Annotated in this window: 156 protein-coding genes and 1 other RNA gene (1 of these 157 cut by a window edge); 104 read left to right on the forward strand and 53 right to left on the reverse strand. The window is 53.9% G+C overall.

From position 1 onward, the window contains the following. The 3 genes from KUE00_RS14710 to smpB form a co-directional block, all read right to left on the reverse strand. On the reverse strand, positions 1 to 758 hold the 5' portion of the coding sequence (locus tag KUE00_RS14710) for an integrase domain-containing protein (protein WP_246760640.1). The gene continues 499 nt to the left of window position 1, outside the view; the window shows 758 of its 1,257 coding nt (coding positions 1-758); it begins with the start codon at positions 756 to 758; its stop codon lies off the left edge, out of view. Positions 759 to 946: 188 nt separating this feature from the next. Next, positions 947 to 1,310, reverse strand: a transfer-messenger RNA (tmRNA) gene (gene ssrA, locus KUE00_RS14715). A 49-nt stretch (positions 1,311 to 1,359) separates the two neighbouring features. Next, complete coding sequence (gene smpB / locus KUE00_RS14720) at positions 1,360 to 1,842, reverse strand: SsrA-binding protein SmpB (RefSeq protein ID WP_246760641.1); 483 nt, start codon at positions 1,840 to 1,842, stop codon at positions 1,360 to 1,362. Positions 1,843 to 2,000: 158 nt separating this feature from the next. Here smpB and KUE00_RS14725 point away from each other — a divergent pair, with 158 nt between their 5' ends. Together KUE00_RS14725 and KUE00_RS14730 are read left to right on the forward strand one after the other, a co-directional pair. Then, positions 2,001 to 2,435, forward strand: a complete 435-nt coding sequence (locus KUE00_RS14725) for a type II toxin-antitoxin system RatA family toxin (RefSeq protein ID WP_246760642.1) — start codon at positions 2,001 to 2,003, stop codon at positions 2,433 to 2,435. Further along, the gene (locus tag KUE00_RS14730; RefSeq protein WP_246760643.1) at positions 2,428 to 2,715 is read left to right on the forward strand and encodes an RnfH family protein; all 288 of its coding nucleotides are present in this window, start codon (positions 2,428 to 2,430) and stop codon (positions 2,713 to 2,715) included. Before KUE00_RS14725 ends, KUE00_RS14730 begins: the two co-directional genes overlap by 8 nt. 103 nt (positions 2,716 to 2,818) lie before the next feature. Here the strand turns inward: KUE00_RS14730 and bamE are convergent, their stop codons facing one another. From bamE to nadK, 3 genes are all read right to left on the reverse strand, one after another. Next, the gene (gene bamE / locus KUE00_RS14735; protein WP_246760644.1) at positions 2,819 to 3,163 is read right to left on the reverse strand and encodes an outer membrane protein assembly factor BamE; all 345 of its coding nucleotides are present in this window, start codon (positions 3,161 to 3,163) and stop codon (positions 2,819 to 2,821) included. Positions 3,164 to 3,334: 171 nt separating this feature from the next. After that, positions 3,335 to 4,996, reverse strand: coding sequence for a DNA repair protein RecN (recN, locus tag KUE00_RS14740; protein ID WP_246760645.1), 1,662 nt, complete (start codon positions 4,994 to 4,996; stop codon positions 3,335 to 3,337). Positions 4,997 to 5,083: 87 nt separating this feature from the next. Beyond that, positions 5,084 to 5,962 carry an NAD(+) kinase gene (nadK, locus tag KUE00_RS14745; RefSeq protein WP_246760646.1) on the reverse strand — a complete coding sequence of 293 codons (879 nt, stop codon included), beginning with the start codon at positions 5,960 to 5,962 and terminating at the stop codon, positions 5,084 to 5,086. 124 nt (positions 5,963 to 6,086) lie between these two features. On the opposite strand from nadK, the gene grpE reads away from it, so the two are divergent. Continuing rightward, positions 6,087 to 6,665 (forward strand): nucleotide exchange factor GrpE, encoded by a 579-nt coding sequence (gene grpE, locus KUE00_RS14750; protein ID WP_246760647.1) that lies wholly within the window; start codon positions 6,087 to 6,089, stop codon positions 6,663 to 6,665. 116 nt (positions 6,666 to 6,781) lie between these two features. Here the strand turns inward: grpE and ung are convergent, their stop codons facing one another. Then, positions 6,782 to 7,462: a uracil-DNA glycosylase gene (gene ung / locus KUE00_RS14755; protein ID WP_246760648.1), complete on the reverse strand. Its 681-nt coding sequence runs from the start codon at positions 7,460 to 7,462 to the stop codon at positions 6,782 to 6,784. A gap of 260 nt (positions 7,463 to 7,722) precedes the next feature. Between ung and grcA the strand changes: the two genes are divergently transcribed. Then, a complete protein-coding gene (gene grcA / locus KUE00_RS14760; protein ID WP_246760649.1) occupies positions 7,723 to 8,106 on the forward strand; it encodes an autonomous glycyl radical cofactor GrcA in 384 nt (127 codons plus the stop codon). A 233-nt stretch (positions 8,107 to 8,339) separates the two neighbouring features. Here the strand turns inward: grcA and srmB are convergent, their stop codons facing one another. Further along, positions 8,340 to 9,671 (reverse strand): ATP-dependent RNA helicase SrmB, encoded by a 1,332-nt coding sequence (gene srmB / locus KUE00_RS14765; protein ID WP_246760650.1) that lies wholly within the window; start codon positions 9,669 to 9,671, stop codon positions 8,340 to 8,342. A 132-nt stretch (positions 9,672 to 9,803) separates the two neighbouring features. On the opposite strand from srmB, the gene trmN reads away from it, so the two are divergent. Beyond that, entirely contained in the window at positions 9,804 to 10,541 is a 738-nt protein-coding gene (gene trmN / locus KUE00_RS14770) for a tRNA(1)(Val) (adenine(37)-N(6))-methyltransferase TrmN (protein WP_246760651.1), read from the forward strand. On the opposite strand, the gene nadB is transcribed toward trmN, so the two are convergent. Beyond that, positions 10,542 to 12,134 (reverse strand): L-aspartate oxidase, encoded by a 1,593-nt coding sequence (nadB, locus tag KUE00_RS14775; RefSeq protein WP_246760652.1) that lies wholly within the window; start codon positions 12,132 to 12,134, stop codon positions 10,542 to 10,544. Between the two features lie 360 nt (positions 12,135 to 12,494). On the opposite strand from nadB, the gene rpoE reads away from it, so the two are divergent. The 11 genes from rpoE (at position 12,495) to acpS (ending at position 21,877) form a co-directional block, all read left to right on the forward strand. Next, a complete protein-coding gene (gene rpoE, locus KUE00_RS14780; RefSeq protein WP_246760653.1) occupies positions 12,495 to 13,070 on the forward strand; it encodes an RNA polymerase sigma factor RpoE in 576 nt (191 codons plus the stop codon). A 30-nt stretch (positions 13,071 to 13,100) separates the two neighbouring features. Beyond that, entirely contained in the window at positions 13,101 to 13,748 is a 648-nt protein-coding gene (gene rseA, locus KUE00_RS14785; protein WP_246760654.1) for an anti-sigma-E factor RseA, read from the forward strand. After that, positions 13,748 to 14,692: a sigma-E factor regulatory protein RseB gene (gene rseB, locus KUE00_RS14790; RefSeq protein WP_246760655.1), complete on the forward strand. Its 945-nt coding sequence runs from the start codon at positions 13,748 to 13,750 to the stop codon at positions 14,690 to 14,692. The genes rseA and rseB overlap by 1 nt, the downstream gene beginning before the upstream one ends. Next, positions 14,689 to 15,150, forward strand: coding sequence for a SoxR-reducing system protein RseC (gene rseC / locus KUE00_RS14795; protein ID WP_246760656.1), 462 nt, complete (start codon positions 14,689 to 14,691; stop codon positions 15,148 to 15,150). Before rseB ends, rseC begins: the two co-directional genes overlap by 4 nt. Before the next feature lie 321 nt (positions 15,151 to 15,471). After that, complete coding sequence (gene lepA / locus KUE00_RS14800) at positions 15,472 to 17,271, forward strand: translation elongation factor 4 (RefSeq protein ID WP_246760657.1); 1,800 nt, start codon at positions 15,472 to 15,474, stop codon at positions 17,269 to 17,271. Positions 17,272 to 17,296: 25 nt separating this feature from the next. Next, a complete protein-coding gene (lepB, locus tag KUE00_RS14805; RefSeq protein WP_246760658.1) occupies positions 17,297 to 18,259 on the forward strand; it encodes a signal peptidase I in 963 nt (320 codons plus the stop codon). A 120-nt stretch (positions 18,260 to 18,379) separates the two neighbouring features. Further along, positions 18,380 to 19,060 carry a ribonuclease III gene (gene rnc, locus KUE00_RS14810; RefSeq protein WP_246760659.1) on the forward strand — a complete coding sequence of 227 codons (681 nt, stop codon included), beginning with the start codon at positions 18,380 to 18,382 and terminating at the stop codon, positions 19,058 to 19,060. Continuing rightward, on the forward strand, positions 19,057 to 19,965 hold the full coding sequence (gene era, locus KUE00_RS14815) for a GTPase Era (RefSeq protein ID WP_246760660.1): 909 nt from the start codon (positions 19,057 to 19,059) through the stop codon (positions 19,963 to 19,965). Before rnc ends, era begins: the two co-directional genes overlap by 4 nt. Continuing rightward, a complete protein-coding gene (recO, locus tag KUE00_RS14820) occupies positions 19,966 to 20,691 on the forward strand; it encodes a DNA repair protein RecO (protein ID WP_246760661.1) in 726 nt (241 codons plus the stop codon). A gap of 74 nt (positions 20,692 to 20,765) precedes the next feature. After that, positions 20,766 to 21,497 (forward strand): pyridoxine 5'-phosphate synthase, encoded by a 732-nt coding sequence (gene pdxJ, locus KUE00_RS14825; RefSeq protein WP_246760662.1) that lies wholly within the window; start codon positions 20,766 to 20,768, stop codon positions 21,495 to 21,497. Then, positions 21,497 to 21,877: a holo-ACP synthase gene (acpS, locus tag KUE00_RS14830; protein ID WP_246760663.1), complete on the forward strand. Its 381-nt coding sequence runs from the start codon at positions 21,497 to 21,499 to the stop codon at positions 21,875 to 21,877. Before pdxJ ends, acpS begins: the two co-directional genes overlap by 1 nt. Positions 21,878 to 21,980: 103 nt before the next feature. On the opposite strand, the gene KUE00_RS14835 is transcribed toward acpS, so the two are convergent. Together KUE00_RS14835 and KUE00_RS14840 are read right to left on the reverse strand one after the other, a co-directional pair. Next, entirely contained in the window at positions 21,981 to 22,238 is a 258-nt protein-coding gene (locus tag KUE00_RS14835; protein WP_246760664.1) for a YfhL family 4Fe-4S dicluster ferredoxin, read from the reverse strand. 99 nt (positions 22,239 to 22,337) lie between these two features. Continuing rightward, positions 22,338 to 23,015 carry a S24 family peptidase gene (locus KUE00_RS14840; protein WP_246760665.1) on the reverse strand — a complete coding sequence of 226 codons (678 nt, stop codon included), beginning with the start codon at positions 23,013 to 23,015 and terminating at the stop codon, positions 22,338 to 22,340. Positions 23,016 to 23,188: 173 nt separating this feature from the next. On the opposite strand from KUE00_RS14840, the gene KUE00_RS14845 reads away from it, so the two are divergent. The 20 genes from KUE00_RS14845 to KUE00_RS14940 all read left to right on the forward strand — a co-directional run bounded on the left by KUE00_RS14845 (position 23,189) and on the right by KUE00_RS14940 (position 37,878). Then, positions 23,189 to 23,560 carry an antiterminator Q family protein gene (locus KUE00_RS14845; protein WP_246760666.1) on the forward strand — a complete coding sequence of 124 codons (372 nt, stop codon included), beginning with the start codon at positions 23,189 to 23,191 and terminating at the stop codon, positions 23,558 to 23,560. A 566-nt stretch (positions 23,561 to 24,126) separates the two neighbouring features. Continuing rightward, positions 24,127 to 24,477 carry a phage holin, lambda family gene (locus KUE00_RS14850; RefSeq protein WP_246760667.1) on the forward strand — a complete coding sequence of 117 codons (351 nt, stop codon included), beginning with the start codon at positions 24,127 to 24,129 and terminating at the stop codon, positions 24,475 to 24,477. Continuing rightward, positions 24,461 to 24,898: a lysozyme gene (locus tag KUE00_RS14855; RefSeq protein ID WP_246760668.1), complete on the forward strand. Its 438-nt coding sequence runs from the start codon at positions 24,461 to 24,463 to the stop codon at positions 24,896 to 24,898. Before KUE00_RS14850 ends, KUE00_RS14855 begins: the two co-directional genes overlap by 17 nt. 85 nt (positions 24,899 to 24,983) lie before the next feature. Continuing rightward, positions 24,984 to 26,804, forward strand: a complete 1,821-nt coding sequence (locus KUE00_RS14860; RefSeq protein ID WP_246760669.1) for an amylovoran biosynthesis protein AmsF — start codon at positions 24,984 to 24,986, stop codon at positions 26,802 to 26,804. Between the two features lie 28 nt (positions 26,805 to 26,832). Beyond that, positions 26,833 to 27,270, forward strand: a complete 438-nt coding sequence (locus KUE00_RS21980) for a lysis system i-spanin subunit Rz (protein WP_425523588.1) — start codon at positions 26,833 to 26,835, stop codon at positions 27,268 to 27,270. Positions 27,271 to 27,282: 12 nt separating this feature from the next. Then, positions 27,283 to 27,831: a phage neck terminator protein gene (locus KUE00_RS14870; protein WP_246760670.1), complete on the forward strand. Its 549-nt coding sequence runs from the start codon at positions 27,283 to 27,285 to the stop codon at positions 27,829 to 27,831. Positions 27,832 to 27,834: 3 nt separating this feature from the next. Next, the gene (locus KUE00_RS14875) at positions 27,835 to 28,986 is read left to right on the forward strand and encodes a DUF3383 family protein (protein WP_246760671.1); all 1,152 of its coding nucleotides are present in this window, start codon (positions 27,835 to 27,837) and stop codon (positions 28,984 to 28,986) included. 12 nt (positions 28,987 to 28,998) lie between these two features. After that, a complete protein-coding gene (locus KUE00_RS14880) occupies positions 28,999 to 29,439 on the forward strand; it encodes a phage structural protein (RefSeq protein WP_246760672.1) in 441 nt (146 codons plus the stop codon). A gap of 3 nt (positions 29,440 to 29,442) precedes the next feature. After that, the gene (locus KUE00_RS14885; protein ID WP_246760673.1) at positions 29,443 to 29,868 is read left to right on the forward strand and encodes a phage tail assembly chaperone; all 426 of its coding nucleotides are present in this window, start codon (positions 29,443 to 29,445) and stop codon (positions 29,866 to 29,868) included. 35 nt (positions 29,869 to 29,903) lie between these two features. Next, positions 29,904 to 30,056, forward strand: a complete 153-nt coding sequence (locus tag KUE00_RS14890) for a DUF6889 family protein (protein WP_246760794.1) — start codon at positions 29,904 to 29,906, stop codon at positions 30,054 to 30,056. After that, positions 30,046 to 31,707 (forward strand): phage tail tape measure protein, encoded by a 1,662-nt coding sequence (locus tag KUE00_RS14895; RefSeq protein WP_246760674.1) that lies wholly within the window; start codon positions 30,046 to 30,048, stop codon positions 31,705 to 31,707. Before KUE00_RS14890 ends, KUE00_RS14895 begins: the two co-directional genes overlap by 11 nt. After that, the gene (locus tag KUE00_RS14900) at positions 31,707 to 32,270 is read left to right on the forward strand and encodes a phage baseplate protein (RefSeq protein WP_246760795.1); all 564 of its coding nucleotides are present in this window, start codon (positions 31,707 to 31,709) and stop codon (positions 32,268 to 32,270) included. The genes KUE00_RS14895 and KUE00_RS14900 overlap by 1 nt, the downstream gene beginning before the upstream one ends. Next, positions 32,270 to 32,578 (forward strand): phage baseplate plug family protein, encoded by a 309-nt coding sequence (locus KUE00_RS14905; RefSeq protein WP_246760675.1) that lies wholly within the window; start codon positions 32,270 to 32,272, stop codon positions 32,576 to 32,578. Before KUE00_RS14900 ends, KUE00_RS14905 begins: the two co-directional genes overlap by 1 nt. After that, entirely contained in the window at positions 32,575 to 33,660 is a 1,086-nt protein-coding gene (locus KUE00_RS14910; RefSeq protein WP_246760676.1) for a hypothetical protein, read from the forward strand. Before KUE00_RS14905 ends, KUE00_RS14910 begins: the two co-directional genes overlap by 4 nt. Before the next feature lie 30 nt (positions 33,661 to 33,690). Then, positions 33,691 to 34,347, forward strand: a complete 657-nt coding sequence (locus KUE00_RS14915) for a Gp138 family membrane-puncturing spike protein (protein ID WP_246760677.1) — start codon at positions 33,691 to 33,693, stop codon at positions 34,345 to 34,347. Next, positions 34,344 to 34,697, forward strand: a complete 354-nt coding sequence (locus KUE00_RS14920) for a contractile injection system sheath initiator (RefSeq protein WP_246760678.1) — start codon at positions 34,344 to 34,346, stop codon at positions 34,695 to 34,697. The genes KUE00_RS14915 and KUE00_RS14920 overlap by 4 nt, the downstream gene beginning before the upstream one ends. Then, positions 34,697 to 35,899, forward strand: a complete 1,203-nt coding sequence (locus KUE00_RS14925; RefSeq protein WP_246760679.1) for a baseplate J/gp47 family protein — start codon at positions 34,697 to 34,699, stop codon at positions 35,897 to 35,899. Before KUE00_RS14920 ends, KUE00_RS14925 begins: the two co-directional genes overlap by 1 nt. Next, the gene (locus KUE00_RS14930) at positions 35,896 to 36,468 is read left to right on the forward strand and encodes a baseplate wedge 1 family protein (protein ID WP_246760680.1); all 573 of its coding nucleotides are present in this window, start codon (positions 35,896 to 35,898) and stop codon (positions 36,466 to 36,468) included. The genes KUE00_RS14925 and KUE00_RS14930 overlap by 4 nt, the downstream gene beginning before the upstream one ends. Before the next feature lie 2 nt (positions 36,469 to 36,470). Beyond that, positions 36,471 to 37,451 (forward strand): gp53-like domain-containing protein, encoded by a 981-nt coding sequence (locus KUE00_RS14935; RefSeq protein WP_246760681.1) that lies wholly within the window; start codon positions 36,471 to 36,473, stop codon positions 37,449 to 37,451. A 1-nt stretch (position 37,452) separates the two neighbouring features. Continuing rightward, on the forward strand, positions 37,453 to 37,878 hold the full coding sequence (locus KUE00_RS14940; RefSeq protein ID WP_246760682.1) for a tail fiber assembly protein: 426 nt from the start codon (positions 37,453 to 37,455) through the stop codon (positions 37,876 to 37,878). Between the two features lie 345 nt (positions 37,879 to 38,223). On the opposite strand, the gene KUE00_RS14945 is transcribed toward KUE00_RS14940, so the two are convergent. From KUE00_RS14945 to KUE00_RS14960, 4 genes are all read right to left on the reverse strand, one after another. Beyond that, positions 38,224 to 39,441 (reverse strand): DUF6056 family protein, encoded by a 1,218-nt coding sequence (locus KUE00_RS14945; protein WP_246760683.1) that lies wholly within the window; start codon positions 39,439 to 39,441, stop codon positions 38,224 to 38,226. Between the two features lie 241 nt (positions 39,442 to 39,682). Continuing rightward, positions 39,683 to 41,062, reverse strand: a complete 1,380-nt coding sequence (locus KUE00_RS14950) for a hypothetical protein (RefSeq protein WP_246760684.1) — start codon at positions 41,060 to 41,062, stop codon at positions 39,683 to 39,685. A 5-nt stretch (positions 41,063 to 41,067) separates the two neighbouring features. Continuing rightward, complete coding sequence (locus KUE00_RS14955; RefSeq protein ID WP_246760685.1) at positions 41,068 to 42,345, reverse strand: O-antigen ligase family protein; 1,278 nt, start codon at positions 42,343 to 42,345, stop codon at positions 41,068 to 41,070. Positions 42,346 to 42,665: 320 nt separating this feature from the next. After that, a complete protein-coding gene (locus KUE00_RS14960) occupies positions 42,666 to 43,505 on the reverse strand; it encodes a MurR/RpiR family transcriptional regulator (protein ID WP_246760686.1) in 840 nt (279 codons plus the stop codon). Positions 43,506 to 43,666: 161 nt separating this feature from the next. Between KUE00_RS14960 and murQ the strand changes: the two genes are divergently transcribed. The 3 genes from murQ (at position 43,667) to tadA (ending at position 45,893) form a co-directional block, all read left to right on the forward strand. Then, a complete protein-coding gene (murQ, locus tag KUE00_RS14965; RefSeq protein WP_246760687.1) occupies positions 43,667 to 44,575 on the forward strand; it encodes an N-acetylmuramic acid 6-phosphate etherase in 909 nt (302 codons plus the stop codon). A gap of 124 nt (positions 44,576 to 44,699) precedes the next feature. Beyond that, a complete protein-coding gene (gene yfhb / locus KUE00_RS14970; RefSeq protein WP_246760688.1) occupies positions 44,700 to 45,338 on the forward strand; it encodes a phosphatidylglycerophosphatase C in 639 nt (212 codons plus the stop codon). A 39-nt stretch (positions 45,339 to 45,377) separates the two neighbouring features. Beyond that, the gene (gene tadA, locus KUE00_RS14975) at positions 45,378 to 45,893 is read left to right on the forward strand and encodes a tRNA adenosine(34) deaminase TadA (protein WP_343215890.1); all 516 of its coding nucleotides are present in this window, start codon (positions 45,378 to 45,380) and stop codon (positions 45,891 to 45,893) included. A 139-nt stretch (positions 45,894 to 46,032) separates the two neighbouring features. Here the strand turns inward: tadA and mltF are convergent, their stop codons facing one another. Further along, the gene (gene mltF / locus KUE00_RS14980) at positions 46,033 to 47,490 is read right to left on the reverse strand and encodes a membrane-bound lytic murein transglycosylase MltF (RefSeq protein WP_246760689.1); all 1,458 of its coding nucleotides are present in this window, start codon (positions 47,488 to 47,490) and stop codon (positions 46,033 to 46,035) included. Between the two features lie 266 nt (positions 47,491 to 47,756). On the opposite strand from mltF, the gene purL reads away from it, so the two are divergent. Then, on the forward strand, positions 47,757 to 51,644 hold the full coding sequence (purL, locus tag KUE00_RS14985; RefSeq protein WP_246760690.1) for a phosphoribosylformylglycinamidine synthase: 3,888 nt from the start codon (positions 47,757 to 47,759) through the stop codon (positions 51,642 to 51,644). On the opposite strand, the gene KUE00_RS14990 is transcribed toward purL, so the two are convergent. Continuing rightward, positions 51,636 to 51,863, reverse strand: coding sequence for a hypothetical protein (locus KUE00_RS14990; protein WP_246760691.1), 228 nt, complete (start codon positions 51,861 to 51,863; stop codon positions 51,636 to 51,638). The two genes, purL and KUE00_RS14990, sit on opposite strands and share 9 nt — an antisense overlap. A 373-nt stretch (positions 51,864 to 52,236) precedes the next feature. Here KUE00_RS14990 and KUE00_RS14995 point away from each other — a divergent pair, with 373 nt between their 5' ends. The 4 genes from KUE00_RS14995 (at position 52,237) to glnB (ending at position 56,159) form a co-directional block, all read left to right on the forward strand. Then, complete coding sequence (locus KUE00_RS14995) at positions 52,237 to 53,664, forward strand: sensor histidine kinase (protein ID WP_246760692.1); 1,428 nt, start codon at positions 52,237 to 52,239, stop codon at positions 53,662 to 53,664. Then, a complete protein-coding gene (qseG, locus tag KUE00_RS15000; RefSeq protein WP_246760693.1) occupies positions 53,664 to 54,365 on the forward strand; it encodes a two-component system QseEF-associated lipoprotein QseG in 702 nt (233 codons plus the stop codon). Before KUE00_RS14995 ends, qseG begins: the two co-directional genes overlap by 1 nt. Beyond that, positions 54,362 to 55,693: a two-component system response regulator GlrR gene (gene glrR, locus KUE00_RS15005; RefSeq protein ID WP_246760694.1), complete on the forward strand. Its 1,332-nt coding sequence runs from the start codon at positions 54,362 to 54,364 to the stop codon at positions 55,691 to 55,693. Before qseG ends, glrR begins: the two co-directional genes overlap by 4 nt. Before the next feature lie 127 nt (positions 55,694 to 55,820). Beyond that, positions 55,821 to 56,159, forward strand: a complete 339-nt coding sequence (glnB, locus tag KUE00_RS15010; protein ID WP_246760695.1) for a nitrogen regulatory protein P-II — start codon at positions 55,821 to 55,823, stop codon at positions 56,157 to 56,159. A gap of 292 nt (positions 56,160 to 56,451) precedes the next feature. Here the strand turns inward: glnB and hmpA are convergent, their stop codons facing one another. After that, the gene (gene hmpA / locus KUE00_RS15015) at positions 56,452 to 57,636 is read right to left on the reverse strand and encodes an NO-inducible flavohemoprotein (RefSeq protein ID WP_246760696.1); all 1,185 of its coding nucleotides are present in this window, start codon (positions 57,634 to 57,636) and stop codon (positions 56,452 to 56,454) included. Between the two features lie 333 nt (positions 57,637 to 57,969). On the opposite strand from hmpA, the gene glyA reads away from it, so the two are divergent. Both glyA and KUE00_RS15025 read left to right on the forward strand, forming a co-directional pair. Then, the gene (glyA, locus tag KUE00_RS15020; protein ID WP_246760697.1) at positions 57,970 to 59,223 is read left to right on the forward strand and encodes a serine hydroxymethyltransferase; all 1,254 of its coding nucleotides are present in this window, start codon (positions 57,970 to 57,972) and stop codon (positions 59,221 to 59,223) included. 70 nt (positions 59,224 to 59,293) lie between these two features. After that, positions 59,294 to 60,436: a 3-phenylpropionate MFS transporter gene (locus tag KUE00_RS15025; protein ID WP_246760698.1), complete on the forward strand. Its 1,143-nt coding sequence runs from the start codon at positions 59,294 to 59,296 to the stop codon at positions 60,434 to 60,436. Here the strand turns inward: KUE00_RS15025 and csiE are convergent. After that, positions 60,431 to 61,696: a stationary phase inducible protein CsiE gene (gene csiE / locus KUE00_RS15030; protein ID WP_246760699.1), complete on the reverse strand. Its 1,266-nt coding sequence runs from the start codon at positions 61,694 to 61,696 to the stop codon at positions 60,431 to 60,433. The two genes, KUE00_RS15025 and csiE, sit on opposite strands and share 6 nt — an antisense overlap. 172 nt (positions 61,697 to 61,868) lie before the next feature. Between csiE and KUE00_RS15035 the strand changes: the two genes are divergently transcribed. Next, positions 61,869 to 62,477 (forward strand): DUF1007 family protein, encoded by a 609-nt coding sequence (locus tag KUE00_RS15035; protein WP_246760700.1) that lies wholly within the window; start codon positions 61,869 to 61,871, stop codon positions 62,475 to 62,477. Continuing rightward, positions 62,468 to 63,499, forward strand: coding sequence for a nickel/cobalt transporter (locus KUE00_RS15040; protein WP_246760701.1), 1,032 nt, complete (start codon positions 62,468 to 62,470; stop codon positions 63,497 to 63,499). The genes KUE00_RS15035 and KUE00_RS15040 overlap by 10 nt, the downstream gene beginning before the upstream one ends. A 49-nt stretch (positions 63,500 to 63,548) precedes the next feature. On the opposite strand, the gene suhB is transcribed toward KUE00_RS15040, so the two are convergent. After that, a complete protein-coding gene (gene suhB, locus KUE00_RS15045) occupies positions 63,549 to 64,352 on the reverse strand; it encodes an inositol-1-monophosphatase (RefSeq protein ID WP_246760702.1) in 804 nt (267 codons plus the stop codon). Positions 64,353 to 64,469: 117 nt separating this feature from the next. Between suhB and trmJ the strand changes: the two genes are divergently transcribed. The 5 genes from trmJ to sseB all read left to right on the forward strand — a co-directional run bounded on the left by trmJ (position 64,470) and on the right by sseB (position 69,398). Next, complete coding sequence (trmJ, locus tag KUE00_RS15050; protein ID WP_246760703.1) at positions 64,470 to 65,198, forward strand: tRNA (cytosine(32)/uridine(32)-2'-O)-methyltransferase TrmJ; 729 nt, start codon at positions 64,470 to 64,472, stop codon at positions 65,196 to 65,198. Between the two features lie 154 nt (positions 65,199 to 65,352). Beyond that, positions 65,353 to 65,850, forward strand: coding sequence for a Fe-S cluster assembly transcriptional regulator IscR (gene iscR, locus KUE00_RS15055; RefSeq protein ID WP_246760704.1), 498 nt, complete (start codon positions 65,353 to 65,355; stop codon positions 65,848 to 65,850). A 105-nt stretch (positions 65,851 to 65,955) separates the two neighbouring features. Continuing rightward, positions 65,956 to 67,143, forward strand: a complete 1,188-nt coding sequence (locus tag KUE00_RS15060; RefSeq protein WP_246760705.1) for an IscS subfamily cysteine desulfurase — start codon at positions 65,956 to 65,958, stop codon at positions 67,141 to 67,143. A gap of 159 nt (positions 67,144 to 67,302) precedes the next feature. Then, positions 67,303 to 68,586 (forward strand): aminopeptidase PepB, encoded by a 1,284-nt coding sequence (pepB, locus tag KUE00_RS15065; RefSeq protein ID WP_246760706.1) that lies wholly within the window; start codon positions 67,303 to 67,305, stop codon positions 68,584 to 68,586. 47 nt (positions 68,587 to 68,633) lie between these two features. Then, positions 68,634 to 69,398: an enhanced serine sensitivity protein SseB gene (sseB, locus tag KUE00_RS15070; protein ID WP_246760707.1), complete on the forward strand. Its 765-nt coding sequence runs from the start codon at positions 68,634 to 68,636 to the stop codon at positions 69,396 to 69,398. A gap of 112 nt (positions 69,399 to 69,510) precedes the next feature. On the opposite strand, the gene sseA is transcribed toward sseB, so the two are convergent. Then, entirely contained in the window at positions 69,511 to 70,365 is an 855-nt protein-coding gene (gene sseA / locus KUE00_RS15075) for a 3-mercaptopyruvate sulfurtransferase (protein WP_246760708.1), read from the reverse strand. 275 nt (positions 70,366 to 70,640) lie between these two features. Here sseA and ndk point away from each other — a divergent pair, with 275 nt between their 5' ends. From ndk to KUE00_RS15135, 12 genes are all read left to right on the forward strand, one after another. After that, the gene (gene ndk / locus KUE00_RS15080; RefSeq protein WP_246760709.1) at positions 70,641 to 71,072 is read left to right on the forward strand and encodes a nucleoside-diphosphate kinase; all 432 of its coding nucleotides are present in this window, start codon (positions 70,641 to 70,643) and stop codon (positions 71,070 to 71,072) included. A gap of 179 nt (positions 71,073 to 71,251) precedes the next feature. Further along, a complete protein-coding gene (gene rlmN, locus KUE00_RS15085; protein WP_246760710.1) occupies positions 71,252 to 72,412 on the forward strand; it encodes a dual-specificity RNA methyltransferase RlmN in 1,161 nt (386 codons plus the stop codon). A gap of 79 nt (positions 72,413 to 72,491) precedes the next feature. After that, positions 72,492 to 73,214: a type IV pilus biogenesis/stability protein PilW gene (gene pilW / locus KUE00_RS15090; RefSeq protein WP_246760711.1), complete on the forward strand. Its 723-nt coding sequence runs from the start codon at positions 72,492 to 72,494 to the stop codon at positions 73,212 to 73,214. Continuing rightward, positions 73,204 to 74,169 (forward strand): cytoskeleton protein RodZ, encoded by a 966-nt coding sequence (gene rodZ, locus KUE00_RS15095; RefSeq protein WP_246760712.1) that lies wholly within the window; start codon positions 73,204 to 73,206, stop codon positions 74,167 to 74,169. Before pilW ends, rodZ begins: the two co-directional genes overlap by 11 nt. Positions 74,170 to 74,206: 37 nt before the next feature. Beyond that, positions 74,207 to 75,328, forward strand: coding sequence for a flavodoxin-dependent (E)-4-hydroxy-3-methylbut-2-enyl-diphosphate synthase (gene ispG / locus KUE00_RS15100; RefSeq protein ID WP_246760713.1), 1,122 nt, complete (start codon positions 74,207 to 74,209; stop codon positions 75,326 to 75,328). Positions 75,329 to 75,394: 66 nt separating this feature from the next. Beyond that, positions 75,395 to 76,684, forward strand: a complete 1,290-nt coding sequence (hisS, locus tag KUE00_RS15105; RefSeq protein WP_246760714.1) for a histidine--tRNA ligase — start codon at positions 75,395 to 75,397, stop codon at positions 76,682 to 76,684. A gap of 13 nt (positions 76,685 to 76,697) precedes the next feature. Beyond that, positions 76,698 to 77,318, forward strand: a complete 621-nt coding sequence (locus tag KUE00_RS15110) for a YfgM family protein (RefSeq protein WP_246760715.1) — start codon at positions 76,698 to 76,700, stop codon at positions 77,316 to 77,318. A 42-nt stretch (positions 77,319 to 77,360) separates the two neighbouring features. Next, positions 77,361 to 78,542 (forward strand): outer membrane protein assembly factor BamB, encoded by a 1,182-nt coding sequence (gene bamB, locus KUE00_RS15115; protein ID WP_246760716.1) that lies wholly within the window; start codon positions 77,361 to 77,363, stop codon positions 78,540 to 78,542. A 163-nt stretch (positions 78,543 to 78,705) separates the two neighbouring features. Then, positions 78,706 to 80,196 (forward strand): ribosome biogenesis GTPase Der, encoded by a 1,491-nt coding sequence (gene der, locus KUE00_RS15120; RefSeq protein ID WP_246760717.1) that lies wholly within the window; start codon positions 78,706 to 78,708, stop codon positions 80,194 to 80,196. A gap of 430 nt (positions 80,197 to 80,626) precedes the next feature. After that, positions 80,627 to 81,532, forward strand: a complete 906-nt coding sequence (locus KUE00_RS15125) for a hypothetical protein (protein ID WP_246760718.1) — start codon at positions 80,627 to 80,629, stop codon at positions 81,530 to 81,532. Positions 81,533 to 81,780: 248 nt separating this feature from the next. Next, positions 81,781 to 82,008: a zinc ribbon domain-containing protein gene (locus tag KUE00_RS15130; RefSeq protein ID WP_246760719.1), complete on the forward strand. Its 228-nt coding sequence runs from the start codon at positions 81,781 to 81,783 to the stop codon at positions 82,006 to 82,008. A gap of 461 nt (positions 82,009 to 82,469) precedes the next feature. After that, positions 82,470 to 84,902 (forward strand): glucose/quinate/shikimate family membrane-bound PQQ-dependent dehydrogenase, encoded by a 2,433-nt coding sequence (locus KUE00_RS15135; protein WP_246760720.1) that lies wholly within the window; start codon positions 82,470 to 82,472, stop codon positions 84,900 to 84,902. 43 nt (positions 84,903 to 84,945) lie between these two features. Here the strand turns inward: KUE00_RS15135 and KUE00_RS15140 are convergent, their stop codons facing one another. The 3 genes from KUE00_RS15140 to xseA form a co-directional block, all read right to left on the reverse strand. Further along, positions 84,946 to 85,278 carry a protealysin inhibitor emfourin gene (locus KUE00_RS15140; RefSeq protein WP_246760721.1) on the reverse strand — a complete coding sequence of 111 codons (333 nt, stop codon included), beginning with the start codon at positions 85,276 to 85,278 and terminating at the stop codon, positions 84,946 to 84,948. Continuing rightward, the gene (locus KUE00_RS15145; RefSeq protein ID WP_246760722.1) at positions 85,275 to 86,288 is read right to left on the reverse strand and encodes a M4 family metallopeptidase; all 1,014 of its coding nucleotides are present in this window, start codon (positions 86,286 to 86,288) and stop codon (positions 85,275 to 85,277) included. The genes KUE00_RS15140 and KUE00_RS15145 overlap by 4 nt, the downstream gene beginning before the upstream one ends. Positions 86,289 to 86,457: 169 nt before the next feature. Continuing rightward, positions 86,458 to 87,834, reverse strand: coding sequence for an exodeoxyribonuclease VII large subunit (gene xseA, locus KUE00_RS15150; RefSeq protein WP_246760723.1), 1,377 nt, complete (start codon positions 87,832 to 87,834; stop codon positions 86,458 to 86,460). A 170-nt stretch (positions 87,835 to 88,004) separates the two neighbouring features. On the opposite strand from xseA, the gene guaB reads away from it, so the two are divergent. After that, complete coding sequence (gene guaB, locus KUE00_RS15155; protein WP_246760724.1) at positions 88,005 to 89,471, forward strand: IMP dehydrogenase; 1,467 nt, start codon at positions 88,005 to 88,007, stop codon at positions 89,469 to 89,471. A gap of 77 nt (positions 89,472 to 89,548) precedes the next feature. After that, positions 89,549 to 91,129, forward strand: a complete 1,581-nt coding sequence (gene guaA / locus KUE00_RS15160) for a glutamine-hydrolyzing GMP synthase (RefSeq protein WP_246760725.1) — start codon at positions 89,549 to 89,551, stop codon at positions 91,127 to 91,129. Between the two features lie 220 nt (positions 91,130 to 91,349). Here guaA and KUE00_RS15165 read toward each other — a convergent pair whose 3' ends face one another. After that, positions 91,350 to 92,438 carry an amidohydrolase family protein gene (locus KUE00_RS15165; RefSeq protein ID WP_246760726.1) on the reverse strand — a complete coding sequence of 363 codons (1,089 nt, stop codon included), beginning with the start codon at positions 92,436 to 92,438 and terminating at the stop codon, positions 91,350 to 91,352. Between the two features lie 134 nt (positions 92,439 to 92,572). Continuing rightward, the gene (locus KUE00_RS15170; RefSeq protein WP_246760727.1) at positions 92,573 to 93,202 is read right to left on the reverse strand and encodes a TetR/AcrR family transcriptional regulator; all 630 of its coding nucleotides are present in this window, start codon (positions 93,200 to 93,202) and stop codon (positions 92,573 to 92,575) included. A gap of 319 nt (positions 93,203 to 93,521) precedes the next feature. Here KUE00_RS15170 and KUE00_RS15175 point away from each other — a divergent pair, with 319 nt between their 5' ends. The 3 genes from KUE00_RS15175 (at position 93,522) to vapC (ending at position 95,394) form a co-directional block, all read left to right on the forward strand. Then, entirely contained in the window at positions 93,522 to 94,430 is a 909-nt protein-coding gene (locus KUE00_RS15175) for an Rpn family recombination-promoting nuclease/putative transposase (RefSeq protein ID WP_246760728.1), read from the forward strand. Positions 94,431 to 94,759: 329 nt separating this feature from the next. Then, positions 94,760 to 94,990: a type II toxin-antitoxin system VapB family antitoxin gene (vapB, locus tag KUE00_RS15180; RefSeq protein WP_246760729.1), complete on the forward strand. Its 231-nt coding sequence runs from the start codon at positions 94,760 to 94,762 to the stop codon at positions 94,988 to 94,990. Continuing rightward, the gene (gene vapC / locus KUE00_RS15185; protein ID WP_246760730.1) at positions 94,990 to 95,394 is read left to right on the forward strand and encodes a type II toxin-antitoxin system tRNA(fMet)-specific endonuclease VapC; all 405 of its coding nucleotides are present in this window, start codon (positions 94,990 to 94,992) and stop codon (positions 95,392 to 95,394) included. The genes vapB and vapC overlap by 1 nt, the downstream gene beginning before the upstream one ends. Positions 95,395 to 95,506: 112 nt before the next feature. Here the strand turns inward: vapC and mgtE are convergent, their stop codons facing one another. Further along, on the reverse strand, positions 95,507 to 96,946 hold the full coding sequence (mgtE, locus tag KUE00_RS15190; RefSeq protein WP_246760731.1) for a magnesium transporter: 1,440 nt from the start codon (positions 96,944 to 96,946) through the stop codon (positions 95,507 to 95,509). Positions 96,947 to 97,056: 110 nt separating this feature from the next. Beyond that, complete coding sequence (locus KUE00_RS15195; RefSeq protein ID WP_246760732.1) at positions 97,057 to 97,236, reverse strand: YfgG family protein; 180 nt, start codon at positions 97,234 to 97,236, stop codon at positions 97,057 to 97,059. A gap of 340 nt (positions 97,237 to 97,576) precedes the next feature. Between KUE00_RS15195 and KUE00_RS15200 the strand changes: the two genes are divergently transcribed. Next, a complete protein-coding gene (locus tag KUE00_RS15200; protein WP_246760733.1) occupies positions 97,577 to 99,829 on the forward strand; it encodes a sensor domain-containing phosphodiesterase in 2,253 nt (750 codons plus the stop codon). On the opposite strand, the gene tehB is transcribed toward KUE00_RS15200, so the two are convergent. From tehB to ppk1, 3 genes are read right to left on the reverse strand one after another with little or no spacing between them, the layout of a single operon-like run. Then, on the reverse strand, positions 99,819 to 100,415 hold the full coding sequence (gene tehB / locus KUE00_RS15205) for a tellurite resistance methyltransferase TehB (RefSeq protein ID WP_246760734.1): 597 nt from the start codon (positions 100,413 to 100,415) through the stop codon (positions 99,819 to 99,821). The genes KUE00_RS15200 and tehB overlap by 11 nt on opposite strands. Next, positions 100,412 to 101,941: an exopolyphosphatase gene (gene ppx / locus KUE00_RS15210; protein WP_246760735.1), complete on the reverse strand. Its 1,530-nt coding sequence runs from the start codon at positions 101,939 to 101,941 to the stop codon at positions 100,412 to 100,414. Before ppx ends, tehB begins: the two co-directional genes overlap by 4 nt. 6 nt (positions 101,942 to 101,947) lie before the next feature. Further along, complete coding sequence (gene ppk1 / locus KUE00_RS15215) at positions 101,948 to 104,008, reverse strand: polyphosphate kinase 1 (protein ID WP_246760736.1); 2,061 nt, start codon at positions 104,006 to 104,008, stop codon at positions 101,948 to 101,950. Positions 104,009 to 104,163: 155 nt separating this feature from the next. Between ppk1 and KUE00_RS15220 the strand changes: the two genes are divergently transcribed. The 3 genes from KUE00_RS15220 to pstB are packed head-to-tail and all read left to right on the forward strand — an operon-like array spanning position 104,164 to position 108,709. Next, a complete protein-coding gene (locus KUE00_RS15220; RefSeq protein ID WP_246760737.1) occupies positions 104,164 to 106,290 on the forward strand; it encodes an ABC transporter permease subunit in 2,127 nt (708 codons plus the stop codon). Then, positions 106,290 to 107,927, forward strand: a complete 1,638-nt coding sequence (gene pstA / locus KUE00_RS15225; protein WP_246760738.1) for a phosphate ABC transporter permease PstA — start codon at positions 106,290 to 106,292, stop codon at positions 107,925 to 107,927. The genes KUE00_RS15220 and pstA overlap by 1 nt, the downstream gene beginning before the upstream one ends. Before the next feature lie 14 nt (positions 107,928 to 107,941). Further along, a complete protein-coding gene (gene pstB / locus KUE00_RS15230) occupies positions 107,942 to 108,709 on the forward strand; it encodes a phosphate ABC transporter ATP-binding protein PstB (protein WP_246760739.1) in 768 nt (255 codons plus the stop codon). Between the two features lie 113 nt (positions 108,710 to 108,822). On the opposite strand, the gene purN is transcribed toward pstB, so the two are convergent. Together purN and purM are read right to left on the reverse strand one after the other, a co-directional pair. Further along, positions 108,823 to 109,461, reverse strand: coding sequence for a phosphoribosylglycinamide formyltransferase (gene purN / locus KUE00_RS15235; protein WP_246760740.1), 639 nt, complete (start codon positions 109,459 to 109,461; stop codon positions 108,823 to 108,825). Continuing rightward, positions 109,458 to 110,498: a phosphoribosylformylglycinamidine cyclo-ligase gene (gene purM, locus KUE00_RS15240; protein ID WP_246760741.1), complete on the reverse strand. Its 1,041-nt coding sequence runs from the start codon at positions 110,496 to 110,498 to the stop codon at positions 109,458 to 109,460. Before purM ends, purN begins: the two co-directional genes overlap by 4 nt. 235 nt (positions 110,499 to 110,733) lie before the next feature. On the opposite strand from purM, the gene upp reads away from it, so the two are divergent. From upp to hda, 3 genes are all read left to right on the forward strand, one after another. Then, positions 110,734 to 111,360, forward strand: coding sequence for a uracil phosphoribosyltransferase (upp, locus tag KUE00_RS15245; protein WP_246760742.1), 627 nt, complete (start codon positions 110,734 to 110,736; stop codon positions 111,358 to 111,360). 61 nt (positions 111,361 to 111,421) lie between these two features. Beyond that, on the forward strand, positions 111,422 to 112,705 hold the full coding sequence (uraA, locus tag KUE00_RS15250; RefSeq protein WP_246760743.1) for a uracil permease: 1,284 nt from the start codon (positions 111,422 to 111,424) through the stop codon (positions 112,703 to 112,705). An 87-nt stretch (positions 112,706 to 112,792) separates the two neighbouring features. Then, positions 112,793 to 113,494 carry a DnaA inactivator Hda gene (gene hda, locus KUE00_RS15255; protein WP_246760797.1) on the forward strand — a complete coding sequence of 234 codons (702 nt, stop codon included), beginning with the start codon at positions 112,793 to 112,795 and terminating at the stop codon, positions 113,492 to 113,494. Here the strand turns inward: hda and arsC are convergent. Both arsC and bepA read right to left on the reverse strand, forming a co-directional pair. Then, positions 113,491 to 113,844, reverse strand: a complete 354-nt coding sequence (arsC, locus tag KUE00_RS15260; protein ID WP_246760744.1) for an arsenate reductase (glutaredoxin) — start codon at positions 113,842 to 113,844, stop codon at positions 113,491 to 113,493. The genes hda and arsC overlap by 4 nt on opposite strands. 7 nt (positions 113,845 to 113,851) lie before the next feature. Further along, positions 113,852 to 115,309, reverse strand: a complete 1,458-nt coding sequence (gene bepA, locus KUE00_RS15265) for a beta-barrel assembly-enhancing protease (RefSeq protein ID WP_246760745.1) — start codon at positions 115,307 to 115,309, stop codon at positions 113,852 to 113,854. A 637-nt stretch (positions 115,310 to 115,946) separates the two neighbouring features. On the opposite strand from bepA, the gene KUE00_RS15270 reads away from it, so the two are divergent. Together KUE00_RS15270 and KUE00_RS15275 are read left to right on the forward strand one after the other, a co-directional pair. Next, the gene (locus tag KUE00_RS15270) at positions 115,947 to 116,552 is read left to right on the forward strand and encodes a DsrE family protein (RefSeq protein WP_246760746.1); all 606 of its coding nucleotides are present in this window, start codon (positions 115,947 to 115,949) and stop codon (positions 116,550 to 116,552) included. 212 nt (positions 116,553 to 116,764) lie between these two features. After that, entirely contained in the window at positions 116,765 to 118,363 is a 1,599-nt protein-coding gene (locus KUE00_RS15275; protein ID WP_246760747.1) for a sensor domain-containing diguanylate cyclase, read from the forward strand. Between the two features lie 138 nt (positions 118,364 to 118,501). Here KUE00_RS15275 and bcp read toward each other — a convergent pair whose 3' ends face one another. Next, complete coding sequence (gene bcp / locus KUE00_RS15280; protein WP_246760748.1) at positions 118,502 to 118,969, reverse strand: thioredoxin-dependent thiol peroxidase; 468 nt, start codon at positions 118,967 to 118,969, stop codon at positions 118,502 to 118,504. Continuing rightward, a complete protein-coding gene (locus tag KUE00_RS15285; protein WP_246760749.1) occupies positions 118,929 to 119,540 on the reverse strand; it encodes a glycine cleavage system transcriptional repressor in 612 nt (203 codons plus the stop codon). The genes bcp and KUE00_RS15285 overlap by 41 nt, the downstream gene beginning before the upstream one ends. Positions 119,541 to 119,698: 158 nt before the next feature. Here KUE00_RS15285 and dapA point away from each other — a divergent pair, with 158 nt between their 5' ends. The 5 genes from dapA (at position 119,699) to KUE00_RS15310 (ending at position 125,542) form a co-directional block, all read left to right on the forward strand. Beyond that, a complete protein-coding gene (dapA, locus tag KUE00_RS15290) occupies positions 119,699 to 120,577 on the forward strand; it encodes a 4-hydroxy-tetrahydrodipicolinate synthase (RefSeq protein WP_246760750.1) in 879 nt (292 codons plus the stop codon). Between the two features lie 15 nt (positions 120,578 to 120,592). Next, positions 120,593 to 121,627, forward strand: coding sequence for an outer membrane protein assembly factor BamC (gene bamC / locus KUE00_RS15295; RefSeq protein ID WP_246760751.1), 1,035 nt, complete (start codon positions 120,593 to 120,595; stop codon positions 121,625 to 121,627). 162 nt (positions 121,628 to 121,789) lie between these two features. Then, complete coding sequence (gene purC / locus KUE00_RS15300) at positions 121,790 to 122,503, forward strand: phosphoribosylaminoimidazolesuccinocarboxamide synthase (protein WP_246760752.1); 714 nt, start codon at positions 121,790 to 121,792, stop codon at positions 122,501 to 122,503. 164 nt (positions 122,504 to 122,667) lie between these two features. Next, a complete protein-coding gene (ypfJ, locus tag KUE00_RS15305; protein WP_246760753.1) occupies positions 122,668 to 123,522 on the forward strand; it encodes a KPN_02809 family neutral zinc metallopeptidase in 855 nt (284 codons plus the stop codon). After that, positions 123,515 to 125,542, forward strand: coding sequence for a tRNA(Met) cytidine acetyltransferase TmcA (locus KUE00_RS15310; protein ID WP_246760754.1), 2,028 nt, complete (start codon positions 123,515 to 123,517; stop codon positions 125,540 to 125,542). Before ypfJ ends, KUE00_RS15310 begins: the two co-directional genes overlap by 8 nt. A 157-nt stretch (positions 125,543 to 125,699) precedes the next feature. On the opposite strand, the gene KUE00_RS15315 is transcribed toward KUE00_RS15310, so the two are convergent. From KUE00_RS15315 to KUE00_RS15325, 3 genes are read right to left on the reverse strand one after another with little or no spacing between them, the layout of a single operon-like run. Beyond that, a complete protein-coding gene (locus tag KUE00_RS15315) occupies positions 125,700 to 125,888 on the reverse strand; it encodes a YpfN family protein (protein ID WP_246760755.1) in 189 nt (62 codons plus the stop codon). 9 nt (positions 125,889 to 125,897) lie between these two features. Then, positions 125,898 to 127,025, reverse strand: coding sequence for a succinyl-diaminopimelate desuccinylase (gene dapE / locus KUE00_RS15320; RefSeq protein WP_246760756.1), 1,128 nt, complete (start codon positions 127,023 to 127,025; stop codon positions 125,898 to 125,900). 2 nt (positions 127,026 to 127,027) lie between these two features. After that, on the reverse strand, positions 127,028 to 127,387 hold the full coding sequence (locus KUE00_RS15325) for an ArsC family reductase (protein WP_246760757.1): 360 nt from the start codon (positions 127,385 to 127,387) through the stop codon (positions 127,028 to 127,030). A 133-nt stretch (positions 127,388 to 127,520) separates the two neighbouring features. On the opposite strand from KUE00_RS15325, the gene KUE00_RS15330 reads away from it, so the two are divergent. Beyond that, positions 127,521 to 127,715 (forward strand): hypothetical protein, encoded by a 195-nt coding sequence (locus KUE00_RS15330; protein WP_246760758.1) that lies wholly within the window; start codon positions 127,521 to 127,523, stop codon positions 127,713 to 127,715. Between the two features lie 310 nt (positions 127,716 to 128,025). After that, the gene (ypfM, locus tag KUE00_RS15335; protein ID WP_152601344.1) at positions 128,026 to 128,088 is read left to right on the forward strand and encodes a protein YpfM; all 63 of its coding nucleotides are present in this window, start codon (positions 128,026 to 128,028) and stop codon (positions 128,086 to 128,088) included. A gap of 93 nt (positions 128,089 to 128,181) precedes the next feature. On the opposite strand, the gene acrD is transcribed toward ypfM, so the two are convergent. After that, entirely contained in the window at positions 128,182 to 131,298 is a 3,117-nt protein-coding gene (gene acrD, locus KUE00_RS15340; RefSeq protein WP_246760759.1) for a multidrug efflux RND transporter permease AcrD, read from the reverse strand. A gap of 184 nt (positions 131,299 to 131,482) precedes the next feature. Next, positions 131,483 to 132,994 (reverse strand): type IV pili methyl-accepting chemotaxis transducer N-terminal domain-containing protein, encoded by a 1,512-nt coding sequence (locus KUE00_RS15345; RefSeq protein WP_246760760.1) that lies wholly within the window; start codon positions 132,992 to 132,994, stop codon positions 131,483 to 131,485. A gap of 406 nt (positions 132,995 to 133,400) precedes the next feature. On the opposite strand from KUE00_RS15345, the gene KUE00_RS15350 reads away from it, so the two are divergent. The 4 genes from KUE00_RS15350 to KUE00_RS15365 all read left to right on the forward strand — a co-directional run bounded on the left by KUE00_RS15350 (position 133,401) and on the right by KUE00_RS15365 (position 137,758). Beyond that, on the forward strand, positions 133,401 to 133,673 hold the full coding sequence (locus tag KUE00_RS15350; protein ID WP_246760761.1) for a YdgH/BhsA/McbA-like domain containing protein: 273 nt from the start codon (positions 133,401 to 133,403) through the stop codon (positions 133,671 to 133,673). Between the two features lie 307 nt (positions 133,674 to 133,980). Next, positions 133,981 to 135,444 (forward strand): L-asparagine permease, encoded by a 1,464-nt coding sequence (gene ansP, locus KUE00_RS15355; RefSeq protein WP_246760762.1) that lies wholly within the window; start codon positions 133,981 to 133,983, stop codon positions 135,442 to 135,444. Between the two features lie 121 nt (positions 135,445 to 135,565). After that, a complete protein-coding gene (nudK, locus tag KUE00_RS15360; protein WP_246760763.1) occupies positions 135,566 to 136,147 on the forward strand; it encodes a GDP-mannose pyrophosphatase NudK in 582 nt (193 codons plus the stop codon). A 522-nt stretch (positions 136,148 to 136,669) separates the two neighbouring features. Then, on the forward strand, positions 136,670 to 137,758 hold the full coding sequence (locus KUE00_RS15365) for a DUF1176 domain-containing protein (protein WP_246760764.1): 1,089 nt from the start codon (positions 136,670 to 136,672) through the stop codon (positions 137,756 to 137,758). Positions 137,759 to 137,925: 167 nt separating this feature from the next. On the opposite strand, the gene tkt is transcribed toward KUE00_RS15365, so the two are convergent. From tkt to amiA, 4 genes are all read right to left on the reverse strand, one after another. Beyond that, complete coding sequence (gene tkt, locus KUE00_RS15370) at positions 137,926 to 139,926, reverse strand: transketolase (protein WP_246760765.1); 2,001 nt, start codon at positions 139,924 to 139,926, stop codon at positions 137,926 to 137,928. 99 nt (positions 139,927 to 140,025) lie between these two features. After that, entirely contained in the window at positions 140,026 to 140,976 is a 951-nt protein-coding gene (gene tal / locus KUE00_RS15375; protein ID WP_246760766.1) for a transaldolase, read from the reverse strand. A 507-nt stretch (positions 140,977 to 141,483) separates the two neighbouring features. Then, on the reverse strand, positions 141,484 to 142,392 hold the full coding sequence (gene hemF / locus KUE00_RS15380; RefSeq protein ID WP_246760767.1) for an oxygen-dependent coproporphyrinogen oxidase: 909 nt from the start codon (positions 142,390 to 142,392) through the stop codon (positions 141,484 to 141,486). 95 nt (positions 142,393 to 142,487) lie between these two features. Further along, complete coding sequence (gene amiA, locus KUE00_RS15385; RefSeq protein WP_246760768.1) at positions 142,488 to 143,354, reverse strand: N-acetylmuramoyl-L-alanine amidase AmiA; 867 nt, start codon at positions 143,352 to 143,354, stop codon at positions 142,488 to 142,490. A gap of 269 nt (positions 143,355 to 143,623) precedes the next feature. Between amiA and KUE00_RS15390 the strand changes: the two genes are divergently transcribed. The 10 genes from KUE00_RS15390 to KUE00_RS15435 all read left to right on the forward strand — a co-directional run bounded on the left by KUE00_RS15390 (position 143,624) and on the right by KUE00_RS15435 (position 152,446). Next, positions 143,624 to 144,049 (forward strand): GNAT family acetyltransferase, encoded by a 426-nt coding sequence (locus tag KUE00_RS15390; RefSeq protein WP_246760769.1) that lies wholly within the window; start codon positions 143,624 to 143,626, stop codon positions 144,047 to 144,049. Positions 144,050 to 144,079: 30 nt separating this feature from the next. Further along, positions 144,080 to 144,529, forward strand: coding sequence for a DUF2919 domain-containing protein (locus KUE00_RS15395; protein ID WP_246760798.1), 450 nt, complete (start codon positions 144,080 to 144,082; stop codon positions 144,527 to 144,529). A 95-nt stretch (positions 144,530 to 144,624) separates the two neighbouring features. After that, a complete protein-coding gene (locus KUE00_RS15400) occupies positions 144,625 to 145,236 on the forward strand; it encodes an RpoE-regulated lipoprotein (protein ID WP_246760770.1) in 612 nt (203 codons plus the stop codon). A gap of 258 nt (positions 145,237 to 145,494) precedes the next feature. Next, entirely contained in the window at positions 145,495 to 146,511 is a 1,017-nt protein-coding gene (gene cysP, locus KUE00_RS15405; RefSeq protein WP_414148306.1) for a thiosulfate ABC transporter substrate-binding protein CysP, read from the forward strand. After that, positions 146,511 to 147,344 carry a sulfate/thiosulfate ABC transporter permease CysT gene (cysT, locus tag KUE00_RS15410; protein WP_246760772.1) on the forward strand — a complete coding sequence of 278 codons (834 nt, stop codon included), beginning with the start codon at positions 146,511 to 146,513 and terminating at the stop codon, positions 147,342 to 147,344. Before cysP ends, cysT begins: the two co-directional genes overlap by 1 nt. Next, complete coding sequence (gene cysW / locus KUE00_RS15415) at positions 147,344 to 148,216, forward strand: sulfate/thiosulfate ABC transporter permease CysW (RefSeq protein ID WP_246760773.1); 873 nt, start codon at positions 147,344 to 147,346, stop codon at positions 148,214 to 148,216. Before cysT ends, cysW begins: the two co-directional genes overlap by 1 nt. Next, complete coding sequence (gene cysA / locus KUE00_RS15420; protein ID WP_246760774.1) at positions 148,206 to 149,300, forward strand: sulfate/thiosulfate ABC transporter ATP-binding protein CysA; 1,095 nt, start codon at positions 148,206 to 148,208, stop codon at positions 149,298 to 149,300. The genes cysW and cysA overlap by 11 nt, the downstream gene beginning before the upstream one ends. Positions 149,301 to 149,366: 66 nt before the next feature. Next, positions 149,367 to 150,263 carry a cysteine synthase CysM gene (cysM, locus tag KUE00_RS15425; protein ID WP_246760775.1) on the forward strand — a complete coding sequence of 299 codons (897 nt, stop codon included), beginning with the start codon at positions 149,367 to 149,369 and terminating at the stop codon, positions 150,261 to 150,263. Positions 150,264 to 150,416: 153 nt separating this feature from the next. Continuing rightward, a complete protein-coding gene (locus KUE00_RS15430; RefSeq protein WP_246760776.1) occupies positions 150,417 to 151,097 on the forward strand; it encodes a response regulator transcription factor in 681 nt (226 codons plus the stop codon). After that, positions 151,094 to 152,446, forward strand: a complete 1,353-nt coding sequence (locus KUE00_RS15435) for an ATP-binding protein (protein WP_246760777.1) — start codon at positions 151,094 to 151,096, stop codon at positions 152,444 to 152,446. Before KUE00_RS15430 ends, KUE00_RS15435 begins: the two co-directional genes overlap by 4 nt. 102 nt (positions 152,447 to 152,548) lie before the next feature. Here the strand turns inward: KUE00_RS15435 and crr are convergent, their stop codons facing one another. The 5 genes from crr to cysZ all read right to left on the reverse strand — a co-directional run bounded on the left by crr (position 152,549) and on the right by cysZ (position 157,518). Next, the gene (crr, locus tag KUE00_RS15440) at positions 152,549 to 153,052 is read right to left on the reverse strand and encodes a PTS glucose transporter subunit IIA (protein WP_246760778.1); all 504 of its coding nucleotides are present in this window, start codon (positions 153,050 to 153,052) and stop codon (positions 152,549 to 152,551) included. Between the two features lie 43 nt (positions 153,053 to 153,095). Further along, positions 153,096 to 154,823 carry a phosphoenolpyruvate-protein phosphotransferase PtsI gene (gene ptsI / locus KUE00_RS15445; protein ID WP_246760779.1) on the reverse strand — a complete coding sequence of 576 codons (1,728 nt, stop codon included), beginning with the start codon at positions 154,821 to 154,823 and terminating at the stop codon, positions 153,096 to 153,098. Between the two features lie 185 nt (positions 154,824 to 155,008). Then, entirely contained in the window at positions 155,009 to 155,266 is a 258-nt protein-coding gene (gene ptsH, locus KUE00_RS15450) for a phosphocarrier protein Hpr (protein ID WP_034916267.1), read from the reverse strand. A gap of 394 nt (positions 155,267 to 155,660) precedes the next feature. Next, positions 155,661 to 156,629 (reverse strand): cysteine synthase A, encoded by a 969-nt coding sequence (gene cysK, locus KUE00_RS15455; RefSeq protein ID WP_246760780.1) that lies wholly within the window; start codon positions 156,627 to 156,629, stop codon positions 155,661 to 155,663. A gap of 127 nt (positions 156,630 to 156,756) precedes the next feature. Beyond that, entirely contained in the window at positions 156,757 to 157,518 is a 762-nt protein-coding gene (gene cysZ / locus KUE00_RS15460) for a sulfate transporter CysZ (RefSeq protein ID WP_246760781.1), read from the reverse strand. Between the two features lie 220 nt (positions 157,519 to 157,738). Here cysZ and zipA point away from each other — a divergent pair, with 220 nt between their 5' ends. The 3 genes from zipA to KUE00_RS15475 all read left to right on the forward strand — a co-directional run bounded on the left by zipA (position 157,739) and on the right by KUE00_RS15475 (position 161,074). After that, on the forward strand, positions 157,739 to 158,767 hold the full coding sequence (gene zipA / locus KUE00_RS15465) for a cell division protein ZipA (protein WP_246760782.1): 1,029 nt from the start codon (positions 157,739 to 157,741) through the stop codon (positions 158,765 to 158,767). Positions 158,768 to 158,839: 72 nt separating this feature from the next. Further along, positions 158,840 to 160,858, forward strand: coding sequence for an NAD-dependent DNA ligase LigA (gene ligA / locus KUE00_RS15470; protein WP_246760783.1), 2,019 nt, complete (start codon positions 158,840 to 158,842; stop codon positions 160,856 to 160,858). Then, positions 160,859 to 161,074: a DUF3820 family protein gene (locus tag KUE00_RS15475; protein WP_246760784.1), complete on the forward strand. Its 216-nt coding sequence runs from the start codon at positions 160,859 to 160,861 to the stop codon at positions 161,072 to 161,074. 31 nt (positions 161,075 to 161,105) lie between these two features. Here the strand turns inward: KUE00_RS15475 and KUE00_RS15480 are convergent, their stop codons facing one another. Continuing rightward, a complete protein-coding gene (locus KUE00_RS15480) occupies positions 161,106 to 162,122 on the reverse strand; it encodes a bile acid:sodium symporter family protein (protein ID WP_246760785.1) in 1,017 nt (338 codons plus the stop codon). A 96-nt stretch (positions 162,123 to 162,218) separates the two neighbouring features. Here KUE00_RS15480 and KUE00_RS15485 point away from each other — a divergent pair, with 96 nt between their 5' ends. Then, positions 162,219 to 163,139 (forward strand): LysR family transcriptional regulator, encoded by a 921-nt coding sequence (locus KUE00_RS15485; RefSeq protein WP_246760786.1) that lies wholly within the window; start codon positions 162,219 to 162,221, stop codon positions 163,137 to 163,139. Here KUE00_RS15485 and KUE00_RS15490 read toward each other — a convergent pair. Further along, entirely contained in the window at positions 163,136 to 163,486 is a 351-nt protein-coding gene (locus KUE00_RS15490) for a FlxA-like family protein (protein ID WP_246760787.1), read from the reverse strand. The genes KUE00_RS15485 and KUE00_RS15490 overlap by 4 nt on opposite strands. Positions 163,487 to 163,785: the final 299 nt, after the last annotated feature.

Below are 163,785 nucleotides of genomic sequence, written 5' to 3' on the forward strand. Positions count from 1 at the left end.
GTAGGGCAGGTGATAGTAAGAAGCTGCCACATGAACAGGCATCGAGTTGAAAGGCTTATGCTGGCCGTTCGCATCGTCTGCATCAACTGAGGCAATTGATCAGGGTAGATACTGGGCATGTTCTTCTTCTGCGGCTTCTCAAATGCCTTGCCAATATTGACGCTAGGAACAGCATCAATCAGCCCCGTGTTTTGGGCATAGATCATGACCTCATTAATGCGCTGGCACAGGCGGCGGACGGTTTCCAGTGCTCCTCTGGCCTGAACCGGTTGCACGGCCTGAACCAGAGTGTGAGCTTTGATATCTGTAACGCTGACGTTACCAATCGCAGGAAAGACATCTCTTTCCAGAGAGCGCCATATATCCTCTGCATAGTCCTCAGTCACACTAGTTTTCTTCACATTCCACCAACGTTCTGCCACGAGTTGGAAAGTATTAATTTTGGCTTCAAGCGAACTGCGTAGTTGTTCTTGCTGATGTTCCTGTGGATCGGTTTGTTTCGCCAGGAGTAAGCGAGACTTTGCCCGATAGCTTCGAGCATCGGCAAGGGTAACTGACGGGTAAGGGCCAAGGCTCTTCTTTGCTCGCTTCTTAGTGACAGGGCGAATGTAGCGAAATTGCCAGATTTTACTCCCGCTGGATTTGATAAGTAGCTCAAGGCCATCGCCATCATAGAGAACGTAGTCCGATTCCTTGGGTTTAGCAGATTCGATTTCTTTAACGGATAGAGGTTTGTCTTGCCATTGCCGGGTTTTCATAGTTTTAGGCACCTCAAAAACAATAAGGCTTTATGAGGTGCCTAACAAGGTGCCTAAAAGGTTCGGATTTAATTATTTGGCATCAGACTTCGCGGGACATCTTGCAGGCACAAAAAAGCCCGCAAGGCTTTCACCGTGCGGGCTTTCAGGACTTTAGCAGACGATTCTGGTATCGCTGCTGAAGAATTTGGTGGAGCTGGCGGGAGTTGAACCCGCGTCCGAAATTACTACACCGTCGGCACTACATGCTTAGTCCAGTCTTTACATTCGCCTGTTAGCTGCGAACGGACACGCCACTAACAAACTAGCCTGATTGAATTTAATGCTTCAGCCCCAGGCAGGACATCCACACGATCTCTTTTGGGTTTGACCTCTCTTGATCCCCGTCCTAAGAGCGGAGGCTAGGGAGAGAGGGCTCTTAGCAGGTTATTAAGCTGCTAGGGCGTAGTTTTCGTCGTTTGCGACTATTTTTTTGCGGCTTTTAACGAGGCCAACCGCCCCTCGGCATGCTCCTTGGGCTTCGCAAATCCCGTCGAATCCAGAATCAGCCCCAAGTACTGTTAAGCAGTATAGCAGAAAAACTTATCGCTTTGCCAGTGGCTTAGCGATTTGCGTGCTTCATAATACGTGCTTTGTCTAATTTCCACTCACGATCTTTAATATCATCGCGCTTATCGTGCTCTCTTTTACCTTTCGCCACGCCGATTTTTAGCTTTGCCCAGGCATTTTTCCAGTACAGCGACAGCGCAACAACGGTATAACCTTCGCGGTTAACGCGTCCGTACAGTGAATCAAGTTCACGCTGTTTCAGCAGCAGCTTACGGTTGCGTGTTGGATCGCAAACAACATGCGACGAGGCAACCGTGAGCGCCTGGAAAGTTGAACCGAACAGGTAAGCTTCGCCATCGCGCAGCAGGATGTAGCTGTCGCTGATATTGGCCTTACCGGCGCGAAGAGATTTGACTTCCCATCCCTGGAGCGACAGACCCGCTTCGAACTCTTCTTCAATGAAGTATTCGTGGCGCGCCCGCTTGTTCATGGCGATGGTGGCAGAACCGGGTTTATGTGCTTTTTTCTTTGTCATAGTGCAACTTAGTGTACATGAAGCGGTGAATGATGGCATCCCCTGTAACAAAAAGCGCGGGGAAAAGCGCTATTTTAGCAGAACGCTGGCGGCTGAGAATTTTTGTTTGCAAGCCGTCGATGGTATTATTGTAAAGTTTAAGATTAACAGGAAACGTTATGTCCCAGATTAGTCGTTCTGCGCTGGTGCCCTACAGTGCTGAGCAAATGTTCCGATTGGTAAACGATGTGGATGCCTATCCGGAGTTTCTTCCAGGGTGCACCGGCAGTCGCGTGCTGGATTCCAGTGAACAGCAGATGACGGCATCGGTGGATGTTTCCAAAGCCGGCATCAGCAAAACGTTCGTCACGCGCAATACGCTAACCAACAATAAAAGCATTCACATGCAGCTGGTTGACGGGCCTTTCCGCAAGCTTACCGGTGGCTGGTTGTTTACCGCACTGAGCGAAGACGCCTGCAAGGTCGAACTCAACCTGGAGTTCGAATTTACCAACATGCTGGTAGAAATGGCGTTCGGGCGGATCTTTAAAGAGCTGGCCAGCAGCATGGTACAGGCTTTCACCAAACGCGCGAAAGAGGTCTACAGTGCCTGATATCGCGGTAGAAGTGGTCTATGCGCTTCCGGAAAAACAGTATCTCTATACGGTTACTGTGGAGGAGGGGGCCACTGTCGAGCAGGCGATCAAAGCTTCCGGGCTGCTGGAGCTGCGTAGCGATATCGATCTTGCCAGCAATAAAGTGGGCGTGTTTAGCCGTCCGGTTAAGCTGAGCGATGAGGTGCACAGCGGCGACCGGGTGGAGATTTATCGTCCGCTACTGGCCGATCCTAAAGAACTGCGCCGCCAGCGTGCAGAAAAAGCAGCAAAAAAATAAGGCGCCGTCAGCGCCTTATCTCTTCTTATGATGTTTTAAACCACCAGGTCTGGCTTTACCGCCAGGCATCCTGATTTGCTTTACATCACAGCCTTCTGAATGCTTAGCCTTTAGAGCTAAGCTGAGGCTTGTTGTCGATGTTGGTCAGCACGCCATTGCTGTCAAAGGTCAACGTCAGCGTCTGCTGCGTTACCGGCTCGTGGCCCGGTTCCTGACGGAAGACGTAATACCAGACGTTGCTGCCAAAAGGATCGCGCATCATCGGCGTACCCAGGGTGTATGCCACCTGCTGTTGGGTCATGCCGGTATGGATTTTAGAGACGTCATTTGCAACCAGGTAGTTGCCCTGGTTGATGTCTGGCCGGTAAACCACTCGCTCCAGAGTGGAACATCCAGCGGTCGTCATCAGCAGAACCACCGCCGCAGCAGTCAGCGTTTTACAGCGCATAAGTATCTTTATTCCTTTTCGGGCCAACACCTTGGGCATCAGGCTATTTATTTTCAGTATCGGTTTATCGCTTCGATAACAGCGTCAGACGTCGATGATAATAAACCTTTCCGCAGTTGGAAACCTCTACGGAGCATGGTTATGACCTCGGGATGCCAAAAAAGTGCGGTTTCAGGCCGCTAAAAGCTCTTTTGCGTTAGCCAGCGTGTTGCGGGTGACCTCGCTGCCGCCCAGCAGGCGTGCCAGCTCCTGCAGGCGGGCGCGCTTGTCCAGCGGCTGCATATGCGTTTCGGTCATGGCGCCATCCGTTTCTTTGCTGACGAAAAAATGCTGATGACCGCAGCCAGCAACCTGCGGAAGGTGGGTGACGCACATAACCTGGGTAGATTCGCCAAGCTGACGCAGCATTTTGCCCACAACCGCTGCGGTTGGGCCGCTGATACCGACGTCGACTTCGTCGAAAATCAGCGCTGGCGTATCCATTTTACGTGCGGTGATAACCTGAATTGCCAGCGCGATACGCGACAGCTCGCCGCCGGAAGCAACTTTAGACAGCGGCTGAAGTGGCTGACCCGGGTTGGTGGTCACGCGGAATTCGATGCGGTCGGCACCCTCTAAGGTCAGATGGTCAGGATTAAACTGTACCTCGATAGCCAGCTGGCCGTGCGGCATCGAGAGCGCGTGCATGCTTTCGCCAATCAGCTGGCTCAGCTCCTGTGCGTAGTGCATACGGCGCTGATGCAGCCTTTCCGCGCAGCCCATAGCGGTTTGATGGTGCTTCGCCACGGCCAGCGCCAGCTCTTCCTGATTGCTTTCCTGCTGGTCAAGCTGTGCCTGTTCATCCAGCAGCTGCTGATGAAAGCCCGCCAGCTCTTCCGCAGAGATCCGGTGCTTGCGTGCCAGCGAGATATAGCGCGACAGGCGCTGTTCCAGCTCGTAAAGACGGTTAGGATCCAGATCCAGACGCTCGCAGTAGTGGCGCAGCTCGTCGCTGGCTTCGCTAACCTGAATGGCGGCTTCATCCAGCATCACGCAAACGCCGTTCAGCTTTTCATCAAGCGCGACCAGCTCGCCCAGCAGCTGCTGCACGGTATAAAGCTGGTTCTGTAGGGTGGCATGCTCGCCGTCGGCCAGCATCATCAGCGCCTGCTGACTGGTTGACAGCAGCTGGCCGCTGTTGGCCAGACGCTTATATTCTTCATCAATAGCTTCATACTCGCCGGCCACCGGAGCGAACTCGTTCAGCTCTTTCAACTGATACTGCAACAGCTCGCGGCGCGCTTCACGCTCCTGCGACAGCTGCTGATGCTGGGCCAGAATGCGACAGCTCTGGTTCCACAGGCGGTAGCTCTGCGCCATCTCCTGCATCAGGCCGTTTTCGCCCGCATAGCCGTCAAGCAGGGTTTTCTGATGCTCCGGCTTCAGCAGCAGCTGATGCGCGTGCTGGCCGTGAATCTGAATCAGTAGCTGACCGAGATCGCGCAGTTGAGAAAGCGGGACAGAGGTGCCGTTAATAAAGCCGCGAGAACGACCGTCGCTGCTGATCACGCGGCGCAGCAAACACTCATTGCCCTCGTCCAGCTGGTTTTCCACCAGCCAGGCAAGCGCAGAAGGGGTATCTTTTAGCGAAAAGCGGGCACAGAGGTCGGCGCGGGTTGCGCCCTGACGCACCATATCGGCTTCAGCGCGACCGCCCAGGCAGAGGCCGAGCGCGTCGATGGCAATAGATTTACCCGCGCCGGTTTCGCCGGTAATCGCGGTCATGCCACGCTGAAAATCGATCTCAAGTTCACGAACAATCGCAAAATTACTGATGGTCAGTTGTGCCAGCATAGAAGCGTTCCTGTATGAAAACACAGATATGGTTTTTCATACAGTATATACTGGTTCTATAACCAGTAAAGTAGCTGGCAGCGGATTTTAAAACAATTTTTTCGACCAGCCAAGCTTCGAGCTTAACGTGTTGAAGTAATTATAATTTTGCGGATGTATCAAATTCAGATGATCCTCATTACGGCGGATCAGCACGTCTTCCCCTTCCTGAATAGGCAAGGCTATCTGGCTGTCGCAGCTCACTTCTAAATCGCCACGCATGTGCGAAAACTTCAGGCGAATAGTGCTGTTGCTGTTAATGACCAGCGGTCTTGCGGACAGCGTATGTGGGAACATCGGCACAATGGCGATAGCGTCCAGTGAAGGCGTCAGGATCGGGCCGCCTGCCGAAAGCGAATAGGCGGTAGAGCCGGTTGGCGTAGAGATAATCAGGCCGTCAGAACGCTGGGAAAAGGCGAACGTCTCGTCAATATACACTTCGAATTCGATCATGTGGGCGACTTTGCCAGGGTGCAAAACAACCTCATTGATAGCCGTACCGATACGTGGTTCGCGCCCCTGGCGGCAGACCTGCGCTTCCAGCAGAAAGCGGCTCTCCGTAATGTATTTCCCTTCCAGCACGTCGGCCAGCTGCTGTTGCGCATTATCGGGATCGAGATCGGTTAAGAAACCCAGATTGCCGCGGTTAATACCGATCACCTTAATGTCGTAGCGCGCCAGCACTCGCGCCGCGCCTAACATATTGCCGTCGCCGCCCACTACCACGGCCAGATCGGCCTTTTGTCCAATGTCCGACAGCGAGCCGGTTTCCACATCGGCAAGCTTCAGCTCACGGGCAATCTGCTGCTCGATGATCACCTGATAGCCCTTTGCCGTCAGCCAGCGATAAAGCATTTCGTGTGTGGTCAGCGCGGTAGGATGGCGCGGATGGCCCACGATACCGATGCAGTTAAAATGGTTGTTCATGATGCTGGCATTCCTCATGAGGTAAACTACCTCAGACAATGTGACGGGTTCCCTTGAAACCGCAATTCTGATCCCCATAATAAGCGAACCAGCGAGATGAATGTGCACAAACGCGGAGAAATTCATGAGTAGTAAAGAACAGAACACACCAAACGAGCAAGTCTCAGACGATATTGAGATGGAACAGGCCACCCAGGACGCAGAGACGGCAGAAGTGGTGGATCCGCGCGACGAACGCATTGCCGAACTGGAAGCCCAGCTGGCGCAGGCGCAGGGTGGCGTGCGTGAAGCGCAGCTGCGTGCTCAGGCGGAAATCGAAAATATTCGTCGCCGTACCGAACTGGACGTAGAAAAAGCGCATAAATTTGCGCTGGAAAAGTTCGCCAACGAGCTGCTGCCGGTGATCGATAGCCTGGAGCGCGCGCTGGAAGTTGCCGACAAAGAAAAGCCGGAACTGGCTGCGATGATCGAAGGTATCGATCTGACGCTGAAATCACTGCTTGGTGCGGTGCGTAAGTTTGGCGTAGAAGTCATCGGCGACGTTAACGTGCCGTTTAACCCGGAACTTCATCAGGCGATGTCGATGATGGAATCCGAAGACGTGGCGCCAAATCACGTGCTGATGGTTATGCAGCGTGGCTATACGCTGAACGGTCGCCTGCTGCGTCCGGCGATGGTCGCCGTTTCTAAAGCCAAAGGCTAAAACCGGTCATCACTGACGACGCGGTTAACGTCTCAAAGCCTGAATAATAAACTGCACCCCAAAAGTTGGCTGGCCAACTGAGTAAGGTGCAGTTTTTTAATGCCGAAAGCCGGGTCTTACTCAGGTAAAACCGGCGTCCAGTCGATCGGCTTTTCGCCGTGCTGCTCCAGCCATTCGTTGGTCTGAGAGAAATGCGCGCAGCCAAAGAAGCCACGGTGGGCAGAAAGGGGAGAAGGGTGGGGCGCCTGCAATACGTGATGGCGCTCGCGATCGATAATGCTGCCTTTTTTCTGCGCGTGCGAACCCCACAGCAAAAACACCACGTTCTCGCGATTTTCATTAATAGCGGCAATAACGCGATCGGTAAAAGTTTCCCAGCCAAAGCGAGCGTGCGAATGCGCCTGTCCCGCCTCTACCGTTAACACGGTATTCAACAGCAGCACGCCCTGGCGCGCCCAGCTTTCCAGAAAGCCGTGGTTCGGGCGCTGGAATCCCGGAATATCGGTCACCAGTTCTTTATACATATTAACCAGCGAAGGCGGTACGGCCACGCCAGGCAACACGGAAAACGCCAGCCCGTGAGCCTGATTCGGCCCGTGATAAGGATCCTGACCCAGAATCACCACTTTGACATCGCCCAGCTCCGTCAGGCGAAAAGCATTAAACACGTCTTTCTGTGGGGGATAGACGGTTTTGCCCGCCGCGCGTTCGTTCGCCACCATCGACAGCGTTTCAATGAAGTAAGGTTTTTCTTTTTCCTCGGCCAGCACGTCGTGCCAGGTCAATGCGTTGCCCATCTCCGCCTCCTTTAGAGTAATCAGCGGGTAGCTTAACGCGGATCGCCACCGTGACAAACTTAAAATAAATTTTAAATTTACAAAATAGTTTTGTAATCAATGCGTGATAAATCATCGGGTTGATGACCCAGGACAAATAAGAACAGGGTCATTTTTGATTTTGGTCAAAATGGTTGCGGTGAGGGACTGTTATATAAGTGACCGTAGATCAATTTCTATTTGCTGACGCTTCGTCAGTAAAAATAGCCTGGGAGGCAATAATGATTTCCGGAATTCAGATTACCAAAGCGAATAATCCTGCTCTGCTGAACTCTTTCTGGCTGCTTGATGATGAGCGCGCAGAAGCCCGCTGCGTCTGCGCTAAAGCCGATTATCAGGAAGACCAGATTGTTGCGGTCAGCGACCTTGGCCAGATCGAATACCGCGATGTTCCGCTGGACGTGCAGCCTCAGGTACGGGTAGAAGGCGGTCAGCATCTGAATGTAAACGTGCTGCGTCGTGAAACGCTGGAAGAGGCCGTTAAGCATCCGGAAAAGTATCCGCAGCTGACCATTCGCGTTTCTGGCTATGCGGTGCGCTTTAATTCTTTGACGCCAGAGCAGCAGCGCGACGTTATTGCCCGCACCTTTACCGAAAGTTTGTAATAAACGCGAAGGATTGTGCCAGCAGCGCCGGGATAACTTGCCTGGCGGTGTAAATAACATCAGGGAAGAAAAAGCGTTATTTATTGAAAAATAACGGTTGTTTATAAAACAAGAAAGGCTGTTGACGTTTAAACAGGTGTTTGAAGGAAAAGCTAAACTTAACGCACAAAAAGTTTCAGTTATGTAATAAAAAAACCGCCTGATAAAGGCGGTTTTTTTGTGGTGCGGTTTACTTATTCAGCGCTATCGGTTTTTGGTGCGGCGCTTGGCTTACGACGCTTGCCGATATTTTTGGCATCGCGATGGCGTTTCTTCACGCGCGGCTTGTCGTCGCTCTGTTTCTTTTCTTTCTCTTCTTTACGCTTCGCCAGCACTTTCTTGGACGGCTTGCCGTTCAGCTTCTCGCTTGGTGTACGCGTGGTCGGACGCAGTTCGTCAATGGTGCGCGCTTTCAGCGGCTCATTGATATAGCGGCTGATTTTGCCCAGCAGCAGGTGGTCATGTGCCTCAACCAAAGAGATAGCCACGCCTTTTTTACCTGCGCGACCGGTACGGCCGATACGGTGCAGATAAGTGTCGGCGGTGCGCGGCAGGTCAAAGTTGAAAACGTGGCTGACGTCATCAATATCAATACCGCGCGCGGCCACGTCGGTTGCCACCAGCACGTTTACACGGCCGTCAACAACGCGCTTGATCGCTTCGTTACGCTTGAACTGCTCCAGCTCGCCTTCCAGATAGCTGGTGTTGATACCGGCCTCGCGCAGCCAGCCGCACAGCTCATGCACGCGCTCGCGCTTACGAACAAAGATCACGGAACGGGTAACTTCCGGCTGCTGTAACAGGTGCAGCAGCAGCGCGGTTTTGTGCTTCACATCGTCAGCACGGTAATACCACTGCTGGATTTTTTTACGCTCGCGCCGCGCCGGATCCGCTTCGATTTCTACCGGATCGTTCAGCAGACGCTCGGAGAAGTCTTTAATCGCATCACCTTCCAGCGTGGCGGAAAACAGCAGCGTTTGCTTGCGCCAGCGGGTTTCTGCAGCAATGGTTTCGATATCCTGGGCAAAGCCCATATCGAGCATGCGGTCGGCTTCATCCAGAATCAGCGTTTCCACCGCGCGGCAGTCAAAGTTTTCTTCTTTGATGTACTGCAGCAGGCGGCCGGTGGTCGCTACCACCACGTCCTGGTTTTCGCTGAACACTTCCGCATGGTTCATATAGGCCACGCCGCCAGTGATCGTTGCGATATCCAGATGGGTATTTTTTGCCAGCTCGCGTGCCTGATCGGCAACCTGCATTGCCAGTTCACGCGTTGGCGTCAGGATCAGGATACGCGGCGGGCCAGATTTTTTGCGCGGGAAGTCCAGCAGATGCTGGAGCACGGGCAGTAGATAAGCCGCGGTTTTGCCTGTACCTGTTGGTGCCGAACCCAGAACGTCGCGACCCTCCAGTGCAGGCGGGATCGCAGCGGCCTGGATTGCCGTGGGGCGCGTGAAGCCCTTTTCCTGCAGGGCACCCAGCAGGCTTTCATCAAGTTCGAGTTCGGAAAAAGTGGTTACAGTCATGGTCTACCTCAGTTTGGGGCGCTGATTATAGACAGATTGCGCACGATCTTCATCTGTTTGTGTAGAATGAATGACTTTTCCTTACATCTCAATTGTCCTATGCTAGCGCCGTTTCCCTTTCAGGTCGGTCAAATGTCTCAACAAAAAGCGGTATTGCGCGCTAACGGCTTTACCTTCAAACAATTTTTTGTCGCTCACGATCGCTGCGCCATGAAAGTCGGCACCGACGGCGTACTGCTGGGCGCATGGGCACCCATTGCGGGCGCGACAAGCGTACTGGATATCGGTACCGGCAGCGGTCTGATTGCGCTGATGCTGGCACAGCGTACGGGCGAAAACGTCGCCATCGACGCCGTAGAGCTGGATGAGCAGGCGGCCAGCCAGGCGCAGGAGAATGCGCTGTCGTCGCCCTGGGCCAGCCGCATACGGATTTACCAGGATGACATTCGCCACTGGACCAAAGGGTGCGAACGTCGCTACTCGTTAATCGTCAGCAATCCGCCTTATTTTATTCCCGGCAGCGAGTGCGCCACGCCTGAACGCGCTTCTGCCCGCTACACCACGGACCTGACTCACGACGTTTTACTCTCCTGCGCTGAAGATCTCATTACGGAAGAGGGCTTTTTCTGCGTAGTGCTGCCGACAGCGGCGGGCGACAGGCTGGTGGAGCTGGCGCAACAGCACGGCTGGCATTTGCGCTACCGGACAGACATTGCCGATAACGATAACCGGCCGCCAAACCGCGTTCTGCTGGCGCTTTCGCCTGCGTCCGGCGAACCGTTTCTGGACCGGATGACGATACGCGGGCCGGATCAGCATTATTCAGAGGCGCACTGTAGCCTGACCCGCGATTTTTATCTTTTTCGCTAATCAGGGCGTCAGGATCGTCGGCCTGGCTTCCGGCAGCTGCTGCGGATAATCCAGCGTATAGTGCAGGCCACGGCTCTCTTTTCGTTCCATCGCGCAGCGCACCATCAGTTCCGCCACCAGCACCAGATTTCGTAACTCCAGCAGGTTATTGGAGATGCGGAAGTGAACGTAATACTCTTCAATCTCCTGCTGGAGCAGGTTAATACGGCGCAATGCCCGCTCCAGTCGCCTGGTGGTGCGCACTATCCCTACATAGTCCCACATAAATAGCCGCAGCTCGTGCCAGTTGTGCTGGATGATAACGCGCTCATCTGAATCATCGACGCGGCTTTCATCCCAGGCTGGCAAATCTTCAACGGTGGGCACCTGCTTAAGATATTCAGCAATATCTTCTGCCGCCGACCAGCCGTAAACCAGGCATTCAAGCAGCGAATTGGAAGCCAGCCGGTTTGCGCCATGCAGGCCGGTGTAGCTGACTTCGCCAATGGCGTACAGCCCGCTAAGATCGGTGCGCCCGTGATGATCGACCATTACGCCGCCGCAAGTGTAGTGAGCAGCAGGCACAATCGGAATGGGTTCTTTCGTCAAATCAAAACCCAGCGTGCTTAGCTTTTCTGCGATGGTTGGAAAGTGCGCCAGAATAAAATCAGCCGGTTTATGGCTGATGTCCAGATACATGCAGTCCGCGCCCAGCCGTTTCATTTCATGGTCGATGGCGCGGGCAACGATATCGCGCGGGGCCAGCTCGGCGCGCGGATCGAAGTCGGGCATAAAGCGCGTGCCGTCGGGGCGTTTTAAGAGGGCGCCTTCACCACGTAGCGCCTCCGTCAACAGAAAATTTCTGGCTTCCGGATGAAACAGGCAGGTTGGATGGAACTGGTTAAACTCCAGATTGGCTACGCGACAGCCTGCACGCCAGGCCATTGCAATGCCGTCGCCGGAGGCCACGTCCGGGTTAGTGGTGTACTGGTAAACCTTGGCGGCTCCGCCCGTCGCCAGCACCACGACGCGAGCGCGGCAGGTTTCTACTTTTTCGCGTTTTCGGTTCCAGATATAAGCGCCCACCACACGGCGTTCGCCGGGAAAACCTGGCTTATCGGAAGCAATCAAATCCACAGCGTTGCTGCGCTCAATAATGTGAATTGAAGGATGACTAAGCGCCTGGCTGACCAGCGTGGTTTCTACAGCGCGACCGGTGGCATCCGCGCTGTGCAGAATGCGCCGATGGCTGTGACCGCCTTCGCGCGTCAGGTGGTAGGTATCCTGCGAGTTTTCTTTATCGAACAGCACGCCATTATCAATCAACCACTGTACGCAGTGGCGGGCGTTGCTGGCGATAAAGGAAACCGCTTCACGGTCGCAAAGCCCATCACCGGCAATCAGCGTGTCTTCAACATGTGATTCGATACTGTCGGTTTCATCAAACACGGCCGCGATGCCGCCCTGGGCGTAAAAAGTAGATCCTTCGCTGACCGGCCCTTTACTTAAAACAATGACCTGATGCTTTTCTGCAAGGCGCAGCGCCAGTGAAAGACCGGCCGCGCCGCTGCCAATAACCAACACGTCACAACTATACTCAGAAGATAAGCTCATAGTGTTTAATTTACTAAACAGGTTGTTTGTTGAGCATAGCGCCGATCGCCGCGGGTAAAAAGGTTTTTTTCCAGGCAATCGGAAAATAAGCGGACGTAGCGCGGTTCAGACTGGCCCGAAAAAAGCGCGGGGTTGTGTATTTAATTTTGTAGCGGTTTATTATGATGAACGCGCAAGATTTTAACGTGAAAAAGCGCCCTTCATAGAGTACTCTGCGGCGATGCCATACATGACACCGCAAATATAACGGCGCAACGGAACTTTACTCATGACCATCACTCTAAGCGCATGCTTGCTCAATTATGAGTTACGGGTAGTTCGTACAGGCGTGGAAAAAGATTTGGGGAGACATTACCTCGGATGAGCGAGCAGTTAACGGATCAGGTTCTCGTAGAGCGAGTTCAGAAAGGAGATCAGCGGTCATTCAATTTACTGGTAGTGCGCTATCAGCATAAAGTGGCGAGCCTGGTGTCCCGCTATGTGCCCTCAGGAGACGTACCTGATGTAGTGCAGGAATCATTTATTAAAGCCTATCGCGCGCTGGAGTCATTTCGCGGGGATAGCGCTTTTTATACCTGGCTCTATCGAATCGCCGTCAATACGGCAAAAAATTATCTGGTTGCTCAGGGGCGTCGACCGCCGGCCAGCGATGTGGACGCTATTGATGCGGAAAACTTCGAAAGTGCTGGCGCGTTAAAAGAAATATCGAACCCTGAGAACTTAATGTTGTCGGAAGAATTGAAACAGATGGTTTTTCGCACCATCGAGACGCTGCCTGAAGATCTTCGCATGGCGATTACGCTGCGCGAGCTGGATGGGCTGAGCTATGAAGAGATAGCCGTCATCATGGCGTGTCCGGTGGGGACGGTTCGCTCGCGCATATTTCGCGCGCGCGAAGCCATTGATAATAAAATTCAACCGCTTATCCAACGTTGACGTGAGCGGATACAGGAAGGGTACTGAGGCATGCAGAAAGAACAACTTTCCGCTTTAATGGACGGCGAAACGTTAGACAGTGAAGTTTTGTCCGCATTGTCTGAAGACGCCGCGCTGCAAAAACAATGGGAAAGCTATCATCTTATCCGCGATACCCTGCGGGGCGATGTTGCGCCGGTTATGCATTTCGATATCGCTGCGCGTGTTGCTGCCGCTATCGAAAACGAACCCGTTAAAAACAGCAGCACGCCGCTCATTCCAGAAGCGCAGCCAACGCCAGAGCACTATGGCAAAATGCCGTTCTGGCACAAGGTCCGCCCGTGGGCGGCACAGATTACCCAGGTTGGCGTAGCCGCCTGCGTGTCGCTGGCGGTGATTGTCGGCGTGCAGCACTATAATCAGCCGCAGGAAGGGCAGTCCCAGTCGGAAGCACCGGTGTTTAACACGCTGCCGATGATGGGCCAGGCTTCTCCGGTTAGCCTGGGCGTGCCTTCTGAGTCAAGCAGCAATGCGCCGCAGCAGGTACAGGATCAGCGTCGTCGCGTTAACGCTATGCTGCAGGACTACGAACTGCAGCGCCGTCTGCATTCTGACAGCCTGCAGTTTGAGCAGACCCCTGGACAGCAGGCCGCCGTTCAGGTTCCGGGTAACCAGTCGTTAGGAATTCAGCAGCAGTAATGAAGCAGCTTTGGTGCGCCGTCAGCCTTATGGCTGGCAGCCTGATTTCCTTCTGTGCCCCGGCGCAAACCACGTCCGGGGCGCTGTTGCAACAGATGGAGCAGGCCAGCCAGTCTCTCAGTTACGAACTTGCTTATATTAACGTCTCGCGGCTTGGGATTGAGTCTTTACGCTATCGCCATGCCGTACTGGATAACAAGGTCTATGCTCAGATGCTGCAGATGGACGGGCCGCGCCGTGAAATTATTCAGCGCGGCAATGAAATCAGCTATTTTGAGCCGGGCCTGGAGCCTTTTACCCTGGCAGGTCAACATATCGTTGACTCTTTGCCCTCGCTGGTCTTTGCCAATTTCCAGAAGCTTTCAGAATACTATGACTTCGTGCCGGTAGGGCGCACCCGCATCGCTGACCAGCTGTGTGAGGTTATTCGTATCGTTGCCCGTGACGGCACGCGATACAGCTATGTCGTCTGGCTGGACAGCGATACAAGGCTGCCGCTGCGGGTAGATTTGCTGGATCGGGATGGCGAAACGCTGGAGCAGTATCGCGTCGTCAGCTTTGCCGTTGACGACGGCGTGCGGAAAATGATGCAGAGCCTGGAAAAAGCCAGCCTGCCGCCTTCGCTTTCCGTGCCGGTCAGCGATAAGACCACGTTTAGCTGGAAACCGAGCTGGCTACCTGCCGGGATGAAAGAAGTGACCCAGAGCCGCAGGCAGATCCCTTCGGTGAACAAACCCGTGGAGTCACGGCTTTACTCTGATGGGCTGTTCAGCTTCTCAATCAACGTCAGCGCGGCCGATAAAGACAGCGTCAGCCAGCTATTGCGCACAGGACGTCGTACGGTGCAGAGCGAAATACGCAATAATAAGGAAATTACGGTAGTCGGTGAGCTTCCGCCATCAACCGCCAGGCGTATCGTTGACAGCATAGGTGTCGCAAAATGATGAGAGAATGGGCCACGGTGGTTTCCTGGCAAAACGGCGTAGCCACGCTGCATTCAGAACTGAAAACCTCGTGCAGCAGCTGTTCTGCCCGCAAGGGGTGCGGCAGCCAGGTGCTCAACAAGCTTGGGCCGAAAGATGCTCACGTGATGAAAATCGCCAGCGCCGAGCCGCTTAAGCCTGGTCAGCGCATCGAGTTGGGGATTGCAGAGAAAAGCCTGCTCAGTTCGGCGCTGCTGGTTTACATGACGCCGCTGGTGGGATTGTTTCTGCTGGCCGGTTTGTTCCAGATGCTGTTCCACAGTGATTTGGCCGCCGCCGCTGGCGCGCTGCTGGGCGGCATCGGCGGGTTTATCGTGGCTAAAGGTATTTCCAGCTATCTGGGTAAATCCGCTTCATTCCATCCAGTAATTTTAAGCGTGGCGTTACCGCCAGACGCGCTGCGTGTTGAAACTGATTAATCCCCTGAAAACCCGCACAGCCGTCCGTCGCGCTGTCGGGTATCCGTGTTCCGATCCGCTGTTTATGCCCTATGGTTATACGGCGGATTATTTCTGACTGTTTCCAGAACGTGCTTTCCTGCAAATGGCGCTACAGTAAGAGTGGCAGCCAAAAAAGCGCGTCCCGAGCGAAATCATGCGCTATGCGTGTGAATTCTTTCGTGGCGGGGGCTAACAGTGTAAGATGCGTGCTCATTGATGGCGGGTACATTGCAGTCGGCCTGAACGACGCTGTCCACCGTAAGAACTAAACCGAACGTTTAAGCGAAAATATTCATATAAATGAAGCATATAAGAAACTTTTCTGTCATCGCTCACATCGACCACGGCAAATCGACGCTCTCTGACCGTTTGATTCAAATTTGCGGTGGCCTGACCGAACGTGAAATGGCCGCCCAGGTCCTGGACTCAATGGATCTGGAACGTGAACGCGGCATTACCATTAAGGCGCAGAGCGTCACGCTCGACTACCACGCGCCGGACGGTGAAACTTACCAGCTCAATTTTATCGACACGCCGGGACACGTGGACTTCTCCTATGAAGTGTCGCGCTCGCTGGCGGCTTGTGAAGGCGCACTGTTGGTGGTTGACGCCGGACAGGGTGTAGAAGCCCAGACCCTGGCGAACTGCTACACCGCGATGGAAATGGATCTGGAAGTAGTACCGGTACTGAATAAAATCGATTTGCCGGCTGCCGATCCCGATCGCGTATCGCAGGAAATTGAAGATATTGTCGGTATCGACGCGACCGATGCGGTGCGCTGCTCGGCTAAAACCGGCCTTGGCGTGCCGGACGTGCTTGAACGTCTGGTGCGTGACATTCCACCGCCGGAAGGCGATCCGGAAGGCCCGCTGCAGGCGCTGATTATCGACTCCTGGTTCGATAACTACCTGGGCGTGGTGTCGCTGGTACGTATCAAAAATGGCACGCTGCGCAAAGGCGAAAAAATCAAGGTGATGAGTACCGGACAGGTCTATAACGCAGACCGCCTGGGTATTTTCACGCCAAAACGCGTCGATCGCGACGTGCTGAACTGCGGCGAAGTAGGCTGGCTGGTCTGCGCCATCAAAGACATTCTGGGCGCGCCGGTTGGCGATACGCTGACGCTGTCACGCAATCCAGCGGAAAAAGCGCTGCCGGGCTTTAAGAAAGTGAAGCCGCAGGTTTACGCCGGTCTGTTTCCAATCAGCTCTGACGATTATGAAGCCTTCCGCGACGCGCTGGGCAAGCTAAGCCTGAACGACGCCTCGTTGTTCTACGAGCCAGAAAGCTCCACCGCGCTGGGCTTTGGTTTCCGCTGCGGCTTCCTGGGTCTGCTCCACATGGAGATCATTCAGGAACGTCTGGAGCGTGAATACGATCTGGAGCTGATCACCACAGCGCCTACCGTAGTCTATGAAGTGTTTACCACCTCAGGCGATACCATTTACGTGGATAGCCCGGGCAAGCTGCCGCCGCTGAACAACATCGAAGAGCTGCGTGAGCCGATTGCCGAATGTCACATGCTGCTGCCGCAGGAATTCCTGGGTAACGTCATTACGCTTTGTATCGAAAAGCGTGGCGTGCAGACCAACATGGTTTACCACGGTAACCAGGTTGCGCTGACCTATGAAATCCCAATGGCGGAAGTGGTGCTCGACTTCTTCGACCGTCTGAAATCCACCTCGCGCGGCTATGCGTCACTGGATTACAACTTCAAACGCTTCCAGGCTTCCAACATGGTACGCGTCGATGTGTTGATCAACTCCGAGCGCGTCGATGCGCTGGCACTGATTACCCACAACGATAATGCACCGTACCGTGGCCGCGAGCTGGTTGAGAAGATGAAAGATCTGATCCCGCGCCAGCAGTTTGATATTGCGATTCAGGCCGCCATCGGCAACCACATTATTGCCCGTTCCACCGTTAAACAGCTGCGTAAAAACGTCCTGGCGAAATGCTACGGCGGCGACGTCAGCCGTAAGAAAAAGCTGCTGCAGAAGCAGAAAGACGGTAAGAAGCGCATGAAGCAGGTCGGCAACGTCGAGCTGCCGCAGGAAGCTTTCCTGGCAATCCTGCACGTGGGTAAAGACAGTAAATAAAGCCTAACACTACGAGGGAACTGGAATGGCTAATATGTTCGCCCTGATCCTGGCGATAGCAACGCTCGTAACCGGTATTATCTGGTGCGTTGACCGATTCAAATGGGCACCGGCTCGTCGTGCGAGCCAGGCGCTGGCCGACGCGGCGGCAGAGAATGCCGGCCAGAAAAAAACGGTAAAGCAGCCGGGCTGGGTAGAAACGGCCGCTTCCGTTTTTCCGGTGCTGCTGCTGGTCTTTGTGGTGCGCTCTTTTATTTATGAGCCGTTCCAGATTCCGTCGGGTTCGATGATGCCAACGCTGCTGATCGGCGATTTTATTCTGGTGGAAAAATTTGCCTACGGCATTAAAGATCCCATCACCCAGACGACGCTGATCCCAACCGGTCATCCTGAGCGCGGCGATATCGCGGTATTTAAATATCCGAAAGATCCGAGCATGGACTATATTAAACGCGTTGTGGGCCTGCCTGGCGACCATGTCAGTTACGATCCGCAGAGCAAAACCGTGACGATCAATCCAGCCTGCGCGCCAGGAAAAACCTGTGATACGGCGCTGCCGATCACCTATTCCGACGTGCAGCCAAGCGACTTTATCCAGACCTTCAGCGGCTTTGACGGTAACGAAGTTGGCAACGGCTTCTGGCAGAAACCGCAGGGTGAAACCATTCAGGGCGGCCTGCGCCTGGCGACGCGTAACGAAACGTTGGGCAACGTCACTCACCGCATTCTGCTGGTGACGCAGGCGCAAAGCCAGGCAAGCTCTTACTATCAGCAGCCGGGCCAGCCGCAGGCGAGCTGGGTCGTGCCTGCCGGCATGTATTTCATGATGGGCGACAACCGCGATAACAGCGCCGACAGTCGTTACTGGGGCTTTGTACCAGAGAAGAATCTGGTCGGCAAAGCCACCGCCATCTGGATGAGCTTTGAAAAGCAGGAAGGGCAATGGCCAACTGGCGTTCGCCTTAGCCGCATCGGCGGTATTCATTAGCGCAACAGCTAAACGGGTGGCTCCCTGCGGGGAGCCACTGCACACGAAACAGTCTCGTGTTGGCGTGTCCAGCCCTGTTCCCTGTGCAGGAAAATTTTCGCATTAAGATATTGGTAACGCATGAACCCCATCGTAATTAACAGGCTCCAGCGGAAGTTGGGCTACACTTTTACCCATCAGGAACTGTTGCAGCAGGCGTTGACCCATCGCAGCGCCAGCAGTAAACACAATGAAAGACTGGAATTCCTGGGCGATTCTATTCTCAGCTACGTCATAGCTAACGCGCTTTACCACCGTTTTCCCCGCGTGGATGAAGGTGATATGAGCCGTATGCGCGCCACGCTGGTGCGCGGCAACACGCTGGCGGAGATGGCCCGTGAATTCGATCTGGGTGAATGCCTGCGCCTGGGACCAGGCGAACTGAAAAGCGGCGGCTATCGCCGCGAGTCGATTCTGGCCGATACCGTAGAAGCGCTGATCGGCGGCGTTTTCCTGGACAGCGATATCCAGACGGTAGAACAGCTGATCCTGAACTGGTACGCCAGCCGCCTCGATCAGATTAGCCCGGGCGACAAACAAAAAGATCCAAAAACGCGTCTGCAGGAGTATCTGCAGGGTCGCCATCTGCCGCTGCCCTCCTATCTGGTGGTGCAGGTGCGTGGCGAAGCGCATGACCAGGAATTTACTATCCACTGCCAGGTGAGCGGCATGACGGATCCGGTTGTGGGAACCGGCTCCAGTCGTCGCAAAGCTGAGCAGGCAGCGGCCGAACAGGCGCTGATTAAGCTGGGACTTGAATGAGCGAACAAACCACCCATTGCGGCTTTATTGCTATCGTAGGCCGCCCGAACGTCGGAAAATCGACGCTGCTGAACCAGTTACTGGGGCAGAAGATTTCTATCACCTCGCGTAAGCCGCAAACTACGCGTCACCGCATTACCGGTATTCATACTGAAGATGGCTATCAGGCCATCTACGTGGATACGCCGGGCCTGCATATGGAAGAAAAGCGCGCCATCAACCGCCTGATGAACCGCGCGGCCAGCAGCTCAATCGGCGACGTTGAGCTGGTTATTTTTGTTGTCGAAGGCACCAAATGGACCGATGACGACGAAATGGTGCTGAACAAGCTGAAAGACGGCAAAGTACCCGTACTGCTGGCAATCAATAAAGTTGATAACGTCACCGATAAAACTATCCTGCTGCCGCATATGCAGTTCCTTGGTCAGCAGATGAACTTTATGGATATCGTGCCGATCTCTGCGGAAACGGGCAAAAACGTCGACACCATCGCCAGCATCGTGCGTAAGCGTCTGCCGGAAGCGGAGCACCACTTCCCGGAAGAGTACATCACCGACCGTTCGCAGCGTTTTATGGCGTCAGAAATGATCCGCGAGAAGCTGATGCGTTTCCTGGGTGCCGAGCTGCCTTACTCCGTAACCGTGGAAATTGAGCAGTTTGTCACTAACGAACGCGGCGGCTATGACATTCACGGCCTGATCCTGGTTGAGCGCGAAGGCCAGAAAAAAATGGTTATCGGTAACAAGGGCGCGAAGATCAAAACCATCGGTATTGAGGCACGCAAGGACATGGAAGAGATGTTCGAAGCGAAAGTGCACCTTGAGCTGTGGGTGAAGGTCAAGTCCGGTTGGGCAGACGACGAGCGTGCGCTGCGCAGCCTGGGTTACGTAGACGATCTGAAATAAATGGAAGGCTGGCAGCGCGCATTTGTTCTGCATGGACGCCCCTATAGCGAAACCAGCCTTCTGCTCGACCTCTTTTCAGAAAACTATGGCCGTATTCGCGTGCTTGCCAAAGGCGCACGCGGTAAACGTTCCAGCCTGAAGGGCGCTTTGCAGCCCTTTACGCCGCTGCTGGTTCGCTGGGGCGGTCGCGGCGAAGTCAAAACGCTGCGCGGCGCAGAACCTATCTCGCTGGCTCTTCCTCTTTCCGGCATCTCTCTCTACTGTGGCCTGTACGTTAACGAACTGGTTTCGCGCGTGCTGGAGCAGGAGACCGCTTTTACCGAGCTTTTTTTCGATTATCTGCACTGTATTCAGGAGCTGGCCGCGGGCACAGGATCGCCGGAACCGGCGCTGCGCCGCTTTGAGCTGGCCATGTTAGGCCATCTTGGCTACGGCGTAGATTTTCTGCACTGCGCGGGAAGCGGAGAAGAGGTGACGGATGAAATGACCTACATCTATCGTGAAGAGAAGGGCTTCATCGCCAGCCTGGTAAAAGGCCATAAAAGCTTTACCGGACGAGAGCTGCGAGCGCTGGCGGAACGTAGCTTCCCGGATATGGATGCGCTCAGGGCGGCCAAGCGCTTCACGCGGATGGCGCTCAAACCCTATCTGGGCGGCAAGCCGCTGAAGAGTCAGGAGCTTTTTCGTCAGTTTGTGCCGAAAAAACGCGCGGACGCGCCGCAGTAACGTCGCCTGGCTGTACCGAAAGACGGCGCGAACGATGTACACTGTAGAAATCGTACATCATTTCGAGGTTTGTTATGGCTGAACTCCTGTTAGGCGTCAATATCGATCATGTTGCCACCGTGCGTAACGCTCGCGGCACCAACTATCCCGATCCGGTTCAGGCGGCATTTGTTGCCGAACAGGCTGGTGCCGACGGCATCACCGTCCATCTGCGCGAAGATCGCCGCCATATTACCGACCGCGACGTTAAAATCCTGCGTCAGACTATTCAAACCCGCATGAATCTTGAAATGGCCGTCACCGACGAAATGGTCGATATCGCCTGCGAGATTAAGCCGCATTTTTGCTGTCTGGTACCGGAAAAACGTGAAGAAGTCACCACGGAGGGCGGCCTGGACGTGGTTGGTCAGCTGGAAAAAATCACGCTTGCCGTTGCACGCCTGCAGGAAGCCCACATTCAGGTTTCGCTTTTTATCGATCCCGATCATCAGCAGATTGATGCCGCAATGGCTTCCGGCGCGCCTTACATCGAAATTCACACCGGTGCCTATGCCGAAGCGGCAGAAGGCGCCGTGCGTGATGCAGAATTCCGTCGTATCAAAGATGCGGCAGCCTATGCGGCTGATAAAGGCCTGAAGGTCAATGCCGGTCACGGTCTGACTTATCACAACGTGCAGCCCATCGCCGCGCTGCCGCAGATGCATGAGCTAAACATTGGCCACGCGATTATCGGAAGAGCCGTCATGAGCGGTCTGGCCGATGCGGTCAGCGAGATGAAAACCCTGATGCGGGAAGCGCGTCGCTAATGGCTATTCTCGGGCTTGGCACGGATATTGTCGAAATCGACCGCATTGAGGGCGTCATCTCCCGTTCGGGCGACAGGCTGGCAAAGCGCGTGCTGAGTGAAAACGAGTGGCGGCAGTATCAGGCGCATCAGCAGCCGGTACGTTTTCTCGCCAAGCGTTTTGCCGTGAAGGAAGCTGCCGCAAAAGCCTTTGGTACCGGGATCCGCGGTGGCCTGGCCTTTAATCAGTTTGAAGTTTATAACGACGAGCTGGGCAAGCCGGGGCTGCGCTTTTTTCAGCAGGCGGACGAGGTGGCAAAAAAGCTGGGCGTGGCACACGTTCACGTTACGCTGGCGGACGAACGCCACTACGCCTGCGCCACCGTGATTATTGAAAGCTAAAAACGTCTTGCTCTGCTAACCGGCAAGCGTCGATAGCGGTTGCAAAAGCATTGTCGTCAGGCATTCGGGCCGCGCCATTCATGGTGCGGCCTACGTATTTCCTTCAGGACGCGGCGTGATGCAGCAACACAAACTTATCCCACAGGCTGTCGCTGCTTTCCACGCAGTCCGGATCGGTAATAATCGTGTTATCAATCGGGCAAACCTGCTGGCAGGTTGGCGTATCATAATGGCCGACGCATTCGGTACAGCGATTGACATCAATCTGATAAATAGCCTCGCCCATTGAGATCGCCTGGTTTGGGCACTCGGGTTCGCACATATCGCAATTGATACAGCGCTTGGTGATTAATAAAGCCATGACGCTAATACCCATAGTCGGAGAAGGGGCGTAATTTAACACACCGGGCCGCGGTTTCCCACGCCCGTTCATCCGCAGGTTAAAACTGTTTAAACGTCTTCAGGGATGCCAGAGCGAAGATTTGGCAATACCCGCGACATACTGCATCTGCGTGACTTCCTCCACCGGCAGCCGAATTGGCGCATGATCCTCATTAACCGGTAGCAGGTGATAGTAGCCGTCCCGCTTAAACAGAAAGGTTTTTACCATCACTTCACCATTGCTGGTCACCACCAGTACCTCATCACCCGGATGGAAGTTCTGATTGGGTTCGACAATCACAAACTCGCCTTCCTTAATCCTTGGCATCATCGAATCACCGACGCACTTTAGCGCATAAACATCGCGATCGCAGGATGGCCAGCGCAAAAAACCATCACCGTTGCCGACAGGATATTGCATATCGCTCCAGTAGCCGCCGTGGCCAAGTTGGGTATTACCTAAAACGGGCACCTTATGCAGCACCAGCGAGTGCAGGTTCCCGGCTACTTCTGCTATGTTGCTGTGTTTGGCCAACTGGAGATCCTGCTCGATCAGATCCGTAGGCGAAACCTGAAAGTAATCTGCAAGATGCTTAAGCGTGGTGTACTTAGGATCTTTAACTTCTCCCGTCAGCAACCGATGTAGCGTCGACTGCTGTAGATTAACCTTCTTGGAGAGTTCAGTGACGCTGCCGATCCCCTCTTTTTCCATTAAATACTTGATGTTGTTATTGAATACCTCGATGTCGAAAACCATCTCTTCTTCCTTTTTGTTTAGCAATGGCATTGCATTTATGCGTTTTTGCATTAAAATAAGCTGTATCAAAGCGGATTTGGTTTGATGCTATGCATTTTAGTATAGCCCGCTGCTGAAGTCATCCTGCTGTACGGGCAGGTTCCGAAAATGAGAGAAGAAAAGGAGGTCGGTTAATGCGTGATATTCAAAAAGTACTGGAGCGTTGGGGGGGTTGGGCGGCGGCAGAAGGAAGCCAGCTGGACTGGTCGCGAATTGCGGCGGGTTTTAAGGCTTTGTTGCCGGACGACAAAAGATCGCGGCCTTCGTGCAGCGACAGCGATGGGTTAATCGTTGATGCAGCAATAGCCAAACTGCATAAGGTAGGACGGCAGGAAGAAGTCGAACTGCTGCAGTTGCACTATATCTATAATATTTCAAAATCGGCGATTGCCCGGCAGAAGAAATGCTCGGAAGGGAAAATAAGGAATCAGCTTATGATTGCGGAAACCTTTATCGATGCCTGTATCATTATGAGTGAGGCGGAGCTGGAAATGGACGCCTGGTAAAATTCCGTTATTTACAAAACGGTAATAAAGCATACCTATTATAATAGCTGAGTAAAATCGGCCCGGTTCCCTTTCGCTTTTAAAACCGGATTTAATAAACAGCAAAAAAATTTCAATAACGCTTTTCGTAACGAATTATCGCAGGTAAATTAGCAACATGGATTTTTAGATTTCGTCAGACCTGCTATTTTATAACAATGCGCTCAGGCCGATACCGTTCTGGTAAAGGGGAGCGCATTTTTTATGTCTGGAGATTACGATTATTTTTTAAATGGGGTTTTCGTAACGAAATTCATGCCGTAAAGTAATAGCATGAACTTTTGCTTACTGACGAAGGCAAGCTGTCAGATATGACGATTAGTGTTATTTGATGAAGTTATTTTTTTCGTGAAAATTTTAAATAAAGGTTTTCGTAACGAATTCTGTGCCGTAGTGTAGCAGCATGGAAATACGAAAAGAGCTGCTGTTCCATCTCGCCGTAATAAATGGATTAATAAAAAACCATAATAAAAGTCATCAAATATATTCTTCGTCGCTCTGACTAAACAGGAGACCATATTTAAAGCATGTTTCCACAGGAGCCAGGCTTTTGGGCTACTTTGTGCCTTTGGCTTTACAGCCATAAAACGGAGTGGGGATATGCCGGTATTGCCGCAATGTTTTCACTTTTACGCAGCGCTTATGCCAGAGCATCCTGGAGCAAGCGTGTACTTGACGCGGTGTCATGTAGCGCGCTGGCTTTTTTCGCCGCGCCAACGCTTCAGGTTGTTGGCGCACTGCTTAACTGGACGCTGCCTGATGCCGCCGCACAGGTTTTTGCTGTTTATATTGGCTATGTCGGCAATGATTATATCAGCGATAAAATAAAGGGGTGGATAAATCGCAAAACGGGAGGACTAAATGAAAATCAGCCGTAACGGCATCCGGTTTATTAAACAGGAAGAGGGGGAGCGGCTTATCGCCTACCGTGACAGCCGCGGCATATTAACTATCGGTGTAGGCCATACGGGACTGATTAATAACCAGCCCATTATCGATGGAATGAGTATTACCGTTGAGAAATCGCTCGAATTACTGCTGGCTGATATTGCGCAAACTGAAAAAGTCATAAACGAACAGGTAAAGCTCAGCCTGACGCAGAATCAGTATGACGCTTTATGTAGCCTGGTTTTTAATATCGGTACTCGTGCTTTTTCTCAATCAACCGTGCTGAAAAAAATAAACGAAGGAGACTATCAGGCAGGTGCCGCAGCAATGCTGCTGTGGAAAAGAGCGGGTAATCATTCAGATCTTCTTCTCGCGCGCAGGCAGCGCGAAGCCAGGCTTTTTTTATCATAACCATCGCGCTAACTAACGGCGGACTGTAGTTTACAGCTCGCTATGACAACTATTTTCTATAATTTATTTAATAAAGGAAATCAAGATGATTGAAGTTAATTCATTTGCAGAACTCCGTACCACGCAGCCTTCCGCTTCTGGTGAAATTGCCATGCTGAAACGTTATTACGATAAGGACTCCACTTTTCAGGGCGGCGGTCGCTTTGTTGGCTTTCTTGATAATAAAGTAGCGGCATCGGCAGATGACGGCGGCTCTATGGCGGTGGCAACCGGCGGCGGTTATTACTGGAAGCGTATTATCGATAACGTCGAGGATATTAATATCTATCATTTCGGCGGCAAGCGGCTGCGTGGAGACAGCAGCTTTGATGCGGATAACGGTACGGTTAACCACGACGCCTGCGTAAATATGTATAAGTGGGGCCAGGCTTTCTCCTCGCCGGTAAGCGATACCACAAAAAATCCCGTGCATGGCGTAGGCATTCGTTTTCCTGCCGGCAAGTTCCTGGTTAACCCGGTCGATCTTACCGGCGAAGGTGAAATCAACTATTTCAGCCTGTACGGCGACGACGGCGAATACGGCATTTCGCCACGCACGATTATTATCTCTGATAAATCGGCCGCGACGGTATTCAAGGTTGCGGCACGCCGTACGGCCATTCGCGGGATCTTCTGGGATGGCCAGGCCGAGGCGGACACCACCACCAATACGGACGTTATCACTGCGGCTATGGTCAGCAACACCCAGCCGTTTTTTGAAAATACCGTTATCGAAGGGGAATACGTCAATATTACCTGCTGCCGTATCGAAAAGATTGGCGGCTCCGCGTTCAAGCTTCTGGACACGCTGGATACGCGCCTGGATCAGATTTACAGCAGTACTACCTATGCCCGCGTCTTTGACATTCAGTGGTCTGACTCCCTGGTGGGCAAATGGGATCACTCTACGGCGGTAGAGCTATCAAACTGTAATTTCCAGAAAGGCTATGCCGACGCCACGCTCTATATGCCGCGCGTTACCCAGGGCCTGATCCACAACGTCTGGATTGAGCATACCCGCTATCCGGGCGATCTGAGCAACGGCCAGTGGATTATTGACGCGCTAAGCATTGAATCTTCAGATAATCCCCTGAAGCTCAACTACACCAGAGCGACGATCCGCGGGTTGAGTCTACAGTCGGGCGGGAAAGTGGATTTAACTAAGGCAGGTACTTCCTGGCTCTCCGGCTATGAATATGGCTGGCGTCGTGATGAAAACTTCGGCACGGAAATGACCGGCTCGCTGAAGGCGGGATGGTATTCCGGCTATCGGGTCAGCAACAGCACCGATGCTGATAAATGGTTCCGCGTCGGCAAATTCTTCTTCCCACACGCCAACCAGCACTGGCATCTGGAAATGCACGGTAAAACGCTGCGGGATACCGTTACCTTGCCTACGGACGCGCCTTTATTGACCAACGTTTGCGGTAAGGCTTATTTAAATCTTTATCGCGGCGCCAGCTCGGTTGGCGGCAACCTGCATTATGAAGGCGATGCGGGCGTGACGGACTGCATTGTGCGCACCAGTGACAGTAAAGGCCTGTATGGTGAAGTCTGGATTAAGCTCAAAGCGCAGTGTGGAGACGTAGTCGTCAATCTGAAAACGACCGGGCCATCGCGGTTCGAAGCCGGGGAATGCTCGCTGTTCAGCGCTGACTTCTCAGAAGTCACCGATCTGGACACCGATAACCGCGTCAAGCTGTCCACGGTAATGAACTTTCACAACGGCTCAGCCGGTTATGGTTTTGACAGCAGCGTCGTCACGCTGGCAACGGCGGTTGCCGATGCGCCAGCCTCGACCGCGACGCCAGCAGGCTATATCACGGTTAAAATTAACGGCGTTAACAGGAAGCTTGCTTATTTCTGATAAGCGAATAAGTTCAGTAATGAAATAAATGAACGCTAAAACAATAGCTCTTGTCGTTCTTTTTGTTGCTGCGATGGCCGCTGCGCAAACGGCGCATTATTACTACGTTCATTATAAAGAGACGCGTAATCAACTCGGCCAACAGCAGCAGCAGCTCGAGAACTTACGGCAGCGGGTTAATGAAAACGCCGCCCTGGATAAAAAATATGTTTTGCAAACGCAGCAGGCTAAAGAAAATATCCGCCAGCTTGAGCGCGATGTGGCTTCTGGCCAGCGCAGGCTGCAGTTCGCCGCCGGTTGTCACAGCAGCGCCGCGCCCGGCACCACCGGCATGGCTGATGCAGCCAGCCCCGGACCTGATGACGCCGTTAAACGGCATTATTTCACTCTCAGGGAAAGAATAAATACCGCGCGAATACAGATTGCGGGCCTGCAGGAATATATCCGTCAGCAGTGCCTGAAATAAACAGGAGGTGGTTTGAATAATAACAGCAGTGAAACTGCGGGATGGCTGACGCCCGTCAGCGACGATCCCGCTTATGACAATGCTCTGGAAGAATATATTAAAGGACTGGTTCAGGGCATTTGCGGTCTTGATGAGAATTATATTATTTCCGTAGATAGTGCGAATTTCTCTTCTGTTATTACAGCAAGCGAAAACAGCTGCGCTTTTACGCTTAATAAAATTTCCACCGAAGGCGATGCTGCGCTGGTTAATCAACAGGAGGAAAAGGCAGAGCTTTATCAAAACGAAATTATTGAATGCCTGCTGCATTTTTATGGTTCTGCCGCACAAGGCTACGCCGCCCGTTTTCGGGACGGCAGCCAGCTGTCGCAAAATCATGCGCAATTACAGCAGTTATCGCTCGGTATCAGGGAGTGCAGCCCATTGACGACCGCATCCGAGCTTATTAATGACACCCGGAAACGGCGTTACGAAATGACCGTCACTCTGGTTCGCAAAATTGTCCGTGAATACGGAATTCATTCGCTGGTGGCAACGCCGGTCACTATTTTTGGAGAATAAAACATGCCTCAAGGACTCCCTTTATCCGGAATCGTCAACGTCGACATTATTATGTCACCCGCTGCGACAGCAGGCCGTAATTTTGGCGCCATGTTGATTATGGGAACGTCGACCGTTATTCCGCTGACTGAACGCCTGCGCCTGTATACCAGCGCCGCCGATATCGGCACGGATTTTGGCCTGGATTCCGCTGAATATCAGGCCGCTTCCCTCTATTTTTCCCAGTCGCCGCAGCCGCAGCAGCTCTACATTGGCCGCTGGGCGAAAACGCTGGCTTCTGGCGAAGAAGGCAAAACGGAAACGCTGGCCGAGGCCGTGAACGCCGCGCTTGAATACGCCAGCTGGTACGGGCTTGCCGTAGCAACCGCAGCAGATGATGTGGTCAGCGATGAGGATATCCTGGCCGTTGCAGCGGCTATTGAAGCCGCTGGCCAGAGCCGCGTTTTCGCCGTCACTACCGCCAGCGAAGCCACGCTCAGCGCCACCTCAACCACCGATCTGGCGGCACGGCTTAAGGCAGCGGGCTATGCGCGCACTTTCGTGCAGTATTCCACCCACAGTCGCTTTGCCGCCGTTTCGGCATTTGCGCGCGCCTTTACCGTCAACTTTAGCGGCAGCAACACCACGCTGACGCTGAAATTCAAAACGGAGCCGGGCGTCACTTACGAAACGCTAAGCGCCAGCCAGGCCGCCGTGCTTGAAAGCAAACGGGCCAATGCCTATGTGCTGTTTGCCAATGACAGCGCCATTTTGCAACAGGGCGTGATGGCTAACGGCGACTTCTTCGATGAGCGCCACGGGCTGGACTGGCTGCAAAACTACGTGCAGACCAATCTCTACAACCTGCTTTATACCTCAACCAGCAAGATCCCGCAGACCGAAGCGGGCATCACCAGGCTGTTAAGCAACGTGGAAGCCTCTATGGACCAGGCCGTGACTAACGGGTTGATTGCGCCAGGCGTCTGGAACGGCGGCGCGATTGGGCAACTGGCCGCTGGCGACACGCTGACTAAAGGTTATTACGCGTATGCGCAGCCGCTGGCGCTACAGGCGCAGGCCGATCGCGAAGCGCGTAAAGCGCCGCTGATTCAGGTTGCCTGCAAACTGGCCGGTGCCGTGCACTACGCCGATGTTCAAATCAATGTTGTTCGATAAGGAAAAATAATTATGTCTGCATACTCATTTATGGATGTTACCGCATCTTTTACCGGCCCTGGCGTAGCGTTCGATCTGGGCAGCGGCTCTGGAACCTCAGAGGAAGGTATCGTCGTGACCATGAAGGAAAGTAAGAACAGCATGACGCTGGGTATTGATGGCGAAGGGATGAACTCTTTACTGCCGGGCAAGTCCGGTCAAATCACCATTAATTTACTGCAAACTTCCCCGGTAAACAAAAAGCTCTCCCTGGTCTATAACGCGCAGAGCCAGCTTTCTTCAACCTGGGGGAAAAATATTATCGTTATTCGCAATAGTTCTTCCGGCGAAATTATTACCGCGCGCGGCGTCGCCTTTCAGAAGCTGCCCGATCGTAAATTTGCCAAAGAGGGCGGCACCACCGCCTGGGTTTTCGACTGCATCAAAGTCGATATGGTTATCGGGGAGTATTAATCGATGGAATTTACGCTTAACGAAATCCCTTTCCGCATTGCAAAACTGGACGTGTTTCAGCAGCTCAAGGTTTCACGAAAACTTCTGCCGCTGCTGGCTGGCCTGCTGGCGGACATCAATACGGTGAAATCTGCGGCGGCAGCGGGCGACTATTTCCAGGTGCTGGAAAAAGCCCTGCCGGCCATTGCCCAGTCGCTGGCGAATATGAGCGAGGAAGATACCAATGCGATTCTGCATCCTTGCCTTGCCGTGGTCTCCCGGCAGCAGGGAAAAGGCTGGGTGCCGATCTTCTCTCAGGGCGTGTTGATGTTCGACGATCTGGATTTGCCCACCATGCTCAGGCTGGTATTGCGGGTAGTGGAGGATTCGCTGGGTGATTTTTTGCCCGAACTCCCCGTCAACAAGACTGCCGACCCGACAGCGGCCTGATGCTGGAAACGCTTCCTGACGGGGAAGATTTTCTGATGCGCCCGGTAGAGGCCGGGCTTATCAGCTACACCGCGCTCAAGGATGGCTCAGTGGATCTGGCGGATATTGGCCGCCTGAACGACTGGCTGGATCTGAAAGCGGATAATCAACACCGCATTGAGCAATGGAAACAGGCCAATGAACGCTGAAAATACAAAAAATTTTCTGATGGTGCTGGAAAATCAGCTGGCGGCGGAGGCCACCGGCTGGCAGAAAGTCAGGCAGCTGATCCAGCAGCCTGACTTTCAAAGCAACGACCAGACGGCAAAAGCGCTCGATTTGCAGAAAATCAAACAGACGGTCGAACAGGCAGGCAAAGCGCTGGTGGAATACATCAACCGGTTTGCCAGTCGCCTGGAGCAGCTCGGCACCAGGGCGAAAAATGCCGGAATGGATGCCGGTGATTTGAAAGCGCTTGAGTATGGTGCCGGACAAACCGGCTTAAGTAATGAGGCTATCGCTAAAGCCTCAGCGATGCTGACCACGCCAGGCGCGGAGGCGCGCCTGAATAAATTAGGCGTAAACACGCGCGACGCCAGTGGGCAGCTGAAAGCGAGCAGCGAGATTTTCAGTGACGCCAGCAACACGCTTGGCGCACTGCCGCAGTCTCAGGCACTGGAAACGGCTAAGCAGCTGGGACTGGCACCCGATGTGCTGGTTGCCATGCAAAACGGGCTTGGGAAGTTTATCGGCGACTATAACCAGCTTTCCGCTTCCGTCGGCGTCAACATGGCGACTGCCGTTTCCGGTTCCGACCATTTTATGACGGCTCAGCGTAAATTTGACGAGGTGGTGGAGCTGCTGCAAACCAAAAGCAGCGGGCGGCTGACGAATGGGCTGGGCGATATTTTCGATAACCTGAGCAAACAGCTGCTGGATAATGCTCCGGACGTACAGCGCGTGCTGGATGGCGCGGTCACCTTACTGCTGTGGCTGGCCGAAACAGGCGAGCATGTAGCCATTCGCCTTATTCAGGCCGTAGCCGAACTAAGCAGCTGGTGGGGCTCTCTGGATGACACCACGCAGGGGCTGATTGGGGCGCTGGGCGCAGTAGCCGCCGCATGGCTGGTACTGAACAGCGCTTTTTTAATGTCGCCGATTGGCATTGTGATAGCGCTGGCCGCCGGGCTGTTTGCCCTCTATGACAGCTACAAAACCTGGCAGGAGGGCGGAAAGACATTTATCGATTGGGGTGCCTGGGCACCGGGCATTAATGCGGCCAAAGATGCGCTGAGCTGGCTGCTGGATAAGTTCACTAAGCTGAAGGACGGCACGCTTGACTGGAAAAGCGGTCTGCAAACGCTGGCCGCTTTTATGTCCGGAAACTGGTCACCGGCCATGACCGGCGCGGTAGATCGGGTTAAGGAATATTTTAACGGCTTTTTTACGGATATCGCGAATAAAGTGGCGAACAGTCCCGTCTGGAGCCTGCTCCGCAAACTGCGGATTATATCGGACAAAGATACTCAGGACATGCTCAACGCGTCACATCCTTTTACGATCTCACAGGCAGCGGCAAATCCACTGAGCGAGCAGCACGTTCGCATTCTGAACAACGTTATGGGCCTTTCCACCCTCGACAATATGATGGGCATGATGCCGTCAGGCAGAACCGGTCGGGCGCCCTGGCAAAATGAAACAGGGTCAGCAACGACGGATAATTCTGTGGGCGTGCAGCAGGAAACCAATATCTATGTGCAGGGCGTTAGTGACCCGCACCTGGCGGCCAGAAAAGTGGCTGACGGTCAGTTCGACGTTAATTCGCTTCTGGTACAGAAATTAAGAAGGGTGCCCGTATGATGGACTTTTCCCCCACGCTTTTTATGCAGAAAAAACGCAAGATCGGCCTGCTTATTCCTGATGTGGTCATCAAAGAAACCCACACGGATAAACTGACCCTGACCTCGCATCCGGTGGAGTCCGGCGCGAATATTACCGATCACGCCTGTATGGAGCCGGCGACGTTAATTATGGAGGTTGGCTTTTCCGGCGGCGGTTCACTGGTCGATTTTATGGATACCACCGCTTTTGGCCTTCAGGCTTATTTAAGCCCGGCGGAAAGCTATCAAAAATTGCGGGATCTACAAAGCAACAGGCAGCCGTTGAGCGTGGTAACGGGTAAGCGATTATATAACAACATGTTAATTAACCAGCTAACCGTCACCACGGATACAAAAAGTGAAAATGTGCTTTTTGCTTCGCTGGTGTTAACCGAAGTTTTAATAACCAAAACCCGCACAACGGACAGTGCAGAAAAAGAAAATATGACCCAGGGCGCAGCGACGTCTGCCGTGCAACATAACGGCAAGAAAGTGACTAAGCCAGGTCCGACGAACGTTTCGCTGATAAGAGGGGGCAGCTAATGAAAATTACTGAAATACCCCTGACGCCCGATAATCAACAGTTTGATATCTCGATTAATAACATCAACTATCAGATGCGGATCCTCTGGCGGGAAAATAGCTGGTTTCTCGATCTCAATGACGGCAACGGAGCGGCCATCATTACCGGCATCCCCTTAATCACGGGTGCAGATTTATTAGCGCAATATGCCTATTTGCAGCTGGGTTTCGGCCTGTGGGTATTATCCGACACCACGTTAAATGACGCGCCAGGCGAGTACGATCTCGGTTATTCCGCCCATCTTTGCCTCGTTACGGAGGCACTATGAGCATTAACTGGATGCGCTATTTTGAAATCCTGCTGGAAGATAACAAAGAGTCCGTCAGGCTTAGCGATTTAAAAGTTGAGTTTAAAATTGACACGGATGTGGCAAGCAGCGGCAGCAGCGCGTTAATTACCGTTTATAACCTGAGCCAGGCAACCAGTAACGCCATCATGCGTGGGGAATATAAAAAGCTGCGCGTGAGCGCTGGCTACAGCGGGGTGACGCCCGAAGCCAACAGCAGTGACCAGGAAACCATCCCGGTGGTGCCTGCCTGGATGGTGGGTAAAGTGCAGGAGAATCCGCCCGTTCAGGCCGAAGAACAACACTACGGCGAGGTTTTTAGCGGCGAAATTCGCTATGCCTGGCTCGATAAAAGCGGAACGGGCACCGCTAACGGCGTCGATCGCGTATTAAAAATTCAGGCCATTGACGGCCACAAAGCGGTGATGGAGGCCTCGCTAAACACTACCGTAGCCGCTGGCTACGAGCCCGCCACGCTGCATACGTTAATGATGCGTAGTTTTAACCCTTATGGCGTGACCGCTGGCGCGACGGGAAAAATGCCGACAACCCGCTTTCCGCGTGGTCGGGTGTTTTATCAAACCACCGCTCAGGCGATGGATAACGTTGCCGCTCAGTGTCGGGCAAGCTGGCAGTTTGTTGACGGCAAGCTGCAAATGGTGCCGGAAGAGAATTACGTTAACCGCATTACCGTGCTCAACAGCCAGACCGGGATGGTGGCCTCACCCACGTTAACTGCGGAAGGCATCACGCTTAAATGCCTGATTAATCCCACTATCAGCCTGCATAGCCTGGTGCAGGTTAATCAGGCCATGCTTAGCCAGACGTATTATTCGATGGAGGCGGTAAATAAAGCGGCCGCAAAGGGAGACGAGAAACAGCATCAGGCTAATAAAGCCGGGGATGAGCAAGGCAAGTTGCCTGCGGATATTTCTGCGGACGGCGTCTATATCGTCAAAGGCATCAGCTATCTGGGCGATACCAGAGGGACAAACTGGTATATGACCTTAACCTGCGTGGTGCGCGATAAGCAGACGCCGCTGGAAAGCACCACGCATTCGTAACATTCTGCCCCAGCGGGCTCTGGAGTTTTTATGCCAGTTTCTATCCAGTCAGTTATCGGCGGGGAAGCGCAGGCGTATCGGGCTTTAGCGGACTCTGTGTCCTCAACGCTACGCGTCGCTTTACCCGGCATTATTCAGTCTTTCGATCCCGACACCGTCACCTGCGTTGTGCAACCAGCCATTAAGGGCAGCAGGCGCGACGCCAGCGACCAGCCGGTTTCACTCAGCTTACCGCTGCTGGTTGACGTTCCCGTGGTTTTCCCACGCGGCGGCGGCTGCACTATCACTTTTCCTGTGCAAAAAGGCGATGAGTGCCTGGTGATATTCAGCGATCGCTGTATCGATTTCTGGTGGCAAAACGGTGGCGTGCAGGAACCGGTCGATCCGCGCCAGCACGACCTTTCCGACGCGTTTGCGCTGGTCGGGCCGCAGTCACAGAAAGAAAAAATCAGCAACATCAGTACGGAAGCTTTACAAATCCGCACGGACGAGGGCCAGGCCTTTATCGAGCTAAGGCAAAGCGGCGAGGTCAACATCACCAGCACGTTGTTAACGGTGAACGGCAACCTTCAGGTCAACGGGGAGATCGCTTCAACCGGCGATCAGGTCGCAAAAGGCGTTAGCCAGCTTGGTCACGTCCACGGCGGCATCCAGAGCGGAAGCAGCTATACAAAGGGGCCACAATGAGATACCGACGAGAAGACCAAAACGGCGATTACGCGTTTGGCAAAGGGGACAATACTTTTCTGATCAATTCACCGGAATGCGTGGCGCAGGCGATTAAAACCCGTTTACAGCTTTGGTACGGACAGTGGTTTCTGGATACCACCGAAGGTACGCCCTGGCTGCAATCGCTAACTGGTAAGCAAAACAGTGCCGCGATGGAACTGGTGCTGCGCCAGCGCATTCTGGCAACCGAAGGCGTTAAGTCAATTCTCGCCTTTAGCTCTACTTTTATTTCATCATCCCGCCAGGCTGTTTTCACCGTGACGGTGGAAACGCTTTACGGTACGGCGACAATTACAAGCGAGGCATAATGGCTCTCAATGCAGACAGGCTGGGGTTATCGGCAACGATAACGGCCCAGGGGATCGGCGCGCCCGATTACCAGACAATACTCAGCACGCTGACCGGCTATTTTCGGCAAATTTATGGTACGGATGCGTATCTGGAGCCGGACAGCAAAGACGGTCAGATGGTAGCGATTGTAGCGCTGGCCATTCACGACGCTAACAACATGGCGATTGCCTGCTACAACTCGTTTTCTCCTTCAACGGCAACGGGCGATGCGCTAACGCGTAATGTAAAAATCAACGGCATCATGCGCAAACCGGCAACCAACTCGACGGTCGATCTGTTGCTGACCGGCACAACCGGCACCACCATCGTTAATGGCTCGGTCAGAGACAGCAACAACGTTATCTGGAATCTTCCAGCAACCGTGACGATTGAGACCACAGGCTCGGTAACCGTGACCGCCACCTGTGCAGACAGTGGGGCAATAGCAGCGGGGGCAGGGTCGGTGAATCAAATTAACACGCCTACCCGAGGCTGGAATGCGGTCACCAACCCCGGCGCTGCCGCGACGGGAAGCGCAGCCGAAACGGATGCTGAACTGCGAGCCAGGCAGGCGAAAAGCGTCTCCCTGACGGCCTTAACGACCTCAGATGCGCTGGACGGTGCGATTTCCAATATTGCTGGCGTGACGGAGCACAAGCTCTACCAGAACGATAGCGACAGCGCGGACGCAAACGGCCTGCCTGCGCATACCATTTCGGCCGTGGTAAAAGGTGGCGATGCGGCAGCAATCGCCGATGTGGTCCGTAAAAAGAAATCTTTGGGCGTTGGTACCTACGGTAATACCACCATCACTATTTCCGACAGCTATGGTATACCGCAGCCAATTAGTTTTTCCCGCCCGGTCGCGGTGCCAATTTATCTGACGCTGGAGCTGAAGGTGCTGACGGGTTATACCAGCCCTGTCGCAGAGAAGATAAAAAAGACGCTGGCCGCCTATATTAATAGCCTGGGTATTGGTAATAGCGTGTTAATTAGCCGACTGTATTCCCCGGCTAACCTGACCACGGGCATCGACAGTACGGACAGCCAGTTTTATGACATTCTTGGTCTGCAGGCGGGCAGCAGCGAATCGGCATTATCGTCAGCTAATATCACCATTGGCTACAACCAATACGCCAGCTGTGAGGTAAATAATATTACTATCACGGTGACGTCATGAGTAAATATACCGATCTTATTACTAACTATCATCGCGGGAAGCCATTATTCGTTGACCATATTGATCTTGTAACAAGGTCTCAGCAAGAAACTATTTCTGTTTTCAATGAGATTGTTACGGCATTAGATATAGACAGCGCGACTGGCGACCAGCTGGATATTTTAGGCGAATGGATAGGGCGGGACAGGCGTATTAATGCGCCTGTCGAAGACTATTTTTTCACCTTCGATAAGGCTTCGCTGGGTTTTAATCTGGGAAGCTGGAAAGACAGGTACGAACCCGATTCTGGCATTATTAACGTTGATGATGAGGATTATCGCACCATGCTGCGCGCTAAAATCGGCGCAAACCGATGGGACGGAACGGCGGATAGCCTGCCTGGCATACTGCAAAGTATCTATCCTCAGCAGGATATAAAAATAACCTTTACCGATAATCAGGATATGACGGTAACGGTTTATGTTACGGCAAAAAATATTTCTACCATTACCTCAGAGATTATTAAGCAAGGTTATCTGGCCATCAAGCCTGCCGGTGTCGCGGTAAACTATAAAATTAACGGAGAATAGATATGGCAAAAAATGATTTTAAGCCCTTTGCAACGGGTGAAGGTGCCAACGTGCTGTCGCAGGCAGAATTTGAAGCACTGGATGCAGTAGAAAATGGTTTTCAGACGGGTATTGCAAGAAGCGAACAGTTAAATAAGGTATGGCGTCAGGCTTCGACCATAGCCTCTGTTGTCGCAAGCTTTATGGCTGACAAATCCGGAAGTGATGTCGTCGATAACGGTGACATTGCTACCCTACAGGCAACTTTATTGAAGGCACTATTGAGTAATTCGAAAGCGCAGCTGGATAGCCACTATTTGCAGACCGAAAAGAATCTTGCGGATCTCAACAGTGCGGAAAAAGCACGAGGCAATCTTGGCCTTGGCAGCCTGGCTTTAAAAAATAGCCTTAGTGCAGCAGATGTTGGGGCATTTCCTGCAGCGGGGGGATCCGTGGGAAGTCAGGGGATTAAATCACCTGGCGTTTTCGTGAATAACCATACTATGCCTGGAAACAGTCAAGGTATGTATATGCTATGGAACGAAACCAACGGCGGCGGTGAAGGGGCATTAGTTTGTAACAAAGGTACTGGCGACGGCGGGTTTGTACTTCGTACTGTTAACTCAACCAATACCGTTGAAACAGGCAGAATAACAATCAATGGCAGCGGCGACTTGAATACCTCTCGTTACCTGACTGAAATGGGACAACGCGCCTATAGTCCTAATAACCCGCCTTCACAATTGAATGGGGGAGGCTGGTTCAAGGATGTTGCGACAGGATTTATTATTCAGTGGGGAACGACTTCGAACGGGTCAGCTAATATTGAAAATCACAATTACAACATTGCTTTTCCACATGCTGCTTTAGTTACTATTGGTACGCTTGGTGTAAACCAGGATCCTGGACGGGTTGTTTATTTGCAAGCCACAAATAATACTGTATTTTCTTCCAAAACCACAAGTAATGGAATTGGGTTTTCCTGGATAGCTTTAGGATACTAATATGAATAATTATTTTTATAGTAAAAAAAGTAATGGATTTTATCCGGCTTCTATGAAGGGAATATATGAATTGTCACCTGATGGCTGGCCCAGCGATGCGGTTGAAGTTAGTGAAGAGGATTATAATAATCTTTATTCAGGGCAGGCTAAAGGTAAAAAAATTACTGCAGATGATAAAGGCTATCCGGTTCTGATTGATCCACCTGGGCCAACTCAGGAAGAGCTTATCGCTGCCGCAGAAGAAAAACGTGATATGTTAATAGCTGAAGCAGCGATAAAGATAGCGCCACTTCAGGATGCTATTGATCTGGATGAGGCTACTCAGGATGAACAAATTAAGCTTACAGCCTGGAAAAAGTATCGAGTTTCATTAAACCGTATTGATATCAGCAGTCCGCAGGAAATTGTTTGGCCGGGGCAACCTTAATTTTGGATAAACATCAATGATTTTAAATAATGAGATAATAGTAGAGATGAAATTTGCTTTGATTTTAAATTAAATGCATTTGTCAATATATTAAGTAAAATTTAATCCAGGATTTTATCTTACAAGTCACAAGGTTTGATTATGTTATTTATAAGGGTGAACAGTACAGCACTTTATTCAAGAGGATGTAATTTTTATCTGATGAGGGGAAAGTAGGCGTTCTTATTTATATCTAAGTCAATATTGCTCTGCTCATTTTCATAAAGGTGGTGATGCAGTTTTTTTATTGCCATCACCACTCTACCTGATAAAATAATGAAACCTTCAGTTTTTATCCGCTGTAAATTATTTTGAGCGGTAATGTCTTATTGTATGTATTATACTGGCTGTCGCTAAGGAACAAATAATCATTGCGGAAACAAAAAATATTCTTTGCCCTGATGAATATAGAGTAGGCGATAATCCAAGCATTACGGTGCTTGCATAGGAGGATACATAAACTACCATCATAACTAGCGCTATCTTAAACTTTCTCCGCAAGAACCAAAACAATAATATTGTAGCACCCGAAAAAAATAACACGGTTATAATTCGGGCGATTGAAAAAAAGCTTGATATACTATCCGAATTGAATTTAAATATTGTATCGAAATTCATTTCATTAAACATATGTCGCTGAAATAAGATTAAAGATATAGTCAGTAAAAGCAGAAAGGATGAGGTGATTTTCACCCGTGAGTCAGGAGAAAGCACTATGAGTGAGCAGTAAATGATAGCTATGGCAATCGGCTGTATTGAAAAGAACTGGTCAAAAGAAAGATTTAAACCAGATGCAATTTTTCCATAGAACGTCATATTAACAAAATCTGGATTCCATCTACCTATTTCCAGATGAAACCTGGAAGCATTTCCCGGGCAAAAAATAATATACAAAAAGACCAGCGTGGTAGCGATCAATGCGCATATGGAAACGCCACGCCTTTCATTTTTAAATAAAACTATTATGGCTACCAGTAAAATAATGTTTGTCACGACAATTTGTTCATTGAAAGAAGAGAGGGTAAATAAAAAAAAGACGAGTGAGTATATCATCTTTTTGTTATAAATCCCCTTACACCCTTTAATTAAAGCATATCCGGCAACAGCAAGCGCGAATGGCCATAAATAATTCAATGAACCAGTTATCCATAAAATCCCTTCCTTAAAGAAACCTTTTTTTAGAGATGATATTATTAATGTCAAAAATATTATACTAGTCAGAAAAAGTTCTTTTTTATTCTCAGAGATGATATAAGAAATAGCACTGACTGCTATTGCGAAAAAAAAGGCGTTACACAACTCCCAAAGGAATCTGTGTTTTATTATACTTATTAAAGCAAGTTCTATTGGGGTACGGGAAGACCAGCCTTGATATCTGCTTATCAAAAAATCCACTATATTTATATCGTAAGACTCTTTTAAAAACCATAAGTCATCTGAGTAATAAGAAATACCCTTTGCGTGGAGATATAAAAATGCGCATGAAAATATGGTAACTAGCATATAACCGGTTGTTTTTACCATTGCTTTTCCCTTTAGTTTCCTTTTATAAATTAATGTCATTATATGTTATCACAAATAGCGACTTCGTTTAATTATTTATTGTGTTTACTTTGCTGATTGACTCACAAATCTATTGCGGCTCAATTTTTTTGGAATAAATAATTATTATCATATCCTGAAATGTTAATACTTCATCTGGATTGCCAGATTGTTTTTTAATAATTTTAGATTGCTTATTTTCTGCAGGGTTGGAAGTGGGTTTTTACGTCAGGGGAATAGCTATAAACTGACGATTGGGAGCAGATTTTATAAATTTCTCTGATAGCCGGGAGCGTAAGGTTTGAGAACGCGATGATTTAACATCCAGGATAAGATCGTCATTGAAAAGTACAGGCATAATATGTATTCTTCCACCAGATAGCCAGTTAACATTATTTGAAAGATGCCAGAAGTCATCGTAACCAAAATTTAAATGGTTTTTCTCTAAAAAAGACATGTGCTGATTAGTCAGCTTCTTCTGATCTTGAAAAGGCTTATCGGTAATATGATATGAATAACATGAAGATGCCACGTAAAAAAACAATAAAAACAGGTAAAATGGATTTTTAGTTAAAGCATAACATAATGTTGATATAATAACAGAAAAGCAAATAACATTTACAAAAAACCTTGCGCTAACTATAGAAGGTAAATCATAACTAATAATAAAAGATGAAATTATCGCAGCAATAGTCAGAAAGCTGAAGAGCGCGATAAAAACAGTTTTATTATTATGCTTTAAACATTTATATAAAGCCCAGACCACCATCATCGTCCAGATAATCAGTGAAGATGTACAGGCCAGAAAATTGTCTACAAAAAACAAGTTAAGGCTTTTTCCCAGTACCTGAACCGTCCATTGAACATTGATAAGCCATTGATCAACCGGAACCAGTTTAAAACGTTGAATGGGCAATCCAGGCATTCTTGGCAGGACATGCGTCATCGACAAAATAAACGCGACAAACACGATGCCGGTAGTTTTCACCGATATTACTTTTTTCCATGAAAAATAAATATTCACCAATAACAAAGGTAAAAAGTAGGTAGCTGAGAACCACGGATCGGAAACGGCAACCAGTAGGGAAATAATACTATAAGCAACAGCCAGCGGAACAGAGTTCTTTTTGAGATTATAAAGGCTCAAAGCCAGACAGACTGCGCCAAAAAAGTTTGTAGAGTAATGTGAAAAGGGATGAGCAACAAAACCAAATGTATAAACAAAAGCGGGAAGGCATACTAAAGCTAATATCGCCAGGAGTGCATGCCAGGTGCGGGTAATGGAATATAAAATTGCTGCAAGAACGATCGCCGTCATCGCAACAAAAACCGACGTTGATAGCGTTAGTGGAAAAATGCCATCATCGCCCGTTAATAAAAAGAAAAGAAAATTGATGGGGTAAACGGTAAAATACCAGTTGTCGGGCGTGGGTGCCCAGTCTTTAAATACGGATATACCTTCAGCAAGTAAGGCTCGCCAGACCAGAGAACTGTTGGCGGCATCCGGTTCAATCGGAAAGTGTCTGCTGGTTAACCCGTAAGCAACCCAAAATGTAAGGATTGAAATGATTATAAAAAAATAAAAACGATTTATCTTAGACACTGTTATCAATCCCTGATTTTTTCAATACTGTTAACGCTAGCCAGTAAAATTAACGTGCTCAGTAACGCTATATATTCTATTGAGGTCAAAACGACATCCGTCATACCATAGAGTAGCGCAGATAATGCCACAATGGAGACGGGATTATCAAAAATACCCTTTGTACCATTATCAAAAATTAACTTTATAAAGAAGAAGAGAAGGATCAATACGCCAAACACGCCAAAAAGAGAAGCGTACTGTATAAATTCATTATGTAAATGAACATCAATATATTCAAGCGCGAATGAATTTGGATGATTAACGCCAAGCCAGCTACGCAGGATTGTATTTCTGGTGGTTTGCGTTTCGCCAAAGGGATGCTGCTTTATAGCGACAATGCCTGATTGCCAGAGTGAAAAACGTGAGCCTAAAGAGGTATGGTCGTCGCCTTTTGTGAACAGGCTTATTTCCTGCTGCGTCGTTTCAAATCGAGATAAGATGATGTTTTTGCTTAGTAAAGCAACAACAAAAAAAGCTAAAAGGATGGCAACCAGCGGCAAGGGTTTAATCACTTTTCCACGCCATAAGGCGCTAAGCATAATCGCTATAGAAAGCAGCGTATGGATAAGCATTGCCGAACGCGTTTCGGTAAGAAGTATAATGTAGATGGAAAGCAGACAGGTTAAGATGATTGCCGAAAACCTGACGGGTAAGGATTTTATCTGGTTCAGCATCGTCATCATAGCAAGTGCCATCGCACTATAAGCATAGGCGGTCATCGTGGCACGGTTTATACCAAGAACAATTCTGTCAACACCACTTATATGCTGCCAGATACCATAGACGCTGGAAAGGATAAAGGCAGCAGATAATGAAATCCAGGTTAGCTTAAATAATAATTCTTTATTAACCAGTTTGTTCTTCACGCCCCATAGTGTAAATAAGGCAATAAGAGAGGCCAGGAACCATCTTTTGGCAGGCGTAAACAGAAGGCCATTATCAACATTGGGAACGATATTAAATGATACAACAAGCGACCACGTCGAATACATTGCTGCCAGAAGCAGGCCGGGAAGTATTATTTTTGCAGAAAAGAGAGTGGAACGGATACTTTTAAAATTGAGTAAAATCCCTGCACCACAAAGATAGCTGCAATTATAGAATGCAATTCGGCCTGCTTTTTCATGGATAAAGCCAAGGGGAAGGATAAGCAAAAGTAGAATTAAAGAAAGACTGAATATCACTCTGGTGATTTTTTCGGTCCTTGCGCAGCCATCATGAAGAGGAAGTGAGTCGTACATTCGGGATATTTTCCTTGTTACAAGGGAATGTTTTACTAATTTAGTGAACTCTACCTGAATAAACTTCCGATAACACCTGGTTCATATAGCATTTTCATATCTTCAGGATAATTATCTCAGGCCCTGCATTTTTGGTGAAAAACCAGCCATCTTATTTTAAAAAATGGTTTTCGTTTATAGCTGATTTATATAGGAAAATCAAAAAAACATAGCCAGCATCTGTGCATAGATTTTGTTTACATTCGTTAAAAGAGTCTGGCAAAGCGCGTAAACCATATTACCTGTCAGATGCTTACCCGTTTTTTTCTGCCAGTGGCTTATCACACCAGCTTCTTCACCAGCGCCTCGCTGTGGCGAATATGACTGGAAGCCCGTTCGGGATCGTGCTGGACCAGCGCCATAAACAGCAGATCGGTCAGCGCCAGCTGTGCCGAAGTAGAGGAAATTGATGCGCTGCTTGTGCTTTGCTCCTCAGCCACCGTATAGAGACAGTGGGTTGCGCATTGCTGCAACGTATTTGGCGTAAAACCGGTAAATGCCAGCACGCTGGCACCCGTGCGCCGTGCTTCCTGCGCGGCCAGGTTAATTTCTCGCCGCTCGCCGGTATAGGAAATTGCCAGCAGCACATCATCCACCCCGAGCGCCTGCACGCTGGCTAATAGCGCATGCATATCCTGTTCCGCTACCGCATGAATGCCAATCTTCATTAGCTTCCACGAAAAATCTTTTGCTACCAGGCCAGAAGCGCCAATACCCACCAGAACGATTCGCTTTGCATTTTTTAACAGGTTTAGCGTCTGTAACAGCTTCTCTTCACTATTGATATCCAGCGTGGCGCGGATCGCCGACTGCTTCTCCGCCAGCAGTTTTTCGCCAACCACTTTTAAAGGATCGTCGCTTAAAATAAGGTTGTGGACGGTAATAGCATCCTTTTCCGCCAGCGATTCGCTCAGCGCCAGTTTTAAAGCCGGGAAACCTTTATAACCGAGCTTTTGCGCAAATTTAACCACGCTGGACTGGCTAATACCGGCTTCTTCCGCCAGCTTTTGCGAGCTAAGATGACGCGCCCGATCCGGCTGTGACAGCAGGAAATCAGCCAGTCGCCTTTCGTTCAGGGCCAGCGTGGGATAAAGCTGGCGAATACGTAGCAGTGAACTCATCCTGGTACTCCTTTCAGACTGGTCTGCACACGGTTCAGCAGGCAAACTACCCTGACCAGAGCGGTTCGCTGATGGCCAGCGGGCAGTCAGCGGGCAGATGAGAATATAATATTCAGCAATTTAGCCCGACAAAGAATTAAAAATTCACCTGAGAGGATAGCATGAATTTAGACTCACTGATTTCAGAAACACGCAATGTTGAGACAATGGAGCTTGACGGCCTGTCCACGCTGGAGATGGTCACAAAATTTAATGAGCAGGATGCGACTGTGGCTGACGCCGTGCGGCAAACGCTGCCGGAAGTGGCGAAAGCAGTCGAGGCCGCGGCTTACTCGCTTCAGCAGGGGGGGCGACTAATTTATATGGGCGCAGGCACCAGTGGACGCCTGGGCGTGCTGGATGCTTCCGAATGTCCGCCAACGTTTGGCGTGCCGCACGGTATGGTAGTGGGCCTGATTGCTGGCGGGCCGGGAGCGTTACTGAAAGCGGTCGAAGGTGCGGAAGATAATGAACAGCTGGGCATAAGCGATTTACAGGCGATAGCGTTGAAGCCGCAGGATATGGTAGTGGGCCTGGCCGCTTCTGGCCGGACACCTTATGTTATCGGCGCGTTGCGCTTCGCCCGCCAGCTGGGCTGTAAAACGGCGGCTATTTCCTGCAATCCTGACTCCCCCATAGCGCGGGAAGCGGAGATCGCCATTTCTCCCGTTGTAGGGCCGGAAGCGTTAACGGGATCGACACGTTTAAAATCCGGTACGGCACAAAAGCTGGTGCTTAATATGATTTCAACCGGCGCGATGGTCAAAATCGGCAAGGTTTACCAGAATCTGATGGTCGATATGCAGGCTACCAACGTTAAGCTTGTCGATCGCGCCTGCCGTATGGTTTGTCAGGCAACGGGCTGCGAAAGGGCGGAAGCGGAGAGCGCGCTACAGCAAACGGCTTATGAAGTTAAGCCCGCCATCCTGATGGTGTTAAGCGGCGTTGATGCCGTACGGGCCAAAACGTTGCTTAGCAAACATCGGGGCTTTTTGCGGGCGGCGCTGCAGGAAAGCGGTCACTCTTCATAAAATTGTTATCCGATAAGGTTCGCGCCTGAAGTTTTGACACTGTTATCTCAGCGTTCACTATTATTACTGGTTAGCAAGCGGCGTGAAAGCGCATGGTTTATGGGATCCCCCTGAGGAGAAAGGTTTGATTACTGGCCAGGAACGACGCGTGGTGTTTTTCGATCTTGACGGCACGCTGCATCAGCAGGATATGTTCGGCACTTTTATGCGCTATCTGTTATGGCGTCAGCCGCTTAATCTGTTGCTGGTGATACCTTTGCTGCCGGTAGTGGGTGCAGGCATGCTGTTAAAAGGACGCGCGGCACGCTGGCCGATGAGCCTGCTGCTGTGGTCAATAACGTTTGGGCACAGCGAAGCAAGGCTGCTTGCCAGAGAGAAAGCTTTTGCGCAGTGGTTCCGTCAGCGGGTAACGGCCTTTCCTGTCGTGCAGCAGCGGCTTACGGACTATCTTAACAGTGCTGATGCGGACGTCTGGCTGATTACTGGTTCACCACAGCCGCTGGTAGAGCAGGTCTATTTCGACTCCTCTTTTTTGCCGAAGGTAAAGCTGATCGCGAGCCAGATGGCGCGCGCTTACGGCGGGCGAGTGCTGGCGATGCGCTGTCTGGGGCATGAAAAGGTTGCGCGGCTTGAAGAGCAAATCGGCACGCCTCTGCAGCTTTACAGCGGCTATAGCGACAGCAAGCAGGATAATCCGCTGCTGTTTTTCTGTCAGCACCGCTGGCGCGTGACGCCGCAAGGGGAACTGCAACAGCTTGAGTAAAGGGGTATACTGCCCGGCGTTTTTTGGCTGGAGGCTCAGGTGAGCAATACCCTTAATGATGAAAAGTGGATGCGCTATGCTTTGACGCTGGCGCGCCGTGCCTGGGAAGAGGGCGAAGTACCGGTCGGTGCCGTGCTGGTACAGAACGACAGCGTCATCGGCGAAGGCTGGAATCGGCCTATCGGCCATCACGATCCTACTGCCCATGCGGAAATTATGGCGCTGCGCCAGGGCGGCAAGGTGCTGGAAAATTATCGCCTGCTGGATACCACGCTATACGTTACGCTGGAACCTTGCGTGATGTGCGCAGGCGCGATGGTACACGGCAGAGTAGGGCGGCTGGTGTTTGGTGCCAGAGATGAAAAAACCGGGGCGGCGGGCTCATTGCTGGACGTGCTGGGGCATGCGGGCATGAACCATCAGGTTAAAGTCGAGGAGGGCGTGTTGGCCGCAGAGTGCGCGGCAATGCTGAGCGACTTTTTCCGTTACCGCCGAGCAGAGAAAAAAGCGTTGCGCGATAAGCTACGCGCCGAAGCGCAGAAGGACGCGGAGTAATGTTTTGTTGTTGGGCCTGACGTTGCCGATAAATTAACGTCAGGCCGGAACGCAGACAGGCGAGTATCTGTCCATAAAGGAGCATTTTGCGCGTCCATGCGCGAAAACGGCGATATCGATATCGGTCAGCCAAACTTTTTCAGTTTACCGCTACCTTCGGTTCAACGGCCGGATAGCCTTTACCAAGCTGTGCTTCCAGTGCCGCCTGCTGCGCCAGCTTCCTTTCCTGATCCTGCAAATAGCCCACCAGGCTGAGCTGGTAGATGCGGATATTCTCCACATAGTTATAGGCTTCCTGGCCGCGTGCATAGCCGTAGGTCGTCTGGCTGTAATAGCGTTTCTGGCTCAGCATCGGCAGCCGCTGCTTAACGTCGGCCCAGCTGTCCGGGTTGCCTTTCTGCTTTTCGGTCAGCCTGCGCGCGTCCAGCATGTGGGCGTAGCCCATATTATAGGCCGCCAGCGCGAACCAGATGCGTTCATCCTCGGGGATGGTCGGCGGCACCTTGGCCATCATCCGCACCAGATATTCACTGCCGCCGCGAATGCTCTGTTCCGGATCGGTTCTGTCGCTAACGTCAACGCTGTCGGCCGTATTGCGCGTCAGCATCATCATGCCGCGTACGCCAGTCGGCGACGTAGCCTGCGGATTCCAGTGCGATTCCTGCCAGGAAATGGCCGCCAGCAGGCGCCAGTCGATCTCCTGGGCATATTTTTCAAACAGCGGCCGAATGCCGGGCAGGGTGCTGTCGATAGCGCGCAGAAACGTGCTGGTATCAACATAGTCAAAAGTCCCGACGTGGCCCAGATACTTCTCATCCAGCCGCGCCATCGCGCCTTCTTCCGCCATCTGGTTAAAATAGTCCAGCATTGCGGCATACAGGCTGTCGTCATCGTCGTGCGGCATATACCAAGTGACCGGCTCTTCATCGGTAATATCAAAAGCCACCGCCAGCTGCGGATGAATACGCTGCAGCAGCGCGATCGACACCGAATCGCCTACCGTATAGTCAAGCTTGCCGTCGGCCACGGCTTCCAGCAGCGCGTTCGGGCTTTGATCGGTAGAGATTGCCCAGTCGAGATCGGGATACTGATTCTGTCTGATATCGCGCAAGGTAGAGGCGAAGGCAGAATCAGAAGCCACCGTCAGACGTCCCTTTAGCGCACCCAGATTTGGCGGGCGTGGCTTGCCCATCCGGTAAACCAGCTGCTGAGAAACAGAATAGTAGGTTGGCCCGGTACGAAAGTGCGTAAGGCGATCGTTGTTATAAATCAGGCCGGCGGCCAGCATGTCCGCTTTGTTATTTTCCAGGTCGTCAAACAGCTCGCTGAGGTTTTGACGCACCGTGATTTGCAGTTTTACTCCCAAATAACTGGCGAAGCGTTTTGCCAGCTCGTAATCCATACCGGCTGGCGCTTTATTCACTGTGTAGTAAGTCAGAGGCGAATTGAGCGTGCTGACGCGCAAAACACCCCGCGATTTTATCTGTTCTGTTCGATCCAGCCCGCTGCTGTGCCACGGGATTGACGGCCACAGCGCCAGCGCGAGCAGCAGCGTTACCAGCCCGACAAACAGATAATTAATTTTCAGGCGTTTCAAATGGTTATCTCTCGATGTCTCTCAGGATTCTGTCTGTAACGGCAGTATTTATGGTCTGAAATGGCCCTGAGCGTGGGGCATTTTGCGCAACTCCACCGACCTGCGCAACTGAATTCATCCGGAATTGTGCGCTTTTCAGGCAATTCCTCTGTGCGATAAATTCTGCGCAAACGGTTTCGTAACAGGTGGGGATTCTCTATAATAGCGCCCGTTTTCCCTGTTGCGCCCAAAGAAGCGTCGCCTGGCGCTCTGACGAGAGATCTTTAATGATGGAAATTCTGCGTGGTTCGCCCGCTCTGTCGGCATTTCGTATTAACAAACTGCTGACCCGCTTTCAGGACGCTCACCTGCCGGTGAGTGACATTTACGCCGAGTACGTCCATTTCGCCGATGTCAGCGCGCCCTTAAGCGAGGATGAAAAATCCCGTTTGCAGCGCCTGCTGAAATACGGTCCTTCTCTCGCCGAACACACTCCCGAAGGTCGCCTGCTGCTGGTGACGCCGCGTCCGGGAACCATTTCTCCCTGGTCTTCCAAGGCGACGGATATCGCCCATAACTGCGATCTGCCACAGGTATTGCGCCTGGAGCGCGGCCTGGCTTTCTATGTGAAAGCGCCGCAGTTTACCGAAGCGCAGTGGAGCGGGCTTGCCGCGCTGCTGCACGATCGTATGATGGAAGTGGTGCTGAGCGATCTGTCTCAGGCTGAGCAGCTGTTTGCCCATCACCAGCCGGCACCGCTCACCAGCGTCGACGTGCTGGGTGAAGGCCGCGCGGCGCTGGAGCAGGCTAACCGCAAGCTGGGCCTGGCGCTGGCAGAAGATGAAATCGACTACCTGCAGCAGGCTTTTGAAAAACTCGGGCGCAACCCGAATGACATCGAGCTTTATATGTTTGCGCAGGCAAACTCCGAGCACTGTCGTCACAAAATTTTTAACGCCGACTGGGTAATCGACGGCGTGCAGCAGCCTAAATCGCTGTTCAAAATGATCAAAAATACCTTTGAGAAAACGCCAGACCACGTTTTGTCCGCCTATAAAGACAACGCGGCGGTAATGGAAGGTTCTCAGGTAGGCCGCTTTTATGCCAATGCCGACAGCCAGTACGATTTCCATCAGGAAGAAGCACACATCCTGATGAAGGTGGAAACGCATAACCACCCAACGGCTATCTCGCCGTGGCCTGGCGCCGCTACCGGTTCTGGCGGTGAAATTCGTGATGAAGGCGCAACGGGGCGCGGCGCGAAACCGAAGGCGGGCCTGGCAGGCTTCTCTGTTTCTAACCTGCGCATTCCAGGTTTTGAACAGCCGTGGGAAGAGGATTTCGGCAAGCCGGATCGTATCGTCACCGCGCTGGATATCATGACCGAAGGCCCACTGGGCGGCGCGGCGTTTAATAACGAATTTGGTCGTCCGGCGCTGACCGGCTACTTCCGTACCTATGAAGAGCAGGTTAACAGCCACAACGGCGTCGAGCTGCGCGGCTACCACAAGCCGATTATGCTGGCTGGCGGTATCGGTAATATTCGTGCCGATCACGTGCAGAAAGGTGAAATCACCGTTGGCGCGAAACTGATCGTACTGGGCGGCCCGGCGATGAATATCGGCCTGGGCGGCGGCGCGGCTTCCTCAATGGCTTCCGGCCAGTCTGATGCGGATCTCGACTTTGCTTCCGTACAGCGCGATAACCCGGAAATGGAACGCCGCTGTCAGGAAGTGATCGACCGCTGCTGGCAGCTGGGCGAAGAAAACCCGATCCTGTTTATCCACGACGTCGGCGCGGGCGGTCTTTCTAACGCCATGCCGGAACTGGTCAGCGATGGCGAGCGCGGCGGCCGTTTTAATCTGCGCGACATCCTTAACGATGAGCCAGGCATGAGCCCGCTGGAAGTCTGGTGTAACGAGTCGCAGGAACGTTATGTGCTGGCCGTTTCGCCAGAAAAACTGGCGCAGTTTGATGCGCTTTGCCAGCGTGAACGCGCGCCTTATGCCGTTATCGGTGAGGCGACGGAAGAGCTGCATCTGACGCTGAACGACAGCCATTTCGATAACAAGCCAATCGATATGCCGCTGGACGTGCTGTTGGGCAAAACGCCGAAAATGACGCGCGACGTCAGCACGCTGAAGGCCAAAGGCGATCCGCTGGCGCGTGAAGCGATAACGGTTGCCGATGCCGTGCATCGCGTGCTGCATCTGCCGACCGTGGCGGAAAAAACCTTCCTGATAACCATAGGCGACCGTACTGTTACCGGTATGGTTGCACGCGATCAGATGGTTGGCCCATGGCAGATCCCGGTTGCTAACTGCGCCGTGACCACTGCCAGCCTGGACAGCTATTACGGCGAAGCGATGGCGCTGGGCGAACGTGCGCCGGTCGCCTTACTGGATTTCGCTGCTTCCGGTCGTCTGGCCGTGGGCGAGGCGCTCACTAATATCGCCGCGACGCAGATTGGTTCACTGAAGCGCATCAAGCTTTCCGCGAACTGGATGGCGGCAGCAGGCCATCCGGGCGAAGATGCCGGGCTGTATGAAGCGGTGAAGGCCGTAGGCGAAGAACTCTGTCCGGCGCTGGGAATTACGATTCCGGTCGGCAAAGATTCAATGTCGATGAAAACCCGCTGGCAGCACGGCACCGAGCAGCGCGAAATGACTTCGCCACTCTCTCTGGTGATCACCGCTTTTGCCCGCGTGGAAGATGTACGTCGTACCGTTACGCCACAGCTGCAACCAGACCGCGACAACGCGCTGCTGCTGATTGACCTGGGCCGTGGCGTTAACGCACTGGGCGCAACCGCGCTGTCGCAGGTTTACCGTCAGCTGGGCGACAAGCCTGCCGACGTGCGCGACGCTACACAGCTGGCCGGTTTCTTTAACGCCATGCAGGCGCTGGTGGCTGAAGAGAAGCTGCTCGCCTATCACGACCGTTCCGATGGCGGCCTGCTGGTCACGCTGGCAGAAATGGCCTTTACCGGCCACTGCGGCATTGAGGCGGATATCGCCGCGCTGGGTAGCGATTCTCTGGCGGCGCTGTTTAACGAAGAGCTGGGTGCGGTGATCCAGGTTGCTGCTGAAGATCGCCAACACGTTGAGCAGATCTTTGCCGATCACGGCCTTGCCGACTGCGTCCATTTCCTTGGCCACGCGCTGCCTGGCGATCGTTTTGTTATCACTTCCGGTGATTCGGCGGTCTATAGCGAAAGCCGCACGACCCTGCGTACCTGGTGGGCGGAAACCACCTGGCAGATGCAGCGTCTGCGTGATAACCCAGAGTGTGCCGATCAGGAACACGAAGCGAAGAAAAACGATCTCGATCCTGGCCTGAACGTGAAGCTGGCATTCCGGCCGGAAGAAGATGTCGCCGCTCCTTATATCGCTAAGGGCGCTCGTCCGAAAGTGGCCGTGCTGCGTGAGCAGGGCGTTAACTCCCATGTGGAGATGGCTGCCGCGTTCCATCGCGCTGGTTTTGACGCGGTTGACGTGCACATGAGCGACCTGCTGGCTGGACGCCGTGGCCTGGAAGAGTTCCAGACGCTGGTTGCCTGCGGCGGCTTCTCGTATGGTGATGTGCTAGGTGCCGGGGAAGGCTGGGCGAAATCTATTCTGTTCAACAGCCGCGTGCGCGACGAGTTCGAAACCTTCTTCCACCGTCCGCAAACGCTGGCGCTGGGCGTCTGTAACGGCTGCCAGATGATGTCTAACCTGCGCGAACTGATCCCGGGAAGCGAAGCCTGGCCGCGCTTTGTGCGTAACCAGTCCGAACGTTTCGAAGCTCGCTTCAGCCTGGTAGAAGTGGCGGCCAGCCCGTCGCTGCTGCTGGACGGCATGGCAGGCTCCCGCATGCCGATTGCCGTTTCCCACGGTGAAGGTTTTGTCGAGGTGCGTGACGAAGCGCATCTGGCGACGCTGGAGCACAAAGGACTGGTAGCGCTGCGCTTTGTCGACAACTTTGGCAAAGTGACAGAAAGCTACCCGGCTAACCCGAACGGTTCACCAAACGGCGTCACGGCCGTGACCAACGAAAGCGGTCGCGTCACCATCATGATGCCGCATCCGGAGCGCGTTTTCCGCACCGTCAGCAACTCCTGGCATCCGGCGGAGTGGGGCGAAGACAGCCCGTGGATGCGTATTTTCCGTAACGCGCGTAAGCAGTTAGGTTAATACGCCAGGCGTAATAAAAGGGCAGCTTCGGCTGCCTTTTTTAATCCCGTATCCCGTTTGTTGTAAATCAGCGACACGGCCAATATTATGTGTCGCTAAATAGCGACACATAACCCATTGATTAAGCTTATCTATTAAGGTTAATCCTAAAGATGTTTCTTTCTGGCGACACTTTCCTGGCGCTGTGAAAACCGGCTCGCCTGCGCATAAACCCATCATGTTTTTTTCTTCTTATTAATCAATGTAATAAAAAATAAATTTAAACATGGCACGGGTTTTGCTATAGTTTATCCAGTGGCTCATTCACCTGGTTATGACAGCCCTGCGCAAGCGGTCAAGCGCTTCATAACAACCTCGAATGACGCACAATACGGTGCCTGCCGTCCACCGGACCGATAACAGACCAGCAATGGCTTTATCACACCACGGGCGCAACGTTGAGTTAGGCACCACCTTTTTCGGCATGGCGGTTATTACCGACATCGCTCTAGCGGCAGGCTTTTAAGCCTGCCGTTTTTCATTCTGCCGCAGGGCTTTCTTCCGGCGTCGCACTCAGCTAGCATCGGGCTGAACTGTCTAAAGAGAGCTGCGCGTGAAAACATGGCGTTTTTTTCCCCAATCCTTACGTCAGCTGGTGCTGATGGCCTTTCTTCTGGTGCTGCTGCCGCTGCTGGTGCTGGCGTGGCAGGCATGGGAAAGCCTCTCCGCCCTAAGTAACCAGGCGGCGGATACCAACCGCTCGACCCTGACCGACGTGCGGCGCAGCGAGGCGATGGCGCGTACCGCCCTTGAGCTGGAGCGAAGCTATCGCCAGTACTGCGTGCTGGACGATCCGATGCTGGCCAATCTTTATCAAAGCCAGCGGACCAAATATGTACAGATGCTCGCGGAGCAGACGGCAGCGTTGCCGAACGAGAAGCTTTCTCAGACGCTACAGCAGCTGCTTTCCCGCCTGGATAAAATCAGCTGTGAAAACAGCAGCCCGGTAAAAGCGGCCTCCGATAATCTGGAAAGCTTTTCCGCCACTAACGGCCAGCTGGTGCAGTTTACTCGCGAAGCGGCCTTTTCTCGCGGGCTACAGCTACAAAGAGAGATAGCCGAGCGCGGCCAGTATTTTGGCTGGCAGGCGCTTATCCTTTTTCTGCTGAGCCTTGGCCTGGTATTGCTGTTTACCCGCATGATTATTGGGCCGGTAAAAGCCGTGGAGCGCATGATTAACCGCTTGGGGGAAGGGCGTTCCGCCAGCCATAATCTGGCCTTAAAGGGGCCGCGCGAGCTGCGTTCGCTGGGGCAGCGCATCCTGTGGCTGAGCGAGCGGCTGGTCTTTCTGGAATCGCAACGGCACGAGTTTTTACGACACATCTCGCACGAACTGAAAACGCCGCTGGCCAGCATGCGGGAAGGCACGGCGCTGCTGGCGGATGAAGTGGCCGGCCCGTTAACGGCTGACCAGCGCGATGTGGTTACTATTCTTGATGAAAGCAGCCGTCATTTGCAGCGGCTGATTGAGCAACTGCTGGACTATAACCGTAAGCTTTCGGAAGCGCAGATAGTGTTGAAACCCGTTGAGCTGGGGCCGCTGATTGACCGCATCGTCGACAGCCATAATCTGACGGCGCGCAAACGTATGATGCAGACGGACATCGCGCTGGCGGCCAAAACGTGCCGGGCAGAAGAGACGCTGCTGACCAGGGCGGTCGATAATCTCTACTCGAATGCGATACACTACGGCGACGAATCCGGTACTATCTGGATCCGCAGCTGGCCAGAGGGCCGCAAGGTCATTATCGAAGTCGCTAACAGCGGCTCGCCAATTCCCGAAAGCGAACGGGCGATGATCTTTGAACCGTTTTTTCAGGGCAGCCAGCAGCGCAAAGGCGCGGTAAAAGGCAGCGGTCTGGGACTCAGTATCGCCAAAGATTGCGTGAACCGTTTACAGGGCGATCTCAGGCTGGCGACCAGCAAACAGGCGGACGTTTGCTTTCGCATCGAACTCAATTCTATCGTCGAGCATAAATAATGAGATCTTCACTCTTTTTTGCTGCGGGATTTTTTGCGCAGCCGGGCAAACTGACCGCTATCACGCTGCTGGCCGGCTTGCTGGCGGCCTGCGCAAGCCATAAGCCAGACGCCAGAATAGCCGGGCTCCACGAGGCCAAAGAACCCGAAGCGAGCGTGATTGACTATCGACTGGTCGACTGCGCGCTCATCTGGAATGTTGAAGAAAGCAAAACCGATAACGCGCTTTACTGGCTACGGGCGATGGACTGTGCCGCCAGGCTATCGCCAGCCGATGCCCGCGCCGAAGCAAGACGCCAGATAGCTGACAGCTGGCAGGCCGCGTTTAAACAAGGGGTGCTGATGGCTAACGGTAACGTCACGCCGATTGAACGACGCCAGTATATGCTGCATCTTGACGAATTTGGCCGCGACTTTCCGGCCCCGGTCAGAACGTTACAGCAGCTGTGGCGCGATAACCAGATGGCGCAGCTCCAGCTTTCAGAAGAGCGCACGCGCTATCACCATCTCCAGCAAACCAGCGACGCCCAGCTGGACACGCTGCGCCAGCAGCAGGTGGCTTTAAGCGCAGAATTAAAGGTCACGCGCCGCAAGCTTGACTCGCTAACGGACATTGAGCGCCAGCTTTCATCTCGCCACTCTCCTGACAGCACAGACAATCACAACGATAAAAGCGGCGTGGAAAAGGAGACCCGACAATGAAAAAATCGGCCAATCTGCTGCTGGTGGACGACGATCCGGGCCTGCTGAAGCTGCTTGGAATGCGCCTGAGTAGCGAAGGCTTTAGCGTCTTTACCGCCGAAAGCGGCGCGGAAGCGCTACGCATGCTGCAAAACCAGCGCATCGATCTGGTGATCAGCGATTTAAGAATGGACGAGATGAACGGCCTGGCGCTGTTTGGCGAAGTGCAAAAAAGCCATCCCGGCATGCCGGTTATCATCCTGACCGCGCACGGCTCTATCCCGGAGGCCGTTTCCGCCACGCAGCAGGGCGTTTTCAGCTTCCTGACTAAACCTGTCGATCGTGATGCGCTGTATAGCGCTATCGACCAGGCGCTTGCCCAGCGCGCGCCGGCCAGCGACGATGCCTGGCGTGAAAGCATCGTTACCCGTAGCCCGCTGATGCTGCGGCTGCTGGAGCAGGCCAGAATGGTCGCGCAGTCGGACGTCAGCGTGCTGATCTCCGGCCAGAGCGGTACCGGTAAAGAGGTGTTGGCTCAGGCAATCCATGCGGCCAGTCCGCGAGCGAACAAGGCCTTTATCGCTATTAACTGTGGCGCACTGCCGGAACAGCTGCTCGAATCGGAGCTGTTCGGCCATGCTAAAGGTGCCTTTACCGGCGCGGTCAGCCAGCGGGAAGGGCTGTTTCAGGCGGCGGAAGGCGGCACGCTGTTTCTTGACGAAATTGGCGATATGCCGCAGGCGCTACAGGTTAAGCTCCTGCGCGTTTTGCAGGAGCGTAAAGTCCGGCCGCTCGGTAGCAACCGCGATCTGGATATTAACGTGCGCATCATTTCTGCCACCCATCGCGATCTGCCAAAAGCGATGGAGAAAAAAGAATTCCGCGAGGATCTTTTTTACCGTCTGAACGTGGTCGCGCTACGTATTCCGGCACTGCATGAACGCGCTGAAGATATTCCGCTGTTGGCAAACCATCTGTTAAAACAGGCGGCCGAGCGGCATAAACCCTTCGTGCGCAGTTTTTCTACCGACGCGATGAAGCGCCTGATTGCCGCCAGCTGGCCGGGTAACGTACGGCAGCTGGTCAACGTTATTGAACAATGCGTGGCGCTAAGCTCCGCGCCGGTTATTGGCGAGGCGCTGGTAGAACAGGCGCTGGAAGGCGAAAATACGGCGCTGCCTGGCTTTGTAGAGGCCAGAAACCAGTTTGAGCTGAACTATCTGCGTAAGCTGCTGCAAATGACCAGGGGTAACGTAACCAACGCGGCTCGCCTGGCGGGACGCAACCGCACGGAATTTTATAAATTACTGGCGCGTCACGAGCTGGATCCCTCTGATTTTAAAGAGTAGTTTTTTTGTGCCGCTTCAGGGTCGGGATGTGATAGGTTATCCACCCGGAAAAGAGTCGGGCTGTCCGCTGTCCGTCCACTAAAATACACTTATCCTCCGGCTGGTGAGGGAATAACAAGGGCCTGTCATGAAAAAGATTGATGCAATTATCAAACCGTTCAAGCTGGATGACGTGCGCGAAGCGCTTGCCGAAGTAGGGATCACCGGTATGACCGTGACCGAGGTAAAAGGTTTTGGTCGTCAGAAAGGCCATACCGAACTCTATCGCGGCGCGGAATACATGGTCGATTTTCTGCCAAAGGTGAAGATTGAGATCGTGGTGGCGGACGATATTGTCGATACCTGCGTGGAAACGATCATGAAAACCGCCCAGACCGGAAAAATCGGTGACGGCAAGATTTTTGTATTCGATGTGGCTCGCGTAGTACGTATTCGTACCGGCGAAGAAGACGAAGAAGCTATTTAAGCCGCTCGAGCGCTGATGAAAGGCCGATAAAGCCATCGGCCCTGGGCTACTTTTCTGAGCCAGTCTGCCTGGGCCACTTCTCAGAGCCAGCCTGTCTTGAGTTACTTCTCAGAGCCAGCCTGTCTTGAGTTACTTCTCAGAGTCAGTCTGCCTGGCGCTATTTCTCAGCGCCAGTCTGCATCAGGCTACTGTTCAGAAACCACCCCGCAATAGCCAGCTGTTCAGAAAGCTATCTGCTCAGACGCCGCTCCAGGGCGGCGTCCTGCTTAACAGGCTTAAGCCCACGCCTCGCTTAAATCACCTTATGCGGACCAAACACTTCGTAGTGGATCCGATCGGTATCTGTCCCCATTTTTACCAGCTGTGCAGCAACAAACTGCATAAACCCAATCGGGCCGCAAAGATAGTAATGCGTAGCTGGATCGCTGAACTGGTTTTTTATCGGCAGCAGGTTCATCAGGCCCGGCACGTTATAGCGATTGTGGTCTTCAGGCTGCGGGTCTTTATACCAGATATACTGAGAAAAAAGTGGAAGCTGACCGCCAGCGGCGGCAACCTCAGCGGCAAAAGCATGCGTTTTGCCATTATCAGCCGCGTGGAACCACTGCACGCGTGCCGGATGTCCGGCCGCCGCCAGTACCTCAAGCATCGCCAGCATCGGCGTCTGGCCAACGCCTGCGGAAATCAGCGTGACCGGCGTTTGCGGCTGCACGTTTAGGAAGAAATCACCGGCCGGAGCCGCGAGCTGTACTTCGTCGCCCACGCGCGCATGCTGATGTAACCAGCCGGAAACCGTTCCGCCTGCTTCATAACGCACGGCAATTCGGTAATCTTTGCCGTTAGGCGCGCGAGTCAATGAATACTGACGGATTTCCTGATTGGCAAAGCTTTCGTTGCGCACCCATACGCCCAGATATTGTCCGGCCTGATAGTCGGCTACCGGCTTGCCGTCCGTGGGAACCAGCAGGAAACTTTTAATCACTTCACTCTGCTGGGTAATCTCTGCAATACGGAAGGCGCGCGGTGTCCGCCAGCCGCCCGGCTGCTGCTCCGCGGCTTCATACAGCTCTTCCTCGCGCTTGATAAACACGCCAGCCAGCACGCCGTAAGCTTTTCCCCAGGCATCCAGCACTTCCTGGCCGGGGCTGAGCATTTCATCCAGCGTGGCCAGCAGATGCTCGCCGACAATCTGATACTGTTCCGGCTTCACTGCAAAGCTGGTGTGTTTCTGCGCGATTTTTTCTACCGCGGGCAGAATAGCGGGTAGATTTTCAATATTACCTGCATAGGCGCAGATGGCGTTGAACAGCGCTTCCCGCTGATTGCCATTGCGCTGGTTACTCATATTAAAAATGTCTTTCAGCTCGGGATGATGGGTGAACATCCGCTCATAGAAGTGAGCGGTGAGGGCGGGACCGGTTGCCAGCAAAGCGGGAATGGTTGCCTTAATGGTGCTGATAGTCTGGGCGTCTAACATAGCGTGCTCCTGGGGATCTCTATAAGTTGCATTTTAAATGCATCTTATAGCGAAACGGCCTGTTTTGTAAATATCCCTCTACTAAACAGGGTGATTTATTACCGCATAAAACAAGCGAAGATGAAAAATTTGCATTCGCATGATGAGGGATTATCCAGCTCGCCGCGTGGAGAAAACGATTAATTAACCCTTGCCAGCCGTAGAGCCAATCGTTTGCGTAAAAACCGCGCTTTCTGGCTATCCCTGAACGGGCAAAACGGTTTACACTGTTGGCCTTCGCCCAAAAGGGCCGTTCAATGCCGAATAGATTGTTAGCTGAGTCAGGAGAAGCGGATGTTAAAGCGTGATATGAATATTGCCGATTATGATGCCGAGTTGTGGCAGGCAATGGAGCAAGAGAAAGTGCGTCAGGAAGAGCATATTGAACTGATTGCTTCGGAAAACTACACCAGTCCGCGCGTCATGCAGGCGCAGGGATCTCAGCTGACCAACAAATATGCCGAAGGCTATCCGGGCAAGCGCTACTACGGCGGCTGTGAATATGTGGATATCATCGAGCAGCTGGCTATCGACCGTGCGAAAGAGCTGTTTGGCGCAGACTATGCCAACGTGCAGCCGCATTCCGGCTCACAGGCCAACTTTGCTGTTTATACCGCGCTGCTGCAGCCGGGCGACACTATTCTGGGCATGAACCTGGCGCACGGCGGCCATCTGACCCACGGTTCACCGGTTAACCTGTCCGGTAAGCTTTATAACGTGGTGCCTTACGGCATCGACGAAACCGGCAAAATTGACTACGACGATCTGGCTGCACAGGCGCAGAAGCACAAGCCGAAAATGATCATTGGCGGTTTCTCTGCCTATTCCGGCGTCTGCGACTGGGCAAAAATGCGCGAGATCGCAGACAGCATCGGCGCTTACCTGTTTGTTGATATGGCACACGTTGCTGGCCTGATCGCCGCAGGCGTTTATCCAAACCCGGTTCCTCATGCGCATATCGTTACCACCACCACGCATAAAACGCTGGCTGGCCCGCGCGGCGGCCTGATCCTGGCGAAAGGCGGCGACGAAGATCTGTATAAGAAACTGAACTCTGCCGTCTTCCCTGGCGGCCAGGGCGGCCCGCTGATGCACGTAATTGCCGGTAAAGCGGTAGCGCTGAAAGAAGCGATGGAGCCAGAGTTCAAGGTCTATCAGCAGCAGGTTGCCAAAAACGCTAAAGCAATGGTGGAAGTGCTGCTGGAGCGCGGTTACGACATCGTTTCTGGCGGTACCCACAACCATCTGTTCCTGATCGATCTGGTGGCAAAAAACCTGACCGGTAAAGAAGCCGATGCGGCGCTGGGCCGTGCCAACATCACCGTAAACAAAAACAGCGTGCCGAACGATCCGAAAAGCCCGTTTGTGACTTCCGGTATCCGTATCGGTTCCCCGGCCGTAACCCGTCGCGGCTTTAAAGAGGCCGAAGTACGCGAGCTGGCTGGCTGGATCAGCGATATTCTTGACAACGTCAACGATGAAGCCACTATCGAACGCGTGAAAAAGCAGGTGCTGGAACTGTGCGCCCGCTTCCCGGTATACGCATAAAATTTTAGCTTTAACGATAAAACGGGACTTGATGTCCCGTTTTTTTTGCCTGAATTTTGCCGGAGGGAAAATGGCAATTCGTTCTGCCTGGTGGCTTGCGCTGGGTTACTTCACCTATTTCTTTGCCTATGGCGTCTGGCTACCTTTCTGGGCCGTGTGGCTAAAAGGCGTCGGCCTGGATGCTGAAAAAATCGGTCTGCTGCTTGGGGCTGGCATGGTTGCCCGCTTTACCGGTAGCCTGCTTATCGCTTCCCGCGTCACCAATCCTTCTCGATTAATTACCGTGCTTCGTCTGCTGGCTGGCTTATCGCTGCTGTGCGCGCTGGGCTTCTGGATCGGGACTTTTTGGGTCTGGCTGCTGCTGGTGATGATTGGTTTTAACCTGTTTTTCTCGCCGCTGGTGCCGCTCAGCGACGCGCTGGCCGCCACCTGGCAACGGCAGATTGCGATGGCCTACGGGCCGGTCAGGCTATGGGGATCGCTGGCGTTTGTTATCAGCTCTGCGTTGACGGGCGTACTGGTTAACGCTTTCTCTTACCAGGCCATTTTATGGCTGCTCTGTGCGGGCGTGGCGGCCATGCTTGGCGGCATGCTGTTTCGTCCGGCGGTAATGCCGCAGGGCAGCGAAAAGCAGGTGGAACGCGCCAGCTGGCAGGACTGGCAACGGCTGCTGAAGGAAAATGCGGTCTGGCGCTTTTTGCTGTGCGTAATGCTGATGCAGGGTGCGCACGCGGCTTATTACGGCTTTAGCGCTATCTGGTGGCAGGATGCAGGCTATTCCGCCAGCGTGGTGGGCTACCTCTGGTCGCTGGGCGTGGTGGCGGAAATCATTGTTTTTGCCGCCAGCGGTAAACTGTTTCGCCGCTGGACGGCGCGTGATTTGCTGCTGCTTTCCGGCATTTGCGCGCTGATCCGCTGGAGCCTGCTGGCCTCGACAACCGCTTTACCGCTGCTGGTGATAGCGCAAATTCTGCACTGCGGCAGCTTCACCATTTGCCATCTTGCTGCCATGCGCTTTATCGCAGCCAGGGAAGGAGCGGAAGTGATTCGCCTGCAGTCCGTTTATTCAGCAGTCGCAATGGGCGGCGGCATTGCGGTCATGACGGTCGTCTGCGGCTTGCTGTTCCCGCATCTGCACGGCAATATTTTTTGGGTGATGGCGCTGCTGGTCGTTCCGGCGCTCTTTCTGCGTCCAAAAGCGGCCGGTTTATGATTCAAGCAGCAGCCGGATACGTTCCTGCTGATGAGACTGCAACGGCAGTTCCGCATGAATTAACGGCGGAGAATAGAGCGGCAGCGGCGTGGCGTAAGGCGTAATCACCAGCGCAATACCTTTCGGCGCGCTGCTGCGCTGATACTCGATGACATCCAGATATTTAATGCTCAACGGCAGCAGCGTCAGTTCTCTGAGCTGCTGTTCGACCTGCTTTTCCAGCTCGCGATCTTTTCCGGTCAGCAACAGCACCTGTTTTTCCTGTAGAACGTTCTCCTGCATCAGCCAGGCACCAAAGATAATGGCAATCAGCCCCATCTCTTCCTGCGAGAAAGCCAGCCCGTAATGCTGCTCGAAGTTGACGATCGCTTCTTTGGTGGTGCGCAGCAGCCGGGGATAGAGCTGGACCACCTCGTCCGACAGGCTGTTATCAATGCCGATGCCGAACAGGCAGCGTTCCAGCGCCTGAGCAAGGTGGGTATAAAGCTGTTCGCCAAGCTCGTCTGGATTGCTAAAAAAATGGCCCGAAAGCATTTGAAAGCGCTCGATCAGCAAGTGCACTTCTTCATGCAGCTGGCGCTGGTAGTCGAAACGAATGTCGGCCACCACGGGGGCATGAATCTGGCTAAACAGCAGCGCGAGCAAACAGGCAACGCTGCTGTCCGGCGCGTTTTTACAGCGTTTCTGCCAGTGGTTAACTATCTCCTGCGCTACCCTGAATTCTGCGCGCGCTGACAGCCAGGCCTGCTGCGATTCGTTAAAGGCCAGTTCCGCCCGGCAGCACAGTACGTACTGCATAAACAGCGGCAAAAACTGGCGGTCACGGTCAGTAAAATCCCGTGCCAGTCCCTGCGAGCAATGTTGGATCAGCGCGCTCAGGTTATGCTCATCGTAGAGCAATTTTTCCATTTGCAAACGTTGCAGCTGCTGTTTGATGGCGGGCGAAAATTGCTGGCGAACGAAATCGGGCGTCAGCCGCAGCGCACGTCTGAGCCAGTGCAGCAGGCACAGCTGCCGATCCAGTTCCGCACCTTCGATCGCAAAGCTTTCGCTGGCTGGCTGTACAACAGCGAGCCTGTGATAGCGCTGGATTTCTGCCGCCACCTCCGCTATATCTTGCCGGGCAACGGCAGGATCAACGCCGTTGAGCTGGCAGACGAGATCCAGCGTTACGCTGGTCGGAAGATAAAGCAGTAAAAGCAGGTGGCAGCGTCGCTGCGGGCTGGAGAAAGCAGCAGGCCCGGATAAGGATTCTGTCATGGTCTGCCGTCTCTGTTAAAAGTACTTCGCTAAGAATAGCGTGATTGCCTTTGACTAAACCGACAGTCCCAACATTTTTTTGTAGCTTTTAAGGCAGGTCACAGAATTGACTGTCCGAGCAGAAAAGGAGCAGGTATTGTTACGTTATAACGTTTTCATTACTCTGGTTTTCATGGCACTATTTGCCATGGCACCGCTGGCCTGGAGCCATCCCCATAGTTTTATCAGCATGCAGACGACGCTGGTGCATCAGGACAATCAGCTTACCGGCCTGAAAATGCGCTGGGTAATGGATGAAATCACTTCTGCCGATTTGCTCTACGACGCGCGCTCTGCCAAACCTGATTCCGTTATCTGGAAAAAGCTGGCCGCAGAAGTCATGGCAAACGTGCTTGGGCAGCACTATTTTACCGAGTTCTGGCATCAGGGAAAGCCGGTAAAATTTGGTAATTTACCGCCGGAATACCGGTTGCTGAAACAGGGAAATAAAGCCGTGCTGGAGTTTATTTTACCGCTGGGCGAGCCGCAGCCGCTGGCCGGACAACGCTACAGCTTTTCCGTTTTTGATCCGACTTACTTTGTTGATATGACTTTTGATTCTGAAAAAGCGTTACATATTCCTGCGGAGCTGGCCCGGCAGTGCCGCTTCAGCTTAAAAACGCCCGATCCCAATACCTCCTTGCAGGCCTATGCGCTGTCGCTGGATAAGGCTGACGCGCCGCCAGCCGATATGGATTTAGGCCGCCAGTTTGCCCAGACGGTAACCTTACTATGTCAGTAATCTCCTGTTTATCGCCTTCGCGCCGCCGCTGGCTTCAGGCCTGGCCGCTTTATCTTTTGCTTTTGCTGTTTACCGCAGCGGGCATCACGTTGTGGTTCTCCTGGCCGCAAATTTTATTACAAAGCGTGGTGTGGCAGCGGAATCTGCACGTTGAGATGACGGCGCTGCTGCAACAGGTTGCAAGCCAGCCGGGTCAGGTCGGCGTAACGCTGATGGGCTTTAGCCTGGTTTACGGCATTCTGCACGCGCTGGGGCCTGGCCACGGCAAAGTGGTTATCGCCACTTTTCTGGCAACGCATCCGACAAAGATGAAAACCAGCATCAGGCTGACGCTGGCCGCCGCCGTATTGCAGGGCGGCGCGGCGATTGCGCTGGTAACCATGGTGCTGACGGTGCTGCAACTCTCTTCGCGCCAGCTGCATATCAGCAGCTACTGGCTGGAAAAGGGCAGCTACCTGCTGGTGGCGGGGCTGGGTCTTTGGCTGTGCTGGCGCGCGGCCGCCAGGATGGTTCATCTGTTGAGAAAGCCCAAAATGGTTATCCGTAACGTGCTGCCCGCTACGCAGGTTGGTGTGCATCCGCATCAATATCAGCACAAACATCAGCACCACGAACAGTGCGGCTGCGGCCATCAGCACGTGCCGGACAGCGGAATGCTCGACAAAGCGGTCAGCGGCAAAACCAAAGCGCTGGTGGTGCTGTCGATGGGCCTGCGCCCCTGTTCCGGCGCGATTATGATGCTGCTGTTTGCTAAAGTGATTGGCGTTTACTGGTGGGGCGTGTTGTCGGCGCTGACGATGGCTGTCGGCACGGCGATCACGGTAACCGCTATGGCGCTGCTGGTACAGGTTTCCCGCGCGCTGGCGCTAAAGCTCAGTCAGAATAAAAAAGGGCAGGGCGGGCAAAAACTTCTGTGGGCCTGTCTGTCATTTACGGGTGGGCTACTGCTGGTGGCAATCGGCACTATTCTGTGGCTGAGCGCGCAACCGGCGATGTCCGGCGGTATTCGACCCATGTTTTAAGCATAAAAAAAGGCTGAACGAAGGTTCAGCCTTTTATCACCGGGACGACTTAGCGCTTCAGCGCTTCGCTCAGCTCGTCACGCATAGAGGCCAGCATCGCTTTCACCACGCGCGGATTACCCGCTACGATGTTGCCAGAATGCATATAGCCATGCGCGCCCACGAAGTCGGTAACCAGGCCGCCCGCTTCACGTACCAGCAGTTCGCCTGCGGCGAAATCCCACGGCTTCAGACCGATTTCGAAATAGCCATCCACGCGACCCGCGGCCACATAGGCCAGGTCCAGCGCGGCAGAACCGGAGCGGCGGAAGTCCGCACACTGGGTAAAGAGTTTGCCAACGATATTGATATAAGGCGTGGCGTGCTGCTTCAGCTTGAACGGGAAGCCGGTAGCCAGAATGGTGCCGTCCAGATCGCGAGCGGTAGAACCACGCAGGCGATAGCCGTTCAGCTGGGTGCCCTGGCCGCGAACGGCGCTAAACAGTTCGTTACGCATAGGATCGTAAACCACGGCCACTTCGGTGCGGCCTTTAATGCGCACGGCGATAGAAACGGAGAAGTGAGGCAGACGCTTGATGAAGTTGGTGGTGCCATCCAGTGGATCGATAACCCATTGCACATCCTGGTCTGTTCCGGCTAACTCACCACTCTCTTCGGTAATGATGGTGTGCTGCGGATAAGACTTGCGAATCACCTCAATAATCAGGCGCTCGGCGTCGCGGTCAACATTGGTAACGAAGTCGTTGCTGCCTTTCTGGCTGGCTTCAACGGCGTCCGGAGTTTCATAATTTTTGGCAATCAAATTACCGGCCTTGCGCGCAGCGCGCACGGCGATGTTGAGCATCGGATGCATCGGTCTCTCTCACTGGATGTTAAAGAACGGAAAACGGCGCGGATTATAACAGCGGGTTCATTAAAAGTCCTGAAAATATGTTAATATCCCAAAATTATCTCACAGACCTGAATCCCTATGCTGCAAAACATCCGAATCGTGCTGGTGGAAACTTCTCACACCGGCAATATGGGTTCCGTCGCTCGCGCGATGAAAACCATGGGCCTGACCAACCTTTATCTGGTTAATCCGCTGGTAAAACCTGACTCGCAGGCGATTGCCCTGGCCGCCGGTGCCAGCGACGTCATTGGCGAAGCGCACATTGTCGACACGCTTGATGAAGCGCTGGCCGGATGTAGCCTGGTCGTGGGCACCAGCGCTCGCTCGCGTTCGCTGCCGTGGCCGATGCTTGACCCGCGCGAATGCGGTATCAAAAGCGTGCAGGAAGGCCAGCAGGCACCGGTTGCGCTGGTGTTTGGCCGTGAACGCGTGGGCCTGACCAACGAAGAGCTGCAAAAGTGCCACTACCACGTCGCTATCGCCGCCAACCCGGAGTACAGCTCGCTAAACCTGGCGATGGCGGTACAAATCATCGCTTATGAAGTTCGTATGGCCTGGCTACAGTCGCAGGAAAGCAGCCAGCCGGAATATGAAGAGTCGCCTTATCCGCTGGTGGACGATCTGGAACGTTTCTATCAGCACATGGAGCAGATGATGGTCAGAAGCGGTTTTATCCGCGAAGGCAATCCTGGCCAGGTGATGAGCAAAATGCGCCGCCTTTATACGCGAGCGCGCCCGGAGCGTGACGAACTGAATATTCTGCGCGGCATGCTCTCTTCGCTGGAGAAGCCAAAGAGCGAAAAGTAACCGAAAAAGCACAGCGGTAACGCGGGTAATAGTTGAGTAAATTACCAGGTTAAATACTTGAGTGATTTACCAGGTTAAATAGTTGACCAAATCACTCGGGAATGGCAGACTTGCGACCATCGAATGTTTCTGAATAACCGAGGTCGATTACGCCATGAGACTGACATCCAAAGGCCGTTATGCCGTTACTGCTATGCTCGACGTTGCACTTCACTCACACCAGGGACCCGTCCCTTTAGCTGATATTTCAGAGCGTCAGGGCATCTCCCTGTCCTATCTGGAACAGCTGTTTTCTCGCCTGCGCAAAAATGGCCTGGTGGCCAGCGTTCGCGGGCCGGGTGGCGGCTATCTGCTGGGTAAAGAGGCTGGCGCAATCGCAGTAGGCGCGGTAATTACCGCCGTGGATGAGTCCGTAGACGCGACCAAATGTCAGGGTAAAGAAGGCTGTCAGGGCGGCGAGCGCTGTCTGACCCACGTACTGTGGCGCGATCTGAGCGAGCGCATCAGCGACTTCCTGAACAATATTACGCTGGCCGAGCTGGTCAATAACCAGGAAATCCTGGACGTGGCCGACCGTCAGAACAACACTGAAAAAGCTCGCGTGCCGGTGGGCCGTGTGCTTGAAACTATTAACGTCAATCTGCGTGCCTGATTAAAGCGGCGGTGCCCGCGCCGCCCGTTATACCGTTTCGGAGACGAGCATCGCCGATAGATCGGTCGCGTTGAATGACATACTACATGTACGGAGTTCAACGCAATGAAAGTCCCGATTTACCTCGATTACGCCGCGACTACGCCCGCCGATCCTCGCGTAGCGGAAAAAATGGTGCAGTTTCTGACTATGGACGGCACCTTTGGTAATCCGGCTTCCCGTTCCCACCGCTTTGGCTGGCAGGCTGAAGAAGCCGTTGACGTCGCCCGCAACCAGGTTGCCGAACTGATCGGTGCCGACCCCCGTGAAATCGTCTTTACCTCTGGTGCGACCGAAGCCGACAATCTTGCTATTAAAGGCGCTGCCGAACTCCATCAGGAGAAAGGCAAACACATTATTACCAGCCAGACCGAGCACAAAGCGGTGCTGGATACCTGCGTTCAGCTGGAGCGGGAAGGGTTTGAGGTAACTTATCTGCAACCCCAGGCCGACGGCATCATCACGCTACAGCAGCTGAAGGATGCGATGCGCGACGACACCATCCTGGTTTCTATCATGCATGTAAACAACGAAACCGGCGTGGTGCAGGATATTGCCGCCATCGGCGAACTGTGCCGCTCGCGGGATATCCTTTTTCATGTTGATGCCACCCAAAGCGTTGGCAAACTGCCGCTGGATCTCAGCGCGCTGAACGTCGATCTGGCCTCTTTCTCTGCCCATAAACTCTATGGCCCAAAAGGGATCGGCGGCCTTTTTGTCCGTCGCAAACCGCGTATTCGTATTGCTGCGCAAATTCACGGCGGCGGACATGAGCGCGGCATGCGTTCCGGTACTTTGCCCGTGCATCAGATTGTCGGCATGGGCGAAGCTTACCGTATCGCTAAAGAAGAGATGAGCAGCGAAACCGCTCGCCTGAATATGCTGCGCAGAACTTTGTGGGCTGGCCTGAGTGAAATCGAAGAGGTTTACCTTAACGGCAGCCTTGAGCAGAGCGCCCCCAATATTCTGAACGTCAGTTTTGCCCACGTCGACGGCGAGTCGCTGATCATGGCGTTAAAAGACCTGGCGCTTTCTTCCGGTTCCGCCTGTACTTCCGCCAGCCTGGAGCCTTCTTACGTTCTGCGCGCGCTGGGACTGAGTGAAGAACTGGCACACAGCTCGCTGCGTTTCTCGCTGGGGCGTTTTACGACTGGCGAAGAAATTGACTACGCCATTGAGCTGGTACGCAAATCAATTAGCCGCCTGCGCGATGTTTCTCCGCAGTGGCAGGCTTTCAAAGCGCGCTCCCGCTAACCCTTGCGGCCGCTGAGCGGTATTTTTCAGGATTCTGACGGGCTGATTCGGCCCGTTTTTCATTTATTCTGTTACTCTGGAAAATGAACAGGCAGCAACATTGACTGCCGCGTCCGGCTTTTCAGGCCGGAATGACTGTTTTTAACAAGGAGCGATGCGATGACAACCACGCCAATGATCATTACGCTGTCAACGGCAGCGGCAGATGCACGCTGGGGCGAAAAAGCGACCCTGACCAGCAACGACAGCGGAATGACAATTCACCTGGTGGGCGGCGATGCGCTGACCACTATCCAGCGTGCGGCACGCAAAATTGATGCACAGGGGATCCGCCACATTAGCCTGGAAGGCGACTGGGATCTGGAAAAGAGCTGGGCATTCTGGCAGGGCTATCGCGGGCCAAAAGGCGAACGCAAAGTAGAGTGGGCCGCGCTGAACGAGGCCGACCAGAAAGAGTTCGATCGCCGACTGAAAATTATCGACTGGGTACGCGACACCATCAATTTGCCGGCGGAAGAGCTTAGCCCTGAGCAGCTGGCGCAGCGCGCGGTCGATCTGCTTTGCGGCGTAGCGGGCGAGAAAGCCAGCTACCGTATCACCAAAGGCGAAGATCTGCGTCTGCAAGGCTACGCGGGGTTACACACCGTTGGCCGCGGCTCTACGCGCAGCCCGGCGTTGCTGGCGCTGGATTACAATCCGACCGGTGACGACAGCGCGCCGGTATTTGCCTGCCTGGTCGGCAAGGGTATCACCTTTGACACCGGCGGCTACAGCCTGAAGCCGAGCGGCTCAATGGATTCGATGAAGTCCGATATGGGCGGGGCGGCGACGCTGACCGGTGCGCTGGCGCTGGCCATTAGCCGGGGACTGGATAAGCGCGTCAAACTCTATCTTTGCTGCGCCGACAATATGGTGAGCGGCAACGCTTTCCGCCTGGGCGATATTATCCGTTATCGCAACGGCAAAAGCGTTGAGGTAATGAATACCGATGCGGAAGGGCGCCTGGTGCTGGCCGATGGCCTGATTGACGCCAGCGAACAGAACGCGGAGCTGATCGTTGACGCCGCCACGCTGACCGGCGCGGCCAAAACCGCGCTGGGGAATGATTATCACGCGCTGTTCAGCTTTGACGACGAGCTGGCGCAGTCGCTGCTGGTCAGTGCCGGTAGCGAAAACGAGCCTTTCTGGCGTCTGCCTCTGGCCGAATTCCATCGCGGCTATTTACCCTCCAGCTTTGCTGACCTGAACAATATCGCTGCACCTTCCCATACGGCGGGAGCCAGCACGGCGGCCGCTTTCCTGTCGCATTTTGTTAAAAATTATCAGCAGGGCTGGCTGCACATTGACTGTTCGGCAACCTATCGTAAGGGCGCTGTCGATCAGTGGTCGGCTGGCGCGACCGGGCTGGGCGTACGTACCGTGGCAAATCTGCTGCTGAAATAGTATCTGTAGCCGGGCCAGGCGGCCCGGCACCTTGACGGAATGCAATAATGAACGAAACCAATCAACGCCTGGAAGAGGTGTTGCAACTGGCGGCCACCGAGCCTGCGCATCGTCCGGAATTTTTCGCCTTGCTGCTGGATGCAAGCGTCTGGGTACCGGGCAAAAGCGCGGAGCAGTCCGCCACGGATGAAGTCGAGCTGCAGCACTGGGAGAAGGACGACGGAACCAGCATTATTCCGTTCTTTACCTCTGAGCAGGCTTTACAGCAGGCGGTAACCGAAGAGCTGCCGTTTCTGGTGATGCCGGTGCGCACGCTGTTTGCCATGACCCAGGGCGAAACGCTGTTTCTGAATGCAAAGTTGCCCGTCGGCAAAGAGTTTTCCCCGCGTGAAATCAGCAATCTGCTGGGTGAGAACGGTAATGCGCTCAGCCAGCAAACGGTGCTGGAAGGCGGCACGACGCTGCTGCTGTCGGAAATTGCCGAACCGCCCGCGCAAACTATCGCCTCATTAACGCAGCTGTTCGCTAAATATAAACAGGTACGGCGTGCCTGGGTTGCGCATATTAAAGAAGCGGCAGAGCAGAAGCCGAATTTACTGATTGGTATTGAAGCTGACAGCGATATCGACGCCATTATTCAGGCTGCCGGTAGCGTCGCGACCGATACGCTGCTGGAAGATGAGCCGGTAGATATTTGCGAAGTGGTCGAGAATGACAATATCGGCCATTTTTTCACCGCCCATATCACCCCTTTTTATGAGCGGCGGTGGGGGAGTTTTTTACGATCGCTGAAGCAGGATCGGATTATCTAAGTGACAAATGCGCCCGAATTATTTAGCTTTTTCGGGCGTTTTTTGTCTGCCAATTAAAAAAGAATTTATTCAGGTAACTTAATAAAGCGCCGCTGAATTGTTCATCTCTTTTTTAGCGTGCGGGTGCAGGCTCAATCGGTAAATCATCACGGCTTCCCCATTCGCCCCAGGAACCGTCATAGAGCGTCACGTCTTCTACGCCCAGCGTGTTCAGGGCCAGAATCAGCACCACCGCCGTTACGCCGGAACCGCAGCTGGCCACAATCGGCTCGTCCAGCTTCACGCCCTGACGCTGAAAAATGGCTCTCAGCGCCTCAGGTGATTTTAGCTCGCCGTTTTCCACCAGCTCGTTCCACGGCACGTTCAGGCTGCCGGGAATATGGCCGCGATGCAGGCCGGGGCGGGGTTCATCAACTTCAGCGTTAAAACGGTTGGCTGCCCGCGCGTCGATAATTTGCGCGCCGCCTTCGTGGCTAATAACCATGACTTCGGTAATACGCTTGACCGCCGCCGGATCGAAACGCGCCTCGAATTCCGCCTCTGGCAGGGCGACATCGCCGGATGCCAGGTCGAAACCGGCCTCGCGCCAGCCTTTCAGCCCGCCAGCCAGTACCGAAACGTTTTCCACGCCGAACTGGCGCAGCATCCACCAGGCGCGCGGCGCTGAGAAAAGGTTGCCTTCATCATAAACCACCAGGTGTTTATCGCTGCTAATGCCCAGCTCGCGCATGGCTACGGCAAAGGCTTCCGCACGCGGCATCATATGTGGATAGGGGCTGCTACTCTCGGAGAGCGCTTCAATATTAAAAAAGGGAGCGTCAGGCAGATGGCTGGCGCGATACTCCGCCTGAATATCACGCACCTTTTCCTGGCCTGGCGGCAGCATGCGCGCGTCCAGTACCTGGAGATCGTCATCGGCATAGTGCTCTGCCAGCCAGTCGGCGGTTACAAAAAAAGAGGAAGTCATAGCGGCCTCGCTGTAGGGATAAGTGTTTTGAGTGTCGGCTATCCTGACGGCCATCACAAGCCTTTGCCCGCACCGGTTTACGGTTAACGTCAGGTTTGCGCTATTTTTGTACGATTCGGCTGCTGCGTTACTAATCTGTATGCAGTTAAGCGATTTTTTTAATGATTTGTTGAATCTCCGATAGGCAACAACGGCTATCAACCCTATAATCGGCGCCATTTTCTCGGCCGGGGAGCCTTTTCACCGGCTAAACTAGACGTTAAACAGGGGTCAATATGACTATCGAACGTACTTTTTCTATCGTAAAACCGAACGCGGTGGCAAAAAACGTAATTGGTGCCATCTTCAACCGTTTTGAAAGCGCTGGCTTCAAAATCGTTGGCTGCAAAATGCTGCACCTGACCAAAGAGCAGGCTGAAGGCTTCTACGCAGAACACCAGGGCCGTCCTTTCTTCGACGGTCTGGTTGAATTCATGACTTCTGGCCCGGTAGTGGTTTCCGTTCTGGAAGGCGAAAACGCCGTACAGCGTCACCGTGACCTGATGGGTGCAACTAACCCGGACAACGCGCTGGCTGGTACGCTGCGTGCCGATTACGCGGACAGCTTCACCGAAAACGCTACCCACGGTTCTGACTCTGCCGAGTCTGCAGCCCGTGAAATCGCGTTCTTCTTCGGTGAAAACGAAGTGTGCCCACGCACTCGTTAAGATTATTGACGGCCGGGCTGTGCGGCGCGTTTACAATTTATTTTCATAACGCCCTTTAATCCGCAGAGCCACTGCCTGTACAATAATGCGCCCCTGGTGAGCCTGCTCAGCGGGGGCGTTTCATTTATACTCCTTAACCCCCAGCGCCATAACGTGTAACAACGAGGCCAGAGAAAATTATGTCAGAACAAATTGTGACCCCGTCGTCTGCTATCACTACGCCTAAGAAAGAAAAAATCAACCTGCTCGATCTGAATCGCCAGCAAATGCGCGAGTTTTTCGTTGGTCTTGGCGAAAAACCTTTTCGCGCCGATCAGGTGATGAAGTGGATTTATCACTACTGCTGTGATGATTTCGACGAAATGACCGACATCAACAAAGTTTTTCGCGGCAAGCTGAAAGAGCTGGCCGAGATCCGCGCGCCGGAAGTGGCGGAAGAGCAGCGCTCGGCGGATGGCACCATCAAGTGGGCCATTACCGTTGGCGGCCAGCAGGTCGAAACGGTCTATATTCCGGAAAAAGATCGCGCCACGCTGTGTGTTTCTTCCCAGGTAGGCTGCGCGCTGGAATGTAAGTTTTGCTCAACCGCGCAGCAGGGCTTTAACCGCAACCTGCGCGTTTCGGAAATTATCGGCCAGGTATGGCGTGCGGCGAAGATTATCGGCGCATCCAAAGTCACCGGCCAGCGTCCTATCACTAACGTAGTGATGATGGGCATGGGCGAACCGCTGCTGAACCTTAACAACGTAGTGCCGGCCATGGAAATCATGCTGGACGACTTTGGTTTTGGCCTGTCAAAACGCCGCGTAACGCTTTCTACCTCGGGCGTGGTGCCCGCGCTGGATAAGCTGGGCGACATGATCGACGTTGCGCTGGCCATCTCTCTGCATGCGCCAAACGACGCCATCCGCGATGAAATCGTCCCTATTAATAAAAAGTACAATATCGAGACTTTCCTGGCCTCGGTCAGCCGTTATATTTCCAAATCTAATGCTAACCAGGGCCGCGTGACCATTGAGTACGTCATGCTGGATCACGTCAACGACAGCACCGATAACGCTCACGAGCTGGCCGCGCTGCTGAAAGAGACCCCGTGCAAAATTAACCTGATCCCATGGAACCCCTTCCCTGGCGCGCCTTATGGCCGTAGCTCAAACAGCCGCATCGATCGCTTCTCTAAAGTGTTGATGGATTACGGATTTACCACTATTGTGCGTAAGACCCGTGGCGACGATATCGATGCCGCCTGCGGACAGCTGGCCGGCGAGGTCATTGACCGCACGCGTCGTACTATGCGGAAAAAACTGGCTGGTGAAGCCATTTCTGTGAAAGCGCTCTGAAACCAGGCAGCGAGTAGCTAAAGCGACTTGTTCGCTTAGTGAAAGGGCGTAACATCGCTTCCGCTACAAGGAGGCGATTATGGGTAAAGGATTACCGATCTGGCTGGTTGCATTACTGTTTTCAGGCTGTAACCTGTCGCCACAGCGCAGCGAGCTGGCGGAGACAAGGCTACAATTAGGGCTGGTTTATCTGGCGCGCGACGAACTGGCACCAGCCGGGCGCAATCTGCGTCAGGCGTTGGCCCTGGCGCCAAAGGATTACCGCTGCCAGCTGGCGATAGCTCGCTATTATCAGCGTACGGGCGACAGCGCGGCGGCAAGCGCCAGTTATCAAAAAGCGCTGGGGCTGGCAGAACAAAACCGTGACGTAATCAATAATTACGGTGCGTTTCTCTGTCGATTAGGGCAGTATGATGCGGCTCAGCAGCAGTTTAGCAAGGCGGTGGGTTTAGCAGGTCGCGCCGACGCGCTGGAAAATGCCGGATACTGTTATCTCCTGGCGGGAGAGCAGCAGAAAGCAAAAGCCGCGCTAATGGAAGCAACGCGAAACGATCCGCTGAAGGGGGCTGCACTGCTGGCAGAAGCCGAAAGGCGATTTGGAAAGAATGAGCGCGATACGTCGCGGCTCTTGTTAGATGTTTATCAACGCAACTTTGCCGCTTCGGCGCAAAGTTTGTGGTTAGAGATTCGCTTCGCCGCGCTGGCTAAGCGTCCCGAAGCCATCAGGCTTGCCGGGGAGCAGCTGGCGCGAAATTTTCCACAATCGATACAGTACCTGCATTTTTTAGCTAATGAATACTGAAGCCACTGATAAATCAGCAACAAATTCAACAGGCGAGCGCCTGCGCGAAGCGCGTGAGCAGATGGGCCTTTCTCAACAAAACGTTGCGGAGCGCCTTTGCCTGAAACTTTCCACCGTACGCGATATTGAAGAGGACAAGGCGCCTGCGGATCTGGCGTCAACCTTCCTGCGTGGCTATATCCGATCCTACGCCCGGCTGGTGCACGTGCCGGAAGAAGAACTGCTGCCGATGATGGCGAAACAGGCACCCGTGCGCGCCGCCAAAGTGGAGCCGATGCAGAGCTTTTCGCTGGGCAAACGCCGCAAAAAGCGCGACGGCTGGCTGATGATTTTCACCTGGCTGGTGCTGTTTGTGGTGGTGGGCCTGACCGGTGCCTGGTGGTGGCAAAACCACAAGGCCGCGCAGGACGATCTGGTTTCGATGGCCGATCAGAACGCGGATACCAGTAACGGGCAGTCGATTCCGCTGAACGACAGCGGCGCAGACACCACTCAGCCTGCTGAAGCCACAACTGCCGGGCAGGCACCGGCAGCAGAGGCGACAGCGCCAGCCGACAGCGCGCAGCCTCAGGCAGCGGCTGCGGCTACGCCAGCGCAGCAGGCTCCGGCCGCTGCCGCTGCGCCGGCTGCGGTTTCACCTTCCCAGGTACCGGCAGATAATGCCGGTAATAGCCAGATGCCAACGGCCGCCGCGGCCGTTAGCGCGGAGGCAAAGGCGCTGGTGATGAATTTTAGCAAGGACTGCTGGCTGGAAGTCTCCGATGCAACCGGCAAAAAACTGTTCAGCGGAATGCAGCGCAGTGGTGGTAAACTCAGCCTTACCGGCACCGCACCATATCGTCTGAAGATTGGCGCGCCGGGCGCAGTTCAGATCCAGTATCAGGGTCAGCCGGTCGATCTGAGTCGTTTTATCCGTACCAACCAGGTTGCCCGCCTTACAGTCGGTGCGCAATAACGCATCTTCTGGTCGCGAGTAATTCCGGAGAAAGAATATGCATAACGAAGCACCCATTATCCGTCGCAAATCAAAGCGCATTTACGTCGGCCAGGTGCCGGTGGGCGACGGCGCACCCATAGCCGTCCAGTCCATGACCAATACGCGCACCACCGATGTGGCTGCCACGGTCAATCAAATCAAAGCGCTTGAGCGCGTTGGCGTGGATATTGTTCGCGTCTCTGTTCCTACCATGGATGCCGCGGAAGCCTTCCGCCTGATCAAGCAGCAGGTCAACGTCCCGCTGGTTGCTGATATCCATTTTGACTACCGCATCGCCCTGAAAGTCGCTGAATATGGTGTTGACTGCCTGCGCATTAATCCCGGCAACATCGGCAATGAAGAGCGAATTCGTCAGGTCGTCGACTGCGCGCGCTACAACAATATTCCTATCCGCATCGGCGTTAACGCCGGGTCGCTGGAAAAAGATCTGCAGGAAAAGTACGGTGAGCCAACGCCGCAGGCGCTGCTCGAATCCGCCATGCGCCACGTCGATCATCTCGATCGCCTTAACTTCGACCAGTTCAAAGTCAGCGTTAAGGCCTCCGACGTTTTCCTGGCCGTAGAATCTTACCGCCTGCTGGCTAAGCAGATTGAGCAGCCGCTACACCTGGGCATCACCGAAGCAGGCGGCGCGCGAGCCGGTGCGGTAAAATCCGCCATCGGTTTGGGGCTGCTGCTGTCAGAAGGCATCGGCGACACGCTGCGTATTTCGCTGGCGGCCGATCCCATTGAAGAAGTGAAGGTCGGTTTCGATATCCTGAAATCGTTGCGCATCCGTTCCCGCGGCATCAACTTTATCGCCTGTCCAACCTGTTCGCGTCAGGAGTTTGACGTTATCGGAACGGTTAACGCGCTGGAGCAGCGGCTGGAAGATATCATTACGCCGATGGACGTCTCGATCATTGGCTGCGTGGTCAACGGGCCGGGCGAAGCGCTGGTCTCTACGCTGGGCGTAACCGGCAGCAACAAGAAAAGCGGCTTTTACGAAGACGGCGTGCGCCTGCGCGAGCGCCTGGATAACGACGATATGATCGACCAGCTGGAAGCGCGTATCCGCGCCAAGGCCGCGATGATGGACGAATCCCGCCGTATCGATGTACAGCAGCTGGAAAAATAAATGAGTGCGGGCCGGGTTTGTCTTAACGACAGGCCGCGCCCGCCGGAATAAAAGAAGAGAAGAAAAGTGGCGAAGAATATTCAGGCAATCCGCGGCATGAACGACTATCTGCCGACAGATACCGTCGTCTGGCAGCGCATTGAACAGATCCTTAAGCAGGTGCTGGCCAGCTATGGCTATAGCGAAATCCGCCTGCCGATTGTAGAGCAGACCCCGTTATTCAAGCGCGCTATCGGTGAAGTGACCGACGTGGTTGAAAAAGAGATGTACACCTTTGACGATCGCAACGGCGAAAGCCTGACGCTGCGTCCGGAAGGAACGGCGGGCTGCGTGCGTGCCGGTATCGAGCACGGTCTGCTGTACAATCAGGAACAGCGTCTGTGGTATATCGGGCCAATGTTCCGCTACGAGCGTCCGCAAAAAGGCCGCTATCGCCAGTTCCATCAGATTGGTGCGGAAGTCTTTGGCCTGCAGGGCCCGGATATTGATGCCGAACTGATTATGATGACCGCGCGCTGGTGGAAAGCGCTGGGTATCGCCGACCACGTTCGCCTTGAGCTGAACTCTATTGGTTCGCTGGAAGCGCGCGCTAACTACCGCGATGCGCTGGTGGCTTTCCTGGAAACTCATAAAGACGTTCTGGACGAAGACTGCAAGCGCCGCATGTACAGCAACCCGCTGCGCGTGCTGGACAGCAAAAATCCGGATGTTCAGAACCTGCTGAACGATGCGCCAGTGCTGGGCGACTACCTGGACGCGGATTCGCGCGAACACTTTGATGGCCTGTGCCAGCTGCTGGATGCCGCGGGCATTGCCTATACGGTCAACCAGCGCCTTGTTCGCGGTCTGGATTACTACAACCGTACCGTTTTTGAATGGGTTACCAGCAGCCTGGGCGCGCAGGGCACCGTTTGTGCCGGCGGACGTTACGATGGCCTGGTAGAACAGCTGGGCGGACGCGGCACGCCAGCCGTGGGCTTCGCGATGGGGCTGGAGCGTCTGGTGCTGCTGGTGCAGGCAGTTAACCCGGAATTTGAACCGACGCGCATTGTCGATGTCTATGTTATCGCTTCAGGGGCTGGCGTGCAGGCGAGCGCTATGCAGCTGGCGGAAAAACTGCGTGACGCCGATCCCTCGCTGAAGCTGATGACCAACTTTGGCGGCGGCAACTTTAAGAAACAGTTTGCCCGTGCCGACAAATGGGGCGCGCGCGTGGCGCTGGTGCTGGGTGAAGAAGAAGTCGCCAACGGTCAGGTCGTCATTAAAGATTTGCGTAACGGCGAGCAGCAAAAGCTGGCGCAGCAGGATGTAGCCGCCACGCTGGCAGCCATGCTGCAGCAGACAGCCGCGATTTAAGGAGAGAGTTTGCGTGGAAGTATATAGCAACGAAAATGAGCAGGTCGACGCGCTAAAAGGTTTCTTTGCGCAGAACGGCAAAGCGCTGGCAATCGGTGTGATCATCGGTATCGGCGCGCTGGCAGGGTGGCGCTACTGGAGCAGCCAGCAGGATAACGGCAGTCGTGAAACCTCGGCGGCCTACCAGCAGGTTTCTACCGCGCTGGACGGCAGCAAGCCGGCCACGCTGGATGCGGCAGCAAAATTTGTCAGCAGCAACAGCAACACCTATGGCGCGCTGGCCTCGCTGGATCTGGCGAAGCGTTATGTTGATAACAACCAGCTGGATAAAGCTGCGCTTCAGCTGGAAACCGGACTGAAAGCCACCAAAGACGCTGACCTGCAGGCCGTGCTCAACCTGCGTCTGGCGCGTATCCAGCTGCAGCAGAAGCAGGCGGATGCGGCGCTGAAAACTCTGGATGCGATCAAGGGCGACGGCTGGACGGCAATTATCGCCGACGTTCGTGGCGAAGCATTGCTGAGCAAAGGCGACAGCAAGGGTGCTCGTGAAGCCTGGAGTAAAGGCATCGGCTCTAACGCCTCATCGGCGCTGAAAGAGATGCTGCAAATGAAAATGAATAATCTGCCGGGTTAAGATCCGGGCAGAAATTGCCGCAACAGGCTCAAGAGGGATTTCATGGAATTGCGTAAGATACTGCTGCCGGGACTGATTTCAGTCACGCTTCTCAGCGGATGTTCATGGTTTAGCGGTGAAGAAGACGTGGTCAAAATGTCGCCGCTGCCAAAAGTGGAAAATCAGTTTACCCCGGAAACAGTCTGGAGCACCTCGGTAGGCGATGGCGTAGGTGATTACTACTCCAATCTGCATCCGGCCTGGTCTGAAAACACGGTCTATGCCGCCGATCGCTTTGGCATTGTAAAAGCCCTGAACGGGGCTGACGGCAAAGAGCAGTGGAAAGTTGACCTGTCGACCAAAACCGGCTTTTTCTCTAAAAACCTGCCCGCGCAGCTTTCCGGCGGTCTGACTTACGACGGCGGACGCGTCTACGTCGGCAGCGAACGTGCTGAGGTTTACGCGCTGAACAGTAACGACGGCTCCATTGCCTGGCAGACTAAAGCGGCAGGTGAAGTGCTTTCTCGTCCGGTGGTCAGCGACGGTCTGGTGCTGGTTCATACCAGCAACGGCATGCTACAGGGACTGGATCAGAGCAGCGGCGTCGTGAAGTGGACCGTGAATCTGGATGTGCCAGCGCTGTCGCTGCGCGGTGAATCGGCTCCGGCTACCGCTTTCGGCGCGGCCATTGTCGGCGGTGATAACGGCCGCGTGAGTGCCGTAATGATGAACCAGGGCCAGATTATCTGGCAGCAGCGTATCTCTCAGCCTGGCGGCGCGACGGAAATCGATCGCCTGTCAGACGTTGATACAACGCCGGTAGTGGTAGATGGCGTGGTCTATGCGCTGGCCTATAACGGCAGCCTGGCGGCGATGGATCTGCGTTCTGGTCAGATTATGTGGAAACGCGAGATCGGTTCCGTACATAACATGATTGTTGACGCTGGCCGCATCTATCTGGTCGACCAGGACGATCGCGTTGTCGCTCTCAGCACCGATGGCGGCGTGACCGTCTGGCGCCAGAGCGATCTGCTGCATCGCAACCTGACTACGCCAGTTCTGTATAACGGTTACCTGGTGGTTGGCGACAGCGAAGGCTATCTGCACTGGATCAACACGACCGACGGCCGTTTTGTCGCTCAGCAGAAAGTGGACAGCTCCGGCTTCCAGACTACACCAGTAGTCGCCAGCGATAAGCTGCTGATTCAGGCGAAAGGCGGCGAAGTTTACGCTTTTACCCGCTAATTTCAGCTTAGCGGCGTTATACAACGGCTCCTGAAGGTTCAGGGGCCGTTTCGTTTTTCTACAGGCGTGGTATCCTCTACGCCTTCAGCCTGCGTGTGCGTCAGCATAAGCTACTCTCAGTGAAGGGTCGTCAGGCGTTTAATTTTTGTAATGAGGCTTCAATATGGTACCTGTGGTCGCGCTGGTCGGGCGTCCCAATGTGGGAAAATCTACTCTGTTTAATCGTCTGACGCGCACGCGAGATGCGCTGGTGGCGGATTTTCCCGGGCTAACCCGTGACCGTAAGTATGGTCGCGCCGAGGTCGAAGGGCGTGAATTTATCTGCATTGATACCGGCGGTATCGATGGCAACGAAGAGGGTGTCGAAACCCGGATGGCCGAACAGTCGCTGTTAGCGATTGAAGAAGCCGATGTCGTACTGTTTATGGTGGACGCGCGTGCGGGCCTGATGCCTGCCGATCAGGCCATCGCTAAACATTTGCGCTCTCGCCAGAAACCTACTTTCCTTGTAGCCAATAAAACCGACGGCATGGATCCGGATTCCGCCGTAGTGGACTTCTATTCGCTGGGTCTGGGTGATATTCATCCTATCGCCGCCTCGCACGGTCGCGGCGTGACCGGCCTGCTGGAGATCGTCCTGCTGCCGTGGATGGACGAAGTTGCGCCGCAGGTGGAGCTGACCGAAGAAGAAGAAAACGAAGCCTACTGGGCTGAGCTGGCGGCAAAAGAGAACGGCGACGAGGCAGAGGAAGAGGAAGACGACTTCAACCCGCTGGATCTGCCGATTAAGCTGGCCATCGTCGGTCGTCCTAACGTCGGTAAATCAACGCTGACTAACCGTATTCTCGGTGAAGATCGCGTTGTGGTTTACGATATGCCAGGCACCACGCGCGACAGCATCTATATTCCGATGGAGCGTGACGGTCGCGAGTATATCCTGATCGACACCGCTGGCGTGCGCAAGCGCGGCAAAATCACCGAAACGGTAGAGAAGTTCTCGGTGATTAAAACGCTGCAGGCTATCGAAGATGCCAACGTGGTGATGCTGGTAATCGACGCGCACGAAGGCATTTCCGATCAGGATCTGTCGCTGCTGGGCTTTATCCTCAACAGCGGTCGTTCTCTGGTGATCGTGGTGAACAAATGGGATGGCCTGACGCAGGAGATCCGCGACGAAGTTAAAGAGACGCTGGATTTCCGTCTTGGCTTTATCGATTTTGCCCGCGTGCACTTTATCTCTGCTCTGCACGGCAGCGGCGTTGGTAACCTGTTCGAATCTGTTACCGAAGCCTACGACTGTTCCACGCGTCGCGTGAACACTTCTATGCTGACCCGCATTATGAATATGGCGGCAGACGACCATCAGCCGCCGCTGGTGCGTGGCCGTCGCGTGAAGCTGAAGTATGCGCACGCCGGTGGTTATAACCCGCCAATCGTCGTTATCCATGGTAATCAGGTAAAAGACCTGCCGGATTCCTATAAGCGCTATCTGATGAACTATTTCCGTCGCTCGCTGGAAGTGATGGGGACGCCTATCCGCATTCAGTTCAAGGAAGGGGACAACCCGTTTGCCGGTAAACGCAACCTGTTGACGCCTAATCAGCAGCGCAAGCGCAAGCGTCTTATGAGCCATCTGAAAAAGAATAAACGTTAATCCTTCAGGGAAATATCAGGGTGGCAAAACCTGAACGTGGGTTTTGCTGCTTTCCTCTGCCTGAATTCGTTATTTTGTCAGGCTCGCTTTAAAGCACGAGATGCTTGTTGAAGCAGGCTGGCAGCATGAGGCACGCTCTACAGCAGGTCGCTATAGCCGCAATGTATTATTATCGTTTATTAGTAACGATATATAGTTAAAATCCTCGCCTGATTGTCAGTTCCATTTTATAGAAATAGTAAGATGTTAAATATTGCGGTTTCTATAATCTGTAGCTCTCTGTAAAAATATTATAATAATATAACTTTTGATGGTAATTATTACCATGATTGCTTCAAGGTTTTTATTGCATGCTGATATTTAGTTGATATCATATGTTATTAATACAATGTTTCCCATAACTTGATTTAAGCTACTGAAAGGATTCTTTATGCTAGTTTTTGACAGGAAAATCTCCCGCAAGCGTTTAAGTGCTTTTAAAGCCAGAACGGATCAAAGAAATCAGGATGAACAAAAAAAGGTTGATATCTTAAAAGCCTGGGACAGGGTCTTAAATTCTGCTGACAGAGATTTAAAGATCGTTCATTGCATCTCTTCCCGCGGCAGCACGTCTCATATTGGAACAGCTGTTAGATCCTCTCCGTTTTTGTTTAGCCCGGCAGGGCAGTTGTTATCAACCTGGGATGTTATTTCTGCAAGTTGCATCGGTGGTAAGGCTATGCGTGGTGGTCAGCAGTTAGGGGCGGCCCCGTTAGATATACATTTAAATCTTATCGTACCGGTACAAAACATCATCGGCACACATTTTAGCGACGTTTGTTTTAATAATTTTGCTGGTCTTGAAGGTAATTTGCCTGGGGGGCGAGTTATCGATAAAAATTTGCTGGCGGAAAGTATATTAAAAGGCAGGGAGAGACCTAACGCTCATGGTTTTAAAATGCAAGAGCCATATAATATTTTACGGCATCCCGATGAATTCCGTACCAGAATGATTAAGGGTATTGGAAATTATAATGAAATTTTGCTGATAGGGAGGCCGGGGGTAAGGTTATATACGCATTTTCCCTGTACGGATGTGATAAAACTAAAAGATATTTCGTTCAGGCCAAATTATATGGTTAATTCAATGAGAACAAGATCGTGTAATGAGGAGTTTATCAGGAAATTTAATGAAGATCTTGAATTCATCAAAAAGCTGCTGCGTATTAATTGTACTAATAAGCTTATCTTTAGTCTGGGAAAACATCCGGCTGTGCAAGCACTGAATCTTTCTATCCACTTTGAAGCGGCTGGCTTCAGGAAGCAAAGCGATTTAATATATATACTGGTCAGCTAGTAAAAAATTTATGCCCTGCAAACGTTGGGCAGAGTGGCAGAGTGGCAGAGTGGCAGAGTGGCAGAGTGGCAGAGTGGCAGAGTGGCAGAGTGGCAGAGTGGCAGAGGGACAGAGGGACAGAATGGCAGAGTGGCATACTTGCTGATGAGCCTGATAGAGCCTGGCGCAAAATAAGGGATTGATCATTCCAGCCTGAATCCAGCACGCGTGCGGTTATGTTATATACTCAGATAAAACAGGAGAATAAGATGAGCGAACACTGTCCGGTTTGTCAGCATCATCTTATCGCCAGAGGCGAACGTTTCTACTGCGCCAGCTGCCAGCGTGACTTTGCGGCTAAAGCGATTTGCCCGGACTGCGGCCAGTCATTACAAATTTTGAAGGCCTGTGGTGCCGTTGACTATTTTTGCCCCAACGGCGACGGATTGATTTCCGGCAGGCGCGTTGTTTTTAAGCCGCTGAGTGAATCCTTATAAATTATCCTTAAGCTTATCCTCCTGTAATTGATCGGTCCTGGCACTTTCCCCGTCGGATTAACGCTGCTTTTATCTTCCGCCCTTTCTCAGTAATCACTTTTCAATTTCAGCCCCTCGCTCATTGTGTTCCGTCAGCCAGGCTGAACGGTTTTGCACCGAAATTGTTTCGCCACAGTTAATTTTTAGAGCGATAAACTTTCAAAGAAATCATAAGTGTGAAATTTGTTAATTTTATGTGTAGTCATTTACGAACCACATGGTACAATTTTGCCGTTAACTAAAGCGACTCTGGCGGTATACGCGCGCTTTGGTTAAGGCGACACGGGGTAAACCCGCAGTGAATTGTTAATAAAAAGAGTGACCATAGCAGAATGTTGCTTCGCTTCGGCTGACGCCGGCCAGGCCTGTGCACAGCAGGAAGATTGCGCTACGGCTCTTTTTTTCCCAGGAGTATTTTTACCATGTCTCAAACCAATACCCGGTCTGCAAAATGGCTGGGGCTGTGGAGCGTTGTGCTGGGCCTGATTTTACTGGCTACCGGCCTGTTCTTTGTTATCTTCGGCGGAAAACTGGTGGCGCTTGGTGGCAGCTGGTATTTCATCATCGCCGGGATTTTTACCATTATTTCTGCTATCCAGTTCTTCCGCCGCAAATCTTCCGCCGTAGCGGTTTTTGCGCTGGTCTTTATCGGCACGCTTATCTGGGCGTTGCTGGATGTTGGCCTGGATTTCTGGCCGCTGGTTTCGCGGCTAATGACCATTGCCGGGCTGATGCTGCTGGCCGTAATAACGCTGCCCGCGCTGCGCAAGCGTGAAGGTAAATCTTCTGCGGCCAAACCGGCCTGTATTGCGGCGGCGGTCCTGGTGGCAGGCATGGTGGTAACTTTTGTTCAGATGTTCCAGCCACACGCGCCGGTTGCTGACGGCAGCGAACTGCCGCTGACCCCGGTAAATAAAGCAACCGAACAGAAAAACTGGGATAACTACGGCAACACGCCGGGCGGTAGCCGTTTTGTCGCGCTGGATCAGATCACGCGTGATAACGTAAAAGATCTGAAAGTGGCCTGGACCTTTCATACGGGCGATATTCCTGAAAGCCCGACCGGCAACGGCGCGGAAGACCAGCAAACACCTTTGCAGATTGGCGATGTACTTTACCTCTGTACGCCGCATAACAACGTTATCGCCGTAAATGCCGACACCGGTAAAAAGATTTGGGAGCACGTGGTTAACGCACAGGCAGAAGTCTGGAACCGCTGCCGCGGGCTGGCTTATTTCGACGCCACTAAACCCCTGACTCAGCCTTCTGTGCCTGGCTCTACGCCAGTGCCGCAGCCCGCGCTGGCGGCTGGTGATACCTGTCAGCGTCGTCTGCTGATGAACACCATTGACGCACGCCTGATGGCCATCAATGCCGATAACGGCGAGCTGTGCCAGAACTTTGGCGACCATGGCGTGGTGAATCTGAAAGCAGGCCTGGGCGAAGCGCAGGATCCAAAATATCAGTTAACCTCCGCGCCGACGCTGGCCGGAACCACCGTGGTGGTTGGCGGTCGCGTGGCGGATAACGTTCAAACCGATATGCCTGGCGGCGTTATTCGCGGCTTTGATGTTATTACCGGCCAGATGCGCTGGGCTTTCGACACGGGCAACGACGATCCAAATGCAAAACTGCAGCCGGGCCAGAACTTTGCTCGCAGTACGCCTAACTCCTGGGCGCCAATGTCCTATGACCCAACCATGAACACCGTGTTTATGCCGATGGGCAGCTCTTCGGTGGATCTGTATGGTGCGACGCGCACCGCATTAAACCACAAGTATGGCGCGTCGATTCTGGCGGTCGATGCGACTACCGGTAAAGAGAAGTGGGTTTATCAGACCGTGCACAACGATCTGTGGGACTTTGACCTGCCGATGCAGCCAAGCCTGATCGACTTCCCGCTAAAAGACGGCACCAGCAAACCTGCCGTGGTTATTGGCACGAAAGCGGGGCAGATTTATGTGCTGGATCGCCTGACCGGCAGGCCGCTGACCGAAGTAAAAGAAGTCCCGGTTAAAAAAGGTAACATTCCAAACGAGCAATATACGCCGACGCAGCCTAAGTCTGTCGGCATGCCGCAGATTGGTGCCGAAACGCTGAAAGAGTCGGATATGTGGGGCGCAACGCCGTTTGACCAGCTGGTCTGCCGCGTGGCCTTTAAATCTATGCGCTATGACGGCCTGTACACCGTGCCGGGTACCGATAAAGCGTTAAGCTTCCCTGGCTCGCTGGGCGGCATGAACTGGGGCAGCCTTTCAACCGATCCGAATAATCACTATATCTTCGTTAACGATATGCGTCTTGGCCTGTGGGTGCAGATGATCCCGGCTAACACCGGCGCGATTGCGCGCGGCAGCAACGGCGGTGAAGCGATTAATACCGGTATGGGCGCGGTGCCGCTGAAAGGCACGCCTTACGCCGTAAATAAAAACCGCTTTATGTCACCGCTGGGTATCCCGTGCCAGAAGCCGCCATTCGGCACGCTTTCCGCTATCGATCTGAAAACCCAGAAGCTGGTGTGGCAGGTTCCCGTCGGCACCGTGCAGGATACGGGTCCGTTTGGCATCAAAATGCACGCGCAAATGCCGGTAGGTATGCCAACGCTGGGCGGCACGCTGGCGACGCAGGGCGGCCTGGTGTTTATTGCGGGAACGCAGGATTACTATCTGCGCGCGTTTGATTCGGCTACCGGCAAGGAAGTGTGGAAAGCGCGTCTGCCGGTTGGCAGCCAGGGTGGCCCAATCAGCTACAGGTCGCCGAAAACAGGCAAGCAGTACATCCTGATTTCAGCAGGCGGCGCACGCCAGTCTCCGGATCGCGGCGACTACGTCATTGCTTACGCGCTGGATAAATAAGCGTAAAAAGAAAGCCCCGCCAGCAACGGCGGGGCTTTTTTATTTATTGCCCATCCTGCCAGAGCTGCACCAGTTCAGGCGGCGCCTGATCCTCAGGGATCAGAATCACGATATTGCCCGACTGGTGCTGCGTGGCGTAGCTAATTTCAATACGGTAATAGCGCTGATCGCCTCTTCCGGCGCAGTTTTGCCCTCCCGGTGGTTCTCCCATAGGCAAGACGCGGCGCAACACGCCGCAGACATGTTCCCGCTGTGGAGGATCTAACTGCGCCAGCGCAATACGTCTTGCGCCGGACAGCTTAGGAATAAAAGCAAAACCGCCTTCGCGCGCCACGTCAATAACCGCGTCGTCGCTCAGTTCCGGAAGAGAATTCATAGTACGCCAACCTCTTTCCAGGCATTTTCAATCGCCTGTGCTACCGATTTATTAAAACGTTTTTGACCGTGGCTAACGGTAAGCTTCGCAAAGGTTTTAAAGTCGGCATCCTGCGGCAGCGCTTTATCGCACACCGTGTCGTACCATGCGTGACCCGCCAGCTCCCACGCATAGCCGCCCAGCGCTTTCGCCGCCAGGTAGAAAGCATGGTTAGGAATACCGGAATTTAAGTGCACGCCGCCGTTATCGTCACGCGTCTGCACATAGCCTTTCATATCCGCTGGCTGGGGATCTTTGCCCAACAGCGGATCGTCATAGGCCGTACCGGGTGCCGCCATAGAGCGCAGCCCTTTACCATTGATCCCTTTAGCCAGCAGCCCCTCACCAATCAGCCAGTCTGCCTTGTCGGCGGTCTGTTTATGGTGAAACTGTTTCACCAGCGAGCCAAATACGTCCGAGAGAGATTCATTCAGCGCACCGGCCTGTTCAAAATAGATCAGACCAGCTTCGCTTTCGGTGACGCCGTGCGACAGTTCATGCCCCACCACGTCCAGCGCGATGGTAAAGCGATTGAAAATTTCGCCATCACCGTCGCCAAACACCATCTGCTGACCGTTCCAGAATGCGTTCTGATAGCCCTTGCCATAGTGCACGGTACCTTTCAGCGTCAGACCTTTATTATCCAGCGAGTTACGCTGATAAGCCTGCCAGAAAAAGTCGTAAGTCACGCCGAGATAATCGTAAGCTTCGTTGGCCGCAACATCGTTATTGCTTGACTGACCTTCGCTGCGTACCAGCGTGCCGGGAAGATTCTGCGTCTGCTCTGAATCATAGATTTCTCGCTCGACCTTGCCTGGCGTCGCGGTTTTCGCGCCGTCCGGTTTGATCCAGCTTTCCGCCATCAGCGTCTGCACGTGCGCCAGTGTTTGACGCGCGCAGCTCTGCTGCTGGCCGGAACCGTTATCAATGATTTTACGCAGAATATAGGGAGGAATGACGCCATAATTCATACCATGCTCCTTGGTCAACAGTAAGTGTCCAAAAAGTATAGTGGCTACATTGCGTACGCGCATGACGGTCCATTGCACATTTTAACAACAAATGCGCAATGCGCTGACGAGGAATATAATTTACTGAAATCTATAATAACAGAGCAGGTTAACTGGCCCTGTAAGGCAGTCAGCCTGCGCTCTTTTTGGCTCGCGTTTTTTTAAGCGGCGTGATTGTCGTGACTTCGCTTTCGACCCAGCCGTCGTCCAGTCGCGTTTGTAAGCGGTCACCGGCCTTAAGCTGCGCGGTCTTTTTGACAACCTGGCCGTCGACGGCGGTGGTCACGCTAAAGCCGCGCGCCAGGGTTGCCAGCGGGCTGACGCCTTCCAGCTGGGCAGCCAGCGTGGCGAACTGCTGCTTGCTGCCGTTAAGCTGCGCCTGCATTGCCTGCTGAAGACGATAGCGCCACTGTTGCAGCTGCTGTTGCGCACGATGCAGACGCTGCTGCGGCTGCGTGGCTGCCAGGCGCTGTGCCGCGCGTTCCTGCTGACGAGTAGCCTGACGCAAGCTTGTTTGCATGGCGTCATCCAGCCTGCGCTGTAGCTTCATCAGCGTCGTCTGCTGACGGGCCAGGCGCAGCTGTGGATGCTGCTGCTGCAAACGATGATGCAGCCGCGTGAAGGTGCGGCTTTGCTGAGCAAGGTAGTAATCCATTGCCATTTCCAGCCGCGTTTGCTGCGACTGTAGCTGGCGCAGCAGCTCAATCTGGTTCCGGCTTACCAGTTCCGCAGCGGCGGAAGGGGTAGGGGCGCGTAAGTCCGCAACGAAATCGGCAATAGTGACGTCCGTTTCGTGGCCTACGGCGCTGACGATGGCGATGCGGCTGGCAAAAATAGCCCGCGCCACCCGCTCGTCGTTAAAGCTCCAGAGATCTTCCAGCGAACCGCCGCCGCGCCCGACAATCAGCACGTCACACTCCTGACGAATATTTGCTAATTCAATCGCCCGAACGATGCGGGCCGGTGCGTCGACGCCCTGAACCGGCGTCGGATAGATGACGACCGGCAGTGAAGGGTCGCGTCGATGAAGAACACGTAAAATATCGTGCAGCGCCGCGCCGGTAGAGGAGGTAATCACGCCTACCTGGCGCGCCGGATCCGGCAGCGGCTGTTTATGGCTTTGCTCAAACAGACCTTCGCTTGCCAGCTTTTGCTTTAGCTGTTCAAACTGTTGCTGAAGCAGACCGTCACCGGCAGGCTGCATGCTTTCGGCAATCAGCTGATAATCGCCGCGCGGTTCATAAAGCGTAATCGTGGCGCGAACCAGCACCTGCTGACCATTTTGCGGGCGAAACGTGACGCGTCGGTTGCTGTTGCGAAACATCGCGCAGCGTACCTGAGCACCATCATCTTTAAGCGTAAAGTACCAGTGGCCGGAAGAGGGCTGGGAAAAGTTAGAGATCTCGGCGCTCAGCCAGACCTGGCCCATCTCCATTTCCAGCAGCTTGCGCACCGTGGTATTCAGGCGGCTGACGGTAAAAATATTGGCGGTTGGCGGTAGCGACATGTGATAGAGATCAAATTTTAAATCAGAGGGTTAATTAACCGATACTACATGGCTGACCGGAGGGATCAAGAGTTTTTCGTAAATAATGCTGGAGGCAATCGATTACGCCCTGTATAATGCCGCGGCAATATTTTACAAGTTCTCATTCACCCTGAGGTTGAGATATTGCTATGCTAAGAATCGCTAAAGAAGCCCTGACATTTGACGACGTGCTGCTCGTTCCTGCTCATTCGACTGTTCTCCCTAACACAGCCGACCTCAGTACCCAGCTTACTAAAACCATTCGCCTGAATATTCCTATGCTCTCTGCGGCTATGGACACCGTTACCGAAGCGGGTCTTGCTATTGCGCTGGCGCAGGAAGGCGGCCTGGGCTTTATTCATAAAAATATGTCTATTGAGCGCCAGGCGGAAGAAGTTCGCAAGGTGAAAAAACACGAGAGCGGCGTCGTAACCGATCCGCAGACCGTGCTGCCAACAACCGCGCTGAGCGATGTGAAGATCCTGACCGAACGCAACGGCTTCGCTGGCTATCCGGTAGTCAACGGCAACAACGAGCTGGTTGGCATTATCACCGGTCGTGACGTCCGTTTCGTTACCGATATGAGCCTGCCGGTTTCTGCCGTGATGACGCCAAAAGAGCGTCTGGTGACCGTCCGTGAAGGCGAAGCTCGCGAAGTTGTGCTGCAAAAGATGCACGAAAAGCGTATCGAAAAAGCGCTGGTGGTGGATGACAGCTTCCATCTGCTGGGCATGATCACCGTTAAAGATTTCCAGAAAGCCGAACGTAAGCCTAACGCCTGTAAAGATCACGAAGGCCGTCTGCGCGTTGGCGCGGCTGTAGGCGCTGGTGCGGGCAACGAAGAGCGCGTTGATGCGCTGGTGGCGGCTGGTGTTGACGTGCTGCTGATCGACTCTTCGCACGGTCATTCTGAAGGCGTTCTGCAACGTATTCGCGAAACGCGCGCTAAATATCCGGATCTGCAAATCCTCGGCGGCAACGTGGCAACCGGCGCTGGCGCGCTGGCACTGGTAGAAGCCGGCGTCAGCGCTGTGAAAGTGGGTATCGGCCCTGGCTCCATCTGTACTACACGTATCGTTACCGGCGTGGGCGTACCGCAGATTACCGCTGTTTCCGACGCGGTTGCCGCCCTGGAAGGTACCGGCATCCCGGTTATCGCTGACGGCGGCATCCGCTTCTCTGGCGATATCGCCAAGGCTATCGCTGCTGGCGCAAGCGCGGTGATGGTCGGCTCTATGCTGGCCGGTACGGAAGAGTCTCCGGGCGAGATCGAACTCTATCAGGGCCGCTCTTTCAAATCCTATCGCGGGATGGGATCGTTGGGTGCCATGTCTAAAGGTTCCTCTGACCGTTACTTCCAGACCGACAACGCGGCAGACAAGCTGGTACCGGAAGGCATTGAAGGTCGCGTAGCCTATAAGGGCCGCCTGAAAGAGATCGTGCATCAGCAGATGGGCGGCCTGCGCTCCTGTATGGGCCTGACCGGCTGTGGCACCATCGAAGCGCTGCGTACTAAAGCAGAGTTCGTCCGCATCAGCGGCGCCGGTATTACCGAGAGCCACGTGCATGACGTGACCATTACTAAAGAGTCGCCAAACTACCGCATGGGTTCCTGATAACCCGGCCTGACGCCCGGCGCTGACCGGGCGTTTTACTTAATCCCTGTATTTGTTTATCGCTCTGGAATAGCCCAATGACCACGGAAAATATCCATAAACACCGCATCCTGATCCTTGATTTCGGCTCGCAGTATACGCAGCTGGTTGCACGTCGCGTGCGTGAACTGGGCGTTTACTGTGAACTGTGGGCGTGGGACGTCACTGAAGAGCAGATCCGCCAGTTTAATCCAAACGGGATTATTCTGTCAGGCGGCCCGGAAAGCACCACCGAACACAACAGCCCGCGCGCGCCGGAATATGTCTTCACGGCTGGCGTACCGGTCTTCGGCGTTTGCTACGGCATGCAAACCATGGCGCTGCAGCTGGGCGGCAAGGTAGAAGGTTCCAGCGAGCGTGAGTTTGGCTATGCGCAGGTTGAAGTTGGCGTGGAAAGTGCGCTGACCCGCGGTATCGAAGATTCTCTGAGCGCCGACGGTAAGCCGCTGCTGGACGTCTGGATGAGCCACGGCGACAAGGTTACCGCTATCCCGTCTGACTTTGTCACCGTTGCCAGCACCGACAGCTGCCCGTTTGCCATTATGGCTAACGAAGAGAAGCGCCTGTACGGCGTGCAGTTCCATCCGGAAGTGACCCATACCCGCCAGGGGCTGCGCCTGCTGGAGCGTTTTGTACTGGATATCTGCCAGTGTGAAGCGCTGTGGACGCCGGCAAAAATTATTGAAGATGCCGTTGAGCGCCTGCGCGAGCAGGTAGGTAACGATAAAGTCATCCTGGGTTTGTCCGGCGGCGTGGACTCTTCCGTTACCGCCATGCTGCTGCATCGCGCCATTGGCGATCGCCTGACCTGCGTATTTGTTGATAACGGTCTGCTGCGCCTGAACGAAGCCGAGCAGGTAATGGATATGTTTGGCGACCACTTCGGCCTGAATATCATCCATGTGGAAGGCGAAAAACGCTTCCTTGACGCGCTGGCGGGCACGGATGAGCCGGAAGCCAAGCGTAAAATTATCGGTCGTGTCTTTGTCGAAGTCTTTGACGAAGAAGCGCTGAAGCTGGAAGACGTTAAATGGCTGGCGCAGGGCACTATCTATCCTGACGTGATTGAATCCGCCGCTTCCGCCACCGGCAAAGCGCACGTGATTAAATCGCACCATAACGTAGGCGGCCTGCCGAAAGAGATGAAGATGGGGCTGGTCGAACCGCTGCGTGAATTGTTTAAGGATGAAGTACGCAAAATCGGTCTTGAGCTGGGCCTGCCGTACAACATGCTTTACCGTCACCCGTTCCCTGGCCCTGGTCTGGGCGTGCGCGTACTGGGCGAAGTGAAGAAAGAGTATTGCGATCTGCTGCGCCGTGCCGATGCGATCTTTATTGAAGAGCTGCATAAAGCCGACCTGTATAACAAGGTCAGCCAGGCGTTCACCGTCTTCCTGCCGGTTCGTTCCGTAGGCGTCATGGGCGATGGCCGTAAATACGACTGGGTTGTATCGCTGCGTGCGGTAGAAACCATCGACTTTATGACCGCGCACTGGGCGCATCTGCCTTATGACTTCCTGGGCCGCGTTTCTAACCGCATTATTAATGAAATCGACGGTATTTCCCGCGTGGTTTACGATATCTCCGGTAAGCCGCCAGCGACGATTGAGTGGGAATAAGTTCACGTCTGGCAACAGCCTGCACGTAAAAGCAATAAACACCTCTAAGCCCGCATAACCGCGGGCTTTTTTAAGCACTTGCATCCATAAGCGTCGTTTCGAAGAATATAAAATCAAACTACTCGGTTGCCGTCACCCCCTGGCAAAATGACAGCACGCCTTCATCTCATTAGCCGAAATCTTTAAATCGGTTGTAGAGGCATGCTTGCCGCACCCAAGGTTACAGATGCTGGATTTTCATCAGTGTTGCCGCGTTTTCCCAGGCGACTTTATTGCGTTCGCTGTCGGAGATGTTCGCGTTGCGGATCCAGTCCGTCGCGGTTTTCGTATCCTCAAACGGATAGTCTACTGAAAACATCACATTATGCTCACCCATAGAGTCCAGCGCACAGCGCAGCGCAGCGTCGTCGCAGACGCCAGAAGTGGTCAGCATGATGTTACGGCGCAGATACCATGAAGGCAGATGCTGAATCTCATATTTTGTATTGGCAATTTTATAACGACTGTCGAGACGCCATATTTGAATCGGGAGCGTTTCACCCATATGCCCCAGAATAATTTTGGCCCCCGGGAAGCGGTCAAAGGTGCCGCTAAATACCAGCCGAAGCGCATGTGAACATGTCTCTGCGGCCCAGCTCCATACTGGCCCCCACATTTCCGGATGATTAGCATACATGTGTGGGTAATCAGGTGGGTTGCCCGGATGAATATAAACAGGCACGGCCAGCTCTTCTACCCGTTGCCAGAAAACATCATAACGGCGATCGTCCAGGTAAAGCCCGTTTGTTTCCCCGTTAATCATCCCTCCCTGCATTTGGAGCTGCCTGACGCAGCGTTCAAGCTCATCTGCGGCGGCCTGCGGATCCTGCATGGCAAGGTGAGCGAAACCACCATAGCGCGTCGGGCGTTTTTGCATTTCTGCCGCCAGCCGGTCATTGGCATAGCGCGCCAGGCGAACGGCTTTATTCGTGTCCGGCTCAATCTGCACGCCAGGGCCGGAAAGAGAGAGTACGGCAAAATCAATGCCGTGCTCATCCATGATATCAAGCCTGCGTTGACCAAAATCAGAAAGGGGCGTCACGACTTTATCCACCAGCCCGCTTTTCAGGTTCTGCTGGGTTTCATGCAGATATCCCTCGAACTCGGGCAGCATAAAGTGCTCTTCAAGCGCAATGATGCGTTTGGGCTTGAGCTTTACCTGAGCGAGCTGGCTGGCTGCGGAGGCACTCAGGGTACCGCCTGCCAGTAAAGACGTCCCCGCGACCACTGATGCAGCGGCTCCGCGAAGAAAGTTACGGCGATCTGACATGAGAAAAATGCTCCTCAATAAATTAATTTAAGAAACGACTATCGTTTCTAAATTAATATTAGCTAGCCGACCGTTTTAAATCCCAGCGTAAAACGTCTCCGGCTGTAACTAACGGCAAGGTTGAGTAAATCGAGCTAGAGGAGCAGCGGCCTGAAGTCAGTTAAAACCCGGTCGATGATTAGACCCATTTCAGACTCGGTTGGCGCTGGGGTGATCCCCAGTGAGATATCCCGCAGTAGAGGAGTGACGATTAGCGCCTGCAGATAGGCAGCGCCGTTCTGCGGCCAGGAGGGGTTGATCCATCCCGCGGAACGCGCCTCTTCAAGCCAGCGGTTGAGCATGCTGCTGGCATTAACAATTCCGCCGCTCCGGTAAACGGCAAGCTTCTCACGCTTATCGGCCTTTTCATTTTGTAGATACTTGTAAATAGCTACTGATTCTCTTGAGAGCACACGCGATCCCAGCGCGATAAAAAAGAGGCGCAGTTTGTTAAGCACATCTTCCTTGCTGGAAGCCTTATGCAGCTCGGGTAAGGTGCGGGTTGACGTCCAGGCCACGATCATTTCATTTATCAGCATGTCTTTGCTGTCGAAGTATTTATAAATGGTTTTCTTGGCAAGCCTGCTTTGCCGGGCAATTTCGTCAATGGAAACAGCGGAGACGCCTTTAACCTCAATAATATCAATCGCCGCTGAGAAAACGGTCTTTCTAATTAACGCCATCGATTTTGCTGGTCTGCCGCGGGCAGCTGTTTCTTTCATCATCGTTACATTCCAGATTATCCTTTTTAAAATGTAACATGCGCAGGGGATGGCGTCTTCTGGATGGGAGAGAGCAAGGGCTTAACGCTGGTCTCCTGCTAAATTTACCCACAAGCAGCAAAAAGGATGGCGTCTCAGAATCAGTATTGAACGGCTACCGGAAAGCATGGGTCATCAGAAAAATTTGTGCAAAAAAGGAGCCGGTTTCAGGCAATCTTCGAGCTGTTTCGCAGTCTTAAAACAACGTTAAAAAAACCAGTCCTGAGCAATTTCAACCCGTGCTAAAGTCCGGCCATGTCAAACGGAATGACAGGATGAAAGGATGAAGCTGACTCCAACCCCGCATGATGCTTTCTTTAAGCAGTATCTGAGCCATGTAGAAACGGCCAAAGACTTTTTGCGGATTCATGTACCCGTCGCGCTACTTCGCGATTGCGATCTTAACACCTTGAGGCTGGCATCCGGCAGCTTCATTGAAGATAATTTGCGGTCCTGTCATTCAGATGTGCTTTATGCGCTGAAAACCAAAGACGGCGAGGGATATATCTATTGCCTCATTGAACATCAAAGCTCGCCGGACAGGCAAATGAGTTTTCGTCTGATGCGTTACGCCATAGCAGCCATGCAACAGCATCTGGATGCTGGCCATAAAAAGCTGCCGCTGGTTATCCCGATTCTGTTTTATCACGGAGCTGTCTCGCCTTACCCTTACACCATGGACTGGCTACAGGGATTCAGTAATCCCGATCTTGCCAGGCAGCTATATAGCTGCGAGTTTCCTTTGGTTGACATTACGGCGATTGCTGATGATAAAATCATCACTCACCGTCGTGTCGCTATGCTGGAGCTGCTGCAAAAGCATATTCGCCTGCGGGATTTAGCGACGCTGGAAGAGCAGCTGATCGCGCTGTTAAAAAACGGGGAAATTCATGATGAACAGCTGATATTGCTGGTCAATTACATAGTGCAAGCGGGACAGGCGACCGACGCGGAAGGGCTTTTGCGCCGACTGGCGCAGCGTTCATCAAAGCATAAGGAGATACTGATGACTATAGCAGAGCAGCTGGAACAAATTGGTTTGAAAAAAGGCCTTAAACAAGGCCGTACTGAGGGCGCAAAACAGGCGAAACTGGAAGTCGCCCGCAAAATGCTTGCTGGTGGGCTGGACCTTAATATGGTCAGAAAAATGACGGGGCTGCCGACCAAAGCGTTAAAACAGCTCGCCCATTAATGTGCGCGGCGGGAGCCCATGCTCCGTGGCTGTTACAGTCGCCGGCAAATAATGGCCGCATCATCCGTCTGCGTGCGGCCATCTTCGTTTTATCGACCAGTCATTATTTAATGGTATAGCAAAAAAAGTTGTGTTCAGCCCCGGGGGAGATTAAAAACCCGCCAGTATCGATCAGGTGATGGGGAGGCATGGATGAAGCTTAATTCACTGAATTCTAAGGATATTGGCAGGATTTCTTTATATGGATTGTGTATATCCCATTGACATATCCCGTCATTGTATTAAGCTGATTCCTGTATAAAATTTCAACAGAAAGGGACAGGAAAAAAATGGAAAAAACGACCGTATTTAAAAGTAATCGCAGCCAGGCGGTTCGCCTGCCGAAGGCCGTTGCTTTACCTGAAGACGTAAAACATGTGGATATTATTGCCGTAGGGCGCACACGTATTATTACGCCTGCGGGTGAGGGCTGGGATAGTTGGTTTGAGGGAGAAAACGTCACGTCTGATTTTATGCTTGCGCGCGACCAGCCAGAGCAACAGGACAGAGAAGCATTCTGATGCTCAAATATATGCTGGATACTAATATCTGCATTTATACGATTAAAAATAAGCCTCAGAAAGTACGTGAAGCTTTTAATCAACACCATGGACGGATGTGTATAAGTTCGGTGACACTTATGGAGCTGATTTATGGCGCAGAAAAATCCGCCAGCCCGGAAAAGAATTTAAGAGTCGTCGAGGGATTTGTTGCCAGGCTCGAGGTGTTGAGCTACAGCAATGATGCTGCCATTCATACCGGTCAGGTTCGCGCTGAGCTGGCAAGGTCAGGTAAGCCTGTTGGGCCTTATGATGCAATGATTGCGGCTCACGCCAGATCGCTGGGCTTGATTCTGGTCACTAATAATATGCGAGAATTTATTCGTGTTCAGGGATTACGTCTGGAAGACTGGGGCCAGGATTAATTATTACTAGCCCTGCCGCTTAATGAACATTATCCACTGTTTCAGTGTCGTATACGGCAAGCTAGTCATGTTTAAAGCGGGCAACCGGAAAACGCCCGGTTACCCGTCTTATTTAATGGTGCAGCAAAAAAATCGTCGCCAGACCCAGAAAAATAAAAAATCCGCCGGTATCGGTCAGGGCGGTGATAAGCACGCTGGAACCCACGGCGGGATCGCGCTTCAGTTTGGTCATAATCAGCGGGATCAGCACGCCCATTAGCGCAGCCAGCAGCAGGTTCAGGATCATCGCCAGCATCATAACGCCGCCAAGCTCTGCGTTGCCGTACATTGCCCAGGTGATGCCGCCCATAATGCCTCCCCAGAAGAGGCCGTTTATCAGCGCGACGCCAAGCTCACGCGCAATAAGAAAAGAGAAGTTGCCCGGCTCAACCTGATGCAGCGCCAGCGCGCGCACGATCATCGTAATGGTCTGGTTACCGGTGTTACCTCCTATGCCAGCCACGATGGGCATTAGCGTTGCCAGCGCCACCAGCTGGGAAATGGTATCTTCAAACAGGCCAATCACGCGCGAAGCGATAAACGCGGTGCAAAGATTGATTGCCAGCCATGTCCAGCGCGTACGCACCGCTTTTCTGACTGGTGCAAACACCTCTTCTTCCGGATTAACGCCGCCCATTTTACGAATATTGCTGTCGTTCGCCTGGTTAACTAAATCGATAACGTCTTCAATGGTGACGCGACCCATTAGCTTGCCTTTGGCATCAATAACCGCAGCGGAAATCAGGTCGTAACGCTCAAACGCGCCTGCTGCATCTTCAGCTTTATCATCCAGGCGAAAGGTCACGGGCCGATCGTTCATTACTTCAAAAACGCGCTTTCCCGGCTTGTTCAGCAAAATATCCATCAGCGTTAGCTCGCCCAGCAGCGTGTTGTTTTCGTCGGTAATAAAGAGCTTATCGGTGCCTTCCGGCATGACTTTTTTGCGGCGTAGGTAGCGCTGAACGGTGGCAAGCTTGATATCGGCAGGGACGGTAACCAGCTTGAAATCCATAATGCGGCCAACACGGTCGCGAGCAAAATCCATGACCTCCAGCACGCGCGAGCGCAGTTTTGGCTCCAGCGAAGTCAGAAGGCGGCCGGTAAGATCGCGTGACAGATACTTGGCCAGATAAACCTGTTCATCAATATCCAGAGGTTCAATCGCCTGTAACAAATCGCGATCGCTCATCTCTTCAATCAGGCTTTCCCAGACGTTTTCAGAAGCTTCAACCAACACTTCACCACGGCGGTCGGTATCAACCAGCTGCCAGAGCGCCTGACGTTCGTCTTCCGGCAATGCTTCCAGCAGATCGGCGATATCGGCCGCGTGCAGAACGGGAAGATAGTTTCTTAATTCCTGTACCTGTTCCTGGTGGGCTTTTTTTTCGGCTTCGGTTTGTTTTAACGGCCTCTGGAGTAGGGTATCGACCAGATCGCCATCGTTAAGCAGCAGGTTAAGAATACGATTACGGATTTCAGCGAGTTGCTGAGCATGCGACTGAGCTACAGACATAAAAATTCCCTTGCGTCTGGTAAAAGACTATCAAAGGAGTAAGTATCGCTTAAATTGAGCAAATTAAAGGAATAAGTTGCACTATTTCAGACCAATTTCGCTGTCTGTTATCAATTATTTAACTTGAGAGCAGGAACCGCCGTATCCTGTTTCTTCTGCTTGTGGTGCTCTATGGCGCCAGGCACAACGTAGACCAGTCGGCCTACCAGAATAATAAAGCTGACAAACAGTATGATACGGGTCATACGACCGGTCTTTTGACGTTTTCTGAATGACATAGCGCGGTTCACGCAAAGTTTCCTGAAGTTAGCCCGGAGGCAATAGCTTAATTTAGACACAGCATGCCCTGGAGGTCAATGCCAACGGGCCCGTACGCAAGAAACCATACAGGATTTTTGCGATCTGCTTTCTGTCTGCGAAAGAAAGCACTCTTTACAAATCATAAAAAAGACAGGTAATTGATATATATCAACTTTAATGCCGGGATTACGCATAGTATGGCGGATACTCCCGCACTGGAATTATCACTATCGACAGGAACACCCCTGTTACCGCGGATACGTTCGCATCAACACTCTCTGGTGCATCTTCTGGATTCGGGCAGTAGCGCCCTGTTAATCAGCGAATATCATGAGAATCACGGCACCGCTTAACCGCTTTCGTCATAGCCCCTGGGGACTGGCGCTTATTCTTCCTGCATTGTTAATGCCGCTGGCCGCCCAGCTCTCCGTACGGTTATGGATGCTGGAGGGCTACGTTTACCTGATCTATCTGCCGCTGGCCCTGATGATCGCTTTGCTGCTGGTTTACGACTGGAGTGCCTTTCCGGGCATTGTCGTGGCGCTGATCATCTATTATTTCAACCGTTACTCGCCAACCACGGCAGCCGTTATCAGCTGTACCTGGTGTATAGCGCTGCTAACGGGCTGGGCAGGTTACCGTTTACAGACTAAAAGGCGGTGGGGCGTTGATTACGGCAAGCTACGCCTGATGCCGGTACGCCTGTTCTGGCTGGCGTTTTTTATTCCTGTGCTGCTGGTGCTGCTGATGCAGGCCATTGCTGCGGCAGGCGTGGTGCCGCTAAAAGGGTCGATTTTCTATGCGAATCCGCTATCGCTGCATACGTTACTGAACCTCCAGTCGGTGCTTTTAACCTGCATAGCGATGATGCCGGTCTGCTATCTGCTGATTCGCAGCCTGCGAAGCCAGGGATTTTTACGCCTGATTATTTTGCGTACCCGCCAACAATTTTCACCGGAGGTGGGCAGGGCGGAATATATTATCTGGCTGTGCCTGCTGGTCTTTCTGCTGAGTATGCTGCTGGAGGTTAATATCTCGCAGCGCAATCTGCTGACTACCGACTATGGCCTGCCGCTGATACTGCCGCTGATGCTTTGGGCTGCGATGCGCTTTGGATACCTGTTCACCAGTTTTATCTGGGCGTTACTGCTGATGACGCTCTACCAGCTGCGCGATCGTTTTCTGCATCCTGCCACCGGGCCTTATCAGCTGGCCGTGATTTCCGCCAATCTGCTGGTGTTTAGCCTGTGTCTGCTGCTGATGGCGGCGATCACCACGCGGCAGCGGCGTATCCTGGCCCGCACTAAAGCGGCAGCTTTAAACGATCCCGTGATGAATTTGCCCAACCTGCGCGCCCTGAGCATCGCGCTGGCACAAAGTCCATGCTCCACCCTCTTTTTTCTGACCATTCCCGATCTGGATCGCCTGAGCCGCACTTACGGGCTGCGCCTGCGTATTCAGTACAAACGCAGCCTGGCCGGTTATTTACGGCCTGTCATGCAGCCGGGTGAGGATGTCTATCAGCTGCCCGGTTTTGATCTGGTGATGCGGCTGGAAGGCAACAGCCAGTCTGCACGCGTAGAAACCATCGCGGCCTTGCTGAAAGATTATCACTTACTTTGGGATGGATTACCGGTTCATCCCAACGTGGGTATCAGCTATTGCAGCGTGCGGCCGCCGGTCAGTTATCTGTATGAGCTGTTAGGCGAGTTAAGCGGCATGGCGGAACAATCTCTGACCAGTGGCTTAACTGAAAGCTTACAGCAGAACATGACGCTACCGATGCAATGTCGCATTGACAGAAAAATCGCGTTGCTGAATGAGATCCAGCTGGCGCTGAAATCTGACGGCTTTGCGCTACTGGCGGAGAAGATTTGCGGCGTACGAGGCGATGATTATTACCAGGTGCAGCTTTCGTTGCAGGACGATCGTGGCGAACGCGTCTCTTCCGCGCAGCTTTTTCCCGTCGTTACGGAGTTTGGCCTGACCTGGGAAATGGACTGCTGGCGGCTGCATAAAATTTTAGCTTTTATCAATGACCAGCGGAAAGTGCTGCCGGGTATCAGGATGGCATCTGGACTTTTTACCGCCAGCCTGTGTCGACCAGGCCTTGCGAAAGAGATTGAGGGGCTGCTGCAACATTACGGCGTGGAGCCATGGCAGCTAATTTTTTGCCTGGAAGAGTCGCCGATGCTGATGGAGCAGGGCGGAGGCTATCATGCAATCACCCAGCTACGCGCTCTTGGTTGCCGCATAGCTATTGATGATTTTGGTCGTAGCTACGCCAGCTATGCACTGCTGAAAGAGATTCAGGCAGATATGCTGAAAATTGACGGAAGCTTCGTCAGTAACATGCTCAATAACAGCCTGGATTTTCAAATTATTGAATCGACCTGCATTCTTGCACGGTTGAAAAAAATGCAGATTGTGGCGGCGGATGTGGCAGCGGAAGAGGCGGATAATTTACTGCGCAGGCTTGGCGTGGACTATTTGCAGGGTGAACTTTACGGTAAGCCCTGTCCGCTGCAAAGCCTGGCTGAAGAGAAAACGGCACCGAAAGATGCCGCCCTGATTACTCTTTAACCCGCTCTTTTTGCGCCAGCAGCGTGGCGAAGCGCAATGAAATACGGTTGCCGTGCTCGTCCGTGCGGTGGAGCTGCCCGGGATGTTCGTTATATTTCACGATGCGCCATTTGCGATAATATTCGCTCAGCTCTCCGGATTTGAACGCGAAAGGAAACAGCGTGCAGGGATAGTCTTCGGTATCCATAGCCGAGACGATCAGGTTGTAACCGCCTCTTACCGTGCTTGCCTGCATATCGGCAATCAGCCGTGGGATGGCTTCCGGCTGCAAAAACATCATCACCACGGTTGAAAGCACCAGATCGAAAGCGCCGTTAAAACGCAGATCGTTAAAATCTTTCTGTTCGGTACGAATGCCGGTCAGGCCTTCTTCTGCAATGATTTGGGCAAGGCGTGCCGGATTGCGATCCCACGCCGTGACGTCAAAGCCTTTCAGATGCAGATAAAGCGAATTGCGCCCGCTGCCACAGCCGAGGTCGAGCGCCCGTCCTTTGAGCGCCAGCTGGCTTACCGCTTCTGCCACCTCGGAGTGCGTGGCGGTCAGCTGATACTTTTCGGTGTAGTAGCTGTCGGGCCTGACGTTCATTCAGCCAGCTCTTCAATAACCAGCTGCCAGCCGGTGACCTCTTTCCAGTAGCTCTGCTCGCGTTCCAGATCGAGCTGAACCAGGTTGTTCTGGCTGAAGTAATCCTTAGGGAAGGTCAGCGTCCAGTGGCCATCGTCGGTCGCCAGCAGCAGCGACTCCGGTCTGGAGGTGGCCTGGCGCTGATTATTTAACAGCGTACCCAGACGCAGCAGAAACACCAGCGGCAGAAACTGCTTCTTCTTGTACAGCGTCAGGCGCGGCAGCTCGTCCACTTTTACCGCTTTGCGATGGAAGCGAACCAGCGTGGCCAGCAGCGTTTGCTGATCCTGGTTAAATCCCGGCATATTGGTGTTTTGCAGGATATAGGAAGAGTGACGATGCATCCCACTGTGGTTAATCGTCAGGCCCACCTCGTGCAGCATGGCCGCCCACTTTAACAGCGCGGAAAGCTGTGGATTGGCCTGCTTAACGTTCTGCTCGCGCCACTGCTCATAGAGCTGCTCCGTGGTGTCCAGCACGCGCTTAGCCTGATCGCTGTCGATAGCATAGTGGTTGGCCAGGCTTTGGGCGGTACGGCTACGAATATCCTGATGGCGGAAGCGGCCTTCCATTTCATACAGCACGCCTTCGCGCAGTGCACCGTCAGACAGCCGCAGTTCGCGGATCGCCAGCGCGTCAAACACGCCACAGAGGATCGCCAGGCCGGGTACAAAAACAACTTTGCGCTCGTCCGAAAGCCCCGGCAGGCTCAGGCTGTCGAAGGATTTATGCTTCATCACCTCGTCATAAAGCTTCTCCAGCCTCTCCGGCGTCACCAGCTTGTCTTTTTCGCCCATCGCCTGCAGCACTTCTACCGTAGCCTTAATAGTGCCGGATGCGCCAAGCGCATACTGCCAGCCAAGCAACCGATACTGCCAGGCCAGCGTTTCCAGCTTCTGCGTGGCGGCCAGGCGCGCGCGGCGGAAGTTTTCTTTACTGATGGCGCCGCCGGGAAAATAAAGGTTAGCGAAGCTGACGCAGCCCATGCGGCGGCTTTCCACCAGCTTGGGCTCAAAGTCTTCACCAATCACCAGCTCGGTAGAGCCGCCGCCGATATCAATGACCAGCTTGCGGCCTTTTTCCGGCTGCGTGTGCTCCACGCCCATAAAAATCAGCCGGGCCTCTTCATGGCCGGAAATGACTTCAATAGGGTAGGGAATGACATCGGCCGCGCGCTGTAAAAAGTCTTCCGCATTGACTGCCTGGCGCAGCGTATGCGTACCGACAATCGTCACGTTGGCCGGGCTGAATCCCTGTAAGCGTTCGGCAAACAGCGCCAGGCAGCTCAGGCCACGCTGGATAGCTTCTTCTGCCAGCACGTTATTGTTGTCCAGCCCGTCGGCCAGATGCACGCGCTGCTTCAACCTGCCGAGCACCTGCATGGCACCGTCTACCACGCGGGCAATCACCATGTGAAAACTGTTCGAACCCAGGTCGATTGCGGCGAATTCCTGAGGTTTAGGCGTATTTTTCTGGGATATTGGCATAGTGAATTAGTCAGGTTGTTCCAGTGATTTAATGTAATCGTAAATAGCCAGCTGCGCGCGGACCTTACGGCGGTTACCGCGCGGCACGTAGCGGTTGCTCAGCTCTTTATCTACGAAGCGCGCCTTAAGCGTATCACTGAAGAGGATGCTGATAATATCCAGCACCCGCTGTTTCAGAATAGGGTCAAGGATGCAGCAGGCGACTTCGATACGGTAATCGATGTTGCGCGTCATCCAGTCCGCGGAGGAGAGAAACACTTTTTTGTCTCCACCGTTATCAAAAATATAGACGCGATCGTGTTCAAGATAACGGTCAACGATGCTGATAACGCGAATATTGTCGCTGATACCGGGCAGATTAGGGATGAGCGAGCACATGCCGCGCACCAGCAGATTGACCTTCACGCCTACGCTGGAGGCGGTATAAAGGCGATCGACCAGGCCCTTATCAACCAGGTTATTAATTTTTAACGTTATGCCGGCCGGAACGCCTTTTTGCGCGTTGGCGATTTCGTTATCAATCAGCTGATAAAGCATCTGCCGCGAGTTCTGCGGCGATACCATCAGATGCTCAAAGGTGACCGGGCGATAAGGATTCTCGATAAAGTTAAAGACGCGCCGGACTTCATTGGTAATGCGGGCATCGGCCGTCAGCAGTGAATAGTCGGTGTAAATACGCGCCGTTTTCTCGTTAAAGTTGCCGGTACCGATATGCGCATAGCGCACGATCTCGCCGTTTTCACGGCGTGAAATCAAAAACAGCTTGGCGTGGATTTTCAGGCCTGGCGCCGAGAAAATAACGTGAACGCCCGCTTCGGTCAGGCGCTTCGCCCAGTGGATATTGGCTTCTTCATCAAAGCGTGCCTGTAGCTCTACGACCACGGTCACTTTTTTGCCGTTATAGGCAGCGTGGATCATCGCATCAATAATGCGCGAGTTTTTTGCCACGCGATAAATGTTGATTTTGATCGCCAGCACGGCCGGGTCAAACGAAGCCTGGCGCAGCAGCTCCAGCACGTGCTCAAAGGTATGGTAAGGATAGTAGAGCAGCACGTCGCGGTTGCGGATAGCGTCAAAGCCGTTGCGGAAGCGGTCAAACCAGATATGGCGCAGCTGCGGCAGCGGCTTGTTGACCAGGTTGGCTTTGCCGACGTTAGGAAAACCAATAAAGTCTTTAAAGTTGTGGTAACGGCCGCCCGGCACGATAGAGTCATAATTGCTGATATTCAGCTTCTCGCTGAACATCTTCACCATCGCATCGGGCATATCACGTTGATAAACAAAGCGGACTGGTTCAGCGGTCAGGCGCTGCTTCAGGCTGGAAGACATCAGCTCCAGCAGGCTGGACTCCATCTCCGTGACCAGATCGTATTCCGCGTCGCGGGTCATTTTCATCGAATAGGCGTTAAGCGCATCATAGTCGAAGAAGCCGCGGAAAATGTCGCCCAGACAATAACGTAAAATGTTATCAAGCAGGATCATTGGCTTGCGGCGGCGCGGCGTTTCCGGCGGCAGGTTAACGAAGCGCGGCACTTTATCCGAGGGGATTTCCAGCAGCGCGTAGTTAATCTCTTCGCCGCGAATAATCTCTACCGCCAGATAGGTGTAGTCGTCCTTCAAAAATTCAATCAGGTCGGTATCGGGGTAAACCAGGATCGGCGTGATGTGCTGCCGCAGGTCGTGTTTAAAGTAGTGACGCAGCCAGCTTTGCTGGTTGGGAGAGAGCTGTCGTTCGTTAATCAGGAAAATTTGGTTGCGTGCCATTTCAAGCAGCAGATCGTTATAAAGCCCGTCAAACTCTTGATCCGCTTTCAGCACGCGTGCCTGGATTTTTTTTAACAGATGGCGTGGCGTATCGGGTGACCCTTGCTCTTCGCCAATCAGGATACGGCGTTTTAAATCAGCAAAGCGAACTTTATAAAACTCTTCCAGGTTGTTGGAGTAGATACCCAAAAAGCGCATCCGCTCAATCAAAGGGTTAGTTTTGTCCGCCGCTTCCTGTAAAACGCGTTCATTAAAAGATAACCAGCTTAGTTCTTTCTCTATATACAGCTTTTCCTGACCCATTTTTACTCCGTTCCACAGATCCTGTAAAAAACCAGGCATTGTCTCCAGGCATTATGACGAGAGTATGACAGCGATGTCTATGGACAATGTTGATTGTCTTATGAATCACATACGGGCAACATAAGGCGCTTGCGTACTCTAAAACGAACCCTGGCATGAATCCAATTCCCATTCCTGCACACTACAACGATCGGCGGCGACAGTTTATTGACCGGCTGACACGACGCGTCGTTATGGCGTGCGGCCTGGCTATTTTGTTAGTGATGCTGCTGCTGTTTATCTGGCTGATCTGGGTCGTTGTCCCGCTCTTTTCTTCGCCATCCATCGGCAGCGGCACCCGCATCGTTTTAAATCAGAACCAGCCGGCCGTCGTGATGGGCATGGATGCAAAACAGCAATGGGGCTGGCGAATTGATAACCAGGGGCTGGCTGCCTTTATACCGCTGAACGGCAAGGCGTCAACGGAAGGATTACAGGTGGCGCAGGGGACGTTCAGCGTCGCTACCTCACCGGATAATAACAGCGTGCTGCTGAAAAGCGCGGCGGGCCTGACGCTGGTGCAGCCGGACTTTAGCCGAACCTTGCCACACTGGACATTGCCGCTGGGCGACACGCCGCTGGCTGACGATCCTGACGCCAGAGTAATCAGTCTGGCACAGCCGACGGAAAGCCGCTGGCTGGCAGCCGAAGCCAGCCCGACACGCGTCACGCTATTTCGTCTGCAACCCTCCCGGGCACCGGTCAGCTTTAGTCTGGAGGTGGCGAACGTTAATCAGCTGCTGATTTCGCCCGATGGCAAGCTGCTGTACGGCCTTGCAAAGAATATTCTTCGCGTCTGGCGTATCACCGACAGCGGGTTGACGCTGCGTGAATCCCATACTTTCTTACAGCAGCCGGAGCGCATCGCGCAGCTTAATGGCGGTAGTACGCTACTGGTGGCCAGCCACGACGGCATCGCGCAGTGGTTCGATATTGCCAGCTCGACCGGTCCGCATCTGAATTTTATTCGCCATTTCGATCGTGCCCGCAACGAGCTTCTGCTGCTAAGCGAAGCGCACCGTCGCGTGTTTGCCACGTTAAGCGCCAACGGCGATTTGCAGCTGTTCGCCAGCAAGCAGAAAGGCGTGGTGCTGCACCGCCAGCTTGAGCCTGGCGTGCTGAATGCGGCTTTTGCACCGGGCGGCGATGGCTTGCTGGTGGAGCGGCAGGGCGGCTGGCAACACTACCGGCTCACCAATCCATGGCCTGACATCAGCTGGCAAAGCCTCTGGCAGAAAGTCTGGTATGAACACTACCCGAAAGCGGATTACGTCTGGCAGTCCACCTCGGCCAACGACGACTACCAGGGGAAATTTAGCCTGGTGCCGATGGTGGTCGGTACGCTGAAGGCGGCCGGGCTGGCAATGCTGTTTGCTACGCCGCTGGCGCTGGCTGCCGCGATGTATACGGCGTGGTTTATGGCACCGGGGCTGCGGCGCTGGGTCAAACCGGCTATAGAGATGATGGGCGCGCTGCCCAGCGTGGTGATTGGGCTGATTGCCGGACTATGGCTGGCACCACAGCTGGCAGAGAGGCTGGTTGGGGTTGTGCTCTGGCCGCTGGCGCTGGCGGCCACGCTGCTGCTGTGCAGCTGGAGTTCGCAAAGGCTACCGGAAAAATGGCGCAAACGGCTGTGCGATGAAGGCCGCGAAATCTGGATATTGTTACCGGTACTGCTGCTGGTTACGCTGTGCTGTGTCTGGCTATTGCCCATGCTGGAAAACCGCGTTTTCGGCGTTAGCCTGCTGGAAAACCTGTGCGGTGGCTACCAGCAGCGTAACCTGCTGATAGCAAGCGTAGCGATGGGCTTTGCGCTGGTGCCGCTGATTTTTACCCTTGCGGAAGATGCCATTTTCAGCGTTCCGCCTTCGCTGGGGCAAGGATCGCTGGCCCTGGGCGCCACGCAGTGGCAGACCTTAATTCGCGTGGTGTTGCCGGGAGCCTCCGCCGGGATCTTTGCCGCGCTGATGATCGGATTTGGCCGGGCGATAGGAGAAACCATGATAGTGCTGATGGCCACAAGCAATACGCCGGTTACGGAAGGCGGCCTGCTACAGGGGATCCGTACGCTCTCCGCCAACGTGGCGATTGAAATGCCGGAAGCCGCAGCAGGCAGCGGGCACTATCGCGTGCTGTTCCTTAGCGCGCTGGTGCTGCTGGTGTTTACGCTGGTGGTCAACACGCTGGCCGAGCTGGTACGTCAACGGCTGCGTCAACGCTTTAGCCAACAGGAAATGCAGTAATGAACGCAGCCCGTAACCATCGCTGGCGATGGCTAACCGCAGGGGCCGTGGCGCTGAGCCTGCTGGCCTTTTTACTGTTAATTACGCTGCTCGCCTGGCAGGGGATGCGCTATTTCTGGCCGCAGCCGGTAACGCTGTTTAAGGTAAGCGGGGCGCAGCAGCTGGTGCTGGGCGAGGTCACCAGTTCGCAGCTCCTTTCCCGCCAGCGTTTGCAGGCCAGCGGTGCGGCACTGCCCGACAACCTACCGGCACAGGTAACGCGCTACCTGGTCAAAACCGGCAACCGGGATTTTAGCGACGCCGATTTTCACTATCTGTTGAGCAGCGAAATTGTTTCCTCAACGCGGCCAACCGGCATTATTGCGCTACAGCGCCGCGTGGGCGGTATCGCTTACGGTTGGTTCGATGGCCTGCGCGAAAACGGTCAGCCGCTGATAGCGACTAATATGATGCGGGAACTCCAGCAACGCATCAAAGCCACGCGCGAACGCCAGCGGCAGGCCGAGAAGATCCGGCGCGTGGCGATGGCGCAGCTCAATGACGAGATGGAACAGCTGGATCGCAGGCGACAGCGTTTACAACACGAGCAGCAGTACGCGGCTCAGGCGCAAAGCATCTATCAGGCAGACCGTGCGGAACTGCAGCGACAGTTTCGCCAGCAGGCGCAGGCGCTTGGCGAGCTAACGCGCGAAAATGAGAATACCTCGCTGGTTTTACGCGACGTGACCGGCCAGCAGCATCTGATTCCGCTTAGCCGCATTGTGGCGGCCTGGTATCCTAACGCCATGAGCTATGGTGAAAAATGGCGTCATTTCGGTCATCAGCTGTGGCATTTTGTCAGCGGCTTTTCCGGCGGTAGCCTGGGCGAAGACGGCGTATTTCCCGCCATTTTCGGCACGGTGCTAATGGTTCTGTTAATGTCTGTGGTGGTTATGCCGCTTGGCGTGGTGGCGGCTATCTGGCTGCATGAGTATGCGGGAAACAGCCTGCTGACGCGCCTGGTGCGCATCGCGGTCGTTAACCTTGCCGGCGTCCCCTCCATCGTTTATGGGGTCTTTGGCCTGGGGTTCTTTGTCTGGCTGGTGGGCGGTAGCCTGGATAAGATCTTCTTTGCGCAATCGCTGCCCGATCCCACTTTCGGCACGCCAGGCCTGCTTTGGGCCTCTTTGACGCTGGCATTGCTCACGCTGCCGGTGGTGATTGTCGCTACGGAAGAGGGCCTGTCCCGCATTCCACAATCGTTGCGTCAGGGCAGCATGGCGCTGGGCGCGACCCAGGCGGAAACGCTGTGGCACGTGGTGTTACCGCTTTCGATTCCGGCTATGCTGACCGGCCTGATCCTTGCCGTTGCCCGTGCGGCGGGCGAAACCGCGCCGCTGATGCTGGTTGGCGTAGTAAAAATGGTGCCGGAACTGCCTGTCGATACGATATTCCCTTATCTGCATCTCGATCGTAAATTTATGCATCTTGGCTTCCAGATTTACGATTTGGCCTTTCAGAACCCCAACTCCCAGGCAGACCGACCGTTGGTTTTTGCCACGGCGCTGCTGCTGGTGCTGATTATTCTGGCGTTAAACCTGCTGGCGATGGTGCTACGCCATCGGCTGCGGGAACGTTATCGCGCGCTGATAAATTAATGGAGAAAAGCGTAATGCCGAACAAGCTGGAAACCGCGCTTGAGGTAGATGACCTGTCATTATGGTATGGCGAAAAGCAGGCGCTGAATGCTATCCAGCTGCGCGTGCCGAAAAACCGTATTACCGCGCTGATTGGGCCATCCGGCTGTGGAAAATCGACGCTGCTGCGCTGTTTTAACCGGATGAACGATCCTATTGCAGGCTGCCGCATCGCGGGCGATATTCGCCTGCATCAGCAGTCAATCCTGAGCGGTAAGGAAGATCTGGCGGCGCTGCGCAGGCGCATCGGCATGGTGTTTCAGCGTCCTAACCCTTTTCCCAAGACTATCTATGAGAACGTAGTGTACGGCCTGCGTTTACAGGGCGTTCGCGACAGGCGAGTGCTGGATGAGGCGGTAGAAAGCGCACTGCGGGCGGCGGCGCTCTGGCCGGAGGTAAAAAACAATCTCTGGCAGAACGCCTTAACGCTCTCCAGCGGCCAGCAGCAGCGGCTGGTGATTGCCAGAGCGATAGCCATCGAACCGGAGATCTTACTGTTGGACGAGCCTACTTCGGCGCTCGACCCCATCGGTACGCTGGTGATTGAAGAGCTGATGAGCACCCTTAAGCAACACTTCACGCTGGTGCTGGTCACGCACAATATGCAGCAGGCCGCGCGCGTCTCAGATTTTACCGCGTTTATGCATCAGGGCAGCGTGGTGGAATTTGATGAAACAGACAGGATTTTTACCGCGCCGCGCCAGCGCCGTACCGAAGATTATATTACCGGGCGCTATGGTTAATGCTTTTGCATGCCTCAACACGACGGGAAAAATTTGCAGGCGAGAGAAGAAAGCAGGGCGCTTATAAAAAATAAAACCGCTAATCAAAGCGGTTTTATTATGAGAATCCGGGTTCAGTTCCCGGCGTAGCCTTCCGGCGGTAGCGGCTGATTATCCAGCCAGGCCGCGCCATCCTGCATTTTCACTCGGCCATCCACAAACCAGCTGACGACCAGCGGATAGATAGCGTGCTCCTGATGCTGCACGCGCGCCGTTACGTCCTCTTCCGTATCACCCGCAAAAACCGGAACTTTGGCCTGCAAAATCACCGGGCCGCCGTCCAGCTCTTCGGTAACGAAATGCACCGACGTACCGTGTTCTTCGTCGCCGTTTTCAATCGCCTGGCGATGCGTATGCAGCCCTGGATATTTGGGCAACAGGGAAGGGTGAATATTCAGCATGCGGCCCGCATAGCGGGCCACAAAAGCGGCGCTGAGAATGCGCATATAGCCAGCCAGAATCACCAGGTCAGGCGCATAGGCGTCAATTTCCAGCATCAGCTGGCGATCGAAAGATTCCCTGTCGGCAAACTGGTCGGCGGTCAGCACATGGGCAGGCACGCCTGCATCACGCGCGCGCGTCAGTCCATAAGCTTCGGCTTTATTGCTGAATACGGCAGCGACGCTGCCGTGGATTCGTCCTTGCTGGCAGGCGTCCAGAATAGCCTGGAGGTTGCTTCCCTGTCCGGATACCAGCACGACGAGCCGCTTCATGCGTTAATCACCACGCGCTCGTCGGAATCGGAAGCCTTGATTACGCCAATTTTCCAGGCTTTTTCGCCCGCGGCGGTCATCAGCTCTACGGCTTTATCCGCTTCGCTGGCGTCCAGCGCAATCACCATACCGACGCCGCAGTTAAAGGTACGGTACATTTCAAAGCGGCTGACGTTGCCCGCTTCCTGCATCCAGCCAAATACTTCCGGCCACTGCCAGCTTGATTCGGACAGAACGGCCTGGGTATTGTCCGGCAGCACGCGCGGAATGTTTTCCCAGAAGCCACCGCCGGTCAGGTGAGCGATAGCGTGTACGTCAACCTGCTCAATCAGGCTCAGGATATTTTTCACGTAGATGCGGGTTGGCGCCAGCAGATGATCGGCCAGAGATTTGCCCGCAAGCATAGTGGTTTCAGGATTCGTGTTGCTGAATTCCAGAATCTTACGCACCAGCGAGTAGCCGTTAGAGTGCGGGCCGCTTGAACCCAGCGCAATCAGCACGTCGCCATCTTTGACTTTGCTGCCGTCAATGATTTCTGATTTTTCCACCACGCCGACGCAGAAACCCGCCACGTCGTAATCTTCGCCGTGATACATGCCCGGCATTTCGGCGGTTTCACCGCCAACCAGCGCACAGCCAGACTGTGAACAGCCTTCTGCGATACCGGTAATTACGCTGGCGGCCGTATCCACGTCCAGCTTGCCGGTCGCATAGTAGTCCAGGAAGAACAGCGGCTCGGCGCCCTGTACCACCAGATCGTTCACACACATGGCAACCAGATCGATGCCGATGGCATCATGGCGCTTCAGATCCATCGCCAGACGCAGCTTGGTGCCGACGCCGTCAGTGCCGGAAACCAGAATCGGTTCGCGGTATTTTTGCGGCAGTGCACAAAGGGCACCGAAACCGCCCAGTCCACCCATAACTTCCGGGCGGCGGGTCTTTTTCACTACGCCTTTAATGCGGTCGACTAAAGCATTGCCAGCATCGATATCTACGCCGGCGTCTTTATAGCTGAGAGAGGTTTTGTCGGTCACTGCGAATCCCCACGCGGTTTGCGGTTGGTGGTTGGTATAAAGCGCGGCAATTCTACCAGCGCAGGCAAACGTTTGCGAGCACCATCTTAGCGGTGCATTGCGGATAGATGAATTTTAGCCAATTCTTATCATTGCGTAATATCTTCCAGAAGTGGGATTAAGTGATAGGTACTGGCTGCCAAATGGCGCTATAATCCCGCGATTTTTTTTTGCTACAGATTCCGGGAGAACAACAATGAAGATCGTGGAAGTCAAACACCCGCTGGTCAAACACAAACTGGGCCTGATGCGTGAGCAGGACGTGAGCACCAAACGTTTTCGCGAGCTCGCTTCAGAAGTGGGAAGTCTGCTGACTTATGAAGCCACATCGGATTTAGAAACGGAAAAAGTCACCATCGAAGGCTGGAATGGCCCGGTGGAAATCGATCAGATCAAAGGCAAAAAAATTACCGTGGTACCTATCCTGCGCGCCGGTCTTGGCATGATGGAAGGCGTGCTGGAACACGTCCCCAGCGCGCGCATCAGCGTGGTTGGCGTATACCGCGACGAAGAAACGCTGGAGCCGGTGCCTTATTTCCAGAAGCTGGTTTCCAATATTGAAGAGCGCATGGCGCTGGTCGTTGACCCGATGCTGGCTACCGGCGGCTCCATGATCGCCACTATCGACCTGCTGAAAAAAGCGGGCTGTACCAGCATTAAAGTGCTGGTGCTGGTGGCCGCGCCGGAAGGCATTGCCGCGCTGGAAAAAGCGCATCCGGACGTGGAGCTGTACACCGCATCTGTCGATCAGGGACTGAATGATAAAGGCTATATCATTCCTGGCCTCGGCGACGCGGGCGACAAGATTTTCGGAACCAAATAGAGAGCAAATAAGCCGACCAGAGAGTCGGTTTTTTATTGTGTAAACCAGAGGGCAATTCACCATGACGCGTCGCGCTATTGGCGTAAGCGAGCGGCCACCGCTGCTGCAAACCATTCCACTCAGCTTCCAGCATCTGTTCGCCATGTTTGGCGCGACGGTGCTGGTGCCCATTTTGTTTCATATAAATCCGGCGACCGTGCTGCTGTTTAACGGCATCGGCACGCTGCTGTACCTTTTTATCTGCAAAGGAAAAATACCGGCCTATCTGGGTTCAAGCTTCGCTTTTATTTCGCCGGTCCTGCTGCTGCTGCCGCTGGGTTATGAAGTGGCGCTGGGCGGTTTTATCCTGTGTGGCGTGCTGTTTTGCGTGGTGGCGCTGATCGTTAAGAAAGCCGGAACGGGCTGGCTCGACGTAATGTTTCCACCAGCGGCGATGGGCGCGATCGTGGCGGTCATCGGGCTGGAACTGGCTGGGGTGGCGGCAAACATGGCTGGACTTCTGCCCGCCAACGGCGCGGCGGCCGATAGCAAAACCATCCTGATTTCGATGGTGACGCTGGCGGTAACGGTATTTGGCTCCGTGCTGTTTCGCGGCTTTCTGGCGATTATCCCCATTCTGGTCGGCGTGCTGGTCGGCTACGCGCTCTCTTATTTTATGGGCATCGTTAACTGGTCGACGGTGGAAGCCGCGCCGTGGTTTGCCCTGCCAACTTTTTATACGCCGCGCTTTGAATGGGCAGCCATGCTGACCATTCTACCCGCCGCGCTGGTGGTGATTGCCGAACACGTTGGTCATCTGGTGGTGACGGCGAATATCGTTAAAAAAGATCTGCTGAAAGATCCGGGCCTGCATCGTTCTATGTTTGCCAACGGTATCTCCACCGTCTTCTCGGGGCTGTTTGGCTCAACGCCAAATACTACCTATGGTGAAAATATCGGCGTAATGGCGATTACCCGTGTTTACAGCACGTGGGTAATTGGCGGCGCGGCGATTCTGGCGATTTTACTCTCCTGCGTTGGCAAGCTGGCTGCCGCTATCCAGGCCGTTCCCGTGCCGGTGATGGGCGGCGTTTCGCTGCTGCTGTATGGCGTGATTGGCGCATCGGGGATACGCGTGCTGATTGAATCCAAAGTGGATTATAACAAGGCGCAAAACCTGATCCTGACCTCGGTGATCCTGATTATTGGCGTGAGCGGCGCGACGGTGCATATCGGTGCGGCAGAACTCAAAGGCATGGCGCTGGCTACCATCGTCGGCGTTGGCCTCAGCCTGATCTTTAAGCTGATCTCGGTGATCCGCCCCGAAGAGGTTGTGCTGGATCCGGAAGATCGCGATCCGCAGTGAGTTTCGGGCAGCCTTGCTGCCCGTTTCATAATCCCGTCAGAGTTGTGATAAACTGCCGCCGGATTTCGACCCATTATTGAGGTGCTTCTGAACACTCCGGCACAGCTGTCATTGCCACTCTATTTGCCAGACGATGAAACTTTCGCCAGCTTCTGGTCGGGAGAGAACCCGTCGCTGGTCGCCGCGCTACAGGGCGCGTTACGGCAGGAACACGGCAGCTATCTCTATTTCTGGTCGCGCGAAGGCGGCGGGCGCAGCCATCTGCTGCACGCGGCCTGTGCGGAGCTTTCCGCTCGTGGCGAAGCCGTAGGCTACGTGCCGCTGGACAAGCGGACATGGTTCGTGCCCGAAGTGCTGGACGGCATGGAGCAGCTGGCGCTGATCTGTATTGATAATATTGAGTGCGTTGCCGGAGACGAGCCGTGGGAAATGGCGATCTTCGATCTCTATAACCGCATTCTGGAAACGGGCCGCACCAAGCTGCTGATTACGGGCGATCGTCCACCGCGCCAGCTAAACCTGAAGCTGCCGGATCTGGCTTCTCGCCTTGACTGGGGCCAGATCTACCGTTTGCAGCCGCTGTCGGACGAAGACAAGCTGCAGGCGCTACAGCTGCGTTCGCGCCTGCGGGGCTTTGAGCTGCCGGAAGACGTAGGCCGCTTTCTGCTGAAAAGGCTGGATCGTGAGATGCGCACGCTGTTTATCACGCTGGACAAGCTGGATCGCGCGTCAATCAGCGCCCAGCGCAAGCTGACCATTCCCTTCGTAAAAGAGACGCTGGATCTTTAAAGGATCTCCAGCACCTGCTCCGGTGGTCGGCCCAGGCGTGCCTTACCGTTAGCGACCACAATTGGCCGCTCGATCAGGGCTGGATTGTCCGCCATCGCTGCCAGCAGCTGCTCTTCGCTAAGCGTTTTATCACCAAGATTTTGCGCTTTGTAATGCTCTTCTTTGGTTCGCATCAGCTCACGGGCGGAATGAAATCCTGCCTGCCGCAGCAGGTTTTTCAGCGTGGTGATATCCGGCGGATTTTGCAAATAAAGCACTACTTCCGGTTCGATCCCTTTACTGTGTAATAAGGCCAGCGTCTCGCGGCTCTTTGAGCAGCGTGGGTTGTGATAGATCTGTACGGTTGCCATTCATTCCCTATTTTTTCTGATACTGGCGGAAGCGCTGTTGTAGCGCGCGAAGCTGATCGATACGCGCATCATAGCGAGCCTGCTTCAGGCTGCCCAGCGTGACGGCGGCGCTGGCGTCGCTCAGGCTTCTGATGGCCTGGTCCAGCTGGCCATTCAGCGCCAGGCTTTCTGCCCGTGCGGCTTCTTCTTCATCGGTTAGCCCCTGGTCGGCAGAAGCCTGCGCCAGCAGATCCCAGCCGTTAGGGTCATCTTTATTTGCCCACGTGTAGCGATAAAGAATTTTGCTGGCGTTAGCTGGCTGTTTTGCTTCTACGTAAGCGTTGGCCAGATTAAGCTGGATCACCGGGCTGGCTTTGACTTTACTGTTCGCCAGCAAGGCTACGGCGCGCTGAGGTTGCTTCAGGCCAATATCAATATCGGTCATCAGATCCAGATACCAGACGTTATCGGGATGTGCGGCCAGCAGTGGGGCAATGATTTTGCGGGCGTTGTCATAGCTTTTTGCCTGTAAAAACTGCACGGCTTTACCATACTGCGCTGCCGTCTGCTCGCGAGTGTTGCCTTTACTTAACTTATCCAGCAGATCGTCGTTAAGCTGATTCCTGCCGGTGGCGTACATGCCCAGCACGCGAACCTTTGCCATATAGAAATCCTGCGAAGATTGCACCACAACGGGCTTCATCTGGCTGGCGCGGTTGCGCGCATCCGACAGGCGGCTATCCGGCAGGGGATGCGTCAGTAATATCTCCGGCGGTTTTGACGAAAAGCGCGACTGGTCCGCCAGCTTTTGCAAAAAGTCGGGCATTGCCTGCGGGTCGAAACCGGCGCGCTGCAATACCTGAATCCCAATACGATCGGCTTCCTGTTCGTTCTGCTGGGTAAAGCTGATGATGCCCTGCTGCGCACCGGCCAGCGTGCCGCTTAATGCCGCCATCCCGGCCTGCGGATTAGCCATCGCCAGTAAAATGGAGCCTAAGGCGCCCACCCAGGTCAGCGGCGCGTTACGCTGCTGATCTTCCATGGCGCGGGCCAGATGGCGTTGAGTCACGTGGGAAATTTCGTGCGCCATTACGGATGCCAGCTGGCTTTCGTTATCGGTATAGCGAAACAGAGCCGAATGCAGCACCACGTTGCCGCCAAAAAAGGCGAAGGCGTTCAGCTCATCATTGCTGACCAGAAAAAAGTGGAAAGGTGTTTTAACCGACCAGGCGTGGGCGACCAGCCGCTGTCCCAGCTGATTGATATAGTCATTCAGCAGCGGATCGTTGATCAGCGGCGCGCTTGCCCGCAGCTGGCGGACGTAAAAATCGCCCATCGCCAGCTCCTGATTAACAGAGAGCGTACTGCCTGCCGTCGTGCCGATATCCGGCAGGTTATCGCTCACGTCAGCCTTTGCTGGCGACAGGGCAAGCGCAGGAAGCAGAATAAGCGAAGCCAAAGCACAGTATTTCCATCGGTTAATCATGCAAAATCCCATTTTGATGACGTCCTCGTTTGTCGGGCAAAGCGGTCGGTCTACAGGCTATCTTACCCAGCCGGCATACGGAAGGAAACGCTTTGCAGGATGAATAGTTGCCGCGTAACCTTATCGAAAAAAATGAAGGTAAAGAGGCTACGTTGCCCGGACAAATCGCCGTTGTAGAGTAAAATTGCGTAAATTTATTCAAAAAAACTGAAGGTATCGTAAATTTTGTTTAAGCATACTCCTAAAATCGGCTCTGTGGTGATGGCAATATGCGCAAGCCGCAGGCTGCTTTCTTCTTTATTTATCCAGCATGGCTTAAAAACCTGATGCCATTCTTAACTGAAATTAAATTCAGTGAAAATTAAAGATCCCTGCTATCACTAACGCAAATCAATAAAAAGATGTTTTTTACTTTAATGTAATGGATCTAATTATTTTTTATCTTCAGCTTTTTTATTAAAGTCTGATGTTTATTTTAAAACTTTTGCTGGCGCCGCCGTTTCGAAAACAGATTACAGCTTATTTACAGGGTGTCATATTTTCTACAACCTGTATCACCAATCTCATTGCCGCTTACGGGCAGCGAGCTAGTCCTTTTTAACCTTTTCAATTCTTTGTTTTTCATGGAGAGCATACAATGCGCCCAGTGGTATCCTACGTATTAGTGGCTGTGATTGCCGGTTTTGTCGGAGCGAGCTTTACCGCTGCGCCCGCTATCGCTGATAAAGTTAGCCAGCATTTTGGCAGCGAGCCAACCGATCCGGAAGGATTCTGGAGCACCCCGGCCATCGACGGCTACGGTAAAATTCATTACGAAGCGGACGCGGCCTATAAGCCTGCACAGGGCGACAGCAACAAAATTGTTTTCCAGATTACGAAAGCGGAAAATGGTCCTAACGATCCTAATTTAGGACTGCAGCGAGTAGCGCGCGTGGTGAACTTATATATCGCCTCCGGCGTTCCGCAGGATCAGCTTAAATTTGTCGTTTCGGTAACCGGTGACGGTACGCCAGCAATGCTGAATAACGAGCAGTACAAGAAAATGTTCGGCATTGATAACCCGAACCTGAAACTGATTAGCGAACTGCGCGCTAAGGGCGTTGACGTTTCGGTTTGCGATCAGTCCGTGGCTTTCCACCATTTCCAGCACGACTGGATCGATAGCTCCGTTACCCATGCGCTCTCCAGCCCGACTACCGTTTCTACGCTGGAAAACAAGGGCTACGCTTTTCTCGCCATGTAACTTTTCTTGATTCAGAGCGGGCCGCCGGCCCGCTTCCCGTCAGGCTACACCTCCGACCACAAAAAATTGAGTTAAAACCACTAAGATTATTCTTAATCGTGACGATACTCATACTATTGAATCATGCAACACCAGGGCATGATCGACCAGCAAACTAAACGCGCACCTAAAATAAGAGCGACATCTATGAAATGTTTCCTCGAGGTAAATCCATGAGGCTTCATCGGCCAAAGTTGGATTTGCGTACGCTTATTACGCTATTAGCCATCGCCAGCATTGTGATCACGCTGGCCAGCTCTCTGTACGCCACCTGGCAGGTACAGCGGGAGGTGCTGATAACCAATACGCTGGAATCGAACCGTGTCTATGCCACCAAACTCGCCTCGACCACGGAAATGTTTTTTGAGCTGGCCAGGTCGCAGCTGGCTTACAGCGCCAAAACACTGAGCCAGGATATGCAGAATGATGCATTAATGGAAAGCGAGGTAGCAAGGCTGCGCGAGCAGACCAGCAGCTTTAACTCGACGGTGGTGGTGGATGCCAACGGCTGGGTCAGGGCAATTTCCCCTGATTCTCTGATGCTGAAAGGCATACATCTGACAACTGATGCGACTCGTCAGGCGCTGACAGAGCGTAAGCCGCTTATCAGCCAGCCTTCGATTTCTGTCGCCCACAATCTGATGGTGTTTGTTTCTTATCCCATCCGGGCTGCTGACGGCACCTATCTGGGTTTTGTTGGCGGTACCATTTACCTGAAGAAAAAAAGCATTCTTAATGAACTGCTGGGCGAGCAATTCTATCGCGATGGCTCTTCACTTTACGTGGTCGATAGCGAAAACCGCGTGCTTTACCATGAAAACAACGCGCTGATTGGTCAAAAAATTGCGCTACCGATCGGTAACGGCGTTAAGCAGAAAAGTGGTTATCAGCTGGTCAAGGATAACAACGGCGCGACAATGCTGGCGAGCTACGCCACTGTTGCTACGCCTGGCTGGATGATTGTTGCCATGAAACCGGCAAAAGCTACGCTGACGCCGCTCAGCAGCCTGATGCTGAAGGTTTTGCAGCGCGCCATTCCGTTTGCGCTGTTAACGCTGGTTTTCGCCTGGTGCGTGGCGCGTCTGATTGCCCGCCCGCTGGGGCAGCTGGCACGTAATGCCAGCCAGATGGACGCGCCGGGCGTTTCAACAGAGATCGGCGTCATTCAGTCATGGTATTACGAAGCGGCAGAAATTAAGCGTGCGATGCTGACCGGCATCGGCCTGCTGCAGGATAAAATTGGCCGACTGAAATTTGAAGTACAGACTGATCCTATGACGGCACTGCTTAACCGGCGCGGCCTGAATGCAGTGCTGGAATATTTCCTTGCCACCCGCCAGTCTTTTTCCGTGCTGGCGCTGGATATCGATCACTTCAAGCGCGTAAACGACAGCTGGGGACACGATGTTGGCGACAGCGTTATTAAAAACGTGGCCCAGCAGCTGAGCAAAAGTTCGCGACAAACGGACGTGGTATGCCGCAACGGTGGCGAAGAGTTTCTGATCATTCTGCCCGGTGCCGATCGTGAAATGGCGGCCGTTATTGCGGAACGCGTGCGCAAAAAAATTGAGCAGCTGGAGATTATTCCGGTCGGGCACATCACCCTTTCTATTGGCGTGGCGCTGTGGGAAGCCGATGACACGCCGCTTGAGCGTATTTTCAAGCAGGCGGACGATGCGCTTTACGCCGCTAAACATGCAGGCCGTAACCGGGTAGTGGTAAGCCATCAGCTGGAAGAGAGCGCGCAGGAGATTTACCGCCAGCTTGGTTAAGGCAAAAGAGGGCGGTTACAGGGTGTTTATTCTGACGATTTTTAAAAGGGTAGCGTGCAGGCAGGGCAGGTAAAGAGCGTTTGAATAAGGGCTGTCGTTTAATACGGGCGAAAAGAAAGCGTTCCGCCCGTTAAATTTTTACGCCGACTTCAGGTAGTCCATCACGATATCGTGGTGGTTGCTGGTTTTGAAATCGTCGAACACTTTCTCAATCTTACCGTCGGTGCCAATTAAAAAACTGATGCGGTGAATGCCGTCATAGGTTTTGCCCATAAAGGTTTTCTCACCCCAGATGCCAAACTGCTCGCAGACCTGGTGATCTTCATCCGAAAGCAGAGTGAAGTTCAGCATTTCTTTTTCAACAAATCGCGACAGCTTTTCCTGCTTATCCGTGCTGATGCCTAAGACTTCCACGCCAGCTTTTTTCAGCTCATCCATGCTGTCACGCAGACCACACGCCTGAACGGTGCAGCCTGGCGTCATCGCCTTCGGATAGAAATAAACCAGAACGCGCTGTCCCTGGAAGTCGGTCAAGTTTACCTGCTCGCCATCCTGATCGGGCAAGCTAAATGTGGGTGCGAGATCGCCGGCTTTCAGTGGATTCATCACTACTCTCCATTTTTTCATCGTGCTGTGGATACTGGACGACGCTAATAGTGCCTTGTGCATGTAACTCTGTACAGAGGCTGTTAAACGCCTGCTCAATAATTGCAGCATCCTGACTGGCAGGACTGTGAGCGGTAATCTGAATATAGAGCAAGGATGGCTTATTTTCTGCCGCAGGCTGCGTGCGCGACACCAGTTCGGCAATATTCATCTGATGTGAATCAAAGAGATCGGTAAAGCGTTCAATGATATGCGCGGAGTCCGTGACTTCAACCTGTACCCAAACGGTGGCGGGCATCGGCGGTCTTTCGCGAAAGGTCGTGCGCTTCATGACGATTAACAGTTCCAGCTCGGCCCCTTTCAGCGGTAGCGTCGACTCAATCAGCGCAATAGCGTTCCAGCTGCCGGAAAGCAGCATAATAAAGGTGAACTCGTCGCCCAGCATCGCCAGACGGCTGTCTTCAATGTTGCAGTCGCAGCTGCTGACGTGACGGGTAATGGTGTTAACTATCCCCGGACGGTCGACGCCTAACGCGGTGATAACCAGATGATGTTGCTCTGACTGCGGCAAAATAATGCTTCCTGTCCGTCGTAGTGATTAGCAATTGTGATAACTCTTAGGTAAACATAAAAAATACCCTGTGCCAAGGGGGCTGGCGGGCTTGCCCGCTTGCTTTTCCACGACGGACAAACGTACCATGAAGCACTTGTTTGTGGAGGGGATGGCTAATGTTTACGGGAAGTATAGTTGCGCTCGTTACGCCGATGGATGACAAAGGGTCTGTCTGTCGTGCAAGTCTGAAAAAACTGATTGATTATCATGTTGCCAGCGGAACGGCGGCAATTGTCTCCGTAGGAACCACGGGCGAGTCGGCAACCTTAAGCCATGATGAACATGGCGACGTGGTGATGATGACGCTGGAGCTGGCCGATGGCCGCATACCGATCATCGCCGGAACCGGCGCTAACGCCACGGCGGAAGGCATCGCGTTGACGCGGCGTTTCGAAACCAGCGGCGTAGTAGGTTGCCTGACCGTCACACCATACTACAACCGTCCTACCCAGGAAGGCCTGTACCAACACTTTAAAGCCATCGCCGAAAGTACCGATCTGCCACAAATGCTTTACAATGTGCCATCGCGCACCGGCTGCGATATGCTGCCGGAAACCGTGGGTCGCCTGGCGAAGATTAAAAATATTATCGGAATCAAAGAGGCGACCGGGAACTTATCGCGGGTTAGCCAGATCCAAGAGCTGGTTGATGACGATTTCGTGCTGGTCAGCGGTGACGACGTTTCTGCCCTCGACTTTATGCAGTTGGGCGGCAAAGGCGTTATCTCGGTGACGGCGAACATCGCCGCGCGTGAAATGGTGGAGCTTTGTGCGCTTGCCAAACAGGGCAACTTCCAGGAAGCTCGCCGCCTTAACCAGCGTTTGATGCATCTGCATCAGAAGCTATTTATTGAGCCTAATCCTGTCCCGGTAAAATGGGCGGCTAAAAAATTAGGATTAATTGCAACCGATACGCTGCGTCTACCGATGACGCCGATGACTGATGCCGGTCGTCCGGTTGTTGAGCAGGCACTGAAAGACGCAGGCCTGCTGTAAATTTAGGGAGAAGTAATGGCTTACACAGTACAAAAGTCGGCAATCGCGAAAGTGGTTGGCCTGTCGCTGGTGATGTTGCTGGCGGCATGTTCAAGCGACCAGCGCTACAAGCGCCAGGTCAGCGGTGACGAATCTTACCTTCAGGCTGCGGACGTTAACGAACTGCACGCGCCTGCCGGTATGATCCTGCCGCTGCAAAACGGTGATTTCGACATTCCTTCCGCCAGCAGCAAAGGCGCCATCGGCAAGCAGCTGGACATTCGTCCACCGGCGCAGCCGCTGGCGCTGATGAACGGCACCCGCACGCAGTTTGCCGGTAATTCAGGTGTGCTGCTGCTGGACAATAACCGTAGCGGATCGCTGTGGCCGCAGGTGGTAGATATCGTGCAGGCACGCAACTATGCTATCGCCAGCCGTACCGACGCCAGCCAGACGCTGACCACCGACTGGGTACAGTGGAACCGTGCGGATGAAGATCATCAGTATCGCGGCCGCTACCAGATCAGCGTACAGCAGCAGGGCTATCAGCAGGCGCTGACCGTGAAGCTACTGGAGCTGCAGCAGGAAGGCAAAGCCGTTACTTCACCCGTACAGATGCAGCGCTATACCGCGCAGATGCTTAACGAGCTAAGCAGCGGCCTGGACAAGAATGAAACCACGCGTGAAAACGCGGCGGCAAAAGGCAGCGTGGCGCAGATCAACGTGCAGAGCGGTGCGGATGATACCGGCCTGCCGAACCTGATTGTACGCGCGCCGTTTAACGTCGTCTGGCAGCGTCTGCCGGCCGCGCTGGAACGCGCAGGTATGAAGGTAACCGATCAGAACCGTCCGCAGGGCAGCCTTAGCGTGACCTACAGTGAGCCTTCCAGCGAAACCTGGGACCAGCTTGGCGCGAAAGATCCTGAGCTGACCAACGGCAAATATAAGCTGCAGGTCGGCGACCTGGATAACCGCAGCAGCCTGCAGTTCCTGGATCCAAAAGGACACTCGCTGACCCAGTCGCAAAACGATGCGCTGGTGGCGGTGCTTCAGGCGGCATTCAACAAATAATCGCAAGGCCGGCACGTTCCGGCCTTTTTTATTTGCCGCTGCGTAATCGATTGCTTCGGTTTTTTCGCGGTCGATCATACAATAGATGCAATAGTTCATATCCGGCCGTTCTGGCGTGGCTAAGGCCAGGGCGAAAGGGGATTTCACGTTTGGAGTATAGAGATGAAAAAGCAAGCTGAGTTGTATCGCGGCAAAGCGAAAACCGTTTACAGCACCGAAAATCCGGATCTGTTGGTACTCGAATTCCGCAATGATACGTCAGCACTGGACGGTGAACGCATCGAACAGTTTGATCGTAAAGGAATGATTAACAATAAGTTTAACCATTTCATCATGACGAAACTGGCAGAAGCGGGCATTCCTACCCAGATGGAAGCGTTGCTTTCCGATAACGAAGCGCTGGTTAAAAAGCTGGATATGGTGCCGGTTGAATGCGTGATGCGTAACCGCGCGGCGGGCTCGCTGGTAAAACGTCTGGGTGTAGAAGAAGGCATGATCCTTAACCCGCCGCTGTTTGACCTGTTTTTAAAAGACGATGCGCGTCACGATCCTATGGTGAACGAATCCTATTGCGAAACGTTTGGCTGGGTAAGCAAAGAGAACCTGGCGCGTATGCGCGAGCTGACCTACAAAGCCAACGAGGTGCTGAGCAAGCTTTTTGCCGATGCCGGTCTAATCCTGGTGGACTTTAAGCTGGAGTTCGGTCTGTTTAACGGCGAAGTCACGCTGGGCGACGAGTTTTCACCGGACGGTGCCCGCCTGTGGGATAAAGAAACGCTGAACAAGATGGATAAAGACCGCTACCGTCAGAGCCTTGGCGGCCTGATTGAAGCCTACGAAGAAGTGGCTAACCGCCTGGGCGTCAAGCTGGACTGATTTTTCAGGCTGCGGCACCTGCCGCAGCCTCTGTTTTACCTCCCATACTGTTCCTGCATTCTGAATCTGCCTTTTGCTCCGGATTAATCAGCATCACCGCACTGGTGCCAGGCGCTGCGCACGACTAAAATCACTCCATCATTTTATAAACCAGGGGTTAATGTATGCGTTGGCAAGGGCGCCGTGAGAGCGATAACGTGGAAGATCGCCGTAATGAGTCCGGTACGGTAGGAACCGGGAGAATGCGGATTCCACGTGGTAAAGGCGGTATTGTCCTGCTGATTATCGTGATGATTGCTGGCTATTATGGCTACGACTTAACCCCCTTACTAAACGGTGGTTCCTCTTCACTTTCCCAGCCAGCTTCGCAACAAACTACGGCGCAGCAGGATGAAGCCGCAAAATTTACCTCGGTGATGCTGGCAACCACCGAAGACACCTGGCATAAAATCTTTCAAAAGATGGGTAAAACCTATACCCCGCCAAAGCTGGTGATGTATCGCGGCTCGACGCGTACCGGCTGCGGCACGGGCCAGTCGGTGATGGGGCCTTTTTACTGCCCGACCGACAGCACCGTTTATATCGATCTCTCGTTCTATGACGAAATGAAAAACAAGCTGGGCGCGGATGGCGATTTTGCGCAGGGCTATGTGGTCGCGCATGAGGTAGGCCATCACGTGCAGCGTTTGCTGGGCATCGAGCCAAAGGTGCGACAGCTCCAGCAGCAGGGTGGGCAAAAGCAGGCGAATCAGCTTTCGGTCAAGCTGGAGCTACAGGCCGACTGCTTTGCTGGCGTGTGGGGACACTATATGCAGCAGGAAAACGTACTGGAACCGGGCGATCTGCAGGAAGCGCTGAACGCCGCCGAAGCGATTGGCGACGATCGCCTCCAGCAGCAGAGCCAGGGACGCGTGGTGCCGGACAGCTTTACGCACGGCACGTCGCAACAGCGCTATAGCTGGTTTAAAAAGGGTTTCGACAGCGGCAATCCTGGCCAGTGTGATACCTTCGGTGGCTGATTTACGCGACGTCAGCGCACAAACGGAACGGCTACGCCAGCAGGGTATGCGGCGGCTGATGGTAGTCAGCGGCGATTTTGCATGGTGCCAGCAGCAGGTGCAGCAATGGGTGTCGCTGTTGCCCGGCGACTGGCTATGGCTGGGCGATGCGCCGCAAAGTCCGCTGCACTGCGCGCCCGGAGCGGCAAAAACGCTGCTTGGCCAGGAGTTTCTTCATGCCGTTTTCGATGCGCGTCACGGGTTTGATGCGCAAGCGCTGGCGATTGTAGCGGGAACGCTGAAGGCGGGCAGCTGGCTACTGTTGCTGGTGCCAGAGTGGGCCAGCTGGCTAACGCAGCCCGATAACGATTCGCTGCGCTGGGGCGAAACGGCCGCGCCTGTCGCTACGCCTAACTTTATTTCGCGCCTGCAAAAACTGTTGCTGGCCGATCCGCAGGTGGCAAAGCTTTGTCAAAATCAGGCTCCCGTTTTGCCTGCGCCGCTACCGGCGCCAGCCTGGCAGCCGAATGACGTTTCGCAGCAGCAGCAGCTACTGGAGCAGTTACTGACGGAGAAGCCGGGAATTTACGTGCTGACGGCACCGCGTGGGCGAGGCAAATCGGCGCTTGCCGGATCGCTGGCAGCGCGCTGGCCCGGTCGCTGTCTGATTTCAGCCCCGGCAAAAGCGGCGACGGAGGTGTTGGCCAACTTCGCCGGTGACGCTTTTCATTTTATCGCGCCCGACAGGCTGCTGGCGCTGGAATCATCGGAACTGCCACGGGATATCGACTGGTTGCTGATCGACGAGGCGGCGGCTATTCCCGCGCCGATGCTGGAACGGCTGGTCAGGCTTTTTCCCCGCACGCTGTTAACCACCACGCTGCAAGGCTATGAAGGAACGGGACGCGGCTTCCTGCTAAAATTTTGCGCCGGGCTGCCGGACGTAACGCTTTGCAAGCTCGACAAGCCATTACGCTGGGCGCAGCAGGATCCGCTGGAGCACTTTATCGAACGGGCGCTTCTGTTTAGCGAAGCTGAACCGGAAACCCGCGGTACGGACGTGCATTTCTGTTTTCCGCGCCAGCAGGACTGGCAGGATAAGCCGGAGACGCTTGAAGCGATCTACCAGCTGTTAACCAGCGCGCACTATCGCACTTCGCCTCTCGATCTGCGGCGGATGATGGATGCGCCAGGCATGCACTTTAGCGCGGCTTTGCAAGGCAAAAGCGTTCAGGCCGCTTTGTGGCTGGTGGATGAAGGTGGTTTGTCGGCCGAACTGGCGCAGGCCATCTGGGCGGGGCTGCGCCGTCCCGCCGGGAATCTGGTTGCCCAGTCGCTTGCCGCACACGGCGGCTGGCCCGAGGCGGCGCAAATGCGTTCCCGCCGCATCAGCCGTATTGCGGTCACGCCTGCGCTACGGCGGCACGGTATTGGCCAGCAACTGGTACAGCAAAGCATTGACCAGGCGCAAGGTCTGGATTTCCTTTCCGTCAGCTTTGGCTACACGCCAGCGCTGTGGCATTTCTGGCAGGCCTGCGGTTTTCAGCTGGCACGTTTTGGTACGCGGCCGGAAGCCAGCAGCGGCTGCTATGCCGCCATGGCTATTTTACCGTTAAGCGAGCGGGGCAGGGTGCTCGCCGGGAAGGCAGCCCAACGTCTGGCGCGCGACTGGCGCTGGCTACAGCCTTTGCTGGATGGCGTGGAGCTGGCATTTCCCGCCATGGCAGACGACCAGCCTGATGACGAAGACTGGCGCGAGCTGGCGGGCTTTGCCTGGGCGCAACGCTCGTTCGACGCAAGTATCGGCGCGCTGGGAAGGCTGTTGACCAATACTTCGCAGCCGTTGCCTTTATTGCAGGGAATGCTGTTGGCGCGGCTATCGCAGGCCGAGCTGATCGGGCTGTCGGGGCTGTCAGGCAAAAAAGCGTTACTCAACGGCTGGCGGCAGGAGGCCGAGCGGGCATTGCTGGCACTGGATAAAAACCGCGCTGAAGAGTGGCGAAATAGACTAATTCGCATGAAGAGTGGCGAGATCGACTAATCCGCATGAAGAGTGCGGATGTGGCAGAGAGGACGCAAAAAGCCGGGGACTGGCCGACGGGCACAGGACAAAAGTAACGACAACCGGCAGGCACGGCCGCCATGTCTCGCGGCCATGCCCGTGGTGCTTTGCCTGAGGGACAGGCAAAGCAATCCGGCTACTTTTTCTTTGGCCAGTCGTCGTCGTCATCCCACTTATCGTTGAAATCACGATGCGGCGGCAAATCGGGTTTGTTGTCCATATATTTTTTGTGGTCGATACGCTTCAGGTCTTTATAGACGTTCATCAGTATGCCGACCATCAGCACGATACCTATCAGCCACCAGTAGTGTTTAAGCCATTCCATATTTCATCCTTACGCGATTAACTGTTCCATGATGCGTTGGTACATTCTGCTCAACAGCTGTAGATCGGCGGCCTTCACGCACTCATTGATTTTATGAATGGTCGCGTTGACCGGCCCCAGCTCTACCACCTGCGCGCCCATACGTGCGATAAAGCGGCCGTCGGAAGTACCGCCGGTGGTCAGCAGCTGCGGCTTAATTTCATTATAGTGCTCAACGGCGTTTACCACCGCCTCAACCAGTTTGCCGGTCGAAGTCAGGAATGGCTGACCGGAAACCACCCAGTCCAGCGAGTAGCGCAGCTGATGACGATCCAGCAGATCTTTTACGCGCTGCTTGATCATCTCATCGGTCAGTTCCGTACTAAAACGGAAATTAAACTGTACGAAAAATTCGCCCGGAATCACGTTGTTGCTGCCGGTTCCGGCCTGCACGTTGGCAATCTGCATACTGGTAGGCGGGAAAAATTCGTTGCCCCGATCCCATTCCGTTGCCGCCAGCTCGTTTAAAGCAGGCAGCGCGCGGTGTACCGGATTATCGGCCAGATGAGGATAAGCAACGTGGCCCTGCACGCCGTGAATGGTCAGGTTAGCGGTCATGGAGCCGCGACGGCCATTTTTAACCACGTCGCCCACTACTTCGGTGCTGGAAGGCTCGCCAACCAGGCAATAGTCAAGACGTTCGTGGCGCGCCATAAGCGCTTCGACCACCTTCACCGTACCGTTGGTGGCGCTGGCTTCTTCATCCGACGTGATCAAAAAAGCCAGGCGGCCTTTGTGGTTGGGATGGGTCGCGACAAATCTTTCGGCTGCGACAATCATCGCGGCCAGCGAGCCTTTCATATCGGCCGCGCCGCGCCCAAACAGCATGCCGTCGCGAATGGTGGGTTCAAACGGCGGATTAATCCAGCGGCTGGCGTCGCCCGCCGGCACCACGTCGGTATGGCCGGCAAATGCCAGCGTTTCGCCTTTGCCGCGCCATGCCCAAAAATTCTGCGTGTCGCCAATATTCATTGCTTCAACGGTAAAGCCCAGCGCCTGAAGGCGCTCGATCATCAGGGCCTGGCAACCGGCATCATCCGGGCTGAGGGAAGGACGACGAATAAGCTGCTGCGTCAGCTCAATGACCGGACAAAACATAATCAGGACTTCTCCACAATAAAAGACGAATAGCTGGCTTCATTAAAGCCCAGCAGCATAGAGCCATCGGCGCGGCTGAGCAACGGTCGTTTAATCATTGCCGGTTGTTCCAGCATCAGCTGCTGCGCGGTAGCGGCGTTATTAACCTTTGCGCGCGTTTCTTCGCTCAGCTTGCGCCAGGTAGTGCCGCGCGTGTTAAGCAATGCTTCCCAGCCCAGCACGTCGGTAAAAGTTTGCAGCAAGGCGGCATCCAGCCCGTCTGCGCGATAGTCGTGGAACTGATAAGCTATCTGGTTTGCCTCTAAATACTTCCTCGCCTTTTTTATCGTGTCGCAATTTTTAATGCCGTACATCGTCAGCATGGCGGGTTCCCTTCTTTTTTTTATGGGTTTAATCTATATTCGATACTGCTCGGGCGCGTAGTTTACAACGGATGCGCCTGCGAGGCACGGAAGACGGTATAAACTCAAGAGAGCAGGAATAAGGAGGGGCAATATGAACTATATGACAGCGTCTTCCGCCCATACGGTTGAAGAAACCCAGTCGACAATTGTAATCGCCAGGAAAAACGAGAGCCGTTGCGACGAGTTTAACCATATCGTTGAAGCGGTGCTGGCCGAACACCCGGATGCCAAAACGCATATTGACAGCGAGAGCGGCGGCTATGACAAAATTATCGTTTTGAAGTAACGTGCGAGGGGGCGTGGCCCCCTTAACCGTTTTTCGCCGTACCTGACCTTGCAACGTCCTACCTCCCGGAACATCCTCCGCTTAACTCCTCTTTTTAGCTGATGCTTACCAATCAGCGACTTAGCAAATGCTCTGACGCCTGATGATAAGCAGGCTATTAATTCCTTTAAAAATCAGTCGATAAGAAATGTGCGTTACCTCACGTATTAGGATAAATCCTAATTTTTAGGGGGTTTTCATGGTCGAAAGTAGTTCACTTCGCCTTAGGAATAATCCTATAATAGCCTCACTACAACGAGAGAGGTGATGTATGATCGACTTAGAACTGGGGAACTGGAAAGACTTTATCGAAGCGATGTTGACTCGTAAGTAACACATTCATAAAGAGAAGCTCAGCGACAGCATCAACCAGCTTAACTTTCAGTATCCGACTTAAAAAGGCAGCCCCCGGGCTGCCTTTTGCTTATTATGCGATCGGCTTCTCTTTTAGTGGAAAGCGCCGACGGACCAGCACAAAGAATATCGGCACAAAAATGAGCGCCAGCACGGTGGCCGCAAACATGCCGCCCATGACGCCGGTACCCACGGCATGCTGGCTGCTGGAGCCTGCACCGTTGCCAATAGTCATTGGCAGTACGCCAAACATAAAGGCCAGCGAAGTCATCAGAATAGGACGCAGGCGCTGGCGCGAAGCTTCCAGCGTCGCCTCAAGCAGATCGCGTCCTTTGCTGTTCATGTCGTTAGCAAATTCCACGATAAGAATCGCGTTTTTCGCCGACAGCCCAATAACGGTGAGCAAGCCAACCTGAAAGTAAACGTCGTTTTCGAGGCCGCGCAGCCAGGTTGCCGCCAGCGCGCCGACCACGCCCAGCGGCACCACCAGCATAACGGAAAAGGGCACCGACCAGCTCTCATAAAGCGCGGCCAGGCACAGAAACACCACCAGCAGAGAGACGGCATAAAGCGCCGGAGCCTGTGCGCCGCTCATCCGTTCCTGATAGGACGCGCCGGTCCACTGGACGCCAAAACCCTGCGGTAGCTTGCTGACCAGCTGCTCCATAATATCCATTGCGGTGCCGGTACTGACGCCCTGGGCCGATTCGCCAACGATCTCCACGGCCGAATAACCGTTATAGCGCTCCAGGCGGGGCGAACCCGTTTCCCAACGAGTGGTGGCAAAGGCGGAAAACGGCACCATGCCGCCTGCGCTATTGCGCACATACCATTTATCAATGTCGTCCGGCAGCATGCGGAAAGGCGCTGCCGCCTGAACGTAAACTTTTTTTACGCGGCCACGGTCCAAAAAGTCGTTCACATAGGTTGAGCCCCAGCCGGTGGTCAGCGTGTCGTTGACATCATCGATGGAAACGCCAAGCGCCTGCGCCTTATGCTGATCGATATCGATTCGCAGCTGCGGCGTATCGTCCAGACCGTTATGGCGAACCCTCGCCAGCGACGGATTGCTTTCGGCCATTGCCAGCAGCTGGTCGCGTGCCTGCATCAGCGCATCGTGTCCCAGGCCTGCGTGATCCTGCAATTCCATATCGAAGCCGGCCGAGTTGCCCATACCGGTAATCGCGGGCGGGCTGCTGGCGATAACGCGACCTTCACGGATATTTTTGAACGCTTTGGTGGCGCGCTCAATAATGGCAAAAGCGCTGTTTTCCGCGCCCGAGCGATCCTGCCAGTCTTTCAGGCGCACAAACATTCGCGCCACGTTTTGACCGTTGCCGCCGGGGCCTGCGCCAATAGTTGAGAAGACCGAAAGTACGTTATCTTTTTCCTGGGTCAGATAATATTGCTCGACCTTATTCACCACTTTATTGGTTTGCTGTAGCGTCGCGCCCGGCGGTAGCTGCACCTGGGTGGTGAACACGCCCCGGTCTTCCAGCGGCAGGAAAGAGGTAGGCAAATGCATAAACAGCAGCGCCATACCGGCAATCAGCAGAGCATAAAGCAGCAGCCAGTGTCCGGTTTTTGCCAGAACCCGGCTTACGCCGCGCTCATAACGCTGTGCATTACGGTTAAAAGTGCGGTTAAACCAGCCAAAAAAGCCTCGTCGTTCGTGATGACCTCCCGATGGCAGCGGTTTAAGCAGCGTGGCGCACAGCGCGGGCGTCAGAACCATTGCGACGATGACCGAAAGCACCATTGCGGAAACAATAGTGACGGAAAACTGGCGATAAATCGCGCCCGTGGTGCCGCCGAAAAAGGCCATGGGCACGAAAACAGCGGAAAGTACCAGCGTAATGCCGACCAGCGCGCCCTGAATCTGTCCCATCGATTTGCGCGTGGCCTCACGTGGCGACAGGCCTTCCTCGCTCATTATTCGCTCAACGTTTTCTACCACCACGATGGCATCGTCCACCAGCAGGCCTATCGCCAGCACCATGGCAAACATGGTCAGCGTATTAATACTGAATCCGCAGGCCGAAAGAATAGCGAAAGTGCCCAGCAGCACCACGGGAACGGCGATAGTGGGAATTAGCGTAGCGCGAAAATTCTGCAAAAACAGGTACATTACGACAAACACCAGCGCGATTGCTTCGAGCAGCGTTTTTACCACGTCCTCAATGGAGGCCACGACAAACGGCGTGGTTTCATAGGCGATTTCCGCCTTCAGGCCGTGCGGAAAATAGTGGGAAAGTTCTGCGATACGCGCTCGCACCAGCTTGTCGGTTTGCAACTCGTTCGCGCCGGAAGCCAGCTTAACGCCCAGTCCGGAAGCGGGCTGGCCGTTGTACTGGCTCAAAAAGTCATACTTTTCCGCGCCCAGCGCAACCGTCGCCACATCGCCTAATCGCACTTCTGAACCGTCCTGATTGACCCGCAGCGTAATCTGGCGGAACTGCTCGGGGGTGGTTAACAGCGACTGAGAGTTAATGGTGGCGTTAAGCGCCTGGCGATCTACGGAAGGCAGGCCGCCCAGCTGGCCTACGGCAACCTGGCTATTTTGCGATTCAATAGCGCTGACAATGTCCGACGTGGTCAGCGCATAATTGATCATCTTATTGGGATCGAGCCAGATACGCATTGCGTACTGCGAGCCATAGGCATCCACCTGACCGACGCCGTCGATACGACTCAGCGGATCCTGCACGTTACTGGCTACATAGTCGGCGATATCCTGCTTATCCATGCTGCCGTCCGTCGAGACAAAGGCCACCATCAGGATATTGGTATCGCCCGTCTTGGTCACCGTCACGCCCTGCGACTGAACGGCCTGAGGGAGCTTGCGCAGCGCGGTTTGCAGCTGATTTTGTACCTGCTGGCGAGCTTCGTCAGGGTTGGTGCCGGCAACAAAGGTCAGCGTGATCGTCGCCTGCCCGGTATTGCTGCTTTGCGAGGACATATACATCAGGTTATCGATGCCGGTCATATTCTGCTCAATAACCTGCGTAACCGTGTTCTCCAGCGTTTGCGCAGACGCGCCGGGATAGTTAGCGGTGATACGGACGTTAGGCGGCGCAAGTGCCGGATATTGCTCAACGGGCAGCGAAACGATGGCCAGCGTACCGGTTAAACAGAGCAGAATTGCAATGACCCACGCAAAAATGGGGCGATCGATAAAAAAATTCGCCATCGAATTGGCTCCAGACAAGCTTCGGGAGAAGGCGGCATTGCGGATGGGCCAGCTAAACCCTGTCCGACGGCAGCAGGTTTTTATGATTGTTTGAACCGTTCCACTTTACCCGTGGGGCCGGAGGGAATCGTGGAGAAATTAAGGAAAAAGTGTAAATTATCGTGCCGTAAAATATGGCGGATGCTTACGCTTTTTTCAGCGCAAAACGGAGAGATACCTGGCTGCCGCCGCCGTGCGGATGACTAATCTCCAGCCGACCCTGTAGACTTTTTGCGCGCTCCTGCATAATTGTAAGGCCGTAATGACCCGGTTTTGCCGCCTCGGGGTCAAAGCCCAGGCCGTTATCTTTCACCTCGATTTGTATCTCTTCGCTGTCTGGCTGCCCAATCTGCACGGTAATTTCGCTGGCTTTGGCATGGCGAATAGCGTTCAACAAAGCTTCCCGAACAATTTGTAACACGTGCACCTGCTGCTGGGCATCCAGATGCTGCCGTGTGGCTTTCCCCGTCAGGCTAATCGTTGCCTCCGTTTGCGGGCGAAGCTGGGCTATCACCTGACCAAGCGCGGTAGTGAGATCGGCAGGCGCGACCGAAAGACGAAAAGTGGTTAGCAGTTCTCGCAGCTGGCGGTTAGCTTCGCTCAGCGCCACGTCCGTTTCAGCCACAATCGCCAGCGCGGAGGGCTCTTTGACTACCGCTCGCTTCAGGCGTGCCATCTGGATACGTAAATAAACCAGCGACTGCGCCAGCGAATCGTGCAGCTCGCGGGCGATAGTTGCGCGCTCCTCCATCAGCAACAGATGCCGGACTTTTTGTTCGGCGTGCTCTAACTGTAGCGAGCGTGCCAGCATGGTTGCCAGACCCTGCATCAGCTGTGGCTCGCTGGCGCGCGCCTGCCAGCGCAGCAGGCCGCCTTCTGTCTCCTCCAGCGGCAGGCTGTACCAGGGTAAATTTTCATCCGCTTTGCCTGCGGCCTGCACCAGGCGAGACGAACTTAATTCAATTGCGGTCAGGTTTTCATGCTCCACCAGCAGCCCCAGCACCGGAGCCCAGGCCTTGTCATGGTTACGCAGCATTTCGGAACATTGATAAAGCAGCGCCAGCCGACGGTTCGCCTGGCGCAGATCGCTGGTTTTTTCTTTGATAGTCTCTTCAAGCCAGAGATATTGTCTGTCCAGCGCGCCGGACATTCGCGCAAAAGCCCTGGCCAGCAGAGCGATAGCGATAAACCCCAGCAGGCAGGCCGCAACCACCAGCTTCATTTTCAGCTCTGCCCAGTGCTGTAAGGCAAGAACAAAGCTGTCTATCTGCGCAACGTAATGGGAAATATTTTGCTGATAAAGCTGGCCGTTTCCCGTTTCCAGCCGGGGCCGCAACGCTTGCCAGGCGGCCAGCAGTGCCTGATAGCGCTCCTTAACGCTGGCCGGAACCCAGGCGTGGCGCAGAGAAAGCAATACCGGAGCCTGTACCGATTGCTGATAGCTGGCGATGTCCGCAGCAAGAGCGGGAGAGCGGGTTGCGGTATCCAGCGCCAGGCGATAGCTTTGCATCCGTAGCGAACCGGCCATATTAAGCGCTTCTGCGTCGCGCAGGCTGGCTGAGAGCGTCAACAACGCCAGCAACGAGCAGAAAAAGGCGAGCAGCACGATGGCGAACAGGGCACGACTCAGGCTACGGGTAACGGAACGTTTTAGCATCTGTGGCTCCTGACGGGTTAATACGGCAGTCGGTTAAGGAAGTAAGCTCTGGCTATTCAGCCGAATTTTGTGAACCTGAACGAAGAGGGCGCAGCATTGTAACCCCGGCTGTCGCGAGGACGCAGCAGCAATAGCGGACTATTGCGTCAGATCAAAAATGCCTGGATGAATACTTGCCGTATTACGCAGCGGCGGATAAAGTGGGCTTAGGGTTGCTACTACATAGTCATACAAAGTTACATCAAAGATAAAAAGTAACTATTACTGACGCTTCTTTTGACAAATGCTTAATAGCATCACATTCCTTTAACGCTTTTACCCCTTGCTTACTCTGCTTTTCATCCCGCACGTCATAATCAACTCCGTAACGATTAAACGTTTTCCAGAATCCTGGCAGGAGTTTGCTATGACTAAACTATCCGCAATCTTTGCTGCCGCCGTACTGGCGGCAACATCATTTTCGACGCTCGCCGCGACTCAGGTCGATGAAAGCCAGAGCCAGAATTTACAGCAAATGGGTACGGTTTCCGTCTCCGGCGTCCACGGTTCGTTTGATGATGCTACCGCCCGCCTGGCGCAGAAAGCTGAACAAATGGGTGCCGGCCACTACCGTATTATTCGTACCGAAACCCCCGGTGACTCCAGCCTGTGGAGTGGTAACGCCGAGATTTACCGCTAAGTCCATCCCCATGTAGCCTTTCCCCCCTTTGGAGAGCCGACCGCAAGATGCGGTCGGTTTTTTTATGCGCCATCCAGCAAAAATTACAAAACCTCACGATTTCCGCCACAGAGTTTTTGCGTCAGCTTTACAGAACGGTTAGGATGCATCGCCGCGATTTTTCCCGCTTCCGTCAAGACTATAACTACAGGAAGAGAGGAAAAGCCCGGGCTTTTGCGCAGCAGCGCAATCGTTTGGTTGGCAACAGAACTCAGGAGGCCCGGGAGGGGCAGCCGTAACACTGTGGACAGGATAATTAGGATAGAAAATGAAAGCTGATAAAAAAGCGGTTGCAGACAAGCGCGCCGCAAGACGACGTTGGTTAAATTCTCATGATTCCGGCTATCACAAAGCGATGGACAATCGACATGTACAGATGATTGCTATCGGCGGGGCTATCGGTACGGGCTTATTCCTTGGCGCGGGTGCTCGTTTACAAATTGCCGGACCGGCGTTGGCGATTGTCTATCTGGTATGCGGTATTTTCTCTTTCTTTATCTTGCGAGCGCTGGGCGAACTGGTTTTACACCGTCCTTCCAGCGGCAGTTTTGTCTCCTACGCCCGTGAATTTCTGGGTGAAAAAGCCTCCTACGTGGCGGGCTGGATGTATTTTGTTAACTGGGCGATGACCGGCATTGTCGATATCACCGCCGTTGCGCTTTATATGCACTATTGGGGCGCGTTTGGTGACGTTCCGCAGTGGGTCTTCGCGCTGGGCGCGCTGGCCATCGTCGGTACGATGAATATGATCGGCGTAAAATGGTTTGCCGAAATGGAGTTCTGGTTCGCGCTGGTTAAGGTACTGGCGATTGCCATCTTCCTGATTGTCGGCGTGGTTTTCCTGGGCACCGGCAAGCCGCTGGACGGCAATGCCACCGGTTTCCACCTGATTACCGATAACGGCGGTTTCTTCCCGCATGGTCTGCTGCCCGCGCTGGTGCTGGTACAGGGCGTGGTCTTCGCCTTTGCCTCTATCGAGCTGGTGGGAACGGCGGCCGGCGAGTGTAAAGATCCAAAAACCATGCTGCCAAAAGCGATCAATAGCGTGATCTGGCGTATTGGCCTGTTCTATGTAGGCTCGGTGGTACTGCTGGTTCTGCTGCTGCCGTGGAACGCTTACCAGGCGGGGCAAAGCCCGTTCGTGACCTTCTTCTCTAAGCTGGGCGTGCCTTATATCGGCAGCATCATGAACATCGTTGTGCTCAGCGCGGCCCTCTCCAGCCTGAACTCCGGCCTTTATTCGACCGGTCGTATCCTGCGCTCAATGTCTATGGGCGGCTCGGCACCGAAGTTCCTCTCAAAAATGAGCGGTCAGCAGGTACCTTACATGGGCATTCTGGTTACGGTAGCCGTTTATATCATTGGCGTCTGGCTGAACTATATCGTGCCGTCGCGCGTGTTTGAGATCGTACTGAATATCGCCTCGCTGGGCATTATTACTTCCTGGGGCTTTATTGTGGTTTGCCAGATGCGCCTGCGTAAAGCGATCAAAGAAGGAAAGGCGGAAGACGTCAGCTTCAAGCTGCCGTGGGCACCGTTTACTTCATGGCTGACGCTGCTGTTTTTGGTTAGCGTAGTAGTGCTGATGGCGTTTGATTATCCAAACGGCACCTACACCGTGGCTTCCATCCCGCTGATTGCCGTGATTCTGGTGCTGGGCTGGTTTGGCGTGCGTAAACGCGCGCAGGAAATCGCGCAAGCCGAGCATGCACACGAAGAAAACGTGCAGTAATGCTGGTTTGATAGCGTAAGGCGGCCCTGGTGGCCGCCTTTTTTTATGGCGGCTTTCAGATAGTTTTTCCCTCATTCCGATCTTATGATAAGACACTTCCGCTAACGGCAACGGAGCCGCTATGTCAGCCAAAGTCGAAGTAATTAAAAACAAAGTCCTGTCAGAAAACTGGTTTGTGCTGCGAAATTTCACCTACGATCTGACCACCAAAAACGGCGAAACTATCCGCCATAAGCGAGAAGTTTACGATCGCGGCGACGGTGCCACTATCCTGCTTTACCATCGCCAGAAAAACAGCGTTATTCTGACCCGCCAGTTTCGTATTGCTACCTGGTTAAACGGCAACGATAGCGGCCTGCTGATAGAAGCCTGCGCCGGACTGCTGGACAACGACTCGCCTGAAGAGTGTATCCGTAAAGAAGCGATAGAAGAGACAGGGTATCAGGTTGGCAAAGTAGAGAAGCTCTACGATCTCTACATGTCGCCAGGCGGCGTCACTGAACGGCTACACTTTTTTGCCGCAGAATATGATGACGCGCTGCGGGCAACGGCAGGCGGCGGCGTCGGTGATGAAGATATTGACGTCATGGAAGTGACTTTTCCTCAAGCCTGGGCAATGGTCAAAGATGGCCGCATTAAAGACTGCAAGACCGTGATGCTGCTACAGCATGCATTACTTGAGGGCTGGCTGACGCTGAATTAAGCCTGGGCTGCTGCGCAAGCGAACGGGCAGAAAATTAATAATTCCCGTCTTATAAAGATATATTGTTGCGGCCTTAAAACAGAAGGCCGATCTTTTTTTATTAAAAGTAACTTAATGGTTGTCTTTTAAAGTCTGTGCTACACGTTTTAATAAATTATGCGGGCAGTGAAATTAGATATTTAAAAATAAACGCGCTATCGGCATTATGTTGCCAGGGTATTCCAAAAGATTACACGCGATGAAAAGGTGATGAATATCACATAATTAAGCTCCGATCTGTTTTTCGGAATGAAATAACCTTGTTTTTTAAGGTGTTAAAAAGCGTTATCCTCACCTCAGGATTTGCCCCGTTTTCTTGTCCGATTATTCCGATTGAGTCAAACCTTTGCAAACGGCATGATGAAATAAATAACGTAGCCTGATGCCTTACGCTGTGACAACTTCAGCCGATTTAAGGAGGCTGATTAACAATGACTACGCTATGCTTACTGCTTAACTGTCATTCGGGGATACGGGTTATCAATGCATTACTGGATAAAGTTACCTCTGGCGCTGCTGTTTTTCGCCGCTGCACTGCATGCTGAACCCTTACAAAAAACATTTTCTGACTGGCAGATTACCTGTAATAACCAGAATTACTGCGTAGCGCGCAGCTTTCCGGGCGTGAATGGTCTGGTCATGACCGTAAGCCGTCATGCCGGCGTTAACGATCGGCCTTTTCTACGTATTGACTACGGTAGCCGTTATACCGGCAAGCTAAGCGGCGCGGCATTACAGGATAACCTGCTGCTGGATGGACAACGCCTCAAGCCCGATTTAAAGCACTGGGAAGTCCAGCCGCACCACCTTTCGACCAGCCACGCTATTTCTATTAACGAATTTCTCTCGCTGGTATCAGAAGCGGATAACTTACAGCTTCTTTATCGGCCTCATGCCAATATTTCCCTGCACGGTCTGAAGGCATCTTTGCTACTGATGGATGACGTGCAGGGACGAGTCAACAGCACGAGTGCCTGGATTAAAAAGGGCAGTCGACCTGCCACAGATGTCCCGCCGCCGCCGGTGACTACACTGCCCGTTTCACAAGCGATTCCGCCTGCCTTAACGCGTGAAGAGACGACGGGCCTGCTTGATTACGGCACCTGGCGAATTAATACCGATCGCTGTTCGCTGGATCCGCAGAGAAGGCAGGTCAGCGTTGCGCCGCTTAATGATAAAAAGGCGCTATTGCTGATTGGCTGCGAAATGGGTGCCTATAACGTAATCGATCTGGCGTTCGAAGTTACCCGTAGCCAGCCTTATATAGCCAGAGGATTAACGCTGACGTTACCTTTTACGCCGCCACATCGTAGCGATAAGAAGCTGGAGCTTATCAACGCGGAATATGACGCCAGCCGCGGAGAACTGCTTACGTTTGGTAAGGGAAGGGGACTGGGCGACTGCGGTACCGCATCGCGCTGGCAATATAATGGCCGCGAGTTCGTGCTGGCGGAATATGCCGAAGAGCGAACCTGTGATGCCTGGCACGGCAGCGATGACTGGCCAACGTTGTGGACCACCACCCGAGAGGCACCGGCTCTGGACAGTTCGCAGGACGGGCGTAGCCAGTAAGGTATTCAGGCGGGCGCAGCCAGTAAGGTATTCAGGGCGGGCGCAGCCAGTAACGTATTCAGGATGGGGAAGCCAGCACAGGGGATCAGGACGGGCGCGGTCGTGCCTGATAATCCAAAAAAAATGCCCCACCACGCGGGCAGGGCATCGGGCTTACTCAGCTACAATCAGTGTGGCTTCAGCAGTTTTTCCGCATGGCTGACGATGTTTTCCACCGTGAAACCAAATTCGTTAAACAGCTTCTCGGCCGGTGCTGACTCACCAAAGGTGGTCATCCCGACGATAGCGCCGTTCAGGCCAACATATTTGTACCAGTAATCAGCAATACCGGCCTCAACGGCCACGCGAGCGGTAACGCCAGAAGGCAGCACGGATTCACGGTAAGCGGTATCCTGCTTATCAAACAGATCGGTTGACGGCATGGAAACCACACGAACTTTATGACCGTTGGCGGTCAGCTTCGCTTCTGCACCCAGCGTGATTTCTACTTCTGAACCGGTGGCAATCAGAATCACTTCCGGCGTGCCTTCACAATCCTTCAGCACGTAAGCACCGCGAGAAATGTTTTCCAGCTGGGCCTTAGTACGTTCCGGCTGCGCCAGGTTCTGACGAGACAGGATCAGCGCGGTAGGACCATGGTGACGCTCAATCGCATGCTTCCACGCCACTGCCGTTTCCACCTGGTCGCACGGACGCCAGACGCTCATGTTTGGCGTAACGCGCAGGCTGGCGATCTGCTCAACCGGCTGGTGCGTCGGGCCATCTTCGCCCAGACCGATAGAGTCATGGGTATAAACCAGGATCTGACGCGCTTTCATCAGCGCAGCCATACGCACTGCGTTACGGGCATATTCCACAAACATCAGGAAGGTCGCGGTATAAGGCACAAAGCCGCCGTGGTGCGCGATACCGTTAGCGATAGCGGTCATACCAAATTCGCGTACGCCGTAGTGGATATAGTTACCCGCCAGGTCGTCTTTGATTGATTTAGAGCCGGACCAGATAGTCAGGTTGCTTGGCGCAAGGTCGGCCGAGCCGCCCAGGAATTCCGGCAGCAGCTTGCCATAGGCTTCCAGCGAGTTCTGCGAAGCTTTACGGCTGGCGATCTTCGCCGGATTAGCCTGCAGCTCTTCGATAAACTTCTGGGTTTCCTGCTGCCAGTTTTCCGGCATGCCGCCATCCATACGGCGAGAATACTCTTTCGCCAGTTCAGGATAGGCCGCTTTATACGCTGCGAACTTGTCGTTCCACTCTTTTTCGCGCTGCTGACCAGCCTCTTTGGCATCCCACTGTGCATAGATATCCTGTGGAATTTCGAACGGCGGGTAGTTCCAGCCAAGCTGCTTACGGGTCAGAGCAATTTCTTCATCGCCCAGCGCCGCGCCGTGCGCTTCTTCTTTACCCGCTTTATTCGGCGAACCGAAGCCGATAATAGTGCGGCAGATAATCAGTGAAGGCTTGTCGGTAACGCTTTGCGCTTCTTTAATCGCTTTGGCTACGGCTTCAGCGTCGTGGCCATCAACTTCGCTGATAACGTGCCAGTTATAGGCTTCAAAACGTTTAGCGGTATCGTCGCTGAACCAGCCTTCCACTTCGCCATCGATAGAGATGCCGTTATGGTCATAGAAACCGATCAGCTTACCGAGACCCAGCGTACCGGCCAGCGAGCAGACCTCATGCGAAATCCCTTCCATCAGGCAGCCGTCACCCATAAAGACATAGGTGTGGTGATCGACGATCTCATGGTCAGGACGGTTAAACTGCGCGCCCAGCGTGCGTTCGGCAATGGCCAGGCCAACGGCGTTTGCCAGGCCCTGACCCAGCGGGCCGGTAGTGGTTTCGACGCCCGGCGTGTAGCCAATTTCCGGATGGCCAGGCGTTTTAGAATGCAGCTGACGGAAGTTTTTCAGTTCTTCGATCGGCAAATCATAACCACTCAGATGCAGCAGGCTATACAGCAGCATCGAGCCATGGCCGTTGGACAGGATAAAACGGTCGCGGTCGGCCCAGGCCGGATTGGTCGGGTTATGATGTAAAAAATCGCGCCACAGCACTTCGGCAATATCTGCCATACCCATTGGGGCGCCCGGATGGCCCGATTTGGCTTTTTGCACGGCATCCATACTCAACGCACGGATAGCATTAGCCAGTTCTCTACGTGAAGACATACTTTTCTCCCTGATTTTTGAAGGGGTCAAACTGAGCGAATAAACGCCGGGGGGAAGTTGTTCCCCGACGAAGCGCGTCGGGGAAGCCCATCAACTGAATTACAGTTTAGCGGCCAGCACGTCTTCCAGATGCTGCTGGTCAACGGCGAACTGACGGATGCCGTCGGCCAGTTTTTCTACCGCCATTGGATCCTGGTTATGTTCCCAACGGAACTCGGCTTCAGACAGCGGCGCAGGCTGATGGAACGCTTCCGTAGAAGGCGTCAGTTTACGTTCAACCGGCGCATCGCTGGCCTGCAGCTCTTCCAGCAGGTTTGGCGAAATGGTCAGGCGATCGCAGCCCGCCAGCGCAATGATCTGCTCCGTTTTACGGAAGCTTGCGCCCATAATCACCGTGTTATAACGATGCTGCTTGTAGTATTCATAGATTTTACGGACGGAAACTACGCCTGGATCTTCATCAACCACATAAGGGTCAAGCGGCTTGCGGCTGTTGTACCAGTCATAAATACGGCCAACGAATGGCGAAATCAGGAATACGCCAGCTTCGGCACAGGCGCGGGCCTGAGCGAAGGAGAACAGCAGCGTCAGGTTACAGTTGATGCCGTTTTTTTCCAGCTCTTCCGCCGCGCGAATGCCTTCCCAGGTGGAGGCCAGTTTAATCAGAATACGTGAACGGTCGATGCCGTTATCTTCATACATTCTGACCAGCTTCTCGGCCTTGGTTACGCACATGCCGCGGTCAAACGACAGGCGAGCGTCCACCTCGGTAGAAACGCGGCCAGGCACGCTTTTCAGGATTTCCATACCGAGGTTGACGTTGACTTTGTCGCTGGCGTTAATAATCTGCGTCTCTTTGCTGCCGCCCTGTTTTTTGGCGTAGTCGATAGCATCGGTAATCAGGTGTTTATAGGAGTCGAGGCTGGAAGCTTTCAGGATCAGAGATGGGTTGGTGGTGGCGTCTTCCGGATGATAATTGCGAATGGATTCAATATCGCCACTGTCTGCCACCACGGTGGTGTACTGTTTTAGTGCGTCTAGCTGGTTCATCTCATAGCTCCTTGATATGCAATCTGCAAAACGAATGTAACCGTGCCGGATAGTGGGTTGTCGGCGGGAAGAGCGCCCCTCTGGCGAAACACCAAAGCCGAGCGGCCCGGCCTGCATGTCAGGATTTTGCCAGGTCGGCTTTACCGTCACGGTAGTCTGTTCTCAGGCCAAACATTGCATCAGACGTCCTGTAATAGAAATGCGTTTTCTCTGATTGTTGCAATGGGTTAGCCCGATGGTAAGGCATATGTATAAGAATGCCGCACCCAAAAGTGTAGCAGTTCTTTAGCATTGCGGCAGGGAACCGCACTGGCTGCCACTTTTGCAGGCGTAACGCTGACAAATTTTCAGGCGTGACGCTGACAGAAGATCTCAGGCTGGCAGGAAAGAAGAGGCTGGCTGTCGGTCCACCTGATTTTCATGCCTGAGCCTGCAGAATAAACAGGCTCAGGAAGGATGACAAAGGAAACGGCTCAACTTCTGGAGATGTGTCGCATAATAAAACCGCTAAATCCAGCTTTTGACCGGCAGAAAATCGGTGTAGAGCGCGGCTTCCGGCGTGCCCGGCTCCGGCTGAAAGTCATATTCCCAGCGCACCAGCGGCGGCATCGACATTAGAATAGACTCGGTACGGCCACCGGTCTGCAAGCCAAACAGCGTGCCGCGATCCCATACCAGATTAAATTCGACATAGCGGCCACGGCGGTAGAGCTGGAACTGGCGCTCGCGCTCTCCCCATGCCAGCGCTTTACGCCGCTCAATGATTGGCAAATAGGCCTGTAGAAAACCTTCGCCAACCGCCTGCGTGAAGCGGAAGCAGTGATCAAAGTCTGGCGTATTTAAATCGTCAAAAAACAGGCCGCCAATGCCGCGCTGCTCGTTGCGGTGTTTAATAAAGAAGTAGTCGTCGCACCACTTTTTATAGCGTGGATAAACCTCTTCGCCGAACGGCTGGCAGAGGTCGGACGCGGTTTGATGCCAGTGTACGGCATCTTCAGTAAAGCCGTAGTAGGGCGTCATATCGAAGCCGCCGCCGAACCACCACACCGGATCGGCACCCGGTTTTTCCGCAATAAAAAAGCGTACGTTGGCGTGGCTGGTAGGAACGTAAGGATTTTCCGGATGAATCACCAGCGACACGCCCATCGCCTCAAAGCTGCGGCCCGCCAGTTCAGGCCGGTGCGCGGTGGCGGACGCGGGCATCTGGTCGCCGTGAACGTGGGAAAAGTTTACGCCGGCCTGTTCAAAAATGGCACCGCCGCGCAGCACGCGACTGCGTCCACCGCCGCCGCCTTCGCGCGTCCAGCTGTCCTCTTCAAACCGTGCTTTTCCGTCAGCCTGCGCCAGCTGCTGACAAATAGTATCCTGTAAATTAAGCAGAAACTGCTTTACCTGGGCGATATCGGGTAGGTTCATGATTTAGCCTGACAGTAAAATGACGCGCGAAGTATACGTCAAAAAACCTTAGCCGGGTTGCCGGTAAGCCGCAATCGGCACGTCAGGCTACGGCATCAGCTGTGACGGCGGTTATTGGCGTCAAATTCGTCAAAGTAACCGGTTATGCCGCTAACGATGGCGCTGGCTATTTTACGGCGAAAGGCGGTGGTGCCCAGCAGCCGCTCTTCTGCCGGGTTGGTGATAAACGAGGTTTCCACCAGCACGGAAGGAATAGAAGGGGATTTCAGGACGGCGAAGGCGGCCTGTTCCGTATGCTGGCTATGCAGATGGTGCATCGGGCGGATCTGGTTCAGCACGTGCTTGCCCAGCGTCAGGCTGTTTTTAATGGTATCGGTCTGCACCAGATCGAACAGCACCTGCTGTAGATAGTGATCTTTCTGCGCCACCTTCACGCCGCCTACTTCATCCGCCGCGTTCTCTCTTTCTGACAGATAACGCGCCATCCGGCTGCTGGCACCACGGTTAGAGAGCGCAAAAACCGACGCGCCGTTGGCTGCCGGACTGGTAAAACCGTCCGCGTGAATAGACATAAACAGGTCGGCCCCGTGCTGGTGAGCAATCTCAACGCGCTCACCAAGCGGAATAAAGTGGTCGGTTTCACGCGTTAGCCGCGCTTCGATATGCGGATGGTCGTTTAGCATCTCGCGAATGTGTCCGGCAATCTCTAAGACAACGTGCTTCTCTTCCGAGCCTTCTTCGCCGACGGCGCCAGAATCGATGCCGCCGTGACCGGGGTCGATCATCACAATTTTCTTGCCGTTTTTCTGCGGTGGGGCAGGTTGCGTTTTGCCATGAGAGGTGGTTTTTAGCGGCGCTTCTTTTGCCCGGGCGGGTTTATTGGCCAACAATGCCAGCGCCAGGCCGGAAAGCAGCAGGTTACGGCGAGAAGTCAGCGGAGTCATCGGGCCAAACTTTTTCATTACAACATCCTTAAAGTACAAAGTGCCCATTGTTATAGCGTAACAATGGAACAACGGCGAGGCGGGAACTATTTCAGCGCTTTACTTTTTATTTCAACAGGCTAATGGCGCGATAAAAGCCGTCGCGGCACAGACGAGTTATTACCGTACAGCTTGCAGATAAGCTGACCAGACGGGCCTTGTAAAAGGGAATTATTGAGCCTGGAGCTTGCACCCGCGAAAGAAACCGCGATAATCAGCGAATTATGGTTAACATCTGGGGTAACGCTGTGGAAATTCGCGTATTTAGCCAGGACGATTTTGAAGAAGTCATCACGCTGTGGGAACGTTGCGATCTGCTGCGCCCGTGGAACGATCCTGAAATGGATATTGAGCGCAAGCTTAACCACGATCCCGACCTGTTTCTGGTTGCGGTCGTCGGCGGCGTGGTAGTCGGTACGCTAATGGGCGGTTACGATGGCCATCGCGGTTCCGCTTACTATCTTGGCGTGCATCCCGACTATCAGGGCCGTGGCTTTGCCAACGCGCTGATCAACCGGCTGGAAAAAAAGCTGATTGCGCGCGGCTGTCCAAAGATCAACGTGATGGTGCGGGAAGAAAACGATGCGGTGCTGGGTTTTTATGAAAAGCTGGATTATGAAACGCAGGACAGCATGTTGCTGGGCAAGCGTTTGATTGAAGATCGCGAATATTAACAGACGGCAAGGACGCATTCTCCCGCCATGATGTCTTACACTCCCGATGATTATGATGCGAAAGGCCAGCTAAAGCTGCCGCTGGCGTTCTGGGCCGCTTTGCTGCTTCAGGCCAGAACCTGGCTGCTGTTTATCATGGCGGGCGCTTCGCGGCAGCAGGGTACGGAGCTGCTGGAGCTTTTTTATCCGGACACGCATGCGTTCTGGATTGGTATAGCGCTTGGCGTACCGGCGGCCATCGGTCTGTTGTTGACCGGCTATCGCCAGCGGTTGCCGCGCCTCTGGCAGACATGGCGCTGGGTCTTGTTGCTGACGCTGGCGGCGATGCTCTGTCTACAAATCGCCAGCCTGTGGCCGGGCGACGATGCGCTGTCGCCGTGGCTGATTTTGTTTACCGGTTTTGACGGGCTTGCGCTCGCCTGGTTTGGCTTAAGTCGGCGACTGCGCGACTGCTTTCGTCCGGAGCTGAATGCCGGATAAAACTTTTCTGCCAATTCGTACTCCAACCTCTCTCTGAGCGCGCTGCCGGAGCCTGTTGTTCGCAGTCGCCCGCTTTTTATTTTTCAGGAGTTTGTATGAAAACCGTTCGTCCTTTAGTCCTCGTCACGGCTTTGATGATGGCAGGCTGCGCCAGCTCTGAGGCGACAGCGCCCGCCAGCAGCGGCGCTACCTGGTGGAATCCGCTAACCTATTCGTGGTCCAGCCTGGCGCCCTGGCACTGGTTTGGATCTTCCGTTGAGGTAAGCGAGCAGGGCGTCGGCGGGCTGAATGGCGCAACCGCGATGAACGAAAAAGCAATCGGCGAAGGGCTAAGCGGCAATTATCAGGTGCGGAAAGGCATGCGCGGCGAGAACGGCAACGTGATCACCTTCTTTCAGGCGCTGGACGACAAGCAGGTAAAAGTAGAAGTGCTTGGCGACACCACGGTCAGCCAGATTGACGTGACGGACAGCGATGTTAAAACTTCGACCGGCATTAAAATCGGCACGCCTTTCAGCGATCTTTACAGTCGTGCTTTTGGTTCCTGCTATAAAGCTTCGGGTAGCGACGGCGTAGAGTGTAAAGCCCCGGACAGTCAGCATATCAGCTACGTATTTTCCGGTGAGTGGCACGGACCGGAAGGACTGCTGCCAGCGGATGATGCGTTGAAAAACTGGAAGGTAAGTAAAATTATCTGGCGCCGCTAAGGTTACGCGATTTTGAACTCAGGCGCTGCACTTAGTCATTGCAGCGCCTGAAGATAGCGTGCTGGCTTTACCTGCCTTGTTCTGTCGCCATCGTTGCCACCCACCGCTCTTATCCCACCTCGCGCATAACCAATTCCGGGCGCTTATAGCTTTTTAAACTTCTAAATCACCAAACGGTATATAAAACCGTTACTGCTTTTCGTGTGGTTATAAATAAACTGGATGCTATCAGGGCGTGAGCCGGGCCATCTTTCCGGGATGAACAGTATGACCGCACTATCAACATTCCTCCGCAGCGCTGCTTTACTGCTGTTGGCCGGGTCAGCTCAGGCAACGGAGCTGTTAAACAGCTCTTATGATGTCTCACGCGAACTGTTTGTGGCGCTAAACGCTCCGTTTGAACAAAGCTGGGCGCAGCAAAACGGCGGTGACAAATTGACCATCAAGCAGTCCCATGCGGGCTCTTCTCGCCAGGCCCTGGCTATTCTACAGGGGCTAAAGGCGGACGTGGTCACCTATAATCAGCTGACCGACGTACAGGTTCTGCACGATCGTGGTCAGCTGATCCCGGCGGACTGGCAGCAGCGGTTACCAAACCATAGCTCGCCTTTTTATTCGACCATGGCTTTTCTGGTGCGTAAAGGAAACCCAAAGCAGATCCGCGACTGGCGCGATTTAGTCAGAAGCGATGTAAAGCTGGTCTTCCCTAATCCTAAAACCTCTGGAAACGGGCGTTATACGTATCTGGCAGCGTGGGGCGCAGCGGATAAAGCTGACGGCCATGATAAAGCGCAGACGGAACGTTTTATGACGCAGCTGCTGAAAAATGTCGCGGTATTTGATACCGGCGGCCGCGGCGCGACCACGACCTTTGTCGATCGCGGGCTGGGTGATGTGCTAATCAGCTTTGAATCGGAAGTGAACACCATCCGGAACCAGTATCCGCAGCAAGATTTTGAGGTTATCGTGCCGCACAGCAACGTACTGGCCGAGTTTCCGGTTACCTGGATCGATAAGAACGTGGCGGCCAACCATACGGAAAAAGCGGCTAAGGCTTACCTCAACTATCTCTATACGCCTGCGGCGCAGAAAATCATCACTCACTATTATTACCGCGTAAATAATCCTGAGCTGATGGCGCAGCAGAAAGAACGCTTCCCGCCCGTCGACCTGTTCCGTGTAGAACAGGTGTTTGGCAGCTGGGAGCAGGTAATGAAAACGCAGTTTGCCAGCGGTGGCGAACTGGATAAGTTGTTAGCAGCGGGACGTCAGTAATGTTTGCCATGAAAAGTAAGCGCGTACTGCCGGGCTTTGGACTGAGCCTGGGCAGTAGTCTGTTTTTTACCTGTTTAATCCTGCTGTTGCCAATCAGCGCGCTGCTGATGCAGCTTTCTAAAATGACGCTGGCGCAGTATTGGGAGGTGGTTACCAATCCTCAGATGATTGCCGCCTATAAAGTAACACTGCTGGCAGCAGGGGTTGCGTCGCTGTTTAACGCCTTTTTTGGCATGCTGATGGCCTGGATATTAACGCGCTACCGGTTTCCGGGCCGTGCGCTGTTAGATGGCCTGATGGATCTGCCTTTTGCACTGCCTACGGCGGTCGCGGGCCTGACGCTGGCCGGACTTTTTTCCGTCAACGGCTGGTATGGGCAGTGGCTGGCCCAGTTCGATATCAAGGTCTCTTTTACCTGGATAGGCATTGCCGTGGCGATGGCGTTCACCAGTATTCCATTTGTGGTGCGTACCGTGCAGCCAGTGTTAGAAGAGCTGGGGCCGGAATATGAAGAGGCGGCGGAGACGCTGGGCGCTACGCCGTTTCAAAGCTTCCGCCGCGTGGTATTGCCGGAAGTAGGACCTGCGCTGCTGGCGGGGACGGCGCTCTCTTTTACCCGTAGCCTCGGAGAGTTTGGCGCGGTAATTTTCATCGCGGGCAATATCGCCTGGAAAACGGAAGTGACCTCGCTGATGATTTTTGTACGCCTGCAGGAGTTTGATTATCCGGCGGCCAGCGCTATCGCCTCGGTGATCCTGGCGGCGTCGCTGCTGCTGCTGTTTGCAATTAACACGTTACAGAGCCGCTTTGGCCGTCGTCTGGGAGGTCATTAATGGCTGATGTAACCGCGTTGAACGGCGTTGGCCGCAGCCGTACTGGCTGGAGCAAGTGGCTCCTGATAGCAACGGGCATGATTATTTCGCTGGGCCTGCTGGTGGTGCCGCTGATTGCTATTTTCGCCAGCGCTTTTTCTGACGGCGTAATAGCCATGTTCAGCAATCTGAAAGATGGCGATATGCTGCACTCGATCTGGCTGACCATTTTGATGGCGCTGATTACCGTGCCGGTTAATCTGGTATTCGGTACGCTGCTGGCCTGGCTGGTCACGCGCTTTACCTTTCCCGGCCGCCAGCTGCTGCTGACGCTGTTTGATATTCCTTTTGCCGTGTCGCCAGTGGTGGCGGGGCTGATGTATCTGCTGTTCTGGGGCATTAACGGCCCGGCTGGCGGCTGGCTGGATGCGCATAACATCCAGCTGATGTTCTCCTGGCCCGGTATGGCGATGGTGACTATTTTTGTCACCTGTCCGTTTGTCGTGCGGGAACTGGTGCCGGTTATGCTGAGCCAGGGGAGCAGCGAAGATGAGGCCGCCGTGCTGTTAGGCGCATCGGGCTGGAAAATGTTCTGGCGCGTGACGTTACCTAATATCCGCTGGGCATTGCTGTACGGGCTGGTATTGACCAATGCCCGTGCGATTGGTGAATTTGGCGCGGTCTCGGTGGTTTCGGGATCGATTCGCGGCGAAACCTACACGCTGCCGCTGCAGGTTGAATTACTGCATCAGGATTACAACACCGTTGGCGCTTTTACCGCGGCCGCGCTGCTGACCCTGATAGCGATAGTGACACTGTTTCTGAAGAGCGCGCTGCAATGGCGATTAGAACGCCAGGACAAGCGGCTAACGGAGGGGAATAATGAGCATTGAAATCAGTAAAATTAATAAATCCTTTGGCCGGACTAAGGTGCTGAACGATATTTCGCTGGATATCCCTTCCGGCCAGATGGTGGCGCTGCTGGGGCCGTCCGGCTCCGGTAAAACGACGCTGCTGCGCATTATCGCCGGTCTGGAAAGCCAGAACAGCGGCCGCCTGAGCTTTCACGGCAACGACGTCACGCAGCTGCACGCGCGCGACCGTCGCGTAGGGTTTGTGTTTCAGCACTACGCGCTGTTTCGCCATATGACGGTATTTGACAATATCGCGTTTGGCCTGACCGTGCTGCCGCGCCGCGAGCGGCCTTCGGCGGCGGCAATTAAAGAAAAAGTAACCAAACTGCTGGAGATGGTGCAGCTGGGCCATCTGGCCAGCCGTTTCCCCGCGCAGCTTTCCGGTGGGCAAAAACAGCGTGTGGCACTGGCGCGCGCGCTGGCCGTTGAGCCGCAAATCCTGCTGCTGGATGAGCCGTTCGGCGCGCTGGATGCTCAGGTACGTAAAGAGCTGCGCCGCTGGTTGCGCCAGCTGCATGAAGAGCTGAAGTTTACCAGCGTGTTTGTTACCCACGATCAGGAAGAAGCGATGGAAGTCGCCGATCGCGTGGTGGTGATGAGCCAGGGCAATATCGAACAGGCGGGCGCACCGGATGAAGTCTGGCGCGAACCGGCAACGCGCTTTGTGCTGGAATTCCTTGGCGAAGTTAACCGCTTCGATGCCGAAGTGCACGGCTCGCAGTTCCACGTTGGCGCGCACCGCTGGCCGCTGGGTTATACGCCAGCCCATCAGGGCGCGGTTGAGCTTTTCCTGCGCCCCTGGGAAATCGACGTAAGCCGCCAGAGCAGCCTGGAAACGCCGCTGCCGGTGCAGGTGCTGGAAGTTAGCCCGCGCGGCCACTACTGGCAGCTGGTGGTACAGCCAACGGGCTGGGGCCAGAGCCATGAACCCGTCACCATTGTGATGGAAGGCGAGCAGACCGCGCCAATCCGCGGTGAAAATCTGTTTATTGGCCTGCAGCAGGCGCGTCTTTATAAAGGCGATACGCCGCTGCGGCAGGTTGCCTTTGCGCAAAGCGCCTGATATGTTCTGGCGCAACAAGGTCAGGCTTGCCTGGCCTTTTTTATGTCAAAGAATCGGGATCGCAACTTGACTACGCTAGAACAAACTATCGGCAATACGCCGCTTATCAGGCTACAGCGCCTGACGCCTGCGGGCAGCGAAATCTGGCTGAAGCTGGAAGGAAATAATCCTGGCGGGTCGGTCAAGGATCGCGCTGCGCTGTCGATGATCAACATGGCGGAAAAGCGTGGTGAAATCCAGCCTGGCGATACGCTGATTGAAGCCACGAGCGGCAATACCGGAATTGCGCTGGCGATGATTGCGGCCATGAAAGGCTATACGCTAAAACTGCTGATGCCGGACAACATGAGCGTAGAAAGGCAGGCAGCGATGCGGGCCTATGGCGCAGAGCTGCTGTTGGTCAGCCGGGATCTGGGGATGGAAGGCGCACGCGATCTAGCCCGCGATATGGAGCTTCGCGGTGAAGGTAAGGTTTTAGATCAGTTTAACAACCCGGACAATCCGCTGGGGCACTACGCCACGACCGGCCCGGAAATCTGGCAGCAGAGCGGAGGGCGCCTGACGCATTTTGTGTCCAGCATGGGCACGACCGGTACCATTACCGGCGTTGGCCGCTATCTGAAAGAGCAGGACAGAGCAGTAGAAATCGTCGGCCTGCAACCGGCAGAAGGCAGCAGCATTCCGGGTATCCGCCGCTGGCCAGACGCTTATCTCCCCGGCATCTACCGTCCTGAACTGATCGATAGCATTCTGGATATGACCCAGCAGGAAGCCGAGGAAACCACGCGTCTGCTTGCCCAACGCGAAGGCGTTTTTTGCGGCGTCAGTTCTGGCGGCGCGGTCGCTGGCGCATTACGTATCGCCCGTGCGCAGCCGGGCAGCATTATCGTAGCGATTGTTTGCGATCGCGGTGACAGATACCTTTCTACCGGCGTCCACAATCCAGACCTTCCTGCTTATTAAGGCTCGTTCGCCAGGGCCGTTTTATTCTTATCTTTTTTAGTGCTGCCCCTCAGGCGGCGAAACGGGCTGTTACACTGTAAGGATTGTTTAAATCCAGCTGCTATTGCGGCAATTACAGGCGAAAATAGCGCCTGGCCTACTGAGAGATGACGCATGAAAATTTTACTGGTTGATGACGATCTGGAGCTGGGCACCATGCTCAGCCAGTATCTGATTGCCGAAGGATTTGACGCCACGCTGGTGCTGAGCGGGAAAGCAGGTATTGAAGGCGCGATGTCGGGCGACTACAGCGCTATGATTCTGGATATCATGCTACCGGATATGAGCGGCATTGATGTCCTGCGCCAGGTACGGCAAATTAGCCGTCTGCCGGTCATTATGCTGACGGCGAAAGGCGATAACATCGATCGCGTTATCGGTCTGGAAATGGGCGCCGATGACTATATGCCTAAACCATGCTATCCGCGCGAGCTGGTGGCCAGGCTGCGTGCCGTGCTGCGCCGCGTTGAGGAGCAGCCAGTGATTGTGGAAAGCAAAGAGGTGGTCAGCTGGGGCGAACTGACGCTCAATCCGGCCACGCGCATTAGCGAATGGCAGAGAAAGCCCTTCGATCTTACCGCTTCAGAATTTAACCTGTTGGATCTTCTGCTGCGCTCGCCCGATCGCGTCGTGTCTAAAGATGAGCTTTCGGAAAAGGGGCTCGGTCGTCCGCGCGAGGCTTACGATCGCAGCGTGGACGTGCATATCAGCAATATCCGCCAGAAGCTTTCAGCCTTAACTGACGATGCCGTTACCATCGAGACCGTGCGCAGCATAGGCTATCGTATCCGATGAAAGGGGGCTTTCGCGGTCTTCTTTTCTGGAAGATCCTGCTGGGCTTCTGGTTAACGTTTCTGCTTATGAGCCAGCTGCTGTGGCTAAGCTTTTCGCTCTACGGCAGCAAGCATCACGAGCCTCCTGAAAACCAGGTGGCCCGCCGCATCGTTAACCTGCAAATGACCTCGGCCGTCTCGGTTTTGCAGCGCGGCGGCATGGAAGCGCTTGACGATATGATGGCGGACTGGTCCGCCAGCGATCGCCGCTTTTTTTCCGTGCAGCTAATGAAGAAACCACCCCAGGAGCTGCCGCGCGGCGATCTTAGCCGGGATCTACGGCCAGGCGATTTCCCGAAAGAGGTTATTGAGTGGGTAACCGGAGCCGACGGTCAGCAGTATCAGCTGCGCTATGATGTGCAGGCTTTGCGCGAAGATACCAACATGCAGGCCGGGCACCGTAGTTTCCTTAACATACCGGAACCCATGCTGTTTATTGCCGGCGGCGGCGGCTTGCTGTTCAGTCTTTTCCTGGCGTGGAACCTGACCAGGCCGATGCGCCAGCTGCGGCAGGGCTTTGAACGCGTATCAAAAGGCGATCTGTCGGTGCGGTTATTTCCTCAAATGCGTCGCCGCCACGATGAGCTGTCGACCGTGGCACAGGATTTTGACTCGATGGTCGAGCGTCTTTCGGTGCTGGTTAAAGCGCGTGAAGAGCTGCTGCATGACGTTTCTCACGAACTGCGGTCACCGCTTGCCCGACTACAGCTGGCGACCGGTCTGGCACGCCAGACGCCGGAGTCGGTAGGGCAGTCGCTGGACCGAATCGATGAAGAGGCGCGGCGGCTGGATAAGATGATCGGCGAGCTGCTGACGCTCTCCCGCACCGAGTATCAGAGTATACCGGATGAGCAATATTTCGATCTGCTTGGCCTGCTGGAGGCGGTCGCGAACGATGCCCGCTACGAGGCGCAGGTGCCCGGCGTAGATATTTTGCTGGAGGCTGACGAAAGCAATGACTACACGGTTAAGGGCGATGCCAAGCTGATCCGTTCAGCGGTAGAAAACGTCGTACGTAACGCGCTGCGCTTTTCCGCGCATGGGCAGCAGGTAAAAATCGCGCTTTCTCAGGCGGATGGCTGGCTAACCATTAACGTTAGCGATCAGGGACCGGGCGTGGACGCCGACAAGCTTTCCAGTATCTTTGACCCTTTTGTACGGGTAAATTCACCGCTTTCCGGCAAGGGCTACGGGCTGGGACTCTCTATTGTGCGCAAGGTGCTGCTGGCGCATCAGGGTGAAGTCAGTGCGGTAAACGGCAAAAATGGCGGTCTGGAACTGACGCTGAAATTACCCCACTGGGTGTCCTGACGGCAAGGTGTTTCGCCGCGTTGTTTAAGAAGCCATAAGGCAAATTTGAGCCAATAAAAAAGCCTCCTGACAGGCAGGAGGCTTTTATGGACGCTTAGCCGATTACTTTCTGATACGGATAACCGGCGTTTCACCTACGGTGACGCTACCGGTCAGCTTAACCAGCTCTTTGATCTCGTCCATGTTGGAGATAACGACCGGCGTCAGCGTTGACTTCGCTTTTTCTTCCAGCAAAGGCAAATCGAATTCGATGACGACGTCACCTTTCTTCACCTTCTGGCCTTCTTCAGCAATACGCTTAAAACCTTCGCCTTTTAACTCAACGGTATCAATTCCGAAGTGCACGAACAGTTCAATGCCGCTGTCCGATTCGATGGAAAATGCATGATTGGTTTCGAAGATTTTACCGATGGTGCCATCAACCGGCGCAACCATTTTATTGCCAGCAGGTTTGATGGCGATACCGTCGCCAACAATTTTCTCCGCAAACACCACATCCGGTACGTCTTCGATATTAACGATTTCCCCGGACAGCGGTGCTACGATCTCAATGGCGCCAGATGCGGTATCTGACTTATCGCCAAAAAGTTTTGAAAACAAACCCATGATCTTCTCCTAAGCAGTAATATTTGGCCAGCGTCTTTGGGTTTCAGCAGAGTGTTTTTTCTTCAATGAACTTGTTGACCAGGTTCATTAACTCTTCCGCTGTCGGTTGAGCCAGAGCCTGCTCTGCTAATGCCTTCGCATCTTCAAAATTCGTATTACGAATAATTTTTTTGATGCGCGGGATAGAAATGGCACTCATGCTGAATTCGTCCAGCCCCATTCCCAGTAACAGTAGTGTAGCACGTTCATCGCCTGCCAGCTCACCACACATCCCTGTCCATTTTCCTTCAGCGTGAGATGCGTCAATAACTTGCTTAATTAACGTCAGCACGGAAGGCGTCATTGGGTTGTACAAATGAGAAATCAGATCGTTACCGCGGTCGACCGCCAGCGTATACTGAGTAAGATCGTTGGTGCCGATACTGAAGAAATCGACTTCTTTTGCCAGATGATGCGCGATTGCGGCCGAAGCTGGCGTTTCCACCATAATGCCCGCCTCAATCTTCTCGTCAAAGGCTTTACCTTCGGCGCGCAGCTGCGCTTTCAGCGTTTCCAGCTCGGCTTTCAGCGTGCGGACTTCCTCAACGGAAATCACCATTGGGAACATGATACGCAGCTTGCCAAAGGCGGAAGCGCGCAGGATGGCGCGCAGCTGGGCATGCAGGATCTCTGGACGATCCATAGCGATACGAATTGCACGCCAGCCCAGGAAAGGGTTGTCCTCTTTTGGCAGGTTCATGTATGGCAGGTCTTTATCGCCGCCAATGTCCATGGTACGCACGATAACGGCCTGCGAACCTACTGCTTCAGCCACGGCTTTATAAGCCTGGAACTGCTCTTCTTCTGTCGGCAGCGAGTCGCGGTCCATAAACAGGAATTCCGTGCGGTAAAGGCCAACGCCCTCCGCGCCGTTGCGCTCTGCACCCGCCACGTCACGTACCGTACCGATGTTGGCGCAAACCTCAACCTGGTGTCCATCCAGCGTGATAGCAGGCAGGTCTTTCAGCTTGGCCAGATCGTTTTTCTCGGTCACGTACTGGTTATGAATGGCTTTCAGCTCGTCGATCTGTTCCGGCGTTGGGTTAACGTAAATATGGTTATTTACCCCATCCAGAATCAGGTAATCGCCGTTTTTAACCTGTGAGGTCACGTCGCCCGTACCTACAATGGCAGGCAGCTCCAGCGAGCGCGCCATAATGGAAGTGTGAGAGGTACGACCGCCCAGATCGGTAATAAAGCCCAGCACCTTGTTCAGGTTCAGCTGCGCCGTTTCTGAAGGCGTTAAATCTTTAGCAACCAGCAGCACTTCTTCCGCGATAGCGCTAAGATCGACAATGTGCAGGCCGAGAATGTTTTGCAGCAGTCGTTTACCGATATCGCGCACGTCTGCCGCACGCTCTTTCAGGTATTCGTCATCCAGCTCTTCCAGCGCTTTCGCCTGGCCTTCGATAACCGAATACGCCGCCGCGTCCGCAGAGGCCAGCTCGTCTTTAATCAGGGCTATGATTTCCTGCTCAAGCTCTTCATCTTCGAGCAGCATGATATGGCCTTCAAAAATGGCCTCTTTCTCTTCACCAAACGTTTCTCCGGCTTTGGTTTTGATCGTCTCCAGCTGCGAGGCAGCCTGAGCACGACCGTCGAGAAAACGCTGAACTTCTTGCTCAACCTGATCGGCAGTAATTTTTTTCCGGTTGATGACTATTTCATCTTCTTTCAGCAGAAGCGCTTTGCCAAAAGCGATACCCGGTGATGCTAAAATGCCTGAAATCATAACCCTACCTTTTTAATAACTGATAATCGCGAGCGGAAAACTGCGGCGACTCTGACAGCGAGCGGATGCAAAACCCGGCGGCTGGCTGCGTTTAACCAGCGCTCTACTTTACGAAAACAACAACGCGGACATGCTGTCCGCGATCAATGTTTATAACGAGAGGCTGGTCGCAAAAAAGCGAACGCTTATTCGAGTTCAGCCATCAGCTTAACCAGATGCTCAACGGCTTTCTGCTCGTCTTCGCCTTCTGCCGACAGCGTGACCACGGTGCCCTGAGTCAGGCCCAGCGTCTGCAGCTTAAACAGGCTCTTGGCGCTGGCGGATTTGCCGTTAGAGGTGACGGTGATTTCAGAGGCAAAAGCTTTCGCTTCTTTAACAAACTGAGCGGCTGGACGAGTATGCAGGCCGTTAGGTGCGGTAATGGTGACTTCTTGCTGGAACATTCTGTTTCCCCAACTTAATTTGATTTGGTGTTATCCCAAAGCTTAGCCTGGCGGCGGCGCTTTGGCCTGGATCTCTTGCGCAAATCAGCGCCTGGTCGCGCCAGCAAATGCGCCAAATAATGAAGTGAAAAGCGAACGGCTTTAGAACACAACTATTCGCTTCGCTTTTCCTGTTCCATTATGCCGCGCTTTCTGTCGTCACGCCAAACCGGTAAATCGATTCAGCTTCGGTCATTTCGCGCGGCGATTAATTTTGCGGTTCGAAATAATTGGTTGCTTAGATACCAGACCCGCGCAGGTAAAAGCAATCGGGTGGGTAGCAAAAGTTTGACGCACTCCACAAAAAAGCACCCAAATGGGTGCTTTTTCCGTCAGTTTTGTGCGCGTAAGACCATTACTGCAGCTCTTTCTCGGTAAAGAGATCGGCAAACAGCGCGGTACTGAGATAGCGCTCGCCGGAAGAGGGCAGGATCACCACGATAGTTTTATTCGCGAAAGCTTCATCTTCCTGTAGCTTCAGCGCGGCAGCGACCGCTGCGCCAGAAGAGATCCCGGCCAGAATGCCTTCTTCTTCCATCAGTCGGCGCGCCGTAGAGATAGACTCTTCGTTAGTGATAGCAACCACGCGGTCAACCAGATCTAAATCCAGGTTGCCGGGAATGAAGCCCGCGCCAATCCCCTGAATTTTATGTGGGCCTGGTTTGATCTCTTCACCAGCCAGGGCCTGAGCGATAACGGGTGAATCGGTTGGCTCAACGGCAACGGAAATCAGATCTTTCTTGCCTTTGGTATTTTTGATGTAACGACTGACGCCGGTCAGCGTACCGCCCGTACCTACACCAGCGATAAAGACATCGACTTCGCCATCCGTATCTTCCCAGATTTCCGGGCCGGTGGTTTTTTCATGAATTTCCGGGTTAGCCGGGTTGCTAAACTGCTGTAGCAGCACAAACTTGTCCGGATCGCTGGCAACAATCTCTTCTGCCTTAGCGATAGCGCCTTTCATGCCTTTTGCGCCTTCGGTCAATACCAGATTGGCACCAAGTGCTTTCAGCAGCTTACGACGCTCGACGCTCATGGTTTCCGGCATGGTCAGCGTCAGTTTATAGCCGCGTGCGGCCGCCACATAAGCCAGGGCAATACCCGTGTTACCACTGGTCGGTTCGACCAGCTCGATGCCAGGTTTCAGAATGCCTCTCTTCTCTGCATCCCAAATCATATTGGCGCCGATACGGCATTTAACGCTAAAGCTCGGGTTACGGGACTCGACTTTTGCCAGAATGCGTCCGTTACCAATACGGTTCAGGCGAACCAGTGGCGTGTGGCCGATTGTTAACGAATTGTCTTCATAAATCTTACTCATAACCCGTCCTTAACTGTATGAAAAATGGGAACAGCTAAAAGCATACCCGCTTCCTTTTTTCAAGGAAGTGAAGAAATAGTATATGTTATGTCCTGTCGAAATAAGGGTGACGGAAAAAGCATAAGCCTTATTTTACCGCCCCCAGCTTGCTGCGATAGCGATCGACCCACATCGCCGTCGCGCCGCAAACGGCCACCGGCATAATGGCCAGGTTCAGCACCGGGATCATCGTAAACAGGCTCACCAGCGCGCCAAACTGCATCACGTCCGTCTTGTTCTGCTTCAGCGCTGCCCGCATCTGCCGAAAACTCACTTTATGATTGTCGAAAGGGTAGTCGCAATACTGGATGGAGAGCATCCACGCGCTGAATAAAAACCACAGCACGGGCGCCACAGTCTGACCAAAGCCCGGCACAAAGTAGAGCAGCAGCAGAACCAGCGCGCGCGGCAGGTACCAGGCAAACTTCTGCCACTCGCGCTTCATGATGCGTGGAATATCTTTAACCAGCCCAGCCCAGCCGCTATCCGGCATGGGTTTGCCGGTCAGCTTCGCTTCCAGCTGTTCCGCCAGCAACCCGCAAAAAGGTGCCGCTATCCAGTTAGCAATGGTAGAAAAGAAATAGCTGAAAACCAGCACCACGAAAATGACCGTGAGCGGCCAGAGTAAATAGCTCAACCACTGTAGCCAGCCAGGGACGTGAGACATCAGGGCAGGCAGCCAGTGACCTAACTGAAAAAAGAGCCAGATGAAGGCGCCGCCCATTAACAGAAAATTGAGCACCAGCGGCACGATGACAAAACGTCGGATGCCGGGCAGGCGAATCAGCTGCCATCCCTGTGCAAAATAGTGAATTCCGGTGCCGGAAGCGCCGGTGTTAGTTAGAGCCATTGCGTACTTTCCTTAAGATAACGGGCTGAACGCGCCTATCATAACCCAGCCGTTTACGCTGGGGAGAAGAGTTTTGCGCGAAAAAACAGCAAATAAGCATGTCGTTTAGCGCTTATTTGTCAGAAAATACTGCACGGACTTGCACTTGTGCAGCGGGGCAAATACAGTTAGGGGATAAAGTTTGCCGCGGTGGCAAGGTATTGGAACAACAGAGAATACAATGATGCAGGATTTGCGTCTGATATTAATCGTTGTTGGCGCGATCGCTATAATAGCGCTTCTGCTTCACGGCTTCTGGACCAGCCGTAAAGAGCGCTCGTCCGTTTTTCGCGATCGTCCTCACAAACGTTTAAAACAGGATAGAGAAGAAGCTTTTGACGACGTCGACGATGGCGCTGCACCCGCACGCGGCAAAAGCGCCCGTCCCCGCCCTACGGAAGATGACGAACCGGCACCCGCCAGCTTTGAGGAGCAGGCACCGGCCCGTCCGCCACAGCCGCGCGCTCAGCCGGAACCTGTCCGCCATCAGCCGCCTGTTGATGAAGCGCCAGAGCTTGATCCCCTGTTTGGCGGTGAACTGCCGCATGAAGACGACTACGACGACGAGCCGGTAATCCGCAGGCAGCCGGAAGCGGCACGCGTATCGCCGCAGCCACAATCGCAGCCAGCGCAACAGCCGCAGCCACAAATTCAGCCGTCTCCAGCGCCGCAGCCACAGCGCTCACCCGTGCCGGAACGGCAGGAGCCTGCGGTGCCAGAGCCCGCTCCGCAGCCAGAAGCCGTCGCTGTTCCGCAGCCCGCTGCGCCCGCTGCGGCAAAAGAGAAGCCTAAGGAAACCGTGCTGGTGCTGCACGTCAGCGCCCATGCTGGCGGCGTCCTTAATGGTGAAGCGTTGCTGCAGGGCGTCCTGCAGGCCGGTTTCCAGTTTGGCGAGATGAATATTTTCCATCGCCATCTCAGCCCGGCCGGCAGCGGCCCGGTATTGTTTAGCCTGGCGAATATGGTAAAACCCGGCTCGTTCAACCCTGACGAAATGGGTGATTTCTCAACGCCGGGCGTCTCCATCTTTATGATGGTGCCTTCTTATGGCGATGCGAACCAGAACTTCAAACTGATGCTGCAGTCTGCTCAGCGTATCGCTGACGACGTGGGCGGTGTGGTGCTGGATGATGAACGCCGCATGATGACGCCGCAGAAGCTGGAAACGTATAAAAACCGTATCCGCGACGTGATTGAGGCGAACGCCTGATTCTGACGTCCGCATGACGAACCTTTCTAAAACCCCCGCCAGCCGGGGGTTTTTTATCGCTATGGTGCCGCTATGGAATCCGTACAAAATCAAATTATTGCTCTACAAACCACGCTTCGCCATTACGAATATCAGTATCACGTGCTGGACGAACCGGGGGTGCCGGACGCCGAATACGACCGCCTGATGGGCGAACTGCGCAAGCTGGAGCAGGCCCATCCGGATTTAGTTACCCCCGATTCGCCAACGCAACGCGTGGGCGCTGCGCCGCTCAGCGCTTTTGAGCAGGTGCGTCATGAAATACCCATGTTGTCGCTGGATAATGTCTTTGATGAAGAGAGCTATCTGGCCTTCAACAAGCGCGTACAGGATCGATTAAAAAGCCCGGACGACATTACCTTTTGCTGTGAGCTGAAGCTGGATGGCCTGGCGGTTAGCCTGCTGTATGAAAACGGATTGCTGGTGCGGGCAGCGACGCGAGGTGACGGCACAACGGGTGAAAATATCACGACTAACGTGCGAACTATCCGCGCCATCCCTCTGCGTTTGCATGGCGACAATATCCCGGCACGCGTAGAAATTCGTGGCGAAGTTTTTATGCCGCAAAATGGTTTTGAAGCACTGAACGAAGAAGCTCGCCGTACGGGCAGCAAAGTCTTCGCTAACCCGCGCAATGCAGCAGCAGGTTCGCTGCGCCAGTTGGATCCCCGCATTACCGCTAAGCGCCCGCTGACCTTTTTCTGCTACGGCTTAGGGCTGCTGGAAGGGGGCGAAATGCCGCGTAGCCATCTGGCTCGCCTGCAGCAGTTTAAAGCCTGGGGATTGCCCGTCAGCGACCGCGTTCGTCTTTGCCATACGCCCGAAGAGGTGCTGTCGTTTTACCGCAAGGTAGAAGAAGATCGCACCACGCTGGGTTTTGATATTGATGGCGTAGTGATCAAAGTAGACTCGCTGGATTTGCAGGAACAGCTGGGTTTTGTTGCTCGCGCGCCTCGCTGGGCGATCGCCTTCAAATTCCCGGCGCAGGAACAGATGACCCACGTGCGCGACGTCGAGTTTCAGGTTGGACGGACGGGCGCGATAACGCCGGTTGCCAGGCTGGAACCTGTGCAGGTGGCGGGCGTGATGGTCAGCAACGCCACGCTGCATAATGCGGATGAGATTGAACGTCTGGGACTGCGCATCGGCGACCGAGTGATTATTCGGCGCGCGGGAGATGTTATTCCTCAGGTCGTTGGCGTTATTGAGGCTGAACGGCCGGAAGATGCCAAAGCCGTGGTGTTTCCCGCCCACTGCCCGGTCTGCGGTTCAGATGTGGAGCGAGTCGAAGGCGAGGTGGTCGCTCGCTGCACCGGTGGCCTGATTTGCGGCGCGCAGCGCAAGGGCGCGCTCAAGCACTTCGTTTCGCGGCGTGCAATGGACGTTGACGGTATGGGCGATAAAATCATCGACCAGCTGGTAGAAAAAGAGTACGTAAAAACGCCTGCGGATCTTTATCGGCTGACGGCGGGCAAGCTAACTGGCCTGGATCGAATGGGGCCAAAATCGGCGCAAAACGTGGTGGACGCGCTGGAAAAATCAAAGCAGACCACGCTGGCTCGCTTTCTCTATTCTCTGGGTATCTCGGAAGTCGGCGAGGCGACAGCGGCAAACCTGGCCGCGCACTTTGGTTCGCTGGAGCGGATTATCGCCGCCGATCTGGATGCGTTAATTGCGGTACAGGATGTTGGTAAAGTGGTAGCGGCACACGTACGCAACTTTATGGACGAGGAGAGCAACCGCGAGGTTATTCGCCAGCTGGTAGAGGAAGCCGGAATTCACTGGCCGGCGGTTGCCGTAGTCAATGCGGAAGAGATCGACAGTCCTTTTGCAGGCAAAACCGTGGTGCTGACCGGCTCGCTAACGCAGCTGTCGCGTGATGAAGCCAAAGATCGGCTAACCGCGCTGGGTGCAAAAGTCAGCGGTAGCGTATCGAAAAAAACCGATTTGGTTATCGCCGGAGAAGCAGCAGGTTCGAAGCTGGCTAAAGCGCAGGAGCTGGGGATTGCGGTTATCGACGAAGCGGAGATGATTCGACTTCTGGGTGAATAAATGGAAAAAGAGCACCTGACAGAAATTGCCAATACCGAAATGCCCTTTGGTAAATACAAAGGGCGTTTGCTGATTGACCTGCCTGAGCCTTATCTGCTGTGGTTCGCCCGCAAGGACGAGTTTCCGGCAGGCCATCTGGGCGAATTGATGCGCCTGACGCTGACGATAAAAATTGAGGGTCTGGAAGGGCTGATCAAACCGCTACGAAAGGACTAGACGTACAGGGGGAACAGGTTCCCCCTGTGGATTACTTCTGCGATTCAACCATCGCTTTCCCCGTTTGCTGCTGCTTAGCCGCCAGCTTTTCCCCCGCTTTTTTATAGCGCTGCGCCAGCATGGAGCAGACCATCAGCTGTACCTGGTGAAAAATCATCAGCGGCAGCACGATGATCCCTACCGAGGCGGAAGGAAACAGAATGTTTGCCATCGGCACGCCGTTCGCCAGGCTTTTCTTGGAGCCGCAAAACAGAATGGTAATCTCATCCGGACGATTAAAGCCAAACAGGCGAGCGGCCAGTAAGTTAATAGCCAGGGCGACAAACAAAATGCCCAAACTGCCGATCAGAATATAAAGCAGCGTCATGGCGCCCACACGATGCCAGATACCGTTTACTACGGCTTCGCTAAAGGCGGAATAGACAACCAGCAGAATAGACGCCTGATCCGTTTTACCAATCAGCCCGCGATGTTTTTCAACCCATTCAGCAATCCAGCGCCGCGAAATATGTCCCAGCACGAAAGGCACCAGCAGCTGCAGCATGATTTTGCCAATTTGTTCCAGGTTGCCGCTGGCGGCGTCGTTATGCACGTTCATCACCAGGCCAACCAGCAGCGGCGAAATGAATACGCCCAGCAGGCTTGAGGCCGAAGCGCTACAAACCGCTGCAGCCACGTTACCGCCAGCGAGCGACGTTAGCGCGATAGCGGACTGAACGGTGGCAGGGAGGATACACAGATAAAGGAAGCCGGTATAAATTTCTGTGCTGACCGGCAGCGGATGCCACCAGACAAACAGCAGTCCGAGAAGGGGAAAGAGCACAAAAGTGCTGAACATCACCCATAAATGCAGCCGCCAGTGGCCGCCGCCGGCAATAATTTTTTCACGCGACAGCTTGGCACCGTGCATAAAAAACAGCAGGGCGATAGCGGCCGTCGTCAGCCATTCAAAAAAGGTGACAAAGTGGCCGCGAGCGGGCAGGAAGGTGGCCAGCAGAACGGTGATAATCAGCTTTACCATCAGCGGATCGAGTCGGAAAAAACGCATTGTTAACGCCTCGTTAATAAATCAATGGCCGCTATTGTGCGTCAGAAGGGTTTAGAAATAAAATTGATTTATTGAATTCATATATGAGCAAAATCGATGAATTGTACGCTCAGGCAGTTACGGGTATTTGTCGCGGTGGCACAGCAGGGCAGCTTTAGCCAGGCGGGCCAGACGATCGGCCTTAGCCAGTCGGCGGTGAGCCATAGCGTAAAAGAGCTGGAAAGCGAAATGGGTATCCGTTTGCTCGACAGAACTACGCGTGAAGTCATGTTGACCGAGGCGGGCGAGCAGTTAGCCAGCCGTCTGGAGAGGCTGCTGGAGGAGCTGAACACAACATTGCTGGATGTTCGCAGCTATGGCCAGCAGCGTAGCGGCACCGTTCGCGTAGCGGCCAGCCAGACCATTTCCGCGCATCTGATGCCGCAGTGTCTGGCCGCCAGCCAGGTCAACTTCCCCGAGATTAAAATTATGCTGCGCGACAGGCCACAGCAGTGGGTGTTGCAAAGCATTCGGAATGCGGAAGTGGATTTTGGCATCGTCATTGGCCCGCTTCAGGTTGACGATCTGGAATGCGAAGTGATTCTGGATGAGCCGTTTCTGCTGCTGTGCCGCCAGGACGATCCGCTGGCTTCGATGCAGGTCATACACTGGCAGATGCTGAATAATCGGCAGCTGGTATTGCAGGATTATGCCTCGGGAAGTCGTTTGCTGATTGATGAAGCGCTACGTTTGCAGAAGGTACAGGCGGAAATCGTGCAGGAGATAGGCCATCCGGCAACGCTTTATCCGATGGTGGAAGCAGGCATCGGCATCAGTGTGTTACCTGCGCTGGCGCTGCCCTTACCGCAGGGGCGGCCGCTGTTGGTCAGGAGAATGACGCCGGAGATTAACCGTTCAATTATGTTAGTAAGGCGTAAGAACCGTTCGCTGACGCCCGCAGCGGAAGCCATCTGGCAGGAAGTGCGTCAGCAGGCACTCCTGCTGACGCAACAAAGGAAACTCATGCCGGCGTTTTAGATGTAAACGTTTACAGAGTTGCTGGCGGTCGGGCGGTTAACGCCGTCTGCCACTTTACTGTAGGCAGAGGTGGTGTCCTGCTGGCTATCCTTCTTATCCTGCGCTTTCTGCTGCTGGGCCTGCTGAAGCTGGGCAATCTGTGCTTCAATCATCTGGATCTGGCTTTTGATGACCTGTTCCTGCTCCGTTTTTTGCTCATCAGTCAGCGTCGTGTCCTTATCCAGCGTTTTCAGCTGGGTTTGTAACGTCGTTATCTGTTTATTTAACGCAGCAATTTTAGAAGTGGAACCGCCGCCTGAGCTGCCGGAACCGATAGAGGTATTGGTAGTGGTCGTAATAGTTGTCATCGCTGTCTCCTTGGTAATAGATCAATACGGTTATCGGTAAGTGAGGCCGGAGACTTGAAGCGAAAAAGCGTAAAATAAACGTTAAGAATTCGAAAGCGAAGCGGGTGTAGGGAGCGATAAGCTGCTGGAATGGTTATTAATGTTGCTAACGGGAAAGGGAGCGCTGTAAGTGTTGCTGCCAGGGGAGCACCAGAGTGCAGGTTCAACCCTGACGAATGACGCATAGCAAAAAGGCGCCTTTAGGGCGCCTTTCTACACTGGTGGGTCGTGCAGGATGACTCGGCTAAAGCCTCGCCCTT

This window comes from Erwinia phyllosphaerae (genome assembly GCF_019132875.1).
Taxonomy (GTDB): domain Bacteria; phylum Pseudomonadota; class Gammaproteobacteria; order Enterobacterales; family Enterobacteriaceae; genus Erwinia; species Erwinia phyllosphaerae.

Bases quoted from the DNA above. Each gene is read 5' to 3' on its own strand.
- hemF (WP_246760767.1), bottom strand. From the start codon at position 142,392: ATGAACCTACCCGATATCGCCCAGGTAAAGCAGTTTCTGCTTAATTTA.
- ligA (WP_246760783.1), top strand. From the start codon at position 158,840: ATGGAATCCGTACAAAATCAAATTATTGCTCTACAAACCACGCTTCGC.
- uraA (WP_246760743.1), top strand. From the start codon at position 111,422: ATGACGCGTCGCGCTATTGGCGTAAGCGAGCGGCCACCGCTGCTGCAA.
- KUE00_RS15435 (WP_246760777.1), top strand. From the start codon at position 151,094: ATGAAAGGGGGCTTTCGCGGTCTTCTTTTCTGGAAGATCCTGCTGGGC.
- KUE00_RS15270 (WP_246760746.1), top strand. From the start codon at position 115,947: ATGCGCCCAGTGGTATCCTACGTATTAGTGGCTGTGATTGCCGGTTTT.
- guaB (WP_246760724.1), top strand. From the start codon at position 88,005: ATGCTAAGAATCGCTAAAGAAGCCCTGACATTTGACGACGTGCTGCTC.
- KUE00_RS15485 (WP_246760786.1), top strand. From the start codon at position 162,219: ATGAATTGTACGCTCAGGCAGTTACGGGTATTTGTCGCGGTGGCACAG.
- rlmN (WP_246760710.1), top strand. From the start codon at position 71,252: ATGTCAGAACAAATTGTGACCCCGTCGTCTGCTATCACTACGCCTAAG.
- recN (WP_246760645.1), bottom strand. From the start codon at position 4,996: ATGCTGGCACAACTGACCATCAGTAATTTTGCGATTGTTCGTGAACTT.
- KUE00_RS15275 (WP_246760747.1), top strand. From the start codon at position 116,765: ATGAGGCTTCATCGGCCAAAGTTGGATTTGCGTACGCTTATTACGCTA.
- ptsH (WP_034916267.1), bottom strand. From the start codon at position 155,266: ATGTTCCAGCAAGAAGTCACCATTACCGCACCTAACGGCCTGCATACT.
- cysT (WP_246760772.1), top strand. From the start codon at position 146,511: ATGTTTGCCATGAAAAGTAAGCGCGTACTGCCGGGCTTTGGACTGAGC.
- sseB (WP_246760707.1), top strand. From the start codon at position 68,634: ATGAACGAAACCAATCAACGCCTGGAAGAGGTGTTGCAACTGGCGGCC.
- bamC (WP_246760751.1), top strand. From the start codon at position 120,593: ATGGCTTACACAGTACAAAAGTCGGCAATCGCGAAAGTGGTTGGCCTG.
- KUE00_RS14905 (WP_246760675.1), top strand. From the start codon at position 32,270: ATGAAAATTACTGAAATACCCCTGACGCCCGATAATCAACAGTTTGAT.
- KUE00_RS15480 (WP_246760785.1), bottom strand. From the start codon at position 162,122: ATGCGTTTTTTCCGACTCGATCCGCTGATGGTAAAGCTGATTATCACC.
- dapE (WP_246760756.1), bottom strand. From the start codon at position 127,025: ATGTTTTGTCCGGTCATTGAGCTGACGCAGCAGCTTATTCGTCGTCCT.
- rpoE (WP_246760653.1), top strand. From the start codon at position 12,495: ATGAGCGAGCAGTTAACGGATCAGGTTCTCGTAGAGCGAGTTCAGAAA.
- ung (WP_246760648.1), bottom strand. From the start codon at position 7,462: ATGGGCAACGCATTGACCTGGCACGACGTGCTGGCCGAGGAAAAAGAA.
- KUE00_RS14925 (WP_246760679.1), top strand. From the start codon at position 34,697: ATGGCTCTCAATGCAGACAGGCTGGGGTTATCGGCAACGATAACGGCC.
- KUE00_RS14890 (WP_246760794.1), top strand. From the start codon at position 29,904: ATGCGCCCGGTAGAGGCCGGGCTTATCAGCTACACCGCGCTCAAGGAT.
- KUE00_RS15395 (WP_246760798.1), top strand. From the start codon at position 144,080: ATGTCTTACACTCCCGATGATTATGATGCGAAAGGCCAGCTAAAGCTG.
- KUE00_RS14850 (WP_246760667.1), top strand. From the start codon at position 24,127: ATGTTTCCACAGGAGCCAGGCTTTTGGGCTACTTTGTGCCTTTGGCTT.
- KUE00_RS15145 (WP_246760722.1), bottom strand. From the start codon at position 86,288: ATGAATTATGGCGTCATTCCTCCCTATATTCTGCGTAAAATCATTGAT.
- KUE00_RS14885 (WP_246760673.1), top strand. From the start codon at position 29,443: ATGGAATTTACGCTTAACGAAATCCCTTTCCGCATTGCAAAACTGGAC.
- lepB (WP_246760658.1), top strand. From the start codon at position 17,297: ATGGCTAATATGTTCGCCCTGATCCTGGCGATAGCAACGCTCGTAACC.
- KUE00_RS14955 (WP_246760685.1), bottom strand. From the start codon at position 42,345: ATGTACGACTCACTTCCTCTTCATGATGGCTGCGCAAGGACCGAAAAA.
- pdxJ (WP_246760662.1), top strand. From the start codon at position 20,766: ATGGCTGAACTCCTGTTAGGCGTCAATATCGATCATGTTGCCACCGTG.
- vapB (WP_246760729.1), top strand. From the start codon at position 94,760: ATGGAAAAAACGACCGTATTTAAAAGTAATCGCAGCCAGGCGGTTCGC.
- KUE00_RS15170 (WP_246760727.1), bottom strand. From the start codon at position 93,202: ATGATGAAAGAAACAGCTGCCCGCGGCAGACCAGCAAAATCGATGGCG.
- trmJ (WP_246760703.1), top strand. From the start codon at position 64,470: ATGCTGCAAAACATCCGAATCGTGCTGGTGGAAACTTCTCACACCGGC.
- KUE00_RS15175 (WP_246760728.1), top strand. From the start codon at position 93,522: ATGAAGCTGACTCCAACCCCGCATGATGCTTTCTTTAAGCAGTATCTG.
- qseG (WP_246760693.1), top strand. From the start codon at position 53,664: ATGAGATCTTCACTCTTTTTTGCTGCGGGATTTTTTGCGCAGCCGGGC.
- KUE00_RS14860 (WP_246760669.1), top strand. From the start codon at position 24,984: ATGATTGAAGTTAATTCATTTGCAGAACTCCGTACCACGCAGCCTTCC.
- cysW (WP_246760773.1), top strand. From the start codon at position 147,344: ATGGCTGATGTAACCGCGTTGAACGGCGTTGGCCGCAGCCGTACTGGC.
- KUE00_RS14910 (WP_246760676.1), top strand. From the start codon at position 32,575: ATGAGCATTAACTGGATGCGCTATTTTGAAATCCTGCTGGAAGATAAC.
- KUE00_RS14945 (WP_246760683.1), bottom strand. From the start codon at position 39,441: ATGGTAAAAACAACCGGTTATATGCTAGTTACCATATTTTCATGCGCA.
- nadB (WP_246760652.1), bottom strand. From the start codon at position 12,134: ATGAGCTTATCTTCTGAGTATAGTTGTGACGTGTTGGTTATTGGCAGC.
- ptsI (WP_246760779.1), bottom strand. From the start codon at position 154,823: ATGATTTCAGGCATTTTAGCATCACCGGGTATCGCTTTTGGCAAAGCG.
- KUE00_RS14875 (WP_246760671.1), top strand. From the start codon at position 27,835: ATGCCTCAAGGACTCCCTTTATCCGGAATCGTCAACGTCGACATTATT.
- rseB (WP_246760655.1), top strand. From the start codon at position 13,748: ATGAAGCAGCTTTGGTGCGCCGTCAGCCTTATGGCTGGCAGCCTGATT.
- pstB (WP_246760739.1), top strand. From the start codon at position 107,942: ATGCCGAACAAGCTGGAAACCGCGCTTGAGGTAGATGACCTGTCATTA.
- pstA (WP_246760738.1), top strand. From the start codon at position 106,290: ATGAACGCAGCCCGTAACCATCGCTGGCGATGGCTAACCGCAGGGGCC.
- KUE00_RS15490 (WP_246760787.1), bottom strand. From the start codon at position 163,486: ATGACAACTATTACGACCACTACCAATACCTCTATCGGTTCCGGCAGC.
- KUE00_RS14920 (WP_246760678.1), top strand. From the start codon at position 34,344: ATGAGATACCGACGAGAAGACCAAAACGGCGATTACGCGTTTGGCAAA.
- rnc (WP_246760659.1), top strand. From the start codon at position 18,380: ATGAACCCCATCGTAATTAACAGGCTCCAGCGGAAGTTGGGCTACACT.
- ypfJ (WP_246760753.1), top strand. From the start codon at position 122,668: ATGCGTTGGCAAGGGCGCCGTGAGAGCGATAACGTGGAAGATCGCCGT.
- KUE00_RS15035 (WP_246760700.1), top strand. From the start codon at position 61,869: ATGGCACTATTTGCCATGGCACCGCTGGCCTGGAGCCATCCCCATAGT.
- KUE00_RS15140 (WP_246760721.1), bottom strand. From the start codon at position 85,278: ATGAATTCTCTTCCGGAACTGAGCGACGACGCGGTTATTGACGTGGCG.
- KUE00_RS15430 (WP_246760776.1), top strand. From the start codon at position 150,417: ATGAAAATTTTACTGGTTGATGACGATCTGGAGCTGGGCACCATGCTC.
- KUE00_RS15125 (WP_246760718.1), top strand. From the start codon at position 80,627: ATGCTAGTTTTTGACAGGAAAATCTCCCGCAAGCGTTTAAGTGCTTTT.
- cysZ (WP_246760781.1), bottom strand. From the start codon at position 157,518: ATGGCTCTAACTAACACCGGCGCTTCCGGCACCGGAATTCACTATTTT.
- bamE (WP_246760644.1), bottom strand. From the start codon at position 3,163: ATGCGCTGTAAAACGCTGACTGCTGCGGCGGTGGTTCTGCTGATGACG.
- xseA (WP_246760723.1), bottom strand. From the start codon at position 87,834: ATGTCGCTACCGCCAACCGCCAATATTTTTACCGTCAGCCGCCTGAAT.
- KUE00_RS14900 (WP_246760795.1), top strand. From the start codon at position 31,707: ATGGACTTTTCCCCCACGCTTTTTATGCAGAAAAAACGCAAGATCGGC.
- KUE00_RS15060 (WP_246760705.1), top strand. From the start codon at position 65,956: ATGAAAGTCCCGATTTACCTCGATTACGCCGCGACTACGCCCGCCGAT.
- nudK (WP_246760763.1), top strand. From the start codon at position 135,566: ATGTCAGCCAAAGTCGAAGTAATTAAAAACAAAGTCCTGTCAGAAAAC.
- KUE00_RS14725 (WP_246760642.1), top strand. From the start codon at position 2,001: ATGTCCCAGATTAGTCGTTCTGCGCTGGTGCCCTACAGTGCTGAGCAA.
- cysA (WP_246760774.1), top strand. From the start codon at position 148,206: ATGAGCATTGAAATCAGTAAAATTAATAAATCCTTTGGCCGGACTAAG.
- KUE00_RS15345 (WP_246760760.1), bottom strand. From the start codon at position 132,994: ATGCTAAAACGTTCCGTTACCCGTAGCCTGAGTCGTGCCCTGTTCGCC.
- KUE00_RS14960 (WP_246760686.1), bottom strand. From the start codon at position 43,505: ATGAGTTCACTGCTACGTATTCGCCAGCTTTATCCCACGCTGGCCCTG.
- bamB (WP_246760716.1), top strand. From the start codon at position 77,361: ATGGAATTGCGTAAGATACTGCTGCCGGGACTGATTTCAGTCACGCTT.
- KUE00_RS15220 (WP_246760737.1), top strand. From the start codon at position 104,164: ATGAATCCAATTCCCATTCCTGCACACTACAACGATCGGCGGCGACAG.
- KUE00_RS14990 (WP_246760691.1), bottom strand. From the start codon at position 51,863: ATGATGGGTTTATGCGCAGGCGAGCCGGTTTTCACAGCGCCAGGAAAG.
- KUE00_RS14880 (WP_246760672.1), top strand. From the start codon at position 28,999: ATGTCTGCATACTCATTTATGGATGTTACCGCATCTTTTACCGGCCCT.
- acpS (WP_246760663.1), top strand. From the start codon at position 21,497: ATGGCTATTCTCGGGCTTGGCACGGATATTGTCGAAATCGACCGCATT.
- ppx (WP_246760735.1), bottom strand. From the start codon at position 101,941: ATGCCAATATCCCAGAAAAATACGCCTAAACCTCAGGAATTCGCCGCA.
- ndk (WP_246760709.1), top strand. From the start codon at position 70,641: ATGACTATCGAACGTACTTTTTCTATCGTAAAACCGAACGCGGTGGCA.
- glyA (WP_246760697.1), top strand. From the start codon at position 57,970: ATGTTAAAGCGTGATATGAATATTGCCGATTATGATGCCGAGTTGTGG.
- cysK (WP_246760780.1), bottom strand. From the start codon at position 156,629: ATGAGTAAGATTTATGAAGACAATTCGTTAACAATCGGCCACACGCCA.
- KUE00_RS15165 (WP_246760726.1), bottom strand. From the start codon at position 92,438: ATGTCAGATCGCCGTAACTTTCTTCGCGGAGCCGCTGCATCAGTGGTC.
- vapC (WP_246760730.1), top strand. From the start codon at position 94,990: ATGCTCAAATATATGCTGGATACTAATATCTGCATTTATACGATTAAA.
- rodZ (WP_246760712.1), top strand. From the start codon at position 73,204: ATGAATACTGAAGCCACTGATAAATCAGCAACAAATTCAACAGGCGAG.
- crr (WP_246760778.1), bottom strand. From the start codon at position 153,052: ATGGGTTTGTTTTCAAAACTTTTTGGCGATAAGTCAGATACCGCATCT.
- pepB (WP_246760706.1), top strand. From the start codon at position 67,303: ATGACAACCACGCCAATGATCATTACGCTGTCAACGGCAGCGGCAGAT.
- trmN (WP_246760651.1), top strand. From the start codon at position 9,804: ATGTCTCAACAAAAAGCGGTATTGCGCGCTAACGGCTTTACCTTCAAA.
- srmB (WP_246760650.1), bottom strand. From the start codon at position 9,671: ATGACTGTAACCACTTTTTCCGAACTCGAACTTGATGAAAGCCTGCTG.
- KUE00_RS15365 (WP_246760764.1), top strand. From the start codon at position 136,670: ATGCATTACTGGATAAAGTTACCTCTGGCGCTGCTGTTTTTCGCCGCT.
- KUE00_RS15350 (WP_246760761.1), top strand. From the start codon at position 133,401: ATGACTAAACTATCCGCAATCTTTGCTGCCGCCGTACTGGCGGCAACA.
- iscR (WP_246760704.1), top strand. From the start codon at position 65,353: ATGAGACTGACATCCAAAGGCCGTTATGCCGTTACTGCTATGCTCGAC.
- glrR (WP_246760694.1), top strand. From the start codon at position 54,362: ATGAAAAAATCGGCCAATCTGCTGCTGGTGGACGACGATCCGGGCCTG.
- era (WP_246760660.1), top strand. From the start codon at position 19,057: ATGAGCGAACAAACCACCCATTGCGGCTTTATTGCTATCGTAGGCCGC.
- upp (WP_246760742.1), top strand. From the start codon at position 110,734: ATGAAGATCGTGGAAGTCAAACACCCGCTGGTCAAACACAAACTGGGC.
- bcp (WP_246760748.1), bottom strand. From the start codon at position 118,969: ATGAATCCACTGAAAGCCGGCGATCTCGCACCCACATTTAGCTTGCCC.
- KUE00_RS14845 (WP_246760666.1), top strand. From the start codon at position 23,189: ATGCGTGATATTCAAAAAGTACTGGAGCGTTGGGGGGGTTGGGCGGCG.
- tkt (WP_246760765.1), bottom strand. From the start codon at position 139,926: ATGTCTTCACGTAGAGAACTGGCTAATGCTATCCGTGCGTTGAGTATG.
- amiA (WP_246760768.1), bottom strand. From the start codon at position 143,354: ATGAAAAAGTTTGGCCCGATGACTCCGCTGACTTCTCGCCGTAACCTG.
- smpB (WP_246760641.1), bottom strand. From the start codon at position 1,842: ATGACAAAGAAAAAAGCACATAAACCCGGTTCTGCCACCATCGCCATG.
- KUE00_RS21980 (WP_425523588.1), top strand. From the start codon at position 26,833: ATGAACGCTAAAACAATAGCTCTTGTCGTTCTTTTTGTTGCTGCGATG.
- sseA (WP_246760708.1), bottom strand. From the start codon at position 70,365: ATGACTTCCTCTTTTTTTGTAACCGCCGACTGGCTGGCAGAGCACTAT.
- mgtE (WP_246760731.1), bottom strand. From the start codon at position 96,946: ATGTCTGTAGCTCAGTCGCATGCTCAGCAACTCGCTGAAATCCGTAAT.
- KUE00_RS15325 (WP_246760757.1), bottom strand. From the start codon at position 127,387: ATGCTGACGATGTACGGCATTAAAAATTGCGACACGATAAAAAAGGCG.
- KUE00_RS14915 (WP_246760677.1), top strand. From the start codon at position 33,691: ATGCCAGTTTCTATCCAGTCAGTTATCGGCGGGGAAGCGCAGGCGTAT.
- purN (WP_246760740.1), bottom strand. From the start codon at position 109,461: ATGAAGCGGCTCGTCGTGCTGGTATCCGGACAGGGAAGCAACCTCCAG.
- pilW (WP_246760711.1), top strand. From the start codon at position 72,492: ATGGGTAAAGGATTACCGATCTGGCTGGTTGCATTACTGTTTTCAGGC.
- KUE00_RS15040 (WP_246760701.1), top strand. From the start codon at position 62,468: ATGTCAGTAATCTCCTGTTTATCGCCTTCGCGCCGCCGCTGGCTTCAG.
- KUE00_RS14855 (WP_246760668.1), top strand. From the start codon at position 24,461: ATGAAAATCAGCCGTAACGGCATCCGGTTTATTAAACAGGAAGAGGGG.
- KUE00_RS15200 (WP_246760733.1), top strand. From the start codon at position 97,577: ATGAGAATCACGGCACCGCTTAACCGCTTTCGTCATAGCCCCTGGGGA.
- tal (WP_246760766.1), bottom strand. From the start codon at position 140,976: ATGAACCAGCTAGACGCACTAAAACAGTACACCACCGTGGTGGCAGAC.
- csiE (WP_246760699.1), bottom strand. From the start codon at position 61,696: ATGACAGAATCCTTATCCGGGCCTGCTGCTTTCTCCAGCCCGCAGCGA.
- rseA (WP_246760654.1), top strand. From the start codon at position 13,101: ATGCAGAAAGAACAACTTTCCGCTTTAATGGACGGCGAAACGTTAGAC.
- KUE00_RS15025 (WP_246760698.1), top strand. From the start codon at position 59,294: ATGGCAATTCGTTCTGCCTGGTGGCTTGCGCTGGGTTACTTCACCTAT.
- recO (WP_246760661.1), top strand. From the start codon at position 19,966: ATGGAAGGCTGGCAGCGCGCATTTGTTCTGCATGGACGCCCCTATAGC.
- ispG (WP_246760713.1), top strand. From the start codon at position 74,207: ATGCATAACGAAGCACCCATTATCCGTCGCAAATCAAAGCGCATTTAC.
- KUE00_RS14840 (WP_246760665.1), bottom strand. From the start codon at position 23,015: ATGGTTTTCGACATCGAGGTATTCAATAACAACATCAAGTATTTAATG.
- KUE00_RS14940 (WP_246760682.1), top strand. From the start codon at position 37,453: ATGAATAATTATTTTTATAGTAAAAAAAGTAATGGATTTTATCCGGCT.
- KUE00_RS14895 (WP_246760674.1), top strand. From the start codon at position 30,046: ATGAACGCTGAAAATACAAAAAATTTTCTGATGGTGCTGGAAAATCAG.
- nadK (WP_246760646.1), bottom strand. From the start codon at position 5,962: ATGAACAACCATTTTAACTGCATCGGTATCGTGGGCCATCCGCGCCAT.
- purC (WP_246760752.1), top strand. From the start codon at position 121,790: ATGAAAAAGCAAGCTGAGTTGTATCGCGGCAAAGCGAAAACCGTTTAC.
- rseC (WP_246760656.1), top strand. From the start codon at position 14,689: ATGATGAGAGAATGGGCCACGGTGGTTTCCTGGCAAAACGGCGTAGCC.
- dapA (WP_246760750.1), top strand. From the start codon at position 119,699: ATGTTTACGGGAAGTATAGTTGCGCTCGTTACGCCGATGGATGACAAA.
- murQ (WP_246760687.1), top strand. From the start codon at position 43,667: ATGAATTTAGACTCACTGATTTCAGAAACACGCAATGTTGAGACAATG.
- lepA (WP_246760657.1), top strand. From the start codon at position 15,472: ATGAAGCATATAAGAAACTTTTCTGTCATCGCTCACATCGACCACGGC.
- KUE00_RS15130 (WP_246760719.1), top strand. From the start codon at position 81,781: ATGAGCGAACACTGTCCGGTTTGTCAGCATCATCTTATCGCCAGAGGC.
- KUE00_RS14935 (WP_246760681.1), top strand. From the start codon at position 36,471: ATGGCAAAAAATGATTTTAAGCCCTTTGCAACGGGTGAAGGTGCCAAC.
- suhB (WP_246760702.1), bottom strand. From the start codon at position 64,352: ATGCATCCGATGCTCAACATCGCCGTGCGCGCTGCGCGCAAGGCCGGT.
- ppk1 (WP_246760736.1), bottom strand. From the start codon at position 104,008: ATGGGTCAGGAAAAGCTGTATATAGAGAAAGAACTAAGCTGGTTATCT.
- hmpA (WP_246760696.1), bottom strand. From the start codon at position 57,636: ATGTTAGACGCCCAGACTATCAGCACCATTAAGGCAACCATTCCCGCT.
- der (WP_246760717.1), top strand. From the start codon at position 78,706: ATGGTACCTGTGGTCGCGCTGGTCGGGCGTCCCAATGTGGGAAAATCT.
- KUE00_RS14835 (WP_246760664.1), bottom strand. From the start codon at position 22,238: ATGGCTTTATTAATCACCAAGCGCTGTATCAATTGCGATATGTGCGAA.
- guaA (WP_246760725.1), top strand. From the start codon at position 89,549: ATGACCACGGAAAATATCCATAAACACCGCATCCTGATCCTTGATTTC.
- purL (WP_246760690.1), top strand. From the start codon at position 47,757: ATGATGGAAATTCTGCGTGGTTCGCCCGCTCTGTCGGCATTTCGTATT.
- acrD (WP_246760759.1), bottom strand. From the start codon at position 131,298: ATGGCGAATTTTTTTATCGATCGCCCCATTTTTGCGTGGGTCATTGCA.
- KUE00_RS15400 (WP_246760770.1), top strand. From the start codon at position 144,625: ATGAAAACCGTTCGTCCTTTAGTCCTCGTCACGGCTTTGATGATGGCA.
- KUE00_RS15135 (WP_246760720.1), top strand. From the start codon at position 82,470: ATGTCTCAAACCAATACCCGGTCTGCAAAATGGCTGGGGCTGTGGAGC.
- arsC (WP_246760744.1), bottom strand. From the start codon at position 113,844: ATGGCAACCGTACAGATCTATCACAACCCACGCTGCTCAAAGAGCCGC.
- grpE (WP_246760647.1), top strand. From the start codon at position 6,087: ATGAGTAGTAAAGAACAGAACACACCAAACGAGCAAGTCTCAGACGAT.
- KUE00_RS15475 (WP_246760784.1), top strand. From the start codon at position 160,859: ATGGAAAAAGAGCACCTGACAGAAATTGCCAATACCGAAATGCCCTTT.
- zipA (WP_246760782.1), top strand. From the start codon at position 157,739: ATGATGCAGGATTTGCGTCTGATATTAATCGTTGTTGGCGCGATCGCT.
- ansP (WP_246760762.1), top strand. From the start codon at position 133,981: ATGAAAGCTGATAAAAAAGCGGTTGCAGACAAGCGCGCCGCAAGACGA.
- cysP (WP_414148306.1), top strand. From the start codon at position 145,495: ATGAACAGTATGACCGCACTATCAACATTCCTCCGCAGCGCTGCTTTA.
- tehB (WP_246760734.1), bottom strand. From the start codon at position 100,415: ATGAACGTCAGGCCCGACAGCTACTACACCGAAAAGTATCAGCTGACC.
- KUE00_RS14930 (WP_246760680.1), top strand. From the start codon at position 35,896: ATGAGTAAATATACCGATCTTATTACTAACTATCATCGCGGGAAGCCA.
- grcA (WP_246760649.1), top strand. From the start codon at position 7,723: ATGATTTCCGGAATTCAGATTACCAAAGCGAATAATCCTGCTCTGCTG.
- glnB (WP_246760695.1), top strand. From the start codon at position 55,821: ATGAAAAAGATTGATGCAATTATCAAACCGTTCAAGCTGGATGACGTG.
- KUE00_RS15315 (WP_246760755.1), bottom strand. From the start codon at position 125,888: ATGGAATGGCTTAAACACTACTGGTGGCTGATAGGTATCGTGCTGATG.
- bepA (WP_246760745.1), bottom strand. From the start codon at position 115,309: ATGATTAACCGATGGAAATACTGTGCTTTGGCTTCGCTTATTCTGCTT.
- KUE00_RS15330 (WP_246760758.1), top strand. From the start codon at position 127,521: ATGAACTATATGACAGCGTCTTCCGCCCATACGGTTGAAGAAACCCAG.